The 230,686-nt window shown below is 30.2% G+C and carries 217 protein-coding genes, 2 other RNA genes, 2 pseudogenes, 4 riboswitches and 1 other annotated feature (2 of these 226 cut by a window edge); of the genes and pseudogenes, 25 read left to right on the plus strand and 196 right to left on the minus strand.

What is annotated here, in order from left to right; genetic code table 11:
* The 3 genes from ACX0KU_RS13370 to pta form a co-directional block, all read right to left on the minus strand.
* A protein-coding gene (locus ACX0KU_RS13370; RefSeq protein ID WP_472990474.1) for a YceD family protein crosses the window boundary here: on the minus strand, window positions 1–241 show its 5' end (the start). 260 nt of this gene lie to the left of the window's left edge; the window shows 241 of its 501 coding nt (coding positions 1–241); it begins with the start codon at window positions 239–241; its stop codon lies off the left edge, out of view.
* A gap of 124 nt (window positions 242–365) precedes the next feature.
* Window positions 366–1,565, minus strand: a complete 1,200-nt coding sequence (locus ACX0KU_RS13375) for an acetate kinase (protein WP_472990475.1) — start codon at window positions 1,563–1,565, stop codon at window positions 366–368.
* 75 nt (window positions 1,566–1,640) lie between these two features.
* Window positions 1,641–2,633 carry a phosphate acetyltransferase gene (pta, locus tag ACX0KU_RS13380; protein ID WP_472990476.1) on the minus strand — a complete coding sequence of 331 codons (993 nt, stop codon included), beginning with the start codon at window positions 2,631–2,633 and terminating at the stop codon, window positions 1,641–1,643.
* A gap of 214 nt (window positions 2,634–2,847) precedes the next feature.
* On the opposite strand from pta, the gene ACX0KU_RS13385 reads away from it, so the two are divergent.
* Both ACX0KU_RS13385 and ylbJ read left to right on the plus strand, forming a co-directional pair.
* Window positions 2,848–4,062: a nucleotidyltransferase gene (locus ACX0KU_RS13385; protein ID WP_472990477.1), complete on the plus strand. Its 1,215-nt coding sequence runs from the start codon at window positions 2,848–2,850 to the stop codon at window positions 4,060–4,062.
* Between the two features lie 88 nt (window positions 4,063–4,150).
* Entirely contained in the window at window positions 4,151–5,341 is a 1,191-nt protein-coding gene (gene ylbJ / locus ACX0KU_RS13390) for a sporulation integral membrane protein YlbJ (RefSeq protein WP_472990478.1), read from the plus strand.
* On the opposite strand, the gene ACX0KU_RS13395 is transcribed toward ylbJ, so the two are convergent.
* The 6 genes from ACX0KU_RS13395 to ACX0KU_RS13420 all read right to left on the minus strand — a co-directional run bounded on the left by ACX0KU_RS13395 (window position 5,321) and on the right by ACX0KU_RS13420 (window position 11,127).
* A complete protein-coding gene (locus tag ACX0KU_RS13395) occupies window positions 5,321–5,848 on the minus strand; it encodes an ATPase (protein ID WP_472990479.1) in 528 nt (175 codons plus the stop codon). The two genes, ylbJ and ACX0KU_RS13395, sit on opposite strands and share 21 nt — an antisense overlap.
* A gap of 13 nt (window positions 5,849–5,861) precedes the next feature.
* The gene (gene coaD / locus ACX0KU_RS13400) at window positions 5,862–6,341 is read right to left on the minus strand and encodes a pantetheine-phosphate adenylyltransferase (RefSeq protein WP_472990480.1); all 480 of its coding nucleotides are present in this window, start codon (window positions 6,339–6,341) and stop codon (window positions 5,862–5,864) included.
* Window positions 6,342–6,899, minus strand: coding sequence for a 16S rRNA (guanine(966)-N(2))-methyltransferase RsmD (gene rsmD / locus ACX0KU_RS13405; RefSeq protein WP_472990481.1), 558 nt, complete (start codon window positions 6,897–6,899; stop codon window positions 6,342–6,344).
* 93 nt (window positions 6,900–6,992) lie between these two features.
* The gene (gene recG, locus ACX0KU_RS13410) at window positions 6,993–9,020 is read right to left on the minus strand and encodes an ATP-dependent DNA helicase RecG (protein WP_472990482.1); all 2,028 of its coding nucleotides are present in this window, start codon (window positions 9,018–9,020) and stop codon (window positions 6,993–6,995) included.
* A 72-nt stretch (window positions 9,021–9,092) separates the two neighbouring features.
* A complete protein-coding gene (locus ACX0KU_RS13415; protein ID WP_472990483.1) occupies window positions 9,093–10,766 on the minus strand; it encodes a DAK2 domain-containing protein in 1,674 nt (557 codons plus the stop codon).
* A gap of 13 nt (window positions 10,767–10,779) precedes the next feature.
* Window positions 10,780–11,127, minus strand: a complete 348-nt coding sequence (locus ACX0KU_RS13420; protein ID WP_472990484.1) for an Asp23/Gls24 family envelope stress response protein — start codon at window positions 11,125–11,127, stop codon at window positions 10,780–10,782.
* A 201-nt stretch (window positions 11,128–11,328) separates the two neighbouring features.
* Between ACX0KU_RS13420 and rpmB the strand changes: the two genes are divergently transcribed.
* The gene (gene rpmB, locus ACX0KU_RS13425) at window positions 11,329–11,520 is read left to right on the plus strand and encodes a 50S ribosomal protein L28 (RefSeq protein ID WP_472990485.1); all 192 of its coding nucleotides are present in this window, start codon (window positions 11,329–11,331) and stop codon (window positions 11,518–11,520) included.
* Between the two features lie 245 nt (window positions 11,521–11,765).
* Here the strand turns inward: rpmB and ACX0KU_RS13430 are convergent, their stop codons facing one another.
* From ACX0KU_RS13430 to ACX0KU_RS13735, 62 genes and pseudogenes are all read right to left on the minus strand, one after another.
* Window positions 11,766–12,404 carry a thiamine diphosphokinase gene (locus ACX0KU_RS13430; protein ID WP_472990486.1) on the minus strand — a complete coding sequence of 213 codons (639 nt, stop codon included), beginning with the start codon at window positions 12,402–12,404 and terminating at the stop codon, window positions 11,766–11,768.
* Window position 12,405: 1 nt separating this feature from the next.
* Window positions 12,406–13,056, minus strand: coding sequence for a ribulose-phosphate 3-epimerase (gene rpe / locus ACX0KU_RS13435; protein ID WP_472990487.1), 651 nt, complete (start codon window positions 13,054–13,056; stop codon window positions 12,406–12,408).
* The gene (gene rsgA / locus ACX0KU_RS13440) at window positions 13,050–13,919 is read right to left on the minus strand and encodes a ribosome small subunit-dependent GTPase A (protein WP_472990488.1); all 870 of its coding nucleotides are present in this window, start codon (window positions 13,917–13,919) and stop codon (window positions 13,050–13,052) included. Before rsgA ends, rpe begins: the two co-directional genes overlap by 7 nt.
* 19 nt (window positions 13,920–13,938) lie before the next feature.
* Window positions 13,939–15,819 carry a Stk1 family PASTA domain-containing Ser/Thr kinase gene (gene pknB / locus ACX0KU_RS13445; protein ID WP_472990489.1) on the minus strand — a complete coding sequence of 627 codons (1,881 nt, stop codon included), beginning with the start codon at window positions 15,817–15,819 and terminating at the stop codon, window positions 13,939–13,941.
* On the minus strand, window positions 15,797–16,570 hold the full coding sequence (locus tag ACX0KU_RS13450; RefSeq protein ID WP_472990490.1) for a Stp1/IreP family PP2C-type Ser/Thr phosphatase: 774 nt from the start codon (window positions 16,568–16,570) through the stop codon (window positions 15,797–15,799). Before ACX0KU_RS13450 ends, pknB begins: the two co-directional genes overlap by 23 nt.
* A gap of 38 nt (window positions 16,571–16,608) precedes the next feature.
* The gene (gene rlmN / locus ACX0KU_RS13455) at window positions 16,609–17,637 is read right to left on the minus strand and encodes a dual-specificity RNA methyltransferase RlmN (protein ID WP_472990491.1); all 1,029 of its coding nucleotides are present in this window, start codon (window positions 17,635–17,637) and stop codon (window positions 16,609–16,611) included.
* Window positions 17,638–17,645: 8 nt separating this feature from the next.
* On the minus strand, window positions 17,646–18,974 hold the full coding sequence (gene rsmB / locus ACX0KU_RS13460; protein WP_472990492.1) for a 16S rRNA (cytosine(967)-C(5))-methyltransferase RsmB: 1,329 nt from the start codon (window positions 18,972–18,974) through the stop codon (window positions 17,646–17,648).
* A gap of 24 nt (window positions 18,975–18,998) precedes the next feature.
* Window positions 18,999–19,679 carry a zinc metallopeptidase gene (locus ACX0KU_RS13465; protein ID WP_472990493.1) on the minus strand — a complete coding sequence of 227 codons (681 nt, stop codon included), beginning with the start codon at window positions 19,677–19,679 and terminating at the stop codon, window positions 18,999–19,001.
* A gap of 28 nt (window positions 19,680–19,707) precedes the next feature.
* On the minus strand, window positions 19,708–20,637 hold the full coding sequence (fmt, locus tag ACX0KU_RS13470) for a methionyl-tRNA formyltransferase (protein WP_472990494.1): 930 nt from the start codon (window positions 20,635–20,637) through the stop codon (window positions 19,708–19,710).
* 3 nt (window positions 20,638–20,640) lie between these two features.
* Window positions 20,641–21,093, minus strand: a complete 453-nt coding sequence (gene def / locus ACX0KU_RS13475) for a peptide deformylase (protein WP_472990495.1) — start codon at window positions 21,091–21,093, stop codon at window positions 20,641–20,643.
* Between the two features lie 43 nt (window positions 21,094–21,136).
* The gene (gene priA, locus ACX0KU_RS13480) at window positions 21,137–23,335 is read right to left on the minus strand and encodes a primosomal protein N' (RefSeq protein WP_472990496.1); all 2,199 of its coding nucleotides are present in this window, start codon (window positions 23,333–23,335) and stop codon (window positions 21,137–21,139) included.
* A 53-nt stretch (window positions 23,336–23,388) separates the two neighbouring features.
* Entirely contained in the window at window positions 23,389–24,579 is a 1,191-nt protein-coding gene (gene coaBC / locus ACX0KU_RS13485) for a bifunctional phosphopantothenoylcysteine decarboxylase/phosphopantothenate--cysteine ligase CoaBC (RefSeq protein WP_472990497.1), read from the minus strand.
* A gap of 1 nt (window position 24,580) precedes the next feature.
* Complete coding sequence (gene rpoZ, locus ACX0KU_RS13490) at window positions 24,581–24,802, minus strand: DNA-directed RNA polymerase subunit omega (RefSeq protein WP_472990498.1); 222 nt, start codon at window positions 24,800–24,802, stop codon at window positions 24,581–24,583.
* The gene (gene gmk, locus ACX0KU_RS13495; protein WP_472990499.1) at window positions 24,783–25,424 is read right to left on the minus strand and encodes a guanylate kinase; all 642 of its coding nucleotides are present in this window, start codon (window positions 25,422–25,424) and stop codon (window positions 24,783–24,785) included. The genes rpoZ and gmk overlap by 20 nt, the downstream gene beginning before the upstream one ends.
* Window positions 25,424–25,696: an extracellular matrix/biofilm regulator RemA gene (gene remA, locus ACX0KU_RS13500; protein ID WP_472990500.1), complete on the minus strand. Its 273-nt coding sequence runs from the start codon at window positions 25,694–25,696 to the stop codon at window positions 25,424–25,426. The genes gmk and remA overlap by 1 nt, the downstream gene beginning before the upstream one ends.
* 16 nt (window positions 25,697–25,712) lie before the next feature.
* Complete coding sequence (locus ACX0KU_RS13505; protein ID WP_472990501.1) at window positions 25,713–26,594, minus strand: YicC/YloC family endoribonuclease; 882 nt, start codon at window positions 26,592–26,594, stop codon at window positions 25,713–25,715.
* A 123-nt stretch (window positions 26,595–26,717) separates the two neighbouring features.
* Window positions 26,718–27,878 (minus strand): aminotransferase class I/II-fold pyridoxal phosphate-dependent enzyme, encoded by a 1,161-nt coding sequence (locus tag ACX0KU_RS13510; protein ID WP_472990502.1) that lies wholly within the window; start codon window positions 27,876–27,878, stop codon window positions 26,718–26,720.
* A gap of 149 nt (window positions 27,879–28,027) precedes the next feature.
* The gene (locus ACX0KU_RS13515) at window positions 28,028–29,398 is read right to left on the minus strand and encodes an NCS2 family permease (RefSeq protein WP_472990503.1); all 1,371 of its coding nucleotides are present in this window, start codon (window positions 29,396–29,398) and stop codon (window positions 28,028–28,030) included.
* A gap of 155 nt (window positions 29,399–29,553) precedes the next feature.
* Complete coding sequence (locus ACX0KU_RS13520; protein WP_472990504.1) at window positions 29,554–30,528, minus strand: asparaginase; 975 nt, start codon at window positions 30,526–30,528, stop codon at window positions 29,554–29,556.
* A 331-nt stretch (window positions 30,529–30,859) separates the two neighbouring features.
* On the minus strand, window positions 30,860–32,338 hold the full coding sequence (gene spoIVA / locus ACX0KU_RS13525; protein ID WP_472990505.1) for a stage IV sporulation protein A: 1,479 nt from the start codon (window positions 32,336–32,338) through the stop codon (window positions 30,860–30,862).
* A 125-nt stretch (window positions 32,339–32,463) separates the two neighbouring features.
* Window positions 32,464–33,456, minus strand: a complete 993-nt coding sequence (locus ACX0KU_RS13530) for an NAD(P)H-dependent glycerol-3-phosphate dehydrogenase (RefSeq protein WP_472992457.1) — start codon at window positions 33,454–33,456, stop codon at window positions 32,464–32,466.
* 1 nt (window position 33,457) lies between these two features.
* Window positions 33,458–34,774: a ribosome biogenesis GTPase Der gene (gene der, locus ACX0KU_RS13535; RefSeq protein WP_472990506.1), complete on the minus strand. Its 1,317-nt coding sequence runs from the start codon at window positions 34,772–34,774 to the stop codon at window positions 33,458–33,460.
* Between the two features lie 2 nt (window positions 34,775–34,776).
* Window positions 34,777–36,117: a DUF512 domain-containing protein gene (locus ACX0KU_RS13540; protein ID WP_472990507.1), complete on the minus strand. Its 1,341-nt coding sequence runs from the start codon at window positions 36,115–36,117 to the stop codon at window positions 34,777–34,779.
* 151 nt (window positions 36,118–36,268) lie between these two features.
* A complete protein-coding gene (gene phoU / locus ACX0KU_RS13545) occupies window positions 36,269–36,928 on the minus strand; it encodes a phosphate signaling complex protein PhoU (protein ID WP_472990508.1) in 660 nt (219 codons plus the stop codon).
* Between the two features lie 42 nt (window positions 36,929–36,970).
* Window positions 36,971–37,723, minus strand: coding sequence for a phosphate ABC transporter ATP-binding protein PstB (gene pstB, locus ACX0KU_RS13550; RefSeq protein ID WP_472990509.1), 753 nt, complete (start codon window positions 37,721–37,723; stop codon window positions 36,971–36,973).
* A gap of 14 nt (window positions 37,724–37,737) precedes the next feature.
* Window positions 37,738–38,604 (minus strand): phosphate ABC transporter permease PstA, encoded by an 867-nt coding sequence (gene pstA / locus ACX0KU_RS13555; RefSeq protein WP_472990510.1) that lies wholly within the window; start codon window positions 38,602–38,604, stop codon window positions 37,738–37,740.
* Window positions 38,604–39,494 carry a phosphate ABC transporter permease subunit PstC gene (gene pstC / locus ACX0KU_RS13560; protein ID WP_472992458.1) on the minus strand — a complete coding sequence of 297 codons (891 nt, stop codon included), beginning with the start codon at window positions 39,492–39,494 and terminating at the stop codon, window positions 38,604–38,606. Before pstC ends, pstA begins: the two co-directional genes overlap by 1 nt.
* Before the next feature lie 85 nt (window positions 39,495–39,579).
* Window positions 39,580–40,491, minus strand: coding sequence for a phosphate ABC transporter substrate-binding protein PstS family protein (locus ACX0KU_RS13565; protein WP_472990511.1), 912 nt, complete (start codon window positions 40,489–40,491; stop codon window positions 39,580–39,582).
* A gap of 197 nt (window positions 40,492–40,688) precedes the next feature.
* Window positions 40,689–42,383, minus strand: a complete 1,695-nt coding sequence (pnpS, locus tag ACX0KU_RS13570; protein ID WP_472992459.1) for a two-component system histidine kinase PnpS — start codon at window positions 42,381–42,383, stop codon at window positions 40,689–40,691.
* A gap of 7 nt (window positions 42,384–42,390) precedes the next feature.
* Window positions 42,391–43,086 carry a response regulator gene (locus tag ACX0KU_RS13575; protein ID WP_472990512.1) on the minus strand — a complete coding sequence of 232 codons (696 nt, stop codon included), beginning with the start codon at window positions 43,084–43,086 and terminating at the stop codon, window positions 42,391–42,393.
* 16 nt (window positions 43,087–43,102) lie between these two features.
* Complete coding sequence (pgeF, locus tag ACX0KU_RS13580; protein WP_472990513.1) at window positions 43,103–43,828, minus strand: peptidoglycan editing factor PgeF; 726 nt, start codon at window positions 43,826–43,828, stop codon at window positions 43,103–43,105.
* Window positions 43,829–43,937: 109 nt separating this feature from the next.
* Window positions 43,938–44,408 (minus strand): transcriptional regulator NrdR, encoded by a 471-nt coding sequence (nrdR, locus tag ACX0KU_RS13585; RefSeq protein WP_472990514.1) that lies wholly within the window; start codon window positions 44,406–44,408, stop codon window positions 43,938–43,940.
* Window positions 44,409–44,467: 59 nt separating this feature from the next.
* Complete coding sequence (locus ACX0KU_RS13590; RefSeq protein WP_472990515.1) at window positions 44,468–44,722, minus strand: YlmC/YmxH family sporulation protein; 255 nt, start codon at window positions 44,720–44,722, stop codon at window positions 44,468–44,470.
* A gap of 337 nt (window positions 44,723–45,059) precedes the next feature.
* Window positions 45,060–45,221, minus strand: coding sequence for a group II intron maturase-specific domain-containing protein (locus tag ACX0KU_RS13595; RefSeq protein ID WP_472992460.1), 162 nt, complete (start codon window positions 45,219–45,221; stop codon window positions 45,060–45,062).
* Between the two features lie 87 nt (window positions 45,222–45,308).
* Window positions 45,309–45,767 (minus strand): annotated as a pseudogene (locus ACX0KU_RS13600) (reverse transcriptase domain-containing protein); the annotation flags it as partial.
* Between the two features lie 12 nt (window positions 45,768–45,779).
* A complete protein-coding gene (locus ACX0KU_RS13605; RefSeq protein WP_472990516.1) occupies window positions 45,780–45,977 on the minus strand; it encodes a hypothetical protein in 198 nt (65 codons plus the stop codon).
* 102 nt (window positions 45,978–46,079) lie between these two features.
* Window positions 46,080–46,229 carry a hypothetical protein gene (locus tag ACX0KU_RS13610; protein ID WP_472990517.1) on the minus strand — a complete coding sequence of 50 codons (150 nt, stop codon included), beginning with the start codon at window positions 46,227–46,229 and terminating at the stop codon, window positions 46,080–46,082.
* A 541-nt stretch (window positions 46,230–46,770) separates the two neighbouring features.
* Window positions 46,771–47,544 carry an RNA polymerase sporulation sigma factor SigG gene (gene sigG, locus ACX0KU_RS13615; RefSeq protein WP_472990518.1) on the minus strand — a complete coding sequence of 258 codons (774 nt, stop codon included), beginning with the start codon at window positions 47,542–47,544 and terminating at the stop codon, window positions 46,771–46,773.
* A gap of 71 nt (window positions 47,545–47,615) precedes the next feature.
* The gene (gene sigE, locus ACX0KU_RS13620) at window positions 47,616–48,323 is read right to left on the minus strand and encodes an RNA polymerase sporulation sigma factor SigE (protein ID WP_472990519.1); all 708 of its coding nucleotides are present in this window, start codon (window positions 48,321–48,323) and stop codon (window positions 47,616–47,618) included.
* Window positions 48,324–48,335: 12 nt separating this feature from the next.
* Window positions 48,336–49,130 (minus strand): sigma-E processing peptidase SpoIIGA, encoded by a 795-nt coding sequence (gene spoIIGA / locus ACX0KU_RS13625; RefSeq protein WP_472990520.1) that lies wholly within the window; start codon window positions 49,128–49,130, stop codon window positions 48,336–48,338.
* Between the two features lie 153 nt (window positions 49,131–49,283).
* Window positions 49,284–50,414 (minus strand): cell division protein FtsZ, encoded by a 1,131-nt coding sequence (ftsZ, locus tag ACX0KU_RS13630; protein WP_472990521.1) that lies wholly within the window; start codon window positions 50,412–50,414, stop codon window positions 49,284–49,286.
* A gap of 16 nt (window positions 50,415–50,430) precedes the next feature.
* Window positions 50,431–51,681, minus strand: a complete 1,251-nt coding sequence (gene ftsA / locus ACX0KU_RS13635) for a cell division protein FtsA (protein ID WP_472990522.1) — start codon at window positions 51,679–51,681, stop codon at window positions 50,431–50,433.
* Between the two features lie 252 nt (window positions 51,682–51,933).
* Window positions 51,934–52,986 (minus strand): type IV pilus twitching motility protein PilT, encoded by a 1,053-nt coding sequence (locus tag ACX0KU_RS13640; RefSeq protein WP_472990523.1) that lies wholly within the window; start codon window positions 52,984–52,986, stop codon window positions 51,934–51,936.
* A 194-nt stretch (window positions 52,987–53,180) separates the two neighbouring features.
* A complete protein-coding gene (gene sigK / locus ACX0KU_RS13645) occupies window positions 53,181–53,891 on the minus strand; it encodes an RNA polymerase sporulation sigma factor SigK (RefSeq protein ID WP_472990524.1) in 711 nt (236 codons plus the stop codon).
* A gap of 99 nt (window positions 53,892–53,990) precedes the next feature.
* Window positions 53,991–55,196: an SIR2 family protein gene (locus ACX0KU_RS13650; protein ID WP_472990525.1), complete on the minus strand. Its 1,206-nt coding sequence runs from the start codon at window positions 55,194–55,196 to the stop codon at window positions 53,991–53,993.
* A gap of 166 nt (window positions 55,197–55,362) precedes the next feature.
* Complete coding sequence (locus ACX0KU_RS13655) at window positions 55,363–57,057, minus strand: penicillin-binding transpeptidase domain-containing protein (RefSeq protein WP_472990526.1); 1,695 nt, start codon at window positions 57,055–57,057, stop codon at window positions 55,363–55,365.
* A gap of 67 nt (window positions 57,058–57,124) precedes the next feature.
* On the minus strand, window positions 57,125–58,345 hold the full coding sequence (locus tag ACX0KU_RS13660) for a peptidase U32 family protein (RefSeq protein ID WP_472990527.1): 1,221 nt from the start codon (window positions 58,343–58,345) through the stop codon (window positions 57,125–57,127).
* Window positions 58,338–58,994, minus strand: coding sequence for an O-methyltransferase (locus ACX0KU_RS13665; RefSeq protein WP_472990528.1), 657 nt, complete (start codon window positions 58,992–58,994; stop codon window positions 58,338–58,340). The genes ACX0KU_RS13660 and ACX0KU_RS13665 overlap by 8 nt, the downstream gene beginning before the upstream one ends.
* A 47-nt stretch (window positions 58,995–59,041) precedes the next feature.
* Entirely contained in the window at window positions 59,042–60,049 is a 1,008-nt protein-coding gene (gene mltG / locus ACX0KU_RS13670) for an endolytic transglycosylase MltG (protein WP_472990529.1), read from the minus strand.
* 18 nt (window positions 60,050–60,067) lie between these two features.
* Window positions 60,068–61,891 (minus strand): translational GTPase TypA, encoded by a 1,824-nt coding sequence (typA, locus tag ACX0KU_RS13675; protein ID WP_472990530.1) that lies wholly within the window; start codon window positions 61,889–61,891, stop codon window positions 60,068–60,070.
* A gap of 206 nt (window positions 61,892–62,097) precedes the next feature.
* The gene (locus ACX0KU_RS13680; protein WP_472990531.1) at window positions 62,098–63,765 is read right to left on the minus strand and encodes a ribonuclease J; all 1,668 of its coding nucleotides are present in this window, start codon (window positions 63,763–63,765) and stop codon (window positions 62,098–62,100) included.
* A gap of 45 nt (window positions 63,766–63,810) precedes the next feature.
* A complete protein-coding gene (locus ACX0KU_RS13685; protein ID WP_472990532.1) occupies window positions 63,811–64,263 on the minus strand; it encodes a Fur family transcriptional regulator in 453 nt (150 codons plus the stop codon).
* A gap of 115 nt (window positions 64,264–64,378) precedes the next feature.
* The gene (locus ACX0KU_RS13690; RefSeq protein ID WP_472990533.1) at window positions 64,379–64,645 is read right to left on the minus strand and encodes a DUF1292 domain-containing protein; all 267 of its coding nucleotides are present in this window, start codon (window positions 64,643–64,645) and stop codon (window positions 64,379–64,381) included.
* A 28-nt stretch (window positions 64,646–64,673) separates the two neighbouring features.
* Entirely contained in the window at window positions 64,674–65,081 is a 408-nt protein-coding gene (gene ruvX, locus ACX0KU_RS13695) for a Holliday junction resolvase RuvX (protein WP_472990534.1), read from the minus strand.
* A 60-nt stretch (window positions 65,082–65,141) separates the two neighbouring features.
* Entirely contained in the window at window positions 65,142–65,396 is a 255-nt protein-coding gene (locus ACX0KU_RS13700; RefSeq protein WP_472990535.1) for an IreB family regulatory phosphoprotein, read from the minus strand.
* 85 nt (window positions 65,397–65,481) lie between these two features.
* The gene (alaS, locus tag ACX0KU_RS13705) at window positions 65,482–68,121 is read right to left on the minus strand and encodes an alanine--tRNA ligase (protein WP_472990536.1); all 2,640 of its coding nucleotides are present in this window, start codon (window positions 68,119–68,121) and stop codon (window positions 65,482–65,484) included.
* A gap of 90 nt (window positions 68,122–68,211) precedes the next feature.
* Window positions 68,212–68,394, minus strand: a binding site (T-box leader).
* Between the two features lie 100 nt (window positions 68,395–68,494).
* The gene (locus tag ACX0KU_RS13710) at window positions 68,495–69,523 is read right to left on the minus strand and encodes an AI-2E family transporter (protein WP_472990537.1); all 1,029 of its coding nucleotides are present in this window, start codon (window positions 69,521–69,523) and stop codon (window positions 68,495–68,497) included.
* On the minus strand, window positions 69,516–70,013 hold the full coding sequence (locus tag ACX0KU_RS13715; protein WP_472990538.1) for a PRC-barrel domain-containing protein: 498 nt from the start codon (window positions 70,011–70,013) through the stop codon (window positions 69,516–69,518). Before ACX0KU_RS13715 ends, ACX0KU_RS13710 begins: the two co-directional genes overlap by 8 nt.
* Window positions 70,014–70,231: 218 nt before the next feature.
* Window positions 70,232–70,660 (minus strand): Fe-S cluster assembly scaffold protein NifU, encoded by a 429-nt coding sequence (gene nifU / locus ACX0KU_RS13720; RefSeq protein ID WP_472990539.1) that lies wholly within the window; start codon window positions 70,658–70,660, stop codon window positions 70,232–70,234.
* 2 nt (window positions 70,661–70,662) lie between these two features.
* The gene (gene nifS / locus ACX0KU_RS13725; protein WP_472990540.1) at window positions 70,663–71,853 is read right to left on the minus strand and encodes a cysteine desulfurase NifS; all 1,191 of its coding nucleotides are present in this window, start codon (window positions 71,851–71,853) and stop codon (window positions 70,663–70,665) included.
* Window positions 71,853–72,290, minus strand: coding sequence for an RrF2 family transcriptional regulator (locus ACX0KU_RS13730; RefSeq protein WP_472990541.1), 438 nt, complete (start codon window positions 72,288–72,290; stop codon window positions 71,853–71,855). Before ACX0KU_RS13730 ends, nifS begins: the two co-directional genes overlap by 1 nt.
* A gap of 61 nt (window positions 72,291–72,351) precedes the next feature.
* Window positions 72,352–73,620: a replication-associated recombination protein A gene (locus ACX0KU_RS13735; RefSeq protein ID WP_472992461.1), complete on the minus strand. Its 1,269-nt coding sequence runs from the start codon at window positions 73,618–73,620 to the stop codon at window positions 72,352–72,354.
* Window positions 73,621–73,810: 190 nt separating this feature from the next.
* On the opposite strand from ACX0KU_RS13735, the gene cls reads away from it, so the two are divergent.
* A complete protein-coding gene (gene cls, locus ACX0KU_RS13740) occupies window positions 73,811–75,220 on the plus strand; it encodes a cardiolipin synthase (RefSeq protein ID WP_472990542.1) in 1,410 nt (469 codons plus the stop codon).
* 115 nt (window positions 75,221–75,335) lie between these two features.
* On the opposite strand, the gene ACX0KU_RS13745 is transcribed toward cls, so the two are convergent.
* Entirely contained in the window at window positions 75,336–76,568 is a 1,233-nt protein-coding gene (locus ACX0KU_RS13745; RefSeq protein WP_472990543.1) for an EAL domain-containing protein, read from the minus strand.
* Between the two features lie 236 nt (window positions 76,569–76,804).
* On the opposite strand from ACX0KU_RS13745, the gene ACX0KU_RS13750 reads away from it, so the two are divergent.
* The gene (locus ACX0KU_RS13750) at window positions 76,805–77,875 is read left to right on the plus strand and encodes an NAD(P)H-dependent flavin oxidoreductase (protein WP_472990544.1); all 1,071 of its coding nucleotides are present in this window, start codon (window positions 76,805–76,807) and stop codon (window positions 77,873–77,875) included.
* A 54-nt stretch (window positions 77,876–77,929) separates the two neighbouring features.
* Here the strand turns inward: ACX0KU_RS13750 and ACX0KU_RS13755 are convergent, their stop codons facing one another.
* Both ACX0KU_RS13755 and ACX0KU_RS13760 read right to left on the minus strand, forming a co-directional pair.
* A complete protein-coding gene (locus ACX0KU_RS13755; protein WP_472990545.1) occupies window positions 77,930–79,837 on the minus strand; it encodes an ABC-F family ATP-binding cassette domain-containing protein in 1,908 nt (635 codons plus the stop codon).
* Between the two features lie 36 nt (window positions 79,838–79,873).
* Window positions 79,874–82,129, minus strand: a complete 2,256-nt coding sequence (locus ACX0KU_RS13760; protein ID WP_472990546.1) for a type IA DNA topoisomerase — start codon at window positions 82,127–82,129, stop codon at window positions 79,874–79,876.
* A 177-nt stretch (window positions 82,130–82,306) separates the two neighbouring features.
* Between ACX0KU_RS13760 and truA the strand changes: the two genes are divergently transcribed.
* Entirely contained in the window at window positions 82,307–83,044 is a 738-nt protein-coding gene (gene truA / locus ACX0KU_RS13765; RefSeq protein WP_472990547.1) for a tRNA pseudouridine(38-40) synthase TruA, read from the plus strand.
* 40 nt (window positions 83,045–83,084) lie between these two features.
* Here truA and ACX0KU_RS13770 read toward each other — a convergent pair whose 3' ends face one another.
* Window positions 83,085–83,408, minus strand: coding sequence for a thioredoxin family protein (locus tag ACX0KU_RS13770; protein ID WP_472990548.1), 324 nt, complete (start codon window positions 83,406–83,408; stop codon window positions 83,085–83,087).
* Window positions 83,409–83,528: 120 nt separating this feature from the next.
* A complete protein-coding gene (gene trhA, locus ACX0KU_RS13775) occupies window positions 83,529–84,179 on the minus strand; it encodes a PAQR family membrane homeostasis protein TrhA (protein ID WP_472990549.1) in 651 nt (216 codons plus the stop codon).
* A 300-nt stretch (window positions 84,180–84,479) separates the two neighbouring features.
* Here trhA and ACX0KU_RS13780 point away from each other — a divergent pair, with 300 nt between their 5' ends.
* The gene (locus tag ACX0KU_RS13780; protein WP_472990550.1) at window positions 84,480–85,070 is read left to right on the plus strand and encodes a DUF1836 domain-containing protein; all 591 of its coding nucleotides are present in this window, start codon (window positions 84,480–84,482) and stop codon (window positions 85,068–85,070) included.
* Between the two features lie 86 nt (window positions 85,071–85,156).
* Here ACX0KU_RS13780 and ACX0KU_RS13785 read toward each other — a convergent pair whose 3' ends face one another.
* The 3 genes from ACX0KU_RS13785 to ACX0KU_RS13795 form a co-directional block, all read right to left on the minus strand.
* Window positions 85,157–85,795 (minus strand): CAP domain-containing protein, encoded by a 639-nt coding sequence (locus ACX0KU_RS13785; protein ID WP_472990551.1) that lies wholly within the window; start codon window positions 85,793–85,795, stop codon window positions 85,157–85,159.
* A 148-nt stretch (window positions 85,796–85,943) separates the two neighbouring features.
* Window positions 85,944–87,482, minus strand: coding sequence for an MBL fold metallo-hydrolase RNA specificity domain-containing protein (locus tag ACX0KU_RS13790; protein ID WP_472990552.1), 1,539 nt, complete (start codon window positions 87,480–87,482; stop codon window positions 85,944–85,946).
* 183 nt (window positions 87,483–87,665) lie between these two features.
* Window positions 87,666–88,736 carry an undecaprenyldiphospho-muramoylpentapeptide beta-N-acetylglucosaminyltransferase gene (locus ACX0KU_RS13795; RefSeq protein WP_472990553.1) on the minus strand — a complete coding sequence of 357 codons (1,071 nt, stop codon included), beginning with the start codon at window positions 88,734–88,736 and terminating at the stop codon, window positions 87,666–87,668.
* Between the two features lie 283 nt (window positions 88,737–89,019).
* On the opposite strand from ACX0KU_RS13795, the gene ACX0KU_RS13800 reads away from it, so the two are divergent.
* Entirely contained in the window at window positions 89,020–89,211 is a 192-nt protein-coding gene (locus tag ACX0KU_RS13800; RefSeq protein ID WP_472990554.1) for an alpha/beta-type small acid-soluble spore protein, read from the plus strand.
* A gap of 82 nt (window positions 89,212–89,293) precedes the next feature.
* On the opposite strand, the gene ACX0KU_RS13805 is transcribed toward ACX0KU_RS13800, so the two are convergent.
* Entirely contained in the window at window positions 89,294–90,898 is a 1,605-nt protein-coding gene (locus ACX0KU_RS13805; protein WP_472990555.1) for a sensor histidine kinase, read from the minus strand.
* Between the two features lie 137 nt (window positions 90,899–91,035).
* Window positions 91,036–92,805, minus strand: coding sequence for a single-stranded-DNA-specific exonuclease RecJ (gene recJ, locus ACX0KU_RS13810; RefSeq protein WP_472990556.1), 1,770 nt, complete (start codon window positions 92,803–92,805; stop codon window positions 91,036–91,038).
* Window positions 92,806–92,883: 78 nt separating this feature from the next.
* Between recJ and ACX0KU_RS13815 the strand changes: the two genes are divergently transcribed.
* From ACX0KU_RS13815 to ACX0KU_RS13825, 3 genes are all read left to right on the plus strand, one after another.
* Complete coding sequence (locus ACX0KU_RS13815; RefSeq protein WP_472992462.1) at window positions 92,884–93,702, plus strand: TIM barrel protein; 819 nt, start codon at window positions 92,884–92,886, stop codon at window positions 93,700–93,702.
* Window positions 93,703–94,127: 425 nt separating this feature from the next.
* Entirely contained in the window at window positions 94,128–95,966 is a 1,839-nt protein-coding gene (gene asnB / locus ACX0KU_RS13820) for an asparagine synthase (glutamine-hydrolyzing) (RefSeq protein ID WP_472990557.1), read from the plus strand.
* A gap of 207 nt (window positions 95,967–96,173) precedes the next feature.
* The gene (locus tag ACX0KU_RS13825) at window positions 96,174–96,764 is read left to right on the plus strand and encodes a flavin reductase family protein (protein WP_472990558.1); all 591 of its coding nucleotides are present in this window, start codon (window positions 96,174–96,176) and stop codon (window positions 96,762–96,764) included.
* Window positions 96,765–96,779: 15 nt separating this feature from the next.
* Here the strand turns inward: ACX0KU_RS13825 and ACX0KU_RS13830 are convergent, their stop codons facing one another.
* Window positions 96,780–98,003 (minus strand): M16 family metallopeptidase, encoded by a 1,224-nt coding sequence (locus ACX0KU_RS13830; RefSeq protein ID WP_472990559.1) that lies wholly within the window; start codon window positions 98,001–98,003, stop codon window positions 96,780–96,782.
* A gap of 260 nt (window positions 98,004–98,263) precedes the next feature.
* On the opposite strand from ACX0KU_RS13830, the gene ACX0KU_RS13835 reads away from it, so the two are divergent.
* Window positions 98,264–98,647 (plus strand): winged helix-turn-helix transcriptional regulator, encoded by a 384-nt coding sequence (locus ACX0KU_RS13835; RefSeq protein WP_472990560.1) that lies wholly within the window; start codon window positions 98,264–98,266, stop codon window positions 98,645–98,647.
* 69 nt (window positions 98,648–98,716) lie between these two features.
* On the opposite strand, the gene ACX0KU_RS13840 is transcribed toward ACX0KU_RS13835, so the two are convergent.
* The 8 genes from ACX0KU_RS13840 to ACX0KU_RS13875 form a co-directional block, all read right to left on the minus strand.
* Window positions 98,717–101,626, minus strand: a complete 2,910-nt coding sequence (locus ACX0KU_RS13840) for a DNA topoisomerase IV subunit A (protein WP_472990561.1) — start codon at window positions 101,624–101,626, stop codon at window positions 98,717–98,719.
* Window positions 101,627–101,693: 67 nt separating this feature from the next.
* Window positions 101,694–103,649 (minus strand): DNA gyrase/topoisomerase IV subunit B, encoded by a 1,956-nt coding sequence (locus ACX0KU_RS13845; protein WP_472990562.1) that lies wholly within the window; start codon window positions 103,647–103,649, stop codon window positions 101,694–101,696.
* 231 nt (window positions 103,650–103,880) lie between these two features.
* Window positions 103,881–104,273 (minus strand): hypothetical protein, encoded by a 393-nt coding sequence (locus ACX0KU_RS13850; RefSeq protein WP_472990563.1) that lies wholly within the window; start codon window positions 104,271–104,273, stop codon window positions 103,881–103,883.
* A gap of 117 nt (window positions 104,274–104,390) precedes the next feature.
* Window positions 104,391–105,302 (minus strand): tetratricopeptide repeat protein, encoded by a 912-nt coding sequence (locus ACX0KU_RS13855; RefSeq protein ID WP_472992463.1) that lies wholly within the window; start codon window positions 105,300–105,302, stop codon window positions 104,391–104,393.
* A gap of 25 nt (window positions 105,303–105,327) precedes the next feature.
* Entirely contained in the window at window positions 105,328–106,029 is a 702-nt protein-coding gene (deoD, locus tag ACX0KU_RS13860; protein ID WP_472990564.1) for a purine-nucleoside phosphorylase, read from the minus strand.
* A 267-nt stretch (window positions 106,030–106,296) separates the two neighbouring features.
* Window positions 106,297–106,490: non-coding RNA, 6S RNA (gene ssrS / locus ACX0KU_RS13865), on the minus strand.
* A gap of 240 nt (window positions 106,491–106,730) precedes the next feature.
* Window positions 106,731–108,128 carry an MATE family efflux transporter gene (locus ACX0KU_RS13870; RefSeq protein ID WP_472990565.1) on the minus strand — a complete coding sequence of 466 codons (1,398 nt, stop codon included), beginning with the start codon at window positions 108,126–108,128 and terminating at the stop codon, window positions 106,731–106,733.
* 143 nt (window positions 108,129–108,271) lie between these two features.
* Window positions 108,272–110,362 (minus strand): helix-turn-helix domain-containing protein, encoded by a 2,091-nt coding sequence (locus tag ACX0KU_RS13875; RefSeq protein ID WP_472990566.1) that lies wholly within the window; start codon window positions 110,360–110,362, stop codon window positions 108,272–108,274.
* A 146-nt stretch (window positions 110,363–110,508) separates the two neighbouring features.
* On the opposite strand from ACX0KU_RS13875, the gene ACX0KU_RS13880 reads away from it, so the two are divergent.
* Complete coding sequence (locus tag ACX0KU_RS13880; protein ID WP_472990567.1) at window positions 110,509–111,552, plus strand: DNA polymerase IV; 1,044 nt, start codon at window positions 110,509–110,511, stop codon at window positions 111,550–111,552.
* Between the two features lie 29 nt (window positions 111,553–111,581).
* Here ACX0KU_RS13880 and ACX0KU_RS13885 read toward each other — a convergent pair whose 3' ends face one another.
* From ACX0KU_RS13885 to ACX0KU_RS13900, 4 genes are all read right to left on the minus strand, one after another.
* On the minus strand, window positions 111,582–112,094 hold the full coding sequence (locus tag ACX0KU_RS13885; RefSeq protein WP_472990568.1) for a flavodoxin domain-containing protein: 513 nt from the start codon (window positions 112,092–112,094) through the stop codon (window positions 111,582–111,584).
* Between the two features lie 104 nt (window positions 112,095–112,198).
* Complete coding sequence (locus ACX0KU_RS13890) at window positions 112,199–113,083, minus strand: SPL family radical SAM protein (protein ID WP_472990569.1); 885 nt, start codon at window positions 113,081–113,083, stop codon at window positions 112,199–112,201.
* A gap of 84 nt (window positions 113,084–113,167) precedes the next feature.
* Window positions 113,168–113,323, minus strand: a complete 156-nt coding sequence (locus ACX0KU_RS13895) for a hypothetical protein (protein ID WP_472990570.1) — start codon at window positions 113,321–113,323, stop codon at window positions 113,168–113,170.
* A 140-nt stretch (window positions 113,324–113,463) separates the two neighbouring features.
* Window positions 113,464–115,025, minus strand: a protein-coding gene (locus tag ACX0KU_RS13900) for an IS3 family transposase (protein WP_472989708.1) whose coding sequence is annotated in 2 segments (ribosomal slippage) — window positions 113,464–114,389 and window positions 114,389–115,025 — 1,563 coding nt in all. Because the reading frame shifts where the segments join, the coding sequence is not laid out codon by codon here.
* Between the two features lie 186 nt (window positions 115,026–115,211).
* On the opposite strand from ACX0KU_RS13900, the gene ACX0KU_RS13905 reads away from it, so the two are divergent.
* On the plus strand, window positions 115,212–116,405 hold the full coding sequence (locus tag ACX0KU_RS13905) for an acetate/propionate family kinase (RefSeq protein ID WP_472990571.1): 1,194 nt from the start codon (window positions 115,212–115,214) through the stop codon (window positions 116,403–116,405).
* Between the two features lie 85 nt (window positions 116,406–116,490).
* On the opposite strand, the gene ACX0KU_RS13910 is transcribed toward ACX0KU_RS13905, so the two are convergent.
* The 5 genes from ACX0KU_RS13910 to ACX0KU_RS13930 all read right to left on the minus strand — a co-directional run bounded on the left by ACX0KU_RS13910 (window position 116,491) and on the right by ACX0KU_RS13930 (window position 123,294).
* Window positions 116,491–117,903, minus strand: coding sequence for a peptidoglycan-binding domain-containing protein (locus tag ACX0KU_RS13910; RefSeq protein WP_472990572.1), 1,413 nt, complete (start codon window positions 117,901–117,903; stop codon window positions 116,491–116,493).
* Window positions 117,904–118,284: 381 nt separating this feature from the next.
* Window positions 118,285–119,955 carry a dihydroxy-acid dehydratase gene (ilvD, locus tag ACX0KU_RS13915; protein WP_472990573.1) on the minus strand — a complete coding sequence of 557 codons (1,671 nt, stop codon included), beginning with the start codon at window positions 119,953–119,955 and terminating at the stop codon, window positions 118,285–118,287.
* Window positions 119,956–120,047: 92 nt separating this feature from the next.
* Window positions 120,048–120,734, minus strand: a complete 687-nt coding sequence (locus tag ACX0KU_RS13920) for a FadR/GntR family transcriptional regulator (protein ID WP_472990574.1) — start codon at window positions 120,732–120,734, stop codon at window positions 120,048–120,050.
* A gap of 170 nt (window positions 120,735–120,904) precedes the next feature.
* Window positions 120,905–121,471 (minus strand): nitroreductase family protein, encoded by a 567-nt coding sequence (locus ACX0KU_RS13925; RefSeq protein WP_472990575.1) that lies wholly within the window; start codon window positions 121,469–121,471, stop codon window positions 120,905–120,907.
* A gap of 38 nt (window positions 121,472–121,509) precedes the next feature.
* Window positions 121,510–123,294 (minus strand): methyl-accepting chemotaxis protein, encoded by a 1,785-nt coding sequence (locus ACX0KU_RS13930; protein ID WP_472990576.1) that lies wholly within the window; start codon window positions 123,292–123,294, stop codon window positions 121,510–121,512.
* A 233-nt stretch (window positions 123,295–123,527) separates the two neighbouring features.
* Between ACX0KU_RS13930 and ACX0KU_RS13935 the strand changes: the two are divergent.
* Window positions 123,528–124,342: pseudogene (locus ACX0KU_RS13935) on the plus strand (alpha/beta fold hydrolase).
* Here the strand turns inward: ACX0KU_RS13935 and ACX0KU_RS13940 are convergent.
* The 13 genes from ACX0KU_RS13940 to ACX0KU_RS14000 all read right to left on the minus strand — a co-directional run bounded on the left by ACX0KU_RS13940 (window position 124,329) and on the right by ACX0KU_RS14000 (window position 134,952).
* Complete coding sequence (locus ACX0KU_RS13940; RefSeq protein ID WP_472990577.1) at window positions 124,329–125,687, minus strand: MATE family efflux transporter; 1,359 nt, start codon at window positions 125,685–125,687, stop codon at window positions 124,329–124,331. The pseudogene ACX0KU_RS13935 and the gene ACX0KU_RS13940 sit on opposite strands and share 14 nt — an antisense overlap.
* Window positions 125,688–125,726: 39 nt before the next feature.
* The gene (locus ACX0KU_RS13945) at window positions 125,727–126,494 is read right to left on the minus strand and encodes a GNAT family N-acetyltransferase (RefSeq protein WP_472990578.1); all 768 of its coding nucleotides are present in this window, start codon (window positions 126,492–126,494) and stop codon (window positions 125,727–125,729) included.
* 270 nt (window positions 126,495–126,764) lie between these two features.
* The gene (locus ACX0KU_RS13950; protein ID WP_472992479.1) at window positions 126,765–126,950 is read right to left on the minus strand and encodes a hypothetical protein; all 186 of its coding nucleotides are present in this window, start codon (window positions 126,948–126,950) and stop codon (window positions 126,765–126,767) included.
* A gap of 176 nt (window positions 126,951–127,126) precedes the next feature.
* Window positions 127,127–127,747: a LysE family translocator gene (locus ACX0KU_RS13955; RefSeq protein ID WP_472990579.1), complete on the minus strand. Its 621-nt coding sequence runs from the start codon at window positions 127,745–127,747 to the stop codon at window positions 127,127–127,129.
* Between the two features lie 205 nt (window positions 127,748–127,952).
* Complete coding sequence (gene mgtE / locus ACX0KU_RS13960; protein WP_472990580.1) at window positions 127,953–129,296, minus strand: magnesium transporter; 1,344 nt, start codon at window positions 129,294–129,296, stop codon at window positions 127,953–127,955.
* 63 nt (window positions 129,297–129,359) lie between these two features.
* Window positions 129,360–129,520: riboswitch (M-box (ykoK) riboswitch) on the minus strand.
* A 99-nt stretch (window positions 129,521–129,619) separates the two neighbouring features.
* The gene (locus ACX0KU_RS13965) at window positions 129,620–130,018 is read right to left on the minus strand and encodes a metal-dependent hydrolase (RefSeq protein ID WP_472990581.1); all 399 of its coding nucleotides are present in this window, start codon (window positions 130,016–130,018) and stop codon (window positions 129,620–129,622) included.
* Window positions 130,019–130,353: 335 nt separating this feature from the next.
* Entirely contained in the window at window positions 130,354–131,292 is a 939-nt protein-coding gene (locus tag ACX0KU_RS13970) for a hypothetical protein (protein WP_472990582.1), read from the minus strand.
* Between the two features lie 14 nt (window positions 131,293–131,306).
* A complete protein-coding gene (locus ACX0KU_RS13975) occupies window positions 131,307–131,993 on the minus strand; it encodes a GGDEF domain-containing protein (protein ID WP_472990583.1) in 687 nt (228 codons plus the stop codon).
* A 38-nt stretch (window positions 131,994–132,031) separates the two neighbouring features.
* Window positions 132,032–132,301 carry a LytS/YhcK type 5TM receptor domain-containing protein gene (locus ACX0KU_RS13980; protein ID WP_472990584.1) on the minus strand — a complete coding sequence of 90 codons (270 nt, stop codon included), beginning with the start codon at window positions 132,299–132,301 and terminating at the stop codon, window positions 132,032–132,034.
* A gap of 272 nt (window positions 132,302–132,573) precedes the next feature.
* Window positions 132,574–132,711, minus strand: coding sequence for a DUF4180 domain-containing protein (locus ACX0KU_RS13985; protein WP_472990585.1), 138 nt, complete (start codon window positions 132,709–132,711; stop codon window positions 132,574–132,576).
* A 176-nt stretch (window positions 132,712–132,887) separates the two neighbouring features.
* Window positions 132,888–134,234, minus strand: a complete 1,347-nt coding sequence (locus ACX0KU_RS13990) for a B12-binding domain-containing radical SAM protein (protein WP_472990586.1) — start codon at window positions 134,232–134,234, stop codon at window positions 132,888–132,890.
* A 45-nt stretch (window positions 134,235–134,279) separates the two neighbouring features.
* Window positions 134,280–134,489 carry a helix-turn-helix domain-containing protein gene (locus ACX0KU_RS13995; protein WP_017413346.1) on the minus strand — a complete coding sequence of 70 codons (210 nt, stop codon included), beginning with the start codon at window positions 134,487–134,489 and terminating at the stop codon, window positions 134,280–134,282.
* A gap of 10 nt (window positions 134,490–134,499) precedes the next feature.
* Window positions 134,500–134,952 (minus strand): DUF2975 domain-containing protein, encoded by a 453-nt coding sequence (locus ACX0KU_RS14000; RefSeq protein ID WP_472990587.1) that lies wholly within the window; start codon window positions 134,950–134,952, stop codon window positions 134,500–134,502.
* Between the two features lie 199 nt (window positions 134,953–135,151).
* On the opposite strand from ACX0KU_RS14000, the gene ACX0KU_RS14005 reads away from it, so the two are divergent.
* Window positions 135,152–136,099 (plus strand): DUF2935 domain-containing protein, encoded by a 948-nt coding sequence (locus ACX0KU_RS14005; RefSeq protein WP_472990588.1) that lies wholly within the window; start codon window positions 135,152–135,154, stop codon window positions 136,097–136,099.
* 139 nt (window positions 136,100–136,238) lie between these two features.
* On the plus strand, window positions 136,239–136,856 hold the full coding sequence (locus ACX0KU_RS14010; protein ID WP_472990589.1) for a nitroreductase family protein: 618 nt from the start codon (window positions 136,239–136,241) through the stop codon (window positions 136,854–136,856).
* Window positions 136,857–137,171: 315 nt separating this feature from the next.
* Here ACX0KU_RS14010 and ACX0KU_RS14015 read toward each other — a convergent pair whose 3' ends face one another.
* The gene (locus tag ACX0KU_RS14015; RefSeq protein ID WP_472990590.1) at window positions 137,172–138,044 is read right to left on the minus strand and encodes a LysR substrate-binding domain-containing protein; all 873 of its coding nucleotides are present in this window, start codon (window positions 138,042–138,044) and stop codon (window positions 137,172–137,174) included.
* Window positions 138,045–138,208: 164 nt separating this feature from the next.
* On the opposite strand from ACX0KU_RS14015, the gene ACX0KU_RS14020 reads away from it, so the two are divergent.
* Window positions 138,209–139,231, plus strand: a complete 1,023-nt coding sequence (locus tag ACX0KU_RS14020; protein ID WP_472990591.1) for a YeiH family protein — start codon at window positions 138,209–138,211, stop codon at window positions 139,229–139,231.
* 636 nt (window positions 139,232–139,867) lie between these two features.
* Here ACX0KU_RS14020 and ACX0KU_RS14025 read toward each other — a convergent pair.
* From ACX0KU_RS14025 to yaaA, 3 genes are read right to left on the minus strand one after another with little or no spacing between them, the layout of a single operon-like run.
* Window positions 139,868–140,029: a hypothetical protein gene (locus ACX0KU_RS14025; protein ID WP_472990592.1), complete on the minus strand. Its 162-nt coding sequence runs from the start codon at window positions 140,027–140,029 to the stop codon at window positions 139,868–139,870.
* 36 nt (window positions 140,030–140,065) lie between these two features.
* Entirely contained in the window at window positions 140,066–140,257 is a 192-nt protein-coding gene (locus tag ACX0KU_RS14030; protein WP_472990593.1) for a YwbE family protein, read from the minus strand.
* Between the two features lie 52 nt (window positions 140,258–140,309).
* Window positions 140,310–141,065: a peroxide stress protein YaaA gene (gene yaaA, locus ACX0KU_RS14035; protein WP_472990594.1), complete on the minus strand. Its 756-nt coding sequence runs from the start codon at window positions 141,063–141,065 to the stop codon at window positions 140,310–140,312.
* A gap of 383 nt (window positions 141,066–141,448) precedes the next feature.
* Between yaaA and ACX0KU_RS14040 the strand changes: the two genes are divergently transcribed.
* The gene (locus ACX0KU_RS14040; RefSeq protein WP_472990595.1) at window positions 141,449–142,039 is read left to right on the plus strand and encodes a hypothetical protein; all 591 of its coding nucleotides are present in this window, start codon (window positions 141,449–141,451) and stop codon (window positions 142,037–142,039) included.
* Window positions 142,040–142,206: 167 nt separating this feature from the next.
* Here ACX0KU_RS14040 and ACX0KU_RS14045 read toward each other — a convergent pair whose 3' ends face one another.
* The 4 genes from ACX0KU_RS14045 to ACX0KU_RS14060 form a co-directional block, all read right to left on the minus strand.
* A complete protein-coding gene (locus ACX0KU_RS14045; protein WP_472990596.1) occupies window positions 142,207–143,304 on the minus strand; it encodes an Ig-like domain-containing protein in 1,098 nt (365 codons plus the stop codon).
* Between the two features lie 237 nt (window positions 143,305–143,541).
* Window positions 143,542–143,970, minus strand: a complete 429-nt coding sequence (locus ACX0KU_RS14050; protein ID WP_472990597.1) for a transposase — start codon at window positions 143,968–143,970, stop codon at window positions 143,542–143,544.
* 59 nt (window positions 143,971–144,029) lie between these two features.
* Window positions 144,030–144,374: a transposase gene (locus ACX0KU_RS14055; protein ID WP_472990598.1), complete on the minus strand. Its 345-nt coding sequence runs from the start codon at window positions 144,372–144,374 to the stop codon at window positions 144,030–144,032.
* Window positions 144,375–144,453: 79 nt separating this feature from the next.
* Complete coding sequence (locus tag ACX0KU_RS14060) at window positions 144,454–144,807, minus strand: alpha/beta fold hydrolase (protein ID WP_472990599.1); 354 nt, start codon at window positions 144,805–144,807, stop codon at window positions 144,454–144,456.
* Between the two features lie 261 nt (window positions 144,808–145,068).
* On the opposite strand from ACX0KU_RS14060, the gene ACX0KU_RS14065 reads away from it, so the two are divergent.
* Window positions 145,069–145,215, plus strand: coding sequence for a hypothetical protein (locus tag ACX0KU_RS14065; RefSeq protein ID WP_472990600.1), 147 nt, complete (start codon window positions 145,069–145,071; stop codon window positions 145,213–145,215).
* Window positions 145,216–145,402: 187 nt separating this feature from the next.
* On the opposite strand, the gene ACX0KU_RS14070 is transcribed toward ACX0KU_RS14065, so the two are convergent.
* From ACX0KU_RS14070 to ACX0KU_RS14120, 11 genes are all read right to left on the minus strand, one after another.
* Window positions 145,403–145,864, minus strand: coding sequence for a flavodoxin domain-containing protein (locus tag ACX0KU_RS14070; RefSeq protein WP_472990601.1), 462 nt, complete (start codon window positions 145,862–145,864; stop codon window positions 145,403–145,405).
* Window positions 145,865–145,933: 69 nt separating this feature from the next.
* Window positions 145,934–146,095: an HAD hydrolase-like protein gene (locus ACX0KU_RS14075; RefSeq protein WP_472992464.1), complete on the minus strand. Its 162-nt coding sequence runs from the start codon at window positions 146,093–146,095 to the stop codon at window positions 145,934–145,936.
* A 6-nt stretch (window positions 146,096–146,101) separates the two neighbouring features.
* On the minus strand, window positions 146,102–146,173 hold the full coding sequence (locus ACX0KU_RS14080; protein ID WP_472992465.1) for a hypothetical protein: 72 nt from the start codon (window positions 146,171–146,173) through the stop codon (window positions 146,102–146,104).
* Between the two features lie 353 nt (window positions 146,174–146,526).
* The gene (locus ACX0KU_RS14085) at window positions 146,527–148,440 is read right to left on the minus strand and encodes an EAL domain-containing protein (protein ID WP_472990602.1); all 1,914 of its coding nucleotides are present in this window, start codon (window positions 148,438–148,440) and stop codon (window positions 146,527–146,529) included.
* A gap of 237 nt (window positions 148,441–148,677) precedes the next feature.
* Complete coding sequence (locus ACX0KU_RS14090) at window positions 148,678–149,802, minus strand: radical SAM protein (protein ID WP_472990603.1); 1,125 nt, start codon at window positions 149,800–149,802, stop codon at window positions 148,678–148,680.
* Between the two features lie 194 nt (window positions 149,803–149,996).
* Window positions 149,997–150,761 (minus strand): ABC transporter permease, encoded by a 765-nt coding sequence (locus ACX0KU_RS14095; RefSeq protein ID WP_472990604.1) that lies wholly within the window; start codon window positions 150,759–150,761, stop codon window positions 149,997–149,999.
* Window positions 150,762–151,523: an ABC transporter ATP-binding protein gene (locus tag ACX0KU_RS14100; protein ID WP_472990605.1), complete on the minus strand. Its 762-nt coding sequence runs from the start codon at window positions 151,521–151,523 to the stop codon at window positions 150,762–150,764.
* A gap of 76 nt (window positions 151,524–151,599) precedes the next feature.
* A complete protein-coding gene (locus ACX0KU_RS14105) occupies window positions 151,600–151,788 on the minus strand; it encodes a cysteine-rich KTR domain-containing protein (protein ID WP_472990606.1) in 189 nt (62 codons plus the stop codon).
* Window positions 151,789–151,879: 91 nt separating this feature from the next.
* Entirely contained in the window at window positions 151,880–152,230 is a 351-nt protein-coding gene (locus ACX0KU_RS14110; RefSeq protein ID WP_472990607.1) for a DUF1048 domain-containing protein, read from the minus strand.
* A gap of 9 nt (window positions 152,231–152,239) precedes the next feature.
* On the minus strand, window positions 152,240–152,587 hold the full coding sequence (locus tag ACX0KU_RS14115) for a DUF1048 domain-containing protein (RefSeq protein WP_472990608.1): 348 nt from the start codon (window positions 152,585–152,587) through the stop codon (window positions 152,240–152,242).
* Window positions 152,584–152,910: a PadR family transcriptional regulator gene (locus tag ACX0KU_RS14120; protein ID WP_472990609.1), complete on the minus strand. Its 327-nt coding sequence runs from the start codon at window positions 152,908–152,910 to the stop codon at window positions 152,584–152,586. Before ACX0KU_RS14120 ends, ACX0KU_RS14115 begins: the two co-directional genes overlap by 4 nt.
* Window positions 152,911–153,217: 307 nt before the next feature.
* On the opposite strand from ACX0KU_RS14120, the gene ACX0KU_RS14125 reads away from it, so the two are divergent.
* Window positions 153,218–154,714, plus strand: a complete 1,497-nt coding sequence (locus tag ACX0KU_RS14125) for a phytoene desaturase family protein (protein WP_472990610.1) — start codon at window positions 153,218–153,220, stop codon at window positions 154,712–154,714.
* Window positions 154,715–154,963: 249 nt separating this feature from the next.
* Window positions 154,964–155,806 (plus strand): nitroreductase family protein, encoded by an 843-nt coding sequence (locus tag ACX0KU_RS14130; protein WP_472990611.1) that lies wholly within the window; start codon window positions 154,964–154,966, stop codon window positions 155,804–155,806.
* A gap of 253 nt (window positions 155,807–156,059) precedes the next feature.
* Here ACX0KU_RS14130 and rlmD read toward each other — a convergent pair whose 3' ends face one another.
* The 3 genes from rlmD to ACX0KU_RS14145 form a co-directional block, all read right to left on the minus strand.
* The gene (rlmD, locus tag ACX0KU_RS14135) at window positions 156,060–157,427 is read right to left on the minus strand and encodes a 23S rRNA (uracil(1939)-C(5))-methyltransferase RlmD (protein WP_472990612.1); all 1,368 of its coding nucleotides are present in this window, start codon (window positions 157,425–157,427) and stop codon (window positions 156,060–156,062) included.
* A gap of 17 nt (window positions 157,428–157,444) precedes the next feature.
* The gene (locus ACX0KU_RS14140; protein WP_472990613.1) at window positions 157,445–157,828 is read right to left on the minus strand and encodes an RDD family protein; all 384 of its coding nucleotides are present in this window, start codon (window positions 157,826–157,828) and stop codon (window positions 157,445–157,447) included.
* Window positions 157,829–157,955: 127 nt separating this feature from the next.
* A complete protein-coding gene (locus ACX0KU_RS14145; protein WP_472990614.1) occupies window positions 157,956–158,219 on the minus strand; it encodes an ATP cone domain-containing protein in 264 nt (87 codons plus the stop codon).
* Window positions 158,220–158,524: 305 nt separating this feature from the next.
* On the opposite strand from ACX0KU_RS14145, the gene ACX0KU_RS14150 reads away from it, so the two are divergent.
* The gene (locus tag ACX0KU_RS14150) at window positions 158,525–159,415 is read left to right on the plus strand and encodes an MBL fold metallo-hydrolase (RefSeq protein WP_472990615.1); all 891 of its coding nucleotides are present in this window, start codon (window positions 158,525–158,527) and stop codon (window positions 159,413–159,415) included.
* A 21-nt stretch (window positions 159,416–159,436) separates the two neighbouring features.
* On the opposite strand, the gene ACX0KU_RS14155 is transcribed toward ACX0KU_RS14150, so the two are convergent.
* The 33 genes from ACX0KU_RS14155 to ACX0KU_RS14315 all read right to left on the minus strand — a co-directional run bounded on the left by ACX0KU_RS14155 (window position 159,437) and on the right by ACX0KU_RS14315 (window position 198,426).
* Entirely contained in the window at window positions 159,437–160,024 is a 588-nt protein-coding gene (locus ACX0KU_RS14155; protein WP_472990616.1) for a hypothetical protein, read from the minus strand.
* 85 nt (window positions 160,025–160,109) lie between these two features.
* The gene (locus ACX0KU_RS14160; RefSeq protein ID WP_472990617.1) at window positions 160,110–162,305 is read right to left on the minus strand and encodes a methyl-accepting chemotaxis protein; all 2,196 of its coding nucleotides are present in this window, start codon (window positions 162,303–162,305) and stop codon (window positions 160,110–160,112) included.
* Between the two features lie 239 nt (window positions 162,306–162,544).
* Window positions 162,545–166,303 carry a phosphoribosylformylglycinamidine synthase gene (locus tag ACX0KU_RS14165; protein ID WP_472990618.1) on the minus strand — a complete coding sequence of 1,253 codons (3,759 nt, stop codon included), beginning with the start codon at window positions 166,301–166,303 and terminating at the stop codon, window positions 162,545–162,547.
* Between the two features lie 55 nt (window positions 166,304–166,358).
* Window positions 166,359–167,615: a phosphoribosylamine--glycine ligase gene (gene purD / locus ACX0KU_RS14170; RefSeq protein WP_472990619.1), complete on the minus strand. Its 1,257-nt coding sequence runs from the start codon at window positions 167,613–167,615 to the stop codon at window positions 166,359–166,361.
* Between the two features lie 19 nt (window positions 167,616–167,634).
* Window positions 167,635–169,137, minus strand: a complete 1,503-nt coding sequence (gene purH / locus ACX0KU_RS14175) for a bifunctional phosphoribosylaminoimidazolecarboxamide formyltransferase/IMP cyclohydrolase (protein WP_472990620.1) — start codon at window positions 169,135–169,137, stop codon at window positions 167,635–167,637.
* Window positions 169,138–169,185: 48 nt separating this feature from the next.
* A complete protein-coding gene (gene purN / locus ACX0KU_RS14180; RefSeq protein WP_472990621.1) occupies window positions 169,186–169,821 on the minus strand; it encodes a phosphoribosylglycinamide formyltransferase in 636 nt (211 codons plus the stop codon).
* Window positions 169,809–170,804 (minus strand): phosphoribosylformylglycinamidine cyclo-ligase, encoded by a 996-nt coding sequence (gene purM / locus ACX0KU_RS14185; protein WP_472990622.1) that lies wholly within the window; start codon window positions 170,802–170,804, stop codon window positions 169,809–169,811. Before purM ends, purN begins: the two co-directional genes overlap by 13 nt.
* A gap of 8 nt (window positions 170,805–170,812) precedes the next feature.
* Window positions 170,813–172,219, minus strand: coding sequence for an amidophosphoribosyltransferase (gene purF, locus ACX0KU_RS14190; protein ID WP_472990623.1), 1,407 nt, complete (start codon window positions 172,217–172,219; stop codon window positions 170,813–170,815).
* 16 nt (window positions 172,220–172,235) lie between these two features.
* On the minus strand, window positions 172,236–172,943 hold the full coding sequence (purC, locus tag ACX0KU_RS14195; protein WP_472990624.1) for a phosphoribosylaminoimidazolesuccinocarboxamide synthase: 708 nt from the start codon (window positions 172,941–172,943) through the stop codon (window positions 172,236–172,238).
* Between the two features lie 139 nt (window positions 172,944–173,082).
* A riboswitch (purine riboswitch) is annotated at window positions 173,083–173,183 on the minus strand.
* A 231-nt stretch (window positions 173,184–173,414) separates the two neighbouring features.
* Window positions 173,415–174,221, minus strand: coding sequence for a beta/alpha barrel domain-containing protein (locus tag ACX0KU_RS14200; protein WP_472990625.1), 807 nt, complete (start codon window positions 174,219–174,221; stop codon window positions 173,415–173,417).
* 63 nt (window positions 174,222–174,284) lie between these two features.
* Window positions 174,285–175,364 carry a homocitrate synthase/isopropylmalate synthase family protein gene (locus tag ACX0KU_RS14205; protein WP_472990626.1) on the minus strand — a complete coding sequence of 360 codons (1,080 nt, stop codon included), beginning with the start codon at window positions 175,362–175,364 and terminating at the stop codon, window positions 174,285–174,287.
* Window positions 175,365–175,381: 17 nt separating this feature from the next.
* Window positions 175,382–176,263, minus strand: coding sequence for an ABC transporter permease (locus ACX0KU_RS14210; RefSeq protein ID WP_472990627.1), 882 nt, complete (start codon window positions 176,261–176,263; stop codon window positions 175,382–175,384).
* Window positions 176,264–176,282: 19 nt separating this feature from the next.
* Window positions 176,283–177,086 (minus strand): molybdate ABC transporter substrate-binding protein, encoded by an 804-nt coding sequence (gene modA, locus ACX0KU_RS14215; RefSeq protein WP_472990628.1) that lies wholly within the window; start codon window positions 177,084–177,086, stop codon window positions 176,283–176,285.
* 15 nt (window positions 177,087–177,101) lie between these two features.
* Complete coding sequence (locus ACX0KU_RS14220; protein WP_472990629.1) at window positions 177,102–177,410, minus strand: 2Fe-2S ferredoxin; 309 nt, start codon at window positions 177,408–177,410, stop codon at window positions 177,102–177,104.
* 63 nt (window positions 177,411–177,473) lie between these two features.
* A complete protein-coding gene (gene nifB / locus ACX0KU_RS14225) occupies window positions 177,474–180,167 on the minus strand; it encodes a nitrogenase cofactor biosynthesis protein NifB (protein ID WP_472990630.1) in 2,694 nt (897 codons plus the stop codon).
* Between the two features lie 18 nt (window positions 180,168–180,185).
* Window positions 180,186–181,562, minus strand: a complete 1,377-nt coding sequence (gene nifE / locus ACX0KU_RS14230; RefSeq protein WP_472990631.1) for a nitrogenase iron-molybdenum cofactor biosynthesis protein NifE — start codon at window positions 181,560–181,562, stop codon at window positions 180,186–180,188.
* A 180-nt stretch (window positions 181,563–181,742) separates the two neighbouring features.
* Window positions 181,743–183,113 (minus strand): nitrogenase molybdenum-iron protein subunit beta, encoded by a 1,371-nt coding sequence (nifK, locus tag ACX0KU_RS14235; RefSeq protein ID WP_472990632.1) that lies wholly within the window; start codon window positions 183,111–183,113, stop codon window positions 181,743–181,745.
* Complete coding sequence (nifD, locus tag ACX0KU_RS14240) at window positions 183,107–184,717, minus strand: nitrogenase molybdenum-iron protein alpha chain (RefSeq protein ID WP_472990633.1); 1,611 nt, start codon at window positions 184,715–184,717, stop codon at window positions 183,107–183,109. Before nifD ends, nifK begins: the two co-directional genes overlap by 7 nt.
* 21 nt (window positions 184,718–184,738) lie before the next feature.
* Window positions 184,739–185,122: a P-II family nitrogen regulator gene (locus tag ACX0KU_RS14245; protein WP_472990634.1), complete on the minus strand. Its 384-nt coding sequence runs from the start codon at window positions 185,120–185,122 to the stop codon at window positions 184,739–184,741.
* A gap of 12 nt (window positions 185,123–185,134) precedes the next feature.
* Entirely contained in the window at window positions 185,135–185,464 is a 330-nt protein-coding gene (locus ACX0KU_RS14250) for a P-II family nitrogen regulator (protein ID WP_472990635.1), read from the minus strand.
* A gap of 160 nt (window positions 185,465–185,624) precedes the next feature.
* Window positions 185,625–186,446 carry a nitrogenase iron protein gene (gene nifH, locus ACX0KU_RS14255; protein ID WP_472990636.1) on the minus strand — a complete coding sequence of 274 codons (822 nt, stop codon included), beginning with the start codon at window positions 186,444–186,446 and terminating at the stop codon, window positions 185,625–185,627.
* A gap of 396 nt (window positions 186,447–186,842) precedes the next feature.
* Window positions 186,843–188,207: an alanine/glycine:cation symporter family protein gene (locus ACX0KU_RS14260; protein ID WP_472990637.1), complete on the minus strand. Its 1,365-nt coding sequence runs from the start codon at window positions 188,205–188,207 to the stop codon at window positions 186,843–186,845.
* A gap of 68 nt (window positions 188,208–188,275) precedes the next feature.
* Window positions 188,276–188,377: riboswitch (glycine riboswitch) on the minus strand.
* A gap of 244 nt (window positions 188,378–188,621) precedes the next feature.
* A complete protein-coding gene (locus ACX0KU_RS14265) occupies window positions 188,622–189,134 on the minus strand; it encodes a folate family ECF transporter S component (RefSeq protein ID WP_472990638.1) in 513 nt (170 codons plus the stop codon).
* Window positions 189,135–189,199: 65 nt separating this feature from the next.
* Window positions 189,200–189,302: riboswitch (THF riboswitch) on the minus strand.
* A 117-nt stretch (window positions 189,303–189,419) separates the two neighbouring features.
* Entirely contained in the window at window positions 189,420–189,977 is a 558-nt protein-coding gene (gene msrA, locus ACX0KU_RS14270; protein WP_472990639.1) for a peptide-methionine (S)-S-oxide reductase MsrA, read from the minus strand.
* 30 nt (window positions 189,978–190,007) lie between these two features.
* Complete coding sequence (locus ACX0KU_RS14275; RefSeq protein WP_472990640.1) at window positions 190,008–190,625, minus strand: DUF3793 family protein; 618 nt, start codon at window positions 190,623–190,625, stop codon at window positions 190,008–190,010.
* Window positions 190,626–190,775: 150 nt separating this feature from the next.
* Window positions 190,776–191,072, minus strand: coding sequence for a DUF2325 domain-containing protein (locus tag ACX0KU_RS14280; protein WP_472990641.1), 297 nt, complete (start codon window positions 191,070–191,072; stop codon window positions 190,776–190,778).
* A 291-nt stretch (window positions 191,073–191,363) separates the two neighbouring features.
* An RNA gene (gene rnpB / locus ACX0KU_RS14285) (RNase P RNA component class A) lies at window positions 191,364–191,711 on the minus strand.
* A 75-nt stretch (window positions 191,712–191,786) separates the two neighbouring features.
* Window positions 191,787–192,602 carry a Nif3-like dinuclear metal center hexameric protein gene (locus ACX0KU_RS14290; protein ID WP_472990642.1) on the minus strand — a complete coding sequence of 272 codons (816 nt, stop codon included), beginning with the start codon at window positions 192,600–192,602 and terminating at the stop codon, window positions 191,787–191,789.
* Window positions 192,593–193,282, minus strand: a complete 690-nt coding sequence (locus ACX0KU_RS14295) for a tRNA (adenine(22)-N(1))-methyltransferase (RefSeq protein ID WP_472990643.1) — start codon at window positions 193,280–193,282, stop codon at window positions 192,593–192,595. The genes ACX0KU_RS14290 and ACX0KU_RS14295 overlap by 10 nt, the downstream gene beginning before the upstream one ends.
* 10 nt (window positions 193,283–193,292) lie before the next feature.
* Window positions 193,293–194,180: a PH domain-containing protein gene (locus ACX0KU_RS14300; protein WP_472990644.1), complete on the minus strand. Its 888-nt coding sequence runs from the start codon at window positions 194,178–194,180 to the stop codon at window positions 193,293–193,295.
* Window positions 194,181–194,267: 87 nt separating this feature from the next.
* Window positions 194,268–195,410 (minus strand): RNA polymerase sigma factor RpoD, encoded by a 1,143-nt coding sequence (rpoD, locus tag ACX0KU_RS14305; RefSeq protein WP_472990645.1) that lies wholly within the window; start codon window positions 195,408–195,410, stop codon window positions 194,268–194,270.
* Between the two features lie 4 nt (window positions 195,411–195,414).
* Window positions 195,415–197,199 carry a DNA primase gene (gene dnaG / locus ACX0KU_RS14310; RefSeq protein ID WP_472990646.1) on the minus strand — a complete coding sequence of 595 codons (1,785 nt, stop codon included), beginning with the start codon at window positions 197,197–197,199 and terminating at the stop codon, window positions 195,415–195,417.
* Between the two features lie 198 nt (window positions 197,200–197,397).
* A complete protein-coding gene (locus tag ACX0KU_RS14315) occupies window positions 197,398–198,426 on the minus strand; it encodes a deoxyguanosinetriphosphate triphosphohydrolase (RefSeq protein ID WP_472990647.1) in 1,029 nt (342 codons plus the stop codon).
* Window positions 198,427–198,574: 148 nt separating this feature from the next.
* Here ACX0KU_RS14315 and ACX0KU_RS14320 point away from each other — a divergent pair, with 148 nt between their 5' ends.
* Entirely contained in the window at window positions 198,575–199,642 is a 1,068-nt protein-coding gene (locus ACX0KU_RS14320; protein WP_472990648.1) for a CotS family spore coat protein, read from the plus strand.
* A gap of 48 nt (window positions 199,643–199,690) precedes the next feature.
* On the opposite strand, the gene ppdK is transcribed toward ACX0KU_RS14320, so the two are convergent.
* From ppdK to gpr, 26 genes are all read right to left on the minus strand, one after another.
* Window positions 199,691–202,321, minus strand: a complete 2,631-nt coding sequence (ppdK, locus tag ACX0KU_RS14325; protein WP_472990649.1) for a pyruvate, phosphate dikinase — start codon at window positions 202,319–202,321, stop codon at window positions 199,691–199,693.
* A gap of 61 nt (window positions 202,322–202,382) precedes the next feature.
* Window positions 202,383–203,039: a helix-turn-helix transcriptional regulator gene (locus tag ACX0KU_RS14330; RefSeq protein WP_472992466.1), complete on the minus strand. Its 657-nt coding sequence runs from the start codon at window positions 203,037–203,039 to the stop codon at window positions 202,383–202,385.
* Window positions 203,040–203,257: 218 nt separating this feature from the next.
* The gene (locus tag ACX0KU_RS14335) at window positions 203,258–203,869 is read right to left on the minus strand and encodes a DUF4342 domain-containing protein (protein WP_472990650.1); all 612 of its coding nucleotides are present in this window, start codon (window positions 203,867–203,869) and stop codon (window positions 203,258–203,260) included.
* A gap of 5 nt (window positions 203,870–203,874) precedes the next feature.
* A complete protein-coding gene (gene recO / locus ACX0KU_RS14340; RefSeq protein ID WP_472992467.1) occupies window positions 203,875–204,636 on the minus strand; it encodes a DNA repair protein RecO in 762 nt (253 codons plus the stop codon).
* A gap of 44 nt (window positions 204,637–204,680) precedes the next feature.
* A complete protein-coding gene (gene era / locus ACX0KU_RS14345) occupies window positions 204,681–205,565 on the minus strand; it encodes a GTPase Era (RefSeq protein WP_472990651.1) in 885 nt (294 codons plus the stop codon).
* Window positions 205,566–205,574: 9 nt separating this feature from the next.
* A complete protein-coding gene (locus ACX0KU_RS14350; RefSeq protein WP_472990652.1) occupies window positions 205,575–205,973 on the minus strand; it encodes a cytidine deaminase in 399 nt (132 codons plus the stop codon).
* Window positions 205,974–206,071: 98 nt separating this feature from the next.
* Window positions 206,072–206,770: a diacylglycerol kinase gene (locus ACX0KU_RS14355; protein WP_472990653.1), complete on the minus strand. Its 699-nt coding sequence runs from the start codon at window positions 206,768–206,770 to the stop codon at window positions 206,072–206,074.
* 80 nt (window positions 206,771–206,850) lie between these two features.
* Window positions 206,851–207,357, minus strand: coding sequence for an rRNA maturation RNase YbeY (ybeY, locus tag ACX0KU_RS14360; protein WP_472992468.1), 507 nt, complete (start codon window positions 207,355–207,357; stop codon window positions 206,851–206,853).
* Window positions 207,358–207,463: 106 nt separating this feature from the next.
* Window positions 207,464–209,500: an HD family phosphohydrolase gene (locus ACX0KU_RS14365; RefSeq protein WP_472990654.1), complete on the minus strand. Its 2,037-nt coding sequence runs from the start codon at window positions 209,498–209,500 to the stop codon at window positions 207,464–207,466.
* A 29-nt stretch (window positions 209,501–209,529) separates the two neighbouring features.
* A complete protein-coding gene (gene yqfD / locus ACX0KU_RS14370; RefSeq protein ID WP_472990655.1) occupies window positions 209,530–210,741 on the minus strand; it encodes a sporulation protein YqfD in 1,212 nt (403 codons plus the stop codon).
* Entirely contained in the window at window positions 210,738–211,025 is a 288-nt protein-coding gene (yqfC, locus tag ACX0KU_RS14375) for a sporulation protein YqfC (RefSeq protein ID WP_472990656.1), read from the minus strand. Before yqfC ends, yqfD begins: the two co-directional genes overlap by 4 nt.
* 238 nt (window positions 211,026–211,263) lie before the next feature.
* Entirely contained in the window at window positions 211,264–211,707 is a 444-nt protein-coding gene (locus tag ACX0KU_RS14380) for a GatB/YqeY domain-containing protein (RefSeq protein WP_472992469.1), read from the minus strand.
* Window positions 211,708–211,734: 27 nt separating this feature from the next.
* Window positions 211,735–211,917: a 30S ribosomal protein S21 gene (gene rpsU / locus ACX0KU_RS14385; protein WP_472990657.1), complete on the minus strand. Its 183-nt coding sequence runs from the start codon at window positions 211,915–211,917 to the stop codon at window positions 211,735–211,737.
* A gap of 139 nt (window positions 211,918–212,056) precedes the next feature.
* Window positions 212,057–212,401: a histidine triad nucleotide-binding protein gene (locus ACX0KU_RS14390; RefSeq protein WP_472990658.1), complete on the minus strand. Its 345-nt coding sequence runs from the start codon at window positions 212,399–212,401 to the stop codon at window positions 212,057–212,059.
* 74 nt (window positions 212,402–212,475) lie between these two features.
* A complete protein-coding gene (mtaB, locus tag ACX0KU_RS14395; protein ID WP_472990659.1) occupies window positions 212,476–213,777 on the minus strand; it encodes a tRNA (N(6)-L-threonylcarbamoyladenosine(37)-C(2))-methylthiotransferase MtaB in 1,302 nt (433 codons plus the stop codon).
* Window positions 213,777–214,532: a 16S rRNA (uracil(1498)-N(3))-methyltransferase gene (locus ACX0KU_RS14400; protein ID WP_472990660.1), complete on the minus strand. Its 756-nt coding sequence runs from the start codon at window positions 214,530–214,532 to the stop codon at window positions 213,777–213,779. The genes mtaB and ACX0KU_RS14400 overlap by 1 nt, the downstream gene beginning before the upstream one ends.
* 18 nt (window positions 214,533–214,550) lie before the next feature.
* Window positions 214,551–215,486 (minus strand): 50S ribosomal protein L11 methyltransferase, encoded by a 936-nt coding sequence (prmA, locus tag ACX0KU_RS14405; protein WP_472990661.1) that lies wholly within the window; start codon window positions 215,484–215,486, stop codon window positions 214,551–214,553.
* Between the two features lie 129 nt (window positions 215,487–215,615).
* Window positions 215,616–216,755: a molecular chaperone DnaJ gene (gene dnaJ, locus ACX0KU_RS14410; RefSeq protein ID WP_472990662.1), complete on the minus strand. Its 1,140-nt coding sequence runs from the start codon at window positions 216,753–216,755 to the stop codon at window positions 215,616–215,618.
* A 98-nt stretch (window positions 216,756–216,853) separates the two neighbouring features.
* Complete coding sequence (gene dnaK, locus ACX0KU_RS14415; protein ID WP_472990663.1) at window positions 216,854–218,695, minus strand: molecular chaperone DnaK; 1,842 nt, start codon at window positions 218,693–218,695, stop codon at window positions 216,854–216,856.
* Between the two features lie 47 nt (window positions 218,696–218,742).
* Window positions 218,743–219,384 (minus strand): nucleotide exchange factor GrpE, encoded by a 642-nt coding sequence (gene grpE / locus ACX0KU_RS14420; RefSeq protein WP_472990664.1) that lies wholly within the window; start codon window positions 219,382–219,384, stop codon window positions 218,743–218,745.
* An 11-nt stretch (window positions 219,385–219,395) separates the two neighbouring features.
* Window positions 219,396–220,445 carry a heat-inducible transcriptional repressor HrcA gene (hrcA, locus tag ACX0KU_RS14425; protein WP_472990665.1) on the minus strand — a complete coding sequence of 350 codons (1,050 nt, stop codon included), beginning with the start codon at window positions 220,443–220,445 and terminating at the stop codon, window positions 219,396–219,398.
* Window positions 220,446–220,649: 204 nt separating this feature from the next.
* Window positions 220,650–221,780 (minus strand): radical SAM family heme chaperone HemW, encoded by a 1,131-nt coding sequence (gene hemW / locus ACX0KU_RS14430; RefSeq protein ID WP_472990666.1) that lies wholly within the window; start codon window positions 221,778–221,780, stop codon window positions 220,650–220,652.
* Between the two features lie 33 nt (window positions 221,781–221,813).
* Window positions 221,814–223,619 (minus strand): translation elongation factor 4, encoded by a 1,806-nt coding sequence (lepA, locus tag ACX0KU_RS14435; protein WP_472990667.1) that lies wholly within the window; start codon window positions 223,617–223,619, stop codon window positions 221,814–221,816.
* Between the two features lie 96 nt (window positions 223,620–223,715).
* Window positions 223,716–224,135 carry a hypothetical protein gene (locus tag ACX0KU_RS14440; protein ID WP_472990668.1) on the minus strand — a complete coding sequence of 140 codons (420 nt, stop codon included), beginning with the start codon at window positions 224,133–224,135 and terminating at the stop codon, window positions 223,716–223,718.
* A 51-nt stretch (window positions 224,136–224,186) separates the two neighbouring features.
* Window positions 224,187–225,278 carry a stage II sporulation protein P gene (locus ACX0KU_RS14445; protein ID WP_472990669.1) on the minus strand — a complete coding sequence of 364 codons (1,092 nt, stop codon included), beginning with the start codon at window positions 225,276–225,278 and terminating at the stop codon, window positions 224,187–224,189.
* A gap of 56 nt (window positions 225,279–225,334) precedes the next feature.
* The gene (gene gpr / locus ACX0KU_RS14450; RefSeq protein ID WP_472990670.1) at window positions 225,335–226,309 is read right to left on the minus strand and encodes a GPR endopeptidase; all 975 of its coding nucleotides are present in this window, start codon (window positions 226,307–226,309) and stop codon (window positions 225,335–225,337) included.
* Window positions 226,310–226,598: 289 nt separating this feature from the next.
* Between gpr and rpsT the strand changes: the two genes are divergently transcribed.
* Window positions 226,599–226,865: a 30S ribosomal protein S20 gene (rpsT, locus tag ACX0KU_RS14455; protein WP_472990671.1), complete on the plus strand. Its 267-nt coding sequence runs from the start codon at window positions 226,599–226,601 to the stop codon at window positions 226,863–226,865.
* 45 nt (window positions 226,866–226,910) lie between these two features.
* Here rpsT and holA read toward each other — a convergent pair whose 3' ends face one another.
* The 3 genes from holA to ACX0KU_RS14470 form a co-directional block, all read right to left on the minus strand.
* Window positions 226,911–227,933 carry a DNA polymerase III subunit delta gene (gene holA, locus ACX0KU_RS14460; RefSeq protein ID WP_472990672.1) on the minus strand — a complete coding sequence of 341 codons (1,023 nt, stop codon included), beginning with the start codon at window positions 227,931–227,933 and terminating at the stop codon, window positions 226,911–226,913.
* Between the two features lie 37 nt (window positions 227,934–227,970).
* Window positions 227,971–229,308: a ComEC/Rec2 family competence protein gene (locus tag ACX0KU_RS14465; protein ID WP_472990673.1), complete on the minus strand. Its 1,338-nt coding sequence runs from the start codon at window positions 229,306–229,308 to the stop codon at window positions 227,971–227,973.
* Window positions 229,309–229,415: 107 nt separating this feature from the next.
* On the minus strand, window positions 229,416–230,686 hold the 3' portion of the coding sequence (locus ACX0KU_RS14470; RefSeq protein ID WP_472990674.1) for a P-type ATPase actuator domain-containing protein. The gene runs 1,318 nt beyond the window's last position; 1,271 of the gene's 2,589 nt are visible here — the last part of the coding sequence; its start codon lies beyond the right edge, outside the window — the gene reads right to left on this strand; its stop codon occupies window positions 229,416–229,418.

Below are 230,686 nucleotides of genomic sequence, written 5' to 3' on the forward strand. Positions count from 1 at the left end.
CTATCTCTGAAACATAATTAAAGTTCTCAAGACATCTAGAACAAATAAGTTTTAAAGTTGTCTTAACTTTTCCATTGAAACTCACTATATCTCCAGTCATAGTAAAAACACCTTCTACTACAATAGGATTAACGAATTCAATTTCTTCACCATCTAAAGTAAAGTTTTTTCCTTCAAAGGATACGCTGACTTCTTGTTGATTTAATCTTTTTCCAATTAAACCAGAAATGTCAATCTGCATTTTTACACCTCTATTATCATAAATGGGCTAATAAATTTCGCGAAATATGCGGAATTCATTAGCCACAACCTATTATATAAACATGCTAATAAAAAGTCAAGTATTTTGTTATATCTTTACTACATTATGCATTTTTTTCTACTATTGTTTTTGTATCTCTAGCAATCATTAGCTCTTCATTTGTTGGTATAACCATTAAAGTAGTAGTTGAATCATCAGTACTAATGATTCTAGCTTCTCCTCTTACATTGTTTTTCTCTTTGTCAACTCTAGCATTTATAAAGCTAAATGAATTTCCTAATTCTTCTCTTGTTTCTATTCCATTTTCTCCAAGTCCAGCAGTGAATACTATTGCATCTACACCACCCATTATTGCTGTATATGATCCAACATATTGAATAACTCTGTATTTAAACATATCTAGTGCTAATTGAGCTCTTTCATTTCCTTCTGCTGCAGCATCTTCAATATCTCTAAAATCACTGCTAACTCCTGAAATTCCAAATACTCCTGATTGCTTATTTAATGTATCTTCAAGTTCTTCAACTGAATAGTGACATTCTTTTAATAAGAAAGTTACTATTGCTGGATCAACATTTCCACATCTAGTTCCCATAGCTAATCCACCTAGTGGAGTAAAGCCCATTGTTGTATCTATACAAACACCATTTTTAATAGCAGCTAAACTAGCTCCATTACCTAAGTGACAAGTGATGATTTTTAAATCTTTTATATCTTTTCCTAACATTTTAGCAGTCATATTTGAAACATATTTATGAGATGTTCCATGGAATCCATACTTTCTAATTCCATATTTTTCATATAATTCATATGGTAAAGAGTACATATATGCATGTTTAGGTAATGTTTGATGGAAAGCAGTATCAAATACAGCTACCATCGGTGTTGTTGGCATTAACTCTTTACAAGCATTAATTCCAATAATGTTTGGTGGGTTGTGTAAAGGAGCTAATTTAATAAAGTCATCTAATGCTTTCATTACATTTTCATCAATTAAAACCGAATCAGCATAAACCTCTCCACCATGAACAACTCTATGTCCTACAGCAGTAATTTCTGACATGTCACTTATAACACCATGTTCTTTATCAACTAATGCACCTAAAACTAACTCAATAGCTTTTTTGTGATCATTCATAGGCTCTTCTATAATATGCTTTTTACCATTTACTTTTTGAGTTAGAATTGATCCCTCTAATCCTATTCTTTCAACTAAACCTTGAGCTATTGGCTCCTCGTTAGTCATATTTATTAACTGATACTTTAAAGATGAACTACCACAATTAATTACTAAAACTTTCATTTGTTTTTCCTCCTAGATATTAAGCTTATTTTTAACACTTGTAATTGATAACAATTTTTCACTTGTACTTATATATTATTGTGCTTGAACAGCAGTTATTGCAACTACATTAACTATATCTTCAGCACTGCATCCCCTAGATAAGTCATTGATTGGTTTTGCAAATCCTTGGCATATAGGACCTATAGCTTCTGCATTAGCAAATCTTTGAACTAATTTGTATCCTATGTTTCCAGATTGTAAATCTGGGAAGACTAATACATTAGCTTTTCCAGCTACAGGACTATTAGGTGCCTTTAACTGTGCTACATCTTCAACTAAAGCAGCATCTAATTGTAGTTCTCCATCTATTGCTAAATCAGGTCTTTGTGCTTTTGCAATTTCTGTTGCTTTTCTAACTTTATCAACAAATTCATGACTTGCACTTCCCATTGTTGAAAAAGAAAGCATAGCCACTCTTGGCTCCATGCCACATAATTTTTTAGCTGTCTCAGCAGTGGCTATAGCTATTGAAGCTAATTCTTCTGCCGTTGGATTAGGATTAACAGCACAATCAGCAAATAATAGTAATCCATTTTCACCAAATTGACAATTTGGAACTTGCATAACAAAAGTTCCAGAAACTATTGAAATGCCTGGAAGTGTTTTAACTATTTGAAGTCCTGGTCTTAATAAGTCACCAGTAGTATGTATTGCACCTGATACCATGCCATCAGCATCTCCTACTTTTACCATTACAGTTGCAAAATATAATGGATCTTTTACAACTTGAAGTGCTTTTTCTTCAGTCATACCTTTATTTTTTCTTATTTCATAAAGAACCTTAGAGTATTCCAAAGTCTTTTCTGATGTTTCAGGATCCAGAATTTGAACTCCTTCTATATTTGAATTTAATTCACTTGCTTTAGCTCTTATTTTTTCTTCATTTCCAATTAAAACTATTTTAGCTAATGAATTTTCATTTATTCTTCCTGCTGCAACAAGGTTTCTGTCTTCTTCACCCTCCGGAAGAACAATTGTTTTTAAATCTTTACTTGCCAATTCCCACATTCTTTCCATAAATCCCATTTTAATCTACTCCTTTCAATAAATCTTATGAATTAAATATATTTTATTGTATAATATACTCTATATTATAATATACAACGAGTATGCTATACTTTTCAATACAAATAAATATTTTTCCATATATATTATTGAATTTGTTTCTTTGTAGTATACTACATTTATTACTAAATTATTCATAAATATATCATTTTTATATTAAAAGGAGAATAATCGAATGAATATTACAGGAATTGTTGCTGAATATAATCCTTTACATAACGGACACGTACATCATATAGAATCCACAAAAAGAATTACTAATAGCGATGGTATAATATGTATTATGAGTGGAAATTTCGTTCAACGAGGTATACCTGCTTTACTTGATAAATGGACCAGAACCAAAATAGCTTTACTTAATGGTATTGATTTAGTTATAGAACTTCCATTAATATACAGCATATCATCTGCGGAGTTTTTTGCTTTTGGTGCAGTGAGTTTATTAAATAGTTTAGGTATAGTAAATAATCTGTCTTTTGGAAGTGAACATGGAAATATAGATATGTTAAAAGAAATTGCACAGGTACTAAACTCAGAATCGGAAGACTTTAAAAATATATTAAAATCTAATCTTAATAAAGGATTATCTTATCCAGTTTCAAGAAATAATGCACTATGTTCTATATTAAGTAACAATGATATGAATACAAGTAAGATACTAAATCTATCAAATAATATTTTAGGAATAGAATATTGTAAAAGCCTACTAAAGTTAAACAGTTCTATAGCTCCTTGTACCATACAAAGAATTGGTTCTTCTTATAATAGCAATGATTTAAGTAGTGCTTTTTCTAGCGCTACTTCCATTAGAAATTTTTTAAAAGATAATATCCATTTAGAATTCCTTAAGGATAAAATGCCTAAATCTTCTTTTGACTTAATTAAACAGAATTATGATAAAAATTTTTTAGTTTTCGATGAATATATATTTAACTTTTGTAAATATAAAGCATTATCTTCTCCTAAAAACTCTATGGAAAACTTGCCTGACGCATCAGAGGGTCTTCACAATAGATTATTTCAATTACTTTGTAGAAGTAATAGTCTTGAAGAATTTTTAACTTTAAGTAAAACTAAAAGATATACTAGAACTCGTATAAGTAGAATACTTGGTCAATATTTTGTAGGATTAGACGAAATAGATAGTTCTAGTCTCAGAAATTCACCTGCTCAATATGCTAGAATATTAGGATTTAATAAAAGAGGTACAGAAATTCTAAAACTAATAAAAAAATCTTCTTCAATACCCGTTTATACTAAATTGCCAAATAATTTAAATATTTCACTGAATATGGATATAATAGCAACTAATACCTATAGTTTACTTAATAAGTCCATCTTACCTAATTCTGATTATACAATTTCTCCAATACGTTTGCTTAATGAGTAATAATATTAAAGCTCTTTAAAATATAATTGTATTAGCGCTAGATTTGCTTTCAATTTTCATCAAAATTTATTTTAAGGGGAATTCTATTATGATAATACTTTTATGTCTAACTCTAATTATAATATCTATATTAATCATACTTTTACTTAAAAATAGCAACTTAAAAATAGGTAACAATATTCTAATAACATTAGTTTGCACTTTGTTTATACTTAGTATAGTGCTTAATCCTGAGGCCGGCTTAAATTCAGCTTTGAATGGTGTAAAATTGTTTGTAAACTCAGTGTTTATTTCAATTTTTCCATTTTTAGTCTTAATAAATATTATGATGTATTATGACGGTGTAAACATATATTCAAAAGTTTTAGGTAATGTTCTTTGTAAACCTATTAATCTCCCTAAACAATGCTCTGTTGTACTTATTATAAGTATTCTATGTGGATACCCCTTAGGTGCGAAATATGCATGTGATCTTTATGAAAATGGTACTATTGATCATGATACCTGCGAAAGGCTTATAAGTATTGCCTCAAACCCTAGCCCCTTATTTGTTATTGGAGCTATAGGAACTTCAATGCTGAATAATCCTGGTTTTGGGTTACTTCTATTAATATCAAGCTATGTCTCATGCGCTATACTAGCTATAATTATTCCTCAAAAAAAGCCTATAGTAACCATTAAGAAATCTAAGATAAATAATACATATGGTAAACAATATACTATAGGTCATGCACTTAAATCTAGTATTGATAATGCATTTAAAGTTTCTATTTCCATAGGGGGATTTATAATTTTTTTCTCTGTAATTTCTTCTATAATAAAAAACAATATCTTATTTGATATTGTTTCAGAGTTTATATGTGAAATTTTAAAAATTCAAAAAGAAATACTTCAAGGAGCATTTTTAGGACTAATCGAAATGACCAATGGCTCCAATTTACTATCTAGTTTAGAATTTAGTAATATGTATAAATTAATTATTATAAGTTTTCTTATAACATTTAGCGGATTGTCAATAATATCACAAACCTACTCTATCACTTATAAGTATGATTTTTCATTGATTAAGTATGTTAAAAGAAAATTGATTCAAGGAACCATTTCAAGCTTAATAACATTAATACTTTATAACTTAAATGTCTTTAATGTAGCTAAAAGTGTATTTAGCATCGACGTAATAGTGCCAAAAGCTATAAATTTAAATATAATTATTTTTATTCAAATAACATTCCTTGGCTTACCTTTTATAATAAAAAAATCACTTCATAGAATCTCTTAATTCAGTAACATTCTCTCTTATTATTCCTATTGCAGAGGTAATATTATGCTCCATATCATTTAAATATTCCTCTGTTTCTTTTTTTATACCTAATAACATTTGTTGTCCCTTTAATGTTATTTCCTTTTCTAATTCACATAAAATTTCATCAGCATAACTTTTAGCTCCAGTTCTAATTGTTTTAGCATCTTTTTTAGCCACAGCTATAATCTCTTCCGCATTTTCTTGAGCCTCTTTTGTTATGCTATGTCTTTCTATCTCTTTCTTTAGCATTTCATAGCCCTCTTGTTTGATACTTTCAGCTTGTCTATGGGCGTCATTTAGAATTCTTTCTTTCTCTTCACATATCCATTGAGCCTTTTTGAATTCATCTGGCAAATAATTTATAATTTGCTCAATTACTTCTATAATCTCTTTTTTATCTACCATGGATTTGCGAAAAATAGGCATTTTATGTGATGTTTCAATTATTTCTTGAAGATATTCTAATAGCTTCATAACCTCCATTTAATTCATCACCCTACTTCGTAATTTTTTTTACTACATCTTGCATTATTTCTTCTGGTACTAAATCATTTATACATCCTCCAAACATAGCTACTTGTTTAATAGATGAGGAGCTTAAATAAGAATACTTTGCACTAGTCATCATAAAAACAGTCTCTATTGTTGGATCTAATTTTTTATTCATAAGAGCCATTTGGAACTCATATTCAAAATCCGAAACGGCTCTAAGTCCTTTTATTATAACTTGAGCATTTTTTTCTTGCATATAGTTTACAAGTAGTCCATGAAAACTATCCGATCTAACATTATCAAACTGCTTAGTTGCTTTGTTTATTAACTCTACTCTTTCATCAATATTAAAAAGTCCTTTTTTATCGGGATTTACTAGGACTGCAACTATTACTTCATCAAAAATTTTAGAGGATCTTTCTATTATATCTTGATGTCCTTTAGTTATAGGATCAAAACTTCCCGGATATATAGCTATTCTCATTTAGTCCTCCTTATGCATGTAAAAACATACCGTTGTATTTCCATACTTTCTAGATTCAGTTAATATAATTTTATCATTACCTTCATAAATACTTTCAGAAGAATCAATTTTAGTAATAATTAATCCATCTTGTTTTAACATTCCTTTTTCACTTACAATATCTATAGCTGGCGGAATCATCTCTTTTGCATAAGGTGGGTCAATAAATATTAAATCAAATACTTTATTTTTCAGCCCTAAATCTTTTAGTGCTGAATATGAGTCCATATTTAAACAAATACAATTTTCTTCAAATTTCAAATTCTGAACATTTTGTTTTTGCAACTTAAAAGTTGAAGGATGCTGATCTACTAAATAGCATTCTTTTGCTCCTCTACTTACAGCCTCTAAGCCTAAACTTCCAGTTCCTGCAAAGACATCAATTACTACTGAATCATTAATTCTGTTTTGAATTATATTAAATATATTCTCCTTAACTCTATCTAAAGTTGGTCTAGTCTGCATACCATCTGGTGGTAATATTTTTTTACCTCTGGCAATACCTGCAATTATTCTCATATTCATTCTCCTCTGTAAATTTGTGCAACATTATTATCTCATATTTTAACATATATTTATTTATTACACAAAATTTTTTTATATTTCACTGTTTTAATTAAAACATATATATTTAAGTGTTTCGTATATTTTCTCACTAACCTTACTTTTTATTAACACATCTTTTTCATCATCACTTTTAGCTACTAGCTTTGCCTCAGCATTGGCTATTTTAAACAGATCATAATCCTCAACTATATTTGTAAAAATCAACTCCTCTTCTCCATGTTGATTAACTCCAAATATCTCTCCACTCCCTCTTAGTTTTAAATCTTCTTCCGCTATAAAAAAACCATCATTACTACTTGTCATAATATTCATTCGTTTTTTAGTTACTTCATTTTCAAGTTCACTAATTAAAATACAATGTGACTTCTTACTTCCTCTTCCCACTCTTCCTCGTAATTGATGTAATTGAGCTAATCCAAATCTTTCTGCATTTTCAATAATCATTAATGTTGCATTGGGAACATTGACTCCGACTTCAATTACTGTTGTAGAAATCAAAACCTTAGTTTTATTGTTTTTGAACTTTTCCATAATTTCATCTTTTAATTTAGGATGCATTTTTCCATGCAACATATCTATCTCTACATTATAAAAATAATTCTCCTTCAATTCATGATATAGTTCTTCAACAGAAACCACATTCATATCTTCGTTTTCTTCAACTAATGGCGAAATAATATACACTTGCGATCCTTTTTCTATTTCTTTCAAAGCAAACTCATATACCTTTTTTCTCATATTTCTATTAGCACAAAATGTATCTATATTTTTTCTTCCTGGTGGCAACTTATCAATAGTTGATATATCTAAATCCCCATACAAAGTTAACGCTAAGGTTCTAGGTATTGGCGTAGCTGACATAACTAATACATCTACATTATCGCTTTTACTGCATAATCTATTTCTTTGCCTTACTCCAAATCTATGTTGTTCATCAGTAACTATCATACCTAAATTTTGAAACTCTACATCTTCCTCTAATAAGGCATGAGTACCTATTAGTATATCAATTTTACCTGTTTTTAAGTCTTCTTTAATTCTCTTTTTATTTTTAGCTGATATGCTACCGGTTAAAATTTCAATATTTATATTAAATTCTTTATATAATTTTACCGCTTCTATATAATGCTGCTTAGCTAATATTTCAGTGGGAGCCAAAAGTGTTCCTTGATATCCATTGCTCACTACATTAAATAACGCTATTAATGCAACAATAGTTTTTCCACTTCCTACATCTCCTTGTACTAATCTATTCATAGGAGTGTGCTTTTTTTCATCTATTAGAATTTCTCTTATAACTCTATTTTGAGCTTCTGTCAAAGTATAAGGTAACTTTTCTTTAAGTTGTTTTAATTCTGGTGCTATCTTAAAGGTAATTCCGTTACTATGTTTATATTTCTTAAGTAATTCAAGTTTCAAAGAGTATATAAACAACTCCTGAAACTTTAACCTTTTCTTAGCTTCCCCTAAGGTTTGTATATTTTCAGGTTTATGTATATTCTTAATTGCATAGTTAAGTGAACATAAGTTATACTTTTCCAAAATATGGATTGATAAATTTTCAACAAATTGAATCTTATCTATTACTTCTGATATTATCTTAATAAAAAAGTTATCAGTGAGTCTATTTTTCAATTTATATTTAGGAATTATATTATTTTGTTCATTGCAGCTATTCTGTAGTGATGGATTAATTAAGTTTATTTTATTTCCCTCAACTTTACAAAGACCTAAAAGTACATATTCTTCATTAATCTTAAACTTATTTTTTATATAAGGTTGATTGAACCACTTAGCTTCAAACGTAAAATCATCATTAATAAATACTATACTAGAAATAATTAAATTTTTCCTAATATATAAATCTTTTTTTATCTGAAGCACTTTTCCTTTAACAGTTACTTTATTATTATCCCTCAAATCATTTGTAACTTTGCAATACAAAATATGTTCATAATCTCTTGGAAAATAAAGTATTAAGTCTAAAATATTATATATTCCACAATTATTTAATGTATCTTTTATTTTGGGTCCTATCCCTTTTAAAGTACTTATCTCATCGTTAATATTCATCTTCTCATCTCCACTTTATCTGAAGTTTAATTTTATCTAATATATAGAATAAAAAAAGCCCAAGGGCTTTTTTTATTCAACAGATACTATGAAGTAGTATAATGGTTGGTCACCACTATAATATTGTATATCACTATCTGGATACTTAATTTCTAGACGACTTATAAAATCATCTACCTTATCTGCATCACAGTCTTTTCCATAAAATATTGTTATTAGTTCACTTTCTTTTTCCATCATCTTATCTATTATGCCATTGCAGACCTCATAGATATCTTTTCCAACTTCAAATATTTTACTCTCAACTAGTCCAAGAATATTGCCTTCTTTTATAATCTTTCCTTCCATCTCAGTGTCTCTAACAGCATAAGTTACAAAACCGGTACTAACATTCGATATTGATTCTTTCATTTGTTCTATATTGATATCTAATGCATCATCCGTACTGAATGCTGTTATAGCTGTGATACCTTGTGGAATAGTCTTAGTAGGAATAACTATTACATTTTTTTCTGATAATCCTGCTGCTTGTTCTGCAGCCATAATTATATTTTTATTATTTGGTAAAACAAAAATATTTTCTGCATTAACTTTATGAATTTGTTCTAATATATCTTGAGTACTAGGATTCATAGTTTGACCACCTTCTATCACAGCATCAACTCCTAGGTCTTCAAATATATTATTTAATCCATTTCCCATTGAAACAGTTATAAATGCGTATTTCTTTTCTTCATTATCAGTTTGCTCTATATAAATTTCTTTTATATCATTTTCTACCTTTGTTGAAGCATATTCCAATTCTAAAATTTCACTATGTTGTTCTCTCATATTATCAATTTTTATCTTTGATAACTCACCTAATTTTATAGCTTCTGATAAAACCATACCCGGATCATTAGTATGAATATGCACCTTTATTATATCTTCTTCTCCAACTACTATCATTGAATCTCCAGCTAAACATAAAGTCTCTTTTAAATGTTGAACTTTACTTAATACTTCACTTGTTTTTATAAAAAATTCAGTACAATACCCAAACTCGATGTCTTCGGTGCTAACATTAATTTGTGCTGAATTATTTGATATACTCGTTTCGACTTTTTGTATTTCTTCTTTGAGCATAGGCTTTATATTTTCTTTTAAAGCATTATACATTCCTTTTAATATAATTAATAATCCCATACCACCAGCATCAACTACTTTCGCTTCTTTTAGAGCTGGAAGCATATCTGGTGTTTTATTAAGAACTTTTTCACTATGTTCACATGCCTTTTCTAATAGTTGAACTATGTCACTCTCATTAGAGTTTATGGCACTATCTCCTGCTGCTTTTATTATTGTTAGAATAGTTCCTTCAGTTGGCCTCATTACAGCTTTATATGCAAATTTTGCACCTTCTTGTATACTTTGTGCTAACGCAATTGCATCAGCATCATCCTTTCCTTCCAATCCTTTTGATATCCCTCTAAAAATTTGAGATAAAATAACACCTGAGTTACCTCTTGCTCCCATTAGAGCGCCTTTTGAAATACGTCTTGCAACCTCTGAAATCCTTCTATCATTTATGTTTTCTATTTCAGAAACTGCGCTTTTAAACGTCATTGACATATTAGTTCCTGTATCTCCATCCGGAACAGGAAATACATTGAGAGAGTTTACATACTGTTTATTTTCTTGAAGACTGTTTGCAGCATTAATTAGCATATTCTTCATATCATGTCCATCTATTTTAAAACGCTCCAATTCAAGTACCTCCTTACACTCTTACCCCTTGAACATTTACTGTTATACTAGCTACTTTTAACTCTGTATAATTCGATACACTATATTTTACCTTTTGTATTACATTGTTTGCTATTACAGATATTTTAGTACCATATTGAATAATTACATGTAACTCAACATGAATTTTATTGTTTTTATTATAAATTTTAACTCCTTTATTTAAACTTTCACCTTTAATTAATTCCCAAAGGCCATCTTTAGCATTTCTTGATGCCATCCCTACAATTCCATAACATTCCATAGTTGAAATGCCAACTATATTAGCTAACACTTCTTCAGAATAATTTACACTACCATACTCATTGGTAATTTCAAGCATATATATTCCTCCTTAAAACTCCTACATAATATTTATTTTATAATATAAAAATAATATAATCAAGAAAATAAATGATATAAATACTTATTATTACCATATGCTTTATATTTTCCTTGCCAAAAATATATCTTATATGCTAAAATATAAGTCGTTGTAAGGATTGCATGGATTTATTATGTTCATTTTTAGGAGGTGTTATTAATGGCAAGAATTTGTGAAGTATGTGGCAAAGGTGTTATTGCTGGCGTTCAATATAGTCACTCTCATCGTCAAACAAAAAGAAGATGGGCTCCAAATATAAAGAGTGTTAAAGCTATAGTTAGTGGAACACCAAAAACTATAAGCGTTTGTACAAGATGCCTTCGTTCAGGCAAGGTTCAACGCGCTATATAACAAAATAAAAAATGCAATTGTACATACAATTGCATTTTTTATTTTTAACTTTTTTTGAATATTCTTATAATTTTTGATATAATTTTCGGTACCTTAATAGCTACAATTTTCATAATAACCTCCTTAAAATATGGCTATTATACTACAATATGTTATTATAATATTATTGTATGGTTTATTGTTTTTTTTGTTACAATAAAAAAACACACAACTTGTGTGTTTTTTATTATCTATTTACTTTTATATCATAAAATTACGGGTAAAATTATTAATAAAATACCTTCGGAAAAAGTAATATCAACTTTCTCATTCAAAAATTCATTAGATACAGTTAGTGCACTTCCAATTTCTAAATTTAGGTTCTTTAAATTATATTTTGCTCCAGTTATAGTTAAATCATAAACATCACTACTATATGGTAAAATCGAAAAAGTATCTCCCTTATTTCCTTTTAAAGAGATATTATTTCTCGTCATTAATATAGTATTAATATTATCCTTTATAATAGCCCAAATACCTAATTTTAAGCATTTTAGAAGCATACCCATATTCCCTAATGTATGATCTATTCTATTTCCTGTACATCCTAAAAGCACTATTTCCTTCGCTCCTAATTCTATTGCCTTATCAATTGCAATTTCTGTATCAGTAAAATCTTTGTTAGGTGAATATCTGAGTATAGAGACTTTCCTTTCACTAAAATAGTCTAAAGTCTTCTGATCTATAGAATCTAAATCTCCTATTATAAAATCCGGGCAAATATTATAGTTATATACACAATTCGCTCCACTATCAGCACATATTAAATACGTACTTCCCTCCAACTCTTTACTCAAAAGATCATAAGTTGGTGGAACTCCACCAGAAATAATAACAACTTTCATACTAGAAACCTTCTTTTAAGTTTCTTATATTTTTTTCTAATTCTCCATTATTAAAGACTGCAGAACCCGCAACAATAACATTAGCACCACTTTTAACTACTTCACTAATGTTATCTGTACCAATGCCTCCATCTACTTCTATTAATAAAGTCGGATTAAATTGATTTGCTAATTCCTTAACTTCTTTTATCTTTTCCGAGCAGTAATCTATGTATTTTTGTCCTCCAAATCCCGGATTAACAGACATTATCAAAACCATATCTACTTCTTTTATTAGATGTTTTATAGCAGAAACAGGCGTTGCGGGGTTGAGCGATATACCAGCTTTTACTCCAAAACTTTTAATATAGTTTATTGTTCTATCTAAATGCTTTTCAGCTTCATAATGTATTGTAATAATATCTGAGCCAGCTTTTACGAAATCCTCAATAAATCTTGATGGCTCTTCAATCATAAGATGCACATCAAAAGGCAACTTTGTTATATTCCGTATACTTTTTATAATAGGTATACCAAAAGATATATTAGGAACAAACATCCCATCCATTACATCAATATGAATTAAGTCTGCACCATACCTGTCAAGATTTTGTATATCCTCTCCTAATTTTTTAAAATCTGCTGAAAGTATTGATGGTGATAGCATTACCATTTATTTCTTCCTCCTCTGTTTAATTCTTCTAGTGTTTTTATATAAAATTCGTATCGATTTCTGTTAATTAACTCTTTATCTAGAGCCTCTTTAACTTTACATCCAGGTTCTTTAAAGTGCATACAGCCGTTATATTTGCACTCTCCCTCAAAACTCCAAAACTCTGGAAAATAACTTTTCAGTTCTTCTTTACTTTCAAGACCTATTTCAAGTGTAGAAAAGCCTGGGGTATCCACTATGAAACCTTCTGCAATTTCTACAAGTTCGCTATGTCTTGTTGTATGTTTACCTCTTTTAAGCCTTGCGCTTATATCTCCAGTTTCCATCACCACTTCACCGATTATACTATTTAACAAAGTAGATTTCCCTGCTCCAGATGGTCCACAAAGCACTGTAATATTCCCATGAAGCTTTTCTTCAATCGTTTCTAAACCAATATTCTTCTTAGCATTTAAAAAAATATATTCATATCCCGACCCTATAACCATCTTTACAGCTTCATGTTGGCTATAATTATCTACTAAGTCTATTTTATTAAAGCATACAACAGCTTTTATATTTTTAAATTCACATTGAAGTAAAAACTTATTAAGCAATTCTAAGTTTACATCAGGATTTTTTAATGCAAAAACTACAAAAGCTTGAGAAACATTTGATACTGATGGTCTTATAAGTTCATTTTTCCGAGGGCATATTTCCTCAATAGCAGCCTCATTTGTTTTTCTCGTAATTATAACTTTATCCCCGACAAGAGGAGTTAGTCCTTTATTTCTAAACTTTCCTCTTGCTTTACATTCAATGACCTCATCTTTAACTTTGACGTAGTAAAATCCCCCTATTCCTTTTATAATTGTTCCTTCCATATTTCCTCCTCTTGATAATTTATGGATTTGGCTCACTATTTAACTTTATTACAGTTCCTTCCTCTACTTCTTTACCAGGAAGCTTATTTTGTGATGTAATTATAAAATCTTCTTTACCATTAACTTCTATTACTAATTTGTATTCATTAGCAATCTTTCTAGCTTCTTTCACTGTTTTATTTACAAAATTCGGAACAATAACTACATTAACATTTCTAAAGAAATAATAACTTATATTAATTTCTGAATTTTCATTAACTTCCTTACCTGGTTCTAAACTTTGAACCTTAACTATACCATCTAATGTTTCATCGTCAGTCCTAATTTTAGTTAATATACCTATCTTTAATTTTGCATCTTTTAAAAGAGCTTCTGCCTCATCTAAATTTTTATTAATTAAATTTGGAACTTTTGTTAGTTTCTTTTCCGGACCTTTGCTTACAACTAAATCCACTGTACTATTATTACTTATAGGTGCATCTGGTTTAGGTGATTGATCACATACTCTTCCCTTGTCAATAGTATCACTAAACGCATATGATACATTTCCTAATTTTAAATTATATACTTTTAAATATTTTTTTGCTGCCTCAAAATCAATTTCGATCAAGTTAGGAATTGCTGACACTTCTGGTCCTGAACTAATTATAGCTCTTACCTCATCTTGTTCACTTCTATCAATCTCAGTTCCAGGATATGGATAACAATTAATGACCACTCCAGCTGGTTTGTCACTACTTTCAGTAGTTGTAACAAACTTTAATCCTTGTTCATTTACAAGTTCTTCTGCTTGCTCTTTGTTTAATCCAATTATATTCGGTACTATAGCAGTACCTGTTAGTTTTGTTGGAGCTAATTCTTTATTGAGAGCTACATAAGCAGCAACAAATCCCACAATTAAAACCGAAAATGCGGCTAAAGCTATTATAATCATTTTTTTATTTTTTCCAATAATGCTTTTTTTATTTTCTACTATATCGTCAGATTCATCTATTTCTACATTCTTATCTTCTATGATATTTATTGGTTTCATAATTCTTGTAAAGTCATTTTCATTCTTATCAAAACCCAGATTAACCATAGGATTTTGTTTAATTTTCTGAAGATCTTCAATTAACTTATGTGCATCTTCATATCGTTTATAAGCTTCTTTTTCAATACACTTTAAAATAAGGCTATTCAGGCTTTCTGGAATATTATCATTAATTTCTTTTGGCGGTTTAACTTGTTCCTGAATATGTTTCAATGCTACCGAAACTGGGCTTTCTGCATCATAAGGTAATTTCCCTGTAACCATTTCATATAAAATTATTCCTAAAGAATAAATATCGGTTTTACTATCTACAACACTTCCTTTCGCCTGTTCAGGTGAAAAGTAATGGGCAGAACCAATAATTCTATCCGAATTAGTTATAGTTACTGATGAAGTAGCTTTTGCAATTCCAAAATCTGTTACTTTTACAATCCCATTTTTTGTAACCATAATATTATGAGGCTTTACATCTCTATGAATAATATTATTACTATGCGCACATTCCAATGCTTTTGCAATCTGAATTGCTAATATTATAGCTTCATTATTCCCTAAAACTTTTTGTTCATTTATAATTTGTTTTAGCGTTTTTCCATCTATGTATTCCATCACTATATAATTAATATTATCTTCTGCCCCTATATCATAAATAGCAACAATATTATTATGTGATAGGCTAGCAGCTGAAGATGCCTCTTGTTTAAATTTATTCAAAAATTCCATATCATCACAATAGTAACTTTTTAAAATCTTAACAGCAACGTATCTATTAAGCAGACGACATTTTGCCTTGTATACCTCCGCCATTCCACCTTCACCAATTTTTTCTATTAATTCATATCTATTACCTAGAATAGTCCCTATCATATTTGCACTCTCCTTCAAAAACAATTACTGAAATATTGTCTCTACCACCGTTATTCTTAGCTAATTCAACTAGTAGTTTACTTGATATATCATTAGTATTATTATTTATTATATTGTACATATCTTCTTTACTAACTTCGTTAGTTAATCCATCAGTGCAAAGTATAAACTTCTTCACAGAACTTAGTTTAATCTTAAAGACATCTACTTCAACACTACTGTTTGTTCCTAATGCTCTAGTAATAATATTTTTATTTGGGTGTCTTAAAGCTTCTTCTTCTGTAAGGCTACCATCATCAACTAATTCTTGAACGAGAGAATGGTCCTTTGTTATCTTTTTAATCTTACTATCTATAATTACATAACAGCTACTATCTCCAACATTAGCTATTAATGCCTCATTATTATGCATTAAACAAGCTGTTATAGTTGTCCCCATTCCATTTAAACTATCATTCTTTGTTGCTTTATCATGTATAATATCGTTAGCATAAGCTATAGATTTTTTTAACTCTATCTCGTAATCAAAAATATTTTTTAAGTTCTTTATATATTCAATACAAGACTCTACAGCAGTTCTACTAGCCACATCACCTGCATTATGGCCTCCCATTCCATCAGCTACTATATATAATTTTAAATTACTATCTTCATAATATCCAATGTAATCTTCATTTATATCTCGTATATTTCCTACATCGGATAATCCTCCTATTAAACTTTTTTTTATACAAGGTTCTTTATCACCCATATAAATAACCTCCTCCATCACACCAACGTAAAATATATCTAATCATCTATATATTGTCTTCTTAACTGACCACATGCAGCATTGATATCTGCTCCCATTTCCCTTCTTACTGTGGTTTCAATACCATTTTTCATTAAGATTTCTTTAAAAACTTTTATATTTTCTAATTTTGCCTTCTTAAAATCATTTTCTCTTATCTCATTTATAGGTATTAAATTAACATGACAAGGTAACCCTTTTAAAACATTGCATAGTTCATATGCTTGATTAGGCATATCATTTACTTCACTTACAAGAGCATACTCAAAGGTTATTCTTCTATTAGTCTCTCTATAATAATATTTACACGCATCTATCAATTGTTGTAAACTATATTTATTTGTTATCGGCATCATTGATTTTCTAAGATTATCATTAGGCGCATGAAGTGAAATCGCTAGAGTTATTTGTAAATTCATGCTAGCTAATTCTTTAATTTTAGGAACTATCCCACAAGTTGAAAGTGTAATATGCCTTTGCCCAATATTTAGGGACACATCGGAATTTATTATTCTTATAAATTTCATTACATTATCAAAATTATCTAATGGCTCCCCACTCCCCATAAGTACAACATTTGATATTCTCTCTTGAACTTCTTTTTGAGCTGCTAATACCTGACCAATTATTTCTCCAGATGTTAAATTCCTTATCATTCCACCTATTGTTGATGCACAAAAGGAACATCCCATTTTGCAACCAACTTGTGTTGATACACATATAGAGTTTCCATGTTTGTATTTCATAACTACAGTCTCAATAACATTGCCATCCACGTATTTAAAAAGAAATTTCTCAGTACCATCGATACTTGATTTATTAACTGTTACTACTTCTGGTATTCCTAAATAGAAACTATTTTTAAGTTTCTCTTTAGTACTTAATGGCAGGTTACTCATATTATTGAAGTCAAATACTGACTTCTTATATATCCAATCAAAAATTTGTTTAGCCCTAAAGCTACTTTCACCATTTTCTCCCGTCCATCTCTTTAGGTCTTCTAAGTCAAAATCTAATAAATTCAGCATCATTTCACCTACCACTGTCTTTTTAATTTTGTGATGAAAAATCCATCCATATATTTGTTAGGTAATATTGTAACTGTCCCTTTATAATATATAAAGTTAGGAAGATTACCATAAAATAAAGGTTCTATAGTATATTCTGGATGTTCTTTTATAAACCATTGTATATTATTTTCATTTTCTTCTTTATTTATTGTACAAGTGGAATAAAGTAGTGTTCCTCCTACCTTGACATATTTAGCTGCATTGCTCATTATTTTTTTTTGGATTTTTACTATATCCTTAATTCCCTTTAAATCTTTACTATATTTAATCTCTGGCTTTTTCCTGATGATTCCAAGACCTGAGCAAGGTACATCAATTAATACTACTTCACTGCTATCCTGCAATCCTTCATTAAAAACTGTTGCATCCATTTCAGCAACACTAATACTTTTAATTCCAAGTCTATTGAAATTTTCTTCTACAAGAGATAGTTTGTTTTTGTGTATGTCAAAAGCTATTACATTCCCTTTATCATTGATAAGTTCTGCAATATGTGTGGTTTTTCCTCCTGGCGCGCTACATAAATCTAATATTTTAAATCCTTCTTTTGCATCCGTTGAAGGAGCAACCAACATAGCGCTCTCATCTTGAACTGTAATTTTCCCTTCTTTAAATAAGGGATTTTCTTCAATGCTTTTTCCTTTATTAATTATAATTGCTTCTGGACACACATAGCCTTCCTCAACATCATAACCATATTCATTAAGCTTATTTAAAGCCTCATCATAAGTAATCTTAAGCGAATTTACTCTAACAGTAGTTGTTGGCCTCTCGTTAAGTCCATTTAAAACATTCTCTGCTCTTTCAATTCCGTATTGTTTCACAAACAATTCAACTAGCCATTTATCAAAAGAGTAGTTGAAACATAATTCTTCAATTTTATTCTTATCATTATAAAAAGTCTTATTAGAATTTCTTAAATAATTTCTTAACACTCCATTAACTAACTTTGAAGCACCTATAGAATGTTTCTTTTTTGTCAATTCCACTGCTTCATTTACAGCAGCAAAACTTGGAATCTTATCTAAGAATCTTATCTGATAAATGGCTACTCTTAATATATTCAGTACATAGGTATCTAACTTTTTTATACCATTTTTCAAAAAACTGTTTAATATAATGTCAATAGTATATTTATACTTAATAGTTCCGTATACAATCTCTGTAATTAAACCTTTATCTTTTTCTTCACAATTAGATTTATTTAATTCATTTCTAAGAAGAATATTTGAATAAGCATTCTTAGTAAAAACTGAATCAATTATATCTATAGCTATTTTTCTGCTGTTCTCCATTAAACTTCTCCAATTCTAATATTATTATCTATCTCTACTAAGTAAAACTAATCTTATAAGTTGTAATACTGCCGTTATAGCTGCTGCTACATAAGTCATAGCTGCTGCAGATAAAACAGCTTTAGCACCTTTTAATTCTTCTCCATATAATATGTTTTTGTTCTCTAAAATTTCAAGAGCTCTTCTCGATGCATTAAACTCTACAGGTAATGTAACCATTTGAAAAAACACAACTGCAATAAAAAGAATAATTCCAATATTAATTAAGTAACCAGATCTAAACATTAATCCGAATATAAATAATATCCATGATACATTAGAACTAAAGTTAACTAATGGAACTATAGAGCTTCTTATCTGTAGTGGAATATAACTCTTTTGATGCTGTATTGCATGCCCTGTTTCATGTGCAGCTATTCCTATAGCTGCCACTGAATTGCCTAAATAAACTTCTCTCGATAATCTCATAATTCTATCTTTAGGATTATAGTGATCTGTTAATTTTCCACCAACTTGTTCTACTGGTATATCATATAATCCTTCTGAATCTAGTAACATTCTAGCAACCTGAGCTCCTGTATATCTATTAATACTTGAGACTTTAGAAAACTTGTTAAAAGTAGAGTTCACCTTCATTTGAGCCCAACCAGCTATTAAAAGTGCTGGAATTATAATAATAAATGTCCAATCATTATATAAGAACATCTACATCACCCCTCTAGTGCTAAGTTATTTATTTTAAAATAATATCTTTTTCAATAATATTACCTCTTATATATTCTGCCACCTTTAAAACTTTTTTACCCGGAAATTGAACATCTTCAACTAATAATTTTCCTGATCCACATGCTATAAGCATTCCAGTTTCATCAGCATTTAATATAGTACCTGGTTCCTTATCAATATCTTCTATTAAATAATGTGCTTTATATATCTTCATAGTTAAATTATTGTAGTTTGTGTATGCTACAGGCCAAGGATTTAAACCTCTAATGAGATTATAGATTTCTATAGAAGATAACTTCCAATCTATCTGAGCCATATCTTTATTAAGCATCGATGCATAACATGATTTAGAATCATCTTGTTTTTCAGGTTTTATTATATCATCAGCTACTCCGGTTATAGTCTCCACCAAAAGATTAGCACCTTGTTCCATCAGTGCATCATGTAACTCTCCGGCTGTCATATTCTTAGTAATCTTTACTTCTTGCTTTAGCAACATATCACCTGTATCAAGACCTACATCCATTAGCATAGTAGTGTTACCAGTAATTTCTTCTCCGTTAATTATAGCCCAATTTATAGGTGCAGCTCCTCTATATTTAGGTAGCAATGATGCATGCAGATTTATACATGCATATTTAGGTATGTTAATAACTTCTTTAGGCAGAATTTGACCGTACGCTACTACTATAATAAAATCAGGATTTAAATTCTTTAACACTTCTATAAATTCTGGTTCTTTTTTTAATTTTTCTGGCTGATATACATCTATATTATACTTTAACGCAACTTCTTTTACAGGTGATATAGCTACCTTCTTTCCTCTTCCTTTTGCTCTATCTGGTTGAGTAAAAACTGCTACTACATCAAATCTATCTATAAGAGTCTGTAATGACGGAACAGCAAATTCTGGTGTTCCCATAAATACTATTTTCAAATTTTATTCCTCACTTTCTTCAATTACTCTATCTCTAAATAATATTCCATCTAAATGATCTATCTCATGACAAAAGGCTCTAGCAAGAAGTTCTTCACCTTCTATTAGAAATTCTTCTCCATGTTCATTCAATGCTTTTACTGTAACTTTAAATGGTCTCTCAACCTTTCCATTGTAATTAGGAATACTTAAGCATCCCTCCAAATCTATTTGACTTCCTTCTTCCTTTATTATTTCTGGATTAATAAGTATTATCGGTCCATCTCCCACGTCTATAACTACTACTCTCTTTAGAATTCCTATTTGTGGTGCTGCTAGTCCAACCCCATCTGCAGCATACATAGTATCTATCATATCTTCTATTAAAGTTAGAATCCTTTCATTTATCACTTCAACTTCTTTTGACTTTTTTCTTAGAATCTCGTCTCCTTCATTTCTAATAGTTCTTAATGCCATTGCTATTCCTCCTAAGTTCTATATATTCTTAATTATTTATGTTTTACAATAGGCTATTTGGATTAATATCTAAATTTATTCTTATATCATTATAAACGCCTTTTAAAGTATCATAAACAATATTTTTAATTTCTTCTGCCATATTTATATTAAATTTACCTTTGATCAATATTTGCCATCTAAAAAACTCTTTTACTTTCGATAATATACAAGGGCACGGGCCTAATATAGTTATCATATCATTATTTTTGAGCTTACTATTTAACAATATACCAAGTTTTTGTATGTTTTTTATTAACAAAGCCTCATCTTTACTACTTAGATTAATTGCAATAATATTTGCAAATGGTGGATAGTTCATATCATATCTTATCTTCATCTCTTCTTTATAGAAATTTATATAGTCGTTCTCAGCAGAATACCTTATACTATAATTATCCGGAGTATATGTTTGAACAATAACTGTTCCTTTCTTTTTTCCTCTTCCTGCTCTTCCAGAAACTTGAGTTATAAGTTGAAATGTTTTTTCTCCCGCCCTAAAGTCTGGCAAATTTAGCGATAAATCAGCCGCAATCACCCCAACTACCGTTACATTTTTAAAGTCAAGTCCTTTAGTAACCATTTGAGTACCAACTAATATATCAGCTTCTCCATTTTTAAATTTATTATAGATGTCTTCATAGGAATCTTTTTTTCTAGTTGTATCAAAGTCCATTCTTAGTACTCTAGCCTGAGGAAATTTATTATTAATCTCATCTTGTATTTTTTCTGTTCCTACTCCAAAATATTTAACATATTTGCTTCCACACTTTGGACATATGTTTTTAACCGGATAACTTCTTCCACAGTAGTGACATCCAAGATAATTCCCATTACTATGATAAGTTAATGATACATCACAGTTATCACACTTGAATACATATCCACATTTTCTACAAGAAATAAAAGTAGAAAATCCTCGCCTATTTAGAAATAGAATTATTTGTTCTTTTGATTCTAAAGCTCTCTGTATTTGATATTGTAATTCTTCACTAAACATAGATTTATTATTTTTAATTAGCTCTTGCCTCATATCCACAATATTTACTTCTGGTAAACTTGCTCCATCTGCTCTATTCTTTAATGTAAGTAATTTCACTTCGCCTTTTGTGGCTCTATAGTAGGTCTCAAGAGATGGTGTTGCAGATCCTAATACTAATTTACAATTATTAATTTTAGATTTTAATTCTCCAATTTCTATAGCATTATACTTGGGATCGCTGTCAGATTTATAGCTATTCTCATGCTCCTCATCTATAATTATTATACCTAGATTACTAAATGGCAGGAATATTGCTGAACGTGCTCCTATTGCAACTTTAACTTCTTGATTCTTTACTCTAAGCCACTCATCATATCTTTCACCATCAGATAATCTACTATGAAAAACTGCTACATCTCTACCAAACCTACCTTTAAATCTTTCCACCATCTGTGGAGTTAATGCTATTTCTGGAACTAGTACTATACTCTCTTTATCTATACTCATCATATGACTTACTAGATTCATATAGATTTCTGTTTTTCCACTACCCGTAATACCGTGTATTATAAACTCCTTATCTAGTGAGTTTAAAATACAATCTACCACTTGTTTTTGTTCATAATTTAATTCTCTTTTTTCATAATTTAGATACTTTCTTGTATTAACTCTATGTACTATAGTAGAATGTTTAGTTAAAAAGCCGTGTTTCATTAATGTATTAATAGAAGAAGTTGATATATTATATTCCTTGCTTAACTCTGCCCTTGAGAATATACCATCATTTTCCTCTACAATCTTATAAATACTTGTATATGGTTCTTTTAAAAATTTATCAGTCAATTTAATTCCTAAAGAAATTACTTCCTTAACTTTATTTTTAACTCCCTTAGTTATTCCTGTAGGAATCATAACTTTAATGCATTCTAAATAAGTACATAAGTACCTTTGCTTCATTTCTCTTATTAACTCTACATCTTGCTCTGTAAACATAGTAAAATCATCACAAATTTCTACTACAGACTTTAATCTACCTATATTACACTTATCATATAGTTCTAGCACAAATCCGTCTATACTTTTATTTCCTAGCCCAAAAGGGACCTTAATTCGATGACCAATCTTCAACTCACCTATTATTTTATCTGGTATTTTATATGTGAATATTTTATCAACTTGAACTGATTCATTATTTACTACAACTCCCGCATATCGGTACAATCGTTTCACCCTTCATAAATAAACTTATATTTTATAATTGCAAAAAAAGCGCATTAGCGCTTTTCATTGATTATATTAAATAATTCACGTGCTATCATTTTCTTGCTCATTTTAGGAATGGAAATATTTCTACCATCCTTACATAAAACATTAACCTTATTATCATTACAAGAGAATCCAGTATCAGAACATGTTATATCATTTGCAACGATATAATCTAGATTTTTTCTTTCAAGCTTACTCTTTGCATTTTCTATTAAATCATTGCTTTCAGCTGCAAAACCTACTAATATTTGTTCCTTTTTTAGACTACCAATTTTCTTAAGTATATCTACATCTTTTTCAAATTCTAAAGTTAAAACATCACTAGTCTTTTTAATTTTTTTATCTGAATAATTCTTAGGTTTATAATCTGCTACAGCCGCCGATTTAATTACGATATCTGAATGCTCTAAATGTTCCTCAACTGCTTTTAACATCTCATAATTATATTTTACATTGATTACATCCATACCAAAAGGGATTCCAAGATTGCAAGGTCCAGATACTAAAACTACTTCTGCCCCTCTATCTCTTGCCTCTTCTGCTATTGCATAACCCATTTTCCCACTAGAATTATTTGTTATGTATCTTACTGGATCTATAGGTGCAATAGTAGGTCCTGCTGTTACCAAAACTCTCTTTCCTGCTAAATCCTTAATATCATATAACATACTCGTAACAATATCAGAGATTAATTGTGTATCAGCTAGTTTACCTGCTCCTGTATCACCACAAGCAAGTCTTCCTGCTTCTGGCTCTATAAACTTATATCCATAATTCTTTAATTTTTCTATATTATTTTGAACAATGGGATTTAAGAACATATTCGTATTAGCTGCTGGCGCAAATACTACTGACGCTTTAGTTGCCATAATAGTAGTTGAAAGCATATCATCTGCAATTCCATTTGCTACCTTTCCTAAAAGGTTTACTGTTGCAGGAACTATAAGCATTAAATCAGCTTTTTTCGCTAAAGATATATGCTGTATTTCCCAAGCTCTAGGTTCGGCAAACATATCTGTAACAACCATATTTTGGCTTAATGACTGAAAAGATAAGGGATTTACAAATTTAGTAGCATGATCAGTCATAATTACATGAACATCTATGTCAGATTTTTTTAATTTACTAACTATGTCTAAAGCTTTATATGCTGCAACTCCGCCAGTAACTCCTACAACTACAGTTTTTCTCTCTAGCATACTACTTTATTCCTTTCAATGTCGACTCATATGAAACCATTTCTTCATTTACTTCATTAATAGCAACAGTAAGTGGTTTAAAGGCATCTTTTACTCTTACCCTAGCCTCATCCCCATCTATTAATTGTCTTGCTCTCTTAGATGTTACAATAACAAGAGAATACCTATTTTCTACCTTAGTTAATAAATCCACAATAGATGGATTAATCATATAATTGTTCATGAATCAAACCCTCCTTTGAAAAAATATTTTGTTTAATTCTTTCTACACTACATTTTTCTGAAATAACTATGCTTCTTATTTTATCAACTGCATGATCTAGTTCATCATTTACAACTGCATAATTATATTTTGATACATAATTAATTTCTTTATAAGCAGATTTAAATCTAGTCATTAAAGATTCTGGTGTTTCACTACCTCTTTTAATAATTCTATTCTTTAATTCTTCCATAGATGGAGGAAGTATAAATATGAATATTCCTTCTGGATACGTTTCTTTAACCCTAAGAGCACCTTGAATATCTATTTCTAGAATCACATCGATACCTTGTTCTAGTTTTTCTATTACCTTAGATTTAGGAGTACCATAGTAATTGCAATATACCTCTGCATATTCAAGAAAATCTTTTTGATCAATTCTTTCTTTAAACTCTTCTTTAGTTAAAAAAAAATAATTTTTCCCCTCTACTTCACCCTCACGCGGATTTCTAGTAGTAGCTGATACCGATAACCAGAAATTATCTTTTTTTACTAGTTCTTTGCAAATAGTACCTTTTCCAGCACCTGAAGGTCCCGATATAACTAACAAAAGTCCTTTACTCTCCTTTTTATTTCCTTCCATTATTCATCAACCTCATCAATGCTAACTTCTCCTTTAGCTGATAGTCTATGTGCAACAGTTTCTGGTTGAACTGCTGATAATATAACATGATCACTATCAGTTATTATCACGGCTCTTGTTCTTCTTCCGTATGTGGCATCAATTAGCATTCCTCTATCTCTTGCTTCTTGAATTATTCTTTTAATCGGTGCTGATTCAGGACTTACAATAGCAACAAGTCTATTAGCAGATACGATGTTACCAAATCCTATATTAATTAGCTTTATATTCATAATTATCCTCCTAATTTTACTCTATATTTTGTACTTGTTCTCTAATTTTTTCAATATAGTTCTTTATATTTATTGCCAAATTTACAATTTCTAAGTCATTAGCCTTAGATGAAATTGTATTTGCTTCTCTATTCATCTCTTGTACAATAAAGTCTAGCTTTCTACCTACCGACTCTTGCTTATTAAGATTTTCTTTTAGTTGAATAATATGACTATTAAGTCTAACGATTTCTTCATCTATAGAAGCCTTATCTGCAAAAATAGCGATTTCTGCATACATTCTTCCTTCATCAATAGTTGAATTTTCAATAAGTTCTTTTAGTCTATTATTTAACTTATTTTTATATTCTTCAACTACCAGAGGTGACCTCTCCTTTATACCATTAACTAATTCTTCAATAATATTACACTTTAATATTATATCCTCCGTTAATTTTGTACCTTCATCCGTTCTCATCTTGATAAGGACATCAATAGCCTCATTTAAAGGTATTTTTAAACTATTCCAAACTTCTTCTAATTCTACATCTTTCTTTTCAAGTGTCACAACATCTGGAAATTTTGCAATAAGAGAAACTGAAATATCATCATTTATTTCATATCTATTTCCTATTTCTTTTAAAACATTAAAATAACTATCTCCTAGTATTTTATTGAAACTTACTTCTAAATCGTCTTTTTCATAAGTATTTTGAGTGATAAACACATCTAATTTTCCTCTGCTTATCTTTTCCTTAACTGTTTCTCTAATTTTATTCTCTAACGACAGTAAGTTCCTTGGCATCTTAATATTTAGGTCTAGATATCTGTGATTTACACTCTTAATTTCAATAGTGAAATTATATCTACTCTCTTCACTAGTTACTGCTCTGCCAAAGCCTGTCATGCTTATTGTCATTTTTATCATCCTTCCGCAGTACATTTTAAGTTATATTAATTATACATAAATAAATATTTAAGTTTCAAGTTTTATTTATGGCCAAATTGCATATTTACTATAATATCACATTTTTTGTTTTATTTAAACACATTGGTTATATTCATTTAATTTATTTAAAGCACCTTCAATAACATCTTTATCTTGTGTAAGTGAAATTCTAAAATATTTATTACTTAAATCTCCGAAACTATATCCGGGAGTCACAATTATACCATGAGTTAATATTAATTCTCTACAGAACTTTTCTGATGTGTATCCCTTAGGAACTTCACACCATACATAAAAAGTACGTCCTTCTTTATAGTATTTAATCCCTTTGTTATCTAATACTTTATGGGCAACATCTCTTCTTTCATCATATATACTTCTTACATTTCTAATATAATTTCTATCAAGTTTTAGAGCACTTATTGCAGCATATTGTATTGCTTTAAATTGACTTGAATCTAGATTGCTTTTTACCTTTAATAGTGATTTTAATACTTCTCTATTACCTACAGCATATCCAATTCTAAATCCCGACATATTATATGCTTTAGAAAAGGTTCCAAATTCTATAGCATTTTTGCCATTATCACATTGAAGTATACTAATAGGTTCTTCTTTTTCTTTAATAATTTCATTATATGCACCATCATTACATAAAACAATTTCATTATTTGTACAAAATTTTAAAATTTCATTATAAAATTTTGTATTTGCCACAGCTCCTGTAGGATTATTAGGATAATTTAAAATCATAAGTCCACTTCTATCAATTATATTTTGAGGAATGTTCCCTAAATCTAGTAGATAGTTATTTTTTTCTTTTAGGGAACATTTATATACATTATTTCCCCATAAATATGAACACATTTCATATACAGGATATCTTAACTCAGGTATAATAACATAATTTCCTATATTACAAGTTGCAGGTATTAGGTTACTGATACCTTCTTTTGACCCTATTAATATCAAAACTTCATTAATATCCAAATTTACAGAATACACATCCTTGTAATATTTAATGATCCCTTTTTTCAACTCAATTATACCATCATAGGGAGGATACTTATTAAATTGATCTTGTTTTAATCCATACATGAGCCCTTCTACTATACTATTATCTACTTTTATATCCGGATCACCAATCCCTAAATCAGTTATTGTTTTTCCCTCTAGAATTACTTTTTCTTTAATATCATCTATAGTCTTAAAGTGATACTCTCTTATATTATTTAACCTATCATTTACTTTCATTAGCACTTCCTCCCTTCTATCATAATTTAGTCTATTCTTAAAGAAACACCTATGTTACATACAAAAAGACCGGAACAATGTATGGATAAAAAGATAATCTGCACCATACTAGTGCAGATTATCTTTTGTAGAATAATATATGATTCTAACTAAAAAATCAGATTTACTAATGCCTCAATTAATCCCGTTAACTTAAAAATAAATATTATAGCTAGTATATAAATTACTATAGAAACTTTCTTCTTTTCTTTAGTTAGTAAATTATTAATAAAATTTAATACTGCATAAGATATTACTCCCATGATTAGTCCGTCTCCAATGCTATAAGTCAATGGCATTAAAGCTATAGTTAAGAAAGCAGGCACGCCCTCAGTAAAGTCCGTGAAATCTATCTTTACTATACTTTCCATCATAAAAAATCCAACTACTATCAATGCAGGTGCTGTTGCTGCTGCAGGTATTGCAATAAATAATGGAGAAAAAAACATAGCTATAAGAAATAAAATCCCCGTTACTACAGATGTTAGACCCGTTCTTCCACCTTCTGCAACACCAGCTGAACTTTCAACAAATGTTGTAACTGTTGATGTTCCTAATAATGCTCCACCTGTTGTTCCAATTGCATCTACAAGTAATGCTTTACCTGCATTTTTGACTCTTCCTTCTTCATCTATCATACCTACCTTAGAGGCAACTCCTACTAATGTTCCAACTGTATCAAAGAAGTCAACGAATAAAAAGGTTAAAACTATAGATATAAACATTCCTATTTTACTTGGATCTTTCATATAAGAAAAATCTAATTCACCTGCAATTTCTCCTAAAGATTCATATTTAAATATTCCATTTGGAAGGTATATACTATATGTTTTAGCTGCTAATTCAGGATTTCTTAATGCATATGCCCATGCTATTAAAGTACTAGCAAGTATCCCCCAAAGTAAGGCACCTTTCACATTTTTCTTAGATAATACAACAATTACCACTATACCAATAAGTGCAATTATAACTGTTGGGGAAGTAAAGTGTCCCATTGCTACTATAGTAGCATCACTTTTAACTACTATGCCCGCTCCAGTAAATCCTATAAAAGCAATAAATAAACCTATACCTGCTGTCACAGCAAGTTTTAACGTATGGGGAATTGCATTTACAACAGCTTCTCTTACATTAGTTAGTGATAAAATAATAAATATAATTCCTTCTACAAATACTGCTGCTAATGCAACTTGCCAGCTAGCACCCATCCCTATAACTACACTATATGCGAAGAAGGCATTTAGTCCCATTCCTGATGCTAATGCAAAAGGAAGATTAGCATATACTCCCATTAAAATAGTAGTCAATCCTGCTGTTAAACAAGTTGCAGTTAAAACTGCACCCTTATTCATGCCTGCTGCACTTAGAATATCAGGATTAACAGCTATAATATATGCCATTGCTAAAAATGTAGTTATTCCGGCAATAACCTCTTTCTTTAAATCTGTTCCATTTTCCTTGAGTTTAAAAAAATTCTCCACTTTACACCCTCCTATGTACAATATAAAACAAACCACATTTACGTGGTTGATTTTATTCTTTAGTTTCGATAGCAATATTATCAAATTTTGCTTTATATGTCAACTCGTATCGAAATTTATTCTTTTTTGTTTAAATATAGTTCGTATTTTAAAAACTAATGTTCAAAAAATTTCTTAATATCATAAATGTTTTTAGTTTTACCTAATGCTAACATTAACTTTATTCTAGCTTTTTGCCCCGGCAAATCTCCACCAAAAATTACTCCCGCATTTCTTAATTCCTTACCTCCACCTTCATATCCGTAAGTATCAAGCACTCTGCCACTATAACATCTTGATACAACTATAATTATTATGCCCTTTGATATAGCTTTTATTATTCCGCTTATCATTTCAGGAGGTACATTTCCTCTTCCTAAAGCTTCAATAACTATGCCTTTTACATCGTTTTCTATAAAAAAATCAAATATTTTCGAATCCATACCTACACCACATTTTATAAGTTCTACTTTCATTTCGATTATATCTGTACTAATATAAGTCTTATTTAAAATATTTCTATAGAATATTACTTCATTATTATCTATAATTCCAACAGGACCAAACTCTGGACTTTGAAATGTGTTAAGCTTCATTGAATGTGATTTTGTCACTTCACTTGCACAATTAAGTTCATCATTTAAACATACCATTACCCCTCTTCTTTTTGCATTTTCAGAAATGGCTGTACATATAGCTGCAGATAAATTTGCTGGACCATCATATCCAAGCTCTGAACTATTTCTCATAGAACCAGTAATTATTATAGGTTTCTCACTTCTTATATTTAAATCTAAAAAATATGCAGTTTCTTCAAGAGTATCTGTTCCATGGGTAATTACAATCCCATCTATATCATTTCTTAAAAGAATCTTCTGAACGAACTTTGAGAGCTCCATCATTTTTTCAGGAGTAACATGGGGTCCCGGTAAATTTGAAAATGTTATGCACTCAATTTCTGCATGTCTCTCAATTCCAGTAACCATAGACATAATTTCCTCTCCACTTAAGGTTGGAACTGCTGCTTGAATCCTTGGATCTACCTTCATTGAGATAGTTCCTCCATTAAATATAACTGCTACTTTAGGCATAAATACATCTCCTTATGGTGAACTTTCAATATCTAATATTTACTTTTCTTTCAAAATATCAATATAAATATTAGGTAATTCTTAGATAAACTATACTATATATTGTACAACAAAAAACACAATTACACATTACTATCTTATAAGTTTATTACAATTAAAAATATAAATTCCACTTACATTTTTAGCTTTAACTAATCTTTAAAATTATGATTAATAATATATCTTATTATTTAAAATTTATTGCACAGATAAATATATTATAATAATGTATTCTCAAAAGTACATGGCCAATATATAGTAATACTATATATTGGCCATGTACTTAATTCCTCTATAATATTATACAAATCAGACCACCATTACCTTCGTTAATGATCTTTTCCAATGTTTTTTGCATTTTTACTTGTACATCTTCAGGCATTTTATACAATTTGTTTTGTAATCCATCCTTAACTAAACCTTCAAGTGATTTTCCAAACATGTTACTCTCCCATATTTTTGATGGATCAGTTTCAAATTGCTCTTTTAAATAGTTTACAAATTCTTCGCTTTCTCTTTCTGTGCCCATTATTGGTGATATTTCCGCTTGTATATCTGCTCTTATAAGATGTAGTGATGGCGCACTTGCTTTTAATTTAACGCCATATCTTGCACCACTTTTTATCATCTCTGGTTCTTCTAATTTCATTTCATTTAGTTGAGGAGATACAAGCCCATATCCTTTTTCTTTAACATCTTTGAGAGCACTTGCAATTTTATCGTATTCTACTTTTGCTTCACTTAAATTTTTAATTATGCTTAAGAGTTCATTTTCTCCACTTATATTTCTATTGCATACTTCACTCAATACTTTATAGAACAGCTCATGTCTTGGGTATAATTCTATTTTAGCTGTTCCTTCACCCATATTAACTTCATTCACCTTAGAATTTTCTAAGAAATCTACATCTATAAGTTCTTCTATAAACTTCTTAACATCTCTTACTTTATAAACATTTTTACACATATTCCTTACTATAGATATAAAATTTTCTTTAAGCCAATGAGTTACTTCTAGCTTTTCTATCCATTCAGGCATATCTATGTTTATTTCTTTCACTGGAAACTCTTTTAAAACTCTATCAAATACATTAGTTATATCATTTTCTTCCATGTTAGCTATATCCATCACTTGAACAGGCACATCATATTTATCTTGAAGTGTATCAGCTAGTTTTATAGTTTCCGGAGCTTTTGTGTTTCTAGAATTTAAAATTATTACAAATGGTTTATTTATTGCTTTTAGTTCATTTACTACTCTTTCTTCTGCTTCTACATAGTCATCTCTATTTATTCCAGTTATACTTCCGTCAGTTGTAACTAGTAGTCCTATTGTTGAATGTTCATTTATAACCTTTTTAGTTCCTATTTCTGCTGCTTCTTCAAATGGAATTTCATAGTCATACCATGGAGTAGTTACCATTTTAGGTTGTTGCTCTTCAGCATATCCTTGTGCCGCTTTAACAATGTAACCTACACAATCCACCATACGAACCTTAAATTTAGTATCTCCATTTAGAGAAATCTCTACAGCCTCATTTGGTACGAACTTAGGTTCTGTAGTGTGAATTGATTTACCTGATGAGCTTTGTGGAAGTTCATCCTGTGCTCTCTGTTTTTTATAAGTATTTTCTATATGTGGAATAACCATAAGCTCCATGAATCTTTTTATAAAAGTAGATTTACCAGTTCTTACAGGCCCCACTACACCAACATATATGTCCCCTTGTGTTCTATCAGCTATATCTTTGTATATATTGAAGTTTTCCAAAAATAACCCTCCTATCATTTACTTAGTTTCGTCAATACATATATACTTGCAAAATCAATAAAATATTACAAAAAACAAAAAAGTCAGTTTAAATTTTTATTTAACTGACTTTTTAAAATTAATTTTTATATTTCATCTTTTTTATCTCTTGACATAAGTTCATAAACACCATATTTAGGATCTAATTTTTCAAATAGAACTTTATACAATATATCCGTAATAGGCATAGAAACACTTAGTTCTTCCTTTAATCTATAAAAAGCCCTACATGCTTTAACACCCTCAACTACCATTCCTATTTCTTTAATAGCTTCCTCCAGTGAGTACCCTTTTCCTATCAGCATTCCTGCTTTTCTATTTCTGCTATGCATACTAGTACAAGTAACAATAAGGTCACCTATTCCTGCAAGGCCTGAAAATGTTTCTTGTTTCGCTCCTAATCTAAGTCCTATTCTTATAATTTCACTCATACCTCTTGTCATCAAGGCAGCTTTAGTATTATCTCCATAGCCGATACCATCTGATACACCCGCTGCTAAAGCTATTATATTTTTAACAGCTCCACCAACCTCAACACCAATAACATCATCATTTGTATATACTCTAAATTTATTTGTCATAAATAAATCCTGTATATCTTTTGCGAATTTCATATTTTTTGATGTTACAACCACAGTAGTAGGAATATCTAACGCTACTTCTTCCGCATGGCTAGGTCCAGACAAAATGACAATAGGATTATTAGGAAGCTCCTCTTCTATTACCTCCGAAAGTCTCTTCATAGAAGTCTCTTCTATACCTTTTGCTATGCTTACTATAATTACATCTTCATTAATGTGTTCTTTAATTTTTAAGCAAATTTCTCTTATTGAATGCGATGGAACGGATAGAACAACAACTTTACTGTCACTTATGGCTTCATTTAGCTTTGAAAATGCACTAACATTTGAAGGTATAATTATATTAGGCAAATAACTTATATTTTCTCTTTTTAGGTTTATATCTTCTATAACGCTTTCATTTCGAGCCCATATATTAACTCTATATCCCTTTTTAGCTAACATAATGCTTAGCGCAGTTCCAAAGCTTCCTCCACCTATAAAAGCAACATCTGTCATCCTATTCTTTCCTTTCCCTAAAGTGTATTTTAATTCCTGTTCCACTAAAATCAAAACTCTCTCTTAATCTATTTTCTAAATATCTCTCATAAGAAAAATGTAATAACTCAGGATTATTAACAAAGAATACAAATGTTGGAGGTTTTATAGCAACTTGAGTAGCATAATAAATTTTAAATCTACTAGTTCCTATTATAGGTGGTTCCTTCATCATAACTGCATTGCTTATTACATCATTTAATACCCCTGTCTTAATGCGTTTTGAATAATTATTATAGCAATCTTTAGCCGTACTTAGTACTTTATGTACCCTCTGACCAGTTTTTGCAGAAATAAACAAAAATGTAGCATAAGGTAAAAATGATAGTTGTTGACTAAAAGTTTTCTTAAACTGATTCATAGTCTTATCATCTTTTTCAATAAGGTCCCATTTATTTACAATAACAATTATAGCTTTATGCTTCTCATGAGCAAATCCTATTATTTTTTCATCTTGATCCGCTACTCCCTCTTCAGCATCTACCATAAGTATACATACATCTGCATTTTCTATAGCTGCTAAGGTTCTTACAGCACTATACCTTTCTACTTGTTCTTTAATCTTACTCTTCCTTCTAAGACCAGCAGTATCTACTAAAGCGAACTTACCAATATCATTTTCTATATAGCTATCTACAGCATCTCTAGTAGTTCCTGGAATATCACTCACTATGTGTTTCTCTTCTCCAAGTATCTTGTTTATTAGTGAAGACTTCCCTACATTTGGTCTTCCAACTATAGCTATTCTTATATACTCATCTTCTTCTTCTTCATAATTTTTATTTGGAAACTTTGCAACTATCTCATCAAGCATATCTCCAAGCCCTAAACCTTGCGATGATGATATAGCTAAAGGATCTCCTATACCTAAATTATAAAATTCATAAATATTATCATCAAAAACCCTATTATCTATTTTATTTACTGCTAATACTACAGCTTTTTTAGATTTTCTTAACATCTGAGCTACTTCATTATCTGCATCACTTAAGCCTTGTTTACCATCCACTACAAAAACTACTACATCAGCTACTTCAATAGCTAACTGAGCCTGCCTTCTCATCTGAGAAACAATTACATCTTCACTCTCTGGTTCAATACCACCAGTATCTATTAAAGTAAATTTATGATTAAGCCACTCAGCTTCAGCATATATTCTATCTCTTGTAACTCCTGGCATATCATCTACTATAGATATTCTTTTGCCTGCCAGTTTATTAAATAAAGTAGACTTACCTACATTTGGTCTTCCAACTATTGCTACTAATGGTTTAGGCATTCTTAATCCTCCTTGGTAAATTTATTTATTGTGTGAATAAAATCTTCTCCACTATAATCACAGATTAAAACTTTTTTATTTAAAGCTTTTTCAATATCACGAACTTTTACATCATCTAACATAATAAATTCATCATATTTTCCAAGTTCGTATCCTTTTTTAAACATATTATTAGACATTATAACATATTCCCCAAGTTTTGTATTGGATAATTGTTCAATTATATCTTTTCCTGTTAAAAGTCCTGATACAGTTATTGTGTCTCCAAAGAAGTTATTTATGATTCTTTCTACATTAATTACTATATTATTATTTTTACTCATTATTTTATTGGCTGCTTCTAATAATTCATCATATGCAGATGATCCTGTTACTATAGTAAAGCTACCATTAACATTTTTTTTCAGTTTATCAATGTCTGTAGCTATAGTTTCTCTAAATAGTCTTATAACTCCTACGCCATCCTCTAATTGATCATATCCATCATAAAATTCTTCACTTGGAATATCTTTTTTTCCTAATATATAAAATTCATCAGAAAGTCTTATAAAAGGCTCATTAATTTCATTATAATACTTCTCCTGGAGCTTTGAAATTCTATCTATTTCCGCCACAGCTGTTTCTTCACTAAATAACTTTAATTCCACTAAATTATTGTCTTGTCTAAACTTTGTAATTCCTACAGGTACAGCTGCTACATTATTTATATATGGGTATAATTTATACAAGTCTTCAATTGTTTTTACAAGTTCTTCTCCATCATTATAACCAGGACATACAACTATTTGACAATTTATATTTATTCCTGCCTCAGTTAATCTTTTAAGACGCTGGTATATGTTTCCTGCGAACCTGTTATTCATCATCTTATTTCTTAATTCAGGATTAGTCGTATGAACTGATATATTTATAGGACTTATTTTATAATTTATTATTCTGCTAATATCTTCTTCACTCATATTAGTCATAGTAATAAAATTCCCCTGTAAAAATGCCAATCTTGAATCATCATCTTTAAAGTAAAGCGTATCTCTCATTCCACATGGCAACTGATCAATAAAACAGAATATACACTTATTATGGCAACTCCTTGGTCTATCCATCATAGGATCCTTAAATTCAATACCTATATCCTCTCCATATTCCTTCTCTATCTCAATTTCCCATATTTCATCATTTGCCTTTTCTACTTCTAAAACAACGTATTCATCAACAATCAAAAATTTATAATCTATAATGTCTTTTACTTCAGTACTATTAATACTAAGCAACTTATCCCCTACTTCAATATCTACTTCATCAGCAATACTTCCGTGCAATACTTTCGAAATTTCGTTAAGCATCTTTTCCTCCATATTTTTTCCTATGCTAGTTCATTAAATTATATTAACATTAATATCCTTACCACGTCAATATTTGACACTCCTAGTATATTAGACTATTGTAAATACTAAATAAAAAAACAGCTAGTATTAAACGCTGTTTTCAACTCACTTATTCATTTAAATCAACTTGCTCACCAGTTACTATATATATAGTCCACTCACAGATGTTTGTAACATGATCCGCTATTCTCTCAAGAAACTTGCATACAAATAAAAACTGTGTTGATTGCTCTATTTTCGTACTATCATTTGACATGATTTCTAGCATTTCTGCGAAAACTTCTTTATATAGGTTATCAACAATATCATCTCTTTTAGAAATTTCATAAGCTCTATCTAGATTTCTTTCAACATAAGCATCTAGAGCATCTTTTATCATATCACTTACTATTCCGCCCATTTTAGGTATATCTATTAGCTGTTTAATATAACTTTGATTTTTTAACCTTTTAGCAATTTTTGCAATATCAACTGCATGATCTGCCATTCTTTCTAGGTCTGTTACTATATTAATACAAGTAAATATAAATCTTAAGTCTGTAGCTATAGGTTGTTGCATTGCAATAAGCTTAATACTTTTAGTTTCTATTTCCCTCATTAAATTATCCACTATATCATCGTTATTTATTACTTCTTCAGCTAACTCCATATTTTGTTCAGCTAAAGCCTTAATACACTGATGAATCTGTTTTTCAACAATACTACCCATTCTAAGCAAATCATTATGAAGTTCTATTAATTCCATTTCAAATACTTTTCTTGGAGCCATTTCCTCACCTCTTTAATAAACTTTTAATACCATAACATAATATTAACCAAATCTTCCCGTTATATAATCCTCTGTCTTCCTATTTTTAGGTTTATAAAAAATATCTTCTGTCTTTCCTGATTCAATAATTACTCCATTATAAAAAAACGAAGTAAAATCCGAAATTCTTCCCGCTTGTTGCATATTATGAGTAACTATAACAACAGTATATTCTTTCTTTATACTATCCATTAATTCTTCTATTTTCAAAGTTGAAATTGGATCTAAGGCTGATGTAGGCTCATCCATTAAGATTACCTCTGGCTCAACTGCAAGAGTTCTAGCTATACATAATCTTTGTTGTTGTCCTCCTGACAAGCCTAACGCACTTTTCTTTAGTCTATCATTAACTTCATCCCAAAGAGCTGCACCCTTTAAACTCTTTTCTACTATTTCATCCAATCTATTTTTATTTTTTATTCCATGTATTCTAGGTCCATATGCTATATTATCATATATGCTCATTGGAAAAGGATTAGGACTTTGAAACACCATGCCCATCTTTTTCCTTAACTCAATAACATCATAGTTTTCCTTTAATATGTTATTACCTTCATATACAATATCTCCTTCTATTTTTACAGATTCAATTAAGTCATTCATTCTATTTAAACATCTTAAGAATGTAGATTTACCGCATCCAGAAGGTCCTATTAATGCAGTAACTGCATTTTTTTGTATATCTAAGTTTATATTTTGTAGTGCCTGCTTAGTTCCATAAAATAAATTTAAATTTTTAACCTCGATTATATTCATATATTTGTCCCCCATTACTTGGTACCTGCATACTTTTCATATAGCTTTTTACCTATTAATCTTGATATTACATTAAATAAAAGTACCATTATTATAAGCACAGCTGATGCACCGTTTGCTATTCTTCCTGCGTCTGGAACTACTCCTTCCGAATTCAACTTCCATATATATACAGATAGAGTCTCTGCAGGTCTAAATATATTAAATGCCGATCCATCGCTAATACGAACTATAGGAGCACTCATTCCCGCCGTATAAAGCAGTGCTGCTGCTTCTCCAAATATTCTTCCTGCTGATAAAATTATCCCAGTTAATATTTGAGGAATTGCCGATGGTAGTATTACCCTTCTAATTGTTTGCCATTGAGTAGCCCCTAATCCTAAACTAGCTTCCTTAACTTTTTTTGATGCTGCAATTATAGCATTCTCACTTACTCTTGTCATGGCTGGAAGATTTAAGATTGTAATAGCTAAAGCTCCTGCTATTATAGAGTATCCCCATCCTAGCATATTTACAAATATTAAAAGTCCAAACAAACCTACAACTATAGAAGGAAGTGATGCCATAGTTTCAATACATAGGCGAATTATACTTAGCAACTTACCTTCTTTAGCATATTCAGCTAAATATATTCCAGCACCCACTCCAATAGGTACTGTTATTAACAGAGAAATTATAAGCATATAGAAGGAATTAAATAAATGAAGTCCAATTCCTCCACCAGTCTCAATACTTGGTTTTCCAAATAGAAAATTAATATCTAGCCAATGTCGACCATTATAAAGTATATATCCTATAAGCCCAGCAAGTAGTAAGACCACGAATCCTGAAATTGCATATAGAACAGCAGTAGCTAATTTATCTTTTTGTTTAGAGTTCATTATAGATCACCTCTTCTTCCGATTACTCTGATAATTAAAATAAATGTAAATGAAATTATAAGTAACAAAAGAGATAATGACCACAAAGCATTATTCCACGGTGTTCCAGACATAGTATTTGCCATATCCATTGTAATTGCACTAGTTAGAGTTGAAGTAGTGTCAAATAAACCCTTAGCGATCTTAACAGAATTTCCTATAACCATTTGAACTGCTAGTGCTTCTCCAAAAGCTCTTGCTATTCCTAAGACTACTCCTGTTAATATTCCATTTTTTGTTGCAGGAATAACAACATTAATTATAGTTTGCCATCTTGTAGCTCCAAGACCATAGGATGCTTCAATATACTGTCTAGGAATAGTCCTGATTGCATCAGAAGCAATACTTGTAATAGTAGGTAAAATCATTATAGCAAGAACTAAGATACCTGCTACCAAACTAAATCCTACCCCACCGAATACTTCTTTCAATGCTGGAATTAGTACAGTTATACCAATCCATCCATATACTACAGATGGAATTCCTACAAATAACTCCATAGCTGGTTGTAGAATTCTATTTCCTAATTTTGGTGAAATTAAATTCATAAAAATAGCTATCGCTACACTAATAGGTGCACTTATAATAACAGCACCTACTGCTACAAAAGTAGACCCTAAAATAAAAATCAAAGCACCAAACTTAGGAATGTCTGCATCTGGTCTCCATTGTTTACTAAACAGAAAATCTCCTATTGGATAACCATCTTGTATAAATATAGTCAGCCCTTTTGAGGCTATAAATCCAATTATAGCTAAGGTTAAAATTACAATAAAGTATCCGCAAATTGTAGAAAAAGCTCTTCCCATGTATTCATTTTTAAGTTTATAAAGATTATTATTTTTCTTCATCATACCTACCCCTGCCATATTTTAAAAACATGCTAAGACCAGTTGTATCAATTATGCAACTAGTCTTAGTTATAACTTATATTTATTATTGAGCTTTTATTGCACTCATTGGTATATATCCTTGCTTTTCAATTATAGGTGCAAATTCATCTGAAAGCATATAGTCAATAAATGCTTTTGTTAAACCTGTTGCTTCTCCTTTAGTATACATATGTTCATATGACCAGAAAGGATATTTTCCTGCTGATATATTTTCTGTTGTAGATTCAGCTCCATCGATCTTTAGTAACTTCATTCCTTGCTTTGCTTCTTCTTTAACAAAGTAAGAAAGTGCTAAGTAAGATATAGAACCCTTTGTCGCTTCAATTGATTGCTGAACTGCTCCGCTTGAATCTTGAACTGTTCCTAATCCTTCTGATTCTTTCTTGCCTTCCATTACTGTTTTTACAAATGTAGCTCTTGTTCCAGATGAAGCTCCTCTGTTTATAACTTCAATTTTAAGGTCATCTCCACCAACTTCTTTCCAGTTAGTAATTTTCCCTGTAAATATATCTTGTATTTGTTGTTTAGTTAAAGATTCTACTTTTACCTCTTTATTCACTACCATCGCAAAACCAATAGCAGCAACTTTATGATCTACTAATTCCTTAGCTACATTAGCATCTTTTATCTTATCTTCTGCAGGCATGTCTGAGTTTCCTATTTGAACTGCTCCTGAAGCTACCTGAGAAAGTCCTGTTCCGCTTCCTCCACCTTGAATATTTATTTGAGATTTAGTATTTTTTTGCATAAACATGTCAGCTGCTGCTGCTGCTAAAGGTTGAAGTGCAGTTGAACCTGAAGCTGTTATTGACCCACTAAGTTCTGTAGTTGTTTTCGTTTGTTGCTTAGTATCACTCTTATCTTGACTAGTGTTGTTACCACAACCAACAAACACTCCTCCAACTAGAGTAATTGCCAATGCTGCAACCAATGTTTTTAATGATTTCTTCTTCATTCTTAAAAACCCTCCATTCAAGTTTTGAAATTATCATATTTTTATAATTCACAAGTTATATATTACATTAGGAAAGTTAACCAAGTATTATACGAATGTTAATTAAAATTAACATTGAGTATCTTAATGTTATATTCTCCTATACAGTGAGGTAGTATGTATAAAATATAAAAAAAACAGATAGTTTTCACTATCTGTTATAATGGTATTTTAACTATAAACTTTGTTCCTTCTCCTATTTTACTTTCCACCGTTATTTCTCCACTGAATCCTAGCACTATATGCTTAACTATGGCTAATCCAAGACCGGTACCCCCTCTAGATCTTGACCTTGCTTTATCTACTCTATAGAATCTTTCAAATAATCTAGGAATATGTTCTTCAGGTATTCCTACTCCAGTATCCTGAACCCAAATTAGACAATACCCATCCTTTACCTCTGTTCCTATAAATACCGAGTCTCCTTTTTCTGAATATTTTATAGCATTATCAATTAAATTAATAATCATTTGTTTAAATCTATCACTATCACCGTGCAAAACACTACTATTATAACTGTTAAATTCTAAATTTATATGTTTTTTGTCTGCAGTATTTTTCATAAGATTATATACATCTTCTATAGATGCAACTACGTCTATTATATCTTTCTGCCTTAACTCCCTATGTTGCTCAATATCAGAAAGAGTTAAAATATCACTTATTAATCTAGTTAATCTATCAGTCTCATCATCAATTATTGATAAAAATTTCTCTCTAGTTTCTTGATCCTCTACATATCTTAATGTTTCTGCAAATCCTTTAATTGATGTCAAAGGTGTTTTTAATTCATGAGAAACATTAGCAACAAATTGGCTTCTCATATTTTCAAGCTTCCTTATATCTGTAATATCTTGAACTACCGCTACTGTACCTATATGTTCTTTATCACTTATAATATCTGCTGTTTTTACCTTTAAAACCTTCTTATAAGGCCATAATATATTTATTTCCTTACTTTCTTCATTACTTTTAAACACTTCTTCTAATTCATATTCCCTTATAGAGTCCATTAAATTTAGACCTATTATATCCTTCTTTATTCCGAATATCTTCTGAGCATAAGGATTAATCATAATAATTCTGTGACTTCTATCTACTGCAATTACTCCACTATCCATACTTTTCAGTATAGCCTCTAATTTATTTTGCTTTTCTAAAGAATCTTTTAGTGTATATTGTAATCTATCTGCCATATTGTTAAATGTATTTGCTAATTGCCCTATTTCATCTTGAGAATTTATAGTTACTCTACGTTCTAACTCACCTTTTGCAATTCTTGTTGTTGTAAACTCTAACTCTTTTATAGGTTTAACAATTATATATGCCAATTTTGATGAAAATAAGGCAGATATAAAAAACACTATTGCTAATACTATAAAATAATCTTTTAGATATTTTCCTTCGAATCCAGTGGTAACCTCCATGGGCATAGAGCTTCGTATAATATATCCATCTTCGAATTGAGTAGCATAATATACCATTACTTTTTTCAATGTATCACTATACCTTATACTATATCCTTCACCATATTTTCTAGCAGTAATAACTTCTTTTCTCGAATTGTGATTGTCCATATTTTGAATCTTACCACCAGATTCATGGATTACTTTACCCTCTTTATTAATTAAACTTAATCTAAAATTAGATTTGCTAAAGCTTTTAAAATATAAGTCTACATCCGAAACCACTTCTGTTTCAAGTACACTTATCACTAACTCATTATTCTCCTTTAAACTCCTTTTAGTATTTTCTTCATGTTGGTAATTTATTATAGTCATGTATAAAGCAGTAATTAACGCTAAACTAAGAATTATTGTACTTAATATAGATAACATAAGCTTGTTTTTCATCTTCATACTATTCACCTAAATTAAATCTATATCCAACACCTCTGATGGTTTCAATAAATTTAGGGTTTTTATCGTCTTCTTCTATTTTTTTTCTTAGATGCCTTATATGAACATCCACTGTCCTAGTTTCTCCAACATACTCATAACCCCATATTTTGTCTAAAAGAAAATCTCTAGTCATAACCCTTCCCTTATTCTTTATTAAAACCTCTATAAGTTCAAATTCCTTTAATGTTAAATCTACTCTCTCTTCATTTTTTAAAATTTCGTGTTTTTCGAAATCTATTGTTATATTCCCAAATTTATATATTTTATCAAGTTGTTGAGGTTTAGTTCTTCTTAATACAGCCTTAGTTCTTGCTACTAATTCCCTTACTGAAAATGGCTTTGTAATATAGTCATCTGCTCCTAGCTCTAATCCTAAAATCTTATCCAGTTCTTCTCCTTTAGCTGTTATCATTATTATCGGTGTGTTTGAAATAGAATGATCTCTTCGTATTTCCTTACAAACATCATATCCATCCATTCCTGGAAGCATTACATCCAGCAAAATTAATTGGGGTGTTTCTTTTCTAGCTAGCTCTAATGCCTCTATTCCATCTGCAGCGGCAATGACCTTATACCCGTTGTTTATAAAATTAAATTTGATAAGTTCTCTAATATGATCTTCATCATCAACTATTAAAATTTTTTCTTCTGCCATAAATCAAACCTCCAAATTATTTATTCATATATATAAATGAAAACATTCTTCCACTATTCTCTCTTTGCTTTCTATAGGAGTGTAGATTAAATTTATTATTACAATAGGTACATATATCTATTGATGTTATTTGATTTTCCTCTATACCTAAACTTTTTAATTGCTTTATAATACAATTTTTCAAGCTTATATTTTTACCAGTTGATATACTAACATTCTTGTAAATTTCCTGATTTTTAAATTCTTCTATTAAATCATCTCCAACTTCATAGCAACACTCCATATTATGAGGTCCAATATAAATACTTAAATCCTTAATATTAGTACCATACTCTTCAATCATTTTCTTTACTCCATTAATTAAAATGTATTTATAGGTACCTTTCCATCCACTGTGTATAGCCCCTATTACTCCTCTGCCTTTATCATATATTAATATAGGAACACAATCAGCAGTAAATACTCCAACAGCCACCCCTTTTTCATTAGTAATAATTCCATCACCATCACAAATCTTCCCATGGAAGATATGAACTATATCACTATGAGTCTGATTAAGATATCCTATATTATCTAAATTAAACCATTCTCTTAAATTATTTAAATTAGAAATTCCTTCATTTGTATTTTTATTGAAATTTAGTCCATTTTGGGCGGTAGAGAAGTAAAAATAGACATCACCTTCTTTAAACTTTATAAATCTATATTTATTCTCAATTATTGAAAAATTTATTTTGCTCATACAACACCTCTATACATATTATTTTAACATTAATGATAGATTATTTAAAATATTAATAAATAAATTAACTTTTTTAACTTATATTTAACAAAAGAAAATACCCTATATTTTAAATATTAGGGCATTGTTTATCTGTCATTAAATTTTTTATCTCTTCAATAAAAGTATTAACATCCTTAAATTGTCTATAAACTGATGCAAATCTAACATAAGAAACTTCATCAATTTCTTTTAGTTTATCCATAATCATTTCTCCAATAGCTTCCGATTTAATTTCAGCTACCATATCATTACTCATCTTTTTTTCAACTTCATCAGCTATAGATTCAATTTGAACTCTTGAAACAGGTCTTTTCTGACAAGCTGTAATTAAACCATTAATTATCTTGGATTTATCAAAGTATTCTCTACTAGAATTTCGTTTGATTACTAAAATAGGTATGTCCTCTATTTTTTCATATGTAGTATATCTTTTATAACATTTTAAACATTCTCTTCTGCGTCTTATGGCCTTATTATCTTCGGTTGACCTAGAATCAACTACTTTACTCTCTTCAAAAGTACAATATGGACACTTCAAAATATCACATCCTTTTTTTCTTTTGATGTTATTATACTATTTATAATTCTATATTACTACTACTTATTATCTACTGTAAATTCATCAATATTTACAAGAATAACATCGCTACCAATCTTAACAACCTTGTCCCATTCTATCTCAATAATGTTATTTTTAGAAAACCATGAATTTTTCTCTTTAGGAATAATTAAGGACAATATTTTATATTCTAAAGAATCTATTAAAAAATCTTTTATGTAACCTAATCTTGAACCTGTATTAATATCAATAACCTCCATAGCCCTTATATTGTTTACAGAATATAACGACATAATCTCATCTCCTTATAAATTTTAAATTTAATTAATATATATTACTTCTTACTCAATCATATGTAAAATTTATATTTATTTTAAAAATTTATACAAATAATAAGTAGAGTAGGTTGAAGGAAAATTTATTTTCCTTCTTCCCCTCATCAAACCGTGCATGCGATTTTCCCGCACACGGCTTTCCGATATTCTTCTTTCTAAGGCATTATGCCCTCTAAGAAGAAAGTTTCTTTAATCCCATTTCATTAAGAATATTCATTACCTCTTTCAGACCTTTATGTCGAGGTCTTCTTTGTTTCTTATGGTTATACCAAACAGTAAATTTCTGTATAATATATCAATCTATTTTATTTAACTGTTTTCCTGCATATTTCAAGTTATAGTAATTCTTTAGACCTATTATTTTCTTATTCATTGTCTTCACTAAGTCATATATATCCATCTTTAAAGTCGACCTATTACTGAGAACTTCTTTTATTTTCTTTCTCATACTTTTCATAGCCTTTTGAGTTGGAACTTGTATTGTAGTGTTAAATCTTTGTCCTTTTCCACTTTCCACAAGGCTACGCCTATGATGAAACCCCAGAAAATCAAATCCCTCTTTACCATCCCACATATTGACAAATTTAGTTTTATGGGAATGTAATTCTAGTTCTAACTTCTCGAAGATTTTCTTAACTGCATTATATGCATGGTATATTTCCTTCTTTGTTCTTGAGATAATAATAAAATCATCAGCAAATTTCACAAGTGTGCCAAGGTGTTTGTAGTATTTATCCCAAACAATATCAAAATAGTTTAAGTATATATTTTAGAGTAACGGACTTATTGAAGAGCCTTGCTGCGAGCCAATTTCACTTTCTATATACTCATTATCTTCTACTGCCCCTATCTTAAGCCACTTCTTTATAAGTTTTAATATTCTTCTGTCTGATACCCTTTGTTCAATCAGCAGCATTAATTTATCATGATTTATATTATCAAAATAACCTTTAATGTCTGCATCGAGTACCCACCAGCCTTTATTATTGCATTTCTTTCTTATAACATCTAAGGCTTAATGTTGATTTCGCTTAGGTCTGAAACCATACGAATATTCCTTGAAGTCTGCCTCAAATATAGGCTCAATAGTTATTTTAGTAGCTGTTTGAACTATTCTATCTTTGATTATTGGTATTCCAAGTGGTCTTTTCTTACCATCTTTCTTAGGAATGTATACTCTTTCCACCGGTCTAGGTTTATAGCGATTTTCCATTAACTCCTGTTGTATTTCCCTAAGAAATTTCATCTCTCCATATTTAACCACGTCTTCAATGTAAACTTTATCTATCCCACTAGTTCCCTTGTTGGCTTTAACTTATTTCCATGCTTTTAATAAAATGTCTGCTCTATATATTTTGTCATATAGTGCATGAAACTTTCGTTTCTTATTAGTTTTGGCGCTTAGATATAGTTTTCTCTGAAGTTCTCGAACTTTGTCTATGGTGTTGTTAGCTTTCGCATTCACTCACTCTTACCTCCTTTGAAAACTTGAATAAAGTAGAGTTCCTTCCCTATATGCAGTTTTGTTGTCTGCATAGTTATTGGTAGTATGAACTCCTCCGACTCCTTCTCTGCTGAAATAACAACTTCACCTTCGGCTTATATGCTTTCACTTTACTGCGATAGCAGTGCAGAGTAAGGTCTCTCCAGTTCCGAACCATACTGTAAATACATGTCGCTTCCCTTATACCGGAGGATTCTTAGATGGTGCTTTCCAAGTTCTTCCCATCTTCCATGGTCTTCGCCCACAATCTCAAGGCTCGACTTCCTCTTTGTCTGCTTTCGCAGTCCTTTTTAACGATACGGCAGAATTCACTTTATGTTACGACCTGTATTCTTGCTCGCACCCTTTCGGGTTACTTTACCTCCACGCTTCAAACCTAGTATTTCTACTATGCTTGGTGGTTGGCTACAAGGCTTCTTGGCAATTACCTTGACTGGACTTTCACCAGTGAGCATGGTCCAGCTTTGCTGGACGCACAGATTGAAAAAGAGCCCTAAGGCTCTTAAATATGCTTTCTCATATGTTTTAATGCTGTTTTTTCAAGTCTCGATACCTGTGCTTGCGAAATACCTATCTCATCTGCAACTTCCATTTGAGTACGCCCTTGAAAAAATCTCATATTTAGTATTAATTTTTCTCTATCATTTAATCTTTTCATAGCTTCTTTTATAGATATATTTTCAATCCAACTATCATCAATATTTTTACTATCACTTATTTGATCCATTACATACAGAGCATCTCCTCCGTCGTGATAAATAGGTTCAAATAAAGATACCGGATCTTGAATAGCATCAAGTGCAAATACAACATCTTCTCTAGGAATATTTAATTCCTTAGCTATCTGTGATACTGTTGGTTCTTTATTATCTTTGTTTATTAATCTATCTCTTACCTGTAATGCTTTATATGCAATATCTCTTAAAGATCTGCTTACTCTAATAGAGTTATTATCTCTTAAGTATCTTCTTATTTCTCCTATTATCATTGGAACAGCATAAGTAGAAAATCTTACATTTTGACTTAAGTCAAAGTTGTCAATAGACTTAATAAGCCCTATGCAACCCACTTGAAATAAATCATCTACATTTTCGCCTCTATTATTAAATCTTTGAATTACACTCAAAACCAATCTTAGATTTCCTCTGATAAATTTTTCTCTTGATTCGTTGTCACCGTCCTTCATCTTTAATAATAATTCTCTCATTTCCTTTTCTTTTAAAATAGGAAGTTTTGATGTATTCACTCCACATATTTCTACTTTATTAATCATCAATTATATCAGCTCCCTCAAAGTAGTCGCATTTTAAGTATTTCCTAGAGAGCATTTTTTATACCACGGACAATCTATACCATTTTATTTATTTCTTTTTTTAATCGTCTAATAATTCTTTTTTCTAAACGCGAAATATAGGACTGAGAAATTCCCAATATATCAGCAACTTGTTTTTGTGTTTTCTCTCCTTTACCGGTTAGTCCAAATCTAAGCTTAATAATTTCTTTCTCTCTCTCACTTAATTTCTTCATAGCAATGAAAAGAAGTTGTTTATCCACCTCATCTTCTATCAGATTATATACTATATCATTGTCTGTACCCAAAATATCTGATAACAATAATTTGTTTCCATCCCAATCTGTGTTTAAGGGTTCATAAAAAGAAATTTCAGCCTTTACTTTATTATTTCTTCTTAAGTACATTAGTATTTCATTTTCAATACATCTTGATGCATATGTGGCTAACTTTATTTTTTTCTCTGGATCAAACGTATTCACTGCTTTAATAAGTCCAATTGTTCCTACAGATATCAAATCCTCAACTGGAACTCCTGAATTCTCAAATTTTCTGGCTATATATACTACCAGTCTCAAATTCCTCTCGATTAGAATTGTTCTCACACTGTCATCGCCATCAATAATCTTTGAAACTAAATTTTCCTCTTCTTCTTTTGAAAGCGGAGGTGGTAACGCATCATTCCCACCGATAAAATAAACTGTTTTAAAGAAAATCTTAAACTTTGATAGTATCCTATTTAAAAAAATTTTAAATCTAAGCAAAAATACTCCCCCCTATAAAATTCCTCTTGATAATAATGCATTATAATCATTCATAATTGATAAATGATTATCACAAAACGCAACAATCACTTGCCTTTCAAAAACTTTTTCTTTATTGTATATTTTTACATACCGAGGCTTAAATCCTTCTAACCTTCCACCGTCACCACTGACTACTCTGTATGGTATTATAAATTTATTTTTTTCATTTATTTCTTCATCTAAAAATAATCTTTTTTCAACAATTATAACGGGTAAATTTGTTGCAGGTTCTCTTAATTCATTTCCCGTATCAAAAAAGGCTCTTAATTTTTTTATATTATCTTCTGTAACAATTTCAATATCGAATATTAGATTCTCTAATTCATTTCTCTCGCTTATATGAGTAATTATTCTATGTACGATTACGTATATTATCATTATTGCTGAAAGAAGAATTTTATATGAAAACTTATTAAATATTGTGATTGAGCTAATATTATTATTTAATTCTATAAAAATACATAAACCAGCTAACATCATAGAAAAAAGTATAAATAAAATTGACCCTTTGATTATAAATATTATTTTATTTTTTCTAAATACAATATAAATCATAATAATGGCAGTGATAAACTTAAGAGGCACCATGAAGAAATAATGAAAATTAGATAATACTGCACCAATAGCATACATTGCTCCTATCAAAGCTGCTAAAATTAAATATCTTAGCTTTGTATTTATTCTTAAAGTTTGTGTTGTAATATACAACAGAAATATATTTACTATGAAATTTTCTATTAATAAAACATCTAGGTATATTATCAACTCCCTTCCCCCTTCAAAAATATTATATAACTAATAGTTTTAAAATTTTGTCATTTTCTATATTGTATTTCCACTTTTATCCTTCAACTTTTGATAGCATACTCCAAAAAATGGACCATAATAAAAAAGATGCCATATTTGGCATCTTTTTTATTATTTATTATATCTTCTTAAAAAAGCTGGAACTTCTAAATCTGATTGATTAAAGTCTCTTGTTGCAGCTACTTCTTCTGTAAATTGTTTTTCTTGATTTTTAGAATTAAAATAATTTTCTTCTTTATCTTTAACTATAGGGGTATTAGATTGTACTACTTTAGAAAAGCTTTGCGCTTTTTCCTCAAAACCAGTAGCAATTACAGTAATTCTAATTTCATCTTTTAAATTCTCATCTATAACAGCTCCAAATATAATATTAGCATCTGGATCTGCTGCTTCTTGAACAATTTCAGCCGCTTCATTTATTTCTAATAATCCTAAATCAGGTCCACCGGTTACATTTAATAACACACCTGTTGCTCCTACAATTGAGGTTTCTAAAAGCGGACTAGATATAGCTTGTTTCGCAGCTTCTTGTGCTCTATTATCTCCGCTTCCTGTGCCTACTCCCATGTGGGCTAAACCTTTATCTAGCATAATAGTTCTTACATCTGCAAAGTCAAGATTTACTAATCCTGGAATAGTAATTAAGTCAGATATACCTTGAACACCTTGTTTCAAAACATCGTCTGCATATTTAAAAGCTTCTACTAATGAAGTCTTTTTATCAACCATACTTAATAATCTTTCATTTGGAATAGTAACTAGTGTATCTACTGTATTTTTTAACTCCTTAATTCCCATCTCTGCATGAAGCATTCTTTTTCTACCTTCAAAAGGAAATGGTTTAGTTACAACACCTACTGTCAATATACCCATTGACTTAGCAATCTCAGCCACAACTGGCGCTGCTCCAGTTCCAGTTCCACCACCCATTCCAGCTGTTATAAATACCATATCAGCGCCTTTAATAGCTTGGGAAATTTCATCCTTACTTTCTTCTGCAGCCTTTCTTCCTACCTCTGGATTAGCACCTGCACCTAATCCTTTTGTTAACTTATCACCAATTTGTATCTTTTGCATAGCTTGTGAAACAGCTAGTGCTTGTTTATCCGTATTAATACCTATAAATTCTACATTTTTAAGACCTGATAAAATCATTCTATTTACAGCGTTGTTACCGCCGCCACCACATCCAATTACCTTAATTTGTGCAAACTGCTGAACATCTACATCGAAATCTAGCACAATAAATACCTCCTCGTTAAAAAAAGTCTGTAAAAAATTCTTTTATTTTTAAAACAAACCCTCGTTCATTACTTTGTTTCGTTTTACTACTTTTAATTTTTACATTATCATTAACACGTCTATCTTCATCTACTTTTTTGTCTATTTTTAGTGTACTAATTACATCCTTAACAATACCTACTACTGTAGAGTACATAGGACTTACTGCTCCAGTATACTTTGGCGAACCCGTTCTTACAGACTTGTCCAGAATTTTAGAAGCAAATGCATTAACACCCTTGAAAAGAGCTAATCCACCTCCAACGATAACTATCCCGGAAATTTCATCAAAATATTTACTTTCTTTTATTTTTTCTTTTGCATAATATAATATTTCTTCTGATCTAGCCTCTATAATCTTTTTTAGATATAAAAAATCTATCTCTATAGAATTATCATATCCTGCATTTACTTTAATTTTAGAATTGCTATCAATATTATCGCTCAATTCACCATATTTTATTTTTAATTTTTCAGCCTCTATAAAAGGTATTTTTAAACATAATGATATGTCATTTGTGATATTATCTCCACCTAAAGGAATCATACTAGTATAAGAAAGATTCCCTCTTTTATAAATAGATATATCCGTTGTCTGAGCACCTACATCAATAAATGCAATTCCCATATCCATTTCTTCTTTCTTAGATACTGATAATGATATCGCCTGCTGTTGTAAAACTTCTCCAACTAAATTTAAACCTGCCCTATCAATACTTTTTCTAAGATTATTTACTATAGTGCTTTGTGCAATTACTATTTGAGCATCAACTTCTAATCGCATTCCGCTCATACCTATAGGTTCAACTATGTGATCATAGCCATCGATTATGTACTGTTGAGGAACTACCCCTATGATTTCTTTATCAGAAGGAACTGGTATTAATTTAGCTGCTTCTAATACTCTTGCGACATCATTTTCTCTTATTTCTCTATCATTAGAAGATACAGCTACTATTCCTTTATTCCATACAAGTTCATTAACTGCTGCAGGCAGAGTTATATATACATTGGATATTTTAGTATCTACCATTCTCTCTAAGTTATTAATACATTCTCTTATCGATTGAGCTGTACTATCTATATCCACAACAATTGATTTTTTTAACCCCTTACATTTCACTGCAGTAATTCCAACAATACGAATTTCTCCACCAATGTCTACTTCTCCAACAGCACCATATACGTTCGATGAGCCTATATCAAGTCCTACTATATACTCGTGCACCTGGATTTCCCTCCCTTACAGAAGTCGCTTTAAATATTATATTCAACAAAAAAAGCTTATTCCCTTTAAATTTTAATATTATTTTTATATATTTTTAAAAAATACCACAAAAATAATCAATCTTTTTGATTAAATTCAATTTATTTCCATTATTATTCTCATTTTCTAATTTTCATTTTAGCATAAATTTCTTATATATACTAGATTTTTATATAATGGCTTTTCATTTTTCAATATTTAATTACGACTAAACTATAGTTCAATCATTCTTTTAACCATATCTCTATCAATAGAATATGTTAATGCATTTTCATAGGTTATTAATCCAGCTTTGTATAGTTCAACTATGCTCATATCCATAGTTTTCATTCCATATTTGCTTCCAGTCTGAATTGATGATTGAATCTGATGAGTCTTTCCTTCTCTAATCAAATTTTGTATAGCTGCGTTTATAGTCATTATTTCATAAGCACCAACTCTTCCTTTCTCATCACTTCTTGGTATTAGCTGTTGTGAAATAATACCTTGCAATACAGTAGCTAACTGAATTTTTATTTGTTGTTGTTGATGTGGGGTAAAAACATCAATTATTCTATCGATAGTCTTGGCCGCTCCTATTGTATGCAGTGTTGATAAAACTAAATGTCCTGTTTCTGCTGCAGTAATAGCTATAGATATTGTTTCTAAATCTCTCATCTCTCCTACAAAAATAACATCTGGATCTTCCCTTAGGGCAGCTCTTAATGCAGCTTTGTATGATAATGTATCTCTTCCAATTTCTCTTTGATTTATTATTGATTTATTATGTTTATGTAAAAATTCAACTGGATCCTCTAAAGTAATTATATGTGCTGACCTAGATGTATTAATTTCGTTTATCATTGCTGCAAGGGTAGTGCTTTTACCACTTCCAGTTGGTCCAGTAACTAAAACAAGTCCCCTTTTCTTTTGAGTTAATTCTCTAACAACAGTTGGTAATTTTAATTCTGATAATGTTGGAACTTTTAATGCTACAGATCTAATTGCTACAGCATGGCTTCCTCTCTGTTTATATGCATTTACTCTAAATCTCCCTATTCCAGGCAATGAGATTGAAGTATCCATCTCCCCAAGCTTATCATACTCATCATACAATTCACCCAGTAATTCTTTTATATATTTTTCAGTATCCTGAATTTTTAGCTTGTCATCTCCTACTTTTACCAATTCACCATTAATTCTTAATATAGGCGCAGTTCCTACTGTTAAATGCAGATCTGAGGCGTTTTCTAAAACTGTTTTTTCTAATAGTTCATTCAATGTCATTAAGTTCTTTCCTCCGCAATTTAATATACACTTGTTTTATTTTAAATTATACTATACTTATTCATCGTATTTTTTTTTCAAACTTTAATATGTAAAGTACTGTATCTTGATAATTATTTAATTTATTAGAATATTTTTCCTAGAATCTACTTACTCGCTAAAAATAGCAAGAGGTTATTAGTAACCTCTTGTTATTAAGATTGTTTATTATTGGTTGATACGAACTCCTTATACATTTTTTTAAGTGCTCTCTTCTCTATTCTAGATACATACGATCTCGATATTTCAAGTAAAGCAGCAATTTCTCTCTGAGTCCTAGGTTTACCATCTGATAAGCCATATCTCATTTTAATTATTATCTTTTCTCTATCTGTTAGACATTGATTAATTTTATCATACAGTTTTTTTACTTGTATTCTGTTTTCAACTACTTCAATTATGGAATCTTCTTCGCTACTTAAGACATCAATTAATGAAATTTCATTACCTTCTTTATCTATTCCTATAGGGTCTTGAAGATAGACTTCACTCTTAATCTTTTTTGTATTTCTAATTAACATTAATATCTCATTTTCAATGCATCTAGCAGCATAAGTAGCTAATCTAGTCCCTTTAGAGGTATCAAATGAATCTATTGCTTTTATAAGCCCTACTGTACCTATAGAAATTAAATCATCGATATCCTTATGTGGATAAGAATATTTTTTAACAATATGTGCAACTAGTCTTAAGTTTCTTTCTATAAGAACTCCTTTGGCCAATACATCTCCTTCTTTTAGCTTTTTTAAATAGTTTTTTTCATCTTTTTCGTCCAAAGGCTGAGGAAATGAAGTTCCATTACTTATATAAGCAGTTAGGAACATCATGTTACCAATTACATCTAGTATACAATTTATTAAGAACACAGGAACATCCCCCTAAAAGTGCTTATTACTATAATATTAAGTAACACTCAAAAACTTTCCTATGGACAAGATGTTTTTTTAAATATATTATTTTCAACTTTAAATATAAAGTATCTGGATTTTTGATATAATAACTTCATTATCTGTATAATTGACAAGACCATGGAAAAAGTTCTTTGCTCTTATATACTGAAGATTTTTATCGCCAATAAATATACCATATCTATCTGATTTCTCTACTTTTAATGATATTTTTACATATTTATCATTCTTAGTTAATCCATCTTCAATCCAAATATCTTTAATAATATCATTTTGTATAATTTGTTCTAAAATACTTTCTTCTCCTACTATTTTTTGTAGTATTTTAGGTATATCAGTATCATATTCATCTACCCATATTGTATTCACTCCAAATGAATATGCATCAATGGATTCATAATCCTTAAGAAGTCTTCGAGTTTTAAGTAATAATTCACTTTTCTCTTTATCTTCTACACTTTGTAAACTCGTATTGTTCTCAGCATTTACTAAATTTACATTTTTTCTAAATATATAATGTCCTTCTTTTTTATTTGCTAAATCCAGTAATCTTCTTGTATTTGGATCTCTTAAAGATACTCCAATAAATAGACAGGAATTTTCTCTAAACTTGGTAATTTGTATTATATTATGTGAACTGTATATATCTAAATATTGATCATGATATGTTTTTTCTCCAAATGTTATTTTATTATTTTCATTTAAAATGCTACTTTCCGGTAAAAATCCATGTACATGATATATTGGAAATTCATCTTTATTAAAATCTTGTGATTCTCCATGTAGGGATTTAACTTTAAAATTAGGATTTTTAATATATAAGCGCCTTTCTAAGATATCATCATAATTATAAGTGATGACCGAGTTAACTTTTAGCGACTGAATGAGCAGTACTATATTATCAATAGTACTAGTGTCTCCAATCTTTGTTTCTTTATATAATGTATCCCTTACATTATTTTCAAGTGCATAGGGCTCCTTATCTTTTTCATATAAACTTTGTATATACCTACCTTTTTTAAGCTCATTATCTTTATTCATATAGTTGAATACCTCAACTATTTCAGATTCAAATTCTTTATTAAAACCCTCTGAGGTTTTAAAGTGATTAATTAAAAGTTTACTTAAAAGTTCGTTCCAGTCAGGAATATTGAAACTTTTAGATATTCCTGCTCCTAATACTAAAACTAATTTACCTTGTTTATATTTTTCTATCAAATCATTAATCTGTGTTTTATTATTATAAAATAGTTCAAATGACATATTATAGCCTCCTTGTTATGTATTTTCAAAATATAAACTTATGATAATTTGGAATATTCTATGCTTAATTTCTTACTCCTTTTACAAAAGATCAAAAGAACCCTTACACTAGATTTTACTCTAATGACAGGGTTAAATCATAAGTTAATAAAACTTGCAAGTGCAGCTAAAATTTATTTAAATAATCATAATTTTCTTCTATAATTTTTTTAAATAATGGTACAGCTGTACCAGATGCATTTATATCTTTACCTATATTTTCAACAAACACAACCATTGAATAATATTTATCTTTTACTTTAAAAAAACCTACAAACCATCCGTCATAATAGTCATTATATTTTGACTCCTTATTTGCTTCATCTATTATAGTTTCAATTCTCATAGATGTACCAGTCTTTCCTCCAACCTCAATATTATCTATATACGCTCTCTTACCAGTTCCATCTTCATTTGCTACAACTTCTATCATTTGCTTTTTTAAAAGGCTTGCTGTAGATTGACTTATAACTTGATTTTTTTCAGTAGATACTTCTTCAGCAAGGTTATTATTATTATCTACATATGCATCTATAATATATGGCTTTATATATATGCCTTTATTTACCACAGTATTTGGTATACTTATAGCTTCAATAGGAGTTATTCTTGTTTTTTGTCCTATATAAGCTTGTCGACTATCCCCTCCATCATCTTTAGCTTCTTTTAGGTTTAATTCCAGATTGCCTTTTTCTTCCATATCAAGATTTAAAACTTTTTCATATAATCCATGATTTCTTGAAAGTTTATCAATATTTTTAATACCTACATCTTCACCAATTTGAACAAAAACATTGTTTGAGGATTTTATAAAGGCATCTTTTATATTCTTACTTTTTTTGTCTTCATGTTCCTCAAACAATCCTCCAAAATTTTTATGTTCATATAATTTACTTAAAGATAATGTATTTGTTTCTATACCTGCTTCTTCAACTAAAACTTTAAATATAGATCCTGCAAAAAAACCATTTTGAGTGCTAGCTCCAATGTTTACATTGGGTTTACTGTCATCTTTTTGAACCATAGCCTTTAATTTACCTGTATCTGCCTCCATTAAAATTACCCCTATTTGATCAAACTTATTATATGGTGCAGTTGTTAATGTTTTTTTTATATTTGTTTGCAGATATTTATCTATAGTAAGTCTAATATTAATATTATTTTCAGGCAGTGCTGTAAATTCACTAGTTATATTTCCATTAACATCTTTATTAAAAACATTATAAGACTCTTTATTATTCTTAGTTTTATTTACTATTTGCATTTCTATAGAGTCTTCTGACTTAGGCTTTAATACACCCTCCTCTATTCTATTAGGATTTGTAATTAAATTCTCTACATTCCACCAAGAATTTGCTTTATCAATGGATGAATACTTATATGAGTAAAATCCATTTACTCCTGTTACTTTTTTCACACTATTATATGTGCTTTCATCAATTATCCACTTTATTTTTGAGCTTTCATTTTTCAGAATCTCTTTATCAATATCATACTCAGGATTATAACTTTTTAATATTATCTTTAGAGCTTCTAAATCTTCATCCTTAGAATATTTATTATTTAAGGAATATGTAAATGGATCGATAACTGCATAATATACTTGAGAATAATTAAGTAAATCCTTACCATTACAATCTAGTAATAAATAATTTAATTCTGATGATTTTTCTTTATACTGATATTGATTCTGAACCATAAGTGCCAGATCTTCCGATTTAAAATATTTATAATTCACTATTCTTATAGATAAAATCACAAATAAAGTTAATAATATACTAAAAATTATGTAACATCTTTTCTTATCTAATTCATTTAACATAAAAACACTCCTTCCAGCTAAATTTTAGCCCGGATAGAAGTGTTTTATTCGTTAATTCATAGATTATTTATTTTCTGGATTTTATAAGTATATCTTTTGCTCTCAACTTAATATCTGTAATCACTGTAAATATCATTTCAGCATTTCTTGCTGCCTCAATACTTTCTCGATTTTTATTTCTCATATCTTTTAAGCTTACTTCAAAGCTATCTCCTTCTGGTCTTAAAACTTCAACAATATCCTCATTGAAAACTCTATTTTTTTGCTCAATAGTAGCAATATTATTTTGTTCATCGTATTCTTTTACAACACCTATAATATCATACTCTCTAATATAAGATGATGATTCATAAATTTGTTTGTCTGTTTCTCCAAAATAAAACCCAGTACTGTATTGTCTATGACTTGGCTTCATTAAGTACTCCATCCACTTTGAATTTAATTTATATTCTTTTGGATTTAAAAAGTAAGCATCTACTGCTTCTCTATACGCCTTCACTACCGAAGCTACATAAAAAGTACTTTTCATTCTTCCTTCAATTTTAAAGGAATCTATCCCTGCCTCTATTAGCTCTGGAATGTGCTCTATCATACATAAATCCTTAGAGTTAAAGATATATGTTCCTCTCTCATCTTCATGAACTGGAAAATACTCTCCAGGCCGCTTTTCTTCTACTATATTATATTTATATCTACATGGTTGAGAACAAACTCCTCTATTTGAATCTCTACCAGTCATATAGTTAGATAATAAGCATCTTCCTGAATATGCCATACACATAGATCCGTGAACAAACGCTTCAATTTTACAACTTTGTGAAAGCTTTGATCTAAGTTCTTTAATTTCATCTAGAGAAAGTTCTCTTGCAAGAACAATTCTTTCTACTCCATTTTTATGCCAAAACTCAGCGGATTTATAATTAACATTATTAGCTTGTGTGCTTAAATGAATCTCTAAGTTTGGCGCTACTTCTCTTGCAGTCATTATAATTCCAGGATCAGATACTATAATAGCATCCACACCTATTTCATATAACTCTTTTAAATAATCTTCAAGGCCTATCAAATCCTCATTATGTGCAAAAACATTAATAGTAACATATACTTTTCTGCCTCTATCATGAGCATATTTTATACCTTTTTTTAAGTCTTCTACACCAAAGTTATCTGACAATGCTCTTAAATTCAATTTACTTCCACCTAAGTAAACAGCATCTGCTCCAAAATCTATTGCAGTTACTAATTTTTCTAAATTGCCAGCTGGCGCTAATATTTCTGGCTTAATCATCTGAATCCCTCCTTGTAGTTACTGCTATACCATCTCCCATAGGTATTACAGAGGTTAACAAGCTTTTATCACTGGAGATTGTTTCAAGATAACTTCTCATTCTTTTAACTATTGTGATCTTCCTTCTTTTCACTAAATCATCAGATGCAACCATTCCTCTAAAGAGAACATTATCAGCAATTATTATTCCGTCTTTTTTTAGCAACTTTAAGCAGTATGGCATAAATTCATTATAATGCCCTTTTCCAGCATCCATAAAAATGAAATCATATTCATATTTCAGAGTTGAAAGTACTTCTAAACAATCCCCTTCAATTACCTCTATTTTATCTTCTAATCCTAAATCTGAAATATTTTTTCTTGCTATATCTATCATTTTTTTATCTCTCTCTATAGTCGTTATAAGAGAGGTATTATTAGTTGCTATGTTCATCAGAATTGATGAGTATCCAATTGCGGTTCCCAACTCTAATATTTTTTTAGGCTTATGAATTTGAATCATTAGTTTCAAGAAATTAGCTACTTCACTTTGAACAATTGGTACATTATTCTCATGAGCATACTTTTCTAATTCCTTTAATATCTCAGAATCTTCTTTGACTAAACCTCTAATATAGTCTACTACATAATCTTGTGATATCCCACTCATAAAAATCCCTCCCAAATAACTTCCAACTTACTATCTACAAAAGAAAACTATTTTATTCTATTTTTATATTTTTGTTTAGCTTTTAAAAAGTCATTGTAGTTCTTTGTAAAATAATGTCTTTTATCATCTTCTAACACATAGAATACATAATCTGTGTCATCTGGTTTTAAAGCCGCCTTAATGGATTCTTTTCCTGGACTACAAATAGGTCCTGGAGTAAGTCCTGTAACTTTATAAGTGTTGTAAGGAGAATCTATTTTTAAATCATTTAGACTTAAACTTTTTTTATGTTCGCCTATAGCATATATAACTGCCGCATCTATTTGAAGCATCATTCTCTTAGAAATTCTGTTTTTAATAACAGAGGCTATTTTACTTCTATCATCATCTACTCTTGCTTCTTTTTCAATTAAAGAAGCAATTGTTATAACCTCTGATATGTCCTTAATATCATTCCCGTCTCTTCCTATTTCATCTATAACATATTCAAATCTTTTAATCAGCTTTTCAATTATCTCAATTCCATTAGAATTCTTTTTTAATTTATAGGTATCTGGAAATAAATATCCTTCCAATGCATATCTTACCTTGGAATTAGCTTTTATGTAGTTTGGGAGATTGTACTCCTTACAACTCTTTAAAAATTCTTCTCTTTCAATAATCTCTTTTTGTTGTAGTAAATCTGCAATACTTTCAATATCGTACCCTTCTGGTATGGTCACTTGAACAAAATCTTTATGTTCCGTTCCAGTGTTTAGCATATTTATAAATTGCTGAATTGACATATCCTTTTTTATGCTGTACTCACCTTGTTTGATATTGGTATTAAATCTAGAGAGTTTAATATATATTTTTAATAAAAACTCATTTTTTATCAAACCTTCATCATTCATTTTACTAACAACATTAAGTAATGAATCTCCATTGTTTACCAATATTTGAGATTCATTACTTTTGTTAGTAAAAGGATAATTCATGTCATATTTTAGTTTATTTCCAAGAAAAATTAACAAAATAACTAACGTAATTATAATGACTAATTTTTTCCTTTTCATTACTACACTCCATATTAATTATTTATTTCTTGAAGCTCTTTTTCTTTCTGTACTATCTAGTAATTTTTTTCTCATTCTTATAGTTTTCGGAGTAACTTCAACCAGCTCATCTGCAGCTATAAATTCTAAACATTGCTCTAAACTCATTTGTACTGCTGGTATAAGTTTTAATGCATCATCAGAACCTGAAGATCTTGTATTACTTAAGTGCTTTTTCTTACATACATTAACATCAATATCTTCAGCTCTTGAGCATTCACCAACAATCATTCCAGAATAAACTGGTGTAGCAGGTGTTATAAATAATCTTCCTCTTTCTTGAGCATTAAATAGTCCATATGTTATAGCTTCTCCTGTTTCAAAAGCTATAAGTGATCCTCTAGTTCTATCTGGTATATCTCCTCTATATTCTTCATATCCTTCAAATACATGATTCATTATACCATTACCTTTTGTATCAGTCATAAATTCATTTCTAAAACCAATTAACCCTCTTGCTGGTATATTAAATTCTAGTCTAGAGTATCCATTAACAGCAGAAGTCATATTAACCATTTCTGCTTTTCTCGGTCCTAACTTTTCCATTATAACTCCCATAAACTCCTCTGGAACATCTATAGTAAGATACTCTATTGGTTCATGTTTTCTACCATTTACTTCACGGAAAATAACAGATGGCTTTGAAACTTGAAATTCATAACCTTCTCTTCTCATTGTCTCAATTAAAATTGATAAATGAAGTTCTCCTCTTCCACTTACTTCAAATGAGTCTCCTAAGTCGCTCTCTTTTATTCTCAAGCTTACATTAGTTTCTAACTCTTTAAATAGTCTGTCTCTCAAATGTCTTGAAGTTACATATTCTCCTTCTTGACCAGCAAATGGTGAATCATTAACCATAAAGTACATACTAAGAGTCGGTTCATCAATGTCTACAAAAGCTAAAGCTTCTGGATTACTTGCATCTGCTATCGTCTCCCCTATATTAATATCTGGAATTCCTGATACAGCAACTATATCTCCTAATTTAGCCTCTTGAACCTCTTCTCTTTTTAGTCCATTATATACATATAAATTTGATATCTTAATAGTTCTCTTTGAACCATCTTTTTGCACTATTGCTACTTGTTGATTTCTTGCTATACTTCCTCTTGCTATTCTTCCAATAGCTATTCTTCCTACATATTCATTATAATCAATTGTAGTAACTAATAATTGAAGTGGTTGATCTATATAACCTGTTGGTGCTTTTACATTCTTTATTATAGCATCAAACAATGGAGTCATATTTTCACTTTCATCTTCTACTTCTTTCTTTGCAAAACCATCTCTAGCAGATGCATAAACTATAGGGAAATCAAGTTGCTCATCATCAGCTCCAAGTTCAACAAACAGATCAAAAACTTCATCTATTACTTCTTCTGGTCTTGCATTAGGTTTATCAATTTTATTTATTACAACTATTGGTCTTAATGATAACTCTAAAGCTTTTTTAAGAACAAATTTAGTCTGCGGCATCGGTCCTTCATAAGCATCAACTACTAATAATACACAGTCTACCATTGTAAGAACACGTTCAACTTCTCCACCAAAGTCAGCATGTCCCGGTGTATCTACTATATTTATTTTAACTCCACTATACATTATAGCAGTATTTTTAGATAATATAGTTATTCCTCTCTCTTTTTCTAAATCATTAGAGTCCATAACTCTCTCTTGAACTTTTTCATTTTCCCTAAACACGTGACTTTGTCTAAGCATCGCGTCAACTAAAGTTGTCTTTCCATGGTCAACGTGAGCAATAATTGCTAAATTTCTAATATCATTTCTAGTGAATAATTCCATTATATTTCCTCCCAAATAAAAATTGGATACACTTAGTACCCAATTTTATGATTAACATATCTATTCTAATGCTATATGCTTAAAAAGTCAATCTTTGTAGTTTTTTTATTATTTTTTGTCATCTAAATCCTTAATATCAAGCATATTTCTTCAATATTTTTCAATATATTTAAATAAATACTAATTATAGCTTAAATAAATTCTATCTACACTTCCATAATTATAGGTAATATCATAGGTTTTCTCTTTGTTCTTTCATATAAAAACATTCTTAATACATCTTTAATCTTAGACTTAATAGCTGCCCATTCAGTAATAGCTCTTTCTTCACACTCTCTTAAAGCATCTCTTACTATAATTCTAGCCTCTTCCATCAAATCTTCTGACTCTCTTACATATACAAAACCTCTAGATATTATATCTGGTCCAGCTATAACTTTTCCACTTTCTTTTGCAATTGTTACAACTACAGTTAAAATACCATCCTGCGATAAGTGTCTTCTATCTCTTAAAACTATATTTCCAACGTCACCTACACCTAATCCATCAACAAAAACTTGCCCTGATATTACAGTACCATTTTTTCTTATCTGATCTCTAGTAATTTCTATTACATCTCCATTTTCTGCGATCAAAATATTTTCTTCCGGCATGCCCATTTTAAATGCTAGTTCAGCATGTTGTTTTAACATTCTATATTCACCATGTACGGGTACAAAAAACTTAGGTTTTACAAGAGTGTGCATTAATTTTAATTCCTCTTGACATGCATGCCCCGAAACGTGAACATCTGCTAAAGCTTCATAAATTACATTCGCCCCTTGTTTAAACAGTAAATTAATCACCTTTGAAACTAGCTTTTCATTACCCGGTATTGGAGTGGCTGATATTATAATCATATCACCTTCAACTATACTTACTTTTTTATGGTCTGCAGAAGCCATTCTCGAAAGAGCTGACATGGGCTCTCCTTGACTGCCTGTAGTTATAATAGTTATTTTATCATTAGGATATCTTTTAATATCATCTATACCTATTAGTATTCCTTCATCAAAGGTTAGATAACCAAGTTCAGAAGCTACTGCAACTATGTTCTCCATGCTTCTTCCTGATACTGCAACCTTCCTATTTTGTTTTGAAGAAGCAGTAATTATTTGCTGAATTCTATGAATATTTGATGCAAAAGTAGCCACAATTATTCTACCCGTAGCCTTTGCAAAAATATTTTCAAAAGCTTCTCCTACTGTTCTTTCAGACATTGTATAACCCGTTCTCTCTACATTTGTACTATCTGCCAACATAATAGCTACACCTTTTTTCCCTAATTCTGCAAATCTAGCTAAGTCGGCAACTTGGCCATCAATAGGTGTGTAGTCAATTTTAAAATCTCCTGTATGTAAAATTACTCCTACAGGTGTATGAATAGCAAGTGCAGCAGCATCTGCTATACTATGACTTGTTCTAATAAATTCTACTGATAAATGTTCAAGTTTTATAATATCTTTTGGTTGAACACGATTCAAAGTTGATGTAGCTAAAAGACCACTTTCCTTTAATCTATTTTCTACTATTCCCAGTGTTAACTTAGTTCCATACACCGGTATATCTAGCTGTTTTAATACATACGGTAATGATCCTATATGATCTTCATGCCCATGTGTTAGAAATATTCCTTTTACTTTTTCTCTATTTTTTGTTAAATATCCAATATCCGGTATTACTACATCTATTCCAAGCATCTCGTCATCTGGAAATTTCAGACCACAGTCTATTAAGATTATCTCATTTTTATACTCAATAACCGTCATGTTTTTTCCTACTTCCCCTAGACCGCCTAAAGGAATTATCTTCACTTTATCTTTCTCCTTTTTCAATACCCTACCCTCCTTTAATTTCTTTTGATTGATTCTTTATCTGTTTTACTTTTCTAAGCATTCATTACAAACGCCCAGAAATTTTACACTATGATTCTCTATTCTAAATTTATATTTACTTTCAACATTTTTTTCAATACTATCTAATAGGTCCTCTTCAACCTCTAGAACCTTACCACATTGTCTACAAATTAAATGATGATGATGATGAGCTTCTTCATTATCTAGAAGCTCATATCTGTTACATCCATCATCTAAATTGATTTTACAAAGAATACCTATATCTTCAAGTAATTGAACTGTTCTGTAAATTGTAGCTAACCCTATCTCTGGACACTCTTTTTTTACGAGATCATACATTTCTTCTGCAGTAAGATGATTCCCCTTATTATTTAGAACAATATTTACTACAGCTCTTCTTTGTGGAGTTAGTTTATAGCCTTTTATTTTTAACTGTTCTTTTAAATTTTCAATTTGTATTGGAGACACATTATACATCTTAATACCTCATTTCGTTATTGAAAACACTTATTCATTTAATTTCTAAAACACTAACCACAATCAAGTTTAATAGTAATTATCATTTCATGTCAACTGATAATCATTTGTTATACTAATTTAAAGATTCATTTTCCATCATCAATGTTTCATAGGCTTCTGCTACCATTGCAAATTCTTGTTCATCTTCTATTGTTACAAATATTTCTTCTCCATCATCATCATTTTCAATTCTTAGAGCAACTGCATCTGCATCCTCATCATCAACTGGAGCAACTATTACATATTCATCATCTTCAATATCAAATTTCATTACTAATTCAAATTCTATTTCATTACCTTCATCATCTTTTAATACAATTGTGCTAAATTCATTTTCCATTTTTTTTAATCTCCTTCTTATTTTTATTTTATATACTATCTAGATATCCTTGCAAAATATAAGTAGCTGCTATCTTATCAACTATTTTTTTCCTTTTTGCTCTTGATAAATTTGCTTCTAACATTGCCCTATTTGCTGCAGCTGTGGTAAGCCTTTCATCCCACATTTTTATCGGTATAGTTATATTTTCTTCTATTAAACTACAGAAATCTAGAACCTTTTGCCCTTGCTCTCCTAGCGTTCCATTCATGTTTTTAGGTAGACCACAAACAATACTTTCTATACTATATTCTTTACAAATCTTAATTAGCTCATCTATATCATATTCATTATTTTTTCTATTTATTGTAGTTATACCTTGAGCCGTAAATCCTAAAGGATCACTTACTGCTATCCCTATAGTTCTATCTCCAACATCTAAACCAAGTATTCTCATAAAGTTCTCCTTACGTTATATTCGTATATTCTTAAAATAAAAATGCCCATAAGGGCATTTTTATTTAATAGATAAATAAGCTTTTAGTACCTCTTCCAGAAGTTCATCTCTTTCTAATTTCCTAATCAATGCCCTAGCCCCATTATAATTAGTTATGTAGGTAGGATCACCAGAAATCAGATATCCAACTAGCTGATTTATAGGATTATATCCTTTTTCTTTAAGAGAATCATTAACTTGAGCTAAAATTGTCCTTGTCATATCTTTTTTGTTTTTTAAAATATCGAATTGCATAGTATTTTCGTTAATTCCCATAACTGCTACACCCCTTTTTAGAATTGCAGTTCTCCTTTGTAACTTTGCTTAACTTTATTATAAACCATTTTTATTAAAAAGTATACTATCTTACTAAATCTTCCATTACTTTTTCTACATTACCTATGGCTTCATTTAACTTTTCTGGCAACTTACCACCAGCTTGAGCCATATCTGGTCTTCCACCACCGCCACCACCAGCGATTTTAGCTATTTCTCTTATAATAGTACCACAATGGATTCCTTTAGAAATTACATCTTTTGTTGCCATAGCTATGAATTGTACTTTATTCTCACTTGTACTTCCTAATACTACTACTCCACTTACTATCTTATCCTTTATTTTATCGCATAAGTCTCTTAATGCCTCTCCATCAACATCATTCAAAGCACCAACAGCTAATTTAATTCCATTTACTTCTTTAATACTGCTTAGAATATCACTTTCTGAATTTCCAGCTATTTTTGACTTTAATTGTGTTATCTCTTTTTCTTTTTCTTTAATTTCTAAAGTTTGTTGATTTAATTTATTTATTATATCTTTTTCTGAACACTTAAGAATTTCTGAAACATCTTTAATAAGTTCATACTTACTATTTATAAATCTTAAAGCCCTTGTTCCAGTAATAGCTTCTATTCTTCTTATTCCTGCTGCTATACCGCTTTCTGACACTATTTTGAAAATACCTATTTTCCCAATATTGTCTATATGTGTTCCACCACATAATTCCACACTAAAATCTTTAACTTTAACGACTCTGACTTTTTCTCCATATTTTTCATCAAATAATGCTGTTGCCCCAGAATTTCTTGCTTCTTCAAGTGTCATCTCATCAGTCTTAACTTCATAAGTTTCCATTATCTTTGCATTTACTAAATCTTCTACTTTATTTAATTCTTCTTGTGTCACCGCAGCAAAATGTGCAAAATCGAATCTAAGTTTTTCATCATCAACAAAAGAACCCGCTTGATGTACATGTTCTCCTAAAACTTCACGTAGAGCAGCATGAAGCATATGTGTAGCACTATGATTTTTTGCAATACGGTCTCTTCTCTCAGTATCTACTTTAAGTGTAACTTCTTCTTCTACATTTACACTTCCTTTTAAAACTTTTACAAAATGAATTGTTTTTCCACCAATATTTTTTTTACAGTCCTCTACTACTGCCTCAAAATTTTCATTAAAAATAATCCCTTTATCTCCTGCTTGCCCTCCCATTTCAGCATAAAACGGTGTAACTTCAGAAACAATTACTCCTGTTGATCCTTCTTCTATGGTATTTACAAATTCATCATCTTTTATAATAGCTACTATTTTTGAGTTTAAATCTAATTTATCATATCCATCAAATCTTGTGTCTATATCTGCTGATATAGAGTCTAAAACCGTTACATCTGCACCCATATAAGTATGTTCTGCTCTTGCAGCTCTAGCTCTATCTCTTTGAATCTTCATCTCTTGATTAAAACCGTCAATATCAATACTTAAACCTTTTTCTTCTAATATTTCTTGTGTTAACTCAAGTGGAAATCCATAAGTATCATATAATTTAAATACTTTATCTCCATTTAGGATTGTTTTATTAGATTTTGCAATTTCATCAATATAGTTCATTAATATTTCAATACCTGAATCTATAGTTTCTCCAAATCTTTCCTCTTCTAATTGAATAACTTTCTTAATATATTCTTTTTTATCTTTTATTTCTGGATAGGCTTCTCCATAATTATCTTCAACTGTATCTACTATATTATACAAAAACTCTCCACTAATTCCTAACAAGCGTCCATGTCTAGCCGCTCTTCTTAACAATCTTCTTAATACGTAGCCTCTTCCCTCATTCGACGGAAGAATACCGTCACCAATCATAAAGGTAACACTTCTTGCATGGTCAGTTATTATTCTTAAAGATATATCTTTAATTTTATCTTCTCCGTACTGAACACCCGCTATCTCTGAAGCTTTGTCACAAATACTCTTAATTGTGTCTACATCAAATATTGTATCCACGCCTTGCATAATAGTTGCCATTCTTTCTAATCCCATTCCTGTATCTATGTTTGGGAAAGCTAATCTATTATAATTACCTTCTTCATCTTTATCAAATTGTGTAAAAACTAAATTCCAAAACTCTACTGCTCTATCTGCATCAGATTTTACTTCAAAATCATCTGCAGAAATTATTTCTCCTTCATCCTTATAAAAATGGATTTCCGAACATGGTCCACAAGGTCCTAAACCATGCTCCCAAAAATTATCCTCTTTTCCTAATCTAAAAATATGTTTAGGATTAACATCTGTTTTAGAAGTCCAAATATCGTAAGCTTCATCATCGTCTAAATAAATAGTTACATATAATTTATCCTTAGGTAATTCCAAAACCTCTGTCACAAACTCCCAAGCCCAAGGAATAACTTCATTCTTGAAATAATCACCAAAAGAAAAGTTTCCTAACATCTCGAAAAAAGTAGCATGTCTTGATGTCTTTCCTACATTTTCAATATCCCCTGTTCTCACACATTTTTGACAAGTAGTTATTCTTTTACTTGGTGGAGTTTGTAATCCTGTAAAGTAAGGCTTTAATGGTGCCATTCCAGCATTTATAAGCAAAAGACTTTTATCATTTTTAGGTACTAGTGAAGAACTTTGAAGTCTTAGATGACTCTTATTTTCAAAAAACTTTAAGTATGCCTCTCTAACTTCATTTAATCCCATCTTTAACATTTGTAGTTACCTCCATGTATTATATTTGTATAAATTAATCAGTTAGATTATTAAAATTATAATTTATAAACAAAAAAACCTCCATTCCCAATAAGGGACGAAAGTTTCCGTGGTACCACCCTAATTATATATACAAAGTAAATCAAAGTATATATCTCTTAAAAGTTATTATAGCTCATAGATAGCTTCAATAAACATGCCAAGAAGTTCACACCATCCACTTCCTCTCTGAATGACAATATATTATTTACTTATTCTAATCATCGCTTACAAATTATATAATTTTGTGCAATATGTTTAATAATAAAGATATATTGATTATAAGAAAAAAAGATATTTATGTCAATATTGGATATATTGTAAAACTTTTTTTCTAGAACAAATAGTAATTTAAATCCTCATATATAACTTTTAGTATTACACTTACAGGCACTGCTAAGACCATACCCCAAAAGCCTCCTAATTCTCCACCCACAAGTAAAATTAGTATTACTGCTAAGGGATGCATACTTACACTATCTCCTGTTATTTTAGGCGATAATATATTACCTTCTATCAATTGAACAGAGTACAATAGAACTGCTGTATACATGGCAGTTTTAGTGGATGTCAAAAGTGCTATTATTATAGGAGGAATCATTCCAAATATAGGTCCAAAGTAAGGAATTATGTTTAATATTCCATTTAATATAGAAAGCATAATGGGGAATTTCACTTTTAATACAACTAATGCTATAAAAGTTAGTATACTAACCATAATACATAGCATAAATTGACTTATAATATATCTTCCTAAAATTTTATCAATATCTTTATTGATTCTTTTTATTATATTTCTTCCTTTCAAAGGACATAGCATAAGAAATTTGTTTTCTATATAATCAGGATCACTTAAAAAATAATAACTTACAATTGGAACTACAACAAATGCTAGTGCATTTTCTCCTATATCGGCCGTTGTTTCTAACATCCTATTAACCATATTTGAGAAAGAAGTATTTAATTTACTGTATATTTTACTTAAAATAGAATGTACAGTTTTATTATTTTCTATTAGTTTTAACTTATGGTATAGCATACTGATATATCCTTCTATTTCATCTAAAGAACTTCCTAAACTTAGGCTTTCTTTAAATACTGAAGGTATTAACACTGTAATTATCAGAATTAAGCTTATAATCACACTTAGCATTAATATTAATGAAGAAATTTTAGTACTTATTCCACTTCTAATTAATACCTTTTGTATAGGCTTTAAACTATAAGATAGTATAAACGAAAATATTAACAAAAATGCTATATCATTAATTATATTTACATTAATTATTACTAACAAAATAATTACAACTACAACAAAATATATTAGAGGTTTAATTAACTTACTTCTACTCAACTTAAGCATTATTATTCACTTCCAATAATTCATGTGAATTGGTTGTAAAGCATATTTTTTTAGCATCTCCAAAATATAAAATATTTTTATCTCCAAGTATTAAATCCTTTATAAGAAGTATCTTCTTTCCATGCAATAGATTGTGAATAAATCCTGCAGATATCACTAATCCTTTAATTCTAAAGCTATTTATGTCAAAAATTATATCTTCTACCATACCTAAGATGTCTCCTTTATGATCTAGTACATCCATTCCTTTAAAATTAGAAAGATTTAATAATACTTCTTCTCCAGTTTTTTTAACTATCATATTATTGTTGAAAGTTAATATATCTTCCTTTAAAACACTAATTACTTTTTTAAACATTCGAGAAGGAGTAATACTAAATCCTACAACAAAACCTTTATTGAAATTTACTAGGACATCTCTTACAAAACCAATTTTTCTCCCATTTATATCTATAGTATCCATGAGAATAAAATCTTTACTTCTATACATAACATTCTCCACTCTAGCATATTTTATCTTTATTTTACCCAAATATAAAAGAAATATCCTGATAAAATCATTTATGAATATGTATGGAAAATAATTATAAAAACTAAAGAACTCCATGAAAACATGGAGTTCTTTTAAGTAATCTATGATTTTATATTAGGAAATATACTTTTCTTATACTATAAAAGTTCATTTATAAAAATTTCTATAAAGCTAAATTAATGTCCATGAACTTCATGATGAACATGATCAGAATGATTCTTCGTTGCCCAAGGCTCCATACCATTCTTTATTCTATAGTCATTTATTGCTTTATGGATTGCTTCCTCAGCAAGTACAGAACAGTGCATTTTAACAGGTGGCAACCCCTCAAGAGCTTCAGCAACAGCTTTATTACTTAATTTCCAAGCTTCTTCTACTGTTTTTCCCTTAACAAGTTCAGTTGCCATACTTGAAGATGCGATTGCAGATCCACATCCGAAAGTCTTAAATTTTATATCTTTAACTATATTATCTTCAATTTTTAAATATATCTTCATTATATCTCCACATTGAGCATTCCCAACTTCACCTACTCCGTTAGCATCCTCAAGTTCTCCAACATTTCTTGGGTTTCTAAAATGATCCATTACTTTTTCAGTATACATTTTTAAATTTCTCCCTTCTCTTTTAAGAATTGTTCCCAATACGGTGACATTTCTCTTCTTCTCTTAATTATTTTTGGTAACTCACTTATGAGATAATCTACATCTTCTTCTGTCGTTGTTGAACCAAGACTTAATCTTAAAGAACCATGGGCAACTCCATGAGATAATCCTATAGATAATAGTACGTGTGATGCCTCAAGATCCCCAGATGCACAAGCACTTCCTGTAGACGCATATATTCCTACATCATCTAAATCTAATAATAAAGTCTCTCCTTCAACTCCTACGAAACTTATGTTAACATTTCCCGGTAACCTTCCTTGCCCTTTTGGTCCATTTAATTTAGCATGAGGTATTCTCTCTAAAAGTTCATCTATTAGTCTGTCTCTTAATTTAGCTAATCTTTTTCCTTCATGTTCCATTTCATCAACAGCAAGCTCAATAGCCTTTCCTAAGCCTACTATTCCAGATACATTTTCTGTACTAGGTCTCTTTCCTCTTTCCTGTCCTCCGCCATGAATTAGATTTTCAACTTTAACTCCATTTCTTATATAAAGAGCTCCAACTCCTTTTGGACCATAAAACTTATGTGCCGCTAAAGAAAGTAAATCTATATTCATTTCTTTTACATCAACAGGAACATGAGCAACTGCCTGAACTGCATCAGTATGAAATATTATCTTTTTCTCTCTACATATAGCTCCTATCTCTTTAATAGGTTGTATTACTCCAATTTCATTGTTAGCAAACATTACAGTTACCAATATAGTCTTTTCAGTAATTGCTGCTTTAAGATCTTCTATCTTTATAGCGCCTTGCTCATCAACCGGAAGATAAGTAACTTCAAATCCATCTTTTTCTAAAAACTTACATGTATTTAATACTGCATGATGTTCTATTTGTGTAGTAATTATATGATTTCCTTTGTTCTTTCTTGCTAATGCAATTCCTTTAATAGCCCAGTTATCTGCCTCTGAACCACTACCTGTAAAATATATTTCATGTGCTTCAGCATTTATAGCTTTAGCTACCTTAGTTCTAGCATTATTAATAGCCTTTTTGTTTATATCTGAAAGAGTATAAAAAGATGATGGATTTCCATAATTTTGTGTAAAATACGGAAGCATCTCATCTAAAACTTCAGGTTTTGTATATGTAGTAGCCGCATAATCCATATAAACTTTTTTATCCATTATTGCTCACTCCTCTTTTTTAACATACGCATATTTTTATAATCATCAGCCATAGCTTGAAGTGTAATAGACTTAGTTACTTCATCTATACTGTTCTTCATCTTTTCCCAAAGCAATCTAGTAGGACAAACATCCATATTGTCGCATTCACCTTTTTCAATACAGTTAGATATTTCTATAGGTCCTTCTAATACATCAATAATTTTATCTACTGTGATTTCGCTAGGATTCATGTTTAAAACATATCCCCCTTGAGCACCTCTTACACTTCTTATTAAACCAGCTTTTCTTAGAGGGGCAAAAAGCTGTTCTAGATAAAACTCAGATATATTTTGTCTTTCAGCTATACTTTTTATTGACACAGGCGTTTCGCCAAAATGTATTGCCAAATCAACCATAGCTTTAACTCCATATCTTCCTTTTGTGGATAATTTCATTTAACCACTCCCCTGTGAGTGTAATTCTATATTGATATATTATCAAACCCGACTATAATTGTCAACATTGCTTTTTTTCTAAATAGTACCTTTTTTTCTTCATTTCTTCTGGAAAATAATTCTGTTCTACAAAGTTCCCCGGAAAATCATGCGGATACTTATATCCCAAATTTCCAAGTTCTAATGCTCCATTATAATGAGTATCTCTTAAATGTTTAGGAACTCTAAATTGGCTATTTTTTGCATCTTCTATAGCAGCGTCAACTGCTACTAATACTGAATTCGATTTTTTAGCCTTAGAAAGGTATATTATAGCCTGTGCTATAGGTATTCTAGCCTCTGGCATTCCCACTGTTTCAAGAGCGTTCCATGCTGCATGGACTATCAACATAGCATTAATATCCGCCATTCCTATATCTTCCGATGCATGAACTATAAGTCTCCTAACAATAAATCTCGGATCTTCTCCCCCTACTACCATTCTTCCAAACCAGTATAGTGCTGCATCTGTATCAGAACCCCGTATGCTTTTTATAAAAGCAGATACTATATCATAATGATTATCTCCAGTAGAATCATAATTTATTACTGGCTTATGTATACATTCTTTAATAATCTCTTTATTTAAGATAATTACTCCATCTTTATTTTTCTGAGTAGATAATACCGCTAACTCTAAAGTATTTAAACTGTTTCTTGCGTCTCCTCCAGATAATTCACTTATTAGCTCTAAACTTTCCCTATCTATATCTATATTTATATTTCCATATCCTCTATCCTTATCTTTTAAAGCATTAAGTAATATATTCACTAATTCTTCTTTCTTTAGCTCTTCCAATTGAAATACTTTTGCTCTACTAATAAGAGCTCTATTTAATTCAAAATAAGGGTTTTCAGTAGTAGCCCCAATCAAAACTACAATTCCTTTTTCAACAGCCTCCAATAAGGAATCCTGTTGTGCACCTTTCTTAAGTACATGAATTTCATCAATAAAAAATATAGTCCTTTTCCCATAGAACTTTACGATCTCTTCTGCCTTATTTATATAATCTCTTAAATCTTTTACTCCTATGGAAGTAGCATTTAATTTTAAAAATTCACTTTTAGTTTCTTTAGATATTATAGAAGCTAAAGTAGTTTTCCCCACCCCAGGAGGTCCATACAAAATAATTGAAGTTAAGTTATCTCCTTCTATAAGGTTTCTAAGGAGCCTTTTTTTTCCTACTATGTTACTTTGCCCTATGAATTCGTTTAAATTTCGTGGTCTCATTCTTTCAGACAGAGGTCTCCTGCTACCCTGTTTATTCACTGCAAGATCAAATAAATCCACCTCAATCCCACCTTTTGCTATTAATAGAAATTTCATTTACAAATATACTACATAATAATAATTAAAACAACTTATTATTCTATAATTTCATTACATAAAATGCACTAAGCTTAGGGAATAAATAATGTATAGAGTTTCTATGATATTAGAAATTGCTAAAATACATTTTTAGTGTTTGGAGTGTCGTGCTATGTCATTTGATTTAAAAGATATTTTCTCTCTTATTCTTCTTATAATTTCTATAGTGTGTATAATAATTATAATACTTGATAGAAGAGACCCTAAAGGTACTTTCGCTTGGATACTCACTTTTATAATATCTATGCCTATAGGAATAGTCCTTTTTTTTCTCATCGGAAGAAATTGGAGGAATAAAAGTTTTAGAAATGAGTCTGACTTTCTTGATAAGGTTCTAAAAAAACGATACGGTTTAGAAATTCAAAATTCTAAATTTAATCTTATACAGCACCTTCTTATTAAAAATGATTTTTCTATTCTTTTTCCAAATAACACTATAGAATTTTTTATTGATGGTGAAAAAAAATTTGACACATTAAAGAAGGAATTAAGAAAAGCAAAGCATCATATTCATCTAGAATACTATATAGTGAGAGATGATATAATCGGAAATGAAATTAAAGACATTTTAATAGAAAAAGCTGAATCTGGAGTTAAAGTAAGATTTATTATAGATAGATTGGGATCTCTAGGCTTAAGCGGTAAATATGTAAGAGCCTTACGCAATGCCGGAGTCAATGTTTTATTTTATTCTCACATTTTCACTCCCTTTTATAGAAATCACCGAAAGATATCTATAATCGATGGAGAGGTCGGCTTTATAGGAGGAATGAATGTTGGAGATGAATATTTAGGAAAAGGAAAATTAGGTTTTTGGAGAGACCTCCATATAAAAATTCAGGGTGATTCAGTTTTAGGCCTTCAAAGTTCCTTTTTTCATGATTTTTACATGTTAAACAAGTCAAAAAAAGATTTTATTTCTTCTAAACATGAACTGCTTCTATATTTCCCTACAATTAATAATAATAACTTATGTCCAATACAAGTTGTAGAATCAGGTCCTAGTTCTGAAAATCCTTCTATTATGGAAGGTATTATAAAAATGATATATAGTGCTAAGGATCATATTTATATTATGACTCCCTACTTTATTCCTAGTGAAAGTCTTATAGTTGCACTAAAAATAGCTGCTCTAAGCGGTATAGATATAAGGATATTATTCCCTGGGAAATATGACCATTTTTCTGTATATAATGCTTCACGTTCATATCTTAAAGATATGGTTGACTATGGTATAAAGGTGTATTTCTATAGATGTGATTCTTTTCTACATTCTAAGGCTGTATCTATAGATGGTAACATATGTACTTTAGGCAATACTAATATTGATATTCGCTCTTTTGAACTTAACTTTGAAGCTAATGTAGTTATTTATGATTCCAATACTACAAAAGAATTTGAAAGCGCTTTTCTAGAGGATCTAAATGTATCAACACAAGTTGATAAGGAATATTTCGAAAGCTCTTCTATTTTCACTAAATTTTTAGAGAGTTTAATGAGGATATTCTCAAATGCTATGTAATATTATTAAGGAAGTTGCAAATGCGCAACTTCCTTTTCATTTAATAAGATAATTAATAATAGCTGACTTTTTTTATAGGTGCCCATTATTTTAATGTCAGCATAGCTGACTTTTTTTATAGGTGTATATCTTTTGGGTTAAAGTCTATACACAGGATGTATTCTTTATTGTTAACAGCTTTAAACACTGCTGAAATTGTTATACATAAGTTTCCTGTAGCTAGCGAAACATATGGCTCAGTTATGAATTTATTTAGCGCCATATTTTTAAGGAAATAATAGTATTTTTTCAATGAGTGATTGGTTCCTTGCTCAGCTGGATGAAAAATAAGTGCCTTTTGAGAAAGCATATCTCTACAGCAGTTTATAGTATCTGTCACCTGAACCCCTTTTTCATTTAAAACGTAGATACATTCAAAAGTTTCATTATTTGAAATAATATCATTTAATTGTTCATTAAATCCCGATTCTTCTACTTTAGCTAAGCTTCCGAGTGCTTCATTAATTGTCTTATCATATTTTTTTTGTATACTTGTTTCCACATTAACTTTATCTATCATATAAGATTTATACTCATCGGCTAAGTGTGTTATACTCTCCTTAGCATGGTTAATAAATTTCTTACTAATTTCTAAAGAATTTCCAAGATACTCTCCTTCAATCATGTCTACTCCAAGTTCTATTACAGTTAATGCTTCTTCTTTAGTCTTTATCCCGTCTGCAATTACAAGGGCACCAATATTTTTAGATAAAGTTACTAAAGCTTTGAATATTTCTTGTTTATAATAGTCATAGTCAATATTTTCAGTTATTGCCCCGCTTATTTTTATAATATCAGGTTCAACATAAGATATCTTATCTAAATTGGCTAAGCCATATCCTATATCACTTAAAGCAACTAAAAACCCTTCACTTCTATAAAAGTTTATAAATCTCTTTAAACTTTCTATATCTTCAACTTTATCCTCTACTATTTCTAAAACAACATTTTCAGGATTTAACTTGTAAGAACTTACTAGTTCCTTAATAATTCCAGAACCTATAAACTTAGTTATTATAGAAGCACTAATATTTATAAATAATAGATGTTCTCTATTATCACTATACACCTTCGCAAATTTTTCTACAGCTTTCTCTCTATAGAGTCTATCTAAATTAATAGCCATATCTTCATTCTCTGCACGTTCAAAAAGCATATCCATATCAATAACTTCTCCACTTTTATCAGATCCAAACCCTGAAACCTCAAAGCCTATTATTGATTGTTTTATAATTGAACATATAGGTTCAAATCTAATCTTCATTTCTTTATTATCAATAATATTTTTAATGTTAATTTTCTTACTCATATCTCAACACATCCTTTACTTATTCTCCATAATAATAAACATCCTTTATTCTATGTATCTATTATACCAAATTTATTCACTTTATATAGAGGGCTTTGTTAAATGAGTCTTAAAATATAAAATAATTCTTCATTTGGTTTACTTTTTATTGACAGGTAAATATATATAGAATATACTTTGACTATCAAATATTTCGTTAATCAAATTAGTTATTTGTAAAACAAGGAGGAGATATTATGAACTTTACACCTCTTAAGATAGGGAACTTAATTGCTAAATTACCAATAATTCAAGGAGGCATGGGAGTCGGTGTATCCGGTTCAAAATTAGCTTCAGCTGTAGCTAACGAAGGTGCTATCGGTGTAATTTCTGCCGTACAAATAGGATATAGAGAAGATGACTTTGAAAAAAACACTTTGGAAGCTAATCTAAGAGCTCTAAGAAAAGAGATAAGAAAAGCTAAAGAGTTAAGTCCAAATGGAATTTTAGGTGTAAATATATTAGTTGCATCAAATCATTTTGATGATTTAGTTTTAACATCTGTAGAAGAAAAAATCGATTTAATTATATGTGGTGCTGGTATACCCTCAAACCTTCCAAAATTAGTAAAAGGTTCAAATACAAAAATTGCACCAATAGTATCTTCTGCAAAAGCTGCTCAAGTTATATCTAAGATGTGGAAAAAAAAATATGATTACTTGCCAGATTTAATAATAGTAGAAGGAGTTCATGCTGGAGGTCATTTAGGGTTCTCTTTAGAACAAATCAGTTCTAGCAATGAGGATAGCTTATCAGAAATTATAAAAGAAGTTATTGAAGTAACAAACTCATTAGAAGCTACTTATGGGAAACATATTCCAGTAGTTGCTGCAGGCGGTATTTATGACGGAAGTGATATTGCAAAATACATAAAACTAGGTGCTGAAGGTGTTCAGATGGCTACTAGATTTGTAGCTACCGAAGAGTGTGATGCACATATAAACTTTAAAAATGCATACATATCCTCCTCTAAAGAAGATATGATGATTATAAACAGTCCTGTAGGTATGCCTGGTAGAGCAATAAAAAATGAATTTACAAATTCTTTAGATAATAATACTTCTATTTCTAAGTGTTATAACTGTTTAAAGGGATGTAATCCAGCCGTTACACCTTATTGCATATCAAAAGCTTTAATAAATGCTGTTAAAGGCGATACTGCTAATGGACTAATTTTTGCTGGTTCAAATGCTTATAAATTAGATAAAATAAAATCAGTTAAAGAATTAATTCAAGATATATCAAAAGAATTTCAAGAGACTAATTAGTACTTTAAAAAGGCTATCATACTTTCATGATAGCCTTTTTTTATTTCATTATTTTTAGTTACCTATTTTATCAGCTAAATCGCTTAAATACTCCCATCTATTCATTAATTTTTCTAACTCATCTTCCAACTTACTTTTTTCTTCCAAAAACTTTTCAAGTCTTATATAGTCACTACCAGCCAACTCAATACTTTTATTTGTTTCTTCAAGTTTATTTTCTACATCCTCTATAACACTCTCTATTTGTTCATATTCTCTCTTTTCATTATAGCTAAATTTCAAAGTTTTATTTGTTTTTTCAGCCATTCCTACATTATTCTCTTCTTTAATCTTTTTAACTGAACTATCATTTGTTTTTTTATCATCCTGTACTTGCTTATCTTCATAATCTGAATAATTACCCACAAATGGCTCTATTACCCCGTCACCCTTAAAAATCAAAAGCTTATTACATACTTTATCTAAAAAATACCTATCATGGGATACAGTTATTACAGTACCATTAAAAGAATTTAAATAATCTTCTAGCACAGCTAAAGTTTCTACATCTAAATCATTTGTAGGTTCATCTAAAATTAAAACATTTGGAGAAGTCATTAACACTCTTAACAAGTATAACCTTCTTTTTTCTCCTCCTGATAATCTTGATATATATGAATACTGTAAATTAGAGGGAAATAAAAATCTCTCTAACATTTTAGACGCGCTTATAATATTTCCGTCAGATAATTTTATAAATTCTGCTCCTTCTCTTATATACTCAATAACCCTTAGATCTCCACTCATATCTTCATATTCCTGAGAAAAGTATCCAATCTGAACGGTTTCTCCTATTGATATATTACCTTTATCTTGAACAGATTTCTCCAAAATAATGTTTAGCAGTGTAGATTTCCCAATTCCATTAGCTCCTATTATTCCTACCTTATCTTCTTTTGTAAATATATAAGAAAAATTATTTATAAGCTTCTTATCCCCATAACTCTTACTTACACCCTCTATCTGAATTATCTTTTTTCCTAGTCTGCCTCCATCTATTGAAATATCTATCTTTTCATCTTTTATTTCTATTTTTTGAGATTTTATTTCTTCAAACCTATCAATTCTTGCCTTTTGCTTAGTAGTTCTTGCCTTTGCTCCTCGTCTTATCCACTCAAGCTCTTTTTTATAAAGATTTTGTCTCTTTTGCTCTTGAGAATATACCATCTGCTCTCTCTCAAACTTAGCACCTAAAAAAATACTATAATTCCCTTCATAACTGTATAAATTTCCATTATTTATTTCTAATATTCTTCTTGATACTCTATCTAAAAAGTATCTATCATGAGTTATCATAACTAAAGCGCCTTTATACTCATTTAAATAATTTTCAAGCCATTTTACAGTTTCATTATCAATATGGTTAGTAGGCTCATCTAGTATTAATAACTCACAGGGACTTATTAATACTCCTGCTAAGGCAATTCTCTTCTTCTCGCCTCCGGAAAGCCCCTTAACTTTGTAATTAAAATTATGAATCCCTAACTTAGTTAGTACAGCTTTTGCCTTGCTCTCTATTTCCCAAGCATCTACAGCATCCATTTTACTTGTAAGCTCCATAAGCTTTTTCTGAAGCCTTTCATCGCTTGGACTTTTTTCTAAATTTTTAAGAGCCTCTTCATATTGTCTTAATACCTTCATTACTGGTGAATTCCCCTTAAATATCTGTTCAAGTACAGTAGCATCGTCTTCAAAATCTACATTTTGAGGTAAGTATTCTATTCGCATGCCATTGCCTTTAATGACTTTACCCTCATCACAATTTTCATAACCCGCTAAAATTTGGAGTAATGTAGATTTACCTGTGCCATTCACTCCTATTAAACCTATTTTTTCTCCCGAGTTAATGCTAAAGGATATATTGTTAAACAAGACCTTCTCTCCATGACTCTTACTTAAATTCTCTATAGTCAATATACTCATAATTATTTCCTCTCCATTTGCTATATGTATAACTCATTATTTGAAACTAAGTTCAATCTTATTATTTTTTAAAATCAATCTTGCTCCAAACACGTTTCCCTTTTGAGATTTAAAGCCTTCAATTAGATTAGTTGTTCCGTTTCTTAGCAACTTTTTTATTTCTATAACAGGAATTTTAACTCCACAAATCTCTCCAACAAAGAATTCACAGCCACTTTTCCAGTTATCACAACCATAACCTTTTGAATTCTTTATCACTCTTCCATTTTTACATATTGGGCATATACCCAAAACTTCATCCATTTTATTCATATTTACACTTTCTTTATTCTGAATAGAGGATATTAAATATTGAGAGTCTATAATACCATTATTATTAATCACATTATATACATTTCTTTTTATATATTCCTCTAATTTTGCCATAAATTCATTTGAGGAGATCTCTTCTCTTACTACTAATCCTAGACCTTTTTCCCAACTAGCAGTTAAAACTGGATTCAATAAACTAGGTATAGAATTCTTGATAGTTCTATAAATTACTTCTCCCTTAATAGTTGGAGTTATTACTTGAGTTCCATTATTTATATTAATATAACCTATTCTATCAAGCTTCTTTAATATCTCAGCTCTTGTAGCACTTGTTCCAATTCCAGAACCCTTAATCTGTTCCCTTAACTGATCATCCTCTATTAGTTTTCCTGCATTCTCCATTGCAATAATAATAGAACCAGATGTATATCTCTTAGGTGGGGATGTTTTTCCCTCTTTTAGCTCTAAATCTTCAACTTCTATCTTTTGCCCCTTCTTTAGAGTATTTAAGAATTCTACGGCCTTTTCTTCACTTTCATTTACGTCCCCTTCTCCTTTTAATATATCTAAATATCCTCTCTCAACACAAACTTTATTATTTGTAAAAAAACTTTCATTTTGAATTTTAGTTACGATAGATATTTTATTAAACTTAGCCGGTGGATAAAAAATAGCTAAAAATCTTCTAACTACCAAATTAAATATTTCTTTTTCTATTTTTTTCAAACCATTATAATTGTCAAACCCTTCTCCAGTAGGAATTATGGCATAGTGATCTGTTATTTTACTATCATCTACATACTTTGTTTTCTCTAAATTTTTATATGAGTTATCCTCTATTATTTTAGAAGCTATTCCACTAATTTCAGACTCTCCTCTAAAATTTATTAATTTTCTTATGTTTTTCTCTATTTCCTTGGCTACAGCTTTAGACAATACTCTAGCATCTGTTCTAGGATACGTTAATAGCTTTCTTTCATATAAACTTTGTATTATTTTTAAAGTTTCATCGGGGCTAATCTTAAATTGTTTTGAGCATTGATTTTGAAGTTCTGCTAAATTAAATAATAGAGGAGCATATTTTAGTTCCTTTTGTTTAGATACTTTATCAATAATAGCAAGATTTTTTATACTATAATCCTCTAACTCTTTTTTTAGTTCTTCTGCGTGCTTCTCTTTTTTAAATCCATTATCATTATATAATGCTATAGATTCAAAATACTTAGAGCCTTCTACTGCCTTCCATTCCCCTTCATAAAACATATTATCATTAGCTTTTAGTTTAGCTAATATTTTATAAAAAGATATCTTGTCAAAATTTCGTATTTCTAATTCCCTATCTACTACCATTCCTAATACACATGACATAACTCTTCCAACAGCTATAACAATTTTATCTTCTCCTATTATATTAGATAAAGTTTTTCCGTATATAAGTGTTAAAAGTCTTGAAAAGTTTATTCCTAATAAATAGTCTTCTTTTGCTCTTAAATAAGCTGCAGCAGATAGTGAATCATATTCTGATAATTCCTTTGCTTCTTTAATACCTTTTTTTATTTCTTCTTCTGTTTGAGAATCAATCCAAACTCTTTTTTTAATTTTATTTTCTACTCCCGACATCATATCTACTAATCTATATATATACTCTCCTTCTCTTCCTGAGTCTGTACATACATAAATAGTATCAACATCTTCTCTTAATAAAAGACTTTTTACTATATTGAATTGTTTAGCAACGCTTGGTATTATTTCATATCTATAGTCCTCTGGAAGAAAAGGAATTGTGCTTAAAGACCAATACTTTAATTTTTCATCATAAGCCTCAGGATAGCTCATGGTGATCATATGTCCTACACACCAAGTAAAAATAGTATCATTACCTTCTATATATCCATCTCTTTTAATTCCTTTTATATCTAGTATCTTCACAAACTCCATAGCCACTGATGGCTTCTCGGTAACGAACAGTGATTTATTCATTTAAGGTCCTCTCTCTACATAACTTAGTTCATAAAATAAAACATTTGGTTAAATAATAATTATAGAATATAAAGAACCTCTTATCAAGTTTTATAAAACTATGTTTGCTTATTTACAGGAAATAAACTACAATGTAAAGTACTAAACCTAATTATAGGTTAACAAGGAGATAAGTTAATGAGAAATATTAAATTAAGCATTCAGTATGACGGTACCAAATATAAAGGCTGGCAAAAGCTCGGTGATGATAATAATACTATTCAGTATAAAATTGAAAAAGTATTAAGTGAACTAACTGGTGAGGAAATAGATTTAACAGCCTCTGGAAGAACTGATTCCGGTGTTCATGCATATAATCAAATAGCTAATTTTAAAACAAAATCAAATGTATCAAATGAAGAAATTCTAGATTACTGTTATAGATACTTACCCTTAGATATAGTAGTACAAAAATGTGAAAATGCTACTTGGGACTTCCATGCTAGATATAATGCAGAAAAGAAAATCTATACCTACAAGATTTATAATCATAAGTTTCATGATATATTTAACCGCAAATACACTTATCACGTTAAAGAAAAATTAGACATAAATAAAATGAGAGCTGCTGCTGCTTGTTTTATCGGAGAACACGATTTTAAAAGTTTTACAGCTTTAAAATCCAAGAAAAAATCTACAATTAGAGAAATATACTCCATTGATATTCTTCAAAATGGAAAGGAAATAGATATAGTCTTTACTGGAAATGGATTTTTGTACAAAATGATAAGAATACTAGTTGGTACTTTAGTAGAAGCTGGATTAAATAGAATTACAAAAGAAGATATACAAAAAATAATGTTAGAAAAAGATCGTTCTATCGCTCCCCCAACAGCCCCTTCTCATGGGTTGTCTCTAACTAATGTAATTTATTAAAAATAGTAAGCAGCATAATTATCTTATTTATGCTGCTTACTTAATATATTATCTTATAATACCTTTCAATTTCTTTATCTAGTTCATCCACACTTATAAATCTTGCTTTTCTAATAGTTTCTTTTCCTTCTATATATAATATTAAAGCTGGCACAGTAAATATAGATAGATATCCAGCTGTCTCTGGTAATTTATTTATGCTTACTTCTTTAGACAATATTTTAGGGTATTTATATAAAATTTCTTCTATTTTTGGGAGTAGTATACTGCATACATCACAGCTACTTGAAGATATATATAGAAATGCTAATTTATTATTAGATATGAATTCACTTATTTCCTCTATACTATTTATAACATCCAAAATATTCACCACCATTAACTCTATATTTTTATCAGTACAATTATTATTTCCTAATTAAAAGGCAATGTACACATTTGTTATAAAAATATATACATTGCACTTTTAAAGACCACTATACAGCTATAATACATATCTGAATATCATAAAATAATGACAAAAACTTCCTGCTAGAACAAATAGATGAAATATCTCATGAAAACCAAATATTTTTGATTTTATTCTTGGCCATTTAGCTGCATAAATTACAGCTCCTACTGTATAAAAAACCCCTCCAATAAATAACCATAAAAGCCCTCTAATGTTTATAACTTTAGAAAGTGGCGATACTAAAAATATAGCTATCCATCCCATTAATACATAGAAAATAGTAGATATCCATCTTGGTGCGTCAAACCAAACCATTTTAAATAAAACTCCTACAATTGCAAAGCTCCACATTCCAATAAAAACTATCCATCTTAAATTTCCTTGAAGTGAGATTAAAGCTACCGGTGTATATGTTCCTGCTATTAACACATAAATCATAGAATGATCTAGTTTCCTAAGAATTCTTATAACACTATCAGAGGACTTAATTGAATGATATATAGTACTTGCTGTATATAATAATATAAGGCTCAGCCCAAATAGTAATATGGCAGTAAAAGAAAGTATTGTTGAATCAGGAGTGCTTCGCTCATATACTATAAGTATTATCATTCCAACTAATGAAATTATTGCCCCAAATAAATGGGTTAATCCACTTATAGGTTCTCTTAGTTTGCTCATCATAATTATCAACCTCTTTTTATATTTTATTATATTTTTATGTTACATAGTTTTCATTACTATGTAACATCATATACTTATTTTACCACAAGGTTATCGAAATTATAAGCTATATTTTTAATAATTTTTCTTAAAACATTACTAGTATACAATTGTAATTTTTCATAATTATTACACCTTTTTAAATTAATGACTTAACTTAATTCTACTATATAAATATAGTATACACTACTCCCTATTGAACTATAATTAACTATATGATACTATTTTCTTATTCTAATAACAAAATCGGAGTGTTTAATAATGACTTTAAATGAAAAAGAGATTTCTTCTCTTATAAATGAACTTTACCTTGATAAGGACATTAATCTAATAGATATACCGAATTTAAGCTTATATATGGATCAAGTTATAACTCTATTTGAAGATAACTTAAGTCATCTTAAAAGAAATGGTAATGAAAAATTAATGACAAAAACCATGATTAATAATTATACAAAATCAAAGGTTCTTTTACCTCCTACGAAAAAAAAGTATTCTAAGGATCACATAATCTTACTTATTTTAATCTATAACCTAAAGCAGACTCTTTCTATTAACGATATAAAGTCTCTTTTTAGTGAAATGCCAGAAAATCCCCATAGTTTAAAAGATATTGAATTAGAAAAAATATATCAATCTTTTTCTAATATAAAAAAACTTCAAGCTAATGAGCTTCATGATGAATTATCAAAAAAAATTAAACTTACTCAAAATAATAAAGAAAATTTTAGTTCACAGAATTTAGATTTGTCTCAAATGCTTATTACCGTTTTGTCCTTAGTAAATGAGGCAAACATGAAACGTAGATTAGCTGAAAAAATTATTGATAAATTTTTCGATAAAGATAATTAGTTAAAATTTTTATATCCTATTATTTACACAAAATAATGTAAAAAGGTGATTTGCTCAAATATTGAGTAAATCACCTTTTTATTAAATTACCATCCTATAAACATTTGGGTCCAATACAATTGACCTGATGAACTTCTTGCTACCCCGACTCCTATTTGAGAGTAGTTTGGACTTAATATATTTTGTCTATGTCCTGGTGAATTCATCCATGAGTTCATAACCTCACTTGGTGTTCTTTGACCATAGGCAATATTTTCTCCACTAGTTCTGTAGCGTATACCAAAATTCTTTATCATATCAAAAGGTGAACCATATGTTGGTGAAGTATGAGAGAAATATTTTTTATCTATCATATCCTGTGATTTATATCTCGCTACTCTTGATAATTGCCAATTCTCTGATAAAGGTTTTAATCCTTTTTTTGCTCTTTCACTATTTACTAATGTAACTACTTGTTTTTCTAATGCTTTAACTTCCGATAAATCTGGTATTTTAATTATTTGTCTTGGATATATCATATCTGGATTTGTAATTTGAGGATTTACTGATAAAATTTCTGAAGCTCCAACTTGATACTTTTCGCATATCTTCCATAAACTATCACCACTTATTACACTGTAATCAAAAGTTTTAAAGGTAGCAGTTTGTGCAAATGCGGTAGTTTTGGATACAAGACCAAAAACTAATATTGCAAAAACCATTGAATATTTTATTATTCTTTTCATTAATATTACCTCGCTTTAAATATTATTTTCATTTTATATGTTTTGCATATTACATTTTTTTATTTTTAAAATTTCTAGTATTTTTAGTAACTATACCCACCATAATAATTGTTACTAATATAATATTTATAAAAGAGGAAAAGATAGCCTATTTAGCTACCTTTTCATCTACATCATTTATGGCTTCCTCTAATTGCTTTATTAATACATCTTTATTCATACTTTCAATATCATTTATAGAATTTAACAACTTCATAATTTTATATTTTATATTACTATCTTTTAGATTTACCTTTTCATTAATATAATAAGTTTCACCATTGTCTACTATTTTACTTTTATATCCTTTAGAATCTAATAATTCCTTAAATTTATTTTGAGCTTGTATATCTCCATGTACTAAAAATATTTCCTTTGGCTTCTCTCTAAAATTATCTAACCAATAACTCATTCCATTCTTATCTGCATGTCCTGAGAGTCCATCAAAACTATAAATTTTTGCATTCACAGCAATAGGGTCACCGAATATATTTACTTTTTTATTCCCTTCTAATATGGCTCTACCTAAAGTTCCCTCAGCTTGATATCCAACAAAAACTATAGAGGATTCACTTTTCCATAAGTTATGTTTTAAATGATGCTTTATTCTTCCAGCTTCACACATTCCACTAGCAGAAATAATTATTGCATTTCCCTTGAATTTATTTATATTCATGGAATCTTGAGGTGAATTTGTATAAATTAATCCTTTGAAATTTAGAGGATTAGCTCCTTCTCTTATACGACTTTTCATCTCATCATCATAATATTCACTAGAATTTTCAAATACTTTACTTGCTTCAGATGCAAGTGGACTATCTACAAAGACTGTAACATCTTTTAATTCATCATTTTCTACATATCTACTAAGAGCATATAGTAATTCTTGAGTTCGACCCACTGAAAATGATGGTATTATTACATTTCCTCCTCTATCGAAAGTCTCCTTTATAATATTAACTAATTTCTTAAATGTCCAATCCATATCTCCATGAACTCTATCTCCATAGGTAGTTTCCATGATTATATAATCTGCATAGTCAATATAGCTTGGATCTCTAATAATTGGCTTATTTACATTTCCTAAATCTCCCGAATAAACTATTTTTATTTCTTCTTCATACTCTTCTTTTACATATAATTCAACTATAGCTGAACCTAGAAGATGACCTGCATCTCTAAATTTAACTTTAAATCCATCAAATAGCTCAAATAAAATGTCATACTCATATTCTTCAAATAAATATAAGGATAGTTCTGCTAACTTAGCCGTGTAAAGAGGTTCTATAGTTTTTAAACCTTGCCTCACTCTTTTTCTATTTTTCCATTCTATTTCACTTTCTTGTATATACCCACTGTCTGGTAGCATTATACTACATAAATCTCTAGTTGCTTTTGTACATATAACCCGTCCTTTAAATCCTTTTTTATATAGTAATGGTATTCTTCCGCTATGATCTATATGAGCGTGAGATAGTATTACGTAATCTATATCTTTAGGATTAAATTGAAACTCTTCGTTTCCTCTTTCTTTTTCATCTTTACCTTGAAAAAGTCCACAATCCAAGAGAACATTTTTATTATTTACCTTTAATATATGACAAGAACCTGTTACGCATTTTGCCCCACCATAAAATTCTATCTTCATTTTCTACCCTCTTTCTCTTAATATATTAATATAAGGACTTTATACTAATATATCGTAATATTCAGAAAAGTATATAGCATAAGGTACTTATTTTATTATGAAACTCATCTTCCTATATTCAGATGAGTAAGCGACTATCACCAAATTAAAAATTGGAATGTCTGCTTAAGTACCTTAGTAAAACTACTTAGTATATTTTTTTATTAGAGAAATTATATTATCTACTCCATTAGAGGCTGAACTAGATTTCATTTTGTTAATAAACTTATCTTTATTTATATATATATCATTAATTTTCTCTAGTAAAATTTCATCATTTAATTCTTCTTCTTGAATAACTACACTATATCCACTAGCTTCAAAAGATCTTGCATTTAATATTTGATCTCCTCTACTAGCTTTAGCTGATAATGGGATTAAAACATTAGGTTTATTTAAAGCTAATAGTTCAAATATAACATTAGCCCCAGCCCTAGAAACAAAAATATCTGCAGCAGCCATTAAATGAGTTAACTCTTCTTTAACGTATTCAAATTGTTTGTAGCCTTTTAGATTATTTAATTCATTATCTAAATTGTCTTTGCCGCAAATATGAATAACATTATACTTTTTCAATATTGTCTTTATATTGTTTCTAATTGCATCATTAATAATTTTAGAACCTAAACTACCACCAATTATCATAAGTATAGGCTTTTCATCTAAAAAACCACAAATTTTACAACCCTTAATTTTGCTTCCTTTAAATAACTCTTCCCTTATAGGTGTTCCAGCTATAAGCCCTTTATCACCTTTAATAGCTTTTAATGACTCTGGAAAAGTAACACATATCTTTGTACAAAAGGGAGTCGCTAATTTATTTGCAAGGCCTGGAGTTATATCTGATTCATGAGCTATAACTGGTACCTTATTTAAATAGGCTGCTATTACAACAGGAACTGACACAAATCCACCTTTTGAAAAAACTATATTAGGTTTTTTTCTCTTTATTATATTTTTCGCCTCAAAAATTCCTTTTACTACTTTAAATGGATCAGAAAAGTTTTTTATATCAAAATATCTTCTAAGTTTTCCACTTGTAATTATATTATATTTTATATTTTCTCCCTCTATAATACTTCTTTCTATACCATCCCTTGTTCCTATATACTCTACATCATACCCCATCTGTTCTAACTTAGGTATAAGTGCTAAATTAGGAGTCACATGACCAGCTGATCCTCCTCCAGTCATAATAATTTTAAATTTTTTCAAATGACCATCTCCCAACTAGAATTAAGACAATGCTAATTGCCACCAATCTATTAGTTATACTTCATAATAATTTTCTACGATTGAATATAGGTTGTCAATTATATTTATATAATTTTTAAATAAAAAAATACATTAATTATTATTTTTTCTATATCAAGTACAAACTTCAACTTATACCTATAACATACTAAAATATTATCATCAAATATGGTTAAAATATTATTGTAACACAATAGCAAACAAAAGAAACCAAATAAAACATTAAATGAGGAGGTTGATTCTAATGTCAAGAAATAATAAAACTTTAGTACCAGAAGCAAGAGAAGGTCTAAACAGATTTAAAATGGAAGCAGCTAATGAAGTAGGAGTAAACTTAAAACAAGGCTACAATGGAGATTTAACATCAAGACAGGCAGGATCAATAGGCGGACAAATGGTTAAAAAAATGGTTGAATCCTACGAAAAAAATCTTTAATATCTTATGTATTATATAAAAACTATTTAATAAGTTTTAAGGATAGGTAATTTATTACCTATCCTTTCATAATTATAAATATTTAACCCACATCAGAAAACTCAATAATTATTTTATTATTATTTAATTCATGTTGACATGAATCGTATTCTATATCGTTTTTATAAATCTTATTTTTGGGAAGTCTAACTATAAACTCAGTTCCTTTTCCCTCTTCGCTTTCAACCTTTATAGTCCCCCCCATTAATTCGACTAATTTCTTCACAAGCGAAAGTCCAAGTCCAGTACCATATGAATGTTTCGAAAGAGAGTTATCTACTTGTGTAAATCTCTCAAAAATCATATCTACTTTATTTCTAGGAATTCCAATCCCCTCATCCTTAACTCTAACCTCAAAATAATTCTCTTCGATTACATTAGTAACTAAAATGCTTTTATTACTTGGAGTAAACTTTATAGAATTAGATAATAAATTTAAAACTATTCGTTCATATTTATCTCTATCTAAAAGTACTATGGCCTCTTCTTCCGTAGTATCAAAAATTAATTCTATAGATTTACTTTTTGCATATAGATTTACAGAGTTTATTAAATTTTCGGTAATATACACAACATCATATGGCTTATAATCTAACTGAAGAAAGCCTGATTCTGCTTTTGAAACATCTAATACATTATTTATAAGTTTAAGTAACCTTCTGCTATTTTGATTTATTTTAGATAATATTTTATCAATATTATCTGTTATTTCATTAGTATAAACATCTCTAGCTAATTGAAGAGAAGAATGAATTATTGTCAATGGAGTTCGAAGTTCATGAGACATAATATTAAAGTAATCGTCCTTCATTCTTGTAAGTTTTTCAAGTTCTTCATTTTTTACTTTTAACTCAATTTCATGTTCTATAACTTTAGTTATATCTTTTATAGTTATTATAGAATTTATAAGTTTATCATTTTTATCTTTTACTGGTGTACAGCTTATTTCTATATACTTAATTAAATTATCCATATTTATTTTTATTATTCTATCCTTAACAGGCTTTTTATTAGATAAATAATCTTTATACAGTTTATCTAAATCTATATTGAAGTTAGTTAAATCTATACCATAAACATTTAAACCTTTAAAGATATCTTTATAGTCACATACTTTCTTTGAGCCTAATCCTATTATTTTTGATGCTGCTTTATTAAAAAAACCTATGTCACCATATTCATCTAAAACTATTAATCCTTCTGAAAGATTATTGATCACATCTTTTAAGTGTAATAAATATTCCTTTTCTTTTTGTCTTAACTGTTGAATAATATCACATTTTGTTTTCATTTCTGACCATATGCTTAAAAACTTTTCTCTTTCTTCCTTAATTCTTGATTCTCTTTCTATATAATCTGTAACTTCATAAATAAATAAGCTAGTAAGTTCTTCCTTATATTGAAACATAACATCAAAAAACATATTCTCAACTAAACTTATCTTTTTTATCTTATTACTACATTTATTTATTAAGGCTTGGATTATAATACATCTTTTAAATTGGCTAATATCCTCTAAGCTACTCCCCACTACATCTTCATTTAAACTAAACGTATTTTTAAATTTATTATTTATGTAGCGGATTTTAAGACTATTGCTTTCTAATATTACTACATTTATAGGAATTTCATCATATAGTTCATACATTTTTATATACCTCGCCTTATTTCTTAGTTTCATCATTCCTTAATAATATTCTATATAAAAATATAATTCCCTTCTTTTACCATAAAGTTATTTTAATAAAATAATGAGCTATACTTTAGCATAGCTCATTATAACTTTTATATTGTAGACAATCTAAAGTCCTTTATTTTTAATTGTCTATATCTATTACCATTAAATTCATTTATTGAAGGAAAAAACACCAAGTCTAATGTTAATCCATTAGGATTATCAATTATTCTCTTGTATTTATCATTATATCTTTCTTGTAACATTTCAATGAATTCTTTTACTTGATTAAAGCCTATTGCAAAAATTTTTTGGTTATCATTAGTTAAACATCCTAGCCTTAATGTATTTGCATTTTTTCCAAGTATTTTTATTTCAAATATTTTAATACCCTTTTCTGCAAACAAAGGAGATCCATTCCCTTTTCCAAAGGGCTCCAAATAATCTAATTCATTTATTAATTCCTCATTTATGCTACTTAAAGGTATTCTATTATCTATTCTTACTTTAGGTGTAATATCATACTCTGTAAGCATACAATTTTCATTTAATCTTTTTCTCAATTTTTCAATATTCTCTTCTTTTATAGATAATCCTGCTGCCATAGGATGCCCACCAAACTTTTCTAATAAGTCCTTACATTTTATAAGCTCTTCAAACAAGTTATACTCATCAATAGATCTACCTGAACCTTTTGGCATCTCTTTACCCTTTGTTAGTATTATTGTAGGCAAGTTAAACCTTTCTCTAATTTTACCTGCTACTATTCCCGCTATACTTTCATGTATGTCATCTTTATATATAACTAGAACTTTATCATGAGTATAAGTGGAAGTCTCCACCATACGTATTATATCTTCAACGTTCTTCATGGTCATTTCTTGTCTAGTTTTATTTAATTCATTAAGTATCTTTGCTAGTTCTCCTGCTCTAACTACATCATTTGTAGTTAGAAGCTCTACAGACAAGGCTGCGGTATCTAGCCTTCCAGTGGCATTTATGCATGGTCCTATCATAAAACCAATATTATAAGACTTAATTTTCTTATCTTTTATATCTAACTCCTCTATAAGTGCTCTTAGTCCTAAATTTGTAGTATTGCTAATCATCTTTAATGAGTTTTTTGCAATAATCCTGTTTTCATCTATTAAATCAACTACATCGCAAATAGTCCCTATTCCTGCTATTTCAATAAAAGAGTAAGCTTCCTTTTCATCTATCCCTAATTTCATATAAAGTGCTTGCATGAATTTGAAAGCAATTCCAGCACCACAAAGCATTTTGAATGGATATTCACAATCGTATCTTTTAGGATTTATTATTGCATCTGCCTTAGGCAATATGTAACTTCTCTCTCCATCTTCATCTACAAATGGTAGTTCATGATGATCTGTTATAACTACTTGAAATCCTAGTTCTTTAGCATAGTTAACTTCCTCAACAGCGCTAATCCCATTATCACAAGTTAATATAACCTCTGCACCTTCAGCTCTTAACTTATTTATTCTATCACTACTCATACCATACCCTTCCGCTTCTCTATCCGGTATATAATAGCTCACATTAGCATCTAATTTTAATAATCCTTTATAAAGGATGGTTGTACTAGTTACTCCATCTGCATCATAATCTCCATATATTATAATCTTCTTACCTTCATCTATAGCATCTAAAATAATATCTGTCCCTTGATCCATGTCTTTCATTAAAAATGGATCATGTAGATCTTCTAAAGAAGCATTCATGAACTTTTTAATATCTTCTGGATCTTGTATGTCTCTATTTGATAGAATTTTTGCTATGAGTTTGCTAACCCTAGCTTCTTTTGATAAAGTATCAATATTAGCTTTTGTAACTTTAAGTCTCCATTCTTTTTTCATCTACATCACCTTCTTCAAAGTTATTATAGCATAATAACTTATATCTTTGTGGTATAATTCTATTTGGAGGTGATTACAATAAACACTTTATTATTTGGAATATCAGGCTTACCAATTGGTGAGGATAATCAAAAATTCACATATAAAACAGGTATACAATACTTAAAAAAATTAGGTTTAGATTCTATGGAACTTCCCTTTGTTAGGTCTGTAAATATAACTGATAAAAATAAAGATGAAGTTCTGGCATCTAAGGTACAAAATGATTTCTACTTGTCTGCCCATGGCTCATATTTTATAAATCTAAACGCTGAAGAAGATGAAAAGGTAGAAAAATCCCTTGAGAGAATTATTCTAGGAGCTCAAGGATTAAAAAAAGTCGAAGGTAAAAGTTTAGTTTTCCACCCGGGCTTTTATCTAAAAGATTCAAAAGAAAAAACTTTTAATTCCATAAAGGAAAATCTTTTAAGACTACCTTACTTTGGTATAGATTATAGGCTTGAGACTACTGGCAAAGGTACTCAATTTGGTTCTTTAGAAGAAAATGTTCAATTATGCAAGGAAATTCCTTCATGTAAACTTTGCATAGATTTCTCCCATTTACATGCAAGAGATAATGGGAGTTTAAAAAATTATGATGATTTCGCTAGAATTTTAGATTATATTGGTTCAGAACTAGGTGATACTGCATTAGAAGATATGCATATTCATATTTCCGGTATAAACTATAGCAAAAAAGGTGAAAAAAATCACCTTCCATTTGAAGAAAGTGATTTCAACTATAAAGCTTGTATGGAAGCCTTCCATAAGTTTCATATAAAAGGCTCTGTAGTATGCGAAAGTCCTTTGTTAGAAAAAGATGCTCTTCTAATTAAAAACTATTATGAAGCACTTTAAACCACAATTACTAATAAGATTATTAAAAAACCTTTAAAGGACAAGTTTCTATAGACTTGTCCTTTTACTTAGTAAAATATGTACTTTAAAATCTTACTCCTTAATTTCTACATTTTCATTTTCTTGATTATCTTGAAGAATAACTTTTATATCTTGAAGCTCTCTTAAAATTTTTTCAAGTAATTCTAATTCCTTTTTATCCATTTAGATTACCCCCAACTTATGTTTATTTACCTTAGATATCTATTTTAATTATATTATTAAATATTGAAATTTAACATAGTGTGATGAAGGCAATACTGTTAAATTATACATATAGCTTGTACCTTTTTACTGTAGATATAAACACAATATATGTATATATCTCATAAAATATATAGAATATTTAAAATTATGAAATTTAAAATAGTTTAGGAGCTGATATTATGTGTGGAATTGCAGGTGTGATTAACTTTCACGAAAACTTATCAAACCAAAAACACTTAATTAGTAATATGACTGAAACTTTACAAATGAGAGGTCCCGATTCTTTTGGATATTATACTGACCCTAATGTACTTTTAGGTCATAGGCGTCTTATAGTAGTAGACCCTACTGGCGGAAGTCAACCTATGTTAAAGAGTCACAATAATAAAAAATATGTTATTGTTTACAATGGAGAGCTATACAACACAGAGGATTTGAGGAAAGAACTTATTTCACTCGGTTTTGAATTTAAATCTTATTCTGATACCGAAGTTTTATTAACAGCCTATATAGCTTGGGGAATCGATTGTGCAAAGAAACTAAATGGTATTTTTTCTTTTGGAATATGGGATGAGAATATTAAAAGACTGTTCTTGTGTAGAGATCCTTTAGGTGTTAAACCTTTATATTATACCATTAAAAATAATAATCTAATCTTTGCTTCTGAGCTAAAAGCTTTACTGACTCATCCATTAGTTACGCCTAGAATTGATTCAAATGGAATCTGCGAAATATTTGGACTTGGGCCTGCTCATGCTTTAGAGAGTGGTGTGTTTAAAGATATATCTGCACTACCACCAGCACACTTTCTTTTATTTTCTAAGGAAGGACTAAAAACAGAAGAATATTGGACTTTAAAATGCGAGTCTCATACAGAAGATATTGATACAACAGCAGAACACATACGAAATCTTTTATTTGACTCTATAGAAAGACAGCTTGTTTCTGATGTTCCTATATGCACTTTTTTATCTGGTGGTTTAGATTCTAGTATAATATCTGCTATTGCATCATCCCATTTTAAAGAAAAAGGCCAGATTTTAAATACCTATTCCATAGACTATAAAGATAATAATACTTTTTTTAAGTCTAGTGATTTTCAGCCTGATTTGGATGATCCTTGGATTGATATAGTTTCAGAATATATTGGAAGTAATCATAAAAAAATAATATTAGACTCTCATGGATTAGTAGAAAACCTAGTTGATTCAGTAAAAGCTAACGACCTTCCTGGAATGGCAGATATCGATTCATCATTGTACCTATTTTGTAAGGAAGTTAGAAAAAATGCTACTGTAGCTCTATCAGGTGAGTGTGCCGATGAGATTTTCGGAGGGTATCCTTGGTTTAGAAAACCCGAACTTATAAATTCAACTACTTTTCCGTGGTCACAATCTATAAAATCTAGAAAAACTTTACTATCTAAAGAATTTACAAACATAGATTTAGAAGGCTATGTTCAAATGAAATATGAAGATACAGTAAGAAAAACACCTAAACTCTACGGAGAAAGTGCAGCTGAAAGTAGATTAAGAGAGATATCTTATTTAAATATGAAATGGTTTATGCTTACCCTACTAACTCGTAAAGATAGAATGAGCATGTCAAACAGCTTAGAGGTTAGAGTTCCTTTTGCCGATGTTCGTTTGGTAGAGTATGCTTATAATATTCCAGTTGAAATGAAGTTTTATAATGGAAGAGAAAAAGGATTATTAAGAAAAGCATTAAACGGTGCTCTTCCTGATGATGTACTTTGGAGGAAAAAGAGTCCTTATCCAAAAACCTTTAATCCAGAATATACAAATCTAATTGTAAACTGGTTAAAAAATATTATAGAGGATAAAACCTCTCCAATATTACAACTAATAGACTACAATGTAGTAAAAAAAATAGTTGATACTAAGGGAGACTCCTTTAATGGTTATTGGTTTGGTCAACTAATGAGAGGTCCTCAACTTATGGCATATTTAATACAGATTAACATTTGGATGAATATGTATAATGTTCAAATAGTTTAATAAATAGATATCCAGGGACTCTTCTCTGGATATCTATTTATTTTTATACATACAGTTACTTCTAACTATCTTTAAAAACTATCTATAAATATTCTTCTATGATATTATAATAATTGTGTATTATTATCTAATTAATATTTTATAGTAATTCTATGAAATATCATAAAAGATTAGTGTTTTTTAACTATAATTATAGGAGAGATACAAATGAGTAAAAAAACTTTTAAAGGGAGTATAATGCTAAATCCTGTTCCCGCAGTGCTTATCACCTCTAAAAATAAACTTGGAAAAGTAAATGTATTTACTGTAGGATGGATAGGAACTGCCTGTACAAGACCACCAATGATAAGTGTAGCTATTCGTCCTGAGAGATTATCTTATGAGTATATAAAAGAAAATGGAGAGTTTGTAGTTAATCTGCCTTATAAAAACATGGTTCGAAAGGTAGACTTATGTGGTGTTAAATCTGGAAGAACTTTAGATAAAATTAAAGAGTTAGATTTAACTTTAGTTGAAAGTACTAATGTCTCTGTACCTTATTTAGATGATTGCCCTATTGCCCTTGAATGCAAAGTTAAAAATATTATCCCTCTAGGTTCACATGATTTATTCTTAGCTGAAGTTCTATCTGTTCATGTTGAAGAGAATTTAATAGATACCAGTGGGAAAATACACTTTGAAAAAGCTGATCTTATTTGTTATTCTCATGGAGAATATTTCGGACTTTCTAAAGATGCTCTAGGTAATTTTGGTTTTTCTGTCAGAAAGAAAAAAAGAAAGAAAACAGTCAAAGCTTGACTGTTTTAACTTTCTCTATTCCGAACTTAAAACTTGTATACTAGGATTTATCAGTATCTTTTTTATAGTAGCTAGTATTTCATCTTCAGTTATATTTAAAACATCTACAAACTCATCAAATATATCCTCTGTTGATTTAAACATAACTTCATATGTAGTAAGTATTTTACAGAGTTCAATAGATTTCTCTATACTAAGTTCTCTTTTTAAATTTAAGCTTTTAACTATCTTTTCTATATTTTCTTTAGTAAAAATGCTATTCTTATTTTTTACTTCTTCAATACTCTTATTAATAAGTTCCAGAGACTTATTAATATTTTCAAAAGCTGTACCCAGCTTAATCATAAACAACTCTATTCCCTTTTCTTCTTTTATAAAGCTACCTATATCATATACCAATCCATGCTGAGTTCTTATAACACTATACAGTATACTACTTGTGCCTACTCCAAATTTATAATTAAATATTTTAAGTAGCATTTTCTCTCTTTGATTTAGATTATGTATAGGAAAGCAGTACAGTATCTTAGACCCACTTAAATCTTTTCGAACTTTAGTATATATACCACACATATTATCTTCATAAACTTCATCATCTATAGTAGCATCATTATTTCTCTTCCAATAGCAAAATTGCTTATTAATAATATCTATAATTCTGCTAAAAGGTAGAGAAGACACAATACTTATTACACAATTTTCAGGAGTATAGTACTTTTTATAAAAGTTTTTAATATCTTCTAGATTTGTATTGCTTATATTCTCCTCTGTTCCTATAATTAAATCTTTAATTCTTCTCTTTTTAAAGGAGTTTTTTAAAATTTCATCCTCGCACTCTTGATAGGGATCGTCTTTCCATTCCTTTAACTCTTCTAATATTATATTAATTTCTTCTTTAAATCCATATTCTGGAAATGTGGGATTCAATAAAATATCAGAATATATTTCAAATCCTTTTTCAAAATCCGAACTTAAAGTTGTTCCATAATAAATAGCATAAGGATAATTAGTCATAGCATTATGAAACCCAAAAATTTCATCACAAACGCTATTAATTTCTTCCTCATTTCTATTTTTTGTACCCTTAAAAAGCATATGTTCTACTATATGTGCAAGTCCTAGTTCATTTTCCTTCTCTACTATAGCTCCCGCACCAAAACCAATACAAAAGGAAGATATTTCTCCCTGCCTTTCAATATAGTTAATTTTTATTCCATTATTTAAAATATGTTTTTTCATATAAATCACCTCTACAATTATGCTTAAATATACATTTTCTTATCCCATCATAGATTATAAGCTACTTATATAGCTATATCAATATGGTTAATACCTTACTAATTATACAATATATTTTTATATTACTTTATACTGATTTACAAAATTTAATTTTATAAATATAGTAGGATATGATATAATTATTTCATTAGAATGAATAAAAATCCTTAAGGTATTTATCTCTCAACTGGGTACCTTATTTATTTGATGGGGGTATTCTTATGACAAAGGTTTCTGAAACGCCTTACAGCTGTGGAATGGAATTAACAATGGATGTAATAGGTGGTAAGTGGAAAACCATTATTTTATGGCATCTTAGAAATAAGACTTTAAGATTTGGTGATTTAAAAAGAAGGCTTAAAGGAATAACTCAAAAAATGCTTACTCAACAATTAAGAGAATTAGAAGAAGATGGATTAATAAATAGAGAAGTTTTTCCTCAAGTTCCTCCTAAAGTTGAATATAGCTTAACTGAATACGGAAAAGGTATAATCCCTGTGCTTTACTCCATTTACTCTTGGGGAATTAATTATGCTAGACATTCTAACTTGAAATTGGATATCCCTGATGATATTTTAGAAAAAATACTAACTAAAGAGATATAATTACGCCTTAAATTATTTAATAAAATAAGAAAGCTGAGTGTGTGTTTCAACATACTCAGCTTTCTTATTTTACTTAATATTAGAGATAAAGTCATTTATATCAAGCATTAATATTTTCTTTCCTACTCCAGCCCTGTTTTGAGCTTTAATATCGTTAATATTTATTTCTTTCTCAACCTTATTATTTGAAAAAACACTTAAACTATATACTCCCTCGCCATCAATAGATATCTCATCTCCAACACTATTTTCAGCTACAAAGTTGCTATAAATAACCTCATCATTATCTCTTAAACTTATTCCTGTAACCCCTGAAGCTATCATTCCCATAGTATTTACACTTCTAGCTCCAAATCTAATTCCCATAGCATGTTTTGTTATTAATACAATATCTTTTTCTAAACTATCATCACTAAGTTTTACGTTAATTAGATAATCATTGTCATACTTAAATTTATATACTCTAAAATAACCATAAGCACTATTAAACTCATTTAGAATAGTTCTTTTTACATATCCACTCTTGCTAAAGAAATATACACTCATATCTTTTTTAGGGTTTACTACTGAAAATACACCAATTATACTATCTTCCTTTTCATCAAAGCCATCTATCAATTTACTTAGTATTGTTCCATTGTTGCCTAAATTCTGAGCCATATATGATGGTAATATAAATACACTCCCCTTATTACTAAATATAAGTAATTTACTTAAAGAGTTAGTATAACAGCTAAACTCACTCTTTTGTGATATTCTATTTGAAATTTTTATTATACCATCTCTATCTAAATTAAAAACAAAATTTTTAATTTCATGTTCCTCTGTATAATCAATAGATGTTACTTCATCATCTCTAGATATATTAACCGCCTGAACTCCTAATATATTTCTGTCGGTTATTTCAATTAATGGCTCATCTAACGTAAATTCTAATTCATTTTTAGTTTTTACCCTAATACAGGATTTTTGACTTAGCCTATCTACAATTTCTACACGAATAAGCTTCTCATCTTTTAGTTTCAATGCAACTAATTTACTATACACAGTATAATACTGTGATAGATAAGTTTTTTTAATCATTCCTTTATTAGTAAAAAATACAAAGTACTTATCATCTTCTAATTGAGATATTATATTTGCACTAATAATCTTTTCTTTCTCTAAGCTAACAGTTTTAATGATAGTGTCTAATCTGTCACCTTTTTCTTTCCACTTCATTTCAGGTATCATTGAACATTTTAACTGATACATATTACCTAAGTCTGTAAAAAATATTATAGAGTCTCTTGTATTTGCCTCTAATATATATTTATTGTAATCTCCTTCCCTATAATCAATCTCCTCAATCTTAGGATTTGATCTTTTATAGGCTTTATCAGCTATCCTCTTTATATATCCTTCATTAGATATTGTAATTACAATATCCTCTTCTAATATGATCTCTTCTAATTCAATTTTTGCTATATCATCATCTTTAATTAGCTCAGTTTTTCTGTCATCTCCATACTTATCTTTTATTTCTATTAAGTCATTTTTTATAACCTTTAATAGTTCCTTCTCATTACCTAAAATCTTTTGCAGCCCTTTAATCTCTTTTTCTAGCTTTGAATACTCTTTTTCAAACACTTTAATCTCTAGTCCAGTTAATTTGTAAAGCATAAGCTCAACAATAGCCTCAGCTTGTGCCTCTGTAAATCCAAACTTAGCTACTAAATTATTCTCTGAATCCTTTTTGGATTTAGATGCTCTAATAGTTGCAATTATTTCATCCATTATATCAATTGCCTTTATAAAACCTTCAACAATATGAAATCTTTTCAAAGCTATTTCCAGCTCTTTCTTAGTTTTTCTTATAATAACATCCTTCTGATGATTTACATAATGATGAAGTATACTCTTAAGGCCAAGGATTTCAGGCTTTCCATCTGCAATAGCGACCATGTTAAAAATAATATTTATTTGAAGATCTGTCTTTTTAAATAGGTACTTTAGTACTTTATCCACTATCTCTTGATCTGCAGACTTTTTAAATTCTATTACAGCTCTAACACCATTTCTATCTGATTCATCTCTTATATCAATTATTGTCTCAAGAACTTTTGCATGTTTTTTATCAGCAGTCATTTCAGAAATAGTTTGAAGTATCTTCGCTTTATTTCTTCTATACGGAAATTCAGTTATTACTATTCCATACCTATCACCCTCTAATTTTTCAATAGAAGTTTTAGCTCTTAAAGTGACCTTACCGTCTCCTTTTTCATAAGCAGAGAGTATTGCATTTTCTCCAATTAATATACCTCCTGTTGGAAGATCTGGTCCCTTAATATAATTCATAAGCTCTTTAGTTGAAATTTCATTGTTATCTATAAATGCAATGGTACCTTCGATTACCTCTCTTAGATTATGTGGGGGTATATTTGTTGCAAGCCCTACAGCAATACCAAAGGCTCCGTTTACTAGCAAATTAGGAAATCTAGCAGGTAGCACTCTTGGTTCTAACTCTGAATCCGAATAATTATATACCATATCTACTACATCTTTTTCGATATCTCTTAAAATTTCCAAAGCAATAGGTGTAAGCCTAGCTTCAGTATAACGCATAGCAGCAGCATTATCTCCGTCCATACTTCCCCAATTACCATGCCCATCTATAAGTGGCTTCCTTGTGGTAAAGTCTTGAGCTAAAATTACCATAGCATCATAAACTGAAGTATCTCCATGCGGGTGGTATTTGCCTAGTATATCTCCAACTATTCTGGCTGATTTATAATAGGGTTTATCTGGAGTAGCTTTAAGTTTATAAGCTCCATATAGAATTCTTCTATGAACAGGCTTTAGTCCATCTCTTACATCTGGAAGTGCTCTTTCCTTTGCAACTTCTACAGCATAAGGCAGATAATTATCAGACATAATCTCCGATAGAGGAATTTTTATTATATTACCATCCGAAGGTATATCTATGTTTTTTTTACTCATGTTCTCCAATCCTTTCCACAAACTGTACAAGTTCCAATAGTTTTTAACAACTTTTTATATAAGTCAATTAGAACTCTGCATACTTATACATGTAATTTCTTCTAGGTTCTACTACATCACCCATTAGAAGAGAGATCATTTTCTCTGCTTTTGCAGCATCATCAATAGTTACTTGTTGAAGGGTTCTAGTTTCAGGGTTTAATGTAGTTTCCCAAAGTTGATCTGGATTCATTTCTCCAAGACCTTTATATCTTTGAATTAAGGCTCCCTTGCCAATTTTCTTTTTTGCTTCTCCTAATTCTTCATCACTATATGCATATATCTTTATTTCCTCGTTTTTTACATTTTTATATACCTTATATAGTGGTGGAAGTCCTATATATAAATGTCCATTATTAATTAGTTGTCTCATATATCTATAAATATAAGTTATCCATAAAGTTCTTATATGATATCCATCTACATCTGCATCACTTAATATAATAATTTTATTATATTTTAATTCTTCTTCATTATAATTTTTTAAGACTCCTGTACCAATTGCAGCATTAAATAATTTTAATTCCTCACTAGCTAAAACATTTTCTAGTTTTTGTTTTTCTGTATTCATAATTTTACCTTTTGAAGGCATAATAGTTTGAAATCTTCTATCTCTTGCTTGTTTTGCACTTCCTCCAGCAGAATCTCCCTCCACAACAATAAATTCACATACTTCAGATTTTTTCAATGTGCAAACTGAAATTTTACCTGCAAGTGGAGCAGTTCCTTTACCTACTTTCTTCTTTTCAGCTTCATTTATCTTTTTAATTTTTTCTCTTCTCATAGCAGTAGCTATAGCATTATTTATGATGATGCTTGCTGTATCCTTATTATCTTCTATCCATTGGCTAATTTTTATATAAGATATCTCATTCATAACAGAATAAGCTTCATTATTTCCAAGTTTAGTCTTTGTTTGACCCTCAAAAATCGGATTACTTATTTTAGTTTTTAAAATTGCTGTCATTCCTTCTCTTAAGTCGTCTCCTTCAAAACCTTTATCCTTCTCTTTTATTATATTCAGTTTTTTAGCCCACTCTTTAAAAGCTCTTGTCATACCCGCCTTAAAGCCTGTCTCATGTGTTCCTGACTCTGTAGTAGGGATGTTATTTACATAACTTGCTATATTCTCTGTTGTAGAATCTGTAAATTGAATACAAACCTCACCATATATTTTAAGCCCCTCAACTTCTTTCTCACCCTGAAACACTATAGGCTCCTTATGAAGAACTGTCTTGCTTTCATTTAAATATGCTATGAAATCTAATAATCCATTCTCTGAATGATATTGTTTTTCTATATGTTCTTCTTTTCTTTCATCTTTTAATATTAAAGTTATTCCCTTATTTTGAAAAGCTAATTCCTGAAGCCTTTCATCAATTGTATCAAACCTAAAATCTAAAGTATTAAAAATTTCCTTATCAAGCTTAAAAGTTATTTTAGTTCCACTTGAAGTTGCTTTACCCACTACCTGAAGTTCAGTTATAGGAGTTCCTGGCATCTTCTTTTTTAACTCCTTGTCCTCTGCATATTCAAATCTCTGTCTATAAATATATCCATTTTGACTTACCTCAACTTCAAGCCATTCTGATAGAGCATTAACTACTGCTGCTCCAACTCCATGAAGTCCTCCTGAGGTCTTATAATTATTATTATTAAATTTTCCACCTGTATGCAGTTCAGTAAATACCATCTCCACTCCAGACTTCTTCTTTATTGGATGTATCCCCGTTGGAATGCCTCGGCCATTGTCTGAAATAGTAACACTCTTATCCTTATTTAATATTACTATAACCTTATCTCCATAACCATTTGCAATTTCATCTATAGAGTTATCTAATATCTCCCATATACAATGATGTAATCCCCTTGACCCCGTTGAGCCGATATACATTCCCGGCCTTACTCTTACTGGTTCCAACTTTTCTAAAGAGGTTAAATCTGTTACATCATAGGAATTACTGTTCTTATTTTCTATAGTCATATTATTCCTCCACATTTATCTTTAATGTTGAATATATATCCTCACTTCAATAGAAACATATGTTCTTATGTGTCAACTACACTCTATTTTACATTCTTACCTATTTTATTACAAGAATAATTTCATAATTAATTCTATATTGTAACCAATATAATGAAGGTGTACATTTTTGCACACCCTCATTATATTGGTTAATCATTAAATAAATATCATTTCTTAATCCTTAATATTTTATTTTTTTATAGCTGAGCTACTTTTTCCTGGTAGCATTGCTGCACTAAGTCTAATTATATATCTTATAGATTCCTCATTGACAATACTTTGGAAACCTAAAGCTCCTAATGTTTCTTTTGATAAAATCATAGCCTTTTCTTCTTTAATATCATTAGGTTCGTTCTTATAATTGGCTTCTACAAAGATTACAGCCCTTGATATTGTTCTTAAAACCTTCTTTATGCTTTCAGTGGTTGTCTCTGAATCTATTAAGTCCCTAAATATAGTGTAGGTTATTCCGAAATAATCTTCCTTGATAGCAATTCCTTTATCCTTTATTAAATATACAAAATATGATAGTCCTACAATTAGAAGCACAACTAAAACATATTGTATTACTATATCCGACATATCTTGTCCCCCCTAAAAAACACTTCTTATTATTTATATATGAAAACCTTTTAAAAAGGGGACATGTTTTTGTATTTTTCTTTTGTATAAAAATACGAAAAAAATTATTATTATTGGCTATATATTATTGTAATCTTCAGTTATATCTTTGAACTCTTCATGATGCATTAAAGGACTAAGTTCTTCGTCTTCTTCAATATATTTTTTAAAGTTAGGATATAATTTAACTGCTTCTTTTAAGTCATTTAAAGCTTCTGAAAACTTTTCTAAATGCACATAGCAACAAGCTCTGTTATAAAATAAAAATCCACTCTCTTTATTTTCTCTTATTCCTTTACTTATTATATTTATAGCAGTTTCATAGTTCTTATCTTCCTTATATATAACAGCCAAATTTAAATAACTATAAGGATAACTCGGATTTTCTTCTATAGATACTCTATAATAATCCTTAGCTTTTTCTTCATCTTTTAACTTATTTAACACAACTCCCATATTAAATAAAGCCAAATAATGATATGGATCTATCCTCAAAGCCTCCTGAAACATTTCAAAAGCTAACTCATAGTTTTCTAATTCCTCATAAATGGATCCTAAATTTGTATATGCCCAAAAATCCTCGCCATTCATCTCTAGAACTTTTTTATAAGAATAGATAGCTTTTTCCTTATCTCCCTCTATATCATAAGCTCCTGCAACAAAAAAGTAAGCTCTATTATATTTAGGATTTATTTTAATGGCCTTTTCATAATACTTAATCGCCTTCTTATAATTCTCTAAATTATCATACAGTACAGCTATTCCATAATAAGCTCTCTCATCTTTAGGATCTAACTTTAGAACTTCTCTATACTTTTCTTCAGCTAATTTGTAGTCACCTATTTCGTCATAAATCAAAGCTAAATCTAAGATTAGATCAATATCTTTCTTTCCTTCCGAGGAGTTATATGCCTTAATATAGAAATTCAGTGCCTTATCTATTGATCTTTCCTTATAAAACATTTTACCAATAACCTTATAATTATCCATTCTATACTTTTTATTAAGCAAGATCTTATTCTCCTAATTCAAGGGCAACCTCAATCATTTTATTAAAAGTTGTTTGACGTTCATCTGATGTAGTTTCTTCACCAGTGACTAGACTATCACTTACCGTTAAAATAGCAAGGGTATCTACTCCATATTTAGCACCAAGAGTATATAGTGCTGCCGCTTCCATTTCAACAGCTAAAACTCCATATTTTGCCCATAATTTCCACGCTTCTGGATCATCATTATAAAATAAGTCACTGCTTAAAACATTTCCTACTTTTACACTTATATCTTTCCCTACTGAAATATCATAAGCTTGCCTTAATAATTTAAAGCTGGCTGTAGCCGCAAAATCCATTCCCTTAAATCTCGCTTTATTTATACCTGAGTTAGTTGATGCTCCTATAGCTAATATAACATCTCTTACTCCAACATCTTCTTGTATTGAGCCACAAGTACCCACTCTCACAAGGGTTTTTACACCATAACTTTCTATTAATTCATTTGCATAAATAGACATAGATGGAAGTCCCATTCCTGTACCTTGAACTGAAATTTTTTTTCCTTTATATATACCTGTAAAACCATACATACCACGAACTTCATTGTAACAAACAGGGTTTTCTAAAAATGTTTCTGCAATAAATTTTGCTCTAAGTGGATCCCCTGGCAATAAAACTGTACTCGCTATTTCTCCTGGCTTAGCTCCTATATGCACACTCATCATTATCTCTCCTTAAAATTTATTTCAATAAAATTATTTTATCATAATTTGGATAAGCACTATAAATTATTTTTAGATAAATTAACTTATTTAATACACTCAAAAGAAATGCTTACATAAAAGAGCATCTAACAAAATGTAAGATGCTCTTTATATTACTATATTTGTATTAAAATTACATAATTAATTGTTTATTTAAAATTTGGGGCAAAATAAAAAAGAGGTAATATTACCTCTTTTTCTTATGGTTTAAATCCATATTTTTTAATAAAATCCAAAATACCGCTGCCCCAATTTTGACACCTATCTCTATGATAGGTGGGTGCTTCCACAGATGCTTCTCTGTCCTTGCCAAGTTTACATAAGTAGTGGGCTTATAGGACAATTCACATCTAAATATCAAGCTCCCGTTGTAGTAATGTAGGTTCAAAATAAGAGCTACACAAATATCTCAGACATTTAATCAGCACATTAACAGATATATTATGTTGTATCTGCAATCACTTCTTATGTATTCATTATATCAAATAGAGTATAAAATGCAACAGGGATTTTAGTGCAAATTACTTAACTCTCCTCCGAATTTGGCTGATTTTATCATATATCTAAAGGTTTTCATTACTTTTAAAAGCTTTACATAAAATCATAAAAGCTATAGACTAACTACACTAAAAATTAAAAACCCTTGGACATCCAAGGGCCTATGCTGTAACAATTCTTCCTTTTTCTTTTACTGTTTCTAACTCAATATCCTCTAATTTGTAATACTTAATATAAATTATTGATATTACGAATGAAATCATGTCTGATATTGGATACGCAATCCATGCTCCAATTGTTCCAAGTCTAAAACCATATATTAAAATATATGCTATAGGAATAAAGATTATTATCTGCCTAAATATCGAAAGTAAGAATGATAACTTTGCCATACCCATAGCTTGATAATAATATATTGAAACATAATATACTCCTACACAAGGAATAATCCCAACTACTATTCTAAAAGCATTTACAGTATAATTAATTATTTCTATATCATTAACAAATACGCCTATAATCGGTTTTGTAAATATCATAATTATTGCCCATAAAACAATAGAGCTTATTGTTACAAATTTAATTGAAAGCTTTACTATCTTTCTAACTCTATCATAGCTTCCTGCTCCATAATTATATGCTGCTATAGTTTGCATAGAAGAACTTATTCCAATAATAGTCATAAATAAGAACATTGAAACTCTGGTTATAAGTCCTACAGCAACAATTGCTGTATCTCCTCCAATTTCTATGAGCATTTTATTTAAAATTACTGATACAACAGCATCAGATATTTCTATTACAAAAGTAGAAAATCCAACCAATATGATACCTGCAACTATGTTCTTATCAAGTTTAATTTCAAACTTTAAATTCATCTTTTTCTTATATTGAATAAACTTCATATATGCATATAAAAAAGCAACCATTTGAGATATAACTGTAGCCACAGCTGCTCCACCGACTCCAAAATCTAATACAACTACTAGAACATAATTTATTATACAATTAAATATAGCTCCAATTCCTGTACTTAACAATATAATCTTTGCATCTCCAAAAGAAGTTAAGATATAAGAAATTACAATTGATAGCCCTTGAAATAATACTCCAAACAATATAATAGATATATATGTCTTTGCAAAAGGAAAAATTGTTTCACTGCTACCAAGCCTAATAATCACGCTATCTCTAAATATAAATATCCCTATTGATAACAGTAAAATTATAGCCATTAATATAATCAATGCATTAGGTATTATTCTTTTTATTGCCTTATAATCATTTTCTCCGTTGCTTCTTGCAACAGCAGTAGTTGCCCCTATTGCAACTAGCATTGATATAGCTATAAATAATCTTTGAACAGGAAATGCAATTGTTAAGGCTCCTATTCCTGTAGGCCCTACAACTTGCCCCACAAATAAAGAATCTACCATATTATACATTTCTGCAACTAGTAACGAAAGTATGGCTGGTATAGAAAATCTTAATAATAGCTTCCATATGTTTTCTGTTAAAAATTGCCCGTTTCCATTTTTAATATTTCCACGCGCTTGCATTATCTTTCACCTCAGAACTTATTGTTTATATTAACATTATAATCCACTTCTACTATCTTCAGCATTCACTGAGTTGCTGAACAAAAAGTACAAAGTTGCCCAAAGTGAAATGTAAGCTTTGTATGAAAAAGCATAAAAACACCTTAAAAAAGGTGTTTTTGTACTTTTTGAAGGGTAATTAACACAGCTCCATACCCTTCTGTCTTAGTTATTAAGTTATATACAGGTCTTTTTTTAGCAAAGTCTAAAGATATCCTCGGTTGTGAAATACTATATAATACATTCATCTCTTCATCCTTTAATCTTCTCGGTCTCCCCATAGCCATCCAATTATTTAATGCCGAACCTATCTTTTCTCCTATTTCATATATAGTCACTTTATAGTCCGACTGAAGATTTTTTAACGTTAGGGAGAACTCTCTTTCCATAACATTCTTTTCTCCTCTTTTTTGAGCTAATGCTTCAACATTAATAAGTTTATTAAGATCTTCACTAAAGCTATAAAGAAGAATTTGATAACTATCTTCACTAGATGTAACTATATATCCATCACCTTTTTTTACTAGAGTATCTCCAAGTCTTGATAAAAAATAATAAGCATAATAAGATGCTTTTCTCACTCCATGAAGATTAGTTATACCTGGTGCTCCAAAGAATAACTCATTACTCATAACAGAATTTTCTTCTACTGTATCATAGGCCTTTAAAAACATCATGTCATTTTTTTCATTTATAAAGTTATGGATTATATATGGTACCATATAAGAACTATCAAAAATAGGGTTTACTGCATTATACTCTTCAAAAGCATCTTCTATTATATCCTCAAGTCCATACTTATCAAACACCTCTTGTGCAGCCCAAATATAATTTTCTGGAAGATCTTTTGCAACTCTAAATTTCCAGCATTGAACTTCATCCATTCCATATAAGTCTGAGAAATATAATATAAAACTTTCTAGAAGTCTTAAAAACAGATTTATATCATCAAATACTTTATCTAAAATTATAATAGGAATAAGCTGAATATCCACAAGAAATTCCATAAGTTTTTCTACTTCATTCCAATTAAGAAAATCTACATTTTTATTAAAATAAACTCTCATATCTTTATCAAATAAATATTGAACTATTCCATATTTAAAGCCAATATTCTTTTGAATATCACTAACAAAACTCTGTTCCTTATCCTTTAAAAGCTCTATAGCATCGCCAAGATTTATAACTTCTCTCCAATAATCCTTTACTAAGCCTATATCCTGGGAAACATCTACATCTATTTTAATTATTTCTTTCTCATAGTTAAATCTATCATAATCTTCAATATATGAAGATATATAATCAACAGCCTCTTTAACATCTAGTTGTAAATATTTTTTTGATTTTTCATATTTATTCTCTGGTATATAATGTTTTTTTCTATACTGAAGAGGGGTAGTATTATAGTACATTTTAAAATACTTATTATAATAGCGAGTATGAGAGAATCCTACATCTTCAGAAATTTCAGATAAAGTTTTATCCGTATCCAATAACAACTTCACAGACTCATGCACTCTAGTTGAATTTAAAAAATCCATAAAATTGGTACCAGCCATATTTTTAATCTCATGAGATAAGTAATAAGAACTTAAAAATTCTCTCTTTGCAATATCCTGAAGACTTATCTTATTCATATAGTTATTGTATATAAACTTTGATATTCTATGATATCTTTCAAACTGCACCTCATTTTCTTTTAAGTCCTCTTCATCATAAATAAGATAGTGAAAATTATTAAGCAGGTGAAAAATTAGCTTAACCATTTGTTTTTCAATCTCTTCGTCATAATCTTCACTTTTTTCAATTGCTTCATATGCAAGTATTGATAAGTACCTTCTAAGCACCTGATACTTCTCTTTTTCCTGAACTCCTTCTTTTGATGAATTTGTATAAAAGTAAATATTTTTAACATCATTATAATACTTTTCAAAGAAATCTAAATCCATTTTAAATATCAATACTTTATTATCTTCATTATTAGAATATATTTTATGCGGTTCATCCGCATTTATTATCTCTATCTCTCTTTCTTCCAGCTCATAGGTTTCAGACTCCATTTGAACATATACAGTTCCTCTTAAAACAAATATAATCTCAAGACAATTATGCCAATGTAGTGGGTAATCAATAATTGATTCTAAACTTATATTAAGAGGAAGATGTTCCATGAAAGTGATATATTCTCTTCTCATAAATCCTCCTTAACATATTTTTTAACATTATTATAACATAAACAGTACAATATCAATTATTTGTATTTTATAGTGTTATAGAAAAGTTGTGAATAAATTATATGATATAATAATCACTATAAAAAGCTAACCTGGAGGATTTAATAATGAATAAAGTGATATTGCATGTAGATATGGATTCATTCTTTGCCTCTGTTGAAGTAATGGACAACCAAAAATTAAAAGGAAAACCTATTATAGTAGGAGGAACCTCTGAGCGTGGTGTCGTAGCTACTTGTTCATATGAAGCTAGGAAATACGGCGTTAAAAGTGCTATGCCTATTTATATAGCTAGATCTCTATGTCCTACGGGAATTTTTTTACCTACAAGAATAAATCGATATAAAGAAGTTTCAAAAGAAATTTTCAAAGTATTTTATAATGTAACTCCTTATGTAGAGCCTTTAAGCATAGATGAAGCATATTTAGATATTACAAATTCTAAAAATGACCCCATCTCAGTGGCTAACTATATAAAGAGAACTGTTTATAATATCACTGGTCTCACCTTATCTGTAGGAATTTCCTACAATAAGTTCTTATCTAAGCTAGCTTCTGATTGGAATAAGCCTAGTGGATTAAAAGTTATAACAGAAGATATGATCCCTGAAATTCTTTTTCCATTGTCTTTAAATAAAGTTTATGGTCTTGGTAAAAAGTCCGTAAAGAAGCTCAATGATATAGGTATATTTAATATTGAAGAACTTCATAATCTTCCAAAAGAAATTTTAATTGAATTTTTCGGAAAATACGGTGTTGAAATATATAATAGAATAAGAGGAATTGATAAAAGGAGTGTAGAGATTTCTAGACAGATAAAATCTATTGGAAGAGAAACCACTCTAAAAACAGATACTAATGATAAAGATGAACTTAAATCCTATATAAAAAGCTTCTCTGTTTCTATATCAAGAGAGCTCCTAAAACGATATATTAGTGGCAAAACTATAACCTTAAAAATAAAAACCTCAAATTTTGATAATCATACCAAAAGTAAGACTCTGCCTCATTATATATCAAAAGAAGAAGATATCTACAAAGAAGCCTGTGATATATTAATGAATCTACCCCTAAATGAAAAAATTCGGCTTATTGGTGTATCTATTTCTTCCTTAGTGGAAAATAAACTTGAGCAAATAACATTATTCTAAAGACTGTAGTGAGTATTTATTTAAACTCACTACTTATTCATTATCTGTGCAAATCTATTTATATTATCTTCTAAAAGCATTGATATATCTTCATTTGAGTTTATTGTACTGCTATTGTTATCTTCTTTAGCTAAAGATTTAGAAACCATTTTAACTACAAGTTTTTCAAAAAAATTCATTTCTTTAAATCTAAACTCTCCACCGAAATTTACCTTAGATTCAGCAACACCTAAAAGTTCTTGTGGGAAAGAACTATTTAATTGTATATCTTCACTTTTTTTATTCATACAACATATAAAAAGTCCAATCTTCTTCTTTTTTAATTCTTCAATATATTTTAAACAAAATTCCATGACTATTTTTTGAATTTTTCCAGCATAAATAGATCCACCAATAATTACCTTATCATATTTTGAAAGGTCTATGTCCTTTATGTCCTTTAAATTATATAAATCTACTTCTCCTGAAATTTTTTCTAACATAATTCTTGCACATTTTTCTGCTGTACCATGCTTAGTAGCATAAACTATTAATGTATTCAATCCTTCTCCCCCTTTTCAATTAAGACTATCTATTTATACATTATATATAAATAAACTGATTTCAATGTTAAATAAGTTTATCCAATTCTTATTTTTTACAGATTTTAAAACAAGCTTAGCTGTTTTTTCTCATATCTTGTTTTATAGGCTTCTATAATATCTTTCATGTTGTACAATATCCCCAACTTGTCACACTCTACTTTAAATAGCCTCCATAAATCTCTCACTCGTTTTGAGGAACAGTCATAAGAAAATCCATATTCTTTTATGTATATTTGCTTAATTCCGCGAAAACCTTCATCAAGCTTTTTAAAGAAAAAATCTCTTTGATTTTGCCTAAGTGTTACACCAAAAGCTGGATAAATAAATTTTGCACCATTTATATATGCTAAATGAATAATCTTTAATATGTTATCTTCATTGTCTAAAATAAATGGAAGTATAGGCATCATTAATATTCCAGCAAATATCCCCTCAGAAGATAGCTCCTTTATTGCCTGAAGACGCCTCGATGTTACCATTACTTTAGGTTCAATTTTTTTACAGAGCTCATCATCTGCCGTTGTAATGGTCATCTTTACAATAACAGGTGAATGCTTTTTTATATCCTTTAATATATCAATATCCCTTGTTACAAGATCACTTTTTGTTGCTATATCAACACCAAAATTATATTTATTAATAAGCTCCAATGCACTTCTTGTAAGCTTATGTTTTTCTTCAAAAGGATTATAAGGGTCTGACATAGAACCAGTACTTACTACCCCTTTCTTTCGTTTTGATTTAAGTTCACTATTTAATATTCCAATAGCATTCTGTTTTGCACGAACAGTATCAAAATCTTGAACGTCATAGCATTCACTTCTTGAATCACAATAAATACATCCATGACAGCATCCTTTATAAATATTCATATTATAATTTGTACCAAACCATCTATCATTGCTTGCCCAAGCAGACAATATCTGTTTTGCAACAATAAACTCCATTATATCTGTTCCCTCCATTAATATAACCTTAAAATAATTAGTTGTATTTTATAAACTTACTTACTATTTAGGAATGTTATGTTTTTATTTATCAAATACTCCACCTTTTTTATTTTTTTTAAATGCCTTCTTACTATTACCAATAACTTTGTTTGCTCTCTTACTAGAAGTTTGTTCTGAACTTTCCTTTTGTTTTCTTTCAATTATCTTTTTCATTAATTCAATATTCTTATCTGACATTATTTAATCTCCTTAGTATATTATTTTAAAAATACTTATTATATATCTAACTATACTATTCTTATATATCTTAAATAAAACACCAGTATGTGTTTGAACTGCACCCTGTCAAGTAGACAGTGGAAATAATAAAAATCAATTTAAGCGGCTAAAGCCCTAAACTCCATTGGGCTAAGGCCGTTTAATTTTTCTTGTAATCTTTTGGTATTGTAGAAACTGATATATTCATCAACTGCATTAGATAGATCCTCATATGTATAATATTTGTGCAAGTAGTATTTTTCACACTTGAGGATACCCCAAAATGCTTCCATAGGACCATTGTCGATACATCTACCTACTCGTGACATGCTTTGTGTCATTCCTGCTGTATTCAATCTTTGTTTGAATCCAATGGAGGTATATTGAAAACCACGATCGCTATGAATCATTGGACTTGCACCTTGTGAAGCCTCCAAAGCTAAATCAAGGGTCTTGAATACAAGATTATTGTTGTTGGAATGTCCAAGTACATAGGCAACAATACTCTTATCATAAAGATCCAATATAGCACTTAAGTATGCCTTTTTAGAATTTCCATACTTAAATTCAGTAACATCAGTAACCCACTTCTCGTTTGGTCTATCTGCTATAAACTCTCGATTAAGTATGTTTTCTGCTACATGTTGAGGTGTAGATTTTATATAACGTTTCCTTTTCCTTCGAATCACAGACTGTAGACCTGAAAGTCTCATAAGTCGATAGATGCGTTTATGATTATACAGCTTCCCCAACCTTCGGTTCAAATTCATAGTTATTCTTCGATAACCATAAATGCCATTGACTTCCTCGTAAAGTTCTATAATCTTTGATATCAACATTTCATTCTCGGATTCTGCAACAGATTCTTGGCGATTTAGCCATTTGTAATATGAGGATCGTGGAATCATTGCTATTTCACACAATAAGGATATCGAAAATTTATCTTTTTTATGAAGTTGTAAAATCGCATTATAGCTATTTTCTTGTCGTAGACGGCTTAAAATCGCCCCCTTTCTAGCTCCTCTAATTTTTTTAAGAATGCATTTTCTGCTCTTAAGCGCTCATTTTCTGCTTTTAGTCTCTTCATTTCAAAATTTACTCTATCTTCAGGTGTTAGTTCCTCTTCAGTTCTTTTACGACCTCGTCGGTCTTTTAATGCATCCTCTCTACCTAGTTCATATTTTTTTACCCACTGGTATATTTGTTGGTAGGAAACATTGTAGGTTTCAGCTGTGTGTTGATAGTCGTTATTGTGAGCAATACAGTATAATACAATTTCAATTCTTTCCTTCCAAGAAGTAGACCTTCCTTTTATCATAGATTGACTCATTCCTTTCGTGGTTGCCGTTATTTCTCTATGACTATTATACTTGTCTACCCATTTTAACAATACACTTTTATTTGATATTTCATACTTCTTTGCCACTTCTCTTTGTGAGTATTTACCTGAAAGGTAATCTTTTACAGCCTGTTCCTTTAGCTCCTTTGAATACCTCTTCCAAGTTATCATTTCTCTCAATCCATCTATACCATATTTTTCGAAGTTATATCTCCAATCTTCTAAAGTACTTCTATTAATTTTATATATAGAAGTAATTTCTAATATCGTTCTAACTCCATCCTCATACTCTTTCAGGATTTCATACTTTTCTTCGGCTGAGTATTTAGTTCTTTTGGACATAAAAATGCTCCCCTTTCTGGTAACAGATTTTTATTTTTTAATCTGTCTACTTTAAGGGGAGCATATCAGTTTATATAAGATTATATATATTTATATTCATTGTCAAGTTTATAATTTCAAAAATTTGCTATTTAAATGTATGTATAATTAAGGTATAATAGAGAAAAAATAGTAGGAGGTTTTTATATGAAAATTCTAGTTTTAAATTGTGGTAGTTCCTCAATTAAATTTCAAGTAGCTGATATGCCTGAGTATAATGTTTTAGCTGAAGGTAATATTGGTAGAATTGGATATGAAGATGCAGAATTCAAATATAGTGGTACAAGCATTGACAAAAAGCTTGTAATCTGTCCTATACTAAATCATGAAGAAGGTATTAATTTAATTCTAAAGACATTATTTGATCCAAATGTAGGTATGAATATCAATTTAGAAGATATTGGTGCAATTGGTCACAGAATTGTGCAAGGTGGAGATAGACATAGCTTCTCAGTGGTTGTGGATGAAAACGTTATTCAAAACATTGAAGACATTAAGGACTTAGCTCCTTTACATAATCCAAATCATCTAGCTGGAATTTATGCGTGTAAAAAGCTATTACCAGAAGTCCCTCAGGTTACAGTCTTTGATAACGGTTTCCATAGTACTTTTCCAAAATCCACTTACCTTTATGGATTACCTTATGAATACTACGAAAAATATAAAATTAGAAGATATGGTTTCCACGGAATTGCTTTTAGAAGCATGGCTGAAGGAGTTACTAAACTATTAGGTCAATCATATAAAGATTTTAAAATTGTAAATATGATGCTTGGAAGTGGAACTACAGCAAATGCAGTACTTTATGGAAACTCAGTAGAAGTTAGTACTGGTTTTACACCACACGAAGGACTTATTCAATCTACTCGTGCTGGAGATCTTGATGCTGCAGCCCTACTTTATCTAATGAAAAAAGAAAATCTTTCTATCGATGAAGTTGATGAGATCATTAACAAAAAGAGTGGATGGAAAGGTTTGTCTGGTATCAGTAATGATATGAGAGAAATTTATACTAGTGCAAATGAGGGCAATGAACGTTCTCAAGTTACTATTGATACTGTATGTCATAGATTTAAAAAATATGTTGGTGCTTATTCAGCTATACTAGAAGGTATAGATGTTCTTGTATTCTCTGGTGGTGTTGGTGAAAACGCTTGGTATGTAAGAGAGAAAGTTTGCCAGGGTCTTGAATTTATCGGCATTGAAATTGATACTGAGAAAAACAAATCCCTTAAAGGCGAGGGCATAATAAGTAAAGAAGGTTCTAGAGTTAAAATTCTTGTTACTAATGCAAATGAAGAAAGAATTATTGCAGAGGATACTTTTGAATTAATAAATTAGAAAACAAATAAAAAGCAGTGAACAAATTATCTTGTTCACTGCTTTTTAAATAACTATTTAATATCAAACTAAATTTTTGTTATATTTACTTAATTTTAGCATCTTTTGCAGCTGCAATAATTGCACTAAGATATCCATTTGTATCTACTAATGTAGCACCACTAACAGCATCAACTAATGGATCTGTGCTGTTAGTTTTAACTATTTCTTCTAATTGTGCTATTGTTTTTCCTATTACAAAGCTTTCAACAGCATTAAAATTCTGATTAACAGATAAAGTTGCCCCACCTTTTTCTTTCATGTTTTTACTATAAGCATCTGCATTAGCTAGCTTAGATCCTAATACTTTTCCCGCAGGAAAATTTCCACCAAAATCATCATCTGAATTTGGTACTGCTTCCGTACCATCTTTAGCCATTACTTGATAATCATCTATAATGGCACCTACTATTTTATCTCCTACCATTACTACTGATGCTACTGTATAGCACTTAGATCCATGAGCTGCATATTCAACTTTTCCAATTTTTACAGATTTTAATGCTGTTTCATCTATCTCAATTGCTCTGTTTCCATTTGCAGATTTTGCAGCTGCAATAATTGCGTCAAGGTATCCATTTGTATCTGCCAATGTCGCTCCACTTACAGCATCAACTAATGGATCTTCGCTGTTTGTTTTAACTACTGCTTCTAATTGTGCTATTGTTTTTCCTATTGCAAAGGTTTCAACAGCCTTAAAGTTCTCATTAACAGATAAGGTTGCACCACCCTTTTCTTTCATGTTTTTACTATAAGTATCTGCATTAGCTAGCTTAGATGCTAAAACTTTTCCCTCTGGTAAATTTGCACCAAAATCAGCATCTGAATTTGGTACTGATTTTGTACCATCTTTAGCCATTACTTGATAATCATCTATAATAACATCAACAATTTTATCACCTGACATTGCTACTACCGCAACTGTAAAACACTTTGTTCCATGAGCAGCATATTCAGCTTTACCAATTTTTATAGTAGTTTTTCCTATTGTTTTAACTGGAGTTTGAGTTACAATTGGAGTTACAACAGGACTTAGTCTGGCAAGTGTTTTCGGTCCAACTACTCCATCAACTACAAGAGCATTTTTACTTTGATAATTCTTAACTGCAGCTAAAGTTAATTTTCCAAATATACCATCAACTTTTAACTTATATCCATTTTTATTAAGCATCGTCTGTAATAGTGCTACATCACTGCCAGTTGAATTTAATGTAAGCATACGAGTTATTTTTGATGAGGATTTAACTGGAGTTGAGGTTGTTTTAGTTGATGTTGATTTTATTGGTGTTTTTGTTGGCGTCGTCTTAGGTGGGGTTTGAGTTACAGGCGAAGTGGTGTCCCCTGTGGCAGCTGAAACAACATCTACACTAATTTGTCCTAATTTCGAATTATTACCTATAACCGGAACTGACATTATTATTGTTAATGCGCATGCTACTGTTGATAATGTTTTTTTCATTATAATTCCCCCTTTTAATATATTAAGTAAATATATTTTACGAAATAAAACATTTTTATCTTGATAGTAAAATAATAACATTGTTAATCTATTGTCAAATATAATTCTTATCATTGTAATTCGTAAAACATTTTATATAAATTATACCATTATTTACCTTATTGGTAAATAATTTATTTACATTTTGTTAATATTTTATGTCTTTTATTCTTTGATTCTAAATACATATTTTTTTAAAAAAAATGTTAAAATAATCACATCGTACCCATACCTCTAGTTTCTTTTTTAATATAAAACTAAATAAAAAAACACCTGCAAAAGCAGGTGATCTCTATAGTAATTCTATCCTAAAGAATAATTTCAACTATATAATATATTAGTTTATAATCTTGGTATCTCTAAGATAGCTCCTTTATTACCTGATGTTACAAGGGCAGCATATCTCGCAAGATAACCTGTTGTAATCTTTGGCTGTCTTGGTTTCCAATTAGCTCTTCTTCTTTCTAATTCTTCATCACTTACAACAAAGTTAATTGTGTTAGCCATGATGTCAATTTGAATTTTATCTCCTTCTTCAACTAAAGCGATATTCCCTCCTACAGCTGCTTCTGGAGAAACGTGACCAATTGATGCACCTCTACTAGCACCACTAAAACGTCCATCTGTTATTAATGCCACTGTGCTTCCTAGTCCTCTTCCCATAATGGCAGAGGTTGGATTAAGCATCTCTCTCATTCCTGGACCACCCTTAGGGCCTTCGTATCTTATAACAACAACGTCACCTTCAACTATTTTTCCTGAATTTATGGCTTCTAATGCATCTTCTTCACAATCAAATACTCTTGCTGGACCCTCATGCTTTAACATTTCTGGTGCCACAGCTGAACGTTTAACAACACAAGTATCTGGCGCGAGATTTCCTTTTAGAACTGCTATTCCACCAGTTTCACTATAAGGATTTTCAATCGGTCTTATAACCTCTGGATTTTTGTTGTAACAGCCTTCAATATTCTCAGCAACAGTTTTTCCTGTGCATGTAATTAAATCTGTTTTTAATAAGCCCATCTTATTTATTTCATTCATAACTGCATAAATACCACCTGCTTCATTTAAGTCCTCAATATAAGTATGTCCTGCTGGAGCAAGGTGACAAAGATTAGGTGTCTTGCTACTTATCTCATTTGCTATATCAATATCTAATTCAATTCCTGCCTCATGAGCAATTGCTGGTAAATGAAGCATACTATTTGTACTACATCCAAGAGCCATATCCATAGTTAATGCATTTTTAAAAGCATCTTCTGTCATAATATCTCTTGGTTTAATATTCTTTTCAAGTAACTCCATAATTTTCATACCCGCATGTTTTGCAAGCTTAATTCTCTCTGAATAAACTGCCGGAATCGTTCCGTTTCCTTTAAGCCCCATTCCAAGAACTTCTGTTAAACAATTCATACTATTAGCAGTATACATACCAGAACAAGAACCACATGTAGGACAGGCATTATTTTCAAACTCTTCTAATTTTTCTTCAGTAATCTTCCCAGCGTTAAAAGCTCCTACAGCTTCAAACATGCTTGAAAGACTAGTCTTACATCCATCTACTTTTCCTGCAAGCATAGGTCCACCACTTACAAAAATTGTTGGTATGTTAACTCTTGCTGCTGCCATTAAAAGTCCTGGTACATTTTTATCACAGTTAGGTACCATTACAAGAGCATCAAAAGCATGTGCCATCGCCATAGCTTCTGTTGAATCAGCAATTAAGTCTCTTGTAACTAGTGAATACTTCATTCCTTGATGCCCCATTGCTATACCGTCACAAACTGCTATAGCTGGAAATACTATAGGCGTTCCCCCTGCCATTGCTACACCTAACTTAACTGCATCAACAATCTTATCTAAATTCATATGCCCAGGTACAATATCATTTTGAGAACTTACAATACCTATAAGTGGTCTATCCATCTCTTCCTTAGTAAGCCCTAATGCATTTAGTAAAGAACGTTGTGGTGCACTTTGAACTCCCTTTTTCACTGCGTTACTTCTCATAAAATTGCCCCCTTTTTAAATCTTTCCATTTAGTTGTATATTTTAATTATATGTTGTATGATGTCTAGTGTCAATATTCTCTATAATATCTTTTATTCATTCTCTAATCCAAGCCCTCGCATAGCATGTATAATGTGAAGCTTCATTGCAGTCTTCGCCCCTTCAGCATCTCTCTTTGATAAAAAATCCATAATCATACGGTGATCATTTAAGGTATCTTGTATTACCGCTTCATTATCATCTGATAAAATAACTCCCTTATCAATAGACTTATAAATTATGGGCATGAGTTTATTCATAAATTCATTGTGAGTTGCTTTTGCGATAGACTTGTGAAAAGCTTGTTCAACTTCAGTCCTATCTTCATTTTTTAAAATTTTTTCTTCTTCTAGTTTCCCATAATAGAGTATTCTCTCTAACTCCTTGTCAGTTGCACGTTTAGCAGCATAATAAGCTGTTTCAGGTTCAAAAATTAATCTCATTTCATATAAATCTCTTACGTTTAGCTTTGTTATAGAAATTTCTCCTAAGTCAAGATTATTACTAGTTGTTTTGTGCTTTACTACAAATGTTCCTTTTCCTCTCTTAATCTCAAGAATGTTGTGTGAAACTAAAATACGGATTGCTTCTCTTAATGTAGTTCTACTCACCTTTAATTCAGCAGAAAGCTCATTTTCATTGGGAAGTTTATCTCCAATGTTAAACCTTTTATCTATAGTAATCATTGCTAGAATATCATCAGCAATGCTTTCAGACAAACTTTTCTCTTTTTTTGGCATATAAAATATCCCCCTTTTAACATCTATTTATATCATATAATAAAAGATGTCATCTTTCAAGTCAGATGTCTGATGTCTGCTTACGTCTTTAATGTTTAAAAAACTAAAAAATAGCAGTTCTATAATTAAAATCATAGAGCTGCTATTTTTTAGCTTTTAGATAATGATATTTATAAAATTATACTGTCTAAAGATCTCTTAGGTACATGATGAACTCCATTTTTATCTCTCCAATATTTAATATCATCCTTCAAGTCCATAGTCTCAATAACTACTTCTTCCTTTGGCTTACCTAAAGCTATTACTAATACTATTTCATAATTTTCTTCTATATTAAGCTTTTCTTTTAATTCTTTCTTATTTATATTTCCAATCATGCATCCTCCAAGATTTCTTTCAACAGCTCCGAGTAGAATGCTCTGCGCTGATATCCCTAAGTCTATGGAAGGATTTTTACTAATAGATGTATCATTTAGTATAATGATATAAGCACTTGGTCTTTCCCCTTTTTCAGGACCATTCCAATCTTTTAAATAACCTGCCCATGCTAAAGTTTCAAATATGCTTTCATTTTTCTCTTTTGCATTTGATAAACTATATTTTAAAGGCTGCAAATTTGCTGCTGAAGATGATAATCTAGCTATATCCACTAGTTCTCTTAAAGTATTCATTTCAATTACTTCATCTTCATAAAATCTTCTATAGGATCTATTTTTCATAACCAATTCTTTAATCATTGTTACACCTCTCAAATAAATATATTCTTCTTAAAAAATTATATCTTAAACTTCATTATCAAGCTATTAAGATTCTCAGAATACTCTTTAGATTTAACTGCTTGTAATGATACTTCATTAAACTTTTCATTAACTAGCATTACCTTTTCAGAGATATTATTTGTGCCTTCTGCACCTTCATTTGTAGCTGAAGCTATTTCACTTATTGCTTTCATCATATTTTTTGTGGAAATCTCAAGGTTTTTTGCTGTAGCATTGAAATTTAAAATCAACACTTCAAGACGCTTAGCATCTTTATTGTAATCATCAGAGGCTTTTAACATCAAATCAAAATCATTTTTAACATTACTCTCCATAAAGTTTAATACATCTCTTGAATTACTTGATAGATTATTAACTGAATTTGTAACTGTTTTAATTATAGTTTGAATGCTACTTGCAGTACTTTTGGAATCCTCTGCTAACTTTCTAATCTCATCAGCAACAACAGCAAATCCTTTTCCTGCTTCTCCAGCACGACTAGCCTCAATGGCTGCATTTAGAGCTAGTAGATTAGTTTGACTAGTAATCTGCAAAATTGCATCTGCTAATTCATTAATTTGAGTTACAGACTTTGACTCTTCTATTGCATTATTTAACTTTACTTTTGAATCACTTAATATTAATTCACCATTCTTAACTGTATCAGTAAGATTATTCTTTATCTTATCTGCTCTTTCACTTATTTCTCTAACAAATGTTGCTGCTTCTTGTGATTCACTAGCAATAGACTGAACAGATTCAAATATTTCTGTTGTTGTAGCGTCCATTTGTTCAGAAGATGCAGCAGTTTCTTCCATTCCAGCTGAAATTTCTTCAGTTGTAGAAGATATTTCTTGCATTTGTTCATTTAACAAAGATATATTTCCCTCAACTGTATTAGCGGCAATAGCTACATTTTTAGATTGCTGGTTAACACCATCAATAAAATGTTTAACTTGTGATGACATTTCATTTAAAGTACTAGCAAGTAACCCTATTTCATCTTTAGACTTTAACTCTATTTTCTTCATGTTAAGCTGTCCATTATCATCTTTTTCAAAAGCTTTAACTACCTTAATAATTGGATCAGATATTTTTCTACTTAATATAAGCCCCACAATAAAAATTACAACTATAGAAACGAATACTGAAATTGCAATACCAATGATATTCTTTTCTAGCTTACTTCTATGTTCAATACGTTTTTCGTTAACTATAAGATCGATATTGTCTACATAATTTCCTGTACTCACAACCCAATTCCATTCTTTAAACAACTGTGAATAAGCTCTCTTTGGACTTAACTTATCACTGCCTGCATCTTGAGGTTTTTCCCACATAAAATCTGTGTACCCAGAGTCTTTACCATCTTTTGCTGCACTTAAAAGTTCTTTTACTAATTTAACACCATTGGGATCCTCAATATCAATCCTATTTTTCCCCTCTTGATTAGGTTGTATCGGATGAGCTATAAGTATTCCCGCTGTATCATCTATCCAAAAATACCCATCATTATCGTATCTTAATTTTTTTATTGCATTTTTTGCTGCTTCTTTAGCTTCTGGTTCTGTTAATTTACCTTCAGCAAAACTATTATAATATATATCTAACATACTAATAGCTGTCTCAACTTGATTTTTTATCATTTTATCATAGTCATCAAATAATATCTTTTTCGTCATAGAAATTTCTGTTTTATTAGATTCTATAAGATTTAATGTAGTAAACAAACCTGTAAGTATAATAAATATTGAAGAAGTAATTAGAAATGTCACCAAAATCTTGTGTTTTATTTTTCCCATCTTAATTCCCCCATTATTTTAGATAATAGGATAATTATACTTGTATATCCAATATTGTTCAATATTATTTCTTAATATGTTATATAATCTTAATAAGTTATATATTCAAATACAAATTCATCGGTCTATTCTATATGAAGTTATATTTTTTATATCATATATCTTCATCTTCACAATTTATAAATACCGGAATACCATATTAACGAAGAAACTTTATTAATGGGGGTATTTTCATGGGATACTTTATTGAAGTAGAACCAAATGTAAAGATTTATGTAGAAGATATTAATGCTAAAGGCAAACATACAATGCTTTTTTTACATGGTTGGCCTGGAAGTCATAAATTATTTGAATATCAATTTAATCATCTTCCAAAAATGGGATTTAGATGCATTGGTATAGATACTAGGGGGTTCGGTAAATCAGATAAACCCTGGGAAGGCTACGATTATGATAGATTAGCGGATGATGTGAAATGTGTAGTTGACCAATTAAATTTAAAGAATTTTATATTATGTGGACATTCAACAGGAGGAGCAATTGCTATTAGATATATGGCAAGACATAATGAACATAAAGTATCAAAGCTTGCTCTTTTTGCCGCTGCAGCTCCTAGTCTTACTATGCGTCCATATTTTCCTTATGGTATACAAGAAAATGCTGTATATGAAATCATTCAAGGAACATACGATGATCGCCCTAAAATGTTAAGAGAGTTTGGGAATATGTTTTTCTTTCAGCACATAACTGAGCCCTTCTCAGAATGGTTTTTCCAGTTAGGACTTGAAGCAGCAAGCTGGGCTACTGTTTCAATAGCACGTACTTGGTTAGGAGAAGAACGATTATTTTCTGATCTTGGCAAAATAAGTGTTCCAACCTTAATTCTTCATGGTATACATGATAAGGTTGTCTTTTCCCGTTGGCCCAAATACAAAGACAATATATCAAAAACTCAAAACTTATACCATTTAAATATAGTGGCCACGGATTATTCTATGACCAGCGTGATAAATTTAATAAAGAATTGATACGATTTATCGAGGAGTAATACAAATACTATTTAAATATTTCAACTCCATCCATAGCCAAATTCCAGTTAAAACAGATGATATTATATCTGCTAAGGGAGCGGCATATAATATCCCATTTAGCTCAAAGAACTTTGGCAAAACCATGACAGCAGGTATAAGTATAATTACCTGCCTAGTTAAAGTAAGAAATGTAGCCGCTCTCGCTTTACCTACTGCTTGAAAATAGCTTGCACTTACTATCTGAAATCCAATTACAGGTAAACACACAAACCAAATCTTAATAGCATTTGTACTAAATAAAATTAATTCAGGATCACTACTAAACATCTTAATTAAAACACTTGGAAAAATTCTAGTAATCATCCAACCTATTAGAACAATTATAGTTGCTATATGAATTGCCCATTTCAAACTTTCCTTTACCCTTTCTATCTTATTAGCTCCATAATTATATCCTATAATTGGCTGAGCTCCTTGAGTAATTCCAAAAATAGGCATAAGCATAAATGTCTGTATACTATTAATTATCCCTATCCCTGAAACAGCTATATCCCCGCCGTACATTATCAGACTTTTATTTAATATAATATTTAGTAAGCTATTAGCTACTTGTCTTAAAAAAGAGGGAGTTCCAGTATTTATTATTCTTTTAATTAAATGAAATTCTAGTTTCATACTTTCCAGTTTCAGTTTGATTGAACACCTCTTCCCTGTAAAATATAAAACAACCCATATAGTAGTTAAAAGCTGACCTCCAACAGTTGCTATTGCCGCTCCTGTCATTCCCCATCTAAAAATATAAATGAAAATAGGATCAAATATGATATTAAATCCAGCACCTAAAAACATTGATATCATTGCAATTTTTGGACTTCCATCAGCCCGTATAAAATTATTTAATCCCATGCCTAATCCTTGGAGTATTACCCCCCAAAGTACAATCCCCATATATTCCATAGCATAGGGCATTACCTGAGTACTAGCGCCCAAAAGTTCTAAAATAGGTTGCAAAAATATAAGACTTATTAACATAAATATAATTGATGATCCTATAATCATTGTCACCGCATTGCCTAAATACTTTTCAGCTTCTTCCGGTTTCTTTTCTCCTAGTCTAATAGAAAACATTGTGGCTCCACCTATACCAAATAACATTGCAAGGGCCATCATTACCAATGTTATTGGAAAGCTTATAGTTATACCTGCTAACCCTAACGATCCTAAGTCTTGGCTATTTCCAATATATATTCTATCAATAATATTATATAGGGCATTGACGAGCATACCCACTGTAGCAGGAACTGAAAACGACATAAGTAATTTTGTAATTTTCTCTTCTCCGAGTCTATCTGTTGCTTTCATAACATCACCTCTACTCTCAAATAACTCTACTGTGAAACTTTATTTATTTTTTTCCATAATTTTATCGAATCGATTATCCATACAAACACTAATATTAGTTGTTACGAATTTACCATTATAAAAAAGACTAAAAATCGTAGCTGGTGAAGGAGCTGATTGAGCTTCTTCCGTATTTTTTATCTTAATTATCTTTAAAGATAAATCTCTCTTTGTTATAGACTCAACTAGCGAGTTTTTAACATGATACTCGGAGTAAGGACATCTATTTGAATAATATACAACATAGCCACTCTTTTCTGAACATTCTCCTGTTTTTACCGATTCATTAAACCTAGGTTTTCTTCTATTACTATTTATGTATTTGACCATAAGACTAAATCCAGATGGGATATTTTCACATATTTCAAATCCTTGCTTCATCAACCATTTTGTATCACTCATAAAATGATACTTTTTTGTTCCAACAATAGTTACTAGTCCATCCTTTCCTTGTTCTGTGGCGTCATCAATAGCTTTTTGTAGTAATGCTTTCCCATGACCATTTCCTTTATATTTTCCTGAAACCCAAAAACAGTTTATCATCAAATAATTAGGTGCTGTTATAGGTGACCATGCATTTTCAGCTGGCTCATACTCTATAAATACTTTTGCACGTTCATTTAACTTTCGAAAAACGTATCCATTATCCAATTCTCTTTTTAACCATTGTTTTTTTAGTTCATAGCTCTCCAAACACTTTTTATCAGAAAAAGCACAACAAATATGCTCAGAATCAATATTACTCTTATTCAAAGTTATATATTCCATTTTACTAAACCTACTCTCTATTTATTTTTTTAAATCCTATAGTATTAAAACCTTAATTAAGTACCATTATATCAAATGTAATATGACAACATTATGTCATATTACATTTCCTTGTCTTATATTATTGGAGTCAATTACCATATATCCGATAATTATTCTTGAATATTAAAACTACTACAAAACTTAAAATTATAAAAAAAAACATTTTATTCTGACTAAGTCAGAATAAAATGTTTTTAAGTTTTAATAAATATTCTAATAGATTATCTATTAATCTTGATATCCAGATAATTGTTGTTGTGCAGAGTTAAGTGAATTTATTGCTTGTTGAATTTTGTTTTTGTTATCTGTTTTTTCTGCAGAACTAAGTGCTTGTTGTAATGTACTTACAGTGTTTTGTAATGATGACATACTTTGATCAACACATTGTTTAGCTTTTCCTTGCATGTGTGACACCTCCTTTAATAATAATCCAAAAATAGTATCTGTATATATTGAAATAATATTCTCTTAATTCATAATTATTTTCCAACCATTATTTCTAAATTATTTACTATTAGAATTATCATTAAAGGTAATTTATAATTGACAGGTTTTCTAAAGTTTTATTTTAAATTTTTCAATCAATGCTTCTATATTTTAAATATACCTAAAGTTACACTATAAACTCCAAATATAGTAATTACAGTTCCTATAACTTTGTTTATTCTATAAAATGTTTCTATTTTAAAATTTCTTTTAGATTTATTAATTAAATTTGAAATCAAGAGCCAAAATATCATAGATCCTAGAAATATAGACACTATAAACAATATATTTTGTGCTACATCTTCTGTATTTATTTTCATTCCTACCTTCGTAAATATAGTTAAAAACACTAAAAACGTCATTGGATTTGATAATCCTAGCAAGAAATTAGAAAATGCAGGGTGTAATATTTCTTTCTTTGATTCTTCTTTAACTTCTTTATTTTTTATAGCATTAAAAAAAATCTTTAATCCAATAATTAAAAATAGTACTCCTGTTATTCCGTTGATTAAAGATTTATGTTTGCATATAATATTATCAATAAAGCTTGTTCCAAATACTGCCGTTGAAGAGTAAACTATATCTGATACAGCTGCTCCTAAACCAGAAAAAAAACCTACTTTCCATCCTCTGTTTATAATTCTTTGTATTGACAGTATTCCAAGAGGACCTATAGGAAAGCAAACAATCATTCCAATAATAATTCCTTTTATTATAATTATCATTTTATAACTCCTCACCTCAATATCTTATAGTCATGGATGTATATACTTTTTTTATCTTATTACATCTTTATGCTATAACACTTAGGAAACTTCCAAATAGTTTCTTTATTTTTTTGATGATTATTGTTTTACTTTCCTATTTTTCTTTTTAAGGGACTTGTACTAATTTGCTATAGAAATGCATACCGAAATATTAGGTTAATTTTTACATTAGGAGAGGCAAAAACATCTTTGCTAATCCTAAGAATAGAAAAAATCCAAAAACATCTGTTGCTGTTGTTAAAAATATAGCGGATGCTAAGGCAGGATCTATATTCAAAACTTTTAATATTAAAGGAATTAAAAATCCAAAAAATCCAGCTATAACTAAATTGCCAATCATAGCAGCAAAAATTATTAATCCAAGATAAGGATTACCGTATTTCATATAAAGTATCATACCGGTTAAAATTCCAGTAGCTGCACCATTAATTATACCAAGTGCTATTTCTTTAAATACTAGTTTCCAATTTTTTTTTAAATCGACTTCTCCAAGCGCTATCCCTCTAATTACCAATGATAATGTTTGAGTGCCTGCATTCCCACCCATACCTGCAACAATAGGCATTGCAGCTGCTAAAGCAACTACTTGAGCTATAACATCTTCAAACAATCCTACAGTAAAAGCAGCTAAAAAAGCAGTTCCGAGATTAATAAATAACCAAGGTAATCGTTTCTTAATAGATGTGGTTAAGGTGCTGTCTACTCTCTCTTCCTTACTTACACCACCAAGCCTCAACATATCCTCTGTTTGTTCCTCAACTATAACATCAATGATATCGTCAACTGTTATAATACCTAAAAGTGAATTTTTCTGATTTATAACTGGAATAGCCTTTAAATCATATTTTGAAACAAGTAGAGATACTTTTTCTTGATCCTCTTCAGGATTAACTGAGATTATATTATCATTCATAATATCAATTAACTTTTTTTCCTCTGGAGCAAGTAGTATGTCTCTTAAATCTGCGGTTCCAATTAATTCTTTACTTCTATTTAAAACAAATATTGTTTCGATTACTTCTGTTTTAGGCCCAATTTCTTTAATCTTCTTTAGTGATTCACCTATAGACAGATCCCCTTTTAATGCAATATACTCTGTTGTCATAATACCGCCAGCACTATCTTCAGCATATCCTATTAATTCCTGTAGCTGTTTAGTATCTCCAGCCTTCATCATCTTTAATAAATCTTTTCTCATTTTTATAGGAAGATTGCCTAAAATATCAGCTATATCATCATTAGACATATAAGAAAATAACTGAACTATAGATTCAAAATCAAATAATTTAATAATTCTAATTTGTAATTCCTCACTGGCCTGTTCTACAATTTCGGCCATAAGTTCATTATTTATTGACCCATAAAGTTTTAGTAAACTCTCATCATCAAATTCTTCTAAAATAATAGCAATATCTATAGGATACATATTATCAATAAGGTCATATAGTTTTTCTTTATCGTTTTCCAATAAGCTATTTAGTATTGCTTCTTGTCTTTCTTCAGTCATCTCTATCCACCTCATTTAAATAAAAAAAACTTCATCAAACCTGAATATGATGAAGGTATTATAAATAATACTTTCTCGTTCAAGTTTTAGCTCTACTAGGCAGTGAAATTGCGTTAGATTAAACCTTCTTGTTCGGCAAAACCTGTTAACCAGTGCAGAATGTTTCCATTCTTTTACGGTAGCAACCCATATCCTTATAGTAGCCTCACCTACCGAGGATTATTAATTTCATTAAAAGTATATTATTTTTGTACTACAATGTCAATGTTTCAGAAATAAATATAAAAAATAATATTCCACATGAAAATCCCTTATATTAATCCTTACTTACCTATTATTATAAATACTGCCCAATATATTAAAAGCAGTAGTATAAATAATTCTATATCTCCACCTGTTTTATCTAATTTAATACCATATTTCTTTTTAATAAAAGGATACATTAAGGGCGCTCCAGTCACGGTAAGCACGTCTAGAATCAAGTGACTCAGGTAAGAGATACCCCATACCATAGCTACTCTTGGATATACTAAGTATAAAAAAATAGTGCTCACTACTAAAGCTAGAACTGAATGTGTAATGGTTCTATGCTTTAACCCAATCTTAGAATCTATATCAGGAATAGTAGATCCTATTAATCCAATAGCTGATATTAATCCTGTGTTTTTAATCACCGGTGCTGCTACTAATACCCCAACTAACATATGTGCTTTCTTTAACATAATATTACCTTCCCATCTAAAAGAATATGACAAAAGGTATCTAACTTTTTTAGATACCTTTACATATATTTACTGATATTATTTTATTCAAATTTGAGATAAATATACAGAATAGTGCCATAGGAGAAATTTCTCCAAATAACTTCTTAGAGCCTAACTTAATTAAAATATAAAGAGAATGACTATACTACTTTTATATTTATAAAAAATACACCCTAATGGGTGTAACCTGATGCAAGTATATTGTCTTTTCTAAAATGTCTTATTTCTTTCTTAGATAGCAGTATGCTTCAATATTATTACCTCTTATCTTCAGTACTCTTATTTTACGCACCTTAAAATATTATCAAATGTAGAACTGCTCTAAGGAGTATTCCAAAAATAGCACCAATTATTGCCGGTTTAGCTACTGTGGCAACCTTTGGACCTGCAGACACTAAGATAGCTACTCCTACAGGATCTAATACATTTATTGTCATCCCAGCCATTCTATTTAACTCTACAGCAGTTAGCGCCCCTTCTTTAACAAGGTCTAAAACTACTGCCATCATAGCAGTACCACCTGCTAGATATTTACTAATTATAGGTAGTACTGCTATACTTGGTATATCTATAAGTGCAAAAAATGGAGAAGTTAATTTTTCTACCAAATTAATAGCACCTATATCTCTCAAAATATTAACTAAAAATATAGATAAAACCAATGGTGGAATTGATTTTAAAGCTATATCTAATCCCTCTCCCCCTCCATCAAATAATATTCTAACTATATTTTCCTTTTTAGTGCCTACATTAATATTAATTTTATTACTACAACTTTCATCACCAGTATTATATTTTTTTGTTAATTTATAAGCCACAAAGGCTGCAAGCAACCCTCCTAAAATTGAAGTAAGTATAATAACAAAAACATTTAGCCCTACTACAGCTAAAGGAAAAATAGCATTAGCTTGAGACATTACTAGTACTGCTGCTAATGTTGATGCAGTCATGCTTAAACTTATACCTTTGTCCTGCTCTATTATCTTAAAGGTTGTCAATGGAGCAGCAAAACTCACTAGCAATACCTGTAGTATTGCAAATATACCTAACCCAGGCAGTCCAAAAATAATCAATATAGGTGAAGTCAGTACAGCTATCTTTTGTAAAATCCCTTTTTTCTCGATCAGTCTCATAAAAGCCATCATAATAACCATTACTGGCATTAATATATAAAGAGACGTGTTTATTCCTGATTCACCTGATTTCAATATTAAATTTACAATTGTTTGCATATTATCCCCCATTTCTAGCTTTTGTTTATTACAAAACATGATTGATCTGAACAAACTTTATTTCTTCCTATTCTTTTTGCAGCGTATAGTTCTGTATCAGATTTTTCAACAAGCTTTTCTAATTCCTTTACAGTTTCAGAATATGATGCAACTCCAATAGAAACTGTAATGTTTATTTGAGTACCTGTAGATAATATAAAAGGATGAATCTCCACATTATGTCTAATGCGCTCAGCTATGCGTACTGCCTGAGAGTTTGGACAATCTAGCAATAATACTGAAAATTCTTCTCCACCATTTCGAGAAACTTCATCAAAGCTTCTGCAGCTTTTACATAGTATTTTCCCTAATTCTTTTAATACTACATCTCCCTCTTTGTGTCCGTATGTATCATTAACTTTCTTAAAAAAATCTATGTCTACCATTAGAATAGAAAGGGTTTCATCCTTTTCACGTACATTTTTCATAGCATTATTAAGAATAAGGTCAAACTGTCTTACGTTATTTAAGTCTGTAAGAAAATCCTTAGTGAACTCTTTCTGCAATCTTCTAAATATACTGTTAGCTATAAGGCTATAGCTTACGTACGTGAAAGTTATTGCTGAAACGATACCGTATGCAGTCCAATACATAATCATTATAACTAAAAAACCAGTTATACTCTTTAATAAAATTGTAAGCATTATACTTGAAGTAAACAAAACAAGGATGGTTGAATATGTCCACTTTTTCCAAGAAATTATTTTATTCCTGATATAAAAACTGATACGCCTCCTCCAAAAACGGTTGGCATTATAATAGCTATATTACGAAAATCTATAATTGTATCATTGTGCACCTTAATAGCAAACATCATAAGTATAATCCCTAACATACCTGAGACTATTCCAATAACTATCTTAACTTTTATAGAATATAGTTCTTCAAGGTTGTATTTTTTCACGACTTGACTTCCCAAACTAATGAAAGTTATGAGAATAGTCATATTTACAAATAAATCTTCTAACAAGATATCCCCCCTATTATCTATAAAATTTACCTAAAGTTATTTTAAACATTCATTAATTTAGATTAACTTTATTCATAAAAAAATAAATATTTACTAATTAATTATATGCATTTTTTCGACTTATAACAACTGTATTTAACGAAAATCATATTAAAGCTGTGGTGTTAGTATATTTTTGTTGAAAAAAAATCCTCCCACCTTTAAGATTAAGCTGGAAGGAAATTATTGAAAAACACCCAAAATATTAATATTTTTAAATCCTCATCACTCGGTTAATAACATATACTATAATTACTAAATTTCTGCAGAACATCACCAGCAATACCGCTACTAAGTCTAAATAACTCTTCGCTCTCAATATATATAAGTGAATCATTTTTTCCTAAAAAAGTGTGAATCTTTAAATTCACTTTTCAAGCTATTTGTATCCTTAATTACAATTGCAGATTTAATATGATACATCATAAATTTTTAAAGAGTTGGAGAAAGAAGCAAAGAACCTCGATTTCTCAAGATTCTAATTATATTTCCTTTTTAGCTTTACTTCATATTAAATATGTGTTTTAAAACATAAAAGCTCCACAGCCTACTTTATAAAATAAGCCAACCTTCTAAAAAATCTTCCTATATTTTTAAAAGAAACTATATCGCACAATAATTCAGTGAACTTTCCAAACTTCCTATAAAAAAAATTAAATGCCAGAAAGGGAATCCATTGCTTCTTAGATTTTGGTAGTCTCTTTATTATATTTTTAAAGGTGTACACTTCTTTATATATCCATAGATAGCCATTATATAATTCTTCTAATGTCATATTCTTAGGTTTATATACCACATGGGCAGTATTATAGTTTGACAAATTAAAATCTACAATTCTATTTTCCTCTATTAATGATGAATATAACTTTGTACCAGGATATGGAGTAAGTATATGGGAAGTTACCGTTTCTATCTTATTTTTAACTATCCAGTCTAATGTACTCTTAAATACAGAGACATCATCTTCATCTAATCCAAAAACAAAACTTGCATTTATCATTATTCCTCTTTTATGAATTTCATCTACGAGTTTTTCATATCTATTTACACTATTTTGCACCTTATGGACACAATCTATTGACTTACTATTTATACTTTCAAAACCTATAAATAGACTCTGACAACCAGCTTCCTTCATTTCATCTAACAATTCAGGCATGTCCACAATATTAGAAGTAACTGCTGCATTCCACTTTAGTTTAAGAGGTTTTATTTCCCTTAATAATCTTTTTGTCCATTTTCGATTCCCAATGAAATTATCATCAATAAACATTACATGCCTTGTTTTTAATGTATTTATATCTTTAATTACATCCTCTATAGGTCTATTAATATAAGTTTTAAGTACACTTTTGCAACTATTATAGCAGAAATCACATTCAAAAGGACATCCCCTACTTGTACTGATTATATTAGTATATAAATACTTCTTATTATCAATAATGTAATAGTTAGGTGATACTATTTCTTTACCCTCAATACTTTCCATATCATAATATATCTTTTTAAGTGAATTATTTTCTTTATCACTAAGGATTTTTCCCCAAACTCTCTCAGCCATTCCCACGCATATTGCGTCAAAATTGTCAGAAGCTCCTTCTGGATCTGCTGTAATATGTATCCCCCCTGCAATTACTGTTACTCCTCGTTTTTGGAACTCCTTTGATATTTCTACTGCTCTATTCATAACATCTACAGTAACGGTTATTGCTACCAAATCCACAGGTTCATCAAAATCTATATTTTCAATATTTTCATTCTCAATAATAACCTGATGTTTCTTTTGTGTAAGACTTGCTATTGTTAATAAAGCTAAGGAAGGAGACATTCTCGTTTTTAACTTTGTATCCATAGGTCTTGGTAACATTTTAGGTTGAATTAATTTAATCTTCATATATTATCTCCTTAAATAAACTTTACTCAAATTTTATCTAATCCACTATGTGTCATTTCTGTATTCTAAAATATCACCTGGTTGGCAGTCCAAAGCTTTGCATATTGCCTCTAAAGTTGAAAACCTAATGGCTTTCGCCTTTCCGTTCTTTAGTATAGAGAGATTTGCCATGGTTATTCCAACCTTCTCTGTAAGTTCTGTTACACTCATTTTCCTTTTAGCCAGCATCACATCAATATTAATTATAATCGCCATAGTCTTCACCTCACACTGTTAAGTCATTTTCAGATTTTATATCAATAGCATCTTGTAAGAGCCTTTGAAGAACAGCGGCAAAGACTGCAACTACAACTGAGGCAAAAATAATGATAATTGGAAATCCTATAAGACCTGGGGCATCGTCTGCATCTGCTATTGGAAATAAGAATGGTATAAGTACTGCATATATAATACTGATTGTATTTGCACAATATTTTATATACTTTAGAGCCTTTACGGATAATTCCGAGAAAGCTTTATTCTTATCAATATAGCTTAAAAGTTTCAAAGCCTGATAAAGAGCAAAAAAATACGTTATGGCCGTTGCATACACACCTATTAAAATAAAAAAATGTAGGTAGTTTACAAATCCAGGCACCCAAAATATACACAAAGCAAGAACTGGAATCCCAATAAGAATCACAGCTATCCTTAAGAAAATTGTTGAATATTGTTTCATAAAAAGCACCTCTCTTATTTATCGTTAATTTGATTTTAACATATCATTTATTGTTTTACAATAAATATTTATTACTTATTATTGATTTTATATTGTTATTGCCAAGCTTCCATTACTTCTTCAACATACACTATTAAGCACAATTATCTCCGTTTTTAATACTATAATACTGATAATATTATTTACGGAGGTAATTGTTTTGTTATCAAAACAAGAGTTTATTAAAGTTTCTATAGAAACAAATCTTTTTTTTCAAAGAATTATGAAGGAGCATTTATTTTTTATAGAAACTAATTTACAACCAGTTGAAACTGCCTATATTGCAGAAGCTAATATGTTAAAACTGAATTTTGAACAACTTCTGAATGAAACAATATATTATGCTAATGGGATTATATCTGAAAATGCTATTAAATCAAATGAAATCGTTACTCCATACACTTTAAAAGCGGAACAAGTAACTTCAAAATTAACTGGAGCGAGGATTAACACAGAAATTACTTGGAATGAATATAAATTATTAGGTATTTCAATGAGAGCAGCAGAAACAAATCCAATGTTAAATGAAGCAAATCTTAACAATAGCTATTATAGCGAATGGTTAGAAAATATAATATTTAATTTAAATACAAAATCATATGCTCTGCTTCAGAGAGTAATTGCATTTAAAAAGAAACTATTAGCTCTAGCTTTAGAGTGTAAAATTTTTATTACCCTATACCCTGAAATGCAAGAACATCTTATCCATGAATCTGAATACTACCTAGAAATATTAAAATCTCTTCAAGAGAAAAATCTACCAAAGAAAACTCTATGTGAAGAGCTTAACTTTTGGAATCATATAATGGGAGAACATGCAGAGTTTATTGATGGAATGTTAGATCCTACAGAGAAAAATCTAAAAAAAGTGGCAGAAACTTCTGCAAAAGGCTTTGAAAAGCTAGTGGAAGAATGTATTAAAATAGCTGAAAATGAAATTGTTCAAAGAAGCTTAGAATCTACAGAAGAAATCAAAGCTTTTAAAAAAGCATCCACGGAAGGCTTATTAGAATGTAAAATTAAATCTATTATCCCTCCACTGTTAGCAGATCATGTTTTACGTGAGGCCAACCATTATTTAAGATTATTAAAAATGATAAATAAGTAATAAAGCAAACCATTTACTCGTATTAAAGCTATGTTTCAATAAGATGGAATCCCAAAACATTTTATATTTTAATATGAATATTCATATCACCTATGGTAGATGACAAAATCGTATAAAATAATGATAGGAGGATTCTATAGTGGAACTAGTAGAAGCAATAAAATTAAGAAGAAGCATACGAAAATTTAAGCCTGATCCTATACCTGAAGGGTATATTACAGAATTAATTGAAGCAGGAAGATTAGCACCATCTGGTACCAATTTGCAGCCTACACGTTATGTAGTGATAAAAAGTGAAGGAGCAAGGTCAAAATTGAATGAGTGTACACCACTACCTTTTGTAAGCTCTGCCCCAGTAGTACTTGCTTGCTGTGTTGATACTCATTCAATGGCTTCAATTGGAGATAAGATGAAAGAATTAAGAAAAGCTAAAGCTTTTATAGATACCCCACTTGATGAAGACACAAAAAATTATAGTGCTGATAATAACAAAGAAAGTAATATAGATAGTGCTGCTATAAAATCTTGCTTATATCTAAATGCGGCTATTGCTATTGATCATATAACCCTTAGAGCTACAGACCTAGGTCTTGGAAGCTGTTGGATTATGATGTTTGATAAGGATAAGGTTAAAAATCTTTTGGGCTTTGATGATAGATATGAGATTGTAGCCCTTTTACCCATCAGTTACCCAGATCAGTCACCTTCTCAAAGACCAAGGTTAGATATTAATGAAGTGCTTATAAAAGAAATTTAAGTTTTATAAATAAAAATACTTATAAAGAATAAAACTAAGTAGGATAGCTTGTCACTCCACTTAGTTTTATTCTTGGTTAAACATATTTAGTTGTCTCAAGCCACTTTGTAACCTCTTCAGATTCAAAAGTACCATTTACAGCAACGCCAGGCTGTATTATAGTCAAAGGAATAATTCTTATCAGGAATTATCTCTATTATAGTCCCTCCAGTCTGTATTGCTATTTCTAATGCTAAATTCGCTGTATTTTGAAAAAGCGAATAATAAGCAATCAGTATATTGCTTATATATATTACTTCCTTTCTTAAGTTACCATTAATATCTTTGCATCAATCTTTGATAAAATAGCTCATTTTTTTCTTTCATTAAACTGTTGCTAGGATAAATAAAATATAATGGTCGATGGATAGAGTAATTTTTTATCGTAAGATAACATAATTCTCCTCTTTCAACCTCTTGTCTTGCAACTTCTTCATACATAAATGAAATAGCATCTGAACTTCCTAACACTTTTTTTATAATTCCAAAACTGCTGATCTCATAAATTTTAGAAACTGAAAGTATAGAATCATTATTTTGATATAAATAATTGTGATATATTTCTCTAGTTCCAGACCCTTCCTCTCTTAAAATCAAGGGATATTTATGGATTTCAGATATTGTAACTTCCAAACCTTCTAAAGGGTGACCCTTTCTAGCTACCGGAAGAAACTTAGTATTATAAAACTCATAAAAGTTAAATAATGATTTATCAAATATTCCCTCAATAAATGCACAATATAGTTCATTATTTAATAGCATTTCAATGATTGATTTTGTATTTTTTACTGTTACTGAAAACAATTCATCATAATGAACCAAATAAGAACTTAAATAAGGTGGTAAATAATAATCCGCTACAGAAAGTGTTGCACCAATTTTAATTGGTGTTTCAACTTTTTTAATTTGATTTATAAGTTGTTTTTCATTTGCAATTTGAAAATTAGCATAGTTATAGAGAGCTTCTCCTTGAGTAGTTAATTTCACTGATTTTCCATTGATATCAATCAGACTACAGCCATAATATTCCTCAAGTTTTTTTATATGCTGAGTAACTGCAGGTTGCGTTAAATTCAATTCGGCGGCTGCCTTTGTGTAATTTTTATGTTGTGCTACTTTTAAGAATGTGAATATCTTAGCATCAAGCATATATACCTCCGTTCCGAGACTTAAAGAACTACATTAAACCTAATGTTCTATTCTTGCTTTATACTTTTAACTATAACATATATTTATATATAATAATATATCATAATTTGAATTTATCGTTCTTTTCATATAAAATCATTCTAGAACATTAAAGGAGGATATTTATGAAAAAAATAATTACTTATATGCCTGGTTTTATTGTAACTTTATTAATTGCATTGTGCGCAAGATGTATAGAATCCTTACTACCACTTCCTCTAATTGGCGATTCCGTTATTGCACTATTTATTGGAATGACAATTAATCAAATAATGAGACCAAATAAAGTGATAAAAGCTGGTTTGAAATTCACTTCCAAAACAGTTCTTAAGTTTTCCATTATCTTATTAGGTGCATCATTAAGTATCGGCACGATTCTTAATGTTGGTCGTTTGTCCCTAATCGTAATGTTATTTACACTTCTTACTTGCTTTGGTGGTGGGCATTTTGTTGGAAAATGGCTTGGTTTAAATTGGAAACTTTCTAATATGATTTCTGCTGGAACTGGTATCTGTGGGGGATCCGCTATAGCTGCAATGGCCCCAATTATTGAAGCAGAAGATAAAGATATTGCATATGCCATGTCAGCTACATTTTTATTTGATATGGCTATGATAATATTATTTCCAATAATGGGGCGCATGATGGGATTAAGTGATATAGCTTATGGCCTATGGGCTGGTACTGCTGTAAATGATACTTCAAGTGTAGTTGCTGCTGGATATGCATTTAGCGAAGTCGCTGGAGATTTTGCAACTATGGTAAAACTGACTCGTACGCTTTCCATTATTCCAACCGTGCTAATATTCTCGCTTATTAATGTACGCGAAAAAGCTAAAAATTCAGGTGAAAGTAGTACAAGATACAATAAGATTAAGATTACATCATTATTACCATGGTTTATATTGGCATTTGTTGGTATGTCATTAATCAAAAGTTTCGGTTTCTTCTCTATTACCGTTTCCACAGAACTGAAAAACATTAGCAAATTCTTAATGGTATCTGCGCTTGCTGCCATTGGTCTTAACACTGATTTTAATGAAATGAAAAAATCCGGTATTAATCCTATGATCCATGGTTTTATCATCTCAACATTAGTAGTTGCTGTAGCTATTATTGTGGAATATTTTATGGGGTTACTTAACTAACATACAATTAAAAGTTAACTTTATTTAATAAACGAGCAGTCGTGTCTCTCAACTGCTCATTTATTAAATAAACAAGAAAGTTTTATACACTCTAGTAATACTAATAATCCTCCTGTATATTACAGAAATATCTTTTATATCAATAGCTTGTTTTTCTACAACTCTATCTTTGGACACTTTCGTCCAATTTCTATTGCAGTATATGTTAATGTCAAACTAAGTCACATCATATATAAAAATAATTTACTTTTAAATAATTAATACTGTGTCTGGAAATTCCAACATCAAGTTATCTACAGAATATTTTGACTCCAATACTTGCATTACCTTTTGCCTTTTCTACTTTTAATTCTACTTGAAGTCTTTCAACCTTTTGATTTAATTGCTTCAGCACCAATTCCACCTGCTATAGCAGATACCCTAAGTCATACTGAAGGACATATTTGATTATTCCGTAAAAAAGATAGTGTCCTTATTGTTTGAGATGCTTTTTCTACTACAAAACAACCTTCTCAAAGGCCAAGATTAGCTATTGATCAGGTTGTTATAAAAGAAATTTAAGTTTTATAAATAAAATGCTTATATAGAATAAAACTAAGTAGGATAGCTTGTCACCCCACTTAGTTTTATTATTGGTTAAACATATTTAATTGTCTCAAGCCACTTTATAACCTCTTCAGATTCAAAAGTACCATTTACAGCAATGCCAGGTAGAATGATAGACTTTGAACACTCTCTAGCTATATCATCTTCAATTTGACAAAATCCCCCGCCTCCATGAGTACAGAAAGGAACCATTGTTTCCTCCTTGTCTAATAATCATTAATACTAATATTATTTTATCTCTTTAACTCTTCCTACAATTCCATTCTCAAGCATAACCTTAATACCATGAGGATGATTCTCTGAGTTTGTAAGAAGTTTTTTTACTACACCTTCAGTTAGCTTCCCTGAACGTTGGTCTTGTTTTTGAACAACAAGCACTTTTGTTCCTATTTTTATATCTTTACGTATCGTTCCATTCATAATTTCCCTCTTCTTTCATAACAATTCATCTCTACATTTTAATGTTGATAAATTATTCATTATTTTTATGAGACCGTATAAATACTATATTATTATTACTTGATGCTTCCTTATCGTAATAATACCCAAGTCTGTTAAATTGCTTAATCTCTGATATATATTCTATCTTATTCTCTGCCATAAAGCGAACCATCTCACCTCTTGCCATTTTAGCATAGGTTCCTTTGGTTGTAATTTTACCTTCCTTATACTCACCAAAAGTGCAATTTATAAATCGCACCTTATTTGTAAGATAATTTTTAATGCATATGCTATACTCCTTAGATGCAAGATTTAATACAACATCCTCATCTTCATATAAATTCCGATACAGGCTATCTCCCCAAAAATCATATAAGTTACTATATTTATTAATTTTAAGTAATGCCTGCATTTCAAGTCGATATGGCACAATTCCATCAAGTGCTCTTAGTATTCCGTAAAAACCTGACAAAATATACAAATGCTTATCTACATAGTCCCATTGTTCATGCTCAAATACATTAGGAGCCATGTACTTATATTGAATTCCTTCATAAGCAAGAAGTGCTGTCGTTAAATTATCTTTAAGCCTCATATTTTTAAAATACTCATAGCTTTTCCTAGCAATTTTATCATTACATTTCCACATAGCTTTTGATTGCTCATAACTTAGACTTTGTATATTTCTCATGAGCAACTCAGTTTTGTCCAAAAAATACGGCATGCTCTGTATCTCAAACTCTGTATCTACATTCATCTTTTTTGCAGGTGATATAATAATTTTCAAATTATTACCTCCAAAATTCATACTTAATCCGACACCTTATTTAGTAATTCTTTAATTATAGGAAAAGACTTCTCCTTTATAAGATATTCTGCTTCTTTTGTAATCTATTCATTATATGTATGTGCCATTATTTGCTTTACTATCTCTACACTTATCATAATAATACCTCAAAACAAAATAATTACACTATAAAAACTAATGCAATTATATTATAATGCTTATTCTTATTACTTTCCACAAAACATAAAAATTCTAATTTCTTTTAAGCATATTATACTAAAAGCATTAGCAAACTAATCTATCATAATATGGCTTAATGAATTTATAATATTTTATTTATTAAAATACTATATCAAATAAAAACACATATAGGTGGTGATTATATGACATCCACATTTTGGAGCAATACTATTTGGTATATACTTTTAGGAGTTATAACTATTATCCAAATAATTGTTGTATTGGAAAAAGTAAAAAATCGAGCATATATAGCTGCGCTGTTCTTCTTTATATCAGGAATGACTTTTAGCATAGAAGTTATCATATATTGCTTTTTAAGATCTTACGATTATTATCCTATGGTTTTTCCCAACTCCCCAATAGATGACGGACTCGCTGGCAATCTTTTTTCTCAGTTTTCAATAACTTCAACAGGCTTATTAATTATAGCTTTTAACCTTAAGTATTACTGGTTCTTTATATTTACAGCACTTTATGGGATTATAGAAGAGCTGTTCTTAAAGTTAGGTATTTATTCGCAAAATTGGTATATAACTTGGATAACAATGATTGGGCTTCCCGTATTATTTACATTTTGGAAAAAAGTCTCCAAAAGTAATTTTGTTTTTAATGTAGGTATCTGGCGTTATCTTTCCATGTTCTTTGGATTATTTACTCTATATATGATTACTATATGGTGGCCTTTTTTAATATTAGATATTGTAAAAATCAATAGCAATATGGTTTCTTTATAGTGTTATTTACATTAGCAATAACTTAAATATAATTCATATCAAACCAGGATGGTTACTTCTAGTTGCAACTATAGACACCTTTGGGATGTTGTTATATGTATATATCCTTGATAAATTATTTACTAAAGCTTCTTCAGTTTATTGAAAGACAATTTGCACCTTAATCCTTAAGGTACAAATTGTCTTTCAACTTTAACTACTACATCATTTTCTGTATATATATAACATAGTGATCCATAATCATCAGAATTTACAATATATTTGAACTGCTGAAAGGGTACTTGTCGGTTATAAATATCTGAACCGTAAGGATCTATATCTATTCCTAATACACTTAAGAATGCTTTCTTAGAGATTTCATAAGTTTTTAACTTTTCACTATCATTCACAATATAGTAATCATTCATTACATAATATTCTCCATCTTCATATACTGCATATCCATCTTTCTTAGCAACTTCTACTGCAGCATCTCCTATTAAAAATTGAATAACATCAAATTCTAAATACCTGTTTCCAGCATTATCATACACTCTTTTTACATATCCTATTTGTTTCACTTTCTTTATTGATATAATTTTAGGTACTACTTTGAAAGTAGCTTTTACCTTTCTCTCATACTTATCCACCATACCTTCAAAGGTGAAAGAGCCTACCTTGCTTGTATCCACCTGTGTATGATTCCATTTAACAGAAACATCCGTATTCTCGTTGTTTATCTTTAAGTTAACACTTTCGGGTAGCTTATAATCATCCATTTGATATATAGTATAATCTAAATTAGTTACTCCTAATTTTTTCTTAACTTCTTCAATAGAGTTTATAATTTCAGAATCATTTACTCCATTAATAGTAGCTAACTTCAAAATAGAGAGTGCATCATCTACCCTCTCTTTCTGTAAATAAATATCTCTTATCTCAATATATGTTTGCTTATTATCTTTATCTATATTTATTGCTTCTTGAAATGCAGTTTGTGATTCTTGATACTTACTTTCCTTCAAGTATTGATTGCCAATTTCAATTTTATTACTTATATTCCTAATCTTTGTATGCCTTTTTAACATACAACCTGTTAGTATTAAAACTCCTACAATTGCTATTTCTAATATAATGAACTTTTTCTTTTGTCTGGATGTATTTATTTTTAACTTATCTTTATTAATATCTTTTATTATTTCATCCAGATGTTCTAATTCTGTCTTACAAAAGCTACAAAATTTAGAATTACTCTTTACCTCTTTACCGCAATTTTTACAGTACATATTTTCCTCCTAAAATTACTCATATAAGTATATGCATTAAGTGGAAAATGTCGCTTATATTTTTAATAATGTATAAAAATTAACGCGTTTAAGGCTTACTTTAAGAAATTTTTTATTATACATAAATATTATTTCTACATATCTTCGTCATATATAGAGAATTCTGTTGGAGAGATTGGACTGCGTCGAGATTTGTCCACTAAAATTCAAACTTTGTTTCAGATAAAATTAGTTGATTTAAGCGGATATTCTATCCCTATGCTGCATACGATACTCAACTGGGCTTAAATAACCCAAGGTTCTATGCAGACGCTTTCGATTATAAAAGAGCTCTATATACTCAAATAAATCATGCTCAACTTCCTTCATTGTATTATATTTTCTCTTGTAGATACATTCTTTTTTTAATGAAGCAAAAAATCCTTCCACGCAAGAGTTATCATAAGGACAACCACATCTACTCATGCTTGATTGTATCCTATTGTTTCGAAGCATCTCGTTGAAGGTTATGCTACTATACTGCACGCCCCTATCACTGTGAAATATTATATTTTCCTCAAATACGGCTCTCACCTGCTTTATCAATGCCTTTTCGGCGAATATTCTATTTTTTTTACATTCCTTCATCTTTAACCATTTATAATATGTACTTGTGCTCAATCCCAATGCAAAGCACATCTCCCGGATAGTAAATCGTCTTCTATACTTATGTATAGCTTCGTATTTTATCCTTGGGGTTGCATAAAGATGTGCAGGGATTTTTTTAATATTTCAACCTTATCTTTTTCTTCCTGAAGCTGTTTTTCCTTTAATTTGAGCTCCTTTTCAAGCTCTTTAACCCTATAGGCTAATTCATTATTAGTTTTCGGATCTGCTCTCTTAAGACCCTTTTCCTCTGCATAACTCGGTAAATTATGTCTCCTTCGGTAATCCCTTACCCAACGACACACTGTATTTATGTCAATTCCTAATTCCTCAGCCATACTTGTAGCTGACTTACCATTTTCAATTATGTGTCTTGCTGTTCTTTCTCTCATTTCTTCTGAATACTTACTATTATTACTTGCCATTCTTTTATCCTCCTATGCATATGATATCATATTTTCATAGTGGACAATTTTCTGAGCAATCCAATTTTGCCACTTGTCTTCATAGGTATCCACTTACTAGAAACAGGTTGATTGGAACAAATTTTTTCTCATATAGATTAAAGGTATTACTACAAGGTGTACCAATAAGTATTAACCCTTTCACTCTCTCCGGATACCTGATTGCCGTCTGTAATGAAATATGTGCTCCCATAGACAAGCCGCAAATAAGAGCATTTTCAATATTCAGATGGTTCATCAAGGCAATCAGATCATCACTAAAATCCACCTGTTTATTCTTTTGAATGATACCACCCCACCCAGTTATTGTAAATGAGTAAACATTTTCTGCATCTTCCTTACTGATATTATTGTTATCCGTTAACTCAGTTATCATCTTATAGTATACAAGCATCATTACCTTTTTTTTGAAAACTTAGGTCTCCACGCTCACTTAGCAAAAACTTACACAATCTTGCATTGTCTTTTAAATACTCAAAGATTTTTTCCGCTGACAATATAAATTTCATATTTGTATTTGTTTTATCAAATTCTTCAAGATAGGTATTTAAATTATCAAGTAATTCGTCCTCTATTTTTTCCTATAAACTCATTTAAATTTAAGAATAATACTATTTTAATTAGGACAATATATCAAAGTGTAGGAGGTGTTATTATGACAATTAATACAACACTTGAAAAGAAAATAGATCAACAACCTGAAGTAGCAAATCAACAACAAATCCAATTTGAAGGCGACTATCATCAAGAAGATTTATTGTTATTAGCTAAAGCATGGGAAATCATTGAACCTCAATCTTAGTACAATTCCATAATGTAATTTATACACTACTATGAGCACTTATTCTCATGTAATAAAAAATACAAGAGAATAGTGTTCAAATTTTTGAAGATATTTTAAAAGAAAAACTTCCGACGTATTGTAATTTGCGTCGGAAGAATGTTGGAAAATGTGAAACTTTTAAATTAATAATAAATATAACTTAAAACTACTCTACTAGACTAACAATAAATTTTTCTGCTTTTTTAAAATCTTTACTATTAGGATGCCCTTGCGAAAATCTTCCTACAATATCAAAAATTTTAATGTTAGTAAATTCTTTTGCATTAAAGCTTCCCTTACATGCAAAACTACCTTTGTTTATTGCTCCTTTTGTCTTTAATAGTTTAATTAGACTATTGTTATAGAACTTCATTCCAATTCCACTTGTTGAAAATACAAAAACATTTTTATTTCTTAGATTTAATTTATCAACCAATTTAAATATCTTAGGCGACAAGCTTTCCTTATATACTCCTGAACCAAATCCAATTAGATCATAATTTTCTATGTTTATATCATTTACATCTCTTATATTTATTAGATCAGAATTAGTTTTTTCAGCAAATATTTTTGCAATTTTTTCGGTGTTATTTTTATAGTCAGAACAACAAATAATTAAAGCTTTCATAAATCATTTCCTCTCACTTAATCTCTAATTATATTATATAATAACAAATTGCAAAAATTCATCCTAACTCTAAAATTTTAATGAAACCAGGATATCTTCCAACCTATGTACTAATAAATCAGGATAAATTTTAATTTCATCTCCTTCTTTATATTTACCTGTCTTCACTAGAACAGAAAAAAGACCAAACTCTTTAGCCCCTTTAATATCAGTTATCACATCATCTCCAATAGCGAGCTACGGAATCCCGTAGCGAAAATCAGTAAAGATGGCACCGCCGAGGTTTCTAATATGAGAAGGTGTTTTCAACCAGCCTAAAAGCCATCATAAGCCTTTTGCAGAACTCCTATATCCAGTTTTTTCATTTTCAAGACTACCTCGGTCACCCTCTGATATTTTTCCCTGTCACTTGATTTAAGCATCTCATTCAAAATCACAGGTACAATCTGCCACGATAATCCATACTTATCTTTTATCTATCCGCACTGCTCTGCCTCAGGTACAACAGAGAGCTTATCCCAGAAATAATCAATCTCTTGCTGGTTTTTACAGTTTACAATAAGTTAAACTGCCTCATTAAAACTGAAAGCTTCTCCTTCTTTATACCTGCTGATCATTCCTATTTATGAATCCTCAAAGAGTTAGATTGCAATACGTAAATTCTATATTAAATTAACATCCATTAAAGTATTTATCTTTAAAAGTTCTATAAACTCTTCCTTTGGCACTGGTTTAGAAAAATGAAATCCTTGTAAAGTCTCCACACCCACCGACTTTAAAAAATTAATTTGTTCTATATGTTCAACGCCCTCTGCTGTAATAGTTGAGTGAAGGTCTCTGCCTAAATGTACTATGTTATTATATATATTTCTCACATCTTGATCATTTGAAATATCATATGTAAGCAGAGAACGGTCTATTTTTATAATATCTGGTTTTATTTCGAGCAATCTTACAAAAGATGAATACGCTGCACCAAAATCATCTATAGCAATTTTAAATCCATATTTTTTATAATTAGATAAAAAGTCATAAATAGATTTTTCCAACAGGTCGTCTTCTGTAATTTCAATAACAACTTGAGCAGGATTTATACCGTATTTATCTGTAATAAGTTTGAGTTGTTCTATTTTTATTCTAGCTAGTGTATAGGCTGAGAAATTTGAATTAAAAACCCATTCCTCATCCGCTAATTGTTTATCTAATAATAATCTAGCAAATTTCATACTTTCTTCAAACATTTGAAGATCAATCATTGTTAACAAGGTCAATTCTTTTGCTTGTTTAATTAAAATATCATTTGGTGCATAGCCATTTCCTAGCCTCATTCTAACTAAAGTCTCAAATCCCTTCATTTGCTCTGTCCCACTGTCTATAAATGGCTGAAAAAATGGTATGAAGCTTCTTGTCCTACAAGTCTTTTCAACGTGTATCTTTATATAATTGGTCATTCTATAATCTTCAACATGTTGTTTAGTTGCTCTAAGAATATGTCCCTTGCCATTGCTCTTAGCTTCATACATCGTATAATCAGTTATATTCACAGCTTCTTCCACAGAGAAAACATCTAAAAGTCTCATTTCTACCACACCAGCAGAAAATGAAAAATCATTTAATACTAACTCTTTTTCATCATTAAGAAATACTTTTTCTAATTTTGTAAGAAACGTCTCTATGTTGCCTTTATATAATATGATAAATTCATCTCCACCAACTCTATAAATATGTTTTTTAGGACACAATTCTTTGAGTCTTTCTGCAAAGGCAATTATTAATTTGTCACCTTCTTTATGATTGATTGTATCGTTTATTTTTTTTAAGTTGTCCAAATCTATATATATAGCAGTAGTTGTATCAATATCGTAACTATCTTTTCTTTTATCAAAAGCTCTTCGATTTGAGAGTTTTGTCAAAAAGTCATAAGATGCCAGAAGGTCACTTTTTATTTTCAGTATACTAAAGATGTAAAGCCAGCTAAGTGGCATCATAATTATTATTATTTCAATTACTCTTCTCTGATTTTTATGATTTTCGATTAGTAAATAGTCAACATTATATTCCTCCGATATAGCTGCTACAAGTTCATTCATACCCGCTGAAATGCTAATAGCCTCCAAATATGCTACGAAACTATTGGAACTATTATTGCCTTTTTCTATTTGTATTAATGGTTTTGATTTAACGCTGTCTTCATTAGCCTCACTTATTACCCCCCTGAGAATATGCTTTTCTTGAAAGTTATCAATGTCCCTCTCATTAAAGTACACTTTGAAGTGAAATATTTGGCCGATCCTTTCAAGTGTTCTAATATAAGCACCATCATAAACTCCATTGTTATTTATAAAAGCATAGGGGAAATAATCCTGTGGTATTGTGATCTCTAAAGCTTCCATATCTGTCATGATTTTTTCAGGCTTCTTTACATTAGATTCTACCCCCGAAATCATAGTATCAAGAATATCATTTGTATGGTCTTGTATCAAATCTATATTACTTCTTTTAGAATAAAAAAAATCACTTAATGAAGTAATAAGAAACAAAATAAGTATTATAATTAAACCTTTATGTAATTTCATGAGGATGACTCCTTTGGTAAATTGTTAGTTTTATCCTGTCAAGTAGAGAATGCTACTCACAAATTATAATTGTAATATTAAATTAAACATTATATCTGTTATTATCTGAAAATATAGCGTCATAAATTTATCTTAGCTATTGTACTATCACCCTTTGATGTCATAATTAAAAACCTCCAAACTGATGTTTTATTTAACATCCATTTGGAGGTTTCACAAACTGTATAACAAGACTCTCTAAAAAATCAACTCTCCTGCTTTGTACCCCTCAGGTAATTCTTCTTCACTTAAAAACTTAAAATTTTCATCACGTAGTATTGATAAAAATACTTCGTATGGAATCCTAGAAAACTCACAGGCATAATTGCTGGCTCCGAACCACTTGCCCTCTTTGCTATTCAAATTTAAATCTCTAGCAAATTTTGTATAGTTTGAGCAATCATGAACTGCTAAATCCCACTTTTCTTCATCGGCAATTTTCATAAATTTCAAAGTTAATTCCCTACTCCAAATTGGAGATATATAGCCATGTCTTGAAATATACATATTTTCCTCATAATAATTACCTATGTTATTCTCATTTAAATGTAATTCTGCGCAATTGATGAAATCCGGTTTTGCCTCTAAGATCGCTTGCTTTTTCTTAAAAAAAGCTTCGAAAAACTCAGGAGTCATTGGAGTTTCAATGCCTACGTTTTTAATATATTTTTTCGCTATTCTAATGTTTTCAATAACTTTATCTGAACAATTAGCGGCACCCAGGTTGAAACGTATCTCATCAAGACCGGCTTCACCTAATGCTCTCAATGTCTCTTCCGTAGCTAGAATACCATTTGTATATAGATGTTGGTGAATCTTCGCATCATTAAATTTTTTTATTACTGAATAGTATTTTTCAATTTCCATGAATGGCTCTAAATAAACGTAGGAAATACCAGTAGGTTTCTTGTAGATTGAAAGAAGTAAATCAATATCCTTTTCATAAAATTTTGTGCCTCCAATTTCCCACATACCTTCGCCAACTGGAGGAATATCATCAAGTGCTCCATAATTATAACAAAACTTACACTCTATATTGCATTTGTTCGTTTTTCTAATTGCACTCAAACCAGTTCCCAACAGACAAGAACGACATCCTTTTGAGAATTTGCTCTCATTTCCCACAAAAATAGTTCTATTATCTAAAGTTTTCAAACCTTTAATTTCCGACATTAACGTGTCATTTCTATGGTCGATTGCTTCCTCAATCTGTGAAAAGGTAGAGTAAATGATTTCTTGTTGCTTTGTCATAACTTCCTCATCCTCTGGTAATATTGAAAAAAACTCGAACCATATCAACGCATCTTTCTTTGAAATTTTCATAATGTATCCTCCTTGTATTCCTCATCCTGCACATAAAGATTATTAATATTTATGCTCCTCTAATTACATTCCTCATTATAGCACACAACTAAATTACTAGTAAGACAGTGGATGATTTTAAATTTTTGATTGACAAAGTATTCTATTACCAATATTTAAGTTATTAAAATAAGCTATTATTCTTTAAAAATAGGTTATATTTTTTTATATATTCTTATTGCAAAGATATAAGCAACAACTATTATTGCTATACACCACGCAAGAGTAGTCCAGATATCATTTCCTACCGGCGTACTTGCTAATAAATTACGAATAGCTTCTACGATAGGCGTTACAGGTTGATTTTCTGCAAAAGCACGTACTACTGAAGGCATAGTAGCTGTTGGTACAAAGGCAGAACTGATAAATGGTAAGAAGATGATCGGGTAAGCGAATGCTCCTGCACCATCTGGTGTTTTAGCAGCAAGTCCTGCAATTACAGCAATCCAAGTCAACGCAAGTGTAAAGATCCCAAGGATTCCAAATACCATAAGCCACTCTAAGATTCCTGCTGAGGAACGGAAACCCATTAATAATGCAACAAGTATAATCACTACTACAGAAATTCCATTAGAGATTAACGAGGTTAATACATGTCCCCACAGTACTGCAGAACGAACGATAGGCATAGAGTGAAAACGTTCAAAGATACCACGTTGTTTATCTGTAAACAAACAGTACGCTACATATGCAATGCCACTACCAATAGCCATTAACATTATGCCTGGTAATAGATAATTAACATAATTTCCTGTACCTGTTTGAATTGCACCACCAAATACATAAACGAATAATAACATCATGGCAATTGGTGTGATACAAACTGTAATAATTGTGTCCATACTTCTAGTAATATGACGCATAGAACGTCCAAACATAACACTCATATCTTTGAAAAAATATTTATTTGTAGATTCCATTTATTTCTCCTCCTTTTTACCAATGATTGTTAGGAATATTTCTTCTAATGTAGGTTGTTTTTCAACATATTCAACTTTTGCAGGTGGGAATAACTTTTTTAATCCTTCTAGTGTATCTAGAGCAATGATTTTTCCCCCATGAAGAATAGCGATTTTATCTGCAAGTTGCTCTGCTTCATCTAAATATTGAGTCGTTAAGAATACTGTAGTTCCTGAAGCTGTTAACTCTTTTACAATCTTCCAAACTTCTAAGCGTGCTTCTGGGTCAAGACCTGTTGTTGGTTCATCTAGAAAAATAATCTTTGGATTTCCAACAAGACTCATTGCTATATCAATTCTTCTTTTCATACCTCCAGAGTAAGTACCTACTCTGTGATCTGCAGCCTCTGACATACCAAAACGATTAATTAAGTCATCTGCTACTGCATTTGGATTTTTAAGATGTCTAAGTTCTGCTATCATTTGAAGATTTTCACGTCCAGTCAAAATTTCATCAATAGCAGAAAACTGACCAGTAAGACTGATAGAACCTCTAATCTCCCTTGGATTTTTTTCAATATCAAAACCATTGATCACAACACTTCCAGCATCTGCTTTAATTAAAGTAGCCATGATTCTAATCATAGTTGTTTTTTCTGCTCCATTAGAACCTAGTAATGCAAAGATACCTCCCTGCTCTACTTCAAAATATACTCCTTTGAGTACTTCTACATCTTTGTAAGATTTCTTTACTCCTTTAATTTGTATTATATTTTTTTCCATTTTCTTTTCCTCCTCTACAATATAGCTTGGATGGTTGTCATAAAGAAAGAGCCGACAACTGTGATTTCACTCACGGTTATCGGCTCTGCATCTTAGTGTCTGGCTCTTTGATAACTGATATATTCAGTTGTTTTACATTAATTATCATTTCCTGTTTACACTTAGGACAAAATAGCGGGAAGTTTTCAAGTATCGTATCAATACCTATCTTAACCCGTGTTTTGTTGCCACAGACTGGACATAATATCCACTCGTATTTACACACTCTACCATCCCCTTACTTGATGTTGTTGTTAACCTCTATCATTTTAATGTCTGCAAACATTAAGCTGCTTTTCAGTCCCGATATCTTCCTTTTACTTTGTTTTATCCGTAACCTTCTTCATAGCCTTGTTAACTTCTTGGTTAACAGATTCTTGATAGATGTCAGCGTAAGTTTTTGAATCTTTAATTAGATCGTCGCAGAAAGCCCCTACATCAGTGCCCGTCACTTCGAGCACGCCTTTCCCCAAAGCCGCACCCTCTTCAAAAAGATCGATAATCCCCGATAACAAACCAATCCCGTTGGTTAGCTCAACAGGACCCACCTTAAAGAGATATTTTTGAATCTCTTTATAAACAATTTGATAATCTTTAGGGAGCGCTTTGACACGCGCCACGTGCGCTCGCCACTCTTTTTTGCCTTCGATGATATCTTGTATTCTCATTTTATCCTCCTATTTACCTAATTTTTTAGCGATATTATTGTTGAGTTGTTTGCGCCACTTGTCACGAAAAGACTTTGCCCCTTCTTCGTCGACTAGCGCTGAACAAAAGTCTTTGATATCGTTACCCAAAACTTCTTGTACACTCTGCCCGTCCGCAACCGTTTCTTCGAGCAGGCCAAGAACACCGTCAAGAATTGGCATCAGGTTGCGCCCGGTAAAATCTGAGTGCTGCCAAAGATTAGCCTTAATTTTTTCCCATGCCGCTTGATAGTCAGCTGGTAGCTTTTGAGCTCGCGATTCAAAAGTTTTCAATTCTTTAGTCATATCACTTCCCGTAATTTTTTCCCAAAAATTCATTTTCTCTTCTCCTTTAACTCGTTAATTTTTGATGATACGAATTCCCATTTTTCCCAAAACTTATATAGCTCCTCACATCCCGCGTCATTGAGCATGAAAAACTTTCGTGGCGGTCCCATATCTGATGGCTTTTTTGTAATTTGCACCAATTTATTTTTTTCAAGTCGCACCAAGATGGTATAGACCGTTCCGTCTACAACATCTGAAAATCCCAACGCATTCAACCTCCTAGTAATCTCGTAACCATATATTTCCTCATGACTGATAATTTCAAGAACACAGCCTTCCAGTACGCCTTTTAACATTTCTGTAATGTTTTCCAAATCAATCACCTCTTCACTATCTAGTATTACCGATATTCAGTATCACTTACTACCACTATATAGTATCACGTAGTAGTAATGGTGTCAATACGATATATATTTATTTTTCACGTTATTTTTATCAATGAAATTTAAATTTGATGTTTCCTTAAGCGAAATCAATATATCCTTTTTTCAATTCTTCTAGAATTAATTCTGACTGTAAAATACCTCTATAAATAAAGAATTATAAATTCATTATATAGTAATACTAACTTTATATATACTATAGATAACCATTAGGTTATTTATAACATGGGGTGAAGCAATGAAAAAGTCAGTATTAATTATAGGTTCAGGCATAGGTGGTTTATCTACAGCTGTAAGATTACTAAGCAAAGGATATGATGTTAAGGTTTATGAAAAGGAAAAAACTATAGGTGGTAAAACAAATCAATTAATCCACCACCCATTTACCTTTGATTTAACCGCTTCAATTTTAATGAATCGAGAAATCTATGAAGAAGTTTTTCATGATGCTAACCTAGATTATAAAAATTACATAAATTTTATTAAAGTTAACCCAACTTATCGTAGCTTTTATCCTGATGGAACCTCTTATGATTTTACTAGGGATATAGTGTCCTTAATAAAAACCCTAGAAGCTATTTCAACGGATGATGCTATTGGATATATGAAATTTTTATCAGAGGTATATAAGAGGTATACTATTGCAAATGATCACTTTTTACAACGGTCCTTTGAAAGACCTATTGACTTCTTTAACCCTTTAACCTTAATAAATGCCATAAAAACAAAATCCTTTTCTACTTCATATGGATTAATTTCAAAATATGTTAAGGATGAAAAACTGCAAAAGTTCTTAAGCTATCAGTCATTATATGTAGGCATATCTCCCTATGAAGGACCTAGTATCTATACCTTAATTCCTATAATATCTCAGTTATATGGTCTATGGCATTTAAAGGGTGGAATGTACTCCTATGTAAAAGCTTTAGAAAAGGCTATTTATGAGCTAGGAGGAATAATCGAAAGGAATTATTCTGTAGACGAAATTATAATTTCTGATGGCAAAGCCATTGGTATAAAGTCTAAAGAAAAGGAAGCAGTTTATGCTAATATAATCATTAGCAATGCTGATTTTCCGTATACTATAGATACTCTTATAAAAAGTGATATTCACAAAGGAAAATATACAACTAGCAAACTGGAGGATTTAAAATACACCTGCTCTACCTTTATTATTTACTTAGGCCTAAAGAAAAAATATCCTCAGCTTTCAGTGCATAATCTATACTTAAATTTGGACTTTAAAAAGAATATTCATTCAGCTTTTACAGGGCATTTACCAATTAATCCTTCTTTCTATATATATTGTCCTAGTAAAATAGACAATAGTATGATAGAAAGCGTTGGCGAATGTATAAGCATAGTAGTGAGAGTTTCAAATTTATTTTTTAGAAATATAACTTGGAATGAAGACACAGTAAAGTTTATGAGAAATAGAACCCTATGGGCCCTAAAAAACATTCAAGGCTTAGAAGACATTGAGGAAAATATTGTTTATGAAAACTACCTTACGCCTCAGAATTTAAAAGATAGCTTTAACTCCTACGGTGGTGCTGCCTTTGGCTTAAGTCCGACCCTAACCCAGACCAATTACTTTCGACCGCACTTAAAGTCAGACCATGTGAAAAATCTCTATTTTGTTGGTAGTTCTGTTCATCCTGGTCCCGGTGTTTCTATTGTCTTGCTCTCAAGCAAGCTTGTAGTTCAGGAAATATTGAAAGATGATAGTTTGTAAGATTATATAAAAAGCAGAGTTGAAAACGCTAAAACTACATTGAAAATGAAAGCATCATAGTTTTAGCTTTTTATAAAATTTCTTTTTAATAATTCTTGTTTAAAATGATAACTATACAATATATCAATAAATGAATATAAAAAAATAATATAATTTCAATTGACAGAAGTATTATTAGTTGTTTACAATACAATTATGCAAAATATAATTGTATTGTATCAATTCTCTTATTTAAAAGGAGATTTATAAATGAATATTAATTTTTCAATAGAAGAAGCAGTAATAAAACGATATAGTGTAAGAAACTATCTGGAACAAGATATTGAATGGGATAAAATAAAAGCAATTAAATCTTTTATTGACTCTTTGGATAATCCATTTGGAAATAAAGTCAACTTTCATTATCTTGATAATAAAGACGTAAAAAATAAAGAAAAGCTTGGCACCTATGGTGTTATTAAAGGAGCAAATCAATATCTGGGAACAACTATTAAGTTAGAACCAATGGCCTTAGAGGCAGTAGGATATGAATTGGAGGCAGTAATGCTTTATTTGGCACATTTGGGCCTTGGGACTTGTTGGTTAGGAGGAACCTTCGACCGGGAAGGCTTTGCAGAAGCTATGAATATTAAAGAAGGAGAGGTTTTTCCAATAATAACACCTTACGGATATGCCAGTGCCAACAAACACGAAAAAGAAATAGAAATGAGAAAAATGATTCAAGCAGATTATCGTAAAGAATGGAGTCAGTTATTTTATAAAAATGACTTCAATTACTCTCTTACTAAAGAAGAAGCCGGTGATCTTACATTTCCATTGGAAATGGTTAGATTAGGTCCATCTGCATCAAATAAACAACCATGGAGAATTGTTCTTAAGGATGGCATCTGTCATTTTTATGAATACAAAGAACCTGGATATAGCAGTTATTTCCAGTACGATATCCAAAAAATAGATATGGGCATTGCCGCAGCACACTTTGATTTATCGGTTAAAGAAAAAGGTATTAAAGGTCATTTTGATACGTCATCTCAACCAGACTTTGAGTTGCCTGAGCATGTAGAATATATTTTTTCCTGGATTAGAGAATAATAATAAGTTCTATGGTATTCCCGCTCCAAAACATTCCACATAAAACGAGGTTAAATTCTGTAAGAATTTAACCTCGTTCAAATATTAAAGCTATTATATAGCACTTATAAATTTCTATTTTGCTGGTAGTTCTATTCATCCTGATACTGGTGTATTTATATTGTCTTGCTCTCAAGCAAACTTGCAGTCAATCAGGTTTACCACTTCGTGCTCACCTTCTCGTGCAAGCCTTTGTATGGGTGCTACTAATTGCTTACTGTGTCTCTTTGTTCCTTCTAAGCAAAGTAACCACCTCAATGTGCGGTGTGTGCGGGAACATATCCATTACCTTTACCTTCTCAACCACATAACCCTCATATATAAGAATCTTCAAGTCATCCACCAAAGTCTTTGGATTACATGAAACATATACTATATCTTTTGGATCAAACTTTGATACGTATTTTAATGCTTCTGGGTGTACTCCAGGTCTTGGTGGGTCAAGGATTACTATATCTGGTTTTTCTTTTAAATCTTTAATTGCCTTTGCAACATCTCCAGCTATAAATTCACAGTTATCGATACCGTTAAGCTTTGCGTTTTCATTAGCTGCTTTTGTTGCTTCTTCTATTAGCTCGATTCCTATAACTTTTTTAGCATTGTGAGCTGATATCTGTCCTATGGTTCCTGTTCCACAGTATAAGTCAAAAACTACTTTAGACTTTGCGTCACCCATAAAATCCCTTACAATGCTATAAAGTGTCTCTGCACCCTTTGAGTTTGTTTGGAAGAAGGAAAAAGGTGATATCTTAAATCTTAAACCTAAAATCTCTTCCATTATGTAATCTCTACCGAATAATAAACTCATGCTATCAGCTTGAACTACATCTGATAAGGAATCGTTGATTGTATGAAGTATTCCTTTTAATTCACCTTTGTAGCTAATATTCTTTAATATTTCTGTTATTTCACTCATATCAAAGTCTATTTGAGAGGTAGTTACTATATTAATAAGGATTTCTCCTGTATTGGTTCCTTTTCTAATAACCAGATTTCTAAGATATCCTGTATGTCTTAGTACTCTATAATGTGGCAATTCTTTAGTTCTAAAATAATCTAGAACAGTTTTTAGGATTAGCGTAAAGTCCTCATCAACTATCTTACATATATCAGAGGTAACTATTCCAAAGCTTCTACCTTGTGCATGCATTCCAAGGGTAAGTTCTCCACCCTTCTCCATATCACCAAATGTAAACTCCATTTTATTTCTGTATTCATATTCTTGTGGACTGCCTTCAATACCTAAGAATTCAAATCCTTCAATTTTCGCTTCTTTGAATAATTTAAGCACTTGTTCTTTCTTATTGTCTAATTGTCTCTCATATGAAATAAATTGATGGCTACATCCTCCACACATATGGAATATAGAACATTTAGGATCAATTTTATAATCTACATCTTCAATTATCTTATTTAGCTTTGCCTTTGCATATTCAGTAGTTTTTTTATTTACAAAACCTTCTACCTTTTGACCTGGCAATGCATTTTTTATTAATACTTTAGTATCTTCATGATAAGCTACTCCGAATCCCGGAAATTCTGTATCAACAATATCAAATTCGTATGCTTTTCTTTTTTTCATGTGCTCTCTCCTGATGTTTATTGTGTTTTAATTAATTTTAATCTCGCAACTCTTTTACCAATAGTGTCTGCGTTTTTAGAACTTTCCATTATACTTGTATATAGTAATGTAACTATTAAGTAAATTATTAAGAACATTGGGATTACATCCTTTACATAATATCCAGCTACTTTTAAAATAACATTAAATATAAATAAGCCTATTGCTGATATTAAACCTACAGTTATTATATCCACTAAAGTAGCTATAAAAGCATCCCCGAAACTTACTTTTTTTTCTGTATCCACATTATTATTCTCTATATTTGCTTCATAACTATTCTCAATAGTAGTATTGCTTATTTCACTTTTCGCACTCTCTTCTGAGTTTATTATATTTTCTTCTTGTTCATTTATATCCACTATCTTTCCCTCCCTAAGTATATTCTAATATTCAACAATTATTATGCACTAGTATTAGAAATATGTAAAGTAAATGTCTATCCTACTATGTTAACACAAAAACCCCTGGAATATCCAGAGGTTTAATCTATTTAGTACCTTCATTATAAGCTTTAGCTATATGAGTAAATCCAGTATCATTTAATATATCTACTACTATTTTATGGATATCACTAGATTTAATCTGATCTTTAAAGTTCTCCAATATAAACTTTTCTGTTTTGTCTGCTATAAAACTTATATCAGATTCATTAAGAGGTTCATCAATATCATCTGAAGCCCTCATAACAGAAGTCTTTATTTTACTTATTTCAAAATCTTGGAGTTCACCTTTTCTTTTTATAACTATCATTTCAACCTCTCCTCATCTTGTTTTTTAACAACAATTTATATCTATGTTTTAAAAAATCAAGAGTAGGTCAATTGCCTATTCGGTCAGTTGCCTACTCAACGGTTTATGTCAATTGCCATCTAGGTCAACTGCCATCGATAGTATGTTAGATACTACTCGTAAAAACTTGTAATGTAAATCTTTACAAGTTTATAATAACTCTTTTCTTTGAGCTTGTCAACCAATAATATGGTTATTATTATTTGTTCCTATTTATTATTTATGATATATTTTATTTATTAATAATATAAAAGGATGTGCTTACTTTGGAATTACATAAAATCAAGGGTAATACTTACTATATTTCTGCTCCAACTAATATAGGAATATATGTGTTCAAAAATAAGTTTTGTCTACTAATAGATAGTGGAATAAATAGTTCAGCTGCTAAAAAGTTTGATGAAGTATTAAAATCTAATAATCTTCACCCTAAGTATATAATAAATACTCATGCTCATTATGATCATTGTGCCGGAAATAAATACTTTAAAGAAAATTATTCCGGAACTCTTATTTATGCTTCAAAAAAGGAACGTCTTTATATGGAAAATCCTGATCTCCATTCTATTATTCCTTTTTCATCAAACCCACCTAAGGATTTTTCCGAAACTATAAAGCCTATTGTAGTGGATCATATCCTAGACTATGGAGTTAATAAAATTAATGATGAGAAGTTTGAAATACTCTCTTTAGCTGGCCATTCTGAGGATCATATAGCTATAATTACTCCTGAAAAAGTATGTTTTCTTGGCGATAGCATTTTTAGTGATTACACCTTAGATAAATACTCTTTACCCTTTCTTTTTAACATTGACAAAGCTCTTAATTCTTTAAATACTCTTAGAGATGTAGATGCTGAATATTTTGTAATTAGCCATGGACAAAGAGTTCTTACAAAAGATGAATTATTAATCTTAATAGATAGAAATGTAGACAATATTAAAAGGCATATAGATGATATTCTTATACTACTTGACCAGCCTTGTACTAGAGAAGATATTTTACAAAATTTAATTATTCTCAACGATATCAAATTAGAGATCTATGGTTATCTTATTCATTTATCTTCTATTTCTGCTTTTATTACATATTTACTGGATAAAGACTTAATCCAATATTCTATTGAAGATGGTAAACTGTATTATTTTAAAAAATAAACTTATTAAGTTACATACGCCTTATAACTTTTCATACTTAAAAAATATGTTACATTTACTCAATCTTCTATATTTTTTTATTTTATTAGTTATATCTCCTTTTTTAAAAAACATGATAGAAATTGCTTCCCATAAGAATACCCATGCTCCTATTTCAATTCCTCCTATAAGGATACTACTAAAAAATAATGTTTCTTTTTGAAAATTTTTCGAAAGATATATAAGCGATAAAAATATAAAAGCAGTGATAACATATTTAGTCATACTCTTATAGGAGTTTTTAAGTAGTTTCTCTTGTGCCATATAATAAAAAAAATAATAGTTTCTAAATATTGATACTAGTATTTGCTCTCTTGTTTCATCCTTTTGCTGATTTGATACATGAAACACTACATCTATACCATACTTAAAGGGTATATCATCTGCACAATTATCTAAGAAATCTGCAAGGTCCGGGTCCATATCTCGCTTTTTAAAGGGTGCACTATCCCAATCATTAAATATATCACTATACTTATCTAATGATACTGGTACAATATAATTTCCCGTATCTGAATTTCTTTCGTATATTTTATGTAAGTAATCTCCTTTTAAAGTTTTCTTAGCCATAAAATATCATTACCTCCATAAGAAAAACTATTATAATTATATGCTTATAATAGTTTTTCTATATCTACATTATACTATTCAGTTTTTATAGTTTCTTTAATTTAAAACCGTCTACTATATCTGTTAAATTTTGCGAGCTATGTGTTAATACCTTTGATACCTGATCTACTTGCCTTAAATGGCTTAATACTGATTGAACTAAGTCTAAAACTTTTTCGGTTCTTCCTTGATTTTTGGCAGTATCCTTGTCGCTTTGTGCTGCTAACTCTTCTGTACTTATAGTTATTTCTTCTAACTGTTGAGTTTGATTATTAACTAAGCTTGAAATTTGCTGTACATTATCTGTAACTCCAAGTATATTATCTTGTATCTTATCAAAGGAACCTATGGAGTATTTTACGATATGACTTACTTTATCTACTTTCTCTGCAATTTCTTTAACATTTTTAATAGTTAGCTCCGTCTCTCCATGAACATTTCCAATTAGTTTTGATATAGAAACAGTAGCATCTCCTGATTTATTGGCTAATTTTGATACCTCTTGTGCTACTACTACAAAACCTTTTCCACTTTCACCTGCTCTAGCTGCCTCTATAGATGCATTTAATGCAAGCAATTGAGTTTGTTTACTAATATCATCTATAACACTTACTACTTGATGTATTTCCTTTGAATACTTTTGCAACATATTTATACTACTTAAGGTACTCTTCATAGCCTCTTCTAATATACCCATAGTTAATAATACTTCTTTAGATGCTGCACCATTTTCAATTACATCTTCACTAGTTTTCTCTGAGTTCACACTTATTTCATTTATTAGATTATCTATATGCCTTCCACTTTCAGAAATAATTTTTAAACTTTTATCAGTGTTTTGAAAAAGTTCATTTTGAGCTTGATAGTCGACTAAGACCTTTGTTATGTCTTCTTCAATTATCATTGCACTTTCTTTAAAAGCACTCATAAGATTTGATAAATATAAAGTAGAGTTTTGAGAATCCTTTGATGCATTTCCTATTCTCTTGACTATACTCATTTGATTATTAAAAAACTTATTAGACCATCTAGCTAGTTCCCCTATTTCATCATTAGATAGCTTGTCAACTCTCTTTGTTAAATCTCCATCTCCTTCAGCTATTTCTTGTAATATTCTTATAGTTTTATTTAAAGGGTTTACTACGGTCTTTTTAGTTATAAGTACAACAGCTAATAAATTTAAAATCCATGTAGCAATTACTAATGGTAATCTAATAGAATCATTCAATGAAGAAAAATAGTAGTTTGCCATGTATAAAACTCCACTTATACCACCTAGTATTAATGGTATTTTAAAGCTGATACTTCTAAACTTATATATTTCCTCTATATCTCCTTCACATAACATTCCCCAAACTTCATCACAATGTGGTGGAGTGATTAAAATACCTTTTCCTCCAACAAGTATGTGCCTATATTCTGGATAACCTGGCCACACCTCTAAGTTTTCTCCATTTTTTATAGTATTGGTTACTCCCTTATGCAATTCTCCTGTAGCCGGATCTTTAAATATAATCTCAAATTCAGTATGCTTTCGTATTTGAACTAGTCCCCATTTTTTTGTCTTAATACCACTCTTAAGATTATCTCCTAATGTAAATGTGTCATCTTCAAAACGACTTCTTGATATAGCTGTTCCTTGCGCTATCCCTCTATTAGATTTAATCATAAATAAATAGTTATCCCCTGACTCCTTATAAACATGTGTATCCTCTTCTTGTATAACATCACTCATTACATCATTTGGAATTCTCCCACAAAGTACAGCACTTCTTCCTGTCTCTTTATTATAAAAAGGTAGTGAAAACATTAATGTAACTTCATCAAAAAACTTAGAATTACACTCTCCAATTTTTAAAGTATCTTCATCTATATAAGGACCATACATCAGTGGTTTCCCTTCCATTCCTCTAATGTATGACGGAAAGTCCTTTAGAGATTTTCCTATGTTCATCTTGTAAGTAGATACACTTACTTTTCCAGATGAATTTATAAAAAAGATTTCAGAAAAATCTTTAAACTGCACTTTTTTATCTTCCATGATATTTTTAATTATCCCTAGGTCAACTTCATTTTCGTCTAAATATGCATTAATATTATCTCTAACAAGCTCAAGTTCTGTCCATTTGTCATTAAACCAATTTTCTAAAGCTCTCTTTCTCCCTCTTGCGATCCCCTCAAAAATTTGTCTAGATTCTTTGTCTAGCTTTTTATTTATCATATATGATAAGCCTAAGTTCATAGATGTCCCCCCCAATTAACTATAAAATCAATCAACATACGCTCCATTAATAAATTAGTAATATAATCCTAATTTTATTACTAATTATATTATATTTAATGGATTATATCAATTAAATTATCAATATATTGCTTAAATAATAAAAAAAAGCAATAATATATTGTAAATATATTATTGCTCTTAATATCGTGTTAATTTATTTAACTTGTTGTAGCATTAAAAGTATTAACTTTAAACATCTATTTAAAGTAGCTAACTCCTGCTTCAAATAACTTTTGATCCTTTTCTCCAAGAATATTTTTGTAAACATTCTTGCCTATCCTCTCGGAGTGCCCCATTTTACCTAAGACTCTACCATCTGGGCTTGTTATACCCTCTATTGCATACATTGAACCATTTGGATTAAAGTTTATATCATAACTTGGATCCCCGTTTAAATCTACATATTGAGTTGCTACTTGTCCTCTTTTAAATAGTTCTTCTCCAACTTTAGGAGTACAAACAAATCTACCTTCTCCATGAGATACTGCTATGCTATGAACATCTCCAACATTGACATTATTGAACCAAGGTGAAAGGTTAGATACCACTTTTGTATTTACCATTTTAGACATATGTCGCCCAATTTTATTATGTGTTAAAGTAGGACATTCTTCATCCATATCTCTTATTTCACCATAAGGAACTAAACCTAACTTCACTAGCACTTGAAAGCCATTGCAAATACCTAACATTAAGCCATCTCTATTATTTAAAAGCTTCATTACAGCCTCTTTAACTCTAGGATTTCTAAATACAGTTGCAATAAACTTTCCTGAACCATCTGGTTCATCTCCAGCACTAAAACCTCCTGGAAGCATAATTATTTGAGAGCTGTTTATATGTTTTACCATAGTATCCACGGAATCTTCTATATCCTTAGTAGTTAAATTTTTAAACACACTAACTTCCGTTTCTCCTCCAGCTAACTTAAATCTTCTCTCTACATCGTATTCGCAGTTGGTGCCTGGGAAAACTGGTATAAATACTTTTGGCTTTGCAATTTTTATAGAAGGCACTTTTACAGTATCTTTTTTATACAGTTTTAATTCTATATCTTCTTCTATCTTTTCAGCTTTTGTTGAGAATATATTCTCTAAAGGTTTTTCCCATTCCTCTAGTAATTCATCAATATTAATCTCTACATTATGCATTTTTATTTTAGGTGATCCTTGAGTAAATCCTATTAAAGAATAATTTATATCTTTAAATTCTTCTTTAAGCTCAACCTTATCATCTAACTCTAAAATGATTGAACCATAATCTTCTGAGAATAAGTCTTTTGCTTTTACGTTATTAGCAAAATTCATACCAATTCTATTACCAAAGCTCATCTTTGATACAGCTTCTGCAATTCCACCGGTTTTAATGCTATGAGCTGATAAAACTAATTCTTTGTTTATAAGCTTATTTATAACCTGGAAGTTCTTTTTTAGTTCATTAAACTTAGGAACATTGTATTCATCTTTATTAGCTTTTATTAATACAACTCTACTTCCCTTTTTCTTAAATTCAGGAGATATAACCTTATTAGTATTTACTATATCTACTGCAAAAGACACTAAGGTTGGTGGAACATTTATATCCTTAAAAGTTCCAGACATACTGTCCTTTCCTCCAATTGCAGGTATACCAAGCTGCTTTTGTGCATAAAAAGCTCCAAGGAGTGCACTAAAGGGTTTACCCCATTTAGCAGAATCTTCTCCTAGCTTTTCAAAGTATTCTTGAAGTGTAAGCCTTATATTTTTATAGTCTCCTCCAGATGCAACAACCTTAGCAACTGATTCTATTACTGCATAAAGTGCTCCATGGAAAGGACTCCACTTTCCTATTTTAGGATTATATCCATAGGACATTATAGTTCCCGTAGTTGTTTCTCCATCTAATACCGGTACTTTAAAACACATAGATTCTGTTGGAGTACTGTTATACTTTCCTCCAAAAGGCATTAATACTGTTGATGAACCTATAGAGTTATCAAATCTTTCTACTAGACCTCTTTGGCTACAAATATTTAAATCTCTTATGTTACTAATCCATTTCTCTTTTAAATCCTCAAAGCTTTCCTCTTCAAAATATGAAATTTCTGAAGGGTTTTTTACTATAATATCTATCTTTTGTTTAACACCATTAGTGTCAAGGAAGTCTCTGCTTATATCTACTATATTTTTTCCTCTCCACTTCATTTGTAATCTTCTATTATCTGTAACCTTTGCTACTTCTACAGCCTCAAGATTTTCTCTCTCTGAATACTTTATAAACTCTTCTACATCCTTACTATCTACAACAACAGCCATTCTCTCCTGAGATTCAGATATTGCAAGCTCTGTCCCATCTAGTCCCTCGTATTTTTTTGTAACTAAATCAAGGTTTATATGAAGTCCTTCACTTAACTCTCCTATAGCTACAGCAACTCCACCTGCTCCAAAGTCATTGCATTTTTTAATTAACTTACTCACTTTATCATCTCTAAAAAGCCTTTGGATTTTTCTTTCCGTTGGAGGATTTCCCTTTTGTACTTCTGCACCACAATTTAATATAGAAGCCTCATCATGCTCTTTTGAAGAACCCGTTGCACCACCGCAACCATCTCTTCCTGTTCTTCCTCCTACCAGTATTATAGAATCTCCCTCAACTGGCTTTTTGCGAATAACTTTTTCCTTAGGTGTTGCTGCTATTACAGCTCCTATTTCCATTCTCTTAGCTATAAAATCCTCATCATAAACCTCACCTACATACCCTGTGGCAAGACCAATTTGATTACCGTAAGAACTATAGCCACTAGCTGCTTTTATTGTTATTTGCCTTTGTGGAAGCTTTCCTTGTAATGTTTCTTCTACAGGCTTTCTCGGATCACCAGACCCTGTTACTCTCATTGCTCCATAAACATAAGATCTCCCTGATAATGGGTCACGAATTGCACCCCCAAGACAAGTTGCAGCACCTCCGAAAGGTTCTATTTCTGTCGGGTGGTTATGAGTTTCGTTTTTAAACATAATTAAATACTTCTCATTTTTTCCATCAACATCTACATCGCACTCTATGCTACAAGCATTTATTTCATCAGATAACTCAAGGTCCTCTAATAGACCTTTCTTTCTGAGCTCTTTCATTCCTATAACTGCTATATCCATAAGGCATATATCTTTTTCTCTATCTTCATATACATAATTTCTCGAACTTATATATTCTTCATATGCTTCTTTTATTGGATTTACATACTTGCCTTCTTCAAAGCTTACCTTATCTATTTTTGTCTCAAAGGTTGTATGTCTACAGTGATCTGACCAGTACGTGTCTATAACCTTAATTTCAGTTATAGTAGGATTTCTCTTTTCCGTATTCTTGAAGTATTCTTGGCAGAATTTTAAATCCTCAAAACTCATGGCAAATCCTTCAGTTTCCATAAACTCTTTAAGCTCTCTATCTTCTTTTTCTATAAAACCATCTAAAACTGCCACATCCTTTGGAACTTCCCAATCCATCTCAAGGTTAGAATGCTTGTCTAAAGAAGTTTCCATAGAATCTACACTATTTATATAATAGTGTTTAACTTTCTTAAGATCTTCATCACTAATACTTCCAGTTATCACAATTATCTTTGCGCATCTTACAATAGGTCTTTCATTTTGTGTTAGTATTTGAATACATTGTGCAGCTGAGTCCGCTCTTTGGTCATATTGACCTGGAAGATATTCCACTGCAAAAACCTTGTCACTATCATTAATATTAATTTCTTCATCATATGCATAATCTACTACAGGCTCAGCAAAAATTGTGTTTCTTGCTTTTTTATATTCTTCTTCAGATATTCCAGATACATCATAACGATTTAATATTCTTAAATTTTCTATAGAGCTAATGTGAAGATTTGTCACCAGCTCTTTTAAAAGTCCTTTTGCTTCAACATCAAAAGGCGGTCTTTTTTCCACAAATATTCTTTTAACTTCAGTTTTCATGTATCTGTCTCCTTACCTTTTTTTATTTTACTTATCTAAGATTTGGGTTCCCTACTTACTGCTCTCTCTTTATACCAATATCAGTTCTATAATAAATACCTTTAAAGTCTATCTTTTTTATTTCACTGTAAGCTCTTTCTCTAGCTTCCTCAAGAGTACTTCCTGTTGCTACAACATTCAACACCCTGCCTCCAGAGGTTACTAAACTTCCTTCAGCCTCTTTAGCTCCAGCTACAAAAACCTTACATGCCACATTTTCTATTCCGCTAATTTTAAAACCCTTCTCATAATCCCCTGGATAACCTGCTGATACTGCAGTTACACAGCAAGCATGACCATTCTTCCAATTAACAGTACAAGTATCTAGTTTTCCATCTAAGGCTTTTAATATTAAATCTACATAATCACTTTCTAAAAGAGCAAGTACACTTTGTGTTTCAGGATCTCCCATTCTAACGTTGTATTCTAAAAGATATACACCTTTTTTAGTTATCATAACTCCAAAGAAAATGGTTCCTATATAATCTAACTCTTCACTTTTTATACCTTTCAAAGTCGGCTCTAATATATCTGTCTGAAAGCTTTCCAAAACTTCTTCATTACAATAAAAGTTTGGAGCCACAACTCCCATACCACCAGTATTAGGTCCCTTATCTTCATCAAATATTTGTTTGTGATCTTTGCTTGATATAAAAGGTACTATAGTTTTCCCATCAGTTATTGATAGAATTGAAGCTTCTACACCTTCTAAAAACTCTTCAATAACTATTCTAAGTCCAGCCCCCTTAAATATATCATCAATCATAAACTGATGTATGGCATTTCTTGCCTCTTCTTCGTTTTCGCAGATTACAACACCTTTACCAGCTGCTAATCCATCTGCTTTTATAACTGTTGGATAAGGGCACTCTTTTAAATACTCTAAAGCGTTCTCTACCTTATCAAAAACCTCATATTCAGCAGTCCTTATTCCGTATTTTTTCATAAAATCTTTGGAAAAACTCTTGCTTCCTTCAAGTAGTGCCGCTTTTTTACTAGGCCCGAATATCTTTAAACCATTTTCTTTAAATTTATCTACTATTCCTTCTACTAAAGTTGCCTCAGGTCCTACTATAGTAAGAGCTATGTTTTCCTGTTTAGCAAACTTTAAGAGTTCATCTATTTCTTCTATATTTATATTTTCACACTTATCTTCTTTATCTGTACCCCCATTACCTGGAGCACAATAAATTTTATCTACTAATGGACTTTGTGAAGCCTTCCATACTGTAGCATGCTCACGTCCACCTGAACCTATTATTAAAACCTTCACTTAAATCAACTCCTCATAATTAGTGCTTAAAGTGTCTAACTCCTGTAAACACCATTGCTATTTGATTTTCGTTACATGCTTTTATAGAGTCTTCATCTCTAACAGATCCGCCTGGTTGAATTATAGCTTTAATTCCGTATTCTGCTGCAGTTTTTACTACATCATCAAAAGGGAAGAAAGCGTCTGATGCCATAACTACTCCATCTTTTGCTCTATCTAGAGCCTCTCTCGCAGCCCAAATTCTATTAACTTGTCCTCCGCCAATTCCTATAGCCATACCATCTTTAGCAACTACAATTGCATTAGATTTTACATATTTGCAAACCTTCATTGCAAACACTAGATCCTTCATTTCTTCTTCAGTTGCCTTTCTATCTGTTACTATATCCATAGTCTCTGCAAATATATTGTCTTCGCTTTGAACTAAGATTCCTCCATCAACTTTAGCTAAGTTAAACTTATCTTCAGGTTTTACTGAACATTTAATTACTCTTAAATTCTTCTTAGCCTTAAATACTTCTATAGCATCTTCATCATAATCAGGTGCAATGACAATTTCTAAAAATATCTCTGACATTGTTTCAGCAGTTTTCTTATCAACCTTTGTATTTACAGCGACAATTCCTCCAAATATAGAAACAGGATCACAACTGTATGCCTTAGTGTAAGCAGCATATACGTCTTCTCCAATTGCAACTCCACAAGGAGTGTTATGTTTAACACCACAACAAGCTATCTCTTCAAATTCCCATACTGTTCTCCATGCTATATCCATATCCTTAATATTGTTATAAGAAAGTTGTTTTCCATTTAAAATTTCAAAGTTATTAATTGCGCCCATACCATTTGTAGCAGTATAATATGCAGCTGTTTGATGAGCATTTTCTCCGTATCTTAAATCCATAGATTTTTTATATGAAAGAGCCAAATACTCTGGGTATTCTTCATCCTCTAATAAAAAGTTGCTTATAGCAGCATCATAAGCAGCTGTTAAATTAAATACTTTCCCTGCTAATCTTTTTCTTGTAGGAAAATCAACATCTCCATTATTTTCGATTTGATCCATTATGGCGCTATAATCTTTTGTATCTGTAAGAACTATTACATCTTGAAAGTTTTTGGCAGCTGATCTAATCATAGTTGGTCCACCAATATCAATGAATTCTACTTTTTCATCAAACTCTAAATCTTCCTTTACTTTTTCAAAGAAAGGATATAAGTTAACTACTACCATATCAATAGGTGTAATGTTTTTTTCTTTAATTATATTCATGTGCTCTTCGTTATCTCTAATAGCAAGTATTCCACCATGAATTAGTGGATGAAGAGTCTTTACTCTACCGTCTAATATCTCATCAAAACCCGTAACTTCATTTACTTCCACTACAGGAATATTATTTTCTACAAGATGCTTATATGTGCCCCCAGTTGAGATTATCTCAACTCCTTTTGCTACTAAAAATTGTGCAAGTTCTAATACCCCATCCTTATTAAACACACTTATTAATGCTCTCTTTAGCATTTGTCTTCCCCCTTATAATTTATCGATTTAAAGTTTTAAATAACTAAATTATAATATATATTCTGACTTATGGAAACTTTTTATCACTCTTCTTCTATCAATAGTTACATTACCCTCTGAAATTAATTTAATAGCTTCTGGTAATGCCTTATGCTCTTCTATCAAAATTCTTTTTTGAAGAGTTTCTGCTGTATCCCCATCCTCAACATATACATGCTTTTGAATAATGATGCTTCCTGTATCTGTACCTTCATCTACAAAATGTACTGTACAGCCACTTATCTTAACTCCGTACTCTATGGCTTTTTCATGGACCTTTAACCCATACATTCCCTTTCCGCAAAAGGCTGGTATTAAGGATGGATGTATATTAATAATCCTATTTTTAAACTTCTTTATAATTTTTCCATTTAAAATTGATAAATATCCAGCAAGTACTATCAAATCTACCTTACCTTCTAAGGTTTCAAGTATTTTATCTGACAAAGCTTCTCCATATTCTTTTCTATCTAATATTAGCCCCCTAATATTATGTTTTTTAGCCCTTTCTAACCCTAAAACACCATTTCTATCACTTATAACAAATTCTATACTACAGTTAGTTAAGTATTTATTTTCTATGCTGTCTATTATAGACTGAAGATTGCTACCCCCTCCTGATATAAGTACAGCTATTTTAAACATACTCCTTTGCCTCCAACCTTCACATATCCTATCTTATAAGCCTTACTTCCCATTTTCTCTATATCACTTATAATATCTTTTACTTTATACTCATCAACACATAATACAAATCCTATCCCCATATTAAATGTATTATACATATGCTCTTCTTCTACTCCAAGCTCCATTAGATGCTTAAATATTGGAAGAACTTCAAAGCTTCCTTTATTTATTACAGCTGTAAAATCTCCCTTAAACATTCTTGGAATGTTCTCATAAAAACCGCCCCCAGTTATATTAGCCATTCCTTTAAGCTTATATCTCTTCATTAATTCTTGAATTATTTTTACATATATCTTAGTAGGTCTTAAAATTACATCACCTATTTTTTCTCCATTAAAGTCTTCTTCTAGATCAACAATAAGCTTTCTCACAAGTGAATAGCCATTACTGTGTAATCCTGAAGACTCTATTCCTATGAGTACATCTCCTTCTTTAATTCCACTTCCATCTATTATCTCATCTTTATCTACAATTCCAACACAAAAACCAGCTACATCATACTCACCAGTTTTATAAAAACCAGGCATTTCTGCTGTTTCTCCACCAATTAAAGCACAAGATGCCTCAAGACACCCATCACTAACTCCTTTAACTAAATCAGCTGCATTTTCAGCCTCTAATTTCCCACAAGCAATATAGTCAAGAAAAAATAGTGGCTTTGCCCCATGACATAGTACATCATTTACACACATAGCTACACAATCAATACCAACTGTATCGTACTTTTTCATATCAAAAGCTACCTTTAACTTTGTTCCAACTCCATCTGTACCCGATACCAATACAGGCTTATTGTATTTTGGTAGTTCATACATGCCTGCAAAACTTCCTAAACTGTTAAGTACACTAGAATTAAAAGTTCTTGCTGCATGTTCCTTCATTAAATTGACTGCTTTATAACCTTCTTCTATATTTACGCCCGCCTCTTTATAAGTTGCCATAACTATCCCTACCTCTCTAAATAATCCTTGGAGTTTTCAATAGGTGCCGATATAGGATATTCTCCATTAAAACACCCTAAACAAAAGCCTTCTTTACCTTGTAATGTATTAAGTAATCCATCCATACTCAAATACCCAAGACTATCTGCTCCTATAAAATCTCTAATTTCATCTATAGTCATTTGCGACCCAACAAGTTCTTTTCTATAAGGTGTATCAATACCAAAATAGCATGGATACTTTACAACTGGAGAAGATACTCTAAAATGAATTTCTTTAGCACCTGCTCTTCGTAAAATTTCTACTAATCTTCTACTTGTAGTACCTCTAACTATAGAGTCATCTATTATTACTACTCTTTTTCCTTCTACGTTAACTTTAAGTGCATTAAGTTTTACAGATACTGCTTGTTCTCTTAGCTTTTGACTTGGAGATATAAAAGTTCTTCCTACATATCTATTCTTAATTAACCCTATACCAAAAGGAATTCCTGAAGCTTTTGCATAGCCTACTGCTGCTGGAACTCCTGAATCTGGAACCCCAATTACTATATCAGCTTCCGCTGGGACTTCTTTAAATAGCTGTTCTCCTGCTGCAAGTCTTGCATTGTAAACATTTATACCATCCATGATGCTATCTGGTCTTGCAAAATATATATATTCAAAAGAACAAGTCATGCATTTCGTCTTTTCCGCAAACTGTATAGACTTTATTCCATCCTCATCTATTATTACAATTTCACCTGGTGCTACATCTCTTACAAATTCTGCTCCTACAGCATCTAAAGCACAGCTCTCGGAGCACATAATATAATCTTCCCTGATCTTACCTATGCACATAGGTCTTATGCCATTAGGATCTCTTACTCCTATTAGTTTATTTTCTGTTAACATAGTTATAGCATAGGAACCTTTAACAGCTTGAATAGCATCAACTACAGCCTGTTCTAGTCCTTTTTTAGCATTTCTCGCAATAAGATTTAATATAACCTCTGAATCAATAGATGTTTGAAATAACACTCCTGTATCTTCTAAAAGCTCTCTTATTATATCTGCATTAACTAAATTTCCATTATGAGCAATAGCAATTGAACCTAACTTAAACTTACTTAAAAGTGGTTGAGCATTTTCAGCCTTGCTAGCCCCTGTTGTAGAGTACCTAACATGTCCTATAGCTGCTTTACCTTTCATATTACTTAAAATAGTTTCATCAAAAATATCTGACACTAATCCCATATCTTTATGACAAATTAGCCCTTCACTATCCGAAACCGCTATTCCTGCACTTTCTTGTCCTCTATGCTGAAGTGCATATAGTCCATAATAAGTAATACTTGCTACGTCAAGTCCACTCTTAGAATAGATTCCGAACACTCCACACTCCTCTTTAAATTTATCCTGTTCAATTTTATTCATGGCATCCTCCATATTACTACTTAACATTAGAAATTCTGTTTAGTATTTCTGTATAAGCCTCTTCTACGCTTCCTAAATCTCTTCTAAATCTATCCTTGTCTAACTTTTCATTTGTCTTTGCATCCCAAAATCTACAAGTATCTGGTGATATTTCATCAGCTAAAATTATTTCTCCTTTGTATCTTCCAAACTCTATCTTAAAATCAATAAGTCTAATATTTTGTCTTGCAAAGAAATCTTTAAGTATATTGTTTATATTTGAAGTAATACTATACATCTCTTCTAATTCATCAAAAGAAACAAGTCCTAATGCAACTGCATGATAATCGTTTATTAGTGGGTCTCCAAGTTTATCATCTTTATAACAAATTTCAAATATTGTAGTTTTAAGATCTTTTCCTTCTTCGATTCCAAGTCTTTTAGCCATACTTCCAGCAGCTACATTTCTTACTATAACTTCAAGTGGTACAATCTCTACTTTTTTACAAAGCTGTTCTCTATCGTTTAATTTTTTTATAAAATGTGTCTTTATTCCTTTATTATTAAGCATTTCAAATATAGCCGAAGTAATACTATTATTAAGTATACCTTTTTTATCTATTTCAGATTTTTTAGCACCATTAAATGCTGTAGCATCATCTTTATAATACACAACTACATTGTCCTTATCCTCAGCCGTAAATATTTTTTTAGCTTTTCCTTCATATAACATTACTTTTTCCATATTAAAATTCAACCCCCTTTGGATATAAATCTTTTAAAAATTATTTATATAAAAACAAAACTACCATTAGACTTTGAGCAAATCCGATGGTAGAAAAAGTACTCCATAGTACTAAGCATAATAATTAGATATTATTACACCTCTACAAAGATTCACTCATAGACAAGAAATTTTCGGTTCCTCGTAGAAACTCCTAAACCATATTATTAGGATTATATGAATGAGTATATTCGATTAAGTATGGTTAAATGTTACCACTTTCAGCTTAATACGTCAATACATTTTTACTCTTTTTTAAATATAATATTCGTTTTATATGAACTATATATATAATTATTTACGTATAACATTCGTATCATAACGAACATTTGTGTTTTTTAAAATTCAGCAACATAAATAATAAAGCTAAGTTTCAGTCGCAAAACTATAAAAAATAAGATAGGCTTGTTAAACACTTAACAGCCTATCTTATTAACTAACGCCATATTTAATTATGCTCATTATTTTTCTTTCTGCCTCTGTTAACATTTCTATATTTACGTTATTTAAAGAAAAAATGATGTTTGATGCAATTGCAAAATCACTATAATTGCAGTTACCGGCTCTCTCTCCAATACCTCCAAATGTACAATCAACATATTCACTTCCAGCCTTTACTGCTGCAATAGAGTTTGCTATAGCCATACCAAAATCATTGTGAGCATGTATTTCTATATCTATATCTACTTTTTCTTTTATAAGCTTAATTTCTTCATAAATTTTAGCGGGATATAATATGCCTACCGTATCTGCATATCTTACTCTTGAAGCTCCCTCTTCTAAAGCTGTCTTGCTTAATTCTACCAAAAATCCTAAATCAGCTCTTGATGCATCTTCGAAACCTAAAGTCACTTCAAAATTGTTTTCTTTTGCATAGCTTACACATCTTTTCATATTGTAAATAACCCAATTTCTACTCTTCTTCAGCTTAGAATTAATGTGAATATCTGATGAAGGTACTGTTATGTGTATAATATCTACTCCACATTCTACAGAGTGTTTAATATCATCAATGTTCATCCTATTCCATGCTGAAACCTTACTTTTCAAGTTTAATTCCATGATTTTCTGTAAGCTCTTTTTTTCTTCCCCACCCATAGAAGGTATACCTGCTTCTATTTGATATGTCCCTATACTATCAAGAATTTTTGCAATCTCAATTTTATCTTCTATTTTTAATGCAATTCCCGCTTTTTGCTCACCATCTCTTAGAGTTGTATCTACAATTTTTATATTCATAGGACTCACCCTCTATTCTTGTCTATATTATACTTTAGCTATTGTATTTATTTTCTTTAACTATTAAATATTAAGCATATGGATTAACTCCTCATCCATTACTTCTCCTCTATTTTGTATACTTATATTTCTGATTTTCTCTAATACTGATTGTATATCTATTTTTCTATAATCTAGATTAAGTTCTATAAGTTTACTTATAATAGATTTAGATCCGGAATGTTTTCCAATAATCATCTTTCTGTTTTGTCCAACCTCTTTTGGATCGTAAGGCTCATAAGTAATAGGATTTTTATCTATTCCATCAGCATGAATACCTGACTCATATTTAAATATATCTTCACCTATTACAGATTTGATGGTTGATACATCTTCATTTGTAATCTTTCTGTAAAAATTATATAATTCAGATAATAACAATGTTTTCCCTTCAATATCATATCCTTTAATAATTTTCAAAGCTAAAATGACCTCTTCTAGAGCTGCAAATTTATGAGGAGCGCCTTTACCTGTAAATGATAACGTTACTGAATCTGCATCACTTTCAAGTGCTGCTAAAGCTACCGCTGTAGCCATATATAATTTATTTTCTGGACATACATCTAATTTTACATTTAACTTCTCTTTAATTATTCTAATTGTATCTTTTAATTCATCTAGAATACTTCTACTTATTCCTTGAATTCTTAAATAATTTTCTTTATTCAAATCTGTGATTTTTTTTATCATTATAAACTTTTGAATCTCACTATTTTCAAAAATAAAATTTTCCTCATTTATTGTTGCTAAATCCTCTAATTTAATTTCAAAAATAATTTGTTTTTTACTAAGCTCTTTTATATGCTCTAGTTTAGCATTGAAAAACTCACTTATTCCCATTACAATGAAATCAAACTTATTTTTTATACAAATTCTTATATCTTCGTCATCTTTAATTCTATATAAAAACTTCATTTTTTCCGGAAGTTTACCTACTCTTTTATATACCTCTTTATCAATTTCTATATAGTCAATTCCTATTTCATTTAAAAGGTAACAGAAGTATAGTATGTCTTTTCTACTAATATATCTTCTATTTTTTAACATTTCAGGAATTGTTCTATCTATAATATTTTTCTTATTTCCATTAATAAATAATGACATATTTATCACTCCCAATACTATCCTGTATTTTGTTCCTTTAAGAATACTCTTATAATTACTAAAATAACAAAAGTAATTATATACAATATCATTGAAAAAGAGGCTGCCATCTTAATATCACTTTGCATAAGTGTATATATTTGCAAAGGCATAGTTCTTGTTTTGTTTAACACATTGCCTGCAAACATCATAGTTGCTCCAAACTCACCTAGTGCCCTTATCCACCCTAGCATTAGCCCTGACACTAATGACTTCTTAAGCATAGGTAAGATAACAAATACTATTGTTTGTACTTTATTTGCTCCGCAAATATAAGCTGCTTCAAAAATTTCCTTCGGAACTAATTCTACTCCATTTCTTAGAATCCTCACATAAAAAGCTGCTGAAACAAAAAATTGAGCAATTATAACTGCATAAGGAGTAAAAATTATATTTAAATTATGTGCATTTAAAAATCCACCTATAAATGAATTTGTGCCAAAAGTTAGTATTAGTCCTATCCCAGCGACTGCTGGTGGTAACACAATGGGGATTTCTAAAATAATATCTAAAACTTTAACTACCTTATTGTTTTTTATCTCTTTTAAATAAAATACTGTAGGAGTTCCTAATATAAAAGTAAATATAATTGCAACAAAAGACGTTATCATACTTAACTTTATAGCTCCCAAATTGTCAGCACTTTCTATACTCTTCATTATGTTTTCTATTCCTGAAAACTTTCCTAATGATACAATAGGAGCTATTAGTAAAAGTATATATATCAATGTTATAATTGATATTATAGGTAGGAATACTTTATCTGAATTAAAGCTAAAACGTAACTTCTTATTATGCAAAGTATAATAAGCTTTATTTTTCTTAACTGCTAATTCACTTGATTGCTTTATTTCTAACATATCCCTACCTCCTTTTTCTCTACTCTACAATAAATCCATGTTTCTTTAATATTTCTTTTCCATATCCATTAGTTGTATAGTCTACAAATACTTCTGCTAATTCTTTTTTTGTAGATGTACTAACAATACCTAAATAGTATTCAGTTTTTAACTTCTTAAATTCTTCAAATTCTATTATTTCTAAAGCATGTCTATTTGCATCATTTACATCTGTTTTGTAGACTATTCCCACATCCCCTTCCCCTAGTAAGACTTTGCTTACTACATCTTTAACACTTAACTCATTGCTTTTTACATTCCCTATGATTCTATATCTTTCTTCTTCTGTAAGGTTATTTTCAATTATAGAATTATCTAAAGCAGTATAAAAATATGAACCTACTGGTACGGTTTTATCTCCCACAATAAGCTTTACTTCAGAATTCCCTAAGTCTTTTAAACTTTTAATCTCTACTTTTGATTTAATGTTTTTACATGCTACTAGGATATTTTTAGCGAATATCTTATCTTTAGCAAGCATTCCTTTTTCATTTAATCTATCAATATATTTAACATTTGCGGAAGCGAATACATCTACTTTCGCTCCCGCTTCAATTGATGTAACCAAACTTTGACTTCCTGCAAAATTTAATACTACATCTATATTCTTTTCTTCCTTAATTTTTTTTGCAATTTCCGTATAACTTTCTGATAAACTTGCTGCAGCTGAGACTGTTATTTCTTTCTTATTATCTCCACAACCTAATAGATAAGTGGCACTAAAAATTATAGTTATAACAAGAAACATGAGCCTAGAAATTTTTTTAATGCTTTTTATATTCATTTATATCATCTACCTTTAAATTTTAAGTCTTTCTACTACCTTGCCATTTTCTATATGAGACTCCATTATTTCTTCTGCATCATTCGCTGTTACTGCTCCATACCAAACTCCTTCAGGATATACAACAACTATGGGTCCTTGATTACATATCCCAAAGCAACCTGTATTAGTAATCATAACTTCCCCACCTAAATCTCTGTCCTCAATCTCTTCCATAAATGTAGTAATAATGTCTACAGCTCCTTTTGTGTGACAGAATCCCTTTTGCTGTCCATTTATTCTACAACTTGCACATACAAAAATATGGTGTTTTAAAGAAATCATAATCTTCCACTCCTTAATATATTATTTTTTTAATTTATCTTACCTAAATAGTTTATTTTAATATTAACTTGCTTCTAACAACTTTACTGCCTTTTCTATTCCTTTATTTATTCCTTCATACATCTGAAATATCTTAATTCCATGGCTTTCTAACTTCTTTACAGGCTCAAAACCTACTCTTAATACAAGGACTGCATTACAGTCTTCAACAGTTCTTATTATTTTTGCAATTTTATCATCATGTTCATCACATTCTTCAATACCTGTACAATATTTGCTTACATTTCTTTTCTCAATAAATTTTGCTTCTCCTTCTAAATAATCATATATATAGAATTCTTCAGCATGTCCAAAATGTTGGTCTATATTCATTCCGCTTTTAGATGAAATTGCAAACTTGTATTTTTTCTTCTCTTCTACTTTTTTTGATATTTCTTTCTCTTTATCATCAACAATATTAACTTCCTTACTTTCTCCACAGGACTTACTTCCACATCCTATATTTCTAAAATCTATTGAGCAATCATGAGAAAGCTTTCCTATGGCATCAGCTCTACATTGTTTGCAGTGATACATTTGTTTTAAATCTATCTGACATTTTTTTCTCATCTCATTTAATTCAACATTACTTACAAGTGGCATATTCTCGAATTTACTTCCTGATGCAGGAATCATTTGCATTATATTTGTCATGAAAGCTCCACATTCTTTAACTTTTTTGACCACTTCTGGAATGTCTTTATCATTAACATCCTTTACCATAACTATATTAACTTTACATAGTACACCTTTAGATGATAGATACTTAAGTCCTGCTAATTGATTATTTAGAAGAACAATAGCTCCTTCTTCGCCTTTTAATGTATTTCCTAAGTAGTCTATTTCTCTATATAATTTTGCTCCTACTTTAGGATCCAGGGTATTAATTGTAATTGTTACGTGAGAAATTCCAAGTTTTATTATTTCATTTGCATAGAAAGGAAGCATTAAGCCATTAGTAGATAAACAGAATATTGTATTCGGTGATTCCTTTTTGATTAGTTCAATAGATTTTTTAGTTTCTTCAAAATTTGCTAAAGCATCTCCTGGTCCTGCAATTCCAACAACAGTCATATTACTTATTTTATCTTTTACTACTTTAAATTTTTCAAGAGCTTCTTTTGGTGTTAATATTTCACTTGTAACTCCTGGTCTACTTTCATTTACACAATCAAATTTTCTATTACAGTAATTACACTTAATGTTGCATTTAGGTGCTACTGGTATATGCATTCTTGCATACTCATGAGCATTTTCGCTATAACATGGATGAAATTTAGTTTTATCTTCAATTGTCTTTATATTATCTTCCTCAATAATCATAGTATCTTCCTCCGTTACTACTGATTTATTAAAATAACTATCATAGGCAACCTTCCTAAAAGTTTTTTCATTATTTTCAATTATAGAATTAGCTACCCCATCTATTAAGTTCATAGATCCTACATATCCTGTAAATACTTGCCTTTGAGCTCCTATCCTATCGTGTATTGGAAATCCAATGCGCAAAAGGTATATTCCTAACTTTTCTTCAATCCTTCTACCATCTGAGTTACCAATCATAATATTTGCATTGAGTTCTTTTGCATACTCCTCAATAGTTTGAAAATCAGTATCATCAAGTATTATAGTTTTTTCAAAAAGATTCTTAATCTTATTATCTAAATATTTTTTTAAAAGTGCATTTTTTGAACCAGTAGCAATTAGAACAGGTTTAATTCCATTCTCTAAGCACACATCTGTTACAGCTGCAATAAGCTCTGGTTCTCCATAAATTACAGCTCTTGCTTCACCGTTATATTTATGTGAGTCTATCATTGCATCTAGGTATCTACCTCTCTGCTTTATATATTTTTCTGGAATAGCCATTCCAGTTATTTTCGAAATTATATTTAAAAATTCATCAGTATTCTTAATTCCTATAGGAGTAGCACACCTATAAAGAGGAACTCCATATTTTTTTTCTAAATACTTTCCAGGTGAGTATACCTCTTCAACAGTTACTCCCATTTCAATAGTTGCAATTGCACCTGCCATTTTTCTTATATCTTCAAACTTAGTTCCACCTTCCGGTATCCTATTATACTGTTTTGAATAGGTTGCATCTAAAGTCTCTGATACATCTGGCAGCAATATATAATCTACATTAAAATCATCTAGTATTTCTTTAATATTTCTTATATCTCCAGGATTTAAATTACTACAAATAACATTTACTTTTTCATTTGGTTCTGATAAATCTGACAATTTTTCAACTAATCTAGTTAAAGTTCTATAATAACCTTCTGCTTGTGTTCCTCCATATCCAGGTGTTGGTATTGTAACAATCTTTAAGGTCTTAAATTCCTCATCCTTTGATACCTCTTCATAAAATTCAGCTACAATTCTTTCAATATCTTCTCCTATTGTCTCAGCAAGACAAGTGGTTAATACACCTATTACTTCCGGATTATATAGTTGTACAATATTCCTTATACCTTTTTTTAAATTTTTTGCACCTCCATAAACTGTACCCTCTTCTGTTAGGGAGGAAGATGCAATATCTATAGGCTCATTATAATGTGTTGCCATATGTCTTCTGATATAAGTACTACAGCCTTGAGAACCATGTAAAATCACCATAGAATTTTCTATTCCTTTTAAAGCCATTACACCTCCCATAGGCATACACATCTTACATGGATTAACATTCATATTTACAAAATTCTTAGTTTTCATTACCTCCACCTCCTTATATTAAAGCATGCTCCATATTGGACTATTCATTGTTAAGTCGATTTCTTTAGCAAAATTAATAGCTCCTTCAAAACCACAAAGAGGAATTTTCCTTTCATGATTGTGATCGCAAAATCCTATTCCAAGTTTATATGCAAGAGGTCTTTCCTTAACTCCTCCTACAAGAATATCTGCATCCTTTTCTAAAATAAACTTTTCTAATTCATAAGGATTAGAATCATCTAATATAATAGTTCCTTCATCAGTTATACTCTGTATAATTTCATAATCATCTTTCTTTCCTGTTTGAGTTCCTACCATAATAGTTTTTATTCCAAGTTCCTTAAACTGCTTTATTAATGATATAGCCTTAAAGCCTCCACCAACATATATTGCTGCCTTTCTACCCTCTAGCCTTCCTTTATAAAGATCCAGTTTATTACTTAACTTTCTTTCTTCTTTTTCAATTAATATTTTTGTATTTTCTATTATTCTTTCATTGCCAGTAGCTTCCGCAATCATCATCAATGATAATCTTGTATCTTCTACTCCGAAAAAGCTTATTTTTATATAAGGTATATCATATAAACTTTCCATATTTTTTGCTAGATATGTCATAGACCCAGCACACTGAACTATATTTAGCTTTGCTTTAGGTGCATCCATTATCTCTTCGCATCTTCCATCACCTGTTATCTTTGCAACTACATTAATACCCATTTCCTTTAAATAGTTATTTATTATCCACATCTCTCCAGCTAAATTAAAGTCTCCTAAAATGTTAACTCCATCAACTTTTTCTTTTTTTTCATTTCCCATAAGACTTATTAATGCATTACAGGCAGCCTTGTAACCCATTGATTTATTACCTGCAAAGCCCGGAGATTTTACTGAGATTACTCTGATAGAATGTTTCTTTTCTGCATTCTTGCAAACACTATCAACATCATCTCCTATAACTCCTACTATACAGGTGGAATATACAAATATAACTTTTGGACAAAATTTTTCAGCAATTTCATCTATAGCAGCAGATAATTTTTTTTCTCCACCAAATATCACATCATTTTCTCTAATATCTGTTGAAAAGCTATTTCTATATGTTTCCGGTCCGCTAGTAAGACTTCCTCTTATATCCCATGTATAGCTAGCACATCCAATTGGTCCATGAACAATATGAAAAGCATCTGTTATTGGATTTAATACTACTCTTGCACCACAGTATACACAGGCTCTTTGACTAACTGATCCTGCAACACTATCTTTATCACAATTTATCCCTACTTCTCCAGCTTTTGAGTTAGAACAAACAAAGTCCTTTCTTTCCTCAATGAGTGTTACATTGTTTATTGTTTCATATTTTGAATTTATACTAGTTCCACTATCAAAACTTTTCATACTATCAACTCCCTCTACACATAATTTAGCTATTAATTCCTAAACTTTATTCACTGTATAACCTTATTTAAATTGTGTGATAGAATAAATCGCAAGTGTTAAGGGATACTCGGATTTATCCTATCACAGTATATGAATTTAATCAGGGGTCACTAATTTAGATAAATCTTTAATATCTTTTTACATTACCAATTCTAAGTCTTCATCTTCACAATCTCTATCAATCCTATCCATGATTGCATTTCCAATCATTTCAACTAATCTTATAGCTCCTTTATATCCTGTAGTCGGGAAAAATTGGTGAGCAAATCTATCTAAGATCGGGAAACCAAATCTTATGAAAGGAATATCTTCTGCTTTAGCTATATATTTGCTGTAGGTTGTTCCTATTAATACATCAACTGGCTCATTTTTAATCCATTGATGTAACTCAAATAGGTCTGCTGAATTTTTAACTTTGCAGCCTGTAATTCCCGCTTTATCAAGCATTGTTTGAATAATCTTATCAAACTTATTTCCTGGCGTTCCAGTTATAACATATTTAGGAATCATACCTAAACTTATTACAAATTCTGTTAAGCTTATTACTGTATCTGGATCTCCTGATATAGCTACTTTCTTTCCAAAGAAGTAAGAATGACTATCTAACATTAAGTCAACTAATTGACCTCTTTCTTCTTCTAATTCATAAGGCACTTCTTTACCAGTTATTTTAGATAACTCTGAAACAAATTTGTCAGTAGCATCAATTCCTATAGGAATGTTTAACACTTCCATAGGTACCTTACATTTCTTTTCTAATTCTATACCAGCATCTTCAGATGAGAATTGTCCTAAAGCAAATGTAAATTTTGAATTTCCTGCATCAATTATATCTTCTATCTTAGTTCCACCCTTTGGATACATTTCAAATGTACCTGTCATTGGTGAATCAAGAACTCCACTAGTATCTGGAAGCATTGTGAATGGTATATCCATTGCACTTAATATACTCTTAATTCCTCTCATATCCCCTGGTCCTATATATCCTGGTAAAATATTAACTTTGCCATTTGGAACACCAGTATTTTTAGAAAGATATGTTACTGCACCTTTAACCATACTTGAAAAACCGGTAATATGAGAACCAACATAACTTGGTGTATTAGCGTGAATAACGTATTTCCCTTCTGGAATCTCATCCTTGGCTTGAGTTATGATAGTTGTCATATCATCCCCAATAGTTTCTGAAAGACAAGTTGTGTGTACAGCTAACATATCTGGTTCATATATTGAGAAAACATTTTTTACAGATGTTTTAAGATTACTTCCACCTCCGAAAACTGAAGCTCCTTCTGTAAATGAGCTTGTAGATGCCATTACTGGATCTTTATAAGCTCTTGTAATTTGCATTCTATGGAAAGAGCAGCAACCTTGTGAGCCATGGCTGTGTGGTAAACATTTATGAATACCTAAAGCAGCATACATAGCACCTATTGGTTGACAAGTTTTAGCAGGATTTACTCTTAATGCTTTTCTTTCATATAATTCTTTTGGAGTTTTATCTAACATGCCGCTTCCCCCTTTTCTAGAGATTCTATAGTTCCTTCAATTAAAGGTTCTGTCTTCCATGGTGGTGTTACATACTTCCATGCTGGAGTATAAATACCAGCTACAACATCTCTACCAAAGATAACAGATCCCTTAAATCCAGCATACGGTCCTGAGTAATCATAAGAATGAAGCTGCTTTGACATTACTCCCATTCTTTGAACTGCATACTTGTCTTTTATTCCTGAGAAGAACATATCTGGTTTAAGGATTTTTATAAATGCTTCTGTTTCATAGTGATTTAAATCATCTATTATAACAGCATTTTCTGGAGATTCTTTAATTATTCCATCGTAGTAGCTTAAAGGAATTTCCTTTTTCAATTTTTCATATCTTTCTTCAGATAAAACAACTCTGAACTTTTCTTCATCTTTTTCAACTTTTAATTCTTCAATATTTTTGCTATCTGCATCTAGTTTTATAAATGGTATAACTTCTCTTCCTTCATAGTCATCTCTATGAGCAAACTCATATCCAGAAATCACTGTTTCTACACCAAAGCTCTTAAGAAGATTTTGATAGTGGTGTGATCTTGATCCACCAACATATAAGAAAGCAGTTTTTCCTTCAAGTCTTTCCTTAAAGTACTCTAATTCTCCTTGGATTGCAGATAATTCTTCTGCAATTACTTCTTCAGTTCTCTTTGTTAGTTCAGGATCATCAAAGAACTTAGCCATATCTCTTAAGGTTTGTACAGTTGCATCGATTCCTATAAAGTTAACTTTAATCCATGGTGTTCCATATTTTGTTTCTATCATTTCTGCAATATAGTTTATAGATCTATGACATTGAACTAAATTAACCTCTGCTTTATGTGCATCTCTGATATTATCAAGAGATTCATCTCCTGTTAATGTAGCAACAACGTTATATCCTATTTTCTTTAATACTCTATCTATCTCCCAAGTATCTCCACCTATGTTATACTCACCTAGAAGGTTAATGTTATAACGTGTAGTAATTTCTCTAGTTCCATTTCCAATAACATCTCTTATAAATTTGTTATTAGCTATATGGTGACCTGCTGATTGACTTACACCTTTATATCCTTCACAGTTAAAGGCTAAAACTTGAATACCATATTCTTTTTCAGCTTGTGCAGCTACTGCATTGATATCATCACCAATAAGACCTACAGGACATGTTGAGCTTATAGATATAGCTTGAGGATTAAATAAATCCATAGCTTCTTTAATAGCTTGTTTAAGTTTCTTTTCTCCACCGAAAACTATATCACTCTCTTGCATATCTGTTGAAAAACAATATTCTACAAAGTTATCTTGTCCCTTTTCAGCTTTTGCTTTATTTCTTCTTGTTCCCCATGTATAATAAGCACAGCCTATTGGTCCATGAACTATGTGAACCATGTCTTTTATAGGTCCAACAACAACACCCTTACATCCTGCAAAACAACAACCTCTGTTAGTTATAATTCCAGGAATCGTTCTTGTATTTGCTTCTATTTCCGGTACTGTATCACCATCTTTTACAATGATGTGTTTTTTTCTATTTTTAAAGGTCTTAGCAGGATATTTCTCTAAAACTTTATCAACTATATTCTTCACATCTTTCACCTCACTCTGAATTTATAAAGCTATTTCATTTAGTTCTCCTGTTCTAATTCTTACAACCTCAGGAACATTTGTTATAAATATTTTTCCATCTCCAGGATTTCCAGTCATATTTGTATCAACTATAACTTTAACTACATGATCAACATCGCCATCATTTACAACAACTGATATCATTCTTTTAGGTAAAAGCTTTTGTGTTTCCATTATTTCACCAACTAAATTTGATGAAACTAAATCTTCTGATTCTATTATTCCTTTAACTATCGAAAAGTCTACCTTTTTCTTCCCTCTACCCATAACCTTTCTGCAATAGAAAGATGGTATTCCTTCTTTTAATAAGGCATCCTTTGTTTTATTTACCATATTCATACGAATAATCGCCATAACCTCTTTCATAATATTTCCCTCCTATAGTCCTTTAGTATTAGAACTAATAGTATAAGCTTCTTGAACCTCAGTTACGAATATTTTTCCATCTCCAAAGGCGCCTTTTTCTCCGGTTTTAGCATTTCTAGAGATTATACTTATTACGTCATCCTTATCTGTTGAGGAATTAACAACTAACATTAACATTTCTTTTGGGATTTCATCATAATAAATCTCTCCTACCTTTACGCCTCTTTGTTTACCTCTTCCAACTATATCTATTTTAGTTACTGCTGGGAAACCTGCATCACTTAATTCTGAAAGAACAGTTGCAACTCTCTCTGGTCTTATAATAGCTCTAATCATTAACATACTATTGAACCTCCTAATCATTCTTGATATAATTGACTTATGTGTTTTTTTTAATACTGTATTACAAGTTAGGATGTACTTCTCATGCCTGCTAAACTGAGAGGTACGTCCTTTCACTTATATAATTTCTCAAATCAAAATCTCCTACTTTATATTTAATCTACATATCAAATAATCCATATTCCATTAATATTTCTTCAAGTCTTTCTTGACTCATAGGTGTTGGAACAACAAACATTTTATTGTCATCAATTGCTTTTGCAAGAGTTCTATATTCATCTGCTTGATTTTCTTCTGGTGAAAATTCTATTACTGTTTTCTTATTTATTTCTGCTCTTTGTACTTGATTGTCACGTGGTACAAAGTGTATTAATTGACTTCCTAATTCTTTAGCAAATGCAGTTAAAAGATCTAACTCTCTATCAACTTTTCTACTGTTACAGATGATTCCACCAAGTCTAACTCCACCTGTATTAGCATATTTTTGAATACCTTTTGCAATATTATTAGCTGCATACATGGCCATCATTTCACCACTTGCAACAATATAGATTTCTTGAGCCTTTCCTTCACGAATAGGCATTGCAAATCCTCCACATACAACGTCTCCTAATACATCATAAAAAACATAATCTAAATCTGATTCATAAGCTCCTAAATTTTCAAGCATATTAATTGATGTAATTATACCTCTACCAGCACATCCAACTCCTGGTTCTGGACCACCTGATTCAACACACTTTATTCCACCAAATCCTGGTTTTAAAATTGAATCAAGTTCAATATCATCTCCTTCATCTCTGAGAGTATCTAAAACTGTTTTTTGTGCAAGTCCCCCTAAAAGCAATCTTGTAGAATCTGCTTTTGGATCACATCCTACTATCATTATTTTTTTTCCCATTTCAGCTAAACCAGCAGTTAAGTTTTGAGTTGTGGTAGATTTACCTATACCACCTTTTCCATAAATCGCTACTTGTCTCATTAAAATCATCCTCCCATTAATAAAAATTAGATTTTGTAATTTGTAAAATAATAGTTACTTTACCTATGTGTTCATCATTTAGAAAATTTAAATTTTTAACTTATTGATAATATATCATCAATTTAATAATTTATCAATGGTTTTTTTAATAAATTATCAATTATTTTTTTAATTAATTATTAATATGTTAATAATTTCGATGTGTTTTTATTGATTTATCAACAGATTAAACGTTGTCATATTATTATGAAAATGTTTTATAATTTTATAGTATTTAGGTAATCATATTATCTATACAATTTAAAATTCTATAAAAAAAGGACTATACAGAAAGCGAGATTTCACTTTCCATATAGTCCTTTTTAATAATATATTCTATAATATAATTTTCAAAAATTATGCTGCTTCACTTCTTTTTATTTCTTTAAAATACGCTTTTGTTTCACTTACTATAATTCCACTTAAACCTACTAGTGCTATAAGATTCGGTATTGCCATTAGTCCATTTACTATATCTGCAAGAATCCAAACTAATTCTAATTTCAAGAAAGCTCCTACAGCAACTAAAGCTATATAAGTTATTCTATAAGGCATAATACCCTTAACACCAAATAAATAAGTTGCGCATCTTTCTCCATAGTAATTCCAACCTAGTATTGTTGTAAATGCAAAGAATATAAGTCCAATTGTTACAATTAGTTCACCAACAAGAGGCATTGATGATAGCCCTGTTCTAAATGCTGCGTTAGTCATAGCAGCACCTTTCAAATCTGAGTTCCATACTCCAGTAGAGATTAATACAAGTCCAGTCATAGTACAAATAACTATAGTATCAAAGAAAGTACCAGTCATAGATATAAGTCCTTGACGTACACAAGACTTTGTCTTTGCCGCTGCTGCTGCAATCGGTGCACTACCAAGTCCTGATTCATTTGAGAATACCCCTCTTGCTACACCACTTCTCATAGCTAACATGATTCCTGCTCCAGCAAAGCCTCCAACTGCTGCTGTTGTAGTGAATGCTCCATCTATTACCATTTTAATTGTTTCTGGTAATGCTCCTCTGTTAGCAATTAATATGGCTACTGAACCTAAAATATAGAATAAAGCCATAAATGGAACTACCTTTTCCGATACAGCTGATATACTCTTAATTCCACCTAAGGTTACTAAGGCTACTAGTACTGCAATCACTAAGGCAGTTGATACTATAGGAATATTAAATGTTATCTTTACTCCTTCAGTTATAGCATTTACCTGTGGAAATATTCCTATTCCAAAGAAAGCTACAGCTACTCCAAAGATAGCAAACAATTTTGCAAGCCACTTGTTTCCAAGCCCTCTTTCTATATAATACATTGGTCCTCCAGCCATTTGACCATTGTCATCAACTACCCTAAACTTTATTGCAAGAAGTCCTTCTGCATATTTTGTAGCCATTCCAAAAAAGGCTGCCATCCACATCCAAAATAATGCTCCTGGTCCCCCAACCTTAATTGCAGTTGCAACCCCTACTATGTTTCCTGTTCCTATAGTTGCTGAAAGTGCTGTACAAAGCGCTCCAAAACTTGATACATCCCCTTCTTCTTCTAATTCTTCATCTTTTCCAAAAACATACTTTAAAGATAATGGTAATTTAAAGATTTGTAATAGACCGAGTCTGATAGTTAAATATATACCTGTACCTACCAATAAAATTAATAATGGTGGTCCCCATACAAAATTATCGACATCGTTAAAAAACTTTACTACATTTGACATGTTAGCATCCTCCTATGATGTGTTTTTTTGCGGAGGAGAATATGAATTATTTAAATGAATGGTAAATAATCCTATCCTCTGTCCTTTTACCTGAGAGTTTCAATAGTTATTAGAATAACTATCTTTCTCCTTCGGTGCCCATTATGATGGGTCTCTCCAGAGGCTCGTCCAGTAACGGTCATCTGCTATAAATATAGCTACCTGAAAGCTTTACTTCTTCGGTGGATGGATGTCCATCTCTCTCCCATTACCTTCATCCGAACGCTTCTATTTTGTTTCCTAAGTTATTATAATAAAAAATGCATAATAATACAATACAAAATTTTAAAAAGTTAGAAATAAGCTAATTTCAAATATAAATACAGAAATCCAGTAACATTTAATGTTACTGGATTAGTAATATTTTAGACTAAATTACATATTGTTCAACTTTGGAACAAATTGAAATTTGTTAATGATCTTTATAACAGTATAAGTTAACACTACTTGTATTGGGAACATAATTATAGATTTAGTTATCCTTGGTCCTATTAATACACTTGCAGCTTTTCCTGTTATTATAGTTAACCAATAGGTGTTCATAAATAAATCTACACCTACTATTATAATTAAAACCGCTAAAGCAACTTTAATTATAGATATATTTTTCTTATAAAGCACTACTCCATACACAGCTCCAGATATAAATGCACTTAGCGTAAACCCTGGAAAATATGCTCCTTTTGGAAATATAATCATCCCAAGAATATCAGCTACGGCTGCCATTGTACCTGCTAAAAGCGGTCCAAATAGTACAGCTGCTAGGGCAATAGGAATAAATCCAAAGCCTATTCTTATAATGGGAGTTTGTATAGAGAGAAATCTTGTTAAGATTATCTCAAGTGCTAAGAGCATTGCCATATAAACTATCTTGTTAGTTTTATTCAAACTCTCCCCTCCTTTCTTTATTTGCAACATGCCAAAAAGAGGGTAATACACTTGTTCCCTTTAATGACAGCGGAATGCGGTAAATGTATCGCAAATGAATTCTCATCTTTCGTCAAGTGGACAACTTCCCGTTCCACTAGCACTTAACGCACAAATACCTACTCTGACTTTTATTGCAATATTTACTTTGCTTTATTATAATAAACAGTTTGACTTTTTACAAGACTATTATTTTATTATATGTTTAATCTATTAGTAGATTTCTTATTATTTTAATTGATAATCCTATATCTGTTTAGCTTTTTCAAATTTATCTACACCTATATGACAGTAGCCATTTGGATTCTTATCTAAATACTTTTGATGATATTCTTCTGCTAGATGATAATTTTTTAGTTGCATAACTTCTATTACAATAGGTTTATCATACTTTGTTTGAAGTTCTTTTATAGATTGATTTATAATTTCTTTATCATCATCATTTACATAATAAATTCCTGTACGATACTGCACACCTCTATCTCCACCCTGCCGATTAATTGATGTAGGATCAATTACGTCATAGTAAAGATTTAATATAACCTCAAGACTAATTTTCTGTGGATTATATAGAACTCTTACAGTTTCTGAATGACCTGTATTTCTATAGCATACTTCTTCATATGTAGGATTTTCTGTATTGCCATTTGCATAACCTACATCAGTATGCTCAATTCCCTTTATATTTGATAGATATTTTTCAGTTCCCCAAAAACATCCACCAGCAAGATATATTTCCTTAAGATATACTTTTTCTCCTGATTCCTCCAGACAAAACACATTATTAACTTTTTCTATTTTCATAAAATTAGCACCACCATTTGTGTGTTTATTTTAGCACATATTTCCTACAATCAATAAATCAGTCGGCTTACTTCCTTTAATTATCATTCTCATAATATTGTATTTTATTTTATCATATTTATTGAATATTACTTTAGCACTTTCTACATCATGATAAACTTTCCAGTAACCTATCATTTTACAAGTCTCATTAGGACAATCAACAAAAGTTATTACATCCTCTATAGGATATCCAAGAAATATTCCAATTTCATGAGGACACATATATTCAAATCTTTCCCCTAAAAGCTGAAGACACTCTTCTATACTCATTTTTTCATTATATCCAAATCTCTTTAAAAATTCCGTATTTTTATTATCACATATACTTATTCTAAGCTTTTCAATATTGTAAAATAGTACTGTAGTATTTGTTGTATCCTTTTTTAACTCAAAGTATTCAATCCCTAATCTCTCTTTCACTTCATTTTTATACTGATTCCATGTACTATTCAATTTTCTATTGTTATTATTAAAATTAATTAAAGAGGATGTCTTATGGTTCTTTATGGTTGGTCCTGCACTACATAGTATTACTGATAATAAATATTCTAAGTCATTATAATCATTTACAATTTGTAAAAATTTTCTTAGTTCTTCTATATTCATAAAACAACCTCCATTTTTCCGTCTTAAAATTCTCACTCTATAATATTTTACTTCTCACTTCATCAGAAGTTTACTTAATAGCTAACATCTATAATATCCTTTGCTTCAAGTGCTGTTACTAAACATTCAATGATGTGGTGATATATTTTTTTAAGCATTTGATATATCCTTAATAGAATTCTTTATATCATACTCCATATGAGTCCATGAGCGTTTAGAAAATATTAGCTTTACTCCAGACTTTTTAGATTCCTTTTTAATATTCCTCATTAATGCGTGCTCGATAAAATCAGTCAATACTAATACTATATCTGCATTAAATGGTATTTTTGTTTTTCTATCTCCATACTTTCTTCCACTTATATGCTGTATTTCCGAAAATCCAGTCTCTGATAATTTTTGAGTGATGCTACCTAGTTTATCTCCTCCTACAACTAAGATACTCATTATGACCCCTCTTTTCTAATATATTTTTATTATATCTACTATTCTATAATCTCAATTTATTATATTTGACATGTATACTTCTCATTATTATAATTAATATTGATATTCATTCTCATTTATTTCTCTAAAATAAATATACTACTTTTAGCTATACTTGTAAATACTTTTCTTTTATTTATTAATTAATTCTTTAAAGTCTACATACTTCCAGCATCATTTAATATTTACCAATTGTACACATATTACAAAAAATACAAAAGCACCAGGCATTAACCTGATGCTTTTCATATATGTGCGACTAAACCTATAAGCCGAGTTCTGTATTAAACGGTCATCTATCTAGGCCCATTGTTACCAATAGGCTCAAGCGATCTTACCCGAAGACAGGACGGGCAGCCCCAAACGTCTTCCTATTCGATCTTGCTCCAAGTGGGGTTTACATAGCCGCAAAGTCGCCATTGCGCTGGTGAGCTCTTACCTCGCCTTTCCACCCTTACCATAAGTCAAACTTATGGCGGTATATCTCTGTTGCACTTTCCTTAAAGTTGCCTCCACTGGGTATTACCCAGCACTCTGCCCTATGGAGCTCGGACTTTCCTCTCCTGCACATTATGCAGCAGCGACCATCTGGCTTACTCGCAAGATTTATATTAACATAGTGCAAAGTAAAAAGCAAATTAATTTTAAATCCATATGTGGGAACTTTTAATTTTTCTAGAATATTTTATAAGGATCCTTTGTAATATCAGATACAATAACAGAATTATTATAGCCTAATTCTTTAATACATTTTTGAAGATAGTCAGCAATATTCTTAAATGCTGGCCATTCTGATGCAAAATGTCCTGAATCTATTATTCCTATTCCTTCTTCCATATAATCAGAAACAAAGTGATAGGAGGTATCTCCTGTAATTATACAATCTGCACCCATTTTTTTAGCTAACTGAAAATAACTTTGCCCACTTCCATTTATCACTGCTACTTTATTAACTAACATATCCTCTTTTCCTGCATATCTTAAATATGAAAGTCCTAGTGAAGTTTTAACTCTGTTACACAATTCCTTTAAACTCATAGGTGTCTCTAAATTTGCAAGCCTTCCAATTCCGCTTTTAGTGTCACTAGCATCTCTGCTTTCCGAAAGTTCCATTGTAACATAATTATTGAAGTCTAATAGCTTCATAACTATATCATTAATTCCACCCTCTACAGAGTCTAAATTCGTATGTGCTGAATATAAATCTATATCATTTCTTATAAGTTGAATTATTTTTCTCCCTGTAAGTGTTTCTTCAGTTATAGATGAAGGCTTCTTAAATAGTAGAGGATGATGAGTAAAAATTAAGTTGCATTTTTTTTCTACCGCTTCTTCAATAACTTCAAGTGTACAATCTAAAGCTAAAAGTATATTTGTAACTTCTTTATTCAAATTCCCTACCATAAGCCCCACATTATCATAGCTCTCTTTTAGCTTAGTAGGTGATAACTTTTCAATTATATTTTTAATATCGGCTACGATTAAAGACATTTTAAAAGATCCTCCATTTTTTTTATCTTATCCCATATATACTGCTTTCTTTTTTCAGCAAGTTCCGTATCCTCAGATATATATTTTATAATATTATTGTATTTCTCTAGTTTGTATTCTATATACTTATTTAAAAGTGCATGTTTTTTTTCAACTAATTTTTCTCCAATTTCATAATATATATCTTCTACATCTCTAGGTTTTTCACTATATCTTACTTTTATTATCTCATAAAATTTATTATCATCTATACATAACTCTTCGTCGATTACCTCAAATCCCTTATCATATATATACCGTCTTAAAACTTCTGGGTTTTGAACCGGTTGAAATATGGCATAGTTAAGATTTTCAAAGACCTCTTTTTTATCTTCAATAATATCTCTAATTAAATTTCCACCCATACCAGCTATAATCGCACAATCAGCATCACCAGGCTTTAATGTGTTAAACCCTGACCCTAATTTACAGCATATTTTTGAATCTAATCCTTCCCTTCTGACATTCTCACTAGCCCTTTCTACAGGCCCTTTATTTATATCAGACGCTATTGCCTCTTTACATATTCCTTGTTTTATTAAATAAATAGGTAAGTAAGCATGATCGGTTCCTATATCAGCAACTACACCGCACTTGTCTACCATATTTGCAATTGTTTTAAGTCTTGTGCTTATATTCATATTATTTCTCCTATACTATGTATTGAAATATTGTCCTTAATTGAAGTAAGAAAAATACGAAAGATACAATAAATGATGCATATATATACATTTTTGCACTTTTTCTATCATATCTAGCATGAAAGTGAGAAGCATAATACATGCAAAATAATATTCCCATATTTAAAACCCCGTAAATCGTTTGCTTAAAGGCATACTGCTTGGCAGTTCCTATCTTTGAAGGTTCAAAGTTAGAATTTAAGCTCAAAGGCATGTTATTAGGAATAGAATCTTTTAAATATAGGATTAAAGGTGTAATTGTTGATAAAAATATCACTATACTTACAATTATAAATGGAATCATAAAACTTCTATCTTTATATAAATGCACCTCTGTATTCTCACTGTATTCCCAACTAAGAGGACTGATATTATATTCCCTTAAAGCTTCTGTAAACCTTTCCATTTCTTTAGGTGATATAGCATAACTTATATCTTTAGTTTTAAGGTAAATTATATTTATTCTGTTAGAAACAAATACTCTTGTAGTTCCAATTTCATCAATTACATATCTACCTAGTGCAAATCTGTTATTTCCCACTCCAATTAGTCTTATACCGCATATATCATCAGATTCTTTATATCCCTCTATAGTGTTAAGAGGGATTAATATCTTCTTTAATCCACCTAATTCTGTGATATATAAATTTTCATTATCCATAGTATACTTTAGGGTTAAAGATAACAATAAATAATAAATACCATATATATTAAAAACAATTAAAGAGATTTTAATTAAAGAAAGAACTACATAAACATCAATTAACCTCATTCCTAAAAAAATCAACAAATCAATAGCTAGAATAGAAAAAAATATAAATTGTGATCCCGTACCTTTTTTACACATAAAAGCTTTCATTTAATCACCTCTCTATAGTATTATATCATAAAAAAAGGGTATAGTTAAACTTTACCGTTAACCTTTACCCCTTCTAAATATAGTATTCTAGTCTAAATAATCTTTTAATTTCTTGCTTCTGCTTGGATGTCTTAGTTTTCTAAGTGCTTTTGCTTCAATCTGTCTTATTCTTTCTCTTGTTACATTAAATTCTTTTCCTACTTCTTCAAGGGTTCTAGCTCTGCCATCATCAAGACCAAATCTTAATCTTAATACTTTTTCTTCTCTAGGCGTAAGAGTATCTAAGACATTTATTAATTGCTCTTTTAACATCGTAAATGCTGCTGCTTCTGCTGGCGCTGGTGCATCATCATCTGGAATAAAATCTCCTAAATGACTATCTTCTTCTTCTCCTATAGGAGTTTCTAAAGATACTGGTTCTTGAGCTATTTTCATTATCTCTCGCACTTTATCTACAGGCATCTCCATTATTTCGCCTATCTCTTCTGGTTGTGGTTCCCGTCCTAATTCTTGGAGAAGCTGTCTTGATACTCTAATCAACTTATTTATAGTTTCAACCATGTGTACTGGTATTCTTATAGTTCTAGCTTGATCTGCAATTGCTCTTGTTATTGCCTGCCTTATCCACCAAGTTGCATAAGTACTAAATTTAAATCCTTTTCTATAATCAAACTTTTCAACTGCCTTAATAAGGCCTAGATTTCCTTCTTGAATTAAGTCTAGAAAGAGCATTCCACGACCAACATATCTTTTTGCAATACTAACAACTAATCTTAGATTAGCTTCTGCTAATTTTTTCTTAGCCGGCATATCTCCTGCTTCTATTTTATTTGCAAGTTCAATTTCTTCTTCTGATGATAGTAATGGAACTTTTCCTATCTCTTTTAAATACATTCTTACTGGGTCATCTATTGATATACCTTCTGGTACAGAAAGATCTATCATCTCTTCTTCTTCTATTTCAATATCTTTTATATCTCCAATAACTTCAATATCCATAGATTCAAGAACTGCATATATTTTCTCAATTTGTTCTGGGCTAAGTTCTACATTATCAAGTTCATCCATTATTTCTTTATAAGATAAACTTCCCTTTTTTTTGCCTTTATCTATAAGGTTTTTAATTATTTTCATCTTTTCACTATTATCTTTTGAACTATCATTCTTAGCAATACCATCTTTTGAATTTGTTTTTTTTATGTTTTCCGTCTTTTTTAAATCTCCAGACATAGACTTACCTCCTTTCAGAAACTGTAATCTGCATTATTTGTTTTTGAATTATATCAAGTTCCTTTATAAGACCTAAAGACTCCTCAAATAATCCTTGTTCCTCATATTCTTTAAGTTTTCCCATAATTCTTTTCTTCGACTCCTCTAGACTAGATTTTTTAATTTCTCTGATATAGTCATTTATAAGTTCTTCGTGGTTATCACTATATATATCATCTATTTGCTGTATATTTATCCACTCTTTAGAGCTTTCTACATCATCGCATTGAATCTCTATTTGTTCAGCTGTAATAGAATTTCCTTGTTCAATAGATTCTATTATTAGATTAAATAACTTTTTGTGGCTATTAAGAATTAAATCTTCGCTATTTATCTGTTTAGTAATATAATTATAATCCTCTGTATCCTCTATCATAAGTTTCAATAAATTGCGCTCTGCCTTTATATAAGCTAGTTCTAAATATAATTTTTGTCCAAAATTCTGTTTAGTATACACGTTTTCCAATTTATTTACATTTTTTTTAGTCTTATTATTTAAAGAATCATAAATTACTTCTTCTTTTATACCCGTTTCTCTGGATACCTTTCTAATGTGAACATCTTTTTCTATTGGTTCTAAGTCCATTATTATTTCACAGACCTTATCTATATACTCAATTATTTCTTCTTGCATAGTTAGATTAAGTCCATAACTAGCTACTTTTATTCTGTATTCTATAAAAGGAATAGCATTTTCAATTAACTTTATAAAAGACTCTTTACCATTATTTTTAATAAACTCATCAGGATCTTTTCCTTCTGGTATAACTAATACTTTAAGATCAAACCCTTCCTTTTTAAGTATCTCTAGTCCTCTTAGTGTAGCACTTTGACCTGCCACATCTGCATCATAGGAAACTATTATCTTATCCGCATACCTTTTAAGCAACTTTACTTGCTCAATTGTAAGTGCTGTTCCTAATGAAGCTACTACATTAGTAATTCCATATTGATGTAACGATATACAATCCATATATCCCTCGACAATAATAAGCGTTCTATATATGTCTGTCTTTACTGCAAAATTTAATCCATATAGATTAATTCCTTTTTTAAATATCTCTGTCTCAGGAGAATTTAAATATTTAGGTTTAGAATCATCTAAAACCCTTCCTCCAAATCCAATAACTCTTCCTCTATAATCAAATACTGGAAATATTACTCGATTTCTAAATCTATCATAATAAGAGTTATTTTTTCCTTTTATAATTAATCCTGCACTAAGTAAATCTAATTCCGTATATCCTTTTCCCTTCAAGTAATTAATTAAATTTCTCCATCCTTCTGGTGCATAACCTAAACCAAAGTTACGTAGTGTTTTAATTGTTAGTCCTCTTCTCAAAAAATAATCTAAAACGTTCTTATTGTTTTGAAGACTCATTAAGAAGAATCTAGCTGCTTCAACATTTAACTTATATAACTTTTCATTTCTGCTCTTTAGTGCAGTATTTTTTGTGTTTTGGGCTTCAATTTCTATATTAGCTTTATCCCCTAAATACTTAACTGCTTCAATAAAAGGCATTTTTTTAATTTTCATTACAAAAGTTATAACGTTACCAGCTTCACCACATCCAAAGCACTTATATATTTGTTTGTCCTGTGATACACTGAAAGAAGGGCTCTTCTCATTGTGAAATGGACATAGTCCCGCATAGTTTCTACCTGCTCTTTTTAGCTTTACACTTTCTGAAACAATATCAACTATATCATTTTGTTCTTTGATTTTTTGAATTATTTCTTCACTTATCAATGAAGTTTTCCCACCTATATAATCAATTTTACGTCAACTCTATATATTTTCGACAAAAAACTTTATATTCCTTCTTTTATTTATATTTTTTGTATCAATATATATATTCTTTATAAACTATAAATATCCTTCAAGTTTTTATCTTTTTCTTTCTTATTAATATACTTTTCCATTTAACTTTAACTATTATTCATTTCCTTAATAAATAACAAATTTAGGTACATACAAATCATTAAATACATATAAACAGTAATCATCACTCATACCTGCGATGTAATCTGTTACCCCTGTATATAAACCTTCTTTTTCCACAATATCAAAATAAAAATTTCCCATTTTATTTGGATTTTGTAAAAAGTAATTATACACTTGTTCTAATACAAACTTAGCTTTTTCTCTCTCATTCTTTAATATTGACCCTTTATATATATTTTTAAACATATAGCTTCTAAGTCCTAAAAGTATAATTTCTATATCTTTACTTAAAGACACCTCTATATTATTATCCTTAATATTTTGTAAAGTTGTATAAATACAGTCTTCAACAAGAATTCCTATTCTATCTCCATGTGTTTTCCCAAGACATTTTATAAATTCTCCTGGTATATCCTGCTCTTTTAATATTCCAGCTCTTATAGAGTCATCAATATCATGATTTACATATGCAATTTTATCGCTATATTTAACTACTTGCCCCTCTAATGTAAATGCTCTATTAGAGTTTGTTCCAAATCCACTATGATGTAATATTCCATCTAATACTTCCTTTGTCAGATTCAAACCCTTTCCATGTTTTTCTATCTTAGTAAGAACCCTTACACTATTTTCATTGTGTCTGAAGCCATTTGGATTTAATATATTTAAAACCTCTTCTCCATTATGTGCAAAGGGAACATGACCTATATCATGTCCAAGAGCAATAGCTTCAATTAAATCTTCATTTAATCCTATTCCTCTACCTATAGTTTTAGCTATCTGTGCTACCTCTAAAGTATGAGTCAATCTAGTTCTATAATGATCTCCCCAAGTTTTTATATACACCTGAGTCTTATGTTTAAGTCTTCTAAATGACTTACTATGAATTATTCTATCTCTATCTATCATAAATGCAGTTCTTATTGTGTCTGATTCTTCACTTCTGTCTCTTCCCAAAGATTTATAAGAAAATCTAGCATCAGGTATCAAGGTGTTTTTCTCATTTTCTTCTATTCTTTCTCGAATATTCATTTAAACACTCCTCCTATGCAAATTTATTATTTTCTTCACCTTTTATTATTTCTATAAATTTATATAAAATCCTTTTTTAATTTAAATGTATAATATATAAGCCTTGTTAATATGTTTATAATAAGATTTATTTTTAAGGAGTGTTATTATGGCAGAATCCGCTAAGATATATAATATAGATTTATTATCAGAAGAGAGTATTAAAATCAATGTACTTCCTCATTATAACCTTGAGAACTCTGTGGTAGATTCAATAAAATTCAAGGATACAGATAAGCAGCGTGCTGTGTATAAAATATCTACTCCAAATAAAAGATTCTGTTTAAAGAAGGTATATTTCAATGAGGAAGAATTACTCTTTGTCTATTCTGCCATTGAATGGCTTCATAGAAATGGTATAAATGTTCCTAGAGTTATACCTAATAAATATAATGGACGATTTGTTAAATATGAAAATATGTTATTTATATTAACTCCTTGGATTGATGGGACAAAATGTAACTATAGCATAAATGAACATATTTCAAAAGCATTTAATACTCTTGGAAAGGTCCATAGTACATCTTCTAGCTTTTTTCCTATAGAAGGAAGTTCCAATCGTATAGGCTGCAGCAACTTATATGAATCAATACACAAGCACTTTCAAAGGTTATTGTCAAACTCTAATTTAGCTTTTAAATATAGAGACAGTTTTTCTAAAATATTTTTAACAAATTTTGATAAGGGCATGTACTTAGCTAGAACCTCTTTGGAATATCTTTCAATCACTGATTTTTCTCAATTAAATGTTTCACTCTGTCATATGGATTATGTAAGTAAAAATTTGATATTAGATAATGATGAGGATATTTGGATTATAGACTTCGATAAATGTAGAATAGATTATTGTATTTATGATTTAGCTTACTTCCTAAGAAGACTTTCAAGAAGAGAAAGAATTAATTGGAATCTTGAGTTAGTATTAAACTGCTTAGAACACTATGAGAAAATTCGTCCTCTAAATTTACATGAATATAGATATTTATTAGGTTACTTATCTTTTCCACAAAAATATTGGAAAATATCTAGAGATTACTATAGAAATATAAATAAATGTAACAAATCTGCTTTTATTAATATGCTAAAAAAATCCGTGAAAAATCTACATTCCGAGATAAAATTTGTAGAAGATTTTGCTAAGTATATAAACACAAAATTTAATATAAAGAATGAATAAAGTCACCGATGTATATTCGGTGACTTTCTCCATAAATATGTCTATTAACTATCTTGGATTTTTTATTTGAGCTTGTGCAGCTGCAAGTCTTGCTATTGGAACTCTAAAAGGTGAACAAGATACATAATCAAGTCCATTTTCATGACAGAATTCAATTGATGATGGATCTCCGCCATGTTCTCCACATATTCCTAGCTTTAATTCTTTTTTCACTTCTCTACCAAGTTGTGTTGCTATTTTAACTAATTTACCTACACCTGTTTGATCAAGCTTTTGGAATGGATCAAATTCATAAATGTTCTTTTCGTAGTAACTATTTAAAAACTTACCAGCATCATCTCTTGAGAATCCAAAAGTCATTTGTGTTAAATCATTTGTTCCAAAAGAGAAGAAGTCTGCTTCTGTAGCTATTTCATCTGCCGTAAGAGCTGCTCTAGGTATCTCTATCATTGTTCCTACCATATATTTTAAATCTATACCTTCACTTGCAATTATCGCATCAGCTGTTTTTACAACAACATCTTTTACATATTTTAATTCTTTTATTTCTCCTATAAGTGGAATCATTATTTCCGGAACTATATCATAGCCTTTATCTCTTTTAACCTGAATTGCAGCTTCTATAACTGCTCTTGTTTGCATTTCAGCAATTTCAGGATATGATACTGTTAAACGGCATCCTCTATGTCCCATCATAGGATTAAATTCATGAAGAGATTCTATTGTTGCCTTTAAATGATCATAAGTTAATCCCATGTCATTTGCAAGCTCTTTTATATCTTCTTCCTCTGTTGGTAAGAATTCATGTAGTGGTGGATCTAAAAATCTTATAGTAGCGGGTCTATACTCTAGAGCCTCGTAAATTCCAATAAAGTCTTCTCTTTGCATTGGAAGTAATTTAGCTAATGCTTTTCTTCTTTGTTCTTCATTTTCTGAAACTATCATTTCACGAACTGCTACAATTCTTTCTTCATCAAAGAACATATGCTCTGTTCTACAAAGACCTACTCCTTCTGCTCCAAAACCTACTGCTTGTTTTGCATCTTTAGGTGTATCTGCGTTAGTTCTTACCTTAAGCTTTCTTATTTCATCAGCCCAAGCCATAAAAGTTCCAAAGTATCCGTCAATTTCTGGTGCTACGGTCTTTATTGATGTTCCATATACATTTCCAGTACTTCCGTCTAGTGATATATAATCTCCTTCTCTGTATGTAGTTCCGCCTGCAGTGAAAACTTTATTATCCTCATCAACCTTTATTTCACCACAACCAGCTACACAACAAGTACCCATTCCTCTAGCAACAACTGCTGCATGAGATGTCATCCCGCCTCTAACTGTAAGTATTCCTTCTGCTGCAATCATTCCTTCAATGTCTTCTGGAGAAGTCTCAACTCTTACTAAAACTACTTTTTCCCCTTTTGCATGATTATCTTTAGCATCTTGTGCTGTAAAGTAAACTTTACCACAAGCAGCTCCTGGTGATGCAGGTAATCCTTTAGTTATAGGAATAGCTTTATTTAAATCTTCTTCATCAAAGGCAGGATGCAAAAGTGTATCTAACTGTTTTGGATCCACTTTTAATAGAGCTTCTTCCTTAGTTAATACTCCCTCTTCAACTAAATTAACAGCAATTTTCAAACCAGCTTGAACTGTTCTCTTACCATTTCTAGTTTGTAGGAAATATAATTTTCCTTGTTCTATAGTAAACTCCATATCTTGCATATCTTTATAATGAGCTTCAAGTCTATTTGCTATGCTTATAAACTCATTGTAACACTCAGGAAGTTCTTCTTCTAATTTAGATATTGGCTGAGGTGTTCTAATACCAGCAACAACATCTTCTCCTTGAGCATTTATTAAGTACTCTCCAAATATTATATTTTCACCTGTTCCAGGATCTCTTGTAAATGCAACTCCTGTTCCAGAATTATCTCCCATATTTCCAAAAACCATAGACTGTACATTAACTGCTGTTCCCCAGCTTGAAGGAATATCATGTAATCTTCTGTATACTATAGCTCTTGTATTTTGCCATGATTCAAATACTGCTTTTACAGCATCCATAAGCTGTTCTTTAGGATCTTCTGGGAATTCTTTTCCCATTTCCTTTAAAAATAATGCTTTATACTTAACAACTATCTCTTTTAAGTCTTCAGCATTTAAGTCTGTATCGTATTCAACACCTTTTGCTTCTTTTACTTCTTCTAAAATATTTTCAAATTTTCTTTTTTCAATTCCAATTGCAACATCTGAAAACATCTGAATAAATCTTCTATAAGAATCATATGCAAACCTTTCATTTCCTGTAAGCTTTGCAACACCTTGTACTGACTCATCATTTAAACCTAGATTTAATACTGTATCCATCATTCCTGGCATAGATACTCTTGCCCCTGATCTTACTGATACAAGAAGTGGATTGTTTTTATCTCCAAAAACTTTGCCTGTAGCTTCTTCAGTCTTTGATAGTGAATACATTATTTCATTGATAATATCTTCTGAAATTACTTCTCCATCTTCATAATACTTAGTACATGCTTCTGTTGTAATTGTAAATCCTTCTGGAACAGGAATACCAAGGTTAGTCATTTCAGCAAGGTTAGCCCCTTTACCTCCAAGAAGATTTTTCATTCCTGCATTACCTTCATTAAAAAGGTATACATATTTCTTTTTGTCCATCCTATACCATCCCCTCATTATAAATATTTATTATTTTTAATAGTTCTAACTTTCAAATTTTCTAAGTATCTTCACTTAATTTAACAAAAAGACGTGTTATATTTGTTTTAGAAAGCTTTCCTATAACCTTAATCTTATCTACGCCTTCTTCAAGGACCTTTTCAACTACAGGAAGACTATCAACTTCTCTATCAATAATCTTTTTTGCTGCTTCATAGGCAGAATCATCTGGTTCAACGTATATTATATTAGGCATTCTAGTCATAATAATTCCTACTGGCACCTTATTTATATCGGTTCCACCTATAGCTGTCTTTAGGAAATCTTTTCTTGAAACTGCTCCAACCAAATATCCATTGTTCTCTACGAAGATTGTACCAACATCATTTAAAAAAAGATTAACTATAGCATTATATACAGTAGTTTGCTCATCTACAGTAACAGGCTTTGACATTAAGTCTTTAACTTTAATTTTTTTTACGTATTCATATACTAAACCTTCTGAAGGCTTCTGTGAGCAAATATAACCTACCTTTGGTCTTGCTTCTAATAAGCCAATCATCGTTAATATAGATAAATCTGGTCTTAATGCAGCTCTAGTAAGTCCTAACTTACTTGCTAATTGTTCGCTTGTTATAGGTTGATTTTCTTTAACTAACTCTATAATTTCTTTTTGCCTATCTGATAGATTAATTTTCGTCGACCTCCTTGTTAAAATTACCAAACTAATTATAACACACATTTCAATAAATAGTATATCACTTTTTCTTATTTATGTGTCATTTATTATAATTAATTCCGCAATTAATATATTTATCTTCAAAATTCTTCTATTATTAACTTTTCTTTATTAAAAACTTATAATTTACTCTTTTACATAATTAATTATTTTAGGAACTTAATTCCATAATTTAAAACAAAACAAAAACGACAGTATTATCTGTCGTCTTCACTTTTATTTTCATTTTTTTTGTCCTCATCTTCAAAAGTTACAGTATATTGATATACGTTATCCTCTTTTGTTGAATCAGCTTTTTTATCAAACTTTTCTTTCATATCTTGTGTTAAATCATCTACTTTTTCCTTAACATCATGTGTTAAGTCATCTACTTTTTCTTTTACATCTTTAGCTCTATTTTTTATAATTTTATTTACAATCTCTACAGAACCATCGCTTTTTATAATTTCAATAGTTATCTTTGTAAATACAGCTGTTAACACTCCTAAAGCAATAAGTGGCGGATACGCAAATGCCATTATTCCTGCAGCTACTCCTGCATTGACTGGAATATCAGCAATTTCTTTATCATCTTTCTTAATTCTTATTCTTGTTACATTTCCTTTTTTAATAACTTCTCTTATCCACGCCATCATTTCATCTTTCGTTGTGTATATATCATCTTTCATGGTCTTATTTTTATTCTCAATAAATATTAATGCATCTACTACATTACCTTCACATTCTTCTAAAGCTTCTTTTGCATCAGTATAGCTTACACCTGTTCTTTGTCTGATTATGTCAATTTTTTCTAGAGAAATTTCAATCATTTTTTTCACTCCTTCAAATATTCTAAGATTTCAAGACTTTTTGGTTTTTTTTCATAGCTTTGACAGATAAATATATTTAAAATTTTATATATTTCATCTTTTAAATTCTTTGGTACTGAAATTCTGTGTATGTTTTCAATAGGACTTCTATCTAAAAACTTTAAAATGTTGTACGCAGCATAACTTATACCTATACCACCAATCCTATTACACTTATCACATGTTCCACCGTGATATTGTATGCTTAAATAACTTGATTTATTTATATTATTACCACATATACAACACTTTTCAAAATCAAATCCAAATCCTGTACTTTTTAAAATTTTAAGTTCCAAAGTTCTAGCTAAGAGTTCAGTATCTGCAGCGTTACTCTTCACAAGGTAAAAAGCTTTAATAAATTCTCTAAATAAATCTCTATTACTTTCTTCTTCTTGTAAAGCTATTAGAATTAATTCACAGAAATATGAACCATAAGTTATACTATCTATATCTTTCAATATCCCTTGAAAAGAGTCTATTATTTCTACTTCATTAACACTATACAAATTCTTTCCTCTATATAAAATATATTCACCAAAGCAAAAAGGTTGAGTAGATGATAGAAATTTACTTTTACTACGTTTAGCTCCTCTAGCTATAGCAGACACTTTTCCAATCTTTTCAGTAAATAGCCATAAAAGCTTGTCATTTTCTTTAAATTCTTGAGTCTTAATCACTATAGCTCTAGTTTTGAATATTGACAGACGACCATCTCCTAAATATATTATAACCTAATTTTAAGAATAAATAACAATTTTTTTCTACGTAATTATTCTTTATATCCAAGTTCTTTTAACAAGAAGCTACTATCTCTCCACTCTTTCTTCACTTTAACCCATATTTTTAGGTTAACTTTACTGTCTAAGAATTTCTCCATATCTTGTCTAGCATAGGTAGAAATTCTTTTTAGCATTTGACCGCCTTTACCTATAATTATGCCCTTATGTGAATCTTTTTCACACAGTATGTTTGCATCAATATGATAAGTACCTTTTTCATTTTGCTTCATTCCTAGTATTTCGATTGCAATACCATGGGGTACTTCCTCTGATAATAGTCTCAAAGCCTTTTCCCTAATAATTTCAGAAATTATAAATCTCTCTTGTTGATCAGTTATCATGTCCTCTGGATAATATTTTGGCCCTTCAGGCATGTATTTAACCATCAATTCTACAAGAACTTCTATATTATTTCCTTTTTTCGCAGATATCGGTATTATTTCAGCAAACTCCATATATTTAGAATAGGCTTCAAGAGTTTTTGCTACTAGTTCCTGTGGATTTTCATCAACTTTATTAATAACTAAAAACACTGGCTTTTTAATATCTTTTAAATTCTCAAGAATTCGTTCATCGCCTTTTCCTATTTCTTCTTGAGGATTTGTCATAAATACTACTAAATCTACCTCTTTTGTAGATGATTCTGCTACCTTAACCATATATTCACCTAGTTTATGCCTTGGCTTATGTATACCTGGTGTATCTACAAATATAAGTTGATATTCCTCTTTTGTTAGAACTGAATTAAGATTATTTCTAGTAGTTTGTGGCTTACATGATACTATTGAGAGTTTTTCCCCCATTATTTTATTTGTAAGTGTAGATTTCCCTACATTTGGTCTTCCTATTATAGTTATAAATCCTGATTTAAACATATATCCTCCTTATTTATTTAAGTCTTCTTTTGTAAACGGGTTTGGCAATATATCCTCTAAACTTTTAATTATATAATCATCTTCATTTTTTATGAGAATAATATCTGTATTTTTATCTGAAAACTCACTAATTACCTGTCTGCATATCCCGCAAGGAGCAGTATGTGTTGATAAGTCACCTACTATTGCAATGGCTTTTAGCTTTTTGTTTCCTTCAGCAACAGCTCTAAAAATCGCTGTTCTCTCTCCACAATTGGTTGCACCATAAGATGCATTTTCTATATTACATCCTCCGTATACTTTTCCATCGTCCATGAGTACAGCGGCACCTACTTTAAAGTTTGAATATGGAACATATGCATTTTCTCTATATCTTATAGCTTCCTTCACTAATTCTTTATATTCCATTCTTTTTCCTCCATAGGATTATTTTTGAATATTGCACTTTAAATTATAACATGTGTTATATGTAATTCAAAATTATAAATGAAAGATTTATAATCTTTTTATAATATTTTAAATATTAACAAAGTTAATAGAGTTCCAAAAATCCCTCCAACTAACACTTCATAAATAGAATGTACTTCTGAGTCCACCCTACTTTGAGCTACTATAAATGACATAATATAACTTAATATTATAACTGTTGGATCTTCTGTAAGTAATGCAATAGTTGTTGATATAGAAAAACCTATTGCACTATGACCGCTTGGCATTCCTCCTTTTAAAGGAGTTCCTTCTCCAAATATAGCCTTAACTATTATTGTGGATAAAGAAACAATTACTAAAATTAAAAAAATCATATATGGATCTGAATCTTTTATTTTTTTTATTACTATAAACGTAAAGGGAATTAATCTATCCCAAAATATAATATACCCTACTAATACAGAATTTATAGCTGTTACTAAAACAGCTCCTGCTGCAACATTTTTTGCGATTTTTGCTAAGGGATGATAATAATTAGTTGTAGCATCTATAGCACATTCTACAGCTGTATTTATCATCTCTCCCATTAAAACCATAGTTATTGTCATAGTCAATACTAATAGTTCTAATTTGCTTAAATCATAAAAGAAACATGCACTTAATACTGCTAAAGCTGCAACCATATGTATTTTCATATTTCTTTGAGTTCTTACTGTATAAATCATTCCTTCAATTGCGAAATTAAAACTGTCTACTATTTTTTTTACCTTCTTCATTTATATCCTCCACCCACCTCATAGAACCAAATTATGACATGCAACTCTCTATAGCTGCATGTCATATTGGATTTAAACTATTAATTCTCTCTACTTATTCTAAACTTTTCTAATATATCTTCTTCTCTGCTTCTCATTATATCTTTTTCATTATCTTTCATATGATCATATCCTAAAAGATGAAGTATAGAGTGTACTGTTAAATAACATACCTCTCTCATAAATGAATGTCCATACTCTTCACTTTGTTCTAGCGCTTTCTCTAAAGATAGTACGATATCCCCTAATACCAGTTCACCTTCATCTAAATCTTCAATTCTAAATTCATAATTTTCATACTGATCTTTATATACCTTATTCTCTTCATATTCTAACATAGGAAAAGATAATACATCAGTAGTCTTATCTATTCCTCTCTGCTCTCTATTTATCTCTCTAATTGACTCATCATCTACAAATAAAACACTTATTTGAGTATTTACTTTCACCTTTTCTTCTTTTAAAGCATACTGGATTACACTATTTATATTTTTAATTACCTCTTCACTAACTTTAACTTTATCTTGCCTATCGTCTATATATATCATAATATCTTCTCCTTTTGTGTAAATCAAACTACTTATCGAACTCATAACCTTTAGCTCCGACCCAAGCCCTAGAATTCAGTTAATCAAATTTAAAATTACATTTATTTTACTTTTCTGTAGGATATTCAATTCTCTGATGATATATACCTGATAAAGCCTTTAAAAAAGCTGCTCTAATTAGACTAATTTCCTTTAATGTTAAATCACAATTATCTAATTGACCTTCATTTAATCTAGATTTTATTATATTGTTTACCATCTCTTCTATTTTACCCTTAGTTGGTTCACTTATAGATCTAACAGCAGCTTCTACACTATCAGCTAACATAAGAATAGCCATCTCTTTACTTTCCGGAATTGGTCCTGGATACTTAAAATCATCTTCTTTAATTTCTTCTGGTTTATCGCTAGTATTTTTAGCTGTTACATAAAAATACTTTACTAAAGATGTTCCATGATGTTGTTGAATAGCGTCTTTAATGATTTTAGGTAACTTGTATTCTTTGGCAATCTCAAGACCATCCTTCACATGAGATGTTATAATAAGAGTGCTAAGATTGGGATTAATTTTACTATGCGGATTGTCCTTTCCAACCTGATTCTCTTTAAAAAACATAGGTCTTCTTATTTTGCCGATATCATGATAATATGCAGCAACTCTTGCTAAAACCGGATTCCCTCCTACTTGTTCTGCTGCTACCTCTGCTAAATTTGCCACTAGTATACTATGGTGATATGTGCCCGGTGCTTCTAATAATAATCTTTTTTGCACTGGATTATTTGGATTAGATAACTCTAAAAGTTTAATTGTTGTAACAATATCAAAAGTACTTTCAAAGAAAGGAAGAAATCCAATTGTTAAAATAGCTGCTGTTATACTACCAGCAAAAGAGTATCCTGACTTTTTAAATACCTCTAACAAATTGTTACTTAACAAAAATCCAACAGTAAAAGTAAGTACAACATTCATAATACCTACGAAGAGGGATGCATATAAAATATCATTCCTTTGCTGTAATTTCTTTAACGCTACTGCTCCCAAAATACTATTTAATATAGCAAGTAAAGTTATCTCTATATTAAACTGAACTACTGCACTTATTAAAATACAATTAATTATGTTTGAGGTTATAGAAACTTTATAGTTTATTAGCAATGTAAATAGCATAGGTACACAAGCTAGGGGTATTAAAAATGGAGATATTATAGATAATGTTCTAGCTAATAGCAATGAAATACAGGTTAAAACGCTTACTAAAATTAATTTTCCCAAATCATAATATAATTCTTTATAATATTTATAAAGATAGAACCATTGTAAAAACATAACTAAAGTTACTAATGCAATTATTGCTACATAAATATACTTATTTGTAGTGTTATCTAGAAGCCCTAAGTCGCTTAAAATAACTAAATCTCTATTAGTTATAGGTTCTCCTTCTTTCACTACTATCTGTCCCTTTTTTATTGTTATTGGATCAACAGATCTCTTAGCCTCTGATTTTAATTCATTAGTTTTTTCTTCATCATAGAAGAAGTTAGGCTTTATTTCTAAAATTCCTATTCTTATTCCAAGATCTCTTAATACCTTTGATAGCTTTGAACTATTAAAATTTACCGTAATAGCATCCTGTGCCTTTCTTATATCTTCTGGATTATCTTCTCTTATATCTAAATCTAGTACACTATTCATTATATTAATTAAATTCTCATGTAAAACTTTTAATTGTGCCTTATCTAATGTCAATAAGCTTTTAATCTCTTCTTCTGACAGACTTATTTCAGCTTCTTTCCTTAACTCTTCAATCTTTTCTTTCTCATTTAAGTCTCTTTCAATTAATTTGTTTGCCTGAAAAAATAAATTTTCTATTTGCTCTAAAGCTTCTTTTCGTATTTCTAAGTTTTTATTGTATTGAAGTGGTACAGACTGAATTTTCTGTTTTTGTTTCTCCTCTGTATTAAGCTTATCTGTAACTTCTTTGATTGCTTTAATATCAAACTGAGCAATATCTCCTTCTTGTAAATCATACTTTTTTGTTACAAGAGAGGTCATTATAATACCGGATATAAAAAGACAAGTAATTATGAAAGTTACTAATCTCTTAAAATTATTATTTTCCAGAATTTTTCCTATTCCACTCATCTATAACCACGTCCTCGTTTATTTAATCCTTATCTTAAGCTATTTAATTTCTCTTTATTTTCTTTCTCTTTTTCATTGAATTTTTCTATATCACTCTGCTGTATTTTTTCTAGCTTAGCTATATTTTCTTCTACAACTAGCACAACTCTTATATCATATTTACTATCAATTTCTTTAATATCAACTATCCTATCTACTATTTTAACAGATTTATCTAATTTTACAATTATGTTTGAAAAAAGTTCACTTGTCATCTCTTTCTCAACCTTATTTTTATCTAATCTAACATCTTTTTCATTTACTTCATAATAAATACGTTTCTTTATAAAAATATTATCCTGAAAGACCTTATCACTATTTTTAAATTGATTTTTAGACTTTTTAAGGTAAATCTTCTTCCCTAGAACTTCTATATAAATTTCTGCATCCTGATTTCCAGTTCTATCTCTTTGTATTTTTGTTACAGGCACTTTAATTTTCTCTTCATAAAAAGTTCTTGCTATAACATCAGCATCAGCATGAACTAAATAAGTACTACCCTCTTTACCTTGTTCCCCTTTAACTAATATATTTCCTTGCTTTACTATGTCTCCTGGCTTTATAGAGGCCGTGCCTGCTTTACTATACACTCTCACAACTTCTCCATCTTTTTTAGCTACAATATTGCATGGAGTATCATCTATTATAATTTCAGGCGGTTCTTGTCTTTCAGCTATACTTAGATTTAAATTAGTTCCTTCAACTCTTGCTCTTACCCACATAATATCTGAATTTTCTTTAGCGATTTTTTCCTCTAGTTCATATACATCTATTTTTCCTTTTCTTATACCAGGCTTAATTCCAACTTTTTTTAACTGCTGTCTTATTTCATAAGGAGTTACACTTCTCTCAGTGGTAATATTTACTCCCCATATAAATGTAGACATATAATATATTACCCCTGCGAATATAAATATACCTCCAAGTAAAGTTTGCCTTCTTCTAGTTTTTATCATAAAAAAGGATATTCCTCTTCTATCTAAAATTTTTATTCTAGCATCAGTCTTTTTTACTATATTATTTATTATACTATAATCTTTTAAATTAGTATCAAAACAAATTGTTGTAATATTTTTTCTTTTTATATTTTTCATATTAACTTTATTTTTCCATAATAGGTTTATAATCTTTTCCGGCATAAAAGATTGAATCTCAACAGTTATTATTCCTTTTTTATATTTTTCAAAATTAAATTTACTCATAGTATGTTCCCCTCATAATTCACCGATTTAAATTTCCCTCCTAATACAACTGTACTTCCACCTATAAATAAAATCTCTAGTTTTTTTCCATGTAATGATATAACCCCTACGTTGGAATTCACTTTTATTTCATCTTCTCCAAACATAATTATGCCTTTATGATTTTCAATTATTAATTCGTTATCTCCAGTAATAATTATTTTTGGTATATCTAAAACAATATCTCTTGGTAGATCAAGTTTTTGTGCCATATCTTCCTTAGCCTTATATACTTTTTCCCTCACTTTATACTCCCCTAAATATTACTTCCATAATAATCTATGAGTTTTTTCTATAAGAAATTACTGTTTTAATATAAAATAAAAAAGTCGGCTACGCCGATTTTTTTCGCTATGGGGACCTAGTCCCCCTTCGACGACGCCATATAAGTTTATCCACAAAAAGATAAACTTATAATTTACTATAAAATAAAAAGGCCCAGTTTTCACTGGACCTTAAAATAAGCTTTTCAGCTATTATTATTTAACTTAAATGTTGCTTAACTATCAAGCTTACAAGTGTACCATCTGCGCAGCCTTTTAATTTAGACATAGCAGCAGACATTACTTTTCCCATATCTCTTATACTATTTGCCCCTGTTTCATAGACGACTTGTTGAACTATATCAGCAATCTCTTCCTCGGTCAACTGCTTAGGAAGGTACTCTAATAAAATCTCTATTTCTGACTTAGTCTGTTCAACCAAATCTTGTCTATTGCCTTTTTCAAACTCAGCAATTGCTTCTTTTCTACGCTTTACTTCTCTTGATAAAATTTCAACAACTTCTTCATCATCTAAAGTTCTATTATCAACTTTTTCGGCTTGTAAAACAGCGGCTCTTGCCATATTTATGTTACTGGCTCTGAACTTATCTTTCGACTTCATTGCGTTCTTCCAGTCTTCCTGCAATCTTTCTTTAAGAGACATATTTGAGCTACCTTCTTTCAATAATTCTTATTTTATCTTAGTCTTTCTTCTTCTTGCAGCTTCAGATTTTTTCTTTCTCTTTACGCTTGGCTTTTCATAATGTTCTCTTTTTCTAACTTCAGATAAAACACCTGCTTTTGCACAAGATCTTTTAAATCTTTTTAATGCACTTTCTAATGTTTCATTTTCTCTTAATTTAACTTCTGACATTGATAATCCCTCCCTCCCTAGCAGTATCAAAACCTAAGTATTTTGCAGTATATGAGGGCAAAATAGCACATTGGTAATTATACAACATTTTTTTGCAAATTGTCAACTACTTTCATATCTTAACCTAATTTTCTTATACTTAACCTGGTGGCCAAATTAGCTTTCTTCCACCTACTATATGAAAATGGATATGTTGCACCTCTTGACCCCCATTATCTCCACAATTATTTATTACTCTATACCCACTTTCATAGATATTTAATTGTTTTGCAATTTGAGGAATGCATTTTAACATATGAGACATTATATCTATATTATCTTCATTTAACTCATTAATACTTTTAATGTGATTTTTAGGTATTAAGAGAACATGCACAGGGGCCACTGGATTAATATCTTCAAACCCAAGTACCACATCATCTTCGTATACTTTTTTACAAGGTATTTCTCCTTTTACAATTCTACAGAAGATGCAATCTTCCATGATATTCACCTCCTTACCTCTGCTTTTTATATTCAACAATAATATAAATTTTCCTTCTTAAAATATTATTTTTTTTATATTATTTCTCCTGAAGCTGAATCTTCTCTTGCATCTAAGATTTTAGTTTCAATAATTTTGCCACTTAAATCTATTTTTGACGGAGATATTACTTTTATATAATTAGGAGTATATCCTTCATATAGATCATTTTTATTACTATACTGCCCTTCATATAATACTTCTAATTTTTCTCCAATAAACTTTTGAATAAATTCTTTTTCATTTTCCTCGTTAAGCTTAATAAGCGCCTTACTTCTTTCTTCTTTTATAACTCCATCTACCTGTCCCTCTAGTGCGGCTGCTTTTGTTCCAGTTCTCGGACTAAATTTAAAAATATGCATCTTTGATAACTTTATTTCACTCAAGAAATTATATGTACTCGCGAACTCTTCTTCGGTTTCTCCTGGAAATCCAACTATTATGTCAGTTGTTATAGAAACATTTTTAACATACTCTCTAAGCAACTCAACAATATTCTTATATTGTTCTATATTGTATTTTCTATTCATTCTTTTTAAAGTCTCATTACAACCACTTTGAAGTGATAAATGAAAATGCGGACATAATTTTTTTAATTCTCCTATTTCCTTTATAACTTCCTCATTAAAAAATTCTGGTCCTATGGAACCTATTCTAATTCTATTTACGCCCTCTATTTTGTCTATTTCCTTTAGTATACGAAGTAAGCTCCAATCACCTTCTAATTCAGCACCATAAGAGGAAATATCTATTCCTGATAATATTATTTCCTTAAACCCATGACGAGCCAGTTCTTTAACTTCATTAATCACAATCTTAGGGTCTTTACTGCATACTGCTCCCCTTGCAAAAGGAATTAAACAATAAGAACAAAAATTATTACAACCATCTTGTATTTTTAAGAAAGCTCTAGTTTTATCTTGATATTCTTCTATTCTAAGATCTTCAAAGGTTTTGTCTTTAAGCACGTCATTAACTGCCACCAATAACTTTTTCTCTTCTCTAGATCTATTTACCCAATAAACTATCTCTCCTTTATTTCTAGTACCTAATACTACATCTACATCCCCTATTTCTGATACCTTGTCTGGTGCAATTTGTGCATAGCAACCAACTGCAGCAATTATTGCCTCTTTGTTTTTTCTTCTTGCTCTTGATATCATTTGTCGTGATTTTTTATCACTCATATTTGTAACAGTGCAAGTATTTATAACATAAACATCTGCTACATCCTCAAAAGCTCCTACCTCATATCCACTTTTTATGAATTTTTCAGCCATAGCTTCAGATTCATATTGATTAACTCTACAGCCTAATGTAGCAAAAGCGACTTTCATTAAATAATTCCTCCTAAATCTCCCAGTTCATACATAAGTAAGCTAATGCAAGTAAATCCAGCTGTCTCTGTTCTAAGTATTCTAGGTCCTAATGTAACTATGTTTCCGCCTAGTTCTTTTAAGCGGTTTATTTCTTCTTCCTCAAAACCACCCTCAGGTCCAATGACCACTGCAACCTTTTTAACTTCCTTATTAAGATTTTTAATCAATTGTTTTATTCCATAGTTTTCAGCATTTTCATAAGGTACTACTATTAAATCCATATCTTTTAATGCATCTAAAAGCTCCTCAAAGCTTATTAAATCATTTACCTTTGGTATTAATGTTCTTTTACTTTGTTTACATGCTTCAAAGGATATTCTATTCCATCTTTCAACTTTCTTTTTATCCTTATTTATCTCTCCCAAAGATGATGTTACTCTTTCAGTTATTACAGGAGTTATTTCTTTTACCCCTAACTCTGTACATTTTTGAGCAATTAAATCCATCTTCGTAGCCTTTGGAAATCCTTGATAAAGATAAATATCAATAGGACTTTCATTATTTAAATCTAGCTTTTCTAAAAGCTTAATTTCTACTTTAGTTTTAGTTATGCTCTCTATTTCTCCTAGGTATTCTTCCCCATTGCAGTTGTTTATATTTACTTTATCTCCCTCTTTTAACCTCAATACCTTATATATGTGTTTTACATCCTCATCCTCAATAATCGCTTTTTTATCTATTATATTCTCCGAACCTACAAAGAACTTGTGCATAGTTAATTCTCCTTTTCTTTAAGCTTTAGCAACTATACAACACCACTCACCATCAATTTCTACTTCTTCAATACTAAAACCAAACTCCTCTAGTTTGTTTACCACATCATCTTTTCTATCTAATATTATACCTGAAGCTATAAAAAGACCACCTTCAAGTATAGACTTTTTAACATCCTCAACTAGAATTTTTATTATATCTGCAAGAATATTTGCAACTACTATATTTGCTTTTCCCTCTACTACATCCATTAAATTTCCATAAAGTATATCAATATTATCTATATTATTAAGACTTGCATTTTGTTTAGCTGCATCAACAGCTACAGGGTCTAGGTCTACTCCAACAACCTTTTTAGCATTTAACTTAGCTGCCGTAATCGCAAGTATACCAGAACCTGTTCCAATATCAAAAACTATAGACTGATTATTTACATATTTTTCTAAAGCTTTAATGCATAATCTAGTAGTTTCATGGGTTCCTGTTCCAAATGCCATACCTGGATCCATTTCTACTACAATTTCAGCATCTTCTTTCTCATAGCTTTCCCATACCGGCTTAATTACTATTCCCTTACCTATCTTTGTAGTCTTATAGTAGGCTTTCCAATTATTTTCCCAATCTTCTTCATTTAATCTCTTTACTGAAACTCTTCCTAATCCTTTACTAAATCCAAATGACTCTAAATTGAGTACGCTTTCTTTTATGTACTGAAGATAATCATTAAACTTATCATCTTCTTTATAATAAGCCTTAAGAATAGCTCCATCCTTTATTTCAAAATAATCTACTTCAATCCAGTCAAACCCATCAGAATTTCTCTTTTTCTCAGCAACATCTTCAGAGTCAATAATTGCAACACCTTGAACCCCAGTATTATAAAGTATTCCGGTAACCGCCTCTACAGCTTCGCTACTAGTAATAATCTCGATCTCTAACCATTGCTTATCCATTTATAGAATCTCTCCTTTTATTCAATAATTCTTTGGCTCTATGTATTAATATATTATAATCCATAAAACTTATTGTTGTAAACAAACTTAAAAAACTCGTTTCCCTCAATAGAGAGAAACAAGTTTTTTCTACATAAAGTTCTTCTTTATTTTATCAACCAAAGATTCTTTAGAATCCTTTTCACTACCTTCTGCTAGTTTTTCTCCGCTTGCTTCCATGAAGGCTAATAATGCTTCCTTTTGCTTTTCATTTAAGCTCTTAGGAACATCTACAATAAGCTTAACATACTGATCTCCTCTACCGTGACTGTTAACTCTAGGTACTCCTTTACCTTTTAGTCTAAACACAGTTCCCGGCTGTGTACCAGAAGGAACAGTATATTTTACATCTCCATCAATAGTTGCAACTTTAATCTCAGTACCTAATGTAGCTTTTGCAAAACTAATATGCTCTTCAATATATATATCAAAGCCTTTTCTCGTAAAGAATTTATGCGGTGTTACTCTAATGTTTATATATAAATCTCCATTTGGTCCACCATTTTTTCCTGGCTCTCCCTGCCCCCTAAGTGGTAATACGTTTCCTGTATCCACTCCTGCTGGGATATTAATTTTTATTTTTTTATTTTTTCTCGTAGTTCCTTTTCCATGACAAGTTGAACACGGATTTTCTATAACATTACCTGTACCTCTGCACTTATCACAAGTATTAGTAGTGACAAAACTTCCAAGTGGTGTATTCCTTTGTGATCTAACTTGACCGCTTCCACCACATTTATCACAAGTTTTTGAACTTGTACCTGGTTTTGCTCCAGACCCATCACAAGTTTCACACTTTTCATTTTTAGAAATGGATATTTCCTTTTCAATTCCAAAAACTGCTTCTTCAAAAGTTAAATTTAAAGTATATTCAAGATCCGCTCCTCTCTCTGGACCATTTCTTCTCTTACGCGAAGAAAATCCTCCTCCAAAGAAAGAGTCAAATATATCTTCAAAACCTCCCATTCCCGAGAAATCAAAGCCTCCCGCTCCTCCAAATCCACCACTAAAGTCAGTAGTTCCAAATTGGTCATATTGAGCTTTTTTCTGAGGATCAGATAAAACTTGGTATGCTTCATTTATATCTTTAAACTTTTCCTCAGCTTCTTTATCTCCTTGATTCCTATCAGGATGGTACTTCATTGCAAGCTTTCTATATGACTTTTTTAATTCCTCATCACTTGCTCCCTTTTCTACTCCAAGAATACTATAATAATCCTTATTAGCCATCCCTTAAAATTCACCACCTAATTCTGTTTTTCAAACTTAAATTAAGGGAAGGCTAATAAACCATCCCTTAATTATATGCCTTTTTAAGTATACACAAGTTATTTATCTTCTTCAACCTTGAAATCAGCATCTACTACATTATCATCTTTAGGTCCATTATTTGTTTCTGCATTAGCTCCATTCATATCTGAAGCTGCTTCTGGTCCAGCTTGTTGATATAACTTAGCTGATACTGCCTGAAATGCTTCTGTTAATTCTTCTGTTGCTTTTTTAATTGCTTCTATGTCGCTTCCATCTTTTACAGATCTAAGAGCTTCTAATTTTTCTTCTATTTTGCTCTTATCTTCACCTTCTACTTTACCTTCAAGTTCTTTTAAAGTTTTTTCTGTTTGGTATAGTAATGAGTCTGCATTATTTTTAACTTCTACTTCTTCTTTTCTCTTTTCATCTTCAGCTGCAAACTTTTCAGCTTCTTTTACAGCTTTTTCTATTTCATCATCATTTAAGTTCGTTGATGCTGTAATTGTAATATTCGCTTCTTTTCCCGTTCCCTTATCTTTCGCTGAAACATTTAGTATACCATTTGCGTCCATATCAAAAGTTACTTCAATTTGAGGAATTCCTCTTTGTGCTGGTGGTATATCACTTAATTGGAATCTACCTAAAGTCTTATTGTCTCCAGCCATTTTTCTTTCACCTTGAACTATATGAATTTCCACTGATGTTTGGTTATCTGCTGCTGTTGAGAATATTTGGCTCTTTCTTGCTGGTATAGTTGTATTTCTTTCTATTAATGGAGTAGCTACTCCTCCCATAGTTTCAATTCCAAGTGTAAGTGGTGTTACATCTAAAAGAAGAATATCTTTTACTTCTCCTGTTAAAACACCTGCTTGTATTGCAGCACCCATAGCTACAACTTCATCTGGATTAACTCCCTTAGAAGGTTCTTTTCCAGTAAACTTTTTAACTGCTTCTTGAACTGCTGGTATTCTTGTTGATCCTCCAACAAGTACAACCTTATCAATATCATTAATTGATAGTCCAGCATCTTGTAGTGCTTTTCTCATTGGTTCAATTGTAGCTTCAACTAAATCTGCAGTTAATTCATCAAATTTTGATCTTGTTAAATCCATATCTATATGTTTAGGACCTGTTGCATCTGCAGTTATAAATGGTAAATTTATGTTTGTTTTAGTTGATGAAGATAACTCTATTTTAGCTTTTTCTGCTGTCTCTTTTAATCTTTGAAGAGCCATCTTATCATTTCTTAGATCTATTCCACTTTCTGCTTTGAAAGTATTAGCTATATGGTCCATAACTCTTTGGTCAAAATCATCTCCACCTAGCTTAGTATTTCCATTTGTTGACTTAACCTCAAATACTCCATCACCAAGTTCTAATATTGATACGTCAAAAGTACCTCCACCTAGGTCATATACGAATATCTTTTGATTTGTATCCATTTTATCAAGACCATACGCAAGTGCTGCTGCTGTTGGTTCATTTATTATTCTCTTAACTTCAAGTCCAGCGATTTTACCTGCATTTTTAGTCGCTTGTCTTTGACTATCATTAAAATAAGCTGGAACTGTAATCACAGCCTCAGTAACAGTTTCTCCTAAATAAGCTTCTGCATCTGCTTTTAACTTTTGAAGAATCATTGCAGAAATTTCTTCTGGTGAATATTTCTTATCTTCCACTGTTACTCTATAATCTGTTCCCATATGTCTTTTAATTGACATGATTGTTTTATCTGGATTTGTTATTGCTTGTCTTTTTGCCACTTGTCCTACAAGTCTTTCTCCATTATCCTTAAAAGCTAATACTGATGGTGTTGTTCTTGCTCCTTCAGCATTTGCAATAACTACTGAGTTTCCACCTTCCATAACTGCAACACATGAATTTGTTGTTCCTAAGTCTATACCTATTACTTTTGCCATTTTACTTACCTCCTAATTTTTATAAGTATTTTATATTATGATTTAGATTAGTTAGCTACTTTGACTAAACTACATCTAAGAATTTTATCATCTCTTCTAAATCCTTTTTGAAAAACTTCAACTATCTCATTTTTTCCAAAGCTATCATCTTCAATATGCATAATAGCATTATGATAATTAGGATCAAATTCTCCAGTTGAATGTATTTCTTCAACTTTAAGTTTTTGTAATGCCTCATTAAATTGTCTAATAGTTATCTCTATTCCTTTTTTAATGTCATCAGCATTTCCTTCCGCTGACATTGCTCTCTCTAAGTTATCTAATACAGGTAACATATGTTTTAAAACATCTGCACAAGCATCTGTATATATAGAAAGTTTTTCTTTCTCTGTTCTCTTTCTGAAATTCTCGTATTCAGCACTCATTCTTAAAAATCTATCTTTTAAAGCTTCTGATTCATTATATAATTTCTTATTTTCATCCTTTAATCTTTTATTTTCAATGTGTAATAGTTCTGTTTCATTAGCCTTATTTTCATCATCTAAATTGATTTCTTCTTTTAATTCTTCAAACTCCATATCTTCATTCACTTCTGCTTCTTCTAAAGTTTCTTCTCTAAAGCCTTCATTTTCTCTACTCATATTTCCCTCTTTTTCCTTAGATTCTTTTAGCTTTTCATCACTTATCATATCTTCACCTCTTACTTATCATCAATATATATTTGACCTATGTTATTATTAAGAATTCCTACTAGCTCAGTTAAAAGAGATATTACTTTAGAATACTGCATTCTTGTTGGTCCAATAACTCCTATAGTTCCTAGAGGTTGATTCCCAAGAGAATAAACTGCCGAAACTACACTACAGTCTTGCGCATCATGAATAAAGTTTTCTTTTCCAATACTAATAGAAATATTCTTATCATAGGTTGCTACATCATATACGTTGTTAAATAATTTCATTAATGTATCTTTATCATCCATTAAGGATAAAAATTGCCTTGCTTTTTCAACGTCATTATACTCCGAATAGTTAAATATGTTTGCTGCACCCTCATAATAGATTTCATTATTATCAGCTTTGCTTAAAGCCTCATAAAGAGCAGAAATTATTGCTTGAAAAATATCTTCATATCCTCTAAGTCCAATTTTGAGATCATTTATTACTTCTAAATTTATATCTTGTATTGTTAAATTTACAAGTTTTTTATTTAACACATTTGATATTTTCTGAAGCATATCTGGACTTATGGTTTTATTAACTCTAATTATGTTATTATTAATAATTCCATTTTGAGTTACGATAATAGCTAAAATATTATTATCTATGTTTAAAAGTTGGATGACCTTAATAGAACTGCTTCTTACTGATGGAGGCCTAACTACACAAGTTAACTTTGTAAGATCCGAAAGCAAAGCTATAGCTTTTTTAACAATCTTATCTACTTCATACAAAGCCTCGTTAATTAATTCTTTTTTAATCATTAATTCTTCTTCAGGTGTTAGTTTTGGTAGATGAATCATTTTATCTACATATAATCTATAACCTTTATCCGAAGGTTTTCTGCCCGAAGAAGTATGAAGTTGTTCTATAAATCCTAATTCTTCTAAATCAGACATTTCATTTCTTATAGTAGCTGAACTTATGCCTAAATCATACTTTTTAGCAATTGTCCTAGAACCTACTGGTTCACCAGTTATTATATAGTCATGAATAATAGCTTGAAGTATTTTTATTTTTCTTTCATCCATATTAAAGTAATTATTCAATCAATCACCTCATTTATTAGCACTCTATAGGTGTGAGTGCTAACGACTACGTCTTAAAGTTATCACTCTACTATTTTTTTGTCAATATCATATTTTATACGTAATTAATTCATTTTAATCAAATATTCCCAGTTTTTTTTTATTTTCTTTTAGTTTCTCTTTTTTTCATATCATTATGTTTAATCTCTAATTACTTATCATGAAATCACTCATAACTACATTAGAAACCTCTATTCCCTTAGGTGATAAAAATAATCTTCCTTTATTTTCTTCTAATAGTCCTTTATTTTTATTAGATAAAATAGCTGCTTCATATACATGATGTATAGAACTTTTAAATCTATGGTAAAATTCATCAACGGAAACCCCATTTATTTTCCTAAGTCCCATAAACATATATTCTTCCATATCATCTTCTATTGAATTTTTCTTTTTTTCTACAACAGCATTTTCTTTATCATTAATTAACCTTATATATTCTTCAACTTTTTCCTCATTTCTATACCTAATACAATCTCTATAACCATGTGCAGATGCACCACAACCAATATATTCTTGTAAGTTCCAATAAACTAAATTATGCTTACATTCCTTCTTTTCTTTGGAAAAGTTTGATATTTCGTATTGATTAAATCCTCTATTTTTTAAAAATTCTAAGGTATACCAATACATTTCTCTTTCTAAATCTTCTTCAGGTAAACTTAGAGCTTCTCTTTCATATAGTTTAAAAAACTCTGTTCCCTCTTCAACTATTAGACTATAACAAGATAGATGTTCTGGATTTAATTCCGTAACTTTATTCAATGTATCCTTCCATTCCTGAAGGTTTTGATTTGGAATTCCAAACATTAAGTCTATATTTATATTTTCGAATCCAACCTTCCTTGCCATTGTAAAACTTTCTACAAACTCTTCGTTAGTATGAATTCTCCCTAAATTTTTAAGGTGTATGTTTTGCCATGCTTGCAATCCTATACTAATTCTATTTACTCCAATAGACTTTAATAATCTTAGTTTATCTATATCAAAAGTTCCCGGATTACCTTCTACTGTAAACTCTAAATCAGTACTTTTTTTAAGTTTATGAATACTTTTTCCTATTATATTCCATCCCTCTAAAGACAAATAGGTGGGAGTTCCCCCACCTATAAATATAGTTTTTATTGTTTCTTCTCCTATATTGTCTATTTCTTTAGAAAGTGCCTTTGCATAGTCTATCATTTGACTTTCCATACCACAGAAGGAAGGAAAATCACAATACAAACATTTTTGCTTGCAAAATGGAATATGTATATATAATGAAATACCCTTATCCATGTTTAAAAGCTCCATTCTAATGTAATAAATATATTAATCAACCTTTAAAATTGACATAAATGCTTCTTGTGGCACTTCTACACTACCAATTTGACGCATTCTCTTCTTACCTTCTTTTTGCTTTTCAAGTAGCTTTTTCTTTCTAGAAATATCTCCACCATAACATTTTGCAAGTACGTCTTTTCTCATTGCCTTAACAGTTTCTCTAGCTATTATTTTTGCACCTACAGCTGCTTGAATAGGAACTTCAAACATTTGTCTTGGAATTACTTCTTTAAGCTTCTCTGCAATTGCTCTTCCTTTTTGATAAGCTTTTTCTTCCGGAACTATCATAGACAACGCGTCTACTACATCTCCATTTAACAGCATATCAAGCTTAACAAGTTTAGCACTAGTATATCCTGTTAGTTCATAATCTAAGGATGCATATCCTCTAGTCTTTGACTTAAGCATATCAAAAAAGTCATATATTATTTCATTTAGAGGTATATAATATTTAATCACAGCCCTTGTTGTTTCTATATATTCCATATCTATAAAAGTACCTCTTCTACTTTGACACAATTCCATAACAGCACCTACATAATCAGAAGGAGTTATTACAGATGCCTTTACTATAGGTTCTTCCATATTTTCGATTTCTGTAGGATCTGGTAGATTTGTAGGATTTGTAATCTCTATTAATTCTCCATCTCTTTTATATATTTTATATATAACTGATGGAGCTGTAGTTATAATATCAAGATTAAATTCTCTTTCTATTCTTTCTTGTATTATTTCCATATGAAGTAACCCTAAGAATCCACATCTAAATCCAAAACCTAGTGCAATAGACGTCTCTGGTTCAAAGGAAAGCGCTGCGTCATTTAGTTTTAGTTTTTCTAATGCATCTTTTAATTCGTCATACTTAGCTCCGTCAACAGGATAAATACCACTGAACACCATTGGAACTGCTGGTCTATATCCTTCTAATGGTTCATCTGCTGGTCTTAGAGCTTCAGTTATAGTATCTCCTACTGCGGCATCCTTTAAGTTCTTTATAGATGCAGTTATATATCCAACATCTCCAGCACTTAACTGTTTCATAGGTAAAAATCCTGGAGTAAATACTCCTACTTCTGTTACATCATATTCTTTTTTACTTACCATAAACTTAATCTTTGTTCCACTCTTTACAGTTCCATCCTTAATTCTTACGTAGCAAACTACTCCTTTATAACTATCATAATAGGAATCAAATATCAGAGCTTTTAGTGGAGCTTCTTCGTCCCCAGTTGGAGCTGGTACCTTTTCTACTACAGCTTCCAAAACATCCTTTATGTTTAAGCCCGTCTTCGCTGAAACCAAAGGTGCATCTTGTGCTTCAATTCCTATAACATCCTCTATTTCTTGCTTAATTTCATCTGGTCTTGCACTTGGTAGATCTATCTTATTTATAACAGGTACAACCTCTAAGTCATGATCTAATGCAAGATAGCAATTAGCTAAGGTTTGTGCTTGTATACCTTGTGTTGCATCAACTACAAGAATAGCTCCCTCACAAGCTGCTAAACTTCTTGAAACTTCGTAATTAAAATCAACATGTCCTGGAGTGTCAATTAAGTTTAATATGTACTCTTCTCCGTTATCCCTCTTATAGACCAATCTTGCAGCTTGAGATTTTATTGTTATTCCTCTTTCACGTTCTAATTCCATATTATCAAGTACTTGATTTTCCATTTCTCTATTGGTTAATGTTCCAGTGGTCTCTAACAATCTATCTGCAAGTGTAGATTTACCATGGTCAATATGCGCTACTATTGAGAAATTTCTTATATATTTTTTTCTATCGTTCTGCATGTTATTTTACCCCCATCGCACGTAATAAATCGTATTAAATTATATCACAATATTCTAGTTAGATGTCAACAATAACTATTATTGTAATATAAATCTTTAACCCTCAAATACATTCCACACCTTAACTGTTTTATTTCTAAATCTATTTATTAAGTTATTAACTGTATTTCCTAAGTTATATAAAATCTGATTATTTACAAAAAATGTATACTTGTTTGTATCTATTCTAAAATCAAAAGGTTCATTATTATATAAAATCCTTATCTTAGGCACATTAGCCTTGCTTTTTTTGTCTTCATTTACTCCTCCTATATTATACTTTTCAGGATAAGTTAATATATCTTCCATATGATCGAGGTTCCAGGAGCTTTCATCTTGGTTATATACCATACTTCTATTATTAATATCTCCAGCTATAGTGGAATATATTTGTCTATTTAAATTTAGATTTACTCTACACAAACCAATAACTATTAAAATTAGAGTTATAAAAAAAACTATTTTATATTTGCGCATAAAAAAGCACCTCCTACTATATATAAGGATGTACTTTTTTAATGATTTTATTCAATTTTTTCCATTAATATATTCTGCGAGTATTCTTGCTATATATTTTCCAGATGCTTTTACTTCATCCATTGTATTTATATGAGAACCTAGTTCCATTAAAATTGCATTACTACTAGTATCTTGATTATAATACTTTCTTCCATAGTTATAGTAAAAGGTTCCTTTATTCAAACTTGGTGAAGACTTATCCCCAGGATATAACTTATTAGATATTCCTCTAATCTTTTCTACAACTTTAATTTGATTTTCATAGTGTGGATTTTTTTTTGTCATTACAAAAGAAAATCTTGCTACACTTTCCCCATTAATAATAGTTGTAACTGCCTTTTTATTTTCTACGGAATCTCTATGTAAATCTATTATTAGCTTAAAATCCTTATACTGCTCTAAATATTTATTTAAAGTCACTCTAGATCTTTCGTAGCTATCATTATAGCTTGCAATGTCATGTATAGTAATATCATGTATTACAGATACTCCATACTTCTCTAACTCCTTTTTCAACTCTTCACCTGCTACGGTTATATTTTTATTCATGTCTTGACTATTAGTTCCATACGGGGCATAGCTTTCACATGTATGAGTATGATATATAAGCACCTCTGGCTTCGTTGTCATCTCTTTTTTAAGTTCAGGAGTGAAAGTTGGAGCAGAGTTCATATTTCCATCACCCTTACTTATATTCTCTTCCTCATATACTTGATCTTCATTTAATAAAAACCTATCAACTCCATATTCATCAGCTCTTCCTTGAGCCATATGATTTATCGGTAACTTATTATATGTATTACTATCTATATAAGCTATTTCCCTTCCAACTATCCCTAAGTAACTATCCCCAATTCCTAACAAGTTGAATATGCTTTCTTTTAAAAAATTTTCCCCATCCCCTAATTCTTTAGCATTTTTTAAACCTATTACAGGAATATTATAAGCTAAAATTTCATTATACACTCTAGCTTGTAGTGTTTTTTCTTTGCCTAGAATATTCTTAATACTGCCAAATAGTACTATAGTAAGTGCTACTCCTAATAAAATAAGTATTAGTATACTCTTGTAATTAAAACTATCATTTTTCTCTAAGTTCACTATGATCCCTCCCTTGTTTGTTCTATATTATATGAGAGATCACTTTTATATTATTACTAATTTATATATCTATTTATATCATCAAGTTCTAATGCTGGTTGAAGAGCAATATTTATGCCATTAGCTATAATTTTAGACATTACATCAATAACTAAATCAATTTCTTTTGGAGTTACAATCATATTTCCAAGCTGAGGATACAGTACTTCTTCTATTAACTTTTGTTTTTCCTCTCTGTCTAAAGAATTTAGCATATTATAAAATTCGCTACCCTCTGATGATTGACTTATTAATGCGTCTAGACTTAAATCCATTGTATCATTTGCTAGTGTAGCTGCATGAACTACAGTTGGAATTCCTATAGCTATTACAGGAATCCCTAAAGCTTTTTCACTTATTTCCATTCTCTTATTACCTATTCCTGAACCTGGAGAAATTCCTGTGTTTCCTATTTGAATTGTTCTATTTACTCTCTCTGTTTTTCTTGATGCTAATGCATCAATACAAATTATTAAATTAGGCTTAATCTTATCCGCTATCGCACTTATAATTTCTCCCGTCTCTATGCCTGTTAATCCTAATACACCTGGTGATAAGGCGCATACTGGTCTTATACCTTCATCTATCTGATCTGGAACAAGTTCTTTTAGATGCCTTGTTACCATCATTTTAGATATAACCTTAGGTCCTAGCGCATCTGGCGTAACATTCCAATTACCAAGCCCCACTACTAGTGCAGTCATACTTTTATCTACCTTTACCATATCTGATAATGTTTTACCAAAAACTCTACTCACATCATCCATAATATCTCTATCATAACTTACATTTTCGGGTAGCTCTATAGTAATATAGTTACCTACAGGTTTTCCCATATTTCTCTCTCCTACATCATCTAATATATTTACATCAACTATTTTCATTCCACTCTCAAAGTATTCTTCTACTTTTACACCTAATATTTGCTCTTTTGTCTGTTCTTCATATATTTCTTTAGCTTCTACTGCTAAATCTGTCCTCACACTATACATATATTCTCTCCCTTTCATATTTCATTATTTCTTTAGCAATATTTTTAGCTATTTTCAAATTAATAATTCATATATAATTAAGGACAACTATATGTTTTTAAAAAACATCTGTTAAAATTGAATAAAATGTGTTTTTTTCCATATATATGTATTTATTAAAATTTACAAATTTTCTACTTGAAGTGCTTAGTAAATAATGCTATAATATCATTTGTTGAGTAAGGCAATTCAATTACGAATTCCCCAAAGCTGCTTAACCCTACCAAAATAACAAGGGGGTGAAAATGAGATGGCAAACGTAAAATCAGCTCAAAAGAGAATAAAAATCATTGAAACTAAAACACTTAGAAATAAAATGATTAAATCATCATTAAAAACAATAATAAAGAAATTTGAGGCTACTATTGCTAGCAATAATATAACAGAAGCTAAAGCTTCATATGTTAATGTTGTAAAAGCTTTAGACATGGCTGCAGCTAAAGGCATCTTACATAAGAATAAAGCTGCAAGAAAGAAATCAAGACTAGCTGCTAAATTAAATGGATTAAGCGCTTAATGAAATAAACCGGTGCAGACACCGGTTTTTATTTTTTATATTTTTTTATATAGTTGCTGTCCGTATAATTAAAAGCTCCATCTCCATTTTCGAATTAACTGTAGAGCTTTTTAAAAGTTTTTCTGTATTTAAGCACAATTCCATACTATTTTTAAGTTGGTCTATAGTAAATTTTTTACTTTGCACCATCATCTTCTCACATATATATGGGTGAAGCCTAAGTTCTTTTGCCAGTTCTTCTTTTCTCTTACCTCTCTCTGCTTCGAGCTTTATATCAAAAATTAATTTAAATTGCCTTTGTATCATTCTCAAAATAGTGGTTATAGACTCTCCCTTAAAAACTAATTCATTTAAAATATCTATAGACTTTTGAGGTTTTTTTTCTGATATATAATCTACCAAATTAAAAATATCATTGTCGCTTTTTAGGCTAGTAAGTTCAGTAATATCCTTAGCTGTTATTTCTCTACCATAAGTATAACAATAAAGTTTTTCAACTTCATTTTCTATAATATCCATATTATTTTCTACATTACTACAAAATAATGATAATTCTGTCTTCGCAATACCCTTTCCTTTCTTTCGAAAAATTTCTTCTACTTTTTTTTGTAGCATAGCTCCTTTTAATTTTAAAAACTTAACTACACAAGCGGTATTATTTATTTTCTTCAACTTATAACTCTCTTTTTCTCTATCATTTTCAAAGATATAATACATTATTAAAATACATTCTTTTGGAAGGGTCTTTATATAATCAATAACTTCCTTTGAAAGTTTTTCTGATCCCTTATCCATTTTATCTTTAAGAAAATTAGCTCTATAAATTATAATTACCTTTTTATCACTCATAAAAGGCAAAGTTTCACAAGCATTTACAATTGTATTCATATCCACAGTAGATCCATCTAACTGTACGTAATTAAAATCCAAAAAATCTTTGCTTATATTTTTGTCTATAATCGTCTTTATAGTTTCCTTGATACTTTGTTCATCACTGCCACAAAAAACATAGCAGTTGCTATATTCATTCTTTTTGAATTTATCATTTAAAGTCGAAACATCAATCAAAGTATTTTCCTCCGTTGTAATTAAATAATATTTAATATTATACCATGTTGTACATTAATATTAAACAAAACAAAAGTATAGGAAAATACTTAACTTTACTATATCCATATTTAACAAAGACAAAAGATATAAACATAACAATCATGCAAATTCCATAGAAAAGGTTATATTCAGTTACTGAAGGAGCTATTTTCATCAAAGTATATATTACTCCATCGAGAATAGTTAATATTAAATATAAAAAATAAGTAAGAATTTTTAATAAAGGTTTAATTTTGTAAATAAGAATCCCTACATTTCCTAAAATCACTACAATGGAGTATAAAGGTACTAATATTAAATTTCCCGGAATAAAAAACATACTTATATTTTTAAGTGTACACATTGCATAAGGCATTGAAAAAATCTGAGAGCTAAGTGTAATACTCAAGGATTCATTTATACTCTTAGGTAATTTATATAATCTCCTTTGCAATGTTTTATTATATAAAATAATGCCTATCGTTGCCAAGAAAGATAAATTAAATCCAATATCAAGCACATAATAAGGTTTCACTAAAAGTAGTATCAACGCAGCTAAACTCAAAGAGGAAATCCTATCATAGTTTCTATAGGTTAACTTAGACATCTTTAAAATTAGTATCATTATAAAGGCACGTGCTGTAGATGCTTTACTCCCTGTAAAAATCATGTATATTCCTGAAATTATTAATGCTATTCTTAATCCAAATATACGTTCTAGTAGTTTATATACTATAGCTACATGAAATCCCGATACACTAATGATATGAGATATTCCTAACTTATTAAAATTATCTTTCTGTTCATAGGATAAATATTTCGTATCTCCATAACAACAGGCCATTATTACAGCACCCTTCTGAGAATCTAGCGCTTCACTATATTCTATATATAACTTATGTCGAAAGGAGTAAAGTTTAGTAATAAGGTCTTCTTTTTTCTTAGTATAGTTTTCAACATAATACCTACCCACGTTTCCTCTTGAATAGTCTCTTATTTCCTGAAACTTACCTACAGCTTCAATCCTCTCTCCTTGCCTTATTCCCTCTAGTTCCCCCTCTAAATATACCACTCTCCCCTTATAACTAGCACTGCAATATCCCCTTTTCATTTCTAAAATTCTAAACTCCGCATTATATCCTATATCTAAATTAAAATAAATAAAACAACTCATACATCCTACTATAAAAAAACTACAAACTAAACTAAAGCTCTTTATATCTTCATAAATATAAACAACTGTTAAAAATGACAAAACTACAAGCATAGCCATTAGATATGAAAACTCAAAAACTATAACAGAAAAACATCCTATATAAATAGCTATTGCATAGTAAACTATAGGTCTTCTCATATATTTCTCCTATATTATTATACTTTCATCTATAAACATATTTTTTAGGGCAAATTAATACACCTCATCATGTAATTTTATCCAAATTTGATGAGGTGTAATCAGTACTATATTCTTTTACCCATTCCCTTTGAAAGTTTTAATACAAAGGTTTGTAAAACTAACAAAGGTATTAGTATTTTTAGATTCCAAATTATATTCTTTATATAAAAACTATAACTAAAGTAATTTATCTTTATTAATATAGATAAAATTATAATGTTAACTGTAATTATTAATATAGAAACTTTATTTCTAAGTACATCTTTTAGATGAGCAAAATAAAAAACTAAAATCATAGAACTAAAATTTAAGATTATGAAAAAGTTATTTTTAGCTAATATTAAATCATTAGTATTAGACATATATGACATTAAGAGTATTATAGCTAATTTAAATAACATATACATCCAAAATCCTGATGGTATGCTTTTAGCCAACTTTATATTTAGCTTAAAGTTTTCGTATCTCTTTTTTTCATTATTATTTCTCTGCATAAATATTATTAAAGAACCCATAGTAGTGGTTATACAGTTTAATAGTATAAAAAATATTAAATCAGCTATATTCTTACCTGTCAAATCTAAAGAAACTATTATACATAAAAATTCTATTAAAATCGATATAAGATTAAATATTATTATCTTTTTTATACTTTGTATAATATTTCTGCTTTCCTCTATTAAAGATACTAATCCTAAGAAATCATTATCTCTTACAAATATATCTCCTAATTTCTTTGCTATTTCAGTACATTCCTTCCCCATAGCTATACCTATGTATGCTGCTCTAAAACTAGGTAAATCAGTAAATTTATTTCCTGTAATAGCCAGATTATATCCTATTTTACTAAATAGTGAGGATATTTGCCACTTATGTTTCGGAGTTATCTTTGAATATATTCCTACTCTTTCAACAAACTTTTCTAGTTCAGTTTCATTCATATTATCCATCTCTACACCTGAAAGTACTAGGTCATTTTTATTCAATATACCTACTCTTTTTCCAAAGGATTGAGCTGCAATTTTGTTATCCTCGGTTGTTATTATAGGGCGTATAGCCAGTGTTTTACAATATTCTATTATTTCTTGAACATTATCTTTACTTGGGTTTTCAAATCCTATAAGTCCCACAAAAACTAAATTACTCTCTATATTCTCATTAATACTAGGTTGATAGGTAAAATTTCTATATGCCACTCCTACAACTCGCAATGATTTCAAAGATAGATACAGGTCCCCATCTTTTATATCCACAATGTCTTTAGCAGTGAGTTCTACTTCTATACCATTTTTCATGATATGAGTACATCTATCTAATAATTTATCTACAACTCCCA

The sequence above is a fragment of the Clostridium sp. X genome (genome assembly GCF_055755365.1).

Coding starts and splice junctions, on each gene's coding strand:
- ACX0KU_RS13375 (WP_472990475.1), bottom strand. CDS start 1,565: ATGAAAGTTTTAGTAATTAATTGTGGTAGTTCATCTTTAAAGTATCAG.
- pta (WP_472990476.1), bottom strand. CDS start 2,633: ATGGGATTTATGGAAAGAATGTGGGAATTGGCAAGTAAAGATTTAAAA.
- ACX0KU_RS13385 (WP_472990477.1), top strand. CDS start 2,848: ATGAATATTACAGGAATTGTTGCTGAATATAATCCTTTACATAACGGA.
- ylbJ (WP_472990478.1), top strand. CDS start 4,151: ATGATAATACTTTTATGTCTAACTCTAATTATAATATCTATATTAATC.
- ACX0KU_RS13395 (WP_472990479.1), bottom strand. CDS start 5,848: ATGGAGGTTATGAAGCTATTAGAATATCTTCAAGAAATAATTGAAACA.
- coaD (WP_472990480.1), bottom strand. CDS start 6,341: ATGAGAATAGCTATATATCCGGGAAGTTTTGATCCTATAACTAAAGGA.
- rsmD (WP_472990481.1), bottom strand. CDS start 6,899: ATGAGAATAATTGCAGGTATTGCCAGAGGTAAAAAAATATTACCACCA.
- recG (WP_472990482.1), bottom strand. CDS start 9,020: ATGAATATTAACGATGAGATAAGTACTTTAAAAGGGATAGGACCCAAA.
- ACX0KU_RS13420 (WP_472990484.1), bottom strand. CDS start 11,127: ATGCTTGAAATTACCAATGAGTATGGTAGTGTAAATTATTCTGAAGAA.
- rpmB (WP_472990485.1), top strand. CDS start 11,329: ATGGCAAGAATTTGTGAAGTATGTGGCAAAGGTGTTATTGCTGGCGTT.
- ACX0KU_RS13430 (WP_472990486.1), bottom strand. CDS start 12,404: ATGAAAGTTGTTATTATTTCTGGTGGAGTTCCACCAACTTATGATCTT.
- rpe (WP_472990487.1), bottom strand. CDS start 13,056: ATGGTAATGCTATCACCATCAATACTTTCAGCAGATTTTAAAAAATTA.
- rsgA (WP_472990488.1), bottom strand. CDS start 13,919: ATGGAAGGAACAATTATAAAAGGAATAGGGGGATTTTACTACGTCAAA.
- pknB (WP_472990489.1), bottom strand. CDS start 15,819: ATGATAGGGACTATTCTAGGTAATAGATATGAATTAATAGAAAAAATT.
- ACX0KU_RS13450 (WP_472990490.1), bottom strand. CDS start 16,570: ATGGGTGATAAAGAACCTTGTATAAAAAAAAGTTTAATAGGAGGATTA.
- rlmN (WP_472990491.1), bottom strand. CDS start 17,637: ATGCTGAATTTATTAGATTTTGACTTAGAAGACCTAAAGAGATGGACG.
- rsmB (WP_472990492.1), bottom strand. CDS start 18,974: ATGGAGAACAGCAGAAAAATAGCTATAGATATAATTGATTCAGTTTTT.
- ACX0KU_RS13465 (WP_472990493.1), bottom strand. CDS start 19,679: ATGTTCTTATATAATGATTGGACATTTATTATTATAATTCCAGCACTT.
- def (WP_472990495.1), bottom strand. CDS start 21,093: ATGGCATTAAGAACTATTAGAAATGAAGGAGACGAGATTCTAAGAAAA.
- coaBC (WP_472990497.1), bottom strand. CDS start 24,579: ATGCTAGAGAGAAAAACTGTAGTTGTAGGAGTTACTGGCGGAGTTGCA.
- rpoZ (WP_472990498.1), bottom strand. CDS start 24,802: ATGAACAATTATATGATTAATCCATCTATTGTGGATTTATTAACTAAG.
- gmk (WP_472990499.1), bottom strand. CDS start 25,424: ATGGAAGGAAATAAAAAGGAGAGTAAAGGACTTTTGTTAGTTATATCG.
- remA (WP_472990500.1), bottom strand. CDS start 25,696: ATGAATATAAAGCTAATTAATATAGGATTTGGTAACATCGTATCTGCT.
- ACX0KU_RS13505 (WP_472990501.1), bottom strand. CDS start 26,594: ATGACAATAAGCATGACAGGCTTTGGCAGAGCAGTAACTAGTGAAGAG.
- ACX0KU_RS13510 (WP_472990502.1), bottom strand. CDS start 27,878: ATGAAAGTAAATGATAGGTTAAATAATATAAGAGAGTATCACTTTAAG.
- ACX0KU_RS13520 (WP_472990504.1), bottom strand. CDS start 30,528: ATGCCTAAAGTAGCAGTTATATTTAATGGAGGAACTATCTCAATGAAG.
- ACX0KU_RS13530 (WP_472992457.1), bottom strand. CDS start 33,456: ATGACAGATGTTGCTTTTATAGGTGGAGGAAGCTTTGGAACTGCGCTA.
- der (WP_472990506.1), bottom strand. CDS start 34,774: ATGCCTAAACCATTAGTAGCAATAGTTGGAAGACCAAATGTAGGTAAG.
- ACX0KU_RS13540 (WP_472990507.1), bottom strand. CDS start 36,117: ATGCTTAACGAAATTTCGAAAGTATTGCACGGAAGTATTGCTGATGAA.
- phoU (WP_472990508.1), bottom strand. CDS start 36,928: ATGGCTCCAAGAAAAGTATTTGAAATGGAATTAATAGAACTTCATAAT.
- pstB (WP_472990509.1), bottom strand. CDS start 37,723: ATGAATATAATCGAGGTTAAAAATTTAAATTTATTTTATGGAACTAAG.
- pstA (WP_472990510.1), bottom strand. CDS start 38,604: ATGAACTCTAAACAAAAAGATAAATTAGCTACTGCTGTTCTATATGCA.
- pstC (WP_472992458.1), bottom strand. CDS start 39,494: ATGAAGAAAAATAATAATCTTTATAAACTTAAAAATGAATACATGGGA.
- ACX0KU_RS13565 (WP_472990511.1), bottom strand. CDS start 40,491: ATGAAGAAGAAATCATTAAAAACATTGGTTGCAGCATTGGCAATTACT.
- pnpS (WP_472992459.1), bottom strand. CDS start 42,383: ATGAAAAACAAGCTTATGTTATCTATATTAAGTACAATAATTCTTAGT.
- ACX0KU_RS13575 (WP_472990512.1), bottom strand. CDS start 43,086: ATGGCAGAAGAAAAAATTTTAATAGTTGATGATGAAGATCATATTAGA.
- pgeF (WP_472990513.1), bottom strand. CDS start 43,828: ATGAGCAAAATAAATTTTTCAATAATTGAGAATAAATATAGATTTATA.
- ACX0KU_RS13590 (WP_472990515.1), bottom strand. CDS start 44,722: ATGTCGTTATATTCTGTAAACAATATAAGGGCTATGGAGGTTATTGAT.
- ACX0KU_RS13595 (WP_472992460.1), bottom strand. CDS start 45,221: ATGAAAAGTATGAGAAAGAAAATAAAAGAAGTTCTCAGTAATAGGTCG.
- ACX0KU_RS13605 (WP_472990516.1), bottom strand. CDS start 45,977: ATGGAAAATCGCTATAAACCTAGACCGGTGGAAAGAGTATACATTCCT.
- ACX0KU_RS13640 (WP_472990523.1), bottom strand. CDS start 52,986: ATGACATTGAATGAACTATTAGAAAAAACAGTTTTAGAAAACGCCTCA.
- ACX0KU_RS13650 (WP_472990525.1), bottom strand. CDS start 55,196: ATGTCATTTGAACTATTTTATAATAATAAAACACAGATTAATGATTTG.
- ACX0KU_RS13655 (WP_472990526.1), bottom strand. CDS start 57,057: ATGTTAAATGAATTAGATAAGAAAAGATGTTACATAATTTTTAGTATA.
- ACX0KU_RS13660 (WP_472990527.1), bottom strand. CDS start 58,345: ATGATTAAGCCAGAAATATTAGCGCCAGCTGGCAATTTAGAAAAATTA.
- ACX0KU_RS13665 (WP_472990528.1), bottom strand. CDS start 58,994: ATGAGTGGGATATCACAAGATTATGTAGTAGACTATATTAGAGGTTTA.
- mltG (WP_472990529.1), bottom strand. CDS start 60,049: ATGAAAAGGAAAAAATTAGTCATTATAATTACGTTAGTTATTTTGTTA.
- typA (WP_472990530.1), bottom strand. CDS start 61,891: ATGGAATTATTCACTAGAAATGATATTAGAAATTTAGCAATTATTGCT.
- ACX0KU_RS13685 (WP_472990532.1), bottom strand. CDS start 64,263: ATGTATAATGTGTCTCCAATACAAATTGAAAATTTAAAAGAACAGTTA.
- ACX0KU_RS13690 (WP_472990533.1), bottom strand. CDS start 64,645: ATGGAAAATGAATTTAGCACAATTGTATTAAAAGATGATGAAGGTAAT.
- ruvX (WP_472990534.1), bottom strand. CDS start 65,081: ATGAGAATACTTGGTTTAGATGTTGGAGATAGAACTATAGGGATAGCA.
- ACX0KU_RS13700 (WP_472990535.1), bottom strand. CDS start 65,396: ATGGGAATTAACGAAAATACTATGCAATTCGATATTTTAAAAAACAAA.
- alaS (WP_472990536.1), bottom strand. CDS start 68,121: ATGTTAAAGATGGGATTAAATGAAGTTAGAGAGGCATACTTAAAGTTT.
- ACX0KU_RS13710 (WP_472990537.1), bottom strand. CDS start 69,523: ATGCTTAAGTTGAGTAGAAGTAAGTTAATTAAACCTCTAATATATTTT.
- ACX0KU_RS13715 (WP_472990538.1), bottom strand. CDS start 70,013: ATGTATAGAAGTAAAGATTTTATTCTCATGGATACTATAGATATAAAT.
- nifU (WP_472990539.1), bottom strand. CDS start 70,660: ATGTATACTGAAAAAGTAATGGATCATTTTAGAAACCCAAGAAATGTT.
- nifS (WP_472990540.1), bottom strand. CDS start 71,853: ATGGATAAAAAAGTTTATATGGATTATGCGGCTACTACATATACAAAA.
- ACX0KU_RS13730 (WP_472990541.1), bottom strand. CDS start 72,290: ATGAAATTATCCACAAAAGGAAGATATGGAGTTAAAGCTATGGTTGAT.
- cls (WP_472990542.1), top strand. CDS start 73,811: ATGTCATTTGATTTAAAAGATATTTTCTCTCTTATTCTTCTTATAATT.
- ACX0KU_RS13745 (WP_472990543.1), bottom strand. CDS start 76,568: ATGAGTAAGAAAATTAACATTAAAAATATTATTGATAATAAAGAAATG.
- ACX0KU_RS13750 (WP_472990544.1), top strand. CDS start 76,805: ATGAACTTTACACCTCTTAAGATAGGGAACTTAATTGCTAAATTACCA.
- ACX0KU_RS13755 (WP_472990545.1), bottom strand. CDS start 79,837: ATGAGTATATTGACTATAGAGAATTTAAGTAAGAGTCATGGAGAGAAG.
- ACX0KU_RS13760 (WP_472990546.1), bottom strand. CDS start 82,129: ATGAATAAATCACTGTTCGTTACCGAGAAGCCATCAGTGGCTATGGAG.
- truA (WP_472990547.1), top strand. CDS start 82,307: ATGAGAAATATTAAATTAAGCATTCAGTATGACGGTACCAAATATAAA.
- trhA (WP_472990549.1), bottom strand. CDS start 84,179: ATGATGAGCAAACTAAGAGAACCTATAAGTGGATTAACCCATTTATTT.
- ACX0KU_RS13780 (WP_472990550.1), top strand. CDS start 84,480: ATGACTTTAAATGAAAAAGAGATTTCTTCTCTTATAAATGAACTTTAC.
- ACX0KU_RS13785 (WP_472990551.1), bottom strand. CDS start 85,795: ATGAAAAGAATAATAAAATATTCAATGGTTTTTGCAATATTAGTTTTT.
- ACX0KU_RS13790 (WP_472990552.1), bottom strand. CDS start 87,482: ATGAAGATAGAATTTTATGGTGGGGCAAAATGCGTAACAGGTTCTTGT.
- ACX0KU_RS13800 (WP_472990554.1), top strand. CDS start 89,020: ATGTCAAGAAATAATAAAACTTTAGTACCAGAAGCAAGAGAAGGTCTA.
- ACX0KU_RS13805 (WP_472990555.1), bottom strand. CDS start 90,898: ATGTATGAACTATATGATGAAATTCCTATAAATGTAGTAATATTAGAA.
- recJ (WP_472990556.1), bottom strand. CDS start 92,805: ATGAAAAAAGAATGGAGACTTAAAGTTACAAAAGCTAATATTGATACT.
- asnB (WP_472990557.1), top strand. CDS start 94,128: ATGTGTGGAATTGCAGGTGTGATTAACTTTCACGAAAACTTATCAAAC.
- ACX0KU_RS13825 (WP_472990558.1), top strand. CDS start 96,174: ATGAGTAAAAAAACTTTTAAAGGGAGTATAATGCTAAATCCTGTTCCC.
- ACX0KU_RS13830 (WP_472990559.1), bottom strand. CDS start 98,003: ATGAAAAAACATATTTTAAATAATGGAATAAAAATTAACTATATTGAA.
- ACX0KU_RS13835 (WP_472990560.1), top strand. CDS start 98,264: ATGACAAAGGTTTCTGAAACGCCTTACAGCTGTGGAATGGAATTAACA.
- ACX0KU_RS13840 (WP_472990561.1), bottom strand. CDS start 101,626: ATGAGTAAAAAAAACATAGATATACCTTCGGATGGTAATATAATAAAA.
- ACX0KU_RS13845 (WP_472990562.1), bottom strand. CDS start 103,649: ATGACTATAGAAAATAAGAACAGTAATTCCTATGATGTAACAGATTTA.
- ACX0KU_RS13850 (WP_472990563.1), bottom strand. CDS start 104,273: ATGTCGGATATAGTAATACAATATGTTTTAGTTGTGCTTCTAATTGTA.
- ACX0KU_RS13855 (WP_472992463.1), bottom strand. CDS start 105,302: ATGGATAATTATAAGGTTATTGGTAAAATGTTTTATAAGGAAAGATCA.
- deoD (WP_472990564.1), bottom strand. CDS start 106,029: ATGAGTGTGCATATAGGAGCTAAGCCAGGAGAAATAGCGAGTACAGTT.
- ACX0KU_RS13870 (WP_472990565.1), bottom strand. CDS start 108,128: ATGCAAGCGCGTGGAAATATTAAAAATGGAAACGGGCAATTTTTAACA.
- ACX0KU_RS13875 (WP_472990566.1), bottom strand. CDS start 110,362: ATGAGAAGAGAATATATCACTTTCATGGAACATCTTCCTCTTAATATA.
- ACX0KU_RS13880 (WP_472990567.1), top strand. CDS start 110,509: ATGAATAAAGTGATATTGCATGTAGATATGGATTCATTCTTTGCCTCT.
- ACX0KU_RS13890 (WP_472990569.1), bottom strand. CDS start 113,083: ATGGAGTTTATTGTTGCAAAACAGATATTGTCTGCTTGGGCAAGCAAT.
- ACX0KU_RS13895 (WP_472990570.1), bottom strand. CDS start 113,323: ATGTCAGATAAGAATATTGAATTAATGAAAAAGATAATTGAAAGAAAA.
- ACX0KU_RS13905 (WP_472990571.1), top strand. CDS start 115,212: ATGAAAATTCTAGTTTTAAATTGTGGTAGTTCCTCAATTAAATTTCAA.
- ACX0KU_RS13910 (WP_472990572.1), bottom strand. CDS start 117,903: ATGAAAAAAACATTATCAACAGTAGCATGCGCATTAACAATAATAATG.
- ilvD (WP_472990573.1), bottom strand. CDS start 119,955: ATGAGAAGTAACGCAGTGAAAAAGGGAGTTCAAAGTGCACCACAACGT.
- ACX0KU_RS13920 (WP_472990574.1), bottom strand. CDS start 120,734: ATGCCAAAAAAAGAGAAAAGTTTGTCTGAAAGCATTGCTGATGATATT.
- ACX0KU_RS13925 (WP_472990575.1), bottom strand. CDS start 121,471: ATGATTAAAGAATTGGTTATGAAAAATAGATCCTATAGAAGATTTTAT.
- ACX0KU_RS13930 (WP_472990576.1), bottom strand. CDS start 123,294: ATGGGAAAAATAAAACACAAGATTTTGGTGACATTTCTAATTACTTCT.
- ACX0KU_RS13940 (WP_472990577.1), bottom strand. CDS start 125,687: ATGAAAGCAACAGATAGACTCGGAGAAGAGAAAATTACAAAATTACTT.
- ACX0KU_RS13945 (WP_472990578.1), bottom strand. CDS start 126,494: ATGGAATATATAACTTTGAATAAGAGTAATATTGATTCTGAGCATATT.
- ACX0KU_RS13955 (WP_472990579.1), bottom strand. CDS start 127,747: ATGATAATTATAATAAAAGGAATTATTATTGGAATGATTGTTTGCTTT.
- mgtE (WP_472990580.1), bottom strand. CDS start 129,296: ATGACTGAAGAAAGACAAGAAGCAATACTAAATAGCTTATTGGAAAAC.
- ACX0KU_RS13965 (WP_472990581.1), bottom strand. CDS start 130,018: ATGTTAAAGAAAGCACATATGTTAGTTGGGGTATTAGTAGCAGCACCG.
- ACX0KU_RS13970 (WP_472990582.1), bottom strand. CDS start 131,292: ATGCAAACAATTGTAAATTTAATATTGAAATCAGGTGAATCAGGAATA.
- ACX0KU_RS13990 (WP_472990586.1), bottom strand. CDS start 134,234: ATGAAGATTAAATTAATTCAACCTAAAATGTTACCAAGACCTATGGAT.
- ACX0KU_RS13995 (WP_017413346.1), bottom strand. CDS start 134,489: ATGGCGATTATAATTAATATTGATGTGATGCTGGCTAAAAGGAAAATG.
- ACX0KU_RS14000 (WP_472990587.1), bottom strand. CDS start 134,952: ATGAAACAATATTCAACAATTTTCTTAAGGATAGCTGTGATTCTTATT.
- ACX0KU_RS14015 (WP_472990590.1), bottom strand. CDS start 138,044: ATGCTTGATGCTAAGATATTCACATTCTTAAAAGTAGCACAACATAAA.
- ACX0KU_RS14020 (WP_472990591.1), top strand. CDS start 138,209: ATGAAAAAAATAATTACTTATATGCCTGGTTTTATTGTAACTTTATTA.
- ACX0KU_RS14025 (WP_472990592.1), bottom strand. CDS start 140,029: ATGGTTCCTTTCTGTACTCATGGAGGCGGGGGATTTTGTCAAATTGAA.
- ACX0KU_RS14030 (WP_472990593.1), bottom strand. CDS start 140,257: ATGAATGGAACGATACGTAAAGATATAAAAATAGGAACAAAAGTGCTT.
- ACX0KU_RS14040 (WP_472990595.1), top strand. CDS start 141,449: ATGACATCCACATTTTGGAGCAATACTATTTGGTATATACTTTTAGGA.
- ACX0KU_RS14045 (WP_472990596.1), bottom strand. CDS start 143,304: ATGTACTGTAAAAATTGCGGTAAAGAGGTAAAGAGTAATTCTAAATTT.
- ACX0KU_RS14055 (WP_472990598.1), bottom strand. CDS start 144,374: ATGGCAAGTAATAATAGTAAGTATTCAGAAGAAATGAGAGAAAGAACA.
- ACX0KU_RS14060 (WP_472990599.1), bottom strand. CDS start 144,807: ATGCTTGTATACTATAAGATGATAACTGAGTTAACGGATAACAATAAT.
- ACX0KU_RS14065 (WP_472990600.1), top strand. CDS start 145,069: ATGACAATTAATACAACACTTGAAAAGAAAATAGATCAACAACCTGAA.
- ACX0KU_RS14070 (WP_472990601.1), bottom strand. CDS start 145,864: ATGAAAGCTTTAATTATTTGTTGTTCTGACTATAAAAATAACACCGAA.
- ACX0KU_RS14085 (WP_472990602.1), bottom strand. CDS start 148,440: ATGAAATTACATAAAGGTTTAATTATAATACTTATTTTGTTTCTTATT.
- ACX0KU_RS14090 (WP_472990603.1), bottom strand. CDS start 149,802: ATGAAAATTTCAAAGAAAGATGCGTTGATATGGTTCGAGTTTTTTTCA.
- ACX0KU_RS14095 (WP_472990604.1), bottom strand. CDS start 150,761: ATGGAATCTACAAATAAATATTTTTTCAAAGATATGAGTGTTATGTTT.
- ACX0KU_RS14100 (WP_472990605.1), bottom strand. CDS start 151,523: ATGGAAAAAAATATAATACAAATTAAAGGAGTAAAGAAATCTTACAAA.
- ACX0KU_RS14110 (WP_472990607.1), bottom strand. CDS start 152,230: ATGAGAATACAAGATATCATCGAAGGCAAAAAAGAGTGGCGAGCGCAC.
- ACX0KU_RS14115 (WP_472990608.1), bottom strand. CDS start 152,587: ATGAATTTTTGGGAAAAAATTACGGGAAGTGATATGACTAAAGAATTG.
- ACX0KU_RS14125 (WP_472990610.1), top strand. CDS start 153,218: ATGAAAAAGTCAGTATTAATTATAGGTTCAGGCATAGGTGGTTTATCT.
- ACX0KU_RS14130 (WP_472990611.1), top strand. CDS start 154,964: ATGAATATTAATTTTTCAATAGAAGAAGCAGTAATAAAACGATATAGT.
- rlmD (WP_472990612.1), bottom strand. CDS start 157,427: ATGAAAAAAAGAAAAGCATACGAATTTGATATTGTTGATACAGAATTT.
- ACX0KU_RS14145 (WP_472990614.1), bottom strand. CDS start 158,219: ATGATAGTTATAAAAAGAAAAGGTGAACTCCAAGATTTTGAAATAAGT.
- ACX0KU_RS14155 (WP_472990616.1), bottom strand. CDS start 160,024: ATGGCTAAGAAAACTTTAAAAGGAGATTACTTACATAAAATATACGAA.
- ACX0KU_RS14160 (WP_472990617.1), bottom strand. CDS start 162,305: ATGAACTTAGGCTTATCATATATGATAAATAAAAAGCTAGACAAAGAA.
- ACX0KU_RS14165 (WP_472990618.1), bottom strand. CDS start 166,303: ATGAAAACTGAAGTTAAAAGAATATTTGTGGAAAAAAGACCGCCTTTT.
- purH (WP_472990620.1), bottom strand. CDS start 169,137: ATGCTAAAGAGAGCATTAATAAGTGTGTTTAATAAGGATGGGGTATTA.
- purN (WP_472990621.1), bottom strand. CDS start 169,821: ATGTTTAAAATAGCTGTACTTATATCAGGAGGGGGTAGCAATCTTCAG.
- purM (WP_472990622.1), bottom strand. CDS start 170,804: ATGGCAACTTATAAAGAGGCGGGCGTAAATATAGAAGAAGGTTATAAA.
- purF (WP_472990623.1), bottom strand. CDS start 172,219: ATGAATAAAATTGAACAGGATAAATTTAAAGAGGAGTGTGGAGTGTTC.
- purC (WP_472990624.1), bottom strand. CDS start 172,943: ATGGAAAAAGTAATGTTATATGAAGGAAAAGCTAAAAAAATATTTACG.
- ACX0KU_RS14200 (WP_472990625.1), bottom strand. CDS start 174,221: ATGAATATAAAAATTGTAGATACAACTCTAAGAGATGGTGAGCAAAAA.
- ACX0KU_RS14205 (WP_472990626.1), bottom strand. CDS start 175,364: ATGTCATTATTTATTAATGGAAATAAGAAAAATATTATAGATAGAACA.
- ACX0KU_RS14210 (WP_472990627.1), bottom strand. CDS start 176,263: ATGTTAGAAATAAAGCAATCAAGTGAATTAGCAGTTAAGAAAAATAAA.
- modA (WP_472990628.1), bottom strand. CDS start 177,086: ATGAATATAAAAAGCATTAAAAAAATTTCTAGGCTCATGTTTCTTGTT.
- ACX0KU_RS14220 (WP_472990629.1), bottom strand. CDS start 177,410: ATGATTTCTTTAAAACACCATATTTTTGTATGTGCAAGTTGTAGAATA.
- nifB (WP_472990630.1), bottom strand. CDS start 180,167: ATGAAAACTAAGAATTTTGTAAATATGAATGTTAATCCATGTAAGATG.
- nifE (WP_472990631.1), bottom strand. CDS start 181,562: ATGAAAAGTTTTGATAGTGGAACTAGTATAAATTCAAAATATGAAACA.
- nifK (WP_472990632.1), bottom strand. CDS start 183,113: ATGTTAGATAAAACTCCAAAAGAATTATATGAAAGAAAAGCATTAAGA.
- ACX0KU_RS14245 (WP_472990634.1), bottom strand. CDS start 185,122: ATGAAAGAGGTTATGGCGATTATTCGTATGAATATGGTAAATAAAACA.
- ACX0KU_RS14250 (WP_472990635.1), bottom strand. CDS start 185,464: ATGTTAATGATTAGAGCTATTATAAGACCAGAGAGAGTTGCAACTGTT.
- nifH (WP_472990636.1), bottom strand. CDS start 186,446: ATGAGACAAGTAGCGATTTATGGAAAAGGTGGTATAGGTAAATCTACC.
- ACX0KU_RS14260 (WP_472990637.1), bottom strand. CDS start 188,207: ATGTCAAATGTAGTAAAGTTTTTTAACGATGTCGATAATTTTGTATGG.
- msrA (WP_472990639.1), bottom strand. CDS start 189,977: ATGAAAATAGAAAAAGTTAATAATGTGTTTTGTCTGGAGGAATCAGGA.
- ACX0KU_RS14275 (WP_472990640.1), bottom strand. CDS start 190,625: ATGAATATAGAAGAACTAAGAAAATTTTTACAAATTGTAAATGATTAT.
- ACX0KU_RS14280 (WP_472990641.1), bottom strand. CDS start 191,072: ATGAGTATCTTAGTTGTAGGAGGAGATAAACTAGGTAGCATCACTCAA.
- ACX0KU_RS14290 (WP_472990642.1), bottom strand. CDS start 192,602: ATGTCTTTAATCGTAGCCGATATTAAAAATATAATTGAAAAGTTATCA.
- ACX0KU_RS14295 (WP_472990643.1), bottom strand. CDS start 193,282: ATGAATATAAGCACAAGACTTAAAACAATTGCAAATATGGTAGACAAG.
- ACX0KU_RS14300 (WP_472990644.1), bottom strand. CDS start 194,180: ATGAAAGCTTTTATGTGTAAAAAAGGTACGGGATCACAATTTATATTT.
- rpoD (WP_472990645.1), bottom strand. CDS start 195,410: ATGTCTGGAGATTTAAAAAAGACGGAAAACATAAAAAAAACAAATTCA.
- ACX0KU_RS14315 (WP_472990647.1), bottom strand. CDS start 198,426: ATGAATATTCGAGAAAGAATAGAAGAAAATGAGAAAAACACCTTGATA.
- ACX0KU_RS14320 (WP_472990648.1), top strand. CDS start 198,575: ATGGCAGAATCCGCTAAGATATATAATATAGATTTATTATCAGAAGAG.
- ppdK (WP_472990649.1), bottom strand. CDS start 202,321: ATGGACAAAAAGAAATATGTATACCTTTTTAATGAAGGTAATGCAGGA.
- ACX0KU_RS14335 (WP_472990650.1), bottom strand. CDS start 203,869: ATGATTGAAATTTCTCTAGAAAAAATTGACATAATCAGACAAAGAACA.
- era (WP_472990651.1), bottom strand. CDS start 205,565: ATGTTTAAATCAGGATTTATAACTATAATAGGAAGACCAAATGTAGGG.
- ACX0KU_RS14350 (WP_472990652.1), bottom strand. CDS start 205,973: ATGGAATATAAAGAATTAGTGAAGGAAGCTATAAGATATAGAGAAAAT.
- ACX0KU_RS14355 (WP_472990653.1), bottom strand. CDS start 206,770: ATGAAGAAGGTAAAAAAAATAGTAGACAGTTTTAATTTCGCAATTGAA.
- ybeY (WP_472992468.1), bottom strand. CDS start 207,357: ATGATATATATAGACGATAGGCAAGATAAAGTTAAAGTTAGTGAAGAG.
- ACX0KU_RS14365 (WP_472990654.1), bottom strand. CDS start 209,500: ATGAGTGGAATAGGAAAAATTCTGGAAAATAATAATTTTAAGAGATTA.
- yqfD (WP_472990655.1), bottom strand. CDS start 210,741: ATGAGTAAATTTAATTTTGAAAAATATAAAAAAGGAATAATAACTGTT.
- ACX0KU_RS14380 (WP_472992469.1), bottom strand. CDS start 211,707: ATGTCTCTTAAAGAAAGATTGCAGGAAGACTGGAAGAACGCAATGAAG.
- rpsU (WP_472990657.1), bottom strand. CDS start 211,917: ATGTCAGAAGTTAAATTAAGAGAAAATGAAACATTAGAAAGTGCATTA.
- ACX0KU_RS14390 (WP_472990658.1), bottom strand. CDS start 212,401: ATGGAAGATTGCATCTTCTGTAGAATTGTAAAAGGAGAAATACCTTGT.
- mtaB (WP_472990659.1), bottom strand. CDS start 213,777: ATGAAAGTCGCTTTTGCTACATTAGGCTGTAGAGTTAATCAATATGAA.
- ACX0KU_RS14400 (WP_472990660.1), bottom strand. CDS start 214,532: ATGCACAAGTTCTTTGTAGGTTCGGAGAATATAATAGATAAAAAAGCG.
- prmA (WP_472990661.1), bottom strand. CDS start 215,486: ATGGATAAGCAATGGTTAGAGATCGAGATTATTACTAGTAGCGAAGCT.
- dnaJ (WP_472990662.1), bottom strand. CDS start 216,755: ATGGCTAATAAGGATTATTATAGTATTCTTGGAGTAGAAAAGGGAGCA.
- dnaK (WP_472990663.1), bottom strand. CDS start 218,695: ATGGCAAAAGTAATAGGTATAGACTTAGGAACAACAAATTCATGTGTT.
- grpE (WP_472990664.1), bottom strand. CDS start 219,384: ATGATAAGTGATGAAAAGCTAAAAGAATCTAAGGAAAAAGAGGGAAAT.
- hrcA (WP_472990665.1), bottom strand. CDS start 220,445: ATGGATGAAAGAAAAATAAAAATACTTCAAGCTATTATTCATGACTAT.
- hemW (WP_472990666.1), bottom strand. CDS start 221,780: ATGGATAAGGGTATTTCATTATATATACATATTCCATTTTGCAAGCAA.
- lepA (WP_472990667.1), bottom strand. CDS start 223,619: ATGCAGAACGATAGAAAAAAATATATAAGAAATTTCTCAATAGTAGCG.
- ACX0KU_RS14440 (WP_472990668.1), bottom strand. CDS start 224,135: ATGCGCAAATATAAAATAGTTTTTTTTATAACTCTAATTTTAATAGTT.
- gpr (WP_472990670.1), bottom strand. CDS start 226,309: ATGTATAGTGTGAGGACAGATTTAGCAGTAGAAGCTAAAGAAATATAT.
- rpsT (WP_472990671.1), top strand. CDS start 226,599: ATGGCAAACGTAAAATCAGCTCAAAAGAGAATAAAAATCATTGAAACT.
- ACX0KU_RS14465 (WP_472990673.1), bottom strand. CDS start 229,308: ATGAGAAGACCTATAGTTTACTATGCAATAGCTATTTATATAGGATGT.